At 46.2% G+C, this 230,686-nt stretch carries 221 protein-coding genes, 5 tRNA genes and 2 pseudogenes (2 of these 228 only partly in view); 75 read left to right on the plus strand and 153 right to left on the minus strand.

Going from position 1 to position 230,686, the window contains the following annotated elements:
- Positions 1–1,019, minus strand: partial view of a choice-of-anchor U domain-containing protein gene (locus M1L23_RS04320; RefSeq protein WP_252625889.1) — the 5' portion only. 742 nt of this gene lie to the left of the window's left edge; the window shows 1,019 of its 1,761 coding nt (coding positions 1–1,019); it begins with the start codon at positions 1,017–1,019; its stop codon lies beyond the left edge, outside the window.
- A gap of 237 nt (positions 1,020–1,256) precedes the next feature.
- Complete coding sequence (locus M1L23_RS04325; protein WP_252625890.1) at positions 1,257–1,847, minus strand: NHL repeat-containing protein; 591 nt, start codon at positions 1,845–1,847, stop codon at positions 1,257–1,259.
- A 361-nt stretch (positions 1,848–2,208) separates the two neighbouring features.
- Between M1L23_RS04325 and M1L23_RS04330 the strand changes: the two genes are divergently transcribed.
- The 9 genes and pseudogenes from M1L23_RS04330 to M1L23_RS15105 form a co-directional block, all read left to right on the plus strand.
- Complete coding sequence (locus tag M1L23_RS04330) at positions 2,209–4,395, plus strand: sensor histidine kinase (protein ID WP_252625891.1); 2,187 nt, start codon at positions 2,209–2,211, stop codon at positions 4,393–4,395.
- 70 nt (positions 4,396–4,465) lie between these two features.
- Positions 4,466–5,113, plus strand: a complete 648-nt coding sequence (locus M1L23_RS04335; RefSeq protein ID WP_252625892.1) for a response regulator — start codon at positions 4,466–4,468, stop codon at positions 5,111–5,113.
- Positions 5,114–5,122: 9 nt separating this feature from the next.
- Positions 5,123–5,725, plus strand: coding sequence for a rhombosortase (gene rrtA, locus M1L23_RS04340; protein WP_252625893.1), 603 nt, complete (start codon positions 5,123–5,125; stop codon positions 5,723–5,725).
- Positions 5,726–6,287: 562 nt separating this feature from the next.
- The gene (locus M1L23_RS04345) at positions 6,288–6,635 is read left to right on the plus strand and encodes a DUF3024 domain-containing protein (protein WP_252625894.1); all 348 of its coding nucleotides are present in this window, start codon (positions 6,288–6,290) and stop codon (positions 6,633–6,635) included.
- 253 nt (positions 6,636–6,888) lie between these two features.
- A complete protein-coding gene (locus tag M1L23_RS04350) occupies positions 6,889–7,560 on the plus strand; it encodes an RDD family protein (RefSeq protein WP_252625895.1) in 672 nt (223 codons plus the stop codon).
- A 20-nt stretch (positions 7,561–7,580) separates the two neighbouring features.
- Positions 7,581–7,814 carry a hypothetical protein gene (locus M1L23_RS04355; RefSeq protein WP_252625896.1) on the plus strand — a complete coding sequence of 78 codons (234 nt, stop codon included), beginning with the start codon at positions 7,581–7,583 and terminating at the stop codon, positions 7,812–7,814.
- 254 nt (positions 7,815–8,068) lie between these two features.
- On the plus strand, positions 8,069–8,599 hold the full coding sequence (locus M1L23_RS04360) for a gamma-glutamylcyclotransferase family protein (protein WP_338021831.1): 531 nt from the start codon (positions 8,069–8,071) through the stop codon (positions 8,597–8,599).
- Between the two features lie 54 nt (positions 8,600–8,653).
- The gene (locus tag M1L23_RS04365; RefSeq protein ID WP_252625897.1) at positions 8,654–9,031 is read left to right on the plus strand and encodes a hypothetical protein; all 378 of its coding nucleotides are present in this window, start codon (positions 8,654–8,656) and stop codon (positions 9,029–9,031) included.
- A 230-nt stretch (positions 9,032–9,261) separates the two neighbouring features.
- Positions 9,262–9,375 (plus strand): annotated as a pseudogene (locus M1L23_RS15105) (IS3 family transposase); the annotation flags it as partial.
- 159 nt (positions 9,376–9,534) lie between these two features.
- On the opposite strand, the gene M1L23_RS15065 reads toward M1L23_RS15105, so the two are convergent.
- Positions 9,535–9,723, minus strand: coding sequence for a Fic family protein (locus M1L23_RS15065; protein ID WP_420840623.1), 189 nt, complete (start codon positions 9,721–9,723; stop codon positions 9,535–9,537).
- A gap of 10 nt (positions 9,724–9,733) precedes the next feature.
- Between M1L23_RS15065 and M1L23_RS15070 the strand changes: the two genes are divergently transcribed.
- Positions 9,734–9,970, plus strand: a complete 237-nt coding sequence (locus M1L23_RS15070) for a hypothetical protein (RefSeq protein WP_420840624.1) — start codon at positions 9,734–9,736, stop codon at positions 9,968–9,970.
- Positions 9,971–10,583: 613 nt separating this feature from the next.
- Here the strand turns inward: M1L23_RS15070 and M1L23_RS04380 are convergent.
- Complete coding sequence (locus M1L23_RS04380; protein WP_252625899.1) at positions 10,584–11,156, minus strand: hypothetical protein; 573 nt, start codon at positions 11,154–11,156, stop codon at positions 10,584–10,586.
- A 166-nt stretch (positions 11,157–11,322) separates the two neighbouring features.
- Between M1L23_RS04380 and M1L23_RS04385 the strand changes: the two genes are divergently transcribed.
- Positions 11,323–12,948: a methyl-accepting chemotaxis protein gene (locus M1L23_RS04385; RefSeq protein WP_252625900.1), complete on the plus strand. Its 1,626-nt coding sequence runs from the start codon at positions 11,323–11,325 to the stop codon at positions 12,946–12,948.
- 78 nt (positions 12,949–13,026) lie between these two features.
- On the opposite strand, the gene M1L23_RS04390 is transcribed toward M1L23_RS04385, so the two are convergent.
- The 3 genes from M1L23_RS04390 to M1L23_RS04400 form a co-directional block, all read right to left on the minus strand.
- Positions 13,027–14,784, minus strand: coding sequence for a carboxypeptidase regulatory-like domain-containing protein (locus M1L23_RS04390; RefSeq protein ID WP_252625901.1), 1,758 nt, complete (start codon positions 14,782–14,784; stop codon positions 13,027–13,029).
- Positions 14,751–17,150: a S8 family peptidase gene (locus M1L23_RS04395; protein WP_252625902.1), complete on the minus strand. Its 2,400-nt coding sequence runs from the start codon at positions 17,148–17,150 to the stop codon at positions 14,751–14,753. Before M1L23_RS04395 ends, M1L23_RS04390 begins: the two co-directional genes overlap by 34 nt.
- Positions 17,151–17,324: 174 nt before the next feature.
- Positions 17,325–19,886, minus strand: coding sequence for a bifunctional diguanylate cyclase/phosphodiesterase (locus M1L23_RS04400; protein ID WP_252625903.1), 2,562 nt, complete (start codon positions 19,884–19,886; stop codon positions 17,325–17,327).
- Between the two features lie 154 nt (positions 19,887–20,040).
- On the opposite strand from M1L23_RS04400, the gene M1L23_RS04405 reads away from it, so the two are divergent.
- The 6 genes from M1L23_RS04405 (at position 20,041) to M1L23_RS04430 (ending at position 25,494) form a co-directional block, all read left to right on the plus strand.
- Positions 20,041–20,886: an ABC transporter substrate-binding protein gene (locus M1L23_RS04405; protein WP_252625904.1), complete on the plus strand. Its 846-nt coding sequence runs from the start codon at positions 20,041–20,043 to the stop codon at positions 20,884–20,886.
- Between the two features lie 44 nt (positions 20,887–20,930).
- Positions 20,931–21,782 (plus strand): pirin family protein, encoded by an 852-nt coding sequence (locus M1L23_RS04410; RefSeq protein WP_252625905.1) that lies wholly within the window; start codon positions 20,931–20,933, stop codon positions 21,780–21,782.
- Positions 21,783–21,840: 58 nt separating this feature from the next.
- Positions 21,841–23,052: a bifunctional alpha/beta hydrolase/OsmC family protein gene (locus M1L23_RS04415; RefSeq protein WP_252625906.1), complete on the plus strand. Its 1,212-nt coding sequence runs from the start codon at positions 21,841–21,843 to the stop codon at positions 23,050–23,052.
- Between the two features lies 1 nt (position 23,053).
- Positions 23,054–23,932 (plus strand): LysR family transcriptional regulator, encoded by an 879-nt coding sequence (locus M1L23_RS04420; RefSeq protein ID WP_252625907.1) that lies wholly within the window; start codon positions 23,054–23,056, stop codon positions 23,930–23,932.
- A 136-nt stretch (positions 23,933–24,068) separates the two neighbouring features.
- The gene (locus M1L23_RS04425; RefSeq protein WP_252626160.1) at positions 24,069–24,764 is read left to right on the plus strand and encodes a pirin family protein; all 696 of its coding nucleotides are present in this window, start codon (positions 24,069–24,071) and stop codon (positions 24,762–24,764) included.
- A gap of 1 nt (position 24,765) precedes the next feature.
- The gene (locus M1L23_RS04430; protein ID WP_252625908.1) at positions 24,766–25,494 is read left to right on the plus strand and encodes a sulfite exporter TauE/SafE family protein; all 729 of its coding nucleotides are present in this window, start codon (positions 24,766–24,768) and stop codon (positions 25,492–25,494) included.
- Here the strand turns inward: M1L23_RS04430 and M1L23_RS04435 are convergent.
- A complete protein-coding gene (locus M1L23_RS04435; protein ID WP_252625909.1) occupies positions 25,487–25,732 on the minus strand; it encodes a Rho-binding antiterminator in 246 nt (81 codons plus the stop codon). The genes M1L23_RS04430 and M1L23_RS04435 overlap by 8 nt on opposite strands.
- A 193-nt stretch (positions 25,733–25,925) precedes the next feature.
- On the opposite strand from M1L23_RS04435, the gene M1L23_RS04440 reads away from it, so the two are divergent.
- From M1L23_RS04440 to M1L23_RS04450, 3 genes are read left to right on the plus strand one after another with little or no spacing between them, the layout of a single operon-like run.
- Positions 25,926–27,110, plus strand: coding sequence for an MFS transporter (locus tag M1L23_RS04440; RefSeq protein WP_252625910.1), 1,185 nt, complete (start codon positions 25,926–25,928; stop codon positions 27,108–27,110).
- Positions 27,111–27,144: 34 nt separating this feature from the next.
- On the plus strand, positions 27,145–28,404 hold the full coding sequence (locus M1L23_RS04445; protein ID WP_252625911.1) for an amidohydrolase family protein: 1,260 nt from the start codon (positions 27,145–27,147) through the stop codon (positions 28,402–28,404).
- Positions 28,405–28,418: 14 nt separating this feature from the next.
- Entirely contained in the window at positions 28,419–29,147 is a 729-nt protein-coding gene (locus M1L23_RS04450) for an SIMPL domain-containing protein (RefSeq protein WP_252625912.1), read from the plus strand.
- Here M1L23_RS04450 and M1L23_RS04455 read toward each other — a convergent pair.
- On the minus strand, positions 29,144–30,124 hold the full coding sequence (locus M1L23_RS04455) for a glutathione S-transferase family protein (RefSeq protein WP_252625913.1): 981 nt from the start codon (positions 30,122–30,124) through the stop codon (positions 29,144–29,146). The genes M1L23_RS04450 and M1L23_RS04455 overlap by 4 nt on opposite strands.
- Before the next feature lie 83 nt (positions 30,125–30,207).
- Positions 30,208–30,669: a DoxX family protein gene (locus M1L23_RS04460; protein WP_252625914.1), complete on the minus strand. Its 462-nt coding sequence runs from the start codon at positions 30,667–30,669 to the stop codon at positions 30,208–30,210.
- 132 nt (positions 30,670–30,801) lie between these two features.
- Between M1L23_RS04460 and M1L23_RS04465 the strand changes: the two genes are divergently transcribed.
- The 3 genes from M1L23_RS04465 (at position 30,802) to M1L23_RS04475 (ending at position 32,437) form a co-directional block, all read left to right on the plus strand.
- Complete coding sequence (locus M1L23_RS04465) at positions 30,802–31,728, plus strand: LysR family transcriptional regulator (protein WP_252625915.1); 927 nt, start codon at positions 30,802–30,804, stop codon at positions 31,726–31,728.
- A 146-nt stretch (positions 31,729–31,874) separates the two neighbouring features.
- Entirely contained in the window at positions 31,875–32,105 is a 231-nt protein-coding gene (locus M1L23_RS04470; RefSeq protein WP_252625916.1) for an AbrB/MazE/SpoVT family DNA-binding domain-containing protein, read from the plus strand.
- Positions 32,102–32,437 (plus strand): type II toxin-antitoxin system PemK/MazF family toxin, encoded by a 336-nt coding sequence (locus M1L23_RS04475; RefSeq protein ID WP_252625917.1) that lies wholly within the window; start codon positions 32,102–32,104, stop codon positions 32,435–32,437. The genes M1L23_RS04470 and M1L23_RS04475 overlap by 4 nt, the downstream gene beginning before the upstream one ends.
- Here M1L23_RS04475 and M1L23_RS04480 read toward each other — a convergent pair.
- The 14 genes from M1L23_RS04480 to M1L23_RS04540 all read right to left on the minus strand — a co-directional run bounded on the left by M1L23_RS04480 (position 32,421) and on the right by M1L23_RS04540 (position 41,335).
- Positions 32,421–32,690 carry a hypothetical protein gene (locus tag M1L23_RS04480; RefSeq protein ID WP_252625918.1) on the minus strand — a complete coding sequence of 90 codons (270 nt, stop codon included), beginning with the start codon at positions 32,688–32,690 and terminating at the stop codon, positions 32,421–32,423. The two genes, M1L23_RS04475 and M1L23_RS04480, sit on opposite strands and share 17 nt — an antisense overlap.
- Positions 32,691–32,786: 96 nt before the next feature.
- Positions 32,787–33,278: a hypothetical protein gene (locus M1L23_RS04485; RefSeq protein WP_252625919.1), complete on the minus strand. Its 492-nt coding sequence runs from the start codon at positions 33,276–33,278 to the stop codon at positions 32,787–32,789.
- A gap of 108 nt (positions 33,279–33,386) precedes the next feature.
- On the minus strand, positions 33,387–33,842 hold the full coding sequence (locus tag M1L23_RS04490; RefSeq protein ID WP_252625920.1) for a periplasmic heavy metal sensor: 456 nt from the start codon (positions 33,840–33,842) through the stop codon (positions 33,387–33,389).
- The gene (locus M1L23_RS04495; protein ID WP_252625921.1) at positions 33,839–34,267 is read right to left on the minus strand and encodes an anti-sigma factor family protein; all 429 of its coding nucleotides are present in this window, start codon (positions 34,265–34,267) and stop codon (positions 33,839–33,841) included. The genes M1L23_RS04490 and M1L23_RS04495 overlap by 4 nt, the downstream gene beginning before the upstream one ends.
- A complete protein-coding gene (locus tag M1L23_RS04500; RefSeq protein ID WP_252625922.1) occupies positions 34,260–34,832 on the minus strand; it encodes an RNA polymerase sigma factor in 573 nt (190 codons plus the stop codon). The genes M1L23_RS04495 and M1L23_RS04500 overlap by 8 nt, the downstream gene beginning before the upstream one ends.
- Before the next feature lie 122 nt (positions 34,833–34,954).
- Positions 34,955–36,073, minus strand: coding sequence for a baeRF11 domain-containing protein (locus M1L23_RS04505; RefSeq protein ID WP_252625923.1), 1,119 nt, complete (start codon positions 36,071–36,073; stop codon positions 34,955–34,957).
- A gap of 54 nt (positions 36,074–36,127) precedes the next feature.
- A complete protein-coding gene (locus tag M1L23_RS04510) occupies positions 36,128–36,916 on the minus strand; it encodes a class I SAM-dependent methyltransferase (protein WP_252625924.1) in 789 nt (262 codons plus the stop codon).
- Positions 36,917–37,062: 146 nt separating this feature from the next.
- Positions 37,063–37,308, minus strand: a complete 246-nt coding sequence (locus M1L23_RS15075) for an ATP-binding cassette domain-containing protein (RefSeq protein WP_420840625.1) — start codon at positions 37,306–37,308, stop codon at positions 37,063–37,065.
- A complete protein-coding gene (locus M1L23_RS04515; RefSeq protein ID WP_252625925.1) occupies positions 37,199–37,552 on the minus strand; it encodes an ATP-binding cassette domain-containing protein in 354 nt (117 codons plus the stop codon). Before M1L23_RS04515 ends, M1L23_RS15075 begins: the two co-directional genes overlap by 110 nt.
- A complete protein-coding gene (locus tag M1L23_RS04520) occupies positions 37,549–37,674 on the minus strand; it encodes an iron chelate uptake ABC transporter family permease subunit (protein ID WP_252625926.1) in 126 nt (41 codons plus the stop codon). The genes M1L23_RS04515 and M1L23_RS04520 overlap by 4 nt, the downstream gene beginning before the upstream one ends.
- Complete coding sequence (locus M1L23_RS04525) at positions 37,628–37,903, minus strand: hypothetical protein (RefSeq protein WP_252625927.1); 276 nt, start codon at positions 37,901–37,903, stop codon at positions 37,628–37,630. The genes M1L23_RS04520 and M1L23_RS04525 overlap by 47 nt, the downstream gene beginning before the upstream one ends.
- 41 nt (positions 37,904–37,944) lie before the next feature.
- Positions 37,945–38,313 (minus strand): TroA family protein, encoded by a 369-nt coding sequence (locus tag M1L23_RS04530; protein ID WP_252625928.1) that lies wholly within the window; start codon positions 38,311–38,313, stop codon positions 37,945–37,947.
- A gap of 41 nt (positions 38,314–38,354) precedes the next feature.
- A complete protein-coding gene (locus M1L23_RS04535) occupies positions 38,355–38,903 on the minus strand; it encodes a DUF2478 domain-containing protein (protein WP_252625929.1) in 549 nt (182 codons plus the stop codon).
- A 176-nt stretch (positions 38,904–39,079) separates the two neighbouring features.
- Positions 39,080–41,335 carry a nitric-oxide reductase large subunit gene (locus tag M1L23_RS04540; RefSeq protein WP_252625930.1) on the minus strand — a complete coding sequence of 752 codons (2,256 nt, stop codon included), beginning with the start codon at positions 41,333–41,335 and terminating at the stop codon, positions 39,080–39,082.
- A gap of 314 nt (positions 41,336–41,649) precedes the next feature.
- Between M1L23_RS04540 and cls the strand changes: the two genes are divergently transcribed.
- A complete protein-coding gene (gene cls / locus M1L23_RS04545; protein ID WP_252625931.1) occupies positions 41,650–43,080 on the plus strand; it encodes a cardiolipin synthase in 1,431 nt (476 codons plus the stop codon).
- A 16-nt stretch (positions 43,081–43,096) separates the two neighbouring features.
- On the opposite strand, the gene M1L23_RS04550 is transcribed toward cls, so the two are convergent.
- From M1L23_RS04550 to M1L23_RS04610, 13 genes are all read right to left on the minus strand, one after another.
- The gene (locus M1L23_RS04550; protein WP_252625932.1) at positions 43,097–43,636 is read right to left on the minus strand and encodes a cell division protein ZapC domain-containing protein; all 540 of its coding nucleotides are present in this window, start codon (positions 43,634–43,636) and stop codon (positions 43,097–43,099) included.
- A 47-nt stretch (positions 43,637–43,683) separates the two neighbouring features.
- Complete coding sequence (locus M1L23_RS04555; protein ID WP_252626162.1) at positions 43,684–44,694, minus strand: quinone-dependent dihydroorotate dehydrogenase; 1,011 nt, start codon at positions 44,692–44,694, stop codon at positions 43,684–43,686.
- A 5-nt stretch (positions 44,695–44,699) separates the two neighbouring features.
- Positions 44,700–49,544 carry an NAD-glutamate dehydrogenase gene (locus tag M1L23_RS04560; protein ID WP_252625933.1) on the minus strand — a complete coding sequence of 1,615 codons (4,845 nt, stop codon included), beginning with the start codon at positions 49,542–49,544 and terminating at the stop codon, positions 44,700–44,702.
- A 175-nt stretch (positions 49,545–49,719) separates the two neighbouring features.
- Positions 49,720–49,944, minus strand: a complete 225-nt coding sequence (locus M1L23_RS04565; protein ID WP_252625934.1) for a DUF2835 family protein — start codon at positions 49,942–49,944, stop codon at positions 49,720–49,722.
- 44 nt (positions 49,945–49,988) lie between these two features.
- Positions 49,989–52,583 carry an aminopeptidase N gene (gene pepN, locus M1L23_RS04570; protein WP_252625935.1) on the minus strand — a complete coding sequence of 865 codons (2,595 nt, stop codon included), beginning with the start codon at positions 52,581–52,583 and terminating at the stop codon, positions 49,989–49,991.
- A complete protein-coding gene (gene nhaC / locus M1L23_RS04575; protein WP_252625936.1) occupies positions 52,580–54,055 on the minus strand; it encodes a Na+/H+ antiporter NhaC in 1,476 nt (491 codons plus the stop codon). The genes pepN and nhaC overlap by 4 nt, the downstream gene beginning before the upstream one ends.
- 24 nt (positions 54,056–54,079) lie before the next feature.
- The gene (locus M1L23_RS04580; protein WP_252625937.1) at positions 54,080–55,456 is read right to left on the minus strand and encodes a sodium-dependent transporter; all 1,377 of its coding nucleotides are present in this window, start codon (positions 55,454–55,456) and stop codon (positions 54,080–54,082) included.
- 92 nt (positions 55,457–55,548) lie between these two features.
- Positions 55,549–57,585, minus strand: coding sequence for a carboxy terminal-processing peptidase (prc, locus tag M1L23_RS04585; protein WP_252625938.1), 2,037 nt, complete (start codon positions 57,583–57,585; stop codon positions 55,549–55,551).
- Positions 57,586–57,596: 11 nt separating this feature from the next.
- Positions 57,597–58,244, minus strand: a complete 648-nt coding sequence (gene proQ, locus M1L23_RS04590; RefSeq protein WP_252626164.1) for an RNA chaperone ProQ — start codon at positions 58,242–58,244, stop codon at positions 57,597–57,599.
- Between the two features lie 70 nt (positions 58,245–58,314).
- Positions 58,315–58,608: a hypothetical protein gene (locus M1L23_RS04595; RefSeq protein WP_252625939.1), complete on the minus strand. Its 294-nt coding sequence runs from the start codon at positions 58,606–58,608 to the stop codon at positions 58,315–58,317.
- The gene (locus tag M1L23_RS04600) at positions 58,598–59,119 is read right to left on the minus strand and encodes a GAF domain-containing protein (RefSeq protein WP_252625940.1); all 522 of its coding nucleotides are present in this window, start codon (positions 59,117–59,119) and stop codon (positions 58,598–58,600) included. The genes M1L23_RS04595 and M1L23_RS04600 overlap by 11 nt, the downstream gene beginning before the upstream one ends.
- Positions 59,120–59,124: 5 nt before the next feature.
- Complete coding sequence (locus tag M1L23_RS04605) at positions 59,125–59,445, minus strand: YeaC family protein (RefSeq protein WP_252625941.1); 321 nt, start codon at positions 59,443–59,445, stop codon at positions 59,125–59,127.
- A 3-nt stretch (positions 59,446–59,448) separates the two neighbouring features.
- Positions 59,449–59,814: a hypothetical protein gene (locus M1L23_RS04610; RefSeq protein WP_252625942.1), complete on the minus strand. Its 366-nt coding sequence runs from the start codon at positions 59,812–59,814 to the stop codon at positions 59,449–59,451.
- Between the two features lie 242 nt (positions 59,815–60,056).
- Between M1L23_RS04610 and M1L23_RS04615 the strand changes: the two genes are divergently transcribed.
- The gene (locus M1L23_RS04615) at positions 60,057–61,586 is read left to right on the plus strand and encodes an alanine/glycine:cation symporter family protein (RefSeq protein WP_252625943.1); all 1,530 of its coding nucleotides are present in this window, start codon (positions 60,057–60,059) and stop codon (positions 61,584–61,586) included.
- Between the two features lie 20 nt (positions 61,587–61,606).
- Here M1L23_RS04615 and tyrA read toward each other — a convergent pair whose 3' ends face one another.
- From tyrA to msrB, 7 genes are all read right to left on the minus strand, one after another.
- Positions 61,607–62,755 carry a bifunctional chorismate mutase/prephenate dehydrogenase gene (gene tyrA, locus M1L23_RS04620; protein ID WP_252625944.1) on the minus strand — a complete coding sequence of 383 codons (1,149 nt, stop codon included), beginning with the start codon at positions 62,753–62,755 and terminating at the stop codon, positions 61,607–61,609.
- Between the two features lie 109 nt (positions 62,756–62,864).
- Positions 62,865–63,401, minus strand: coding sequence for a hypothetical protein (locus M1L23_RS04625; protein WP_252625945.1), 537 nt, complete (start codon positions 63,399–63,401; stop codon positions 62,865–62,867).
- Between the two features lie 181 nt (positions 63,402–63,582).
- A complete protein-coding gene (locus M1L23_RS04630) occupies positions 63,583–64,044 on the minus strand; it encodes a methyltransferase family protein (protein ID WP_252625946.1) in 462 nt (153 codons plus the stop codon).
- Positions 64,045–64,158: 114 nt separating this feature from the next.
- Entirely contained in the window at positions 64,159–65,616 is a 1,458-nt protein-coding gene (locus M1L23_RS04635; protein ID WP_252625947.1) for a catalase, read from the minus strand.
- A 154-nt stretch (positions 65,617–65,770) separates the two neighbouring features.
- Positions 65,771–66,898, minus strand: a complete 1,128-nt coding sequence (locus tag M1L23_RS04640; RefSeq protein ID WP_252625948.1) for a M14 family metallopeptidase — start codon at positions 66,896–66,898, stop codon at positions 65,771–65,773.
- A gap of 65 nt (positions 66,899–66,963) precedes the next feature.
- The gene (locus M1L23_RS04645) at positions 66,964–68,412 is read right to left on the minus strand and encodes a glyceraldehyde-3-phosphate dehydrogenase (protein WP_252625949.1); all 1,449 of its coding nucleotides are present in this window, start codon (positions 68,410–68,412) and stop codon (positions 66,964–66,966) included.
- Between the two features lie 162 nt (positions 68,413–68,574).
- Positions 68,575–68,973, minus strand: coding sequence for a peptide-methionine (R)-S-oxide reductase MsrB (msrB, locus tag M1L23_RS04650; RefSeq protein WP_252625950.1), 399 nt, complete (start codon positions 68,971–68,973; stop codon positions 68,575–68,577).
- Positions 68,974–69,074: 101 nt separating this feature from the next.
- Between msrB and pyk the strand changes: the two genes are divergently transcribed.
- Positions 69,075–70,511, plus strand: coding sequence for a pyruvate kinase (gene pyk / locus M1L23_RS04655; RefSeq protein WP_252625951.1), 1,437 nt, complete (start codon positions 69,075–69,077; stop codon positions 70,509–70,511).
- Positions 70,512–70,517: 6 nt separating this feature from the next.
- Here the strand turns inward: pyk and M1L23_RS04660 are convergent, their stop codons facing one another.
- A complete protein-coding gene (locus M1L23_RS04660; RefSeq protein WP_252625952.1) occupies positions 70,518–71,348 on the minus strand; it encodes a LytR/AlgR family response regulator transcription factor in 831 nt (276 codons plus the stop codon).
- 2 nt (positions 71,349–71,350) lie between these two features.
- A complete protein-coding gene (locus tag M1L23_RS04665) occupies positions 71,351–72,418 on the minus strand; it encodes a sensor histidine kinase (RefSeq protein ID WP_252625953.1) in 1,068 nt (355 codons plus the stop codon).
- 139 nt (positions 72,419–72,557) lie between these two features.
- Here M1L23_RS04665 and M1L23_RS04670 point away from each other — a divergent pair, with 139 nt between their 5' ends.
- Positions 72,558–74,375 carry a M61 family metallopeptidase gene (locus M1L23_RS04670; RefSeq protein ID WP_252625954.1) on the plus strand — a complete coding sequence of 606 codons (1,818 nt, stop codon included), beginning with the start codon at positions 72,558–72,560 and terminating at the stop codon, positions 74,373–74,375.
- 2 nt (positions 74,376–74,377) lie between these two features.
- Here M1L23_RS04670 and M1L23_RS04675 read toward each other — a convergent pair whose 3' ends face one another.
- Together M1L23_RS04675 and M1L23_RS04680 are read right to left on the minus strand one after the other, a co-directional pair.
- A complete protein-coding gene (locus M1L23_RS04675) occupies positions 74,378–75,217 on the minus strand; it encodes a M23 family metallopeptidase (protein WP_252625955.1) in 840 nt (279 codons plus the stop codon).
- 57 nt (positions 75,218–75,274) lie between these two features.
- Complete coding sequence (locus tag M1L23_RS04680; RefSeq protein WP_252625956.1) at positions 75,275–75,958, minus strand: LysE family translocator; 684 nt, start codon at positions 75,956–75,958, stop codon at positions 75,275–75,277.
- A gap of 170 nt (positions 75,959–76,128) precedes the next feature.
- On the opposite strand from M1L23_RS04680, the gene M1L23_RS04685 reads away from it, so the two are divergent.
- Complete coding sequence (locus M1L23_RS04685; protein ID WP_252625957.1) at positions 76,129–77,031, plus strand: LysR family transcriptional regulator; 903 nt, start codon at positions 76,129–76,131, stop codon at positions 77,029–77,031.
- Between the two features lie 539 nt (positions 77,032–77,570).
- On the opposite strand, the gene M1L23_RS04690 is transcribed toward M1L23_RS04685, so the two are convergent.
- The 10 genes from M1L23_RS04690 to M1L23_RS04735 form a co-directional block, all read right to left on the minus strand.
- Positions 77,571–79,157, minus strand: coding sequence for a sensor domain-containing diguanylate cyclase (locus M1L23_RS04690; protein ID WP_252625958.1), 1,587 nt, complete (start codon positions 79,155–79,157; stop codon positions 77,571–77,573).
- A gap of 444 nt (positions 79,158–79,601) precedes the next feature.
- Positions 79,602–79,688: transfer RNA gene (locus tag M1L23_RS04695), tRNA-Leu, on the minus strand.
- Between the two features lie 50 nt (positions 79,689–79,738).
- Positions 79,739–79,812: transfer RNA gene (locus M1L23_RS04700), tRNA-Cys, on the minus strand.
- 15 nt (positions 79,813–79,827) lie between these two features.
- Positions 79,828–79,903 (minus strand) — tRNA-Gly (locus M1L23_RS04705).
- Between the two features lie 115 nt (positions 79,904–80,018).
- Entirely contained in the window at positions 80,019–80,576 is a 558-nt protein-coding gene (gene pgsA / locus M1L23_RS04710) for a CDP-diacylglycerol--glycerol-3-phosphate 3-phosphatidyltransferase (RefSeq protein ID WP_252625959.1), read from the minus strand.
- 36 nt (positions 80,577–80,612) lie between these two features.
- Positions 80,613–82,433, minus strand: coding sequence for an excinuclease ABC subunit UvrC (gene uvrC, locus M1L23_RS04715; RefSeq protein ID WP_252625960.1), 1,821 nt, complete (start codon positions 82,431–82,433; stop codon positions 80,613–80,615).
- Between the two features lie 87 nt (positions 82,434–82,520).
- Positions 82,521–83,165, minus strand: a complete 645-nt coding sequence (locus M1L23_RS04720; protein ID WP_252625961.1) for a LuxR C-terminal-related transcriptional regulator — start codon at positions 83,163–83,165, stop codon at positions 82,521–82,523.
- 159 nt (positions 83,166–83,324) lie between these two features.
- Positions 83,325–84,731 carry a DUF3482 domain-containing protein gene (locus M1L23_RS04725; protein ID WP_252625962.1) on the minus strand — a complete coding sequence of 469 codons (1,407 nt, stop codon included), beginning with the start codon at positions 84,729–84,731 and terminating at the stop codon, positions 83,325–83,327.
- Positions 84,721–86,073 carry a DUF2868 domain-containing protein gene (locus tag M1L23_RS04730; protein ID WP_252625963.1) on the minus strand — a complete coding sequence of 451 codons (1,353 nt, stop codon included), beginning with the start codon at positions 86,071–86,073 and terminating at the stop codon, positions 84,721–84,723. The genes M1L23_RS04725 and M1L23_RS04730 overlap by 11 nt, the downstream gene beginning before the upstream one ends.
- A 126-nt stretch (positions 86,074–86,199) precedes the next feature.
- A tRNA-Ser gene (locus M1L23_RS04735) sits at positions 86,200–86,291 on the minus strand.
- A gap of 292 nt (positions 86,292–86,583) precedes the next feature.
- Between M1L23_RS04735 and M1L23_RS04740 the strand changes: the two genes are divergently transcribed.
- From M1L23_RS04740 to M1L23_RS04750, 3 genes are all read left to right on the plus strand, one after another.
- Positions 86,584–87,246 carry a Bax inhibitor-1/YccA family protein gene (locus tag M1L23_RS04740; RefSeq protein WP_252625964.1) on the plus strand — a complete coding sequence of 221 codons (663 nt, stop codon included), beginning with the start codon at positions 86,584–86,586 and terminating at the stop codon, positions 87,244–87,246.
- A gap of 105 nt (positions 87,247–87,351) precedes the next feature.
- The gene (locus M1L23_RS04745) at positions 87,352–88,098 is read left to right on the plus strand and encodes a DsrE family protein (protein WP_252625965.1); all 747 of its coding nucleotides are present in this window, start codon (positions 87,352–87,354) and stop codon (positions 88,096–88,098) included.
- Between the two features lie 2 nt (positions 88,099–88,100).
- Positions 88,101–88,430: a TusE/DsrC/DsvC family sulfur relay protein gene (locus tag M1L23_RS04750; protein WP_252625966.1), complete on the plus strand. Its 330-nt coding sequence runs from the start codon at positions 88,101–88,103 to the stop codon at positions 88,428–88,430.
- Positions 88,431–88,437: 7 nt separating this feature from the next.
- On the opposite strand, the gene serS is transcribed toward M1L23_RS04750, so the two are convergent.
- The 6 genes from serS to M1L23_RS04780 are packed head-to-tail and all read right to left on the minus strand — an operon-like array spanning position 88,438 to position 95,188.
- Positions 88,438–89,733, minus strand: a complete 1,296-nt coding sequence (gene serS, locus M1L23_RS04755) for a serine--tRNA ligase (RefSeq protein WP_252625967.1) — start codon at positions 89,731–89,733, stop codon at positions 88,438–88,440.
- 48 nt (positions 89,734–89,781) lie between these two features.
- Entirely contained in the window at positions 89,782–90,198 is a 417-nt protein-coding gene (locus tag M1L23_RS04760; RefSeq protein WP_252625968.1) for a fluoride efflux transporter FluC, read from the minus strand.
- On the minus strand, positions 90,195–90,593 hold the full coding sequence (locus M1L23_RS04765; RefSeq protein WP_252625969.1) for a fluoride efflux transporter FluC: 399 nt from the start codon (positions 90,591–90,593) through the stop codon (positions 90,195–90,197). The genes M1L23_RS04760 and M1L23_RS04765 overlap by 4 nt, the downstream gene beginning before the upstream one ends.
- 2 nt (positions 90,594–90,595) lie before the next feature.
- Positions 90,596–91,939 carry a replication-associated recombination protein A gene (locus M1L23_RS04770; RefSeq protein WP_252626165.1) on the minus strand — a complete coding sequence of 448 codons (1,344 nt, stop codon included), beginning with the start codon at positions 91,937–91,939 and terminating at the stop codon, positions 90,596–90,598.
- Between the two features lie 20 nt (positions 91,940–91,959).
- A complete protein-coding gene (lolA, locus tag M1L23_RS04775) occupies positions 91,960–92,634 on the minus strand; it encodes an outer membrane lipoprotein periplasmic chaperone LolA (protein ID WP_252625970.1) in 675 nt (224 codons plus the stop codon).
- A gap of 10 nt (positions 92,635–92,644) precedes the next feature.
- On the minus strand, positions 92,645–95,188 hold the full coding sequence (locus tag M1L23_RS04780) for a DNA translocase FtsK (protein ID WP_252625971.1): 2,544 nt from the start codon (positions 95,186–95,188) through the stop codon (positions 92,645–92,647).
- Positions 95,189–95,451: 263 nt separating this feature from the next.
- Here M1L23_RS04780 and ald point away from each other — a divergent pair, with 263 nt between their 5' ends.
- The 4 genes from ald (at position 95,452) to infA (ending at position 98,678) form a co-directional block, all read left to right on the plus strand.
- Positions 95,452–96,582: an alanine dehydrogenase gene (ald, locus tag M1L23_RS04785; protein WP_252625972.1), complete on the plus strand. Its 1,131-nt coding sequence runs from the start codon at positions 95,452–95,454 to the stop codon at positions 96,580–96,582.
- Between the two features lie 110 nt (positions 96,583–96,692).
- Positions 96,693–97,643: a thioredoxin-disulfide reductase gene (gene trxB / locus M1L23_RS04790; RefSeq protein ID WP_252625973.1), complete on the plus strand. Its 951-nt coding sequence runs from the start codon at positions 96,693–96,695 to the stop codon at positions 97,641–97,643.
- Positions 97,644–97,659: 16 nt separating this feature from the next.
- A complete protein-coding gene (gene aat, locus M1L23_RS04795) occupies positions 97,660–98,358 on the plus strand; it encodes a leucyl/phenylalanyl-tRNA--protein transferase (RefSeq protein ID WP_252625974.1) in 699 nt (232 codons plus the stop codon).
- 101 nt (positions 98,359–98,459) lie between these two features.
- Positions 98,460–98,678 (plus strand): translation initiation factor IF-1, encoded by a 219-nt coding sequence (gene infA, locus M1L23_RS04800; RefSeq protein WP_072155533.1) that lies wholly within the window; start codon positions 98,460–98,462, stop codon positions 98,676–98,678.
- A gap of 116 nt (positions 98,679–98,794) precedes the next feature.
- On the opposite strand, the gene clpA is transcribed toward infA, so the two are convergent.
- Together clpA and clpS are read right to left on the minus strand one after the other, a co-directional pair.
- Entirely contained in the window at positions 98,795–101,062 is a 2,268-nt protein-coding gene (gene clpA, locus M1L23_RS04805; RefSeq protein ID WP_252625975.1) for an ATP-dependent Clp protease ATP-binding subunit ClpA, read from the minus strand.
- A 62-nt stretch (positions 101,063–101,124) separates the two neighbouring features.
- Positions 101,125–101,442, minus strand: a complete 318-nt coding sequence (clpS, locus tag M1L23_RS04810) for an ATP-dependent Clp protease adapter ClpS (protein WP_252625976.1) — start codon at positions 101,440–101,442, stop codon at positions 101,125–101,127.
- Between the two features lie 269 nt (positions 101,443–101,711).
- Here clpS and cspD point away from each other — a divergent pair, with 269 nt between their 5' ends.
- A complete protein-coding gene (cspD, locus tag M1L23_RS04815; RefSeq protein ID WP_252625977.1) occupies positions 101,712–101,927 on the plus strand; it encodes a cold shock domain-containing protein CspD in 216 nt (71 codons plus the stop codon).
- Between the two features lie 71 nt (positions 101,928–101,998).
- Here cspD and yejK read toward each other — a convergent pair whose 3' ends face one another.
- Complete coding sequence (gene yejK / locus M1L23_RS04820) at positions 101,999–103,048, minus strand: nucleoid-associated protein YejK (protein WP_252625978.1); 1,050 nt, start codon at positions 103,046–103,048, stop codon at positions 101,999–102,001.
- 73 nt (positions 103,049–103,121) lie between these two features.
- On the opposite strand from yejK, the gene M1L23_RS04825 reads away from it, so the two are divergent.
- The 3 genes from M1L23_RS04825 (at position 103,122) to M1L23_RS04835 (ending at position 105,207) form a co-directional block, all read left to right on the plus strand.
- Positions 103,122–103,349 carry a DUF1414 domain-containing protein gene (locus M1L23_RS04825; protein ID WP_252625979.1) on the plus strand — a complete coding sequence of 76 codons (228 nt, stop codon included), beginning with the start codon at positions 103,122–103,124 and terminating at the stop codon, positions 103,347–103,349.
- Positions 103,350–103,387: 38 nt separating this feature from the next.
- Entirely contained in the window at positions 103,388–105,028 is a 1,641-nt protein-coding gene (locus tag M1L23_RS04830; RefSeq protein ID WP_252625980.1) for a DUF3413 domain-containing protein, read from the plus strand.
- A 102-nt stretch (positions 105,029–105,130) separates the two neighbouring features.
- Positions 105,131–105,207: transfer RNA gene (locus tag M1L23_RS04835), tRNA-Pro, on the plus strand.
- Positions 105,208–105,314: 107 nt separating this feature from the next.
- Here M1L23_RS04835 and M1L23_RS04840 read toward each other — a convergent pair.
- The 3 genes from M1L23_RS04840 to M1L23_RS04850 all read right to left on the minus strand — a co-directional run bounded on the left by M1L23_RS04840 (position 105,315) and on the right by M1L23_RS04850 (position 106,274).
- Positions 105,315–105,596, minus strand: coding sequence for a hypothetical protein (locus tag M1L23_RS04840; protein ID WP_252625981.1), 282 nt, complete (start codon positions 105,594–105,596; stop codon positions 105,315–105,317).
- A gap of 187 nt (positions 105,597–105,783) precedes the next feature.
- A complete protein-coding gene (locus M1L23_RS04845) occupies positions 105,784–105,999 on the minus strand; it encodes an integrase core domain-containing protein (RefSeq protein WP_252625982.1) in 216 nt (71 codons plus the stop codon).
- Entirely contained in the window at positions 105,996–106,274 is a 279-nt protein-coding gene (locus M1L23_RS04850; protein ID WP_256473608.1) for a DDE-type integrase/transposase/recombinase, read from the minus strand. The genes M1L23_RS04845 and M1L23_RS04850 overlap by 4 nt, the downstream gene beginning before the upstream one ends.
- Positions 106,275–106,309: 35 nt before the next feature.
- Between M1L23_RS04850 and M1L23_RS04855 the strand changes: the two are divergent.
- Positions 106,310–106,678, plus strand: a pseudogene (locus M1L23_RS04855) (FAD-dependent oxidoreductase); the annotation flags it as partial.
- Positions 106,679–106,715: 37 nt separating this feature from the next.
- On the opposite strand, the gene M1L23_RS04860 reads toward M1L23_RS04855, so the two are convergent.
- On the minus strand, positions 106,716–107,252 hold the full coding sequence (locus tag M1L23_RS04860) for an acyloxyacyl hydrolase (RefSeq protein ID WP_252625984.1): 537 nt from the start codon (positions 107,250–107,252) through the stop codon (positions 106,716–106,718).
- Positions 107,253–107,342: 90 nt separating this feature from the next.
- Positions 107,343–108,263: a LysR family transcriptional regulator gene (locus tag M1L23_RS04865; RefSeq protein ID WP_252625985.1), complete on the minus strand. Its 921-nt coding sequence runs from the start codon at positions 108,261–108,263 to the stop codon at positions 107,343–107,345.
- Between the two features lie 332 nt (positions 108,264–108,595).
- Between M1L23_RS04865 and M1L23_RS04870 the strand changes: the two genes are divergently transcribed.
- The 6 genes from M1L23_RS04870 (at position 108,596) to M1L23_RS04895 (ending at position 111,849) form a co-directional block, all read left to right on the plus strand.
- The gene (locus tag M1L23_RS04870; RefSeq protein WP_252625986.1) at positions 108,596–109,795 is read left to right on the plus strand and encodes a DPP IV N-terminal domain-containing protein; all 1,200 of its coding nucleotides are present in this window, start codon (positions 108,596–108,598) and stop codon (positions 109,793–109,795) included.
- Positions 109,796–109,806: 11 nt separating this feature from the next.
- Positions 109,807–110,403 (plus strand): alpha/beta hydrolase family protein, encoded by a 597-nt coding sequence (locus M1L23_RS04875; protein ID WP_252625987.1) that lies wholly within the window; start codon positions 109,807–109,809, stop codon positions 110,401–110,403.
- Positions 110,360–110,710, plus strand: coding sequence for an integrase core domain-containing protein (locus M1L23_RS04880; protein ID WP_252625988.1), 351 nt, complete (start codon positions 110,360–110,362; stop codon positions 110,708–110,710). Before M1L23_RS04875 ends, M1L23_RS04880 begins: the two co-directional genes overlap by 44 nt.
- 65 nt (positions 110,711–110,775) lie before the next feature.
- Complete coding sequence (locus M1L23_RS04885; protein ID WP_252625989.1) at positions 110,776–110,991, plus strand: hypothetical protein; 216 nt, start codon at positions 110,776–110,778, stop codon at positions 110,989–110,991.
- An 85-nt stretch (positions 110,992–111,076) separates the two neighbouring features.
- The gene (locus M1L23_RS04890; RefSeq protein ID WP_252625990.1) at positions 111,077–111,403 is read left to right on the plus strand and encodes a DUF4258 domain-containing protein; all 327 of its coding nucleotides are present in this window, start codon (positions 111,077–111,079) and stop codon (positions 111,401–111,403) included.
- A 2-nt stretch (positions 111,404–111,405) separates the two neighbouring features.
- Positions 111,406–111,849 carry a helix-turn-helix domain-containing protein gene (locus tag M1L23_RS04895; RefSeq protein ID WP_252625991.1) on the plus strand — a complete coding sequence of 148 codons (444 nt, stop codon included), beginning with the start codon at positions 111,406–111,408 and terminating at the stop codon, positions 111,847–111,849.
- Positions 111,850–112,188: 339 nt separating this feature from the next.
- On the opposite strand, the gene M1L23_RS04900 is transcribed toward M1L23_RS04895, so the two are convergent.
- The 6 genes from M1L23_RS04900 to M1L23_RS04925 all read right to left on the minus strand — a co-directional run bounded on the left by M1L23_RS04900 (position 112,189) and on the right by M1L23_RS04925 (position 117,439).
- Positions 112,189–112,413 carry a hypothetical protein gene (locus M1L23_RS04900; protein WP_252625992.1) on the minus strand — a complete coding sequence of 75 codons (225 nt, stop codon included), beginning with the start codon at positions 112,411–112,413 and terminating at the stop codon, positions 112,189–112,191.
- A 143-nt stretch (positions 112,414–112,556) separates the two neighbouring features.
- The gene (locus M1L23_RS04905; RefSeq protein ID WP_252625993.1) at positions 112,557–114,620 is read right to left on the minus strand and encodes a M13 family metallopeptidase; all 2,064 of its coding nucleotides are present in this window, start codon (positions 114,618–114,620) and stop codon (positions 112,557–112,559) included.
- A 136-nt stretch (positions 114,621–114,756) separates the two neighbouring features.
- Positions 114,757–116,001, minus strand: a complete 1,245-nt coding sequence (locus M1L23_RS04910) for a conjugal transfer protein TraF (protein ID WP_252625994.1) — start codon at positions 115,999–116,001, stop codon at positions 114,757–114,759.
- Positions 116,002–116,024: 23 nt separating this feature from the next.
- Positions 116,025–116,546 carry a YgjV family protein gene (locus tag M1L23_RS04915; RefSeq protein ID WP_252625995.1) on the minus strand — a complete coding sequence of 174 codons (522 nt, stop codon included), beginning with the start codon at positions 116,544–116,546 and terminating at the stop codon, positions 116,025–116,027.
- Positions 116,547–116,565: 19 nt separating this feature from the next.
- Entirely contained in the window at positions 116,566–116,928 is a 363-nt protein-coding gene (locus M1L23_RS04920) for a hypothetical protein (protein ID WP_252625996.1), read from the minus strand.
- Positions 116,921–117,439 carry a DUF192 domain-containing protein gene (locus M1L23_RS04925; protein WP_252625997.1) on the minus strand — a complete coding sequence of 173 codons (519 nt, stop codon included), beginning with the start codon at positions 117,437–117,439 and terminating at the stop codon, positions 116,921–116,923. Before M1L23_RS04925 ends, M1L23_RS04920 begins: the two co-directional genes overlap by 8 nt.
- A 109-nt stretch (positions 117,440–117,548) precedes the next feature.
- On the opposite strand from M1L23_RS04925, the gene M1L23_RS04930 reads away from it, so the two are divergent.
- Positions 117,549–117,923: a hypothetical protein gene (locus M1L23_RS04930; RefSeq protein WP_252625998.1), complete on the plus strand. Its 375-nt coding sequence runs from the start codon at positions 117,549–117,551 to the stop codon at positions 117,921–117,923.
- 9 nt (positions 117,924–117,932) lie between these two features.
- Here M1L23_RS04930 and M1L23_RS04935 read toward each other — a convergent pair whose 3' ends face one another.
- Positions 117,933–118,691 (minus strand): 3-deoxy-D-manno-octulosonic acid kinase, encoded by a 759-nt coding sequence (locus M1L23_RS04935; RefSeq protein ID WP_252625999.1) that lies wholly within the window; start codon positions 118,689–118,691, stop codon positions 117,933–117,935.
- A gap of 3 nt (positions 118,692–118,694) precedes the next feature.
- Complete coding sequence (waaA, locus tag M1L23_RS04940) at positions 118,695–119,972, minus strand: lipid IV(A) 3-deoxy-D-manno-octulosonic acid transferase (RefSeq protein WP_252626000.1); 1,278 nt, start codon at positions 119,970–119,972, stop codon at positions 118,695–118,697.
- A 170-nt stretch (positions 119,973–120,142) separates the two neighbouring features.
- Between waaA and M1L23_RS04945 the strand changes: the two genes are divergently transcribed.
- The 3 genes from M1L23_RS04945 to M1L23_RS04955 are packed head-to-tail and all read left to right on the plus strand — an operon-like array spanning position 120,143 to position 125,886.
- Positions 120,143–121,069: a gluconeogenesis factor YvcK family protein gene (locus M1L23_RS04945; RefSeq protein WP_252626001.1), complete on the plus strand. Its 927-nt coding sequence runs from the start codon at positions 120,143–120,145 to the stop codon at positions 121,067–121,069.
- A 12-nt stretch (positions 121,070–121,081) separates the two neighbouring features.
- On the plus strand, positions 121,082–123,793 hold the full coding sequence (locus M1L23_RS04950) for a M14 family zinc carboxypeptidase (RefSeq protein ID WP_252626002.1): 2,712 nt from the start codon (positions 121,082–121,084) through the stop codon (positions 123,791–123,793).
- Between the two features lie 50 nt (positions 123,794–123,843).
- On the plus strand, positions 123,844–125,886 hold the full coding sequence (locus tag M1L23_RS04955) for a S9 family peptidase (RefSeq protein ID WP_252626003.1): 2,043 nt from the start codon (positions 123,844–123,846) through the stop codon (positions 125,884–125,886).
- Positions 125,887–125,961: 75 nt separating this feature from the next.
- On the opposite strand, the gene dcd is transcribed toward M1L23_RS04955, so the two are convergent.
- Entirely contained in the window at positions 125,962–126,552 is a 591-nt protein-coding gene (dcd, locus tag M1L23_RS04960; protein ID WP_252626004.1) for a dCTP deaminase, read from the minus strand.
- A 38-nt stretch (positions 126,553–126,590) separates the two neighbouring features.
- The gene (apbC, locus tag M1L23_RS04965; RefSeq protein ID WP_252626005.1) at positions 126,591–127,607 is read right to left on the minus strand and encodes an iron-sulfur cluster carrier protein ApbC; all 1,017 of its coding nucleotides are present in this window, start codon (positions 127,605–127,607) and stop codon (positions 126,591–126,593) included.
- Between the two features lie 176 nt (positions 127,608–127,783).
- Between apbC and metG the strand changes: the two genes are divergently transcribed.
- The 3 genes from metG to M1L23_RS04980 all read left to right on the plus strand — a co-directional run bounded on the left by metG (position 127,784) and on the right by M1L23_RS04980 (position 130,720).
- Positions 127,784–129,829, plus strand: a complete 2,046-nt coding sequence (gene metG, locus M1L23_RS04970) for a methionine--tRNA ligase (protein ID WP_252626006.1) — start codon at positions 127,784–127,786, stop codon at positions 129,827–129,829.
- Positions 129,830–129,928: 99 nt separating this feature from the next.
- Positions 129,929–130,240 (plus strand): heat shock protein HspQ, encoded by a 312-nt coding sequence (gene hspQ / locus M1L23_RS04975; RefSeq protein ID WP_252626007.1) that lies wholly within the window; start codon positions 129,929–129,931, stop codon positions 130,238–130,240.
- A gap of 114 nt (positions 130,241–130,354) precedes the next feature.
- Complete coding sequence (locus M1L23_RS04980) at positions 130,355–130,720, plus strand: histidine triad nucleotide-binding protein (RefSeq protein WP_252626008.1); 366 nt, start codon at positions 130,355–130,357, stop codon at positions 130,718–130,720.
- 23 nt (positions 130,721–130,743) lie between these two features.
- Here the strand turns inward: M1L23_RS04980 and M1L23_RS04985 are convergent, their stop codons facing one another.
- Together M1L23_RS04985 and ggt are read right to left on the minus strand one after the other, a co-directional pair.
- Entirely contained in the window at positions 130,744–131,172 is a 429-nt protein-coding gene (locus M1L23_RS04985) for a hypothetical protein (protein ID WP_252626009.1), read from the minus strand.
- A gap of 37 nt (positions 131,173–131,209) precedes the next feature.
- On the minus strand, positions 131,210–132,970 hold the full coding sequence (ggt, locus tag M1L23_RS04990) for a gamma-glutamyltransferase (protein WP_252626010.1): 1,761 nt from the start codon (positions 132,968–132,970) through the stop codon (positions 131,210–131,212).
- Between the two features lie 95 nt (positions 132,971–133,065).
- Between ggt and rrtA (M1L23_RS04995) the strand changes: the two genes are divergently transcribed.
- A complete protein-coding gene (rrtA, locus tag M1L23_RS04995) occupies positions 133,066–133,677 on the plus strand; it encodes a rhombosortase (protein ID WP_252626011.1) in 612 nt (203 codons plus the stop codon).
- Positions 133,678–133,688: 11 nt separating this feature from the next.
- Here rrtA (M1L23_RS04995) and M1L23_RS05000 read toward each other — a convergent pair whose 3' ends face one another.
- Positions 133,689–134,237: a nitroreductase family protein gene (locus tag M1L23_RS05000; protein ID WP_252626012.1), complete on the minus strand. Its 549-nt coding sequence runs from the start codon at positions 134,235–134,237 to the stop codon at positions 133,689–133,691.
- Positions 134,238–134,378: 141 nt separating this feature from the next.
- Between M1L23_RS05000 and sppA the strand changes: the two genes are divergently transcribed.
- Together sppA and ansA are read left to right on the plus strand one after the other, a co-directional pair.
- The gene (sppA, locus tag M1L23_RS05005; protein ID WP_252626013.1) at positions 134,379–136,271 is read left to right on the plus strand and encodes a signal peptide peptidase SppA; all 1,893 of its coding nucleotides are present in this window, start codon (positions 134,379–134,381) and stop codon (positions 136,269–136,271) included.
- On the plus strand, positions 136,271–137,284 hold the full coding sequence (gene ansA, locus M1L23_RS05010) for an asparaginase (RefSeq protein ID WP_338021827.1): 1,014 nt from the start codon (positions 136,271–136,273) through the stop codon (positions 137,282–137,284). Before sppA ends, ansA begins: the two co-directional genes overlap by 1 nt.
- On the opposite strand, the gene M1L23_RS05015 is transcribed toward ansA, so the two are convergent.
- From M1L23_RS05015 to yceD, 14 genes are all read right to left on the minus strand, one after another.
- Positions 137,281–139,239: a sensor domain-containing diguanylate cyclase gene (locus M1L23_RS05015; RefSeq protein ID WP_252626014.1), complete on the minus strand. Its 1,959-nt coding sequence runs from the start codon at positions 139,237–139,239 to the stop codon at positions 137,281–137,283. The genes ansA and M1L23_RS05015 overlap by 4 nt on opposite strands.
- A gap of 283 nt (positions 139,240–139,522) precedes the next feature.
- Positions 139,523–140,302: a TatD family hydrolase gene (locus M1L23_RS05020; RefSeq protein WP_252626015.1), complete on the minus strand. Its 780-nt coding sequence runs from the start codon at positions 140,300–140,302 to the stop codon at positions 139,523–139,525.
- Between the two features lie 2 nt (positions 140,303–140,304).
- On the minus strand, positions 140,305–141,285 hold the full coding sequence (locus M1L23_RS05025; protein ID WP_252626016.1) for a hypothetical protein: 981 nt from the start codon (positions 141,283–141,285) through the stop codon (positions 140,305–140,307).
- The gene (gene tmk / locus M1L23_RS05030; protein ID WP_252626017.1) at positions 141,273–141,893 is read right to left on the minus strand and encodes a dTMP kinase; all 621 of its coding nucleotides are present in this window, start codon (positions 141,891–141,893) and stop codon (positions 141,273–141,275) included. The genes M1L23_RS05025 and tmk overlap by 13 nt, the downstream gene beginning before the upstream one ends.
- Positions 141,890–142,912, minus strand: coding sequence for an endolytic transglycosylase MltG (mltG, locus tag M1L23_RS05035; protein ID WP_252626018.1), 1,023 nt, complete (start codon positions 142,910–142,912; stop codon positions 141,890–141,892). Before mltG ends, tmk begins: the two co-directional genes overlap by 4 nt.
- Before the next feature lie 3 nt (positions 142,913–142,915).
- Positions 142,916–143,761 carry an aminodeoxychorismate lyase gene (gene pabC / locus M1L23_RS05040; protein WP_252626019.1) on the minus strand — a complete coding sequence of 282 codons (846 nt, stop codon included), beginning with the start codon at positions 143,759–143,761 and terminating at the stop codon, positions 142,916–142,918.
- Between the two features lie 10 nt (positions 143,762–143,771).
- Positions 143,772–145,013: a beta-ketoacyl-ACP synthase II gene (gene fabF / locus M1L23_RS05045; protein WP_252626020.1), complete on the minus strand. Its 1,242-nt coding sequence runs from the start codon at positions 145,011–145,013 to the stop codon at positions 143,772–143,774.
- A 120-nt stretch (positions 145,014–145,133) separates the two neighbouring features.
- Positions 145,134–145,373: an acyl carrier protein gene (gene acpP, locus M1L23_RS05050; protein WP_252626021.1), complete on the minus strand. Its 240-nt coding sequence runs from the start codon at positions 145,371–145,373 to the stop codon at positions 145,134–145,136.
- A 103-nt stretch (positions 145,374–145,476) separates the two neighbouring features.
- The gene (gene fabG / locus M1L23_RS05055) at positions 145,477–146,214 is read right to left on the minus strand and encodes a 3-oxoacyl-ACP reductase FabG (RefSeq protein WP_252626022.1); all 738 of its coding nucleotides are present in this window, start codon (positions 146,212–146,214) and stop codon (positions 145,477–145,479) included.
- A gap of 24 nt (positions 146,215–146,238) precedes the next feature.
- Positions 146,239–147,168 carry an ACP S-malonyltransferase gene (fabD, locus tag M1L23_RS05060; RefSeq protein ID WP_252626023.1) on the minus strand — a complete coding sequence of 310 codons (930 nt, stop codon included), beginning with the start codon at positions 147,166–147,168 and terminating at the stop codon, positions 146,239–146,241.
- Between the two features lie 52 nt (positions 147,169–147,220).
- Positions 147,221–148,180, minus strand: coding sequence for a beta-ketoacyl-ACP synthase III (locus M1L23_RS05065; RefSeq protein WP_252626024.1), 960 nt, complete (start codon positions 148,178–148,180; stop codon positions 147,221–147,223).
- 35 nt (positions 148,181–148,215) lie between these two features.
- Positions 148,216–149,241: a phosphate acyltransferase PlsX gene (gene plsX, locus M1L23_RS05070; protein WP_252626025.1), complete on the minus strand. Its 1,026-nt coding sequence runs from the start codon at positions 149,239–149,241 to the stop codon at positions 148,216–148,218.
- A 5-nt stretch (positions 149,242–149,246) separates the two neighbouring features.
- Positions 149,247–149,417: a 50S ribosomal protein L32 gene (rpmF, locus tag M1L23_RS05075; RefSeq protein WP_252626026.1), complete on the minus strand. Its 171-nt coding sequence runs from the start codon at positions 149,415–149,417 to the stop codon at positions 149,247–149,249.
- 34 nt (positions 149,418–149,451) lie between these two features.
- Complete coding sequence (gene yceD, locus M1L23_RS05080) at positions 149,452–149,970, minus strand: 23S rRNA accumulation protein YceD (RefSeq protein WP_252626027.1); 519 nt, start codon at positions 149,968–149,970, stop codon at positions 149,452–149,454.
- Between the two features lie 118 nt (positions 149,971–150,088).
- Between yceD and M1L23_RS05085 the strand changes: the two genes are divergently transcribed.
- On the plus strand, positions 150,089–150,679 hold the full coding sequence (locus M1L23_RS05085) for a Maf family protein (protein ID WP_252626028.1): 591 nt from the start codon (positions 150,089–150,091) through the stop codon (positions 150,677–150,679).
- On the opposite strand, the gene rluC is transcribed toward M1L23_RS05085, so the two are convergent.
- Positions 150,676–151,710 (minus strand): 23S rRNA pseudouridine(955/2504/2580) synthase RluC, encoded by a 1,035-nt coding sequence (gene rluC / locus M1L23_RS05090; protein WP_252626029.1) that lies wholly within the window; start codon positions 151,708–151,710, stop codon positions 150,676–150,678. The genes M1L23_RS05085 and rluC overlap by 4 nt on opposite strands.
- A 456-nt stretch (positions 151,711–152,166) precedes the next feature.
- Here rluC and rne point away from each other — a divergent pair, with 456 nt between their 5' ends.
- Entirely contained in the window at positions 152,167–155,037 is a 2,871-nt protein-coding gene (rne, locus tag M1L23_RS05095; protein ID WP_252626030.1) for a ribonuclease E, read from the plus strand.
- Between the two features lie 68 nt (positions 155,038–155,105).
- Here rne and M1L23_RS05100 read toward each other — a convergent pair whose 3' ends face one another.
- The 11 genes from M1L23_RS05100 to gyrA all read right to left on the minus strand — a co-directional run bounded on the left by M1L23_RS05100 (position 155,106) and on the right by gyrA (position 167,014).
- Entirely contained in the window at positions 155,106–155,435 is a 330-nt protein-coding gene (locus M1L23_RS05100; protein WP_252626031.1) for a ComEA family DNA-binding protein, read from the minus strand.
- An 83-nt stretch (positions 155,436–155,518) separates the two neighbouring features.
- Positions 155,519–156,223 (minus strand): orotidine-5'-phosphate decarboxylase, encoded by a 705-nt coding sequence (gene pyrF, locus M1L23_RS05105; protein WP_420840628.1) that lies wholly within the window; start codon positions 156,221–156,223, stop codon positions 155,519–155,521.
- Positions 156,208–157,365, minus strand: a complete 1,158-nt coding sequence (gene lapB, locus M1L23_RS05110) for a lipopolysaccharide assembly protein LapB (protein ID WP_252626033.1) — start codon at positions 157,363–157,365, stop codon at positions 156,208–156,210. Before lapB ends, pyrF begins: the two co-directional genes overlap by 16 nt.
- A 2-nt stretch (positions 157,366–157,367) precedes the next feature.
- Positions 157,368–157,631 (minus strand): lipopolysaccharide assembly protein LapA domain-containing protein, encoded by a 264-nt coding sequence (locus tag M1L23_RS05115; protein WP_252626034.1) that lies wholly within the window; start codon positions 157,629–157,631, stop codon positions 157,368–157,370.
- An 80-nt stretch (positions 157,632–157,711) separates the two neighbouring features.
- A complete protein-coding gene (gene ihfB / locus M1L23_RS05120) occupies positions 157,712–157,996 on the minus strand; it encodes an integration host factor subunit beta (protein WP_252626035.1) in 285 nt (94 codons plus the stop codon).
- Positions 157,997–158,040: 44 nt separating this feature from the next.
- The gene (rpsA, locus tag M1L23_RS05125; protein WP_252626168.1) at positions 158,041–159,714 is read right to left on the minus strand and encodes a 30S ribosomal protein S1; all 1,674 of its coding nucleotides are present in this window, start codon (positions 159,712–159,714) and stop codon (positions 158,041–158,043) included.
- A gap of 148 nt (positions 159,715–159,862) precedes the next feature.
- Complete coding sequence (gene cmk / locus M1L23_RS05130) at positions 159,863–160,597, minus strand: (d)CMP kinase (RefSeq protein ID WP_252626036.1); 735 nt, start codon at positions 160,595–160,597, stop codon at positions 159,863–159,865.
- Positions 160,598–160,756: 159 nt separating this feature from the next.
- Complete coding sequence (gene aroA, locus M1L23_RS05135; protein WP_252626037.1) at positions 160,757–162,073, minus strand: 3-phosphoshikimate 1-carboxyvinyltransferase; 1,317 nt, start codon at positions 162,071–162,073, stop codon at positions 160,757–160,759.
- Entirely contained in the window at positions 162,073–163,182 is a 1,110-nt protein-coding gene (gene hisC, locus M1L23_RS05140; RefSeq protein WP_252626038.1) for a histidinol-phosphate transaminase, read from the minus strand. The genes aroA and hisC overlap by 1 nt, the downstream gene beginning before the upstream one ends.
- 48 nt (positions 163,183–163,230) lie before the next feature.
- The gene (gene serC / locus M1L23_RS05145) at positions 163,231–164,310 is read right to left on the minus strand and encodes a 3-phosphoserine/phosphohydroxythreonine transaminase (RefSeq protein WP_256473587.1); all 1,080 of its coding nucleotides are present in this window, start codon (positions 164,308–164,310) and stop codon (positions 163,231–163,233) included.
- Between the two features lie 4 nt (positions 164,311–164,314).
- Positions 164,315–167,014: a DNA topoisomerase (ATP-hydrolyzing) subunit A gene (gyrA, locus tag M1L23_RS05150; protein ID WP_252626040.1), complete on the minus strand. Its 2,700-nt coding sequence runs from the start codon at positions 167,012–167,014 to the stop codon at positions 164,315–164,317.
- Between the two features lie 188 nt (positions 167,015–167,202).
- On the opposite strand from gyrA, the gene ubiG reads away from it, so the two are divergent.
- From ubiG to M1L23_RS05180, 6 genes are all read left to right on the plus strand, one after another.
- The gene (ubiG, locus tag M1L23_RS05155) at positions 167,203–167,928 is read left to right on the plus strand and encodes a bifunctional 2-polyprenyl-6-hydroxyphenol methylase/3-demethylubiquinol 3-O-methyltransferase UbiG (protein WP_338021828.1); all 726 of its coding nucleotides are present in this window, start codon (positions 167,203–167,205) and stop codon (positions 167,926–167,928) included.
- Positions 167,929–167,942: 14 nt separating this feature from the next.
- The gene (gene gph, locus M1L23_RS05160) at positions 167,943–168,617 is read left to right on the plus strand and encodes a phosphoglycolate phosphatase (RefSeq protein WP_252626041.1); all 675 of its coding nucleotides are present in this window, start codon (positions 167,943–167,945) and stop codon (positions 168,615–168,617) included.
- Between the two features lie 367 nt (positions 168,618–168,984).
- On the plus strand, positions 168,985–171,321 hold the full coding sequence (gene nrdA, locus M1L23_RS05165) for a class 1a ribonucleoside-diphosphate reductase subunit alpha (RefSeq protein WP_252626042.1): 2,337 nt from the start codon (positions 168,985–168,987) through the stop codon (positions 171,319–171,321).
- Between the two features lie 16 nt (positions 171,322–171,337).
- Positions 171,338–172,468, plus strand: a complete 1,131-nt coding sequence (nrdB, locus tag M1L23_RS05170; protein ID WP_252626043.1) for a class Ia ribonucleoside-diphosphate reductase subunit beta — start codon at positions 171,338–171,340, stop codon at positions 172,466–172,468.
- A gap of 5 nt (positions 172,469–172,473) precedes the next feature.
- Positions 172,474–172,737 (plus strand): class I ribonucleotide reductase maintenance protein YfaE, encoded by a 264-nt coding sequence (gene yfaE, locus M1L23_RS05175; RefSeq protein ID WP_252626044.1) that lies wholly within the window; start codon positions 172,474–172,476, stop codon positions 172,735–172,737.
- A 115-nt stretch (positions 172,738–172,852) separates the two neighbouring features.
- On the plus strand, positions 172,853–173,116 hold the full coding sequence (locus M1L23_RS05180; protein WP_252626045.1) for a GrxA family glutaredoxin: 264 nt from the start codon (positions 172,853–172,855) through the stop codon (positions 173,114–173,116).
- 64 nt (positions 173,117–173,180) lie between these two features.
- On the opposite strand, the gene hrpA is transcribed toward M1L23_RS05180, so the two are convergent.
- Both hrpA and M1L23_RS05190 read right to left on the minus strand, forming a co-directional pair.
- Complete coding sequence (gene hrpA / locus M1L23_RS05185; protein ID WP_252626046.1) at positions 173,181–177,056, minus strand: ATP-dependent RNA helicase HrpA; 3,876 nt, start codon at positions 177,054–177,056, stop codon at positions 173,181–173,183.
- Positions 177,057–177,224: 168 nt separating this feature from the next.
- Positions 177,225–178,268: an isoaspartyl peptidase/L-asparaginase family protein gene (locus M1L23_RS05190; RefSeq protein ID WP_252626047.1), complete on the minus strand. Its 1,044-nt coding sequence runs from the start codon at positions 178,266–178,268 to the stop codon at positions 177,225–177,227.
- A 121-nt stretch (positions 178,269–178,389) separates the two neighbouring features.
- Here M1L23_RS05190 and sbcB point away from each other — a divergent pair, with 121 nt between their 5' ends.
- Entirely contained in the window at positions 178,390–179,820 is a 1,431-nt protein-coding gene (gene sbcB / locus M1L23_RS05195; protein ID WP_252626048.1) for an exodeoxyribonuclease I, read from the plus strand.
- 83 nt (positions 179,821–179,903) lie between these two features.
- Here sbcB and M1L23_RS05200 read toward each other — a convergent pair whose 3' ends face one another.
- Complete coding sequence (locus M1L23_RS05200) at positions 179,904–182,258, minus strand: efflux RND transporter permease subunit (protein WP_252626049.1); 2,355 nt, start codon at positions 182,256–182,258, stop codon at positions 179,904–179,906.
- A 6-nt stretch (positions 182,259–182,264) separates the two neighbouring features.
- A complete protein-coding gene (locus tag M1L23_RS05205; protein ID WP_252626050.1) occupies positions 182,265–183,416 on the minus strand; it encodes a WD40/YVTN/BNR-like repeat-containing protein in 1,152 nt (383 codons plus the stop codon).
- Positions 183,417–183,684: 268 nt separating this feature from the next.
- Here M1L23_RS05205 and M1L23_RS05210 point away from each other — a divergent pair, with 268 nt between their 5' ends.
- Entirely contained in the window at positions 183,685–185,037 is a 1,353-nt protein-coding gene (locus M1L23_RS05210; protein WP_252626051.1) for a DUF1329 domain-containing protein, read from the plus strand.
- 69 nt (positions 185,038–185,106) lie between these two features.
- Here M1L23_RS05210 and M1L23_RS05215 read toward each other — a convergent pair whose 3' ends face one another.
- From M1L23_RS05215 to M1L23_RS05225, 3 genes are read right to left on the minus strand one after another with little or no spacing between them, the layout of a single operon-like run.
- Positions 185,107–185,991, minus strand: coding sequence for an NAD(P)-dependent oxidoreductase (locus M1L23_RS05215; protein ID WP_252626052.1), 885 nt, complete (start codon positions 185,989–185,991; stop codon positions 185,107–185,109).
- Between the two features lie 4 nt (positions 185,992–185,995).
- Positions 185,996–186,748, minus strand: a complete 753-nt coding sequence (locus tag M1L23_RS05220; protein ID WP_252626053.1) for a methyltransferase domain-containing protein — start codon at positions 186,746–186,748, stop codon at positions 185,996–185,998.
- Positions 186,745–187,512 (minus strand): Nif3-like dinuclear metal center hexameric protein, encoded by a 768-nt coding sequence (locus M1L23_RS05225; protein WP_252626054.1) that lies wholly within the window; start codon positions 187,510–187,512, stop codon positions 186,745–186,747. The genes M1L23_RS05220 and M1L23_RS05225 overlap by 4 nt, the downstream gene beginning before the upstream one ends.
- Positions 187,513–187,598: 86 nt before the next feature.
- On the opposite strand from M1L23_RS05225, the gene M1L23_RS05230 reads away from it, so the two are divergent.
- A complete protein-coding gene (locus M1L23_RS05230; protein ID WP_252626055.1) occupies positions 187,599–187,976 on the plus strand; it encodes a hypothetical protein in 378 nt (125 codons plus the stop codon).
- 46 nt (positions 187,977–188,022) lie between these two features.
- Here the strand turns inward: M1L23_RS05230 and M1L23_RS05235 are convergent, their stop codons facing one another.
- The 11 genes from M1L23_RS05235 to M1L23_RS05285 form a co-directional block, all read right to left on the minus strand.
- A complete protein-coding gene (locus tag M1L23_RS05235; RefSeq protein WP_252626056.1) occupies positions 188,023–188,259 on the minus strand; it encodes a DUF3912 family protein in 237 nt (78 codons plus the stop codon).
- A gap of 82 nt (positions 188,260–188,341) precedes the next feature.
- Positions 188,342–188,905, minus strand: a complete 564-nt coding sequence (locus tag M1L23_RS05240; RefSeq protein ID WP_252626057.1) for a DUF3833 domain-containing protein — start codon at positions 188,903–188,905, stop codon at positions 188,342–188,344.
- Positions 188,906–188,946: 41 nt separating this feature from the next.
- Entirely contained in the window at positions 188,947–189,486 is a 540-nt protein-coding gene (locus M1L23_RS05245) for a chalcone isomerase family protein (RefSeq protein WP_252626058.1), read from the minus strand.
- Positions 189,479–190,015, minus strand: a complete 537-nt coding sequence (locus M1L23_RS05250) for a DUF2878 domain-containing protein (protein ID WP_252626059.1) — start codon at positions 190,013–190,015, stop codon at positions 189,479–189,481. The genes M1L23_RS05245 and M1L23_RS05250 overlap by 8 nt, the downstream gene beginning before the upstream one ends.
- A complete protein-coding gene (locus M1L23_RS05255) occupies positions 189,976–191,244 on the minus strand; it encodes a class I SAM-dependent methyltransferase (protein WP_252626170.1) in 1,269 nt (422 codons plus the stop codon). Before M1L23_RS05255 ends, M1L23_RS05250 begins: the two co-directional genes overlap by 40 nt.
- Positions 191,245–191,249: 5 nt before the next feature.
- Positions 191,250–192,038 carry a DUF1365 domain-containing protein gene (locus M1L23_RS05260; RefSeq protein ID WP_252626060.1) on the minus strand — a complete coding sequence of 263 codons (789 nt, stop codon included), beginning with the start codon at positions 192,036–192,038 and terminating at the stop codon, positions 191,250–191,252.
- Positions 192,031–193,356 (minus strand): NAD(P)/FAD-dependent oxidoreductase, encoded by a 1,326-nt coding sequence (locus M1L23_RS05265; protein WP_252626061.1) that lies wholly within the window; start codon positions 193,354–193,356, stop codon positions 192,031–192,033. Before M1L23_RS05265 ends, M1L23_RS05260 begins: the two co-directional genes overlap by 8 nt.
- Positions 193,356–194,099: an SDR family NAD(P)-dependent oxidoreductase gene (locus M1L23_RS05270; RefSeq protein WP_252626062.1), complete on the minus strand. Its 744-nt coding sequence runs from the start codon at positions 194,097–194,099 to the stop codon at positions 193,356–193,358. Before M1L23_RS05270 ends, M1L23_RS05265 begins: the two co-directional genes overlap by 1 nt.
- On the minus strand, positions 194,096–194,536 hold the full coding sequence (locus M1L23_RS05275; protein WP_252626063.1) for a nuclear transport factor 2 family protein: 441 nt from the start codon (positions 194,534–194,536) through the stop codon (positions 194,096–194,098). Before M1L23_RS05275 ends, M1L23_RS05270 begins: the two co-directional genes overlap by 4 nt.
- The gene (locus tag M1L23_RS05280) at positions 194,523–195,938 is read right to left on the minus strand and encodes a cryptochrome/photolyase family protein (protein WP_252626064.1); all 1,416 of its coding nucleotides are present in this window, start codon (positions 195,936–195,938) and stop codon (positions 194,523–194,525) included. Before M1L23_RS05280 ends, M1L23_RS05275 begins: the two co-directional genes overlap by 14 nt.
- 24 nt (positions 195,939–195,962) lie before the next feature.
- A complete protein-coding gene (locus M1L23_RS05285; protein WP_252626065.1) occupies positions 195,963–196,898 on the minus strand; it encodes a YbgA family protein in 936 nt (311 codons plus the stop codon).
- A gap of 182 nt (positions 196,899–197,080) precedes the next feature.
- On the opposite strand from M1L23_RS05285, the gene M1L23_RS05290 reads away from it, so the two are divergent.
- From M1L23_RS05290 to M1L23_RS05300, 3 genes are all read left to right on the plus strand, one after another.
- A complete protein-coding gene (locus M1L23_RS05290) occupies positions 197,081–197,674 on the plus strand; it encodes an LON peptidase substrate-binding domain-containing protein (protein WP_252626066.1) in 594 nt (197 codons plus the stop codon).
- 70 nt (positions 197,675–197,744) lie between these two features.
- On the plus strand, positions 197,745–198,350 hold the full coding sequence (locus M1L23_RS05295; RefSeq protein ID WP_252626171.1) for a sigma-70 family RNA polymerase sigma factor: 606 nt from the start codon (positions 197,745–197,747) through the stop codon (positions 198,348–198,350).
- Positions 198,343–199,017, plus strand: a complete 675-nt coding sequence (locus M1L23_RS05300; RefSeq protein WP_252626067.1) for a ChrR family anti-sigma-E factor — start codon at positions 198,343–198,345, stop codon at positions 199,015–199,017. Before M1L23_RS05295 ends, M1L23_RS05300 begins: the two co-directional genes overlap by 8 nt.
- A 60-nt stretch (positions 199,018–199,077) precedes the next feature.
- Here the strand turns inward: M1L23_RS05300 and ihfA are convergent, their stop codons facing one another.
- The 7 genes from ihfA to thrS form a co-directional block, all read right to left on the minus strand.
- A complete protein-coding gene (gene ihfA, locus M1L23_RS05305; protein WP_252626068.1) occupies positions 199,078–199,374 on the minus strand; it encodes an integration host factor subunit alpha in 297 nt (98 codons plus the stop codon).
- A gap of 1 nt (position 199,375) precedes the next feature.
- Positions 199,376–201,775 (minus strand): phenylalanine--tRNA ligase subunit beta, encoded by a 2,400-nt coding sequence (gene pheT, locus M1L23_RS05310; protein ID WP_252626069.1) that lies wholly within the window; start codon positions 201,773–201,775, stop codon positions 199,376–199,378.
- 15 nt (positions 201,776–201,790) lie between these two features.
- On the minus strand, positions 201,791–202,771 hold the full coding sequence (gene pheS / locus M1L23_RS05315) for a phenylalanine--tRNA ligase subunit alpha (RefSeq protein ID WP_252626070.1): 981 nt from the start codon (positions 202,769–202,771) through the stop codon (positions 201,791–201,793).
- Positions 202,772–202,905: 134 nt separating this feature from the next.
- A complete protein-coding gene (rplT, locus tag M1L23_RS05320) occupies positions 202,906–203,265 on the minus strand; it encodes a 50S ribosomal protein L20 (protein WP_252626071.1) in 360 nt (119 codons plus the stop codon).
- 18 nt (positions 203,266–203,283) lie between these two features.
- Entirely contained in the window at positions 203,284–203,481 is a 198-nt protein-coding gene (rpmI, locus tag M1L23_RS05325) for a 50S ribosomal protein L35 (RefSeq protein WP_252626072.1), read from the minus strand.
- Positions 203,482–203,566: 85 nt separating this feature from the next.
- The gene (gene infC, locus M1L23_RS05330; RefSeq protein ID WP_252626172.1) at positions 203,567–204,118 is read right to left on the minus strand and encodes a translation initiation factor IF-3; all 552 of its coding nucleotides are present in this window, start codon (positions 204,116–204,118) and stop codon (positions 203,567–203,569) included.
- 5 nt (positions 204,119–204,123) lie between these two features.
- On the minus strand, positions 204,124–206,040 hold the full coding sequence (gene thrS / locus M1L23_RS05335) for a threonine--tRNA ligase (RefSeq protein ID WP_252626073.1): 1,917 nt from the start codon (positions 206,038–206,040) through the stop codon (positions 204,124–204,126).
- A gap of 273 nt (positions 206,041–206,313) precedes the next feature.
- On the opposite strand from thrS, the gene M1L23_RS05340 reads away from it, so the two are divergent.
- On the plus strand, positions 206,314–207,204 hold the full coding sequence (locus M1L23_RS05340; RefSeq protein WP_252626074.1) for a DMT family transporter: 891 nt from the start codon (positions 206,314–206,316) through the stop codon (positions 207,202–207,204).
- Here the strand turns inward: M1L23_RS05340 and M1L23_RS05345 are convergent.
- Positions 207,182–207,811 (minus strand): riboflavin synthase subunit alpha, encoded by a 630-nt coding sequence (locus M1L23_RS05345; RefSeq protein ID WP_252626075.1) that lies wholly within the window; start codon positions 207,809–207,811, stop codon positions 207,182–207,184. The two genes, M1L23_RS05340 and M1L23_RS05345, sit on opposite strands and share 23 nt — an antisense overlap.
- An 11-nt stretch (positions 207,812–207,822) precedes the next feature.
- On the opposite strand from M1L23_RS05345, the gene M1L23_RS05350 reads away from it, so the two are divergent.
- Complete coding sequence (locus M1L23_RS05350) at positions 207,823–208,956, plus strand: DUF3080 family protein (protein ID WP_252626076.1); 1,134 nt, start codon at positions 207,823–207,825, stop codon at positions 208,954–208,956.
- Here the strand turns inward: M1L23_RS05350 and M1L23_RS05355 are convergent.
- From M1L23_RS05355 to M1L23_RS05420, 14 genes are all read right to left on the minus strand, one after another.
- Positions 208,943–209,833, minus strand: coding sequence for a diacylglycerol/lipid kinase family protein (locus tag M1L23_RS05355; RefSeq protein ID WP_252626077.1), 891 nt, complete (start codon positions 209,831–209,833; stop codon positions 208,943–208,945). The genes M1L23_RS05350 and M1L23_RS05355 overlap by 14 nt on opposite strands.
- Before the next feature lie 14 nt (positions 209,834–209,847).
- On the minus strand, positions 209,848–211,563 hold the full coding sequence (locus tag M1L23_RS05360) for an amino acid ABC transporter ATP-binding/permease protein (protein ID WP_252626078.1): 1,716 nt from the start codon (positions 211,561–211,563) through the stop codon (positions 209,848–209,850).
- A complete protein-coding gene (gene cydD / locus M1L23_RS05365; protein ID WP_252626079.1) occupies positions 211,553–213,223 on the minus strand; it encodes a thiol reductant ABC exporter subunit CydD in 1,671 nt (556 codons plus the stop codon). The genes M1L23_RS05360 and cydD overlap by 11 nt, the downstream gene beginning before the upstream one ends.
- Positions 213,224–213,245: 22 nt before the next feature.
- Positions 213,246–214,253 carry a cytochrome d ubiquinol oxidase subunit II gene (cydB, locus tag M1L23_RS05370; protein WP_252626080.1) on the minus strand — a complete coding sequence of 336 codons (1,008 nt, stop codon included), beginning with the start codon at positions 214,251–214,253 and terminating at the stop codon, positions 213,246–213,248.
- A complete protein-coding gene (locus M1L23_RS05375; RefSeq protein ID WP_252626081.1) occupies positions 214,250–215,656 on the minus strand; it encodes a cytochrome ubiquinol oxidase subunit I in 1,407 nt (468 codons plus the stop codon). Before M1L23_RS05375 ends, cydB begins: the two co-directional genes overlap by 4 nt.
- Before the next feature lie 168 nt (positions 215,657–215,824).
- The gene (locus M1L23_RS05380) at positions 215,825–216,328 is read right to left on the minus strand and encodes a hypothetical protein (RefSeq protein ID WP_252626082.1); all 504 of its coding nucleotides are present in this window, start codon (positions 216,326–216,328) and stop codon (positions 215,825–215,827) included.
- 91 nt (positions 216,329–216,419) lie between these two features.
- Positions 216,420–218,300, minus strand: a complete 1,881-nt coding sequence (gene argH, locus M1L23_RS05385) for an argininosuccinate lyase (protein WP_252626083.1) — start codon at positions 218,298–218,300, stop codon at positions 216,420–216,422.
- A 1-nt stretch (position 218,301) separates the two neighbouring features.
- Positions 218,302–219,522 carry an argininosuccinate synthase gene (locus tag M1L23_RS05390; RefSeq protein ID WP_252626084.1) on the minus strand — a complete coding sequence of 407 codons (1,221 nt, stop codon included), beginning with the start codon at positions 219,520–219,522 and terminating at the stop codon, positions 218,302–218,304.
- Positions 219,519–220,427: an ornithine carbamoyltransferase gene (gene argF / locus M1L23_RS05395; protein ID WP_252626085.1), complete on the minus strand. Its 909-nt coding sequence runs from the start codon at positions 220,425–220,427 to the stop codon at positions 219,519–219,521. The genes M1L23_RS05390 and argF overlap by 4 nt, the downstream gene beginning before the upstream one ends.
- 22 nt (positions 220,428–220,449) lie before the next feature.
- Positions 220,450–221,244 (minus strand): acetylglutamate kinase, encoded by a 795-nt coding sequence (gene argB / locus M1L23_RS05400; RefSeq protein ID WP_252626086.1) that lies wholly within the window; start codon positions 221,242–221,244, stop codon positions 220,450–220,452.
- Positions 221,244–222,281 carry an N-acetyl-gamma-glutamyl-phosphate reductase gene (gene argC, locus M1L23_RS05405; protein ID WP_252626087.1) on the minus strand — a complete coding sequence of 346 codons (1,038 nt, stop codon included), beginning with the start codon at positions 222,279–222,281 and terminating at the stop codon, positions 221,244–221,246. Before argC ends, argB begins: the two co-directional genes overlap by 1 nt.
- Positions 222,282–222,389: 108 nt before the next feature.
- A complete protein-coding gene (locus tag M1L23_RS05410; RefSeq protein ID WP_252626088.1) occupies positions 222,390–223,010 on the minus strand; it encodes a hypothetical protein in 621 nt (206 codons plus the stop codon).
- Between the two features lie 41 nt (positions 223,011–223,051).
- A complete protein-coding gene (locus M1L23_RS05415) occupies positions 223,052–223,579 on the minus strand; it encodes a M48 family metallopeptidase (protein ID WP_252626089.1) in 528 nt (175 codons plus the stop codon).
- Positions 223,580–223,601: 22 nt separating this feature from the next.
- The gene (locus M1L23_RS05420) at positions 223,602–225,740 is read right to left on the minus strand and encodes a prolyl oligopeptidase family serine peptidase (RefSeq protein ID WP_252626090.1); all 2,139 of its coding nucleotides are present in this window, start codon (positions 225,738–225,740) and stop codon (positions 223,602–223,604) included.
- Between the two features lie 240 nt (positions 225,741–225,980).
- Here M1L23_RS05420 and M1L23_RS05425 point away from each other — a divergent pair, with 240 nt between their 5' ends.
- From M1L23_RS05425 to M1L23_RS05435, 3 genes are all read left to right on the plus strand, one after another.
- Positions 225,981–226,691, plus strand: a complete 711-nt coding sequence (locus M1L23_RS05425; protein WP_252626091.1) for a hypothetical protein — start codon at positions 225,981–225,983, stop codon at positions 226,689–226,691.
- A 19-nt stretch (positions 226,692–226,710) separates the two neighbouring features.
- The gene (locus tag M1L23_RS05430; protein ID WP_252626092.1) at positions 226,711–227,058 is read left to right on the plus strand and encodes a hypothetical protein; all 348 of its coding nucleotides are present in this window, start codon (positions 226,711–226,713) and stop codon (positions 227,056–227,058) included.
- Between the two features lie 107 nt (positions 227,059–227,165).
- Positions 227,166–228,215 carry a Calx-beta domain-containing protein gene (locus tag M1L23_RS05435; protein WP_252626093.1) on the plus strand — a complete coding sequence of 350 codons (1,050 nt, stop codon included), beginning with the start codon at positions 227,166–227,168 and terminating at the stop codon, positions 228,213–228,215.
- A 65-nt stretch (positions 228,216–228,280) separates the two neighbouring features.
- Here M1L23_RS05435 and M1L23_RS05440 read toward each other — a convergent pair whose 3' ends face one another.
- Positions 228,281–229,012 carry a Fic family protein gene (locus tag M1L23_RS05440; RefSeq protein WP_252626094.1) on the minus strand — a complete coding sequence of 244 codons (732 nt, stop codon included), beginning with the start codon at positions 229,010–229,012 and terminating at the stop codon, positions 228,281–228,283.
- A 122-nt stretch (positions 229,013–229,134) separates the two neighbouring features.
- A protein-coding gene (locus M1L23_RS05445; RefSeq protein WP_252626095.1) for an AAA family ATPase crosses the window boundary here: on the minus strand, positions 229,135–230,686 show its 3' portion. Its footprint extends 1,526 nt past the window's final position; only the last 1,552 of its 3,078 coding nucleotides appear in the window; the start codon falls outside the window, past its right edge; its stop codon occupies positions 229,135–229,137.

The following is a 230,686-nucleotide window of genomic DNA, read 5'->3' on the forward strand; positions in this document are numbered from 1 at the left end:
AACTCGTCACTACAACCGATTGAGTAATCGCCATTACTGACTGAAATGCTCGCCGGAGCGTCAATGCCTGTAATTGTTACTGTATTGGATACAATTCTTTCAAGCACAGGAACATCGCTTTGCGGTTCAAAGTTGAATGGCTCAGGCGTTGTGTCGGGTTCATAATCCGGGTCAAACATGGTTCGGCTGGTAAAATCAGCGGTTACGCCTCCGACATTTAGCGTGGTTGTGGTTTCTGTGTCCCAATCATTTGCACTGGTATGACGCACGCAAATGGTTTGTTCATTATTAATACTTCCCTCTGCGTTGGTGAAACTACCGCCACAGCCAATGGAGTATTCACCACCAGTTATCGAAACTAGAGTTGCGGCTTCAATACCAAGGATAGTGACTGCGTTTGAAGTCACCGTTGATGAAAGCGCCATGTCTAATGCTGGCTCAAATTCAAATGCATCAGGTGTATTGTCTACAACTGGCTCTCCATCGCTATCACCTAACAGACGTACGACTGCCCAAGACGCTACACCATCTTGAATATTGTCTTGCCCATTAGCCCCAGTATGACCAATCAGTACAAATCGACCTTGTGCATCTTGAGTTAATTGCTGACTTGTTAGTGGGTTGCTACTGTCGAAGCCAAATACGTCGTGAACACGGATACCATTATTGTTATCGTCGACGCCATCATCGAAACTGAGCACTGGCGTTAAATCGTCAATATTCCACATCGCAAAAAGGGTACGAGTGGTCATCTGCCAACTTGCAGTTCTACCTAACCATGTAATAGCGGTGAGTAGGTGTTCATCATTAACTTGGTAAATTTGTCCACCTTGACCAACGCCGAGCTGAATATAGCCAGTATCCGATGAGTTTTGTGCAATAACAGGACTTTCCGCTTCCAGTTCTCCGTCGCTGTTGTAGCGTAATACTTTTGCCTGTTGCCCTTGGTAATTTGACGTTATGGTGGCAACACCATTGTCGGGAAGTGCGACAATGCGGTGAACATGCTCTTCTTGCATCTCCAGAATACCACTGTTGCCAAAAGTAGTGATTATTTGTCCGCTCTCGTCGTATTTGAGTATGTATGGACTACCGGAAACTCCTTTTGTGAGTGCGTAATAGTGGCCGTCATCACTTTGAACGATATCAGCTCCAGGGTTTTCGTAGCTGGCATAATTCAGAGTACCCGCGCCTGTACTTCCGTCAACGCCAAAGCTTGTGTCTAACGTACCGTCGGGGAGGAAGCGGCTTAAACCTTATTCTCTATGGAAGCTCACGAGAATCCGGTTTTCCCGGTCGATAAAGATGGCCGGAACAGTAGGTAGTCGCTGATCAACATCGGCATAACTACCGCCATCAGCAAAACTAGTGTCGAGCGAGCCGTCGAGGTTGAATTTTCGTAATACACGGTTATTAAAAGAGACTTCTCCGGCACCAATCACTTTGTTACCGTCGTGACTAAAGGCTGCGGCTGTTAAAAAGGAACTATCGGTTACTCCTTCCCCTATATAACTTCCATCAGCAGCGAAGCGAACAATAACCATCTTGCGCTCAGTAGTAAAATCACCACAATTGTCACACGCTATGTCGGTAGCTCCTACAATAGTAAATGAACCATTGTTATTCACATAAGTTGCAAAAGCCGGGTGGTTCCAATCGCGAAAAATGTCTGGTTCCAACCCTGAATGACGATACTCCAATAACGTTGAGCCACTTCCTGCAAGTGACACATCAAGGTCAGAAGGCGTATTAGACGCAAGAGCGTGAGGCGCTACTAACAGAAAGCTACAGCTTAAAAGCATTCCTGCACTCATGTGTTTAATATTCAATAAAGATGTATTACGCATAATAATGTCTCCAAGAGGAATAAGACGTAATTAAGCAACTCATTGGTATCTGTCCTCGTTGTATAAGGCTGTAGAACAAATAGTCAAATACGGCAGAGCTGTTTGCTCGGTTATAAAATAGTCGGATACGCTCTTGTGCTTTACGGGTAAGATTTCTGCGACATTGAGCGTGACAATAGATTTCCCGCGCTATATTAATATCTTGAGTGTTCGTGGTAAGTGTTCATCTGTCACCCCCCTGAACAGGGGGGTAGGTGAAGAATTCATGGGTAGTTATGCTGAAGCACATATACTTCAATGTGCTAAACGAGTGCGATCTGCATTTAGGGGATCACAGGTGAAAATATAAAGAGAGGCTACTTTGTCTATTCGATTTACACCCAATGTTTTACTGTCGATTGCTATGGCTCTGAGTTTGATATTGGCATTCTTGATGTTAGCTGTGGCGATGGACCAGAGATGGCTTGGCGCCAAACTGACCGATAATCCTCGACTGGCGACTCCGCAGGCATTTGAGGGGTTATGGCTTAATAGTATTGACCGTAATAGTCCATTAAGCCGACATTCTGATATTCCTGAAGGATTAGCTTCAATTACAGCGATCAGTGGTGCCGATGGCAGCATTATTCAGGTTATGCCAAACGACTTAATTGAAGAACCTGACGCGTTGGCTAGCTACGCTGCAATGAGAGAATTTTTTGCTCGACAGTCGAAGTTAAATGCGGTTTTGCGACAACCAGAAGTGATGTTGCATGTGCAGTCTCAGGGGGGCGATACGAGTATTCACCAGATAAAACCACAGCAAGAACGACCCGTATCTTCATTGCCGTTGGCATTCTGGTTACAGATTGGTGTTGGCTTAGCGGGGTTCTGGATGGGGACATGGATCTGGGTGCTACGGCGTGCAGAGTGGGCAACTCGTATGTTTGCACTGGCAGGGGCAGGGTTGTTGATTTCGGCCTTTCCTGCGGCTATCTACTCTACTCGTGAGCTGGCTTTACCAGGTGACTTGTTTCAATGGCTTTCAATATTTAATCACGCAGGAGCAATTATTTTTGGTATGGGCATGATTGGATTGTTTTTGCAGTACCCGCGCAAATTAGTGAAAGCCCGTTGGTTGCTTGTACCGGTGACGCTATTGGCTGCTTCTCAAGTGGTGGATATTTGGCAACTTGTTGAAGGGCCTGCATTTGGCTTTCATTTGGCAGTGGTGTTGGCGATGTTGAGCATTATTACATTGGTGTTGGTGCAGCTTAAGGTGGCAAAAGGGAATCCGCGTGACCGTGCAGTATTGAGTTGGTTTGGTTTGAGCGCAGTGATTGGAGCCGGGGCATTTGTTGTTACTGTGATTACGCCTAACTTATTGGGTATTGGCAGCTTTGTTTCACAGGGCGTGGCATTTCTATTTTTCTTGTTGGTCTATATTGGCGCCGCACTTGGTGTGGCACGGTTTCGGTTATTTCAACTGGGTGAATGGGCATTTCGTATCCTGTTTTACGTGATTGGTGTGTTGCTGTTGCTGGGACTGGACGCCATTCTGATTGCTACTATAGTGGATAAGCGTGCCCCTGCATTCGCGTTATCATTGTTGATTGTGTCGTTGGCCTGGCTACCTTTGCGTGACCGATTGGAGCGCTTATTGTTGAGCCGAGGTGAAACGTTAGATTATGAAAACCTGTTTAGGCAAGTTATGGATGTGGCATTAACTCCCCCTGGTCGTGACCAACATGCTCGCTGGCGTAGTCTGTTGGAACATGCATTTCGGCCATTAAGCATGGAAATTATGCAAAATACACACACTAAAGCAAAGTTAATGGAAGACGGTCTTGCACTCAGCATACCTGCTATTGGGGACTTAACTAGCTGCCGTTTGGAGTACGCTGATTCCGGGCGAAAACTGTTTTCTCTGCGGGATGTTGCATTGGCCAATGAGTTGCTTGCAATGCTGACGAATGCGCAGGAAAGTCGGGTTGCATATGAAAAAGGTGTAGCAGAGGAGCGCCAACGCATTGCGCGTGATATTCATGACAATATAGGTGTGCAACTGCTGGGCGCTTTACATAGCCAGAATGCGAATCGGAAAAATACTTTCATCAGAGAGACGTTGACGGATTTACGCGATATTATTAATAACGCAGGAATGCAAGGTGCACCATTGGATGAAGTATTGGCTGATTTAAGAGCGCAAATTGCAGAGTATTTGTGTGCCGCCAATATTGCTTTAGATTGGCAGGTAAAAAGAGATGAACCGGTTATGTTACCCATGATCGCCGTGCATACGTTACGTTCAGTGATTCGTGAAGCCGTTCAGAATACGTTGAAATACGCAGGCGCAGAGCAGGTAAGCATTCATGTTGACTTTACTAGACCTATGCTCACGATCAGAGTAGCTGATGATGGTTGCGGTTTTAGCGCAGAGAACGTAACAGTGGGGCATGGATTGGATCATATGCGTACCCGCATGATTGGTTTGGGTGGAACTTTTACTTTAGGTGAACAGGCGAACAACCAAGGCTCTGTAATTACTGTGCAATTTCCGGTGACTTAGATTCTGATCGCTTTTTTATGTATTTTCGCTATTCTGACAAAGGGAACGCTTTGGTAGGAAATAGGAAACCATGCAAAGGATTTTGATTGTTGAAGATATCGGAGATACCCGCCGTTGGCTGGCAGGTGTTGCATGTGCGGCATTTGGCGAGTGCGAGATAGACGAAGCTGCTAATGTCAGCATGGGTATTCGCTTGGCGACAGACGAGCAATATGATCTGGCTTTTATTGATCTTGGTCTGCCAGATGGTTCTGGTTTGCAAGTGTTAGAAACCTTGCATCAGCAACACCCAGAAACTTTGTGTATTGTCACCACAGTGATGGGTGACGATGCTTCTATTGTGGGTGCGTTGGTGGCTGGCGCTAATGGTTATTTGCTTAAAGAGCACCCTGAAGACGTGCTGGTCAGGCAACTCACTATGATGGCAGAAGGAATTCCTCCTCTGTCTCCTTCTGTTGCACGTCGAATTATGGGACATTTCCGGTTGACCGGGCCAACAGACAGCACAACCGACACTACATTGACGGAGCGAGAACGTGAGGTATTGTTCTTGATCGGACGTGGTTTGAGTAATCGCGAAGCGGCAGAGATATTGAAACTTTCAGGACATACCATTGGCAGTTACATCAAGGATATTTATCGTAAACTAGGTATCTGTTCTCGCGCTGAAGCCGCTTGGCATGCCGTCCGGTTAGGGCTGGGATCGGAGCGGAATTAGGGAATATTTTTGCTAAGCACACAACTACCACTTGCCAGACACCAAGTACTACCGTTTGTAGTGCTGAGTGTATTTTTATGGGTGTTGTTTCTTGTTGTTCTTTTCGCTCCTGCAGGGGCAGAATGGTTATTGTATCAACGTCATTTACTGGAACGTCAGATTTGGCGGGTGTTTACTGGGCAGTTTATGCACCTCGACTGGCCCCATTTATTGTTGAATACCGCAGGCGTCTGGTTGGCGTGGTTACTGTTTGCTGAGCATCTTTCGTGCAGGCGAATGCTCTGGCTGTTGCCTGTGTTGGCGTTGGGGTGTGGTATAGGAATGTGGGTATTCGCCCCTGAAATAGAGGACTATCTAGGTTTTTCTGGGGTGTTGTATGGTGTCTTTGCCTTTGGGGCGGTCTCTGATGTTTGGCAAAAAATAAAATTCGGACGCTGGTTACTGGTAGGGGTGATAGTTAAAGTGAGCTGGGACTATTGGATTACGCCAGTGAGCTTGTTAGGCGGAGATACTTCTGAATTGGCAACAGCTGCGCACTTATTAGGGGCTTTAAGCGGTGTTTTTTGTGCCGTGTTGTGTAATGGGGGTATGCCTTACCTTAAGCATAAATAACCCGCCGCAAGCCTCGTGACTACCTCCTTGAAACAACTACTATTCTAGTTTCTGTGTTTAATATTTAGCCTTCTTGTTTGATCAAATGAGGATTACAAGCAATACTCTCGTATGAAAATTTTTTACTTCATCAGACCATAGCAACTGCTTTTTTGTCATTGAGCTTTGGCTTTTAGTGGTTTGGTCGATGGGGTTCCCGTTGGAATCTTTTCGATCTGTTGTTGGTGCGTCTTTCACATGCCTCTTTGCGCTAATAGCCACATTGGCGTACCAACATAGGGCGGTTTTACCTGGGCGAATGATGTGGGGCGTAGCGATTTCCAGTTTATTGTTTGCGTTACACTGGCTCTTATTGTTCCCTATTATGTACTTGATCCGTACCACTAAAAGTGTCCACTTTTAGTGGTACGGATCACGACGCCCAAGGTAGGGTTACAGGGTATAACTTCTTAACCGTTTAGATGAGAGGGTACTTATTAAGCTCGGCTTTGATTGCGGTGGCGTAATGCATGGTTTCACTTGCACAGCGGTTGCCGAAGCCTTGTATTCATAGGAATAGTTTATGGGATTTAATGAAATTGACTTAGCTCGATACAACAAAGAATTAGGTGCCTATATTGAGGGCAAGCGACCACCGGCTCATGTTCGGAAAGAAGTAGATGTTGGCTTTCGCATTCATGGGCAGTCTATTGAGGTATTTGAAATACGGCCTCGATGGAATAATGTTCAAGAAATAGTGGAGAGCCCTGTAGCAAAAGCAACTTATGTAAAAACTCAAGGAATATGGAAGATTTATTGGCAGCGTGCAGACCTAAAATGGCACGCTTACAAGCCAAAACCGGTGGCTACTTCGCTCAAAGAGTTTCTAGCAGTGTTAGAAGCCGACGAATTTGGATGCTTTTGGGGGTAAATATAACCGTACGGTTATGTTTTGAATTCCAAAAGCCATACATACCTTTAACAGCAAGGTATTTTACTGCTTTACAGCCGAGCTTTGCCGTAAGTAACACCATGGCATTGCCACAATAATATAACCTTATGCGTCTATTAAGTTGATGTTCAGAGCTGAACTTAAGCTTGTTTTGCTCTTGAGTACTCGATACATTGGGCTGTTAACAAATAAACAACTAAACCCGAATATTTGTATGTGCTGGGGAACGATTATGTTTTGTAGTAAATGTGGTACACGACTAGCGGCCGAGGCTAAATATTGCTCTTCTTGTGGAGAAAGAAAGGTAGCATCTGCAGTAGAAAGTAGGGAAGAGCTGGCTCCGAAAGCAAGTTTATATCAAGTAAAGTCATATACAAATACGGAGACACAGGCAGACCAACTTCAAGTTGTTAGACCTTGGGTTCGTTATTGGGCACGGATGTTCGACGTGGCGTTATTTGGACTTGTGTTTGGCTTTATACTTGCCATGCTTTATCCGCTGGCATTCATTGAACCACATAGCGAAGAAATACTAACGTTGCTGATATTGTTTTTCTGGGTATTTATCGAAGCGGGGTTGTTAAGCGTGTTTGGTACAACGCCAGGAAAAAAGCTATTTAAAATAACTCTGATAAAAGAAGGTAAGCATGGGTTTAATTTTAGCGATGGGGTTTCACGAGGCTTAAAAGTATGGTGGCGAGGCTTAGGCATAGGCGTTCCATTAATAACAATGATCACCATGATAGTTGCATATAGTAAACTTAAAAATAACCAGCGAACCACTTGGGACGCAGACGAAGGTGTTATCGTTCAACATGGAAAAATAGGGTTTTTCAGGGTGGTTTTTGCACTTGCATTGTTTTTTGCTTTTTTCTTTTTAATGTTTATAGGTAGTGAAATGTGATGTTAAAAGGGAATTAAATAATGAAATCAACAAACATCAATCTTGAGCCACTTTATGCGGCTATAAAAGAACACAATCTAATGAAAGTTTGGCAAGAAGGCCTTTTTATAAACACTGAAGCTGAAGGAGAAGCGCGTGCTCAAAAAATAGCAAGTGAGGCTGTTGAAAAGTATATCATAATGATGAGGTCTAAGAAAAACAAACGCACCGTGGAATATCAGCGCTGGGCTGTAAGTAAAGCATTAGGGTTATAACGAAAAATACAAAAGTGTATGTTTTCTATCTTATGCTCGGCACCAGAGCATGAACTGCTTACTCACTGGTGTTCACCAACCCAGGTTAATTATCATATTTTGCTGCGTACTCACGAATGTTAACAGCTTGCCTTATTATTAAGTACTCGCTACATTCGCATGTAACAAATTTAATACAAGTATATAGCAAGCGTAATTAGTTGGGTAAATGGGCATGCCTAATATACAATCGTTAAATTCTAAGGAGAATCATTATTAAACTTCATTACTTTGCTTACGGATCGAACCTTCATCCAATAAGACTTCAAGAGCGAGTTCCGTCCGCTAAAGTGATTGGTGTAGTTAAGGCTGAGGGTAGAAAACTAACGTTCTCGAAAAGAAGTAAAGATTTATCTGGCAAATGTAATTTCTACGAATCAAACAATCCCGAAGATGTAGTTTATGGCGTCCTGTATGAATTTGACTCATCTGATAAAAAAAATTTAGATAGCGCTGAAGGTAAAGGGTATGGATATAACGAGCAAGTTGTCAGCTTCGAATTGAATGGTAAAGCCTACAATCCGTTCACATACATTGCTGATGCTAAACACCTTGATAGCTCTTTAGCTCCCTACGAATGGTATAAGCAATTTGTTGTTGAGGGGGCAAAATACCATTCAATGCCTGATGAATATGTGGCATTGCTGGAAAGCATTTCCGCAATATCAGACCCTGATGTTAAAAGAAATACAGAAAACATGGCTAGACTTAGCGCCATGAAAGAAGTTAACAAGCGCGTCAATTAGGACGCTCGCAAGCTCTCGCCTATTACGCGGGCGTTAGCTAACTAGGGAAGTACTTTGAAAACTTCGATTTATCTAGCACTAGTTGTCGTTTCGCATGTAGCTGCGGCAGAAACGCTTGAGCACCCCATACATGTTAGTAGTTCAAATAGCTCTACGGTTGTAACTGAAGTTAACGCCCGTGCAAGTTTTAAGTTTGATCAGATAGTATCGGTTTTATTCATTTCTGCAGTGACAAAAAACAATGACAAGTATGTTGTCGCTATTCATTGCCAGTCTACGAAGTTTGACTCTGAGGAAAACGTTACTGGTTTGACGATTAATGAACTAGAGATTGTAACAATGTCGTCAAGCGAGCATGTGCTGGTTGATTGCGGGTTCGGAAAGTTATTGCAGTTATCGTTAGCTAACAAATCACTAAAGCGGGATTCGTAACAATTGGCTAAGTTCCGCTTCGCCGCACATTTTAGCCAACTAATACTAGCTCCTTAGTGGGGCGTTAGCTTTTAAGTCATCTAATTCCAAGAAAAAAAGGTGGGGCTGACCATGCAGACAATCTCGTATGGGCATGCACGTCTTGGCAACTTACCGCCAGCGGCTTACCGGGAAAAACTGGAAAACTCTAGTTTAGAACTGTGTCATTAATGGGGAAGTGGACAAATGCAGATGTGGCCGCTTACATGCGCTATTACAACTTGGAACGGCTGCATACCGCCAACGGTGATATCTCACCAGTAGATTACGAAAACACGCTAAGAAAAGTGTCCGGTTTTAGTTGACCAGAACATCCAGCGGTGGCCTAGCTTGCGAAGACGTTTGAAGCACTTAGGAAAACCCCAGCGATGATGTTTTTCAATCAACGCATTGAGTGCATCAATGATTGCAGTGTCATCGGTTAACTTAGGTTCGTAATAANGTGTCATTATTTTTTTGCCCAGCTAGCTTAGTCGGTACTTTTGTAAGCGGCTACTGGGTTTTTCTGGAATGGTCATTTCAATAAAAGCATTGTTTAGCAGTGTTTTTACTTGTTTATTGAGCTCGCCAGAAACGGTTTTATGCCCCAGTAAACGGGTAAGTTCTGACTTACTGAGCGGGCCCTTTTGTAGCAAAAGAAAGTTAGCAAACAAGCCACTGATTGTGCCACGGAATGGGGCTGAAGGTAAGGAAAGTCCTTATCTACCCTTACCTCCCGCACTCACTACACTGCCAACCACCTATTTTGGTATTGAGTATTTTCCATATAACAACAAGTACCAACCACAGCCCCGTGGTAACAACCGTAAGAACCAAGTGTATAAGCAGCATAAAGCCACTGGTTCGGCTATTGTTGCGCTGATGTTTGGTGGTTTTTTTGCATTTAAAGCAATGCTGTAATTTTTCTTCAATTACCCTGGCCACGTTATTCTCCCCAAAATAAGTTCCAGCTGTTTAAAGCAGCTTAACATTTATTCAGCAAGTGTAAGGCAAAGGCGCGACTTTATATGTCGAGGCAGGGTTTTAGGCCGCGAATTCGTTAATTAGCATCTTGAAACCTAGATTCAACTAGCTACGTGAGCTACAGGCCTAGTTTTTGGCTTTAACTACACGCAACAAGGCTCATAAATCACCTATAATCTCTCGCGTAAAGTTTGATTTTAGATGAGGCAACCGACTTTGCTAAGTGTGATTCTTAATGAGTAAATGCGCCCCACCACCCTTGGTGTACACAACCTGATTTAAGTAATTCTTTTTAACCAGCTTAAGGAAGCCGTTCATGGAGAGCATTAATAGAAGCCATTATCATGGGCTAGATTTGCTTCTTTGGGGCATTCACAATGAATTTGGAAATGGCTATTTTATGCCTGCAATATAGCCACATAGTTAAATACAAATTTCCCTATCATCAGAGCATTGAGTTGGGTGAATTCCTGTTCGAGCTAACAAACGAGCCTTTTCAGTTGGCTGCTCAGCAACTTATAAATTCTAAGTGCAAAAAAACATCCTACGTTTACAGCTGGCTTGTGTCGAGTGCATTTGCCAGCGCTAAAATGGTGCTTTGAACTTCAGGATCACCCTCTAGGGTAATAACCGCCCCATTTTTAGTGCGAAATTTCAATTCAAACTGGTTGTTGTCAATTTTTTGAATGGCTTGCATGCCTTGTACTTTTATTAGCCGGCCCCCTGCTAAGGTAAGCACCGAGGGGTTGCTTAACATCATGTGAAAACTTTGCAGTGCCATGGGCGATTCAAGGGTAATATTTACGTACACACTTTGTGTATTGTTGTAGTAGCGATGGGTAACTGAAAACATGCTGCCAAAAATAGACGCGGTAGTTACATCTGAAGGCTCTGCTTTCCACCCTGCTGGCGCTGGCGGGAAATAGTTTTTTACTTGCTCGGCTTTTTCTTGGCGAATTAGCGCTGCGGCATAGTCGAGCTGGGCGGCGGCTGGTAATAATTCATTGGCTTGATACTGCGCTTTAGCGCTGGCTATGGCTTGGTTAATGTCGGCTTCACTGGCAACGGCTAAAGTGCTTATGCAAAGCAAGCAGGCCGCAAACAACTTAGGCTGTACGTTCATTTCTATAAATCCTTTTATAGCTAATGGGGTTGTTCATTATAACCTGCGGGTAAAAAGTAACTGTTTTTATTTATACAGCTAAAGCTGATATTATGTGGCCCTAAAAAGGTGTGCCTGCTACTTACCCATACAACCTCGCAAGTTGTACATTTCCAATTGGAACATTATGAAAGTTATCAATCGGCTTTACCTAGGTTTTGCAGTTTTATTGCTAATTATGTTAACCGTAACCCTTATCGGGTTATATAAAATCAACATTGCTGACAATAGCTTAACCAAACTTTCTAAACAAACAGCGGTGGAGCAGCGTCAAGCTATTAACTTTAGGGGCAGCGTACATGATAGGGCAATAGCCATTCGTGACGCTGTTTTAGTTGGTAATGTGCAGGCCTCTTTAGCTTACCAGGCCAATATAGTAGAGCTTGCTCGGTTTTATCAAGCTTCAGCTGCTGTTCTTGATCAAATGTTCGCCCAGCAAAAACACTCAACAATAGAAGTGGAAATGCTTGGCAACATTAAAGAAACTGAGCGCAATACACTTGCTATTACTGCCAGGTTGCTTGATTTTGTTAACAACAACCAGTTTGAGGCCGCCAATAGCTACTTACTTAGCCATGCTTCACCCGCATATACCAAGTGGCTTGAGCAAATAAACATGCTGATTGATTACCAAGAAGCTGAAATTCAAACATTGGTAGCTACGGCCGTAAATGAAACCACTACCTTTCAAATAACCATGTTGTTTTTAACTGTGCTAGCAATAATTATAGTTGCCGTTGTTGCTGTAAGTGTTGTTCGTAACTTAAAAGGTATTATTGGTGGTGAGCCTGAAAAAGCGGCTTTAATTATTCAAACCATTGCCTCGGGCGACTTAACGGTAAAAATTGAAACAAACACGAATAGCATTTTAAGTGCTGTTGAAGATTTACGTAGCTACTTAACTGAAATTACAAAAAGCTCTATAAACACTGCAAACAAGCTAACTTCCGCTTCAAAGAATTTGTTTGTAACGGCGCAATATAATGAAGGCCTTACCAACAACCAGAAAAACTCAACCGAGCGTGGTGCGCAAGCAATTGCCGAAATGGCTCATGCCGTAAACAATGTGGATGAATTAACAAGCGAAGCTGCGCTGTTAACCAAAGCGGCAATGTCTGAATTTATTGCTGGCCAGGCCGAGGTGGATAAAACACAGTCTAGTATTACCGACTTGGCTAACAAAGTGGTAGAAGCTGCTGAAGTTATTCACCACCTTTCTGAAGACAGCAAAGAAATTAGCCGTGTAATGGAAGTTATTGAAAGCATTGCAGAGCAAACCAACTTGCTGGCATTAAATGCCGCCATTGAAGCAGCCCGGGCCGGTGAACAAGGCCGTGGCTTCGCAGTTGTAGCTGACGAAGTACGTAACCTAGCTTTAAGAACACAAGATTCTACCCGTGAAATACACCTTGTTATTCAAAAAATGCAGTCGAGTTCAGACAGTGCCGTTGCGGTTATGAGTCAAGGTCAAGAGCAAGCAAAACTAAGTGTTACTCAGGCCAAATTAGCCGGTGATGCGCTCATTGCTATTAACCAATCGGTAACTCGAATTACAGATATGAACCAACAAATAGCAGCAACAACCGATGAACAGTCTGCGGTAGCTCACGCAATAAGTAACAACTTTGGTGAAATTACAAGCTCTGCATTAGAAGCAGAGCTTGAAGCAAGTAAAATTACCGCCGCCAGCAAAGAGCTTGAAGAGCTCGCTAGAATGCTAGAGCAAAACGTGAAACAATTTAAAACTAAGTAGTTATCACCCATTGTCGCAATGGCAAAAAAAAGCCACCCAAAAACAATGTTTTCGAGTGGCTTTAAACTACCTTAATGGCTAGTAGTTATTTTCTCTGTTTTCCCGCTCTGTTGTTTGCTGTGTTGCGTTAGGCTGCACCAGCGGTAAGCGGTGCTGCTTCATAAAGGCTTCCGACTTGGTTGCCTTCACTTTACCGCTAGCAAGCGATGGGCTAACTTCGTCGTAGCTAATGTCAACAACCCGTAAGTTGTCTATAACCCAACCGCGGAAACCGTTGTAAAGCGAATCTATGGTTGAGAAAGTGAAACGAATACGTATTTCACTGCCTGCATAGCTGCTTAGATCAAGGGTTTCATTGGCCCATACTGGCATACGGTTAAACCCAGCCGAAGAAAACGGTTTTGCGTCTCGGTCGGAGTCATTTGGGTCGACGTATGGGTTCAGGGTGCGCACGGTTATGAAGTTTTCGCCGTCTTGCGAAATAGCGATGTGCATTAAGTCGAACCCATTGCTGTTCGGGTTCACCGACTCAATTTCCCACCAGGTTTGTAGGTCTAACTGTGGGTTGCTGGCGTCGCTTAAACTAATAGGCGGTGACGTTAGCGTACCATCGTTCGACGATACAGACATACCCCCACTTAACGGGTAGTCCCCTTCTCTTTGAGTGCCTATAAAGGTGCCAGTGTCGGCTTCGCCATACCACCACACAAAGTTGCCATGTATTGCTTGGGGTAAATAGGCGAAGTCGCTTAGCTCGTCGGGCGCAAAGGCAACATAACCTCCTTCCACCAACAGGTTGTACAAGCTGTTGCCCGGTAAGGCTTCAAGATGCCACATGCCGGTTGCTTCCCAACCACCTAAGCCGTCTTCAAAGCTACTTTCATAAATAACCCCTTCCGTGTATATCACTTCATTTAAACGGAAGTTTTCAGCGCGGTCGAGGCCTGCCAACACAATTACTTCTTCACGTACTACCGTGCTGTGCATACTGGCGCTAGCTTCCATAATAAAGCTTGGAATAGGCTGGCCATTTGACGCTGTTTTAGAAATGTTAGAAATAACATATTCACCGGCGCTGTTGGTAACTGCTGAGGCAAAGTACCCGTTGGTTTGTTCGCCACCAGAAATTCGTACCGAAGCGCCAGCGATTGGCTCGTCGTTTTGGTTTACTACCTGGCCACTAATAGAGCCTACCAAGCCTGATTCGGTGCTGGTCATGTTGATATACACCCACTGCGGCTCTTCCACTGAAGTGGCAAAGCCTACCGCGCTAGACTGGTAGTCGGGCGAAGACGCATATACCGAATAGCTACCTGGCTTAAACCAAGCTGGCTTGGTGCCGTCGCTATTGGTGGTAGCGCTTTGGATAAACAATTGACCACTTTCGGTGGCAATTTGCAGCTCGGTGCCCGCTAACGGTGCTAGCGATACGGTGTCGCGGGTAACAAAGGTAACCTGCGCCATTTCATACGCGTAGGTTCGGCTGGCATTAACCAGCGTGTTGTTTTCAAGGTCGAGCAGTTCTACGGTTACATTCAGCCGATGCTGCGTTGACAAGCCATCAAAAACGCCACCAAATGCAGCTACGGCCTCAGCTCCACCTGAGCCCGAGTCAACTACTTGCCAGTAGCCGTCACTCACGTAGCTTTCTAAGTTCCATTCATACGACTGCAGGGCTAAATTACTGTCCATGCTGGTCATTTCAAACTGCGTTAAGCTAGTGAATGGGTCGAGCATGGTATGGTGAATTGACACCTTGCCGTTAATAATTTCTTGCGCCAAGTTTACGGCATTAGCAGCATTTAGAATGGGTATAGGGTTAGGCAAGTCGACCAACTCAGGCGCCCGCCGCCACTACAACTATTCACATTGGCATGGCGCTGAGTAATAAAGCTGTCGGCACTGTCGATAAGTATTTGCCGCACCTCACTAGCACTAAACCCAGGGTACATACTATAAATAAGCGACGCTGTGCCTGAAACCACTGGCGCTGCAGCCGAGGTGCCATTAAAGCCACCACTGAAACAACTACCATAGGTGTCGCTGCCGCTTTGGTAATAGTTCGACACCCCGTCGGTTACCGAGCCTACGCCTAAGTATTCCGTTGGGGCTGAAATGTCTACGGTGGTACCAAAGTTACTATAAGGCATTAATACGCCGTCGCTGCCATGGGCAGCAACCACCATAACGTTGCTTAAAGGCGAATAGCTACCGCTGTCGTTAAGGTGCAATGCGCCGTTTTGGAAAGTGGCTGGGCCACCGTCGTTACCTGCGGCCCATACGTGTAACAAGCCAGCCGTGTGCAGTGCTATTTGGCGGAAACTACGGCTAAAGTAAATACCTTCGTTTACTGAAGCAGAGCCGTTCCCCATTGGCCCCCACGAGTTATTCACTACTTTTATTTTATTTAAGTCGTCGGTGTCGCTTTGCGCTAGTGCTTCTGTATAGCTGTGCACTCCCCAACGCGCCAACACGGCTTGCGACTGATGGTTAATACCGGTTACGCCTACACCGTTGTTACTGGCACCAACTATAGCTCCTGCGGTGGCATTACCATGGGCCGATTGGCCGCCGGTAAGAATGTGGCTAAAGCGGCCGTCTATTTCTTCGTGGGTGCTGTAAAAACCTGCGTCGACAACTGCAATACGCACATTGCTATTACCGGTGGTTGTTTCCCATGCACCAACTAAGTTAGCGCCATATTCTGCTTCAAGCTGCCAGTTACTACCGCCGTCGCCCCAGGTGTCGCCGTCGTCGGGCAAGCCTAAAACAAAACTAACGTCGGCATTAGCCCCAGTGTGTACACGTTGGTGCACACCAGCAATACCTGGTTGTAGTTTTAACACTTCAAGTTGTTCACGGGCCAGTATTGAATTGGAAGTATATTCAATTAATAAGCCTTGGGTGTTGTCGTAACTAACAGGCTGTAATTCTGAATAATTGTCGGTAATGAAAGTGCGTAGGTCGTTTTCTGCTAGGTTGTCGCTAACCACCCACGACTGGTTAAGCACTACCCCTATTACTTCATCAAGTGGGGTTACACCGTCGTACCCTTCTAGTGCGGCTGGATCTGGCTCGGGTACATTCGAGGTTAACACCGACAAGGTTTGCTCGGTTAGGCCCGAGTGCGAGGTAACTTTAATGTCGTAGAAGGTGCTAGCCGCAATAGTAAATTCAATTTCATTGCTATTTACTTTATTAAACGCAACTTGGCTGCCACTGGTGCGGTCGACCACTTCCCAGTTGGCCGTTTGAAAGTCTACGGTGCTGTCTAAATGCACCGTTAAGGTGTCGCCGATGGCACGGGCGTCTCCTGCAACCAGTGCAACCCCAGCTACTTCTGGTTGTTTCGGATGAACCGTTACTGTAACTTCGTCGGAAGCGGTGGCCCCATTAGTGTCGGTTACGGTTAAGCGAAACACTAAATTGGTTACTGCGGCTACTTCTGGCGCAACAAATTCTAGCGTGTTGGTGGTCGGTGCTAGTATAACAACGGCTGGGCCACTTACTTGCTCCCATAACCAACTGGCAATGCCTTCGTCGTCTGAAGCTGTGCCTACTATAGTAACCGTGTCGCCCGAGTCGGCATTGGTATTGTTACCGGCATTACACTGTGGTGGTTGGTTTGCTTCAAATTCTGCAGCAACGGTACAAGCGCTGGTTATAGCACCGGTAGTAAAGGTATTACCGGCATAGCTACCGTTACAGCCTTGGGTGCTAAGTAAGCGAAATTGGGTTGCTTCCCAGCTTAAGGTAAATGCGGTGGTGTCGCCGTGTTCAACGGTAGCACTGGCTGGCGACCAGGTGCCGCCTACATTTACTTGGGTGCTAACGGTGTAACTTAACTTACTAAAGCTAGCAGTAACCTTACACGCGCTAGTTATAGCGCCGGTAGTATAGGTGGTGTTGCTTAACGAGCCACCACAACCGGTTACACTGGCTATTTTATAACCGGCGTTGGGCGTAACGGAAATAGTGCCTTTTTTGCCTGCTTCAACTTGCTGGCTGGTAGGTGCTACGGCCCCACCTGCCCCTGCTTCGGCGGTTACTGCGTATTTCGTTACTTCTTTTGGTTTTTCGGTTTTACTGCCACCGCAACCCGCCAGCAGTGTTGTTGCAGCAACGCCAATAACAACAAACCTTAACGTGCGAGCCGCTTGGTTCATTAGGCATTTTAGGTTGTTCATAATTAGATTGTTCATAACAATATCCCTTTATGACTGTACCAATGCTCTTGCCACCACCCGAACCATAACTTATATAATAGTTCACCTTGTTTATTGCTTAATTCAAGAGCCACATAGTATGTAATGCAGGCAATAAACCAACAAATAAACAGCATTTGCGAATAAAAAGTAATCAGTTAGTTTTTGTGGTTAAAGTAAAGTGACTGGGCCTTGGGCAATAAATTGCTCGAAGTCTTTTGGAATTAACGGCTTAGAAAATAAGTAGCCTTGAATATAGTCACAGTTAAGGGTTTTAAGAAACTCAAGCTGCGCTTGGCTGTCAACCCCTTCGGCGACGGTTTTAAGGTCTAAACTATGCGCTAAAGCAATAGTGGCGCGGATAATATGTTCATCGGACGTTCGTTTGCCAATACCAATAATAAAACTGCGGTCTATTTTTAATTGGCTGGCATCAATGGCTTTTAAGTTACTCATTGAAGAATAACCGGTACCAAAGTCATCGATGGATAAAGCAATGCCGGCTTCATTTAACTGTTTTAGGTTGTCTTTCACTTTGTCTGAATTTGTCATTAAGGTTGTTTCGGTAATTTCAATACAAAGTTGCTCAGCGGGAATTGCATAGTGTGTCATCATACTTATCATGCGTTCAGCCAAGCTGTCGCGGGCAAGTTGAACGGCAGAAATGTTCATTGAAACTTTTCCAAATTGAATGCCGCGGCGGTTCCAATCGGCCATTTGTTGAAATTGATTTTTTATTAACCAAATGCCAATGGCAATTATTTGCCCTGTTTCTTCAGCTAAAGCAATAAATTCAACGGGCGACACCCATTCACCTTTGGTTGTTTGCCAACGCATTAAGGCTTCTACGCCATAAACATGGCCTGTCGCGGTATTTATTTGTGGTTGGTAACGCAAACTAAAGCCTAAGTCTGAACTAATCGCAAGCTCAAGCTGTTGTTGAAGGTAAACACGGCGTTTTATAAGCGCATCCATGGCTTCATCAAAAAAACGAAAGGTGTTTTTACCCGCCTGCTTTGCACGGTACATCGCCATGTCGGCTTGCCGCATCATTTGCGAAACGTTTGATGTTTTACTGTTACCGGTGGCGATTCCTGCACTGCAGGTAATATTTATCACCACATCATTACGATGAAAAGAATGAGTAACCGACCTAACAACTTGGCTTGCAAAACTCGTTAACTGCTCTCGACTCGCCACTTTTTTTACTAATATGGCAAATTCATCACCACCAAGCCGAACCAGTAAATGATTTTCATTGATTAAGCGCTGCAAATTTGAAGCCGTGTGAATTAACAGGGCATCGCCTGCTTCATGCCCCATGGTGTCATTGACGTCTTTAAAACGGTCAAGATCGAGAAATATAACGCCTACTTCCGTGTGTTCATCGTTATAGGTGAATGTTTGTTGTAAGTGCCGCTCAAAATAGCGTCGATTTGGCAAGCCAGTTAAAGAGTCATGGTCGGCTAAATAAAGTGCTTGTTGCTCGGCGTTTTTACGGGCGGTCACGTCTTCATGCACAGCAATAAAGTGTTCTATATTACCTTTAGCGTCCAGTATGGGGGTAACGGTTTGCTCCACCACCATCGTATGGCCAAGTTTATGTCGATTAATGACCTCGCCCCGCCAGCTATTACCAGACAAGATTGCCTGCCATAACTCATGAAAATAGTCTTTCGAGTGGCAGCCTGAATTTAGCATGCGAGGGTTTTTGCCTTGCGCCTCTTCAAAGGAATAACCGGTAAGATTAGTAAAGGCGTTGTTCGTCCAGTGTATTTCTCCATGCGTGTTGGTAATAAAAATAGCATTGGCGGTACTTCTAATGGCTGCACTTAATAAATGTATATCTCCTTGCGCTTGGTTTCGTTTCTCTCGCAACACGGTAATGATCAAGGTGGCAATAATAGTAATGATTGAAATGATTAGCAAAAATAAGCGTAACCTCCGTTCATCTTGTTTCCAAGCTTCAAGAGCCATGTCTTCGTCAGATGTAAGCACAATAATAAAAGGCAATAAGGACGTTGAACGATAGCTAACGAGGTAGTTACTTTCACCAATTTGTGTACGATATTGGCCCCAGCTTTTTTCCATAACTTGGCTTAATAAATAAGAAACTTCTGTTTCAACAGTTCCAGTTTTAAGCAGTTGTTCGCCGTCGTAGCGATACAAATAAACCGAAGCGCCTAAGGATTCAGTAATTGAGGCAAACAGGTTATGAAAATATTGAGGGTTGATTGAGGCAATAAGAACCTGTGCCAGCTGGCCCTGTTGATCTCGTACGGGCACGCACATGGGTACGTACTCATGCACTGAGTGGGCTGCAAATGAGTCCACGGGATAACGCCCCTGTTGCGGGAGCTCAATTAAAAACTCTGTCAGCGGCTCATCTCTAAGCGTTTCAATACAAGAGTAGGCAACTAAACCGCCCTTTGCTTTGGTTACGGACTCAATAACAAGACCATGAACGTCAACCAAGTCAATGGCGCGCAGTTGGGGAGAAACCCGTAATTGCTCTTTCAATACATGATTGATGTCTAATTCGGAATAGAGTTGAGGCATGTTTTCAGCTAGGGTTTGCATTGAGCTATTCACCGACTGAAAAGAACGCACCACAGTGTCTTCTAATGCGTGCAGCAATACCGAATTCGTTGTTTCTTGCTCTGCAAGACTTCGCTTTACCCCCTGCTGCGCGGTTTGTTGTAGCACAAACCAAAAAAAGAGCAAAATAAACATTGCTGTAAAAACGACCCATTTTTGTCGGGAAGGTGCACGTTTCAATAAAAGAGCGGTAGTAGACAACACTGATTAATTAATATCCATTAACAAAACTTAAAGTAGCAGCTCATTCTATTATCCTCTAACATGAACATCAGTACGAGGAGTCTCTATGAAACTAGCGCTTAGATTATCTTTAATAAGAAGTAATTGCATTAAACACTCGTTTTCCACCCTCTTTTTTATACTGGTATTTAATATAATATTTAATAGCAGTGCCTTTGCGGTTTCCGAACGTGAGCAAAAAATAGTCGAATCGGGTAAATTAAGAGTCTGTATTTGGCCTGATTATTTCTCTATTTCCTACAAAAACAAAAAAACCGGTCAGCTTGAAGGGATTGATATCGACTTATCGCAAGAACTTGCCCAAGACTTAGGCGTAACCGTTGAGTATGTTACCACGCACTTCGGTATTTTTATGCACGATTTACAACAAGACAACTGTGACATTGCCATGTTTGGAGTGGGTATAACCGACAACAGGGCTGAGCACATTAACTACAGTGAACCCTACCTCAGCAGCAGTATGTATGCCATTGCCAGTGACGCAAACCCTATTGTTGTGAGCTGGGAAAGCATGGACCAACCCGGTGTTATTGTATGCGTGCAAGAAGGCACCTACATGGAACAGGCCATGCGCGACTACTTACAGCATGCTGAGTTAATGACCGTAGTGCAAAGTAGCCAGCGTGAAATTGAAGTGCGCTCGGGCCGTGCCGATGTGTTTATTGCAGACTACCCCTATGGCCAACGAACGTTGCAAGTATACGATTGGGCGAAGCTATTAAGCCCTGAACAGGCCACCGAACAATTTCAGTACGCCTATGCGATTAAAAAAGGCGAGGCACAATGGCTAGACAGAGTTAATGTTTTTGTACAGGCTATAAAAGCTGACGGCCGCCTAGAACACTATGCCAACAAAAACAATTTACGCCCCATTGCTTTGATTGATCCGTAACTAAATCAGCAACTCAATATCGCACCAACAGAGGAAAACTAACGATGGCGAAAGTACTTAAAGCCAAAGAGCACGATATTGGTGGGTTAAACGTAAAGCGCGTGTTACCTCATTTTGAAAAACGTATGGTGGGTCCGTTTATATTCTTCGACCAAATGGGTCCGAATGACTTTCCTGCCGGCCAAGGTATTAACGTGCGCCCTCACCCACATATTGGCTTGTCGACCTTAACCTATTTATTCGATGGCAGTATTTTACACCGCGACTCGCTGGGGAATAATTTAGAAATTCGCCCAGGCGACGTGAATTGGATGACATCGGGTAAGGGCATTGTGCATTCCGAGCGGGAAAGCTTTGAAGTGCGAGCTAACCCTCACTCTATAAGCGGCTTACAATGTTGGGTAGTGTTACCCGAAGCCATGGCCGAGCTAGAGCCTGCTTTTAGCCATACTAAAAAAGACGACCTACCCCACATTACCCATGAAGGCGTTATGATGCGCTTAATAGTGGGCGAAGCCTATGGTTTAAGCTCGCCGGTTAAAACTTATTCGCCGATGTTTTATATCGATGTGGTGGCCAGCAAAGGCAGTGTGATTGAACGCCCTAATCCTGACCAAGAAATGGCAGTTTTTACTGTGTGTGGCGAAGTAACCATTAATGGCGAAACCTTTGGCACCAACAAATTTATATTACTAGAGCAAGGCGACAATGAAATAACTCTGGCTAACGACGGCCGCTTTATTATGTTAGGCGGTGAAAAGTTTGAAAAAGTACCTTTTATTCATTGGAACTTTGTTTCCTTTAGCAAAGAGCGCATTGAGCAAGCCAAAGATGATTGGACTAACGGTCGCTTCCCCAAGATTCCGGGCGACGACAAAGAGTTTATTCCGCTTTAATTGAACGGCTACTCATCGACAGTGCCAGGAAAGGTAAGAGCCAGGAGAGATAAGAACCATGAGAGAAAAAGTAGAGTTTGTTAGTAATGGCCTGCGCCTTGCGGGCTTGTTAGAGTCGCCCACTAAAAACGTGAAGGCCTATGCGGTATTTGCCCACTGTTTTACCTGTGGCAAAGACATTGCTGCGGCTTCTCGTATTTCTCGGGCGTTAGTAAAAAAAGGTATTGCCGTGCTGCGTTTCGACTTTACCGGCTTAGGTAATAGCGACGGCGACTTCTCCAATACTAACTTTACTTCTAACCTAGACGATTTAAGAGCCGCAGCTGCGCACTTAACCGAGCACTATTTTGCCCCGCAGTTGTTAATTGGCCATAGCTTAGGTGGTGCTGCGGTGCTTGCGGTTGCTAACAGCATTGAGTCGGTTAAAGCGGTAGTTTCTATTGCGGCTCCGTCGAAGGCCGAGCATGTGATTCATAACTTTGCCGACCACCTTGACGAAATTAAGCGCGACGGTGTCGCCACAGTAAAACTTGGCCCGCGGGAATTTGAAATACAAAAACAACTAATTGATGATTTAAGCGAAAACAGTCAACACGACTTTGTGTTGAAAGGTAAGTCGTTATTAGTGCTCCACAGCCCTATGGACACTGTGGTTGCTATTAACCAAGCAGAAAAAATTTATAACAGTGTGAAACACCCGAAAAGCTTTATTTCACTGGATAAAGCTGACCACTTTTTAACTAACAAGTCGGATGCTGAATATGCCGCCGCGGTGATTAGTAGCTGGGCCGATAAATACATTGAATACAGCAGTGAGCATGTGAAGCGCGCCCCGCTTGCCCCTAGCGGTAGTGTGGTGGTGTCGGAAAAAGATCATAACTTTACCCTTAACGTGGTAAGCGACAGCCATTATTGGTTGGCCGACGAGCCTGAAGCGGTAGGCGGTCAAAACCTTGGCCCAGACCCGTACGATCACCTGTTGGCTTCGCTAGGTGCTTGCACCGTAATGACCTTACGAATGTATGCCAAACATAAAAAAATTCATATCGACGACATTAGCGTTACCTTAAGCCACAGCAAGAACTACCACGAAGACTGTAAGAACTGCATTGAAACAGACGGCCGGGTAGAACTGATTAGCCGTAAAATTAAAATTGTGGGTGACATTACCGAGCAAGAGCGCGAACGGTTTTTAGCCATTGCCGACAAATGCCCGGTGCATAGAACCCTGCATAGCAAACTTGTTATTGAAACCGTTGCCGAGAAATAGAATGCTTAGAGTAACCTTAGAGCAATGGCGAATGTTTCGCGCTGTGGTGCAGTACGGTGGCTTTAACCAAGCCGCCCAAGCTATTCATAAAAGCCAGTCGAGTATTCATGCGGCGGTGAGTAAAATTGAAAAATCTTTAAACGTAAAGTTATTTTATGTTGAAGGGCGTAAAACCCTGTTAACCGAAGCCGGCGAGCTAATGCTGCGGCGGGCGAACTTTTTACTTGATGAAGCAGCCAAGTTAGAAGTGGTGGGCCAAACCCTGGGCCAAGGTACAGAAGCAAGCTTACGTATAGCGGTAGATGAAATGTTTCCCCATGCCGTGCTATACCAGGTATTAGAAAGCGTTTCTGCCCAGTTTCCTATGTTACAAATTGAACTGGTTGAGTCGGTGCTCAGTGGTGCTAGCGAACTGATTAACAATGCCCATGTAGATATTGCTATTTCGCCGCTGGCCTTAACCGACGGCTTTAGCGAGCAGTTATGCCAAATTGATTTTTTAGCCGTGGCCAACCCTGATCACGCCTTACATGCGTTAAATAGAGAGCTAACCGAGCAAGACTTAAAAAGCCACCGCCAAGTAGTAGTGCGCGACTCGGCTCTCTCTAACCGTAGTGATTCAGGCTGGCTTGGCGCGAATCAACGTTGGACAGTAAGCCATTTACGCACCTCGATTGATATGATTTGTAATGGTTTGGGCTTCGCCTGGCTGCCCATTAGCTCTATTCAAGACAAGTTAGATACTGGCGCATTAAAGCCTTTACCTTTGGTGCATAACAGTAAACGCACGATGCAACTTTATTTGGTATTTAAAGATGGCGACAATCTTGGCCCTGCAGCAAGCGCTTTTTTAGCTGAACTTAGATATCGCTGCGAATAACTTTTCTTAACCGCAAACACCACGCCCACTTCAATCATTCGTTTAAAGCGAACATAATGAGCTAAATTAGATGATATTATTCGCCTTAGGTGAACACTAAACTAGTCTCATTGATATTAAATGAAGGAATCGAATGATGAAATACATTAGACGTTCAACCGACAGAGGCGTGGTTGATTTTGGTTGGTTACAAAGCAAACATAGCTTTTCTTTTGGTAACTACTACGATCCGAAGCACATGGGCATATCAGCACTACGTGTGATTAACGACGATATGGTTATGCCCGGCCAAGGCTTTGGTACCCATGGTCACCGCGATATGGAAATTATTTCTTATGTAACTGAAGGCGCCTTAAAACATGAGGACAGTGAAGGCAACAAGCACATTGTCCCCGCCGGCGACGTGCAGCGTATGAGTGCGGGTAGTGGTGTAATGCATTCAGAATACAATGCATCGACCACTGAGCCAGTGAAATTTTTCCAAATATGGATACAGCCTAATAAAATGGGTGTTAAACCTGGCTATGAACAAAAAGCCATTCCACAAAATGGACCGCTTACGCCACTGGTCACCCCCACTGGCGAAAATGGTACCTTGGCGATGAACCAAAACGCTCGTATGTCTCGTTTGGTATTAAGCGAAGCAGAAGGCTTCACTTTAGCGTCGAATGAAAATATTGCCTATTTACATATTGTAAAAGGTGCACTTGAAGTGAATGGCGATACTTTTGCTGAAGGCGATGCTTTTGCTATTGACCCCGCACAAGCGCTAAACATACAAGCAACGGCCGACCTTGAAGCACTGTGGTTTGAATTGCCGGCTATGCAGTAATATGGATGTAACCACCATTGTTTTAATTGCAGGCGTGGTGTTGCTTACGGGCATTTCAAAGTCTGCTTTTGCCGGGGCACTCGGCGTATTCGCCGTGCCCCTTTTAATGCTAAAATTACCCGCTACCCAAGCCATTGCTTTAATGTTGCCGTTGCTTATTATTGCCGACATGTTAAGCATTCGAAGTTACTGGGGTAAATGGGACAAGCAACTTCTACTACCGCTTATTCCAGGTGCTGTGATAGGCGTGCTAGTGGCTTATGTATTGATCGACCTAATTAACCCTGAATACTTGCGGCTAATAATAGCTTTTATTTGTATTGTATTTGCCCTTCGCAACTTACTTTTTCAACAAACCACACTGCGTTTTTTAAGCAATAAGATTGGCGCTTTGGTTATGTCGATGTTTTCTGGTGTAACCAGTAGTTTAGTGCACGCAGGTGGCCCACCCATTATTATTTATTTTAGTGCTATTGGCCTGTCGCCGAGTAAGTTTGTGGCCACGGCCGCTATTTTTTTCGCCATGATGAATATTCTAAAGCTAATTGCTGCCCTTTCCTTTGGCGTACTTACCAGCACCACTGTATTCACCGCACTTATGTTTTTCCCTTTAGCCATAGTGGGCAACTGGCTAGGCGTAAAAATAAACACGCTATTAGATAAAGACCGGTTCTTGAGAATTATGAACTACCTACTTTTAATGCTAGGTGTTTGGTTGCTTATTAACTAAAAACAACTTCTTTAAAATGTGGGTTATCAATGCCCACTTCCATTTTAGTCACTTTATCGAGCTCTACTAAAAGATCGGATCCTTCCTGATTTATTTTAATACACTCACGCTTTTTTTCATTGCGCTTAGTGTCTAACGCAATGCCTTCAATAACCTCGCCCGACTTCATAAATAGCTTAACGGGATAATTAAACATACACGCAACTTCAACGTGATCATGTTGTTCGCAGTTAATCATGTGGTGCCCCTTTGTTGGTTTTACCAGTATAAATTATTTTACAGTTTCCGCATTAAATTTATGTATTATAAGTACACTGTCACAAGACAACTTTGTTTGACACACTGCAGTAGAGAACAAAGCTGACTCACTAAATTATCTTGATAATAACCAGCACACCTACAATTAAACCACGGTCAATTAGGAGTATGTATTGAGTAACTCAGGTATTAAGCCCGCAGGACAAGGCTACGCATCGTGGTTTATATTTGGTCTGATGGCCAGTGTCACTTTTATTGGTCTGTTGTCGGAACTGATACCTTCGGGTATTTTGCCCCAAATGACCGACGGTCTAGGTGTTAAGCAAGCACAAATTGGCTTCTTAGTGGGGGTATACGCCCTCGCCTCGGCAATTTTCGCTATTCCACTGATTAGTTTCACTTTGTGGATGAACCGAAAAACCCTGCTACTGATTCTATTAACCGGCTTTACTGTGTCTAACCTTGTGGTTGGTTTAGTCGAGTCGTATAACCTGATTGTTGCCATGCGTATTCTTGGTGGGATTTGCGCAGGTATTATGTGGCCCATGATTGCGGCCTACGGCACCGCCCTAGTGCCTAAAGATCAGCAGGGTAAAGCCATTACCATTATTATGGCTGGTAACACCTTTGGCGTGAGCCTTGGTTTACCGTTAATGACCTTTATTGGTACCGAAATAAACTGGCGTGCGTCGTTTTTAGCCCTTGGTGCTTTAGGTGGTGCTATCGCCCTTTTATCTGCCAAGTACTTACCCGCCGTTGCCGGTGAAAAGCTTACCCAAAGTAACTCGCCCTTTGCGGTACTAAAAATGCCGTCGATTCTGATTATACTGCTGCTTACCTTTCTTACGGTTGTGGCTCACTACGGCACTTATACTTATATTACCCTGCTGGTTGAAACCATTAACTTCTTGGGTGGTATAAGTTTGGCGCTACTTATTTTTGGCATAGGCTCAATTGTTTCGGTGCTGCTGTCGGCCAAAATAATTGACTCTTATTTGCGTAGTTTAATTGTTTCCATGCTGGCTTGTGGCGCTATTGCCATGGCTATATTGGTATTCATAGGCCATGTAAACGGCGTTTCGCACCTAGCCTTTTTCCTTTGGGGGTTGGCCTTTGGCCCACTGGTGACTATGTACCAAGCTGCGGTAAGCAAACAAGTAGCCGACGGCAAAGCGGTGGCCACGGCGGTACAGTCGAGCGTGTTTAACTTATCAATTATGATAGCCACTTGGCTTGGTGGTTTAATTTTAGTACACCTACCAGGCCTTGGCGTTATTGGCATTGGCTATTTGTCGGTTATTTGTTTTGTACCCGCCATGATTATTGCTTTTATGGCAAAGAAAACCTTAAGTTCTTAATTAGCTTTAACTGATTCGCTTTAAAAAGGAATGTATGATGAAAAAATTCATTAACGCAAACATATACCGCAACAGTGCCGCCACTGAAATACTTGTGGAAAACGGTGTTATTAAAGCTATTGGCACCAACCTGGGCCCTGCCACAGAAACCATCGACCTGAAAGGTAGGCTGGTGGTTCCCCCTTATGTAGACGCTCACCTGCACCTTGATTACGTTTACACAGGCAACAGTGCCGACGCTAAAAACGACACCGGCACACTGTTTGAAGGCATTGCCCGCTGGCACGATGTGAAGAAAACCCAAACCTTGGCAGATGCCAAAGAGCGTGCTTTGAAAGGCATACAAGAAGAAGTGTCGAAAGGTGTGCAATTTATTCGTACCCATATTGACGTGTGCGACCCTAATCTTACTGGCCTAAAAGCCATGCTAGAAGTGCGCGAGCAGTTAAAAGACAACGTTACCATTCAAATTGTGGCCTTCCCGCAAGAAGGCATGTACGCCTATAAAGGCGGTGCTGAAATGGTAGAAGAAGCATTAAAAATGGGCGCCGACTGCGTGGGCAGTATTCCACATTTCGAGTGGGCCCGTGAAATTGGTGAAAAGTCGATTCATAAAACCGTTGAGCTAGCGGTTAAATACGACAAGCTGATTGACGTGCATTGCGATGAAACCGACGATGTCATGAGCCGTTTTGTGGAGCTGTTAAATGCTTTGGCCATGTCGGAAGGCATTGGCACTCGCACCGCAGCTAGCCACACCTGTTCATTTGGCTCAGCCGACAACGCCTATGCGTTTCGCATGATGGGCTTGTTTCAAAAATCGGGCTTAAACTTTATTGCCCTACCCACTGAAAACGCTTACCTACAAGGCCGCCAAGACACCTACCCGAAACGCCGTGGCATGACTCGGGTAAAAGAGTTCTGGGAAAGCGACATTAACGTGTGCTTTGGCCAAGACTCAATTAACGACCCTTGGTACCCAGTGGGTAACGGCAACCTCATGAATATTTTAGACAACGGCATTCACATGGCGCACACCATGTCGATGGCACAGCTTGATACCTGCTTGGACTTGATTACCTACAACGGTGCTAAAACATTGAACGTTGAAGACCAATACGGCTTAGATGTTGGCAAGCCCGCTAACTTTTTGGTGCTCGATGCCACCAGCCCCTTTGAAGCGGTTCGCCAGCGCGCCGACGTATTGGCCTCGATCCGTAACGGCAATTACCTGTTCAAAAAGCCCGAGCCAAGCTACGACATTGAACTCGACTTGTTCCGAGCAACGAAGTAACAAAAGGTGTGAAAATGACAAAATCCATAACGAAAACTACAACCGCTAGTGCGTTATTAGGCATGTTCATTGCCATAGGCTTAACTGTGCTTGGCTTTCAGTTGGCTAACGCAGTGATTAAGGTGAAGCAATACGAGCGCAGTGTAACGGTAAAAGGCCTTTCTGAGCGCGAAGTGATGTCGGACATTGTGCTATGGCCTATTCAGTTTACTGCAGCCAGTAATGACCTTGAGGCCTTGTATAATTTAGCTGATGAAAACAGCCTGAAAATAAAATCTTTCTTGATACAAAACGGCGTGGCGGCAAACGAAATTACCTTTTCAGCGCCTGCTATTACTGACAAGTCTGCCCAGCAATGGGGTAGTAACGATCGCGCGGAATTTCGTTATACAGCAACACAAACCGTAACGGTTTATTCAGAGCACATTGAAGCGGTGCGCGCGGTTATGCCGCAACTTTCTGAATTAGGCAAGCAAGGTATTGTGTTCACCAGCGGTAATTACGACGCCCAAATAGAATATATTTACACCAGCTTAAATAACATAAAGCCTGAAATGGTGGAAGAAGCCACGCGGGAAGCAAGAGTGGTTGCACAGAAGTTTGCCACTGACTCGGAAAGCCAGCTAGGTAAAATTAAACGTGCTTCGCAAGGCCAATTTAGTATTAGCGACCGTGATAAAAACAACCCGCACATTAAGAAGGTGCGGGTTGTATCAACCGTTGAGTACTATTTGTCGGACTAACCGATAAGTTCGCGCTTATGTGCGGCTTCAAAGTTTAGCACTGGCCCAGCGGGTACCACACCCGTTGGGTTAATGGTGGCATGGCTACGGTAGTAGTGTTCTTTAATGTGTTTCATGCCCACTGTTTCAGCTACCCCAGGCCACTGATACAGTTCACGCACATAGTCGGCTAAGTGCGGATAGTCTTCAATTTGCTTTAGGTTACATTTGAAGTGACCGTGGTACACCGGGTCGAACCGTACCAAAGTAGTAAACAAACGCCAGTCGGCTTCGGTAACCTGGTTGCCAACAAGGTAGCGGCTTTTCGATAAACGCTCTTCTAGTTCATCTAAGGCTTCAAATAGCGGGAATACTGCTTCTTCGTACGCATGTTGTGTGGTGGCAAAACCCGCTTTATACACACCGTTATTCACGCGGTCGTAAATCATGTCGTTTAGGCTATCTATTTCAGCACGTAGGGCTTCGGGGTAATAGTCACCTTCTTTTGCACCAATACCGTCGAACGCTGTGTTGAACATGCGAATAATTTCCGACGACTCGTTACTCACCATTTTGTTTTGCTGTTTGTCCCATAGCACTGGAATGGTTACCCGGCCAGAATACTCGGGATCAGCCGTGGTATAAATTTGGTGCATGTACTGGGCGTTAAAGAGTGGGTCGGCCACTACGCCTTCGTCGTCATCAAAAGTCCAGCCGTGCTCAAGCATAAGCGGGTTTACCACCGACACGGTAATCATCGACTCGAGGCCTTTTAAGCGGCGAAAAATAAGCGTTCGGTGCGCCCAAGGGCAAGCTAACGAAACATATAAGTGATAACGCCCTGCTTCTGCTTTAAAGCCGCCTTCTCCTGTTGGCCCGGCACTGCCGTCGGCAGTAATCCAGTTACGAAATTGTGATTCACTGCGGGCAAATTTACCGTCGGTTGAGTCTGTGTCATACCATTGGTCAAGCCATTTTCCGTTTACAAGTAGGCCCATAATGGTGCCTCCTATTAAGTTTAAAAAATTGACCAGGGAGAATGAACTCCCTGGTGTGAATTTAATGTGTGTACTGTTCGGTATTAGTTAGCGTTGTTGTTACTCATAAGCTGGCTAATTTTGCTGTCGAGTGAAAACTTACCACCACCGCTAAATACCAGTGCGACCGACATACCAAGTAGCGCCAGACCAAATTCATAACCATTATTGCTTAGGAACAGGCCGTTCGAAAGGTGTACTGTAACAATTGCTACCACCATAGTAATGGCTAGCACGAAGGCGGCTGGTCGAGTTAACAGCCCTAGTATTAAGGCTAAGCCACCAAAGAATTCAGCACTACCTGCACCTAATGCCATTAAGTAGCCTGGCTCTAAACCAATGGAAGCCATCCACTGGCCGGTACCTTCTAAGCCGTAGCCGCCAAAGCTACCAAATAGCTTTTGCGCACCGTGGGCGACAAAAATAATACCGGCAGAAATACGTAGCGCTAAGCTAGTGAAAAGTGTGTCGGTGTTAAGAATACGCTTACAAGTATCTTTATTCATGTTTTTCTCCAAGTAGTTAAATGGTTTTATTTTGTAAATATCAATTGCGTTGTTCAATGCAACCACTATAGTAGATAAGGTTAGCAATTAATAACGGAACGTTTTGACCTTTAGCTTCAGGAAAACTGAACAATGACTTTACTTATTACTTTAGATGCGCTGCAAACCCTAGATGCCATTGAGCGCCGCAAAACATTTGCCGCTGCTGCAGAAGAATTACACCGTGTGCCGTCAGCTATTTCCTACACTATCAATAAACTTGAAGAAGATTTAGGCGTTGCCTTATTTGATCGTAGTAAACGCAAAGCAGAACTTACCGCTATTGGCCGCTTGGTATTAGAACAAGGTAGGCAAATACTGAAAGCCTCGGACGAGCTGGCTTCGTTAGCGAGGCAAGCGGCCGATGGCTGGGAAGCCGAGCTGCGTATTTGTATTGACAGTATTCTTAGCTGCGATTCGGTGTATGAACTACTGGAAGGGTTTCAGCGCATACAGCCGAAAACTGAAATTCACCTGATTGAAGAAGTGCTTGGTGGCAGCTGGGATGCACTTAGCGACAACCGTTGCGACTTGGTAATTGGTGCTGAAGGTGCACCACCTGGGCCCGGCTTTGTTATTCATTCGTTAGGCAAGGTAGAATTTGACTTTGCTGTGGCTGCTGGCCATCCGCTGACACAACTACCGTTGCCCTTGCCCGCCAGCGCTATTCAAGACTACCCTACCGTTATTGTGGCCGACAGCTCGCGGCATTTGCCCGTGCGCTCGTCAGGCTTACTCGACGGCCGTAGCCGTATTATTGTTTCTACTATTGAGCATAAAATTGAAGCCCAGTGCAAAGGCTTAGGGATTGGTTTTTTACCCCGCCACCGTATTACTGAGCAACTGGCAGCTGGCCAACTGGAAGTATTAGCGCTTGCAGCACCCCGCCCACCGGTAGAAATTTCCGTAGCGTGGCAACGAGGCAATAAAGGCAAAGCCGTGAAATGGTTTGTTGATCGGCTGAAGCAAATGGCCTTTGACCCTGATACTGGGCTACTTATTAACAAAATGAATTTATAAACAACTTTGGCTATGGATTATTTTAAGGCTAATAGCTAAGAGCAATTTGAAACGTGGGGATTAGCGCCTAGTATTGATCGCTATAGATTGAAAAAACAATCAATGTAGCTACAATGTATACACAGCACTTATTTTAAGAGGCGACTATGACAGCATCAATTTCAAAATGGGGCAATAGCGCAGCCATAAGACTTCCTAAAAACATACTAGACGCACTTTCGTTAAATATTGGCGATTGTGTCAACCTGGTTCAAAAAGGCAATACCTTAGTTATCGAACCATGTAAACCAAATTTAGATGAGTTGCTCGCGCGTGTTACTGCTGAAAATAGGCATGAAGAGCATATGAGAGAGCAGTTAGGTCGCGAACTTATATGACGGTAGTTCCTGATGTTGGCGACATCGTTATTATAGACTTCAACCCTCAGGCTGGTCATGAGCAAGCAGGTAAACGCCCTGCACTTGTACTTAGCTCTAAGCGTTTTAACCAGACCACTGGTTTTGCTTGGGTTTGTCCAATAACCAACCAAGCAAAAAATTATCCATTTGAAGTTAAAGTTATGGGTTCAAGCAAAACAAGCGGCGTTATTCTAGCAGACCAATTAAAGTCACTAGATTGGGTTGCTAGAAACTTGCACACCGTAGACAAAGTTAACGCCAACTGTATACAGGCCGTAAAAGAATTAGTGGCAACTATTTTGGCTGGTTAAACCCACTGGGGTGGTAATTATAAGTAACAACACCATAGCGGGCTGTACTATTAAAGATAACTTCTATTTCACCCACTGAATAACCAGGTAAGCCTACAGCCACAAAGTACTTGCTGTGGTTATGTTTCACGCCAAGCTGAGTTCCAATAATTCCGCTATATTGTAGGCCGGCCTCAACGGACCAATCAAACTCTGCTGCTACACTTTTAATAGGCAAAGCAACCAGCACAACGAAAACTAACTTCTTAAGCATAAAACGTTCCTTGTAAAATCATTATCAATAAAAAAGGCTTGCGAAGTGTAACCGCAAGCCGAGATTCTATTGTTTTATAACAAAATCGCGAGTTTTTTAATGCTTAGGTTTAACAAAGTCTTCGTCGACAAAGTACGTAGCATAATTATTTAATGCACCGACTAATTGTACGGCCGCTTGGCGTTTGTCTTTAAGGTCGCTGCTATGTTCCATACCTTGAGAGCTAACCATCATTCGGGCGATAACAATATGTAACTGTTCGTCGGCTGCTGGCTCTAGCTGGCAATTTTCAAACATGTACGTAATTTGGGCGTTCACCTGCTCGGCTAATTTTTCGTAGCCTGAGGCACTCAATTTGTGGTTATGAATGTCGGCTAACACGGCATTTAACGAATCACCAACAATACCCATGGCTTGGCGTAGTGGTGCGTCGGTTTCCCACTTTTGACCGTTGTTAAACTGTAGTTCAACCCCGTGCATGTCGTGGTGGTCGTGTTCATCGGCTATGGCAGGTAATGTGATAAAACCAAGAGATAAAATTAAACCTAAGCCTGCTGTAGCATTTATAAATGAGAATTTATTCATCATGATTTCCTTTGGTGAGTAAATAAAGCCTATTCCTTGAGCGGTTTTATAAGCTTCTTATACCTATAACGAACAACTTTGGGTTTTGTTCCATTTATTTTGAGTTTAATTTTAGTTTTTATGAAGTTGCTCAAATTGCGATGGATAAATAGGCTGCTGAGTTAATAATTGCTGTAATAACTGGCGCTGCCGAGCCGTTAAAATAGCGCGCTCGGCTAAAAGTTGTTCCACCACAATATGTTGTTGTTCGTTTTGTAGCTTTGCTAAGGCCAGTTGGGCGCGGTGTACTTCGATTAATACCAGCTCTTCGGCAAAAATTGACTCTATTAAGGCGTTGCGTTGCTGGTGTATGGCGCTTTCATTGCCTTCGAGTTGCACTAAAAAACCCTGCTCGGCTTGCCGCCACTGTAATACCTGTTGTGCGTTTAGCTGTAAGTAGTCTTCAAGCGCTGGGGTTGTTTCTGCCTGCCACGCGCGGCCCCAGCCGGCCCAAACAATTGCCAATAACACACTAATGTTAAGCAAGGTGGCAATAATAATAAAGCTGCGTAACTTCGACGTGTTCATGGGCGAGCCTCCAAATAACAATAAGCGGGAATACTACATAAGGCGCCCGGCGGGTTGGCGCCAAGTGCCTGAATTACAGTTACTTCTAAAGCGCTGTTGGATACGCTAGGCATAAGCCAGCTACCTATTAACAGGCCACACGCAATGGAAGCTGCGGCCGCACTGTATTCAACCCATGACCAAGGTTTACGGCTTTGGTTCGTGGCTAGTTCAGGCAAACACGCTAAAGTTTGTGCGCGCACATCAATAGCGGCTGGCGTTGCACTTAACAGCTGTAATTGCTGCTGCATGCTTTGGAGGTTGGCAAAATATTGGCCACACTCTTCACACCAGGTTAAATGCTGTTGCACTTGTAGGTGTTGTGCAGAGCTGAGTTGGTTGTCGAGATAGGCCGATAACCATTGTTTTTCAATATGCTCAATCATAACTAGCTCCTTTGTTCAGCTGTTGCATAAGTGCGGCCCGGGCTCGCGACAAGCGGGAGCGTACCGTGCCGGTATTAATGTCTAAAATGTCGGCCAGCTGTTGATAACTAAAACCTTCAATGTCGCGCAGAATAACCACTTCGCGGTGCTCTAAAGACAGTTTTAGTATGGCTTGTTCAAGCTGTTCCATTTGCTGTGCTTGCATAACCTGTTGCTCGGCACTGGGGGTACGTGAAGCAAGCTGCTCGATGTGGTCGTCGAGGTTGTCGGATGGAAACCGTTGCCGGCCGCGCAATAAATCTAAACAGGCATTTCGGGCAATGCGCAATAACCAAGCGGCAAATGCGGCCGTTGGTTGCCATGTGTTTAATGCCATAAATGCTTTAATAAACACGTCTTGGGTTATGTCTTGGGCGGCATCGTGGTTGCCTAACAACCGCCTAGAATAGTGATACACCTGCACTTGATACCGAGCAATAAGCTCACCAAATGCGGCTCGATCACCTTCTCGTGATTGCGCTATAAGGTGTTCATCGGTTGCTTCACTCAGTGGTGCACGTTTCAATATTTCATACCTCTAAGCTAATAACGTGTGGGTGCGACAAAAGTTCCATAAAAAAAGACCTTCAAGCAACCGCCTGAAGGTCTTTCACTATAGATGCTTTAAATAGAGCGCGCTAAATAGTTTTAAATTGGATAACGTGAAATAACCGCTAAGTCGTGACCACCGGGAATGTCGGCTTTGCGTACGGCCATTACTTTGGCACCAGTGCGCAAGGCACGGCCGGTAATTTCGTCAACAATGCCATAGTTCACTGCGTCGCCAGAGCCCGCAAAAGTAATTTCTCCGGTTTCGTCGTCGATATAGCCGTCGATTACTCCGTCAATATCGATTAATAACCTGTCGATACCGCCAAAGGTTGCAAGGCGCGCCGCGTCGGACAGATCCGTGGTGGTACGCTGCTGCCCGGTACGCTCGTCGAACAGGCGATGGAAGTCTTGAATTTGCTCTGCATAGTGGGCGTCGAGCACTGGCCGTGCTGCAGTAGCTAGCTCGGCTGCGGTTAAGCGGTCGGGGTTGCCTACAATGGTTTCTTTTAGTGCCGGTATAGCGCTTACGGAACGGAATAAAGCCGCTAACGGTTTAGTTGTGGCTAATATTAATGGGCGATCGGAATTAATTAATATGGGCCGTAGCGCCGCGTTTACCTTGCGCACGAAGCGCGTTAAATATGAGCTTTCGCCTTGTGCACCGTGCCTATGGCCGGTACCCGTATAGTCTTTATTAGTGGCTTTACCGCCGTCAGTTGCCGCGTCGGTGGGCATGTTCTGCACCGTTACTTCTTGGGCAGGTAAGTCGGCAGACACTTCAACTAGCCGCACTGCATTTTCTGATAGCGCCAGAATATATGCCGTATGTGGAAAAGTAATAGCCCGTAGTAGTGGTTTCAGGTGGAAACGGTCGGCCACTTCTACAATAGCATTTAGCTTATTGGCCATACGGTAGGTGCGAATAGATTCAGGCGTAGCCAAGATAGCCAAGCTATTTGCTTGATGCCCCCAGTACTCGTCGTCGTCTAGTAGGTTGGCAAACTGCTCTTGCAGTAACTGAATGCGTTTTTTATCGACACCCGCTTCTTCAAGTTGAGCAACTGCCTTTTTAATAAGGTTAACTAAGTGAATGCGACTCGGTTCAATTTCATGGTTAATAGGAGTCGTGGGCAAGTAAATAGAAACACTTGCGTCTGAGCGTACGAGGTTCAGGTCGCCGATTTCATCGGCACTGGGCATATCAACATAATACATATAAAGCCTCCTGCTTAGTTATTGAGCTTCCATTGTAGCAGAAATCAACAATAACTACTGTGTTTGCCAACTTAAAAAAGCCCACCGCATCGGTTCTCCGCCTTGGCGAGCGTATTCTGGATCTTGCTTATACCATTGTGTTAGCTTTTCTTTTTCGGCGCTAGTTAATTCGCCAAAACTCCAAGCCACTTTTTCAATTAATTCATTGGCATTGGTGCTGCCCGCTAAACGGCTGGGCGACTCAATATAATCAAGGGTAGGGTAAATATTACGTTGGTACAGCATGTTCAGTACATACATGTGATCTGGAAAACTGGTGTCTTCACGGCCTAATAATTCCGCAATCTCACGGCTAACAAAGCGCCCACCCACTAAATGGGTCATGTATACACGTTTGCGGGCGTGGTTATTTAATTTGGTGAGGGCGCTGTCCATATCGGCAACAATACTGGCCCGTGACACCACGGCAATGTCGCACACTGGAATAGCCGCCCAGCTGTCTTCCCAGGAAGCAAGAATAGGCTCCACATTCGTTAATTGCAGGTCGGTTACGTTTTGCTCAAGCGCTGTTAACATGCCTTGGCTGTAGTCTAGGCCATATACTTTTTTTACCTGCGGCGCTAAGGCCAAACCAATGGTGCCGGGGCCACAACCCACGTCGAGCACCGTGTCGGTTGGACTTACGCTTACACGCTTAATAAACTCGGTGGCATAGGTACTTTCTAGTACTTTGATGCGCATTTCAGCTGCTTTCGAGTCCCAGTCGCTGGCAGGTTTAAACACCCTGCCACTGCGGGCTAAATGCTGGCGATATAAATGAGCGAAGTCGATGGTTTTGATCATTGAACGAAGTCTCTTTTTAACTGTGCATATACCTGCGCCACAGGAACACTATATAACCAAGCTAGGTTTTCTGCGGTACCTAATTTTTCTAAGCTGCCCACTTTGTCTAGCTGACCTTTTTTCAGTAACGCTAGCCTGTCGGCTACTTACAGCGCATGTTCGGGTTGGTGGGTGCAAAGCAACACGCCTAAACCCTTGGCCCGCAACTGCTGCACTTGCTCTAACACCATTATTTGGTTGGCAAAGTCTAAGCTGGCGGTAGGCTCGTCGAGAATTAGCATGCTAGGCTGTTGTAATAAGGCGCGGGCAATTAACACCAACTGCCGTTCGCCCCATGAGCACCATGTCGATAACACTAAAGGCGAAATAACCTTCCGTGGCCTGTGGCACATAGCCAATATGCTGGGCTATTTCACGCCGACTACAGCTAGTAAGGGCTTTATTATTTAACAACACCTGCCCTGCTATTGGTTTTATTAACCCCAATAAGGTTTTAAACAAGGTGGTTTTACCGCTGCCATTAGGGCCGAGTAAGGCAAGTATTTCATTGCTTTGTAACACAAGGTTAATGTTGCGCCCTATGGCTTGCTTACCATAACCAATAGTTAACTGCTCGGCGGCTAAAAGAACTGTCATGTTCGGCCTCCGCGCGCTAATAAATACATAAAAAATGGAGCTCCCACTAAGGCGGTTAAAATACCAAGGGGTAATTCAATGCCTGCTACGGTTCGGGCCAAGGTGTCGGTACTGCCAAGCATTGGCGCACCTTGTAACCGTGCTGCCACCACCTGCCATACATCGGTAATGCCAAGGGGGAGCCGCTGTTACCCAAGGCACAAATTCAGGATCTTGGGTAATAATGTAATTGGGTTGCCACATTAAAAGCTGTTCTAAAGAAACCCGCGCAATACCGCGGTGGCCGGTGCCGCTGGCCACATTATGGCAGCCCAGCAGTTCAATAACTTCGCTATGTATTGAGCCGGCCAAACCTGTTTCCAGGCCGTCGCTACTGCGCGCCGAGTATATTTTTATTGGTTGTTGCGCCTGGGCTTGGGCAAAACCCGCCGCGCCGCTGAGCGATGGGTTTCGCCTGCATTACCTACATCTACAATAACGTCTGGTGCCATTACCATTAAGCTTTCAAGCGAAACGGTGCTGCCGCGGCCAGCTAGCCGCCCGGTAACAGGTAGTAATTGTTGTTTAGGGTGTATATATTGCAGCGCTTCAGCGCTCATATTTGAAGGCCAACCGATAAGCTTTTCTGGGGTAAGGCTATATAAAAAAACCGCTGCAGGAGGCCCTGCGGCAAAAACTTTACTAATTGTGTTCGGTTGCTTTAAAGGACCATTTTGTACTAGAAGCTCTTTGGCTAACGCCCGTGCCACTGGTGACAGCATAAGCGCGCTTGCGATTAACCCTTTGAATAGGGCCCGGCGATTCACACTAGGGTCCGCTCGGTTAAGGCAATAGGCGCTACACTGCCAAGCCATTGTTCAATTGCCGTACGCTCTAAAGGTAAGGTTTCTGCCAAGCCATCGGCAAATTGTAACCAACCGTCGAGGTACTTCTCGCTAACCAAGGTTAAAACGGGTATGCCAGCACTTATGAGTTCTGCAAATTCTTGACTAAGGCCGCGCCCTTGGGTTTCGCCGTGACCAAATCGATTAATAAATACCAAGTCGGGGGCATTGCCTGCGTTGGCTTCTACTAACACCCGGCGTAGCACTTCCCCAGCTGCGCCTAGCCCACCCATGTCGAGGCTACAGCCCCGTGAATCGCGGCCTAAATACTGAGAAATAACGAAAATTTCACCACTATGAAGATCGCGTAAGGCCATCGGTTTTTTACTGGTTAAGTCTTTACCTTGTTCAGTAACTAAACCTCGAAGCTGCCAGCCTTGTTGTTGGCATTGTGCCAGTATTTCGCCCAACAAAGCATCGCCTTCCCCGTTGCCATTATGAACAACTGCCGCCGCGGGTAACGCCATGAAAGTACCTCTGCTTTTATGTTTCGTTGTGAATAGAAGTGAATATGAATGAGCCTGTTATACCCTATTGAGGTGAGTTTTTCGACTTCTCGAATGGAGTATTTACGACCCTTGCCTAAAGATAAAAAAGAGCAGCTTATTAAGCTGCTCTTTCAATTAAGCTTTAACACCAAATGTTAGCTTTGTTTTGAGGTGCCATTCACAGGTGAAAACACACCTTTAACAACTTGCCAGCTGACCGCTAATGCACCAACGATAAACACGATGTCGCCAATGGTACGGATCCAGCGGAGCGTTACTAAGGTACTGCTTTGCATAACCGCTTCACTACGTGCGTACCATAAACCTTCCGAAGCGCTCGCCATGAATTGGATAATGCCTATTGGCAGCAAGCTGGTGAACAACATCATGGCTAAACCAATATTCAGCCACCAGAATGATGTTTTCATTAGCTGTTCGTTAAACTTTAGGTTAGGACGAATATAGCGCAGCACCATAAGTACAAAACCGAGTGCTAAGAAGCCATACACGCCAAACAAGGCACCATGGGCATGGGTAGCTGTGGTGTTCAAACCTTGTATGTAATACAGCGCAATGGGTGGGTTGATCATAAACCCAAGCACACCGGCACCGAGCATATTCCAGAAGGTAACCGCAACGAAGTACATAAGCGGCCACTTAACTCTGTCCATCCAGGGTGTTCTGTCTTTTAGCTTATACTGCTGCCATGCTTCATGACCGAGTACAATTAATGGTACTACTTCAAGCGCACTAAAGGTTGCTCCAACCGCCATAACAGGAGTAGTGGTGCCCGAGAAGTACATGTGGTGGAAGGTTCCTGGAATGCCACCTACTAAAAACAGCGACCCTGCGGCTAATGAGGCTAAGGTAGCCATTCGTTTTGAAACCAGCCCCATATTGTAGAAAATAAAGGCTAACGCTGTTGTGGCAAATACTTCAAAGAAGCCTTCTACCCATAGGTGTACCACCCACCAGCGCCAATATTCCATGACGGAAATATGAGTGCGCTCGCCGTAGAACAACCCTGCTCCGTAAAACAGCCCAATGGCAACCACCGACGAAGTAAAAATGAATAAAAGGTTTTTGTCGGTTTTAATTTTCAGTGCAGGGGTAATGCAACGTAACATCAATACTAACCAAAGTATGATGCCGATGAATTTGCCCAGCTGCCATAAGCGACCTAAATCAAGGTACTCATACCCTTGGTGACCAAGCCAGAAGTTCCATTCGGGCGGCATAATTTGCGCGATGGCAAAGAACGAGCCGACAAAGGTACCAGCAACCACAAGCACCAACGCCCAGAATAGAATATCGACCCCGAGTTTTTGGTATTTAGGATCTTTGCCACCATTAATAATGGGTGCTAAGAATAGCCCTGCGGCTAAAAACCCGGTGGCTATCCAGAACATTGCTGCTTGAATATGCCAGGTACGCACTAAACTATAGGGAAACCATTTCGATGTGTCGATGCCATAAAACCCTTGCCCTTCCACTGTGTAGTGGGCGGTAAAGCCGCCTATAAATACCTGTAAAAGGAACAGTGCAACCACAATAAACAAGTATTTACCTAACGCTTTTTGCGATGGGGTTAAATTAAAGGCAGTAATGGGGTCTTTATCTGGTGCGATAACTTCTTCGTCGTCCTTCCGCATGAAGGCCCACGCCCACACCAAACCACCAATACCGGCCACCAACAAAATAATACTAATAAGCGACCAAACTATGTTTTCCATGGTTGGCACGTTGTCGATCAGCGGCTCATGAGGCCAGTTGTTGGTATAGGTGGCTGAACCACCCGGACGCTCGGTACTTGCCGCCCACGCTGTCCAGTAAAAAAACTCATTCATACGCGCACGCCGCTCGGCACTGGGAAGGGTTACTTCCTTCATGGCATAGTTTTGGCGGCGCTGAGTAAATTCAGGATCGCCTCCAAATAAGCGGTCGTAGTAATCGGCCACTTGTTGCATGGCTTGAATACGCCGCTCTGAAAGAATTACTTTATCGGTGGCGGCGTCGTAACCATTGGTACGGTAAGCCTTTTTGAGTTCGAACTTAAGATTGTTTTGTTGCTGATCTGTTAGTTCAGCGTATAACTTGCCGTAGTTCTCTTGTGCAGCAAGATCAAGCCACACTTCAAGCTCTCGGTGTAGCCAGTCGGCGGTCCAGTCTGGTGCTTGGTAAGCACCGTGGCCCCAAATTGAACCTAATTGCATACCACCAATAGACTGCCAAGCGGTTTGACCGTCTAAAATAGACTCTTTGGTCATGAGAACATTGCCTGTTTCAGACACATAAGCGGCTGGAATTGGCGGCGCATGCCGATAAATTTCTTTACCAAAATACCCCAATATTGCAAATGTAATAGCCAAAATGGACAGTAAGGTCCACCAAGGCCTTTTATACTCACCCATAGTGCAGCTCCATAATCGAGATTAACTCGACGCAAATGTTAATAAAACTCGAAGCCCTAATATGCAATCAAAATGTGGGTTAAGCAAGTATGTAAAAATTGCTAATTGTTGATTTAGAACAATAAATCAGCAAAGAATATTTTGTGGGTAGCCCCTAATACCCACCCATTACCTATAACAGAGGGTGTTAATTATGCTTAAAAATTGTTATGCGGTATCTTCTGTGACATAGGGCGATGCTACTGCGCATTGCCGCTGGGGCTATTGCTCGTTATAGTAAGCGCTCGTACCTTAAAAATAATATGGCGAATATCTTGAGTTTATCTACATTTGGTCTTGTTCTTTACTGGCTATTACTTACAGCCGTGTTTCTTCGCGTGGTACTTAAACGCCGAGCGGTGGGCTCGTCTCTCGCTTGGATGCTAATTATTGTTTTATTCCCTATTTTTGGCGTGGTGCTGTACTTTCTTTTTGGCGAAGTGCAACTAGGCAAGCGGCGAGTGGAGCGTGCCCAAGCCTTACGCGATCCATTTTTACAGAACCTATCGTCGCACTTGGCCGGCCAAACCATTAATCAACCTAGCTCGCCTGCTGCCAAAGGTGTATTTAATATTATGGAACAGCACATGGGTACCGGTGCTGTTGGCTATAACAACTTAAAAGTATATAGCGATCCCGATGCTATTTTCGACTGCTGGCTTGCCGACATAAAGCAAGCTAAGCAGTGTATTCGTGCAGAATTTTATATATGGGATGACAAGGGTCGGGTAGCAGAAATAGCTGCCGCTTTAATAGCCGCTGCAAAACGCGGGGTAAGCGTTGAAATACTGGTTGACCACGCGGGTAGTTGGTCGTTTTTTATGTTTTCTCGCCAATTAACCCAAATGCGTGAAGCTGGTATTGAATTTGTGGCCGCATTACCGGTATCTATTTGGCGTAATGTGTTTCGTCGGATCGACTTACGGATGCACCGCAAGCTACTTATTATTGACAATAAAATAGCCTATAGCGGTTCAATGAATATGGCTGATCCGAAGTTCTTTAACATTGGCCGTAATGTGGGCCCTTGGATCGACATGATTATTCGGTTTGAAGGCGCAGCAGCCTTTGGGGTGTCGAAAATATTTTCCTGGGACTGGGAAGTAGAAACCGGCGAACGCCGTTTTCCCATTGTAGAAGAAAACCTAGAGCCCAATACCCAATGGATGACCATGGTACCTTCCGGCCCAGACTTGGGCACCGACGTGATTACCCAAGTTATGCTATGTAGTATTTACCGTGCCGAGCATTGTATAACTGTTGCTACGCCCTACTTTGTGCCGTCTGAAGCCTTGTTGCTGGCATTGTGCCATGCGGCCGAACGTGGTGTTAAAGTAGAATTAATATTACCTGAAAAGTGCGATTCGCGCTTAGCCGGTTGGGCCAGCCGTTCGTTTTACAGCCATGTATTAAAAGCGGGGGCCGAAATTAGGCACTTTAAACGGGGTTTATTGCATACCAAAGCCATGGTGGTAGACGAGCAAATAGCAATTGTTGGCAGTGTGAACCTAGACGTGCGCAGTTTCCAATTGAACTTTGAATTGTCGTTTGCCTTATATAACGAAGATAGTTGCGGCAAAATAATCGATCTATTAGAAGGCTACAAAGCAGAAAGCGTGCCCGTGTGCCCACAAGCCTGGGAAAGTAGAAAAAGCATTAATCGTTTGTTCGAGCGGCTAACCTATTTTGTTAGCCCACTATTATAAACAAGCTTGGCGGCTATTAGGCGAATTGCTGCCAGTCGTCGCCTTGGTTTGTTATGGCGTGTAAATCGTTGCTGAGCAAGCGGTCGTTTAACACCCGAACCACTTCAAATCGCTTCATTTGCTTAGTGGTAGCCACTTCAAAGCTTTGATCAATAAGCATACACAAGCTAGTGCGGGTATCGCCGCTAATTCGTAAAAAGCTACCTTTAGCAAAACCCGAATTTAAGGCACAGTACTTATGCTCTTCAGGCCAACTTTCTAGCATGCCGGTTTGAAAATGCCAGCTTTGTGGCATTAATGCTTTACCGAACCGCTGTATAGCAGTTGCGTGCAAGGCCGTTAGTAATTGGGCGGTTGGAGAAAGCGTACTATGGGTGTCTTGATAGTCCATTAAGTTAGCATGAAAGGTTGCGTCTTCAAGGCTGAAGTCGCATAAGGCTGGCATGTCTGGCCGCAAGTGTTTCTTCCGATAACTCAGCGTTTGCATTAAACCGCCGCTCATCAGAATATGCAGTTGTTCTTGTGTGGCGTCGTACTTCCATTGCCAATTTAACATGTAATTGAATTCCCTAGCAATTAAACCAGTGCAGTAAATAAATTAAGCTAAATGTTTTTTACAATATCACGAATAAGCCGAGGCCCACGATAAATAAACCCAGTATATATTTGTACCAAGTTGGCCCCTGCAGCTAACTTATCGGCGGCAGAGTCTGAATCTTCAATACCACCTACCCCTATAATAGGAAAGTTAGGCCCAGTTGCTGCGCGCAACCAGCGAATAACATCGCTACTTTTTGCTTGTACCGGTGGCCCACTTAAGCCCCCAGCTTCGCCCCCATGGGGTAAATGTGCCACAGCTTCACGAGCAAGGGTAGTATTAGTGGCAATTACACCGTCAATATTATGCTCGAGCAGCAATTCAGCCAAGGCTTTTACTGCGGGCGCGTCGAGATCAGGCGCAATTTTAACGACCAAAGGTACATAACGGTCGGTTGCTTTATGCTGGCGCTGTTGTTCTTGTTTTAATACTTTTAATAACGCACTAAGTTGCTGACCATGTTGCATGTCGCGCAAGCCAGGCGTATTCGGTGAAGACACGTTAACAGTAACGTAACTTGCATAAGGGTAAACCCGTTCAAGGCAAAGTCGGAAGTCTTCCGGGCCTTGTTCTTCGGGGGTGTCTTTATTCTTGCCAATATTAATGCCAAGAATACCGCGATAGCGGGTGTTTTCTAAATTGTGTACCAGTAAGTCTAAACCACCATTATTAAAGCCCATGCGGTTTATTAACGCACGGGCTTCAGGTAGTCGAAACATACGGGGCTTAGGATTACCAAGTTGTGGCTTTGGTGTAACAGTGCCTACTTCAATAAAGCCAAACCCCATTTGTGCAAACGCGTCAATACAATGGGCGTTTTTGTCTAGCCCCGCTGCTAACCCAACTGGATTAGGAAAGGTCATGCCTAAACATTCCACCGGCTTATTTGGCACCCGCTGCTTTAAGAGAAAAGCAAATGGCGAACGGCCAAGTTTATGTAAATGGCGTAGGGTAAAGTCGTGTGACCATTCGGCGTCGCGGCGAAATAGCCAGCGACGCATTAACGGGTAAAGCAAGCTCATTACTTCGCCGAGCCGCAGTGTTGGCCAAGCAACATTAGTTCACGTAGTGCGACTGAGAACTTCGCAAACTCATGACTTTTCGTTGTTTTAAAGTCGGTCAACATGTGCTTCCAACGCTCAATGTAGATGGCGTTTTCTTCTAGCCATAAATTAAGCATTTCTTCCGGCGTTGCTGCTTTGTCGGCAAAGCTTAGTACTGTAATGGTTAATGCACGTTGCTGCCAGTCAAGCTCTTCACGGAAAGCGCCACGAGCAAGTGCCTGCCAATGGTTCGTGGTTGGCTGAGCATTTACTTGTTGCAGGAACCAGTGCAGTTCAACTTTTGCACCTAAGCGATAGTAAACTTCGGCAACTGTTGGAATTTCTTGTTTCGTTGCATCAGCTACTTCGCCAATGTCCATGGCTGAGAAGGTGGTGCTTAATAGGCCCACTTGCTTGGCCAGTTCAGCCGGTACACCGTGGTCTTCTAGCTTCTGAATATCGGCACGAATTTCATTCGCTTCTTTGTCCGACAAGTAGTCTAGGGCGTTCATACGCAAGTCATCGAAAGCTTTCTTGTAAAAGTCGATGTGCGCTTGAATACCAACCAAGGCTGGATTTTTATGACGCAAGAACCAACGTGTAGTACGGCGTACCATACGGCGTACTTGGAATAGAATTCTATTCTGCACATCGGCTGGAATCTTATTGTCTAAGGCTTCCACTGCGGCACGTATTTTATGTGCTTCAAACAATTCGCGTGAAATAGCATAAGCTGCCGCTATTTCTGCTGCGGTAGCACCGGTTGACTCTTTCTTGCGCTGAACAAAGTTCGGGCCCATGTCGTTCACAATATTATTGGCTAATTTAGTTGCAATAATTTCTGTACGCAGTGGGTGCTGCTGCATATCGCCAGCAAACTTTTCCCGAAGTGCCGCTGGGAAAGACTTCACTAGCTCTTTTGCATGGAACGGGTCTTGCGCGATTTCTTCAATAGCAAATTCGTCTTTTAACACCATTTTGCCATAGGCAGAAAGTACGGCTAATTCAGGACGGGTAAAGCCTTTTCCTTTGGCAATACGATCTGCAAGCTCGTCGTCGCTGGGTAAGTCTTCAATAACACGATCAAGTTTACCGTCACGCTCTAATTGCTGAATAAAGCGCTGCACTTCTTTAATTTGATCAGCACCGCGAATATAAGTAACCGACATAGACTGAGTTTGACGCATGGCGTCGGTAAGAACGATATTGCGGACGTCTTCTGTCATGTCGAATAACAATTTATTACGCTGCTCAACCGTTAACTTACCTTGGTTTACCAAACCGGTTAGTAAAATTTTAATATTTACTTCGTTGTCTGAACAAGAAACCCCACCCACGTTATCGATAAAGTCGGTGTTAATACGGCCGCCCTTGCTGGCGTATTCAACACGGCCAAGCTGGGTCATACCTAAGTTACCGCCCTCACCCATAATAACGGTACGCATGTCGGCACCGTTAATGCGCAGTGCGTCGTTGGCACGGTCGCCTACTTCTGCGTCGGTTTCTTGCGTCGATTTCACATAGGTACCAATACCGCCGTTCCAAATTAAGTCGACTTCAGCCATTAATAGGGCACGAATTAAATCGGTTGGGGTCATGGAACGTTTTTGCGTGCCTAGTAGCTTTTTCATTTGCGGTGTTAGGTCGATAGACTTAGCACTACGCTCGAAAATACCACCACCTTCACTGATCAAACTTTTATCAAAGTCGGTCCATGATGAACGTGGCATATTGAATAAACGCTGACGCTCTTTATACGTGGTTTCAGGGTTTGGATTTGGGTCAACAAAAATGTGCATGTGGTTAAACGCACCCACCAGCTTAATATGCTTCGACTGCAACATACCGTTACCAAATACGTCGCCGGCCATGTCGCCAATGCCCACACAGGTAAAGTCGGTGGTTTGGCAGTCAACGCCAATTTCACGGAAGTGACGTTTCACCGATTGCCAAGCACCGCTGGCAGTAATACCCATTTTCTTGTGGTCGTAACCTACTGAGCCACCTGAGGCAAAAGCGTCGCCTAACCAGAAGTTGTATTCAGCTGAAATGCTGTTGGCAATGTCTGAGAAAGTTGCGGTTCCTTTGTCGGCTGCTACAACAATATAGGTGTCGTCTTCGTCGTAACGAACCACGTCGCGGGCTGGCACCACTTCACCTTCAATAATGTTGTCGGCAATGTCGAGTAAGCCACGAATAAAGATGCGGTAACAGTTTTTACCTTCCTCAAAAAATGCTTCACGCTCGGTTGGTAATTGCTTAGCAACGAAACCACCTTTAGCACCTACTGGTACAATTACGGTGTTTTTAACTTGCTGCGCTTTTACTAAGCCAAGTACTTCGGTACGGAAGTCTTCCGGGCGGTCAGACCAACGCAAACCACCACGTGCAACTTTACCACCACGTAAGTGGATACCTTCAACTCGTGGTGAATAAACAAAGACTTCGTACTTTAATACCGGCAATGGCATTTCTGGAATAAGCTCTGGTAAGAACTTTATCGACACATAGCTTTTCTCTTTGCCTTCGTTGTCTAACTGGAAGAAGTTGGTTCTTAAGGCGGCTTTAATTAAGTCGATATAACGGCCAATAATACGGTCGTCGTCGAGGCTGGCTACGTTATTTAACTCTTCTTGCAAGGTTTCGTAAAGAGCGTCTAGTTTCTTATTCACATTCTTCACACCAGGCTTAAACTTGGTGTAGAACAATTTAATAATCAGCTCAGCAATTTTCGGGTAGCGGGTGAAGGTGCTTTCAATATAGCTTTGGCTAAAGGTAACACCAATTTGACGCATGTATTTTGCAAACATACGTAAAATAACAACATGGCGACCTGACATGCCTGCACTTAGCACTAAACGGTTAAAACCGTCGTTTTCTAATTTACCGTCCCATACCTGGGCAAAGGCGTGTTGGAAGTTGTCGCGAATGTCTTCAAGGTTTAACGGGCCAGCCGTATGCAACATGAAGAAGTCGAGTACCCAGAACACATGGCCGTCGTTGGTTTTAATTTGGTAGGGGCTTTCGTTAATAATACGTAGGCCAAAGTTTTCCAACATAGGTAATACGTCAGACAAGTGAATTGGCTCGTCTTTATGGAATAACTTTAACTTAACTCGGTTTGAATCTTGTTCTACTTCTTGTGCACGGTAAAACAGCATGCCCAATTTATGATCGTCGTCGAGGGCTTCAAGTTGAGCGATGTCGGCAATAGCAACCGACGCTAACACTTCTTCCTTGTACGAACGCGGAAAGCCTTCTGCGTAACGGCGCATATATGTTTGCGCTGTAGCTTCACCGTGAGCTTTAATTAATAAGCTTTCTAAATGGTCTTCCCATGAGCGTGAAGCTTCTTCTAAATCTTGTTCAATTTGTTTCACATTAATGTCCTGTCCGCTATCAGTTACCCGAATAGTGTATTGAGTTCTAGCAAAATTAGTTTCAGAAACAAAAGTGGTATAGTCCACTTCACTTTGGCCACCCAAGGTGCGAATTAACACGTTTTGTGTTTTTTCACGAAGCGCTGTGTTAAAGCGCTCTTTGGGCACATACACCATAGCGGTAATAAAGCGTCCAAATACGTCGCGGCGAATAAACAAGCGAGTGACATCACGCTCTTGGGTTTGCAACACGCCTAGTGCGGTTGTAAGCAATTCGTCGACACTGCTTTGTACCAGCTCGTCGCGCGGGTATGTTTGCATAATGTTTAAAATAGCTTTACTAGCGTGGGTATTAGGCGCGTACTGTGATTTTGCTAATACGCCTTCAATACGTTCGCGTACTAATGGTATGTCGGTGGCACTGTCGTTATAAAAGCTAGACGAGTACAAACCAATAAAGCGATCTTCACCGATAACATTGCCTTTATCGTCGAAACGCTTAATACCAATATAGTCGGCATAAGCTGGGCGATGAACACGCGATTTAGCATTGGTTTTAGTGAGCAGTAAAATGTCTTCGTTACTAAGTGCCGCGTGCCGTGCTGGCTTGGCCATGCTGGCTAATTTACGCGGCTTGTCGGTAACAGTGTTTTTCATAACACCTAGGCTTGAGCCTTCGTCTTGTTGTATTTCATAGTCACCTTCAACCGCTGTTAGGCTGTAACCACGGTACCCCATGAGGGTAAAGTTATTATCGGCTAACCACGTTAAAAAGCGTTTGGCTTCTGCCAACTTTTCTTTGCTACCTGGGTAATTACGTTGTTCTAGGGTGCTGGCAATTTCTGCTAATTTTTCACGCATGGGTTGCCAGTCGGTTACGGCAGCTTTAATTTCAGCCATAACTGAGGTTAATTCGGCTTTCAATGCTTTTATTTCTTTCGCATCTGTTAAGCAGTCAATTTCAAGTAGAAATACTGTGTCGGCATCGGCTTCGCTGTCTACTTTTCCTGCTTCTACAATACCAATAACGTCGCCCGCTTCATTCCGGCGGTGAACAAATGGCGCTTGTAAAAAAGTGTGGGGTTTAATACCAAAACGGTTCAATGCCATACGCACTGAATCAACCATAAACGGCATGTCTGACTGAATAATTTCAACAACCGTATAAGGCGATTCCCAGCCGTGTTTACTTACTTCTGGGTTATAAACATTAATTTGGGCTTCTTGACTGTCGGCATAACTATTAAAGCTGTGCCATAAAGAAACAATGGAGCCATAAATATTACTATAATCGCGTCCGATTAAATCATCCCGAGATACATTTCGATAAAGGCGATGAGTAAATTCGACAACTAGAGGCGCTATGTCTTCTGGTAGTTTTTTCTGAATTACCTCGAAAACCTTCTCAAGGAGAACTGGGGGCTGACCATTCAACGAAGTCATTTGGGATTTTTCCTTGTCTACATACATTAAGAGCAAAAAATGAGTGCAAATGTTCTACTATTCTCGACTTTAATGGCGAGAAATGCAAACACACTTTACGTGGTGGGATGAGTTTGTTTTCGTGGCCTAGAGCTATATTGAAAGTGGTAATTTGTTACCTTTAAGTAGCTAAATACTATGCTATTTTTTCCAACGAAATAAATTTATGGTTGGCATCGGTGCGCAAGCGGAATCGACCTCTAATACCATTATGGGTAATGAATGGAACCAAGTGGCGCATGGCCAGTTGAATACGCATGCCATTTTCAGCTGTGGTTACTACGTCGCGTAGGCCACTGCTGTAGAAATTACGTTCAACATCTACAGCCGACATATAAAGGTTTAAATAGTATTCGTGCACGGAATTTCGCCCACAAAATTAAAAACTCATGGTTTTTTTAAGCGCTAGTCTGCAAAACTTTGTTCAATTTTTTCAAATAAATCAGGCGCCAAGTTTGGCATAGCTCGTAGTTCTGTTAATAACTCGCGCAACAGTGCCTGACGCGTGGTGTCTAGCCGCTGCCATTTCAGTAACGGCGACAATAACCGTGAAGCAACTTGCGGGTTAGCGGTATTTAGTCGTTTTATTGCCGCTATTAGCAACCTATAGCCTGCGCCATCGGCGCGGTGTAGCTGGCTGAAATTATGGCTAAAGCTGGCTAGCAAGGCATAAATACGGTTTGGGTTACCCCAATTAAAGGCTGGGTGCGCCATTAGCAGCTGTACGCGCTCTAAGGTGTGCGCGCTTCGTGTAGTTGCTTGTACCGCAAGCCACTTGTCCATTACCAGCGGAGCCTGGCACCAGTCGCTTTCAAAACGCGCTAATAGTTCCTTCGCTAAAGGGTGTTCATTATGCACAGCTGCTTGTAAGGCACCGAATACTAAGGTCATGCTTTGTTTAGCTGCAAACTGCTGTGAAATTGCCTGTGCTACCTGTTCACTGTTGTGCCTGCTCGACAAGAAGTTTATGCAGGTATTGCTGAGCATACGGCCAGCAATATCACTTGCTACATACTGCGCTGAGGTGCGTTGCCACGCCGCAATGAGTTCGTCGTGTAACGCTCTACTTAGCAACGCATGCAGTTCGGTAACAACTCGTTCAATACCTTCTACGGGAATTGAATGAAATTCTGTGGCTAAGCCTTCTTCTGAGGGGGTTTGCAGTAATAGCGCTGTCATTGCTGGGTCGGCGTGGTTGTCGAGCAAGGCCGCTTGCAAAGCTTCAATTAACGCGCTGGGTAGCGCAACCTCGGCATTTTGTTCAATGGCATCCTTTAAGGCCTGCACATACAGCTGTTGTACCGCGTCCCAGCGTAAAAAAGGGTCGGTGGCATAGCGAGTAATAGTAATTAGTTCGCTGCTTTCACGGTGGTCAGTTAACTTTACCGGCGCCGAAAAATTTGCCAATGGAGCAACCACGGGCGCTTCGTTAAAGCCTGTAAAGTCAAAGGTTTGAATAGGCTCTGTGAGCTCTATTAGGCCATTTTCAGCGAGTTCTGGCGGGTGTATAGATTCGCCTGAAGCGGTAATAAATTCGACTTTAATTGGTATATGAAAAGGTGCATTGCTTGGTTTGTCGCTTGCCTGGGCAATGGTAATGCTAAAAGTTTTATTACGACGCTTAAAGCAGCTAGAAATACTAATTTCTGGCGTGCCCGGCTGTGAGTACCAGCGACGGAACTGAATGAGCTCTTTGCCACTAACCTTTTCCATGGCCTGCACAAAGTCTTCACAGGTGGCGGCTTTACCGTCTTGTTGGCTTATATACTCTTGGATACCTGCTTGGAACTGCTCTTCGCCTAGTAGTGTATGTAACATACGCACCACTTCAGCACCCTTATTGTAAATAGTAACCGTATAAAAGTTGTTCATTTCAACAACTTTGTCGGGCCGAATGGCATGAGCCGTTGGCCCGGCGTCTTCTTCAAACTGGTGGGTCCGAATAATACGCACGTCTTGTATACGGTTTACTGCTCGCATGCCCATGTCGGCGCTAAATTCCTGCTCGCGAAAAACCGTTAAGCCTTCTTTTAAGCTAAGCTGAAACCAATCGCGACAGGTAACCCTATTACCGGTCCAGTTATGGAAATATTCATGGCCTATAACCGCTTCAACATTAATAAAGTCTTGGTCGGTGGCTGAGGCTGGGTCAGCTAACACATATTTAGCATTAAATACATTTAAGCCTTTGTTTTCCATGGCGCCCATATTAAAGAAGTCGACGGCTACGATCATATAAATGTCTAGGTCGTAACTTAAACCAAAGCGCTTTTCGTCCCATGCCATGGAATTTTTTAACGACGCCATAGCAAAGCCTGCTTGGCTTAAGTTGCCCTTATCGACAAATAACTGTAGTTGCACCAGCCGCCCTTCTGCGGTGGTGAAACTGTCTTCTAAGCAGTCAAAGTTGCCGGCTACTAAGGCAAATAAATAACAGGGCTTTGGAAATGGGTCGTGCCATTTTGCCCAATGTAAGCCATTTTCCGTTTTCCCTTCAGCTAGTTTATTGCCGTTACTAAGCAGGTATGGGTATTCACCATTATCAGGGGCATAAATGGTGGTGGTATAAACAGCCAGCACGTCGGGGCGGTCTAAAAAGTAAGTAATAAAGCGAAAGCCTTCCGCTTCACATTGGCTACAAAACACACCCGCCGACTTATACAACCCTTCTAAAGCTGTATTTGCTGACGGGTTAATTTTATTTTCAATGGTTAAACTAAATTGTTCTGGCGCATTGTAAATAGTAAGGGCCGTTTCAGACCATTGATAGTCTTGCCCTGCCACTAATGGTGTGTCGTTTAGCACCACACTGACTAGCTCGAATTTCTCGCCATCAAGAACAAGGTCGGCCCCTTCTACTTGCCGCTCTATTTGCATTGTATTCACTACACGAGTATTGGTGTCGTGCAAATAAAACTGCAGATCGACGCTGAGAATATTGAAGCTAGGCGGTTTATAGTCTTTTCTATAGCGCGCTGTGGGTGCTAACTGTAAACTCATGCTTGCTGTGCCTCATTTGCTGGTTCGGGCTGTTCACTTATACGGAGTATTTTAAAATCAGTATAGCCATACAAAATAGCCAGTGCAGGCACTAGTAATAAGAAGAAAGCGTAAGGGGCGTAAGCGAATGGGTACACACCTAATACCGAAAACATAAAGGCACCACAGGTGTTCCAAGGAATAAGTGCCGAAGTTACAGTACCGCTTGATTCTAGCGAGCGAGACAGCACCCGTGGGTCGAGGTCTGATTCTTGGTAGGCTTCGCGGAACATACGACCGGGTAAAACAATAGCCATATATTGGTCGGCTGTTAGTAAGTTGGTACCAAAACCTGTCATAATTGTGGCCAAAATAAGCGAGCCAGTAGACTTTACTAGCTTTAAAATGCCACGAATAAGTTTATGCAGTAACCCAGTGGTTTCCATAACTGCACCGAAGGTCATGGCAGAAATAATAAGCCACACGGTATTCACCATGCTGCTCATACCGCCACCACTTACCAACTGTTCAAGATCTGGGTTTGCAGAGGGAATACTTACGCCTTCAGCTAAGGCGGTCCAAACCACCTCAAATGTACCTACCATGCCATTAATACGGCTGGTGTCGGCTAGTGTTGCAATAAGATCTTGTTGAAAAATAAGCGCCCACACTCCACCAATTAAGGCCCCAGCAAAAATAGATGGCAAAGCAGGCTTCTTAAATATAGCCAACATCAATAATGCCAATAGCGGTAATAATATAAGCGGCCCAATATTAAAAATATTTTTCAGCTCCACTTGCATTTCTACCAGCTTGGTCATGTCAGCTGCGCCGCTATTGCTAAAGCCTAAAATAGTAAACAATAAGATAGAGATAATAAATGCAGGAAAGGCGGTCCAGCTCATATAGCGAATATGGCCAAACAATTCGCTGCCACTAACAGCAGCAGCTAAGTTAGTGGTGTCGGATAGGGGTGACATTTTGTCGCCAAAGTAGGCACCTGAAACTACTGCCCCAGCAGTTATTTCTATGCTTAATTCCATTCCGGTGGCAACGCCAATAAGGGCAACACCAATAGTTGCGGCGGTGGTCCATGAGCTTCCTATAGAAAGCGCCACAACGGCACAAATAATACAACTGGCGGCGTAAAACCAAGAAGGATTGAGTATTTCTAGCCCGTAATAAATCATGGTGGGCACAATACCGGCAAGTAACCAGGTACCAATAAGCGACCCAACCATAAGAATAATAAGCACCGCCCCTAAGGCCACAGAAATACCCTGAATAATTCCTTTTTCTATATCGTCCCATTTATGGCCATTGCGAAATGCAACAACACAGGCAATAGCAGCAGCTATCAGTAACGCAATTTGGTTAGGCCCGTAGGACGAGTCTTCACCAAATAAGTAAACCGAGCTGCCCAACATAGCTACAAGTGCAATTAACGGTAGTAACGCTTGTAGATATGAAGGTGACTTATGTTGTTTCAACATGGTTAAATTTCCACTTTTTATAGTTTAAATAAAGCCTAGTAGCTGCAAGAAAATAGCAATAATTGCTACCGGTGCTAAATAACGCACACATACTTGCCAAACAAAATATGCCAACGGGCTTGTGTTTAATTCTTCCTGTGTGAACTTCTTTTTCATTACCCAACCAGTAAATATAGCGGCTAATAAACCACCTAGAGGGAGCAATATGTTCGAGGCTATGTGGTTAATGGCATCAAAAATAGTGGGCAGTTGTTCGCCAAAAATTACCCAGTCAATTTTTGCCCAGTTGGCCCCAGAAAATGAATATATTGTGCCTAGCCCAACTAGCCATAAGGTAAACCCTGAAACTATGGCTGCTGTCCAACGGGTGGCATTAAACTTGTCTTCCACAAAAGCAACCGAAGCTTCTATCATGGCTATGGCCGAAGTAAAGGCCGCCAGCGACAGCATTAAAAAGAATATAGTGGCCACTAAAGATGTTGCTGGCATGGCTGAAAACGCTATGGGTAAGGTTTGAAAAATAAGCCCTGGGCCTTCTGCCGGCTGCAAGCCGTAACCAAATACAATGGGGAAAATAGCTAAACCAGCGACCACCGCAGCCACGGTGTCGGCTATGCCTATCCATATTGAAGTGGTTATTATCGAGGTTTCTTTTGGTACGTAGGCGCCATATATAATCATTACGCCGGAGGCTAAACTAAGGGTAAAAAACGACTGCCCCAAAGCAAGCAAAATGCCCTGCTTGGTTAGGCTGCCAAAATCAGGCTTAAACAAAAAACTTACTGCGGCATCGAAATCGCCTATTTTGGCTGCATAAATAGCAATAATAATTAGCAACACTAGTAATAATGGTACAAGAAAGGTTACTGAACGTTCTAAGCCGCTTTTAAACCCTTTGCCCACTACTACTACAGTGCCAACAATAATCAGCGTAGTATAAAGCATAAGCTCGCTTGAACTGCTTACCATGCTGCCAAACAGCTTTGATATGCCAGCTTCGTTAATACCCACGAAGGTACCACGGGCTGCTTTCACCATGTACGACAGCGACCAACCAGCAATAACCGCATAAAACGACAAAATCATAAAGCCCGCAAACATGCCTAACCAACCGGTTATTTGCCAGCTTGAATGTACTTGCGACTCTTTGGCTAATTTACGTACCGCGTAACCTGGCGACGCTCGGCCCCGACGCCCCATCAGCACTTCGGCCATAAGCACGGGCACACCAATTAAGAATATAAAGAGCAAATAAACAAGAACAAATGCCCCACCACCATTTTGCCCCACGATATAGGGAAATTTCCAAATATTACCTAGCCCTACGGCCGCAGCCGTAGCTGCAATTACAAACGAGAAGTTACTTGACCAGCGGTTATTAGTTGGAGCTTTAGTTGTCATAGTTATCTTTAATATTTATTGTTGTGTGAATTCACTTTAAGTAAGTAGAGCGCGCTAAGTGTCTTTCGCGCGCCCATACAGGTGTTTTGTTATTATTTTTTTAGTTGCAACAATTGTATGTAGTCGCGGGTTATTTCTAACGTTTCATCTAAATATGGGTCGGCGTCTTGGTAATTTTCAGGTACGTCGTCCCAGCTTTCAACGGCTTCTAAGCCTTCTCTTACTAAACGCTCGTTAGCCCGCTGCAAGCGGCGGGCTTTATTGGCTTCGCTTTCAGCTTCACGTTCGCTACGCACTAAGCTGACATAGTCGCGTTGTTGCAATTCTTTGAAACGCTCTATGTCTTCAAACACATAGGCAAACTCCGGGCTAGCAGCCACACGCTGGTCATGTTTGTTAACCAATAACTGTAAATGCTCGGACGACAGCTGGCCCATGCGAATGTAACCCACAGGATCGATTTGGTCCCACGGCAAGGCATTTTCTGCTTTGCTTTCACCAAATTCTGCCGGATCAATTGCCGTTGGGTAAAGAATGTCTGGAACTACGCCTTTATGCTGGGTACTACCGCCATTAATACGGTAGAACTTAGCGATGGTGTACTGCACACTGCCCATAGGCGACGAATAGAAGTCGAAACGACGTTGTAAACCGCGGTGTTGCTGCACCGTACCTTTACCAAAGGTTTGTTCGCCAACCACCAATGCACGACCGTAGTCTTGCATAGCTGCGGCAAAAATTTCCGAGGCGGAGGCACTAAAACGGTCAACTAAAACCACTAATGGGCCGTTGTACACCAAGCTAGGATCAGGATCGTCGCTAACCGTCACTCGGCCACTACTGTCGCGCACTTGCACCACGGGTCCCGAGGGTATAAACAAACCGCTTAAATGAATGGCTTCGTCGAGAGAGCCACCACCGTTACCGCGTAAGTCGATAATAAGCCCGGTGGCATTTTTCTCAGCAAGTGTGGCTAATAGTTCTCGAACATCGTTACTCAGGTTGTTATAGAAGTTAGGTATTTCAATAACACCAATGTTTTGTTCGTCAATTTGTTGAACCTGTAGTTTGGCTTCGCGATCTTCTAACCGAATTTGTGCCCGAACTATTTCAACGGTTTTCGGTGTGCCAGCCGTTCCCTGGCTTTCAGGTAACACCTGTAACCGCACCACGCTACCTTTCGGCCCGGTTATAAGCTCTACCACGTCGTCTAAACGCCAACCAATTACATCAACAAAGTCTTGATCACCTTGGGCAACGGCAATTATACGGTCGTTCGGGGCTAACTGACCCGAGCGCTCGGCAGGACCACCTGGCACTAAACTGCTAATAACCGTGTAGTCGTATTCGGCTTGTAAAACTGCCCCAATACCTTCTAGCGACAGGTTCATGTTTTGGCGAAAGCGCTCGGCATTCCGGGGCGACAAATAACTGGTATGGGCGTCGACACTACGACCAAAGGCATTCATTAGTGCTTGGAAGGCGTCTTCGTTTTGTGACTGGGTTAACCGTTGCAGTGCCGTTTGGTAACGGCGGGCCAAGTTAGTTTTAATTTCCTCTTCCGTACGCCCTGCTAAAGCAAGGTTTAAAGCGTCGTTGCGTACCCGTTGTGCCCATGCTTGGTCTAGTTCCTCTTTCGACGCCGCCCAGCTAGTTTCAGAACGATCGTAATAAAACCGTTCGCCTGCTTGGTCAAAAGTAAATTCCGTATCGAGTAGCGTTAGCGCATAACTGAAGCGTTCATAGCGGCGCAGTAATTGCTGCTGATAAATTTCAAAGGGAACTGTTAACTCGCCTTTCATTAAGTATTCGTAAAACGAATCACGATGTACGTTAAACCGGTCTAAGTCGCTTTGTAACATAAACATGCGGTTGTAATCGAGGTGCTCTAAATAGCGATCAAAAACCTGCTGACCCAATTCCGCAGTTAATTCTGTGCGCCCATAATGGTAACGCGTAAAATACGCCGCTATACGCTTACTGGCTGTCATTTGTTGCGACTCAGCAGTTAGCGTTGGAATGTCTGCTAACGAATGTAATGGCTCTACCGCATAGCTACTATTAATATAGCCACTTGAAAGAAATACAAAAACAAGTGCTGTAGCTAGTTTTGACCCTAATTTAAACATTAACGCTCCCGTTACACCTCGTGCAGTTCGGAAATGGCCACCTTAATGGTCATACCGCTGTCTAGCTGCACTTGTGCTTCTGTTTTGTCGATAGTCGATACAGTAGCAACCATCGAGTTTTTACCTATTTTCAGCCCAACGCGCTGGCCCACACTTAAGGTGTCAACGTTCACTGTGTTTTTCATGGCGACCACAGGCTCGGCTTTCGGTTTCCGCTGTGGTACGTCAACTTTACGGGCGCTTCTTTTAGGCGGAGCTTTTGCTGCCGCACTCTTCGTTTGTTGCGCTTCGCGCTGCGCTTTTTGAACTTCACGCTGTGCCTCGCGCTTGGCTTTCTGCGCTTGTTGTACTTTGGCCCGTGAAGCGTCTAAGGTTTCTTGCGCATGGCTTTCGTGCTCGGCTTCTATTAAGCCTGCTTCGGCGCCGTCTAAGTCGACTCGAGTTGCGCCCGCTTTTACCACGCGTAAATAGCGCCACGAATTTGTATATTGCCTTAAAGCCGTACGCAAACGCGTTTTACTGACTTTTTCGTCGCCTTCAAGACGTTCTGCTAAGTCTTCGAAAATTCCAATTTTTAACGGTAACGCGTCGCCTGCAATGGTAAAGCAGTTTGGAAAAAGCTCGGCAAGGTAGCCAATAACGGCTTTGCTGTTTGGCAAACGTTTTGCTTCAGAGGCTGCTTGGTCTGCTTGCGTTTGGGCTTGTTCTACTTGTGGTTCTTCATGTTCATTATTCGTCACCGTCTTGCTCCTGCTCTATGCGACGTATCAATTGACGGACGTAGTCGTCCAACTCATCGGTTTCGGCTTCCAGGAGCGCAGGCTCTTGTAACCATTTTTGTGCAATATCTTGTATAAAGCCTTCTGCGCGCTCTTCGGTCCAAAACTCGCTGGCAGACATTTCGTCAACAGCACTAAATAACATGCCGTTAAGCTGGTCGGCCGCATATTCAGCTTCTTCTTCAAACGCTTCCATATCGTGTGCCCCAACTAAATAAGGGCGCACATCGAATTCATTCGGCATGGGGTTTCCAAATACTGTGCCAGTTTAGGCTTTCTAACAGCGGCAGCATAAGTTCAAAGCCTTGTTGGTCTAGTTTACTAAATCGGTTTAGGTTAGGGCTATCAATATCTAACACCGCCACTACTTCACCTTGGTATTTTATTGGTAACACCAATTCCGATTCACTGGCCGAGTCGCAGGCAATATGGCCGGCAAATTCGTGCACGTTTTCTACCCGTTGCACTGCGCCAGTAGCCACTGCAGTACCACATACACCTTGGCCAACAGGAATTCGCACGCACGCAACCTTGCCTTGGAATGGGCCAAGCACCAGTTCGCCGTGTTTCATAATATAGAAACCAAGCCAGTTAATGTTGTCGATGTGCTCAAAAAGTACCGCGCTTATATTTGCTAAATTAGCAATAATATCGGGCTCGCCTGCCGTTAATGCAGTTAATTGGCTGGTTAAAGAATGGTAGTGTTCTAAGGTGCCGGCAGCACCTGTAGTAGTACTTGGAGTGATCTCAAACATACTAATTAATGTTCCAAGTTATCATTGTTAGGGTCATCTATTTTAAACCGCGCAATATCGTTGCCTTCGCGCAGCTGGGCTTTTGCCCGTAGGTCTTCTCGAAGGTCTCGCTTCGACTTCATAACCAGTTCGCCTAGGCTATTTACCGAAAAATGGTCACTTTGGTTTAATCGCTTGGCTTGATAAAGCATAACCAGTTGCATGGCATTTTCTTTTTGTGCATCGGTTAGCTTTTGGCCGTCGGGCCAGCGGCCTGTTTCTACGGCTGACAGCATACGCTGATAAATTTCTGGGGTCATACCCCGTAGTACGTCGTCGTATTGCATGGGCTATCGTTTTCTCTTCAAATTGTAAATGCGTCCGCGGGTAATCATATACCAAGCAAGACCAAGACCCATTATAGAAAAGCCAATAATTTTTAATACGCTAGGGGTAAACATAGTGTCTACTAAAAAGTTCGGCATGGCACCTTCTTCTGCCCAGTCATAAAACGCCGCCGCAATACCGACAACAAATAACAGCATGGCTGTCATTTGCTGACTGGTTAGTTTATTTAACAGCTGCTTTCTTTGTATTTGTGCTTGCCGTGCTAGGCTGTCGGTGTCTTGGCCACTTAACAAAAAACCACAATGATCGCAGGCCCCAGCCTTATCAGAAACTCGTTTGCTACAGCCTGGGCAATTAATAATCGCCATCTATATACCTACTCAATTTATGCATTTACAAAAAGCTAGCTGCCGATAATACCAGTACACAAGGCATTGTTCACCCCTCATCGCACCCTATGTAGCACCATCTACCGCGCAAATAAGGTCATCCATGCCAAATATCGTTTAAAGCGGTTCATTTAAAGCATGAATTATAGCGGTTTAATTCAACTTGTGGCACAGTGACCGCTGTCAATAATAACAAAACAGTAACAACCTAGGGGAACCCAATGGAAAGCTTGGTCAATACTGTGAATAACATTGTCTGGAGCCCAGCACTAGTGGTTTTGTGCTTAGCAGCCGGCTTATTTTATTCCATTCTTACACGTTTCGCGCAAATTCGTCACTTCCGAGAAATGGTGCGCTTACTCTTCAGCCCGAATGAATCTACCAAGGGCATTTCGTCATTTCAGGCTTTAGCTGTCACCCTTTCGGGCCGTGTTGGGGCGGGAAACATTGCCGGTGTGGCCGCTGCAATTGGTTTTGGTGGTCCTGGGGCCATTTTCTGGATGTGGGTTGTAGCCTTTTTAGGCGCAAGCACTGCTTTTGCTGAATCAACTCTTGGCCAAGTATATAAAGTAGACGAAGACGGCCAATACCGTGGTGGCCCGGCTTATTATTTTGAAAAAGCCCTAGGGCAAAAATGGCTTGGCATTTTATTTGCCCTGTCGGCGGTTTTAGCTTGTGGTATTTTCTTGCCTGGTGTGCAAGCCAACGTAGTCGGCAATGCGGTTACCCAAGTATTTGGCGACGGCAACATGGTACAAACCTACTTTGGTGATGTGGGTAAAAACAAAATAATCTCATTGGCGGTTATTTTAATTGTACTTGGCTTCATTATTTTCGGTGGTATTAAGCGTATTGCTCACTTCACCCAAGTGGTGGTGCCCTTTATGGCCTTGGCTTACATTATTATGGCCATGATTATCGTATTCTTGAATATAGACAAAGTACCCGGTGTATTTGCTCTTATTCTAGGCGATGCCTTTACTGCTAAAGCTGGCTTCGGTGCGGCTATTGGTTGGGGGGTTAAACGGGGTATTTATTCCAACGAAGCAGGACAAGGTACCGGCCCACACGCGTCTTCTGCTGCAGAAGTAGACCACCCAGCCCAACAAGGGTTAGTACAGGCGTTTTCGGTGTATGTAGACACCTTGTTCGTATGTACCGCTACCGCGTTAATGATATTAATAACTCAGCAGTACAACGTTATTACCGAAGACTTCGACATGGTTACGGGTGCTGGTGCCGTTATTGTGCAAAACGTACCATTAACAACTGAAGTGGCATCGTCGGCCTTTACCCAACTTGCGCTGTCGAGCATTTTCGGCCACTTAGGCCAAGTGTTCGTGGGCCTTGCTTTGTTCTTCTTCGCCTTTACCACCATTTTGGCTTACTACTATATTGCCGAAACCAACGTAGCCTACTTAGGCCGTTACCTAAACAAGAAAAGCTCAATGCTGTTTTGGGTGAAAGTAGTCATTATGATTATGGTGGGCTACGGCACCGTGAACCAAGCGGGTTATATTTGGAACATGGGCGACATTGGCGTGGGCCTAATGGCTTGGATAAACATACTTGGCATTATTGCCATTTTCTTTGTCGCCAAGCCCGCTATCATGTGTTTGCGTGACTATGAAGCGCAAAAGAAAGCCGGCGGACCTATTCGCTTCGACCCAGTAAAACTAGGCATTCACAACGCCCCCTTCTGGGAAAAGCGCCTTGCCAAACAACAGGCTGAAGACGAGAAAAACTTATAATACACCCCCCAAACGGCAGGCTATGCCTGCCCTGCGGGGGTGTTAGGTAAATGCCGGCTGTCGTTGGCTTGGGCTAGCAAGCTGCGGCTTTCTTTCAGGAAAGTATTGGCATAGTCACCGAAGAATTCACTTACAGTGGCAAATTGCTGCACAAAAGCATTACGGTTACCCTGCTCTAACTGCGCTAATAACTCACCAAATCTTGTGTGGTAGCGACGAATCATAGTCAGGTTTGCTGGCGACGATAAAATAATATCAGCATAAAGGTTCGGATCTTGCGCAAAAAGCCGCCCTACCATTGCCAGTTCTAATCGATAAATCGGTGAGCTTAGGCTTAGTAGTTGTGCTAAGTCGGCTTGCTCAGTACATAAATGACTGCCGTAGGCAAAGCTAGTAAAGTGGCGTAATGCCTGTATTAAGCTCATAGCTTGGTCGTGCTCTACAGCATTCACAGGCTGCAAACGAGCGCCCCATATATGCATTTGTGCCAGCAGCCACTCAAAGGCCTCGCTATTGCGCCCCTCGCTATAAATAATAACCTGCTTCGCCAAGCTGGAAATGTCTGGGCCAAACATAGGGTGCAAGCCTAATACCGGCCCCGTATGCACCGCTAGCATGGCTTCCAATGGTGCTGCTTTAACACTGGTAAGATCGACCAGCAAACAGTTAGCTGGCAATTTGGGCAATTGCTGAATAACCCTAACGGTTTGCTCAATTGGCACGGCGACAATAACTAAGCCAGCGTCGGCAAAATCAGTGGCGGCGTTGGCCCAGTCGTTTTTATCTAAAATACACACTTGGTAGCCCGACAGGGTGAAAAGTTGCACAAATAAGCCACCCAATTTGCCGGCCCCACCCACCACTACAACCTTACCAAGCGCAGGGTTCACGCATTTAAAGCCTACCTCTCTTTCGCACGAGTACGATTCCCGCATTGCGCGGCGTAACACGTCCTCAATTAAGTCGGGGGGCACGCCCAAAGCTTGTGCTTCTGCACGACGTTGCGCCAATATTGAGGCTTCGCGCTCAGGCGCATAAATAGACTCGCCTAAGCGGTTTTTAACTTCACCCACCCTGGCCACTAATTTTAAGCGACGGGCAAATAGCTCTACCAGTTGCTGATCAACATCGTCTATTTGGCCACGTAAAGCTACTAATTCATTTGCCATGGAATTCTCAAAAAATTAAAAAAACACATTATGCCATGCGGTGCATGGACTACATTGGTAATACACTCATTTTATACGTTGCGTTACATCGCGCCATACAGTACATGGCCTAAGAGATACATTTAAAAAGCTCATAGCCTGCTGCGTCATAGTTTGCCGAGTGTTTATTCATAAAGCCATGCAGAAATGGTACTTGGGTTATTTGCACATTGGCTTTACCGCTTAGCTTAGTTATGAGCTCTGCCACTGAAAAGTGCGGCTCTGAAGCAGGGAGTATTAATTCAATTGGGAAGCTGGGAGTTATGTTTGAATAGTGACGTATTTGTGACCCATAAAAGCACCGGGCTGTTGAAATATATTTAAGGTTAGTACATTTAGACAATCGCCAAATGGAAGCGGCGCCAACACTAAAGGCAACTATGCGCACTGGTTCAGTTATTAACTGCAGCTGGTTAAATACCAAATTAGTATAAGCATTTATCCCCACATGCGTCATAAAATACGTATAAGCGGCAGCTTCATTGTCGAAACAGATAAATTCAGCGTTATAGGGATCAATAATTTCAACGTCTACATCAAGCTCAGCCGAAAGCACTTCAAGTGCTTCTGTTCGGCCAAAAATATCGGCAACGATAATGAGTTTCATATTTAATTATCTTATTCATGCATACAGCGGTAATAGGTACAGCTCGTAGATACGGCACTGCCGTACGCCGCATCAATTGTGACGTTAAGCCATGCCTTGGCTACGGGGGTGGTCACATGTTACGCCATGCATTGCATGGCCTACGGGAGGTAATGGATACGTTCCCTTTCGTACGGTGGTATTAAATCCAGCGCCGTACTTTTGTAAAGTAAATTTCATATTCCTTGCCAAATTTACGGCGCATAAAGCGCTCTTCCGGCTGAATTTGAAAACGGCTCATGTACAAAACGTAAAACGGGAGCAGAATAAAAGCAACCGCATTGGCTAACAGCACAGCCAAGCCCAGTAGTAACAATAAAAGCCCCGCATAAATAGGGTTACGGCTGTAGCGGAACAGGCCTTGTGTGACTAAACGCCTGGTTTTTTGTGGTTTACGCGGGTCGAGGGTGGTGCGGGCAGCTATTACTTGCTTGGCCGACAACAACACCACGCCAACGCCTAAAAGCACAAAGGCCGCTGCAACCCACCATTTTCCTGGTAGCGAAAATTGCAACGTGGGCAATAACCATGTACCCAAGCACATGGCCGCTGCCAAAATTAACACCACCAGCACTGGTGGTATTCGAAGTTCTAAAAACGGCATTAAGTTTCCTTGCTGCGGCAACGTGTAGTTGTGCCAAACGCTTGGCAGTGCCTGAGCCTACGGGAGGTAATAAATACATTCCCGTAAGCCAGACAGCCATACGAAGGGTTAAATTTACAGCACGTCGCTCATGGCAATACCAAGGGCTTTGGCAACGCCTTCACCATAAGCCGGGTCGGCTTTGTAGCAATTACCAATATGGCGCACTTTAATTTTCTTTGGTGCGTCGCCCATATTACGCGCGGTGTTGTTGAATAATACCTGCTGTTCGTCGGCAGACAATAAACGGAACAAATTACCCGGCTGCGAATAGTAGTCGGCGTCGTCTTCGCGGTAGTCCCAATGATCAGCGGCACCATTAATTGCTAGTGGTGGTTCGCTAAAGTCGGGCTGCTCTTGCCATTCGCCATAACTATTAGGTTCATAGGCAAGCCTTCCGCCATGGTTGCCGTCAACCCGCATAGCACCGTCGCGGTGGTAGCTGTGTACTGGGCAACGCGGGGCATTCACTGGTATTAGCTGGTGATTTACCCCCAAGCGGTAACGTTGGGCATCGCCATACGAGAACAAGCGGCCTTGCAGCATACGGTCAGGGGAAAACCCTACGCCAGGTACAATGTTGGCTGGGTTAAAAGCTAGTTGCTCAATTTCAGCAAAATAGTTGTCAGCATTTCGGTTCAGTTCAAACTCGCCTACTTCTATTAGTGGGTAGTCTTTTTTCGGCCATATTTTGGTTAAGTCGAAGGGGTGATACGGCACTGTTTCGGCGTCTTTTTCAGGCATGATTTGCACAAACAATGTCCACTTCGGGAAGTCGCCATTTTCGATACTGTCGAACAGATCTCTATGATGGCTTTCACGATCTTTACCAACTAAAGTTTCTGCTTCGGCGTCGGTCAAGTTTTTAATGCCCTGCTGGGTACGGAAATGGAACTTCACCCAATAACGCTCGTTTTTTGCATTAATGAAGCTAAAGGTATGGCTTCCAAAACCGTGCATATGGCGGTAAGTAGCTGGCAGGCCACGGTCGCTCATTAAAATAGTAATTTGGTGCAGTGCTTCAGGTAGTAACGTCCAGTAGTCCCAGTTATTGGTTGGGCTGCGCATGTGTGTGCGTGGATCGCGTTTAACTGCATGGTTTAAGTCGGGGAACTTTAGTGGGTCGCGGTGAAAGAACACTGGAGTGTTATTACCCACTAAATCCCAGTTGCCCTCTTCCGTATAAAACTTTAGCGCAAAACCACGAATATCGCGCTCTGCATCGGCTGCGCCACGTTCTCCAGCCACAGTACTAAAACGGGCAACAAGATCGGTTTTTTTGCCTACTTCAGAAAATATTTTGGCTCGCGTGTACTTGGTAATGTCGTGTGTAACGGTAAAGGTACCATAGGCACCCGAGCCTTTAGCATGCATACGACGCTCGGGAATTACTTCGCGGTCGAAATGCGCCAGTTTTTCTAAAAACCAAACATCTTGCAGTAACTGCGGGCCACGTGGGCCAGCGGTCATTACGTTCTGGTTGTCTGTTACTGGGCACCCGGCTGCCGTGGTTAATTTCTTTTTATCGGTCATGGTTTAGCCTCTTGGTTAATGTCTACATTCATATTAGGCTAAGTGTCTAATGAAACCAACCTTCACAGTTAGATTAAAGCGTTCGGTAAAACCGTTTGTAAGCTAAAAAAAAGCCATGCAATTTGCATGGCCTTGATGGAAACTGAATAACCGATTAGAGCTGTTCAATCACCGCGTGTATAGCACGTAAGGTGTCGCGACCAAATTGGCTTGACCGTAAGTCGTTCCAACCCGTGTACGGCGCAGGTAAGTCGTCGTTGTCTTTAAATGGCATTTCTATAGTGAAAGACAAACATTTAAAGCGCTCGCCTACCGCAGTTGACGCTACCGTTAAGTTCGCAGTGCCCGGTGCGTCTAAGTCGTAACCGTGCTTTACCTGAAATTCTGGTGTAGCGCGCAAGTAAGCTTCACGGAAAGCATTTTCTAAATTCTTATGGCGCTCGTCGTAAGAAGGAATACCTTCACACCCTGCCACAAAATTATACGGAATAGCTTCGTCGCCGTGTACGTCTAAGAAACAGTCAACGCCCACTTCTTGCATTTTATTCAGAACATGAAACACTTCTGGGCTTTTTTCTAGTGAAGGGTTGGCCCATTCGCGGTTTAGGTTTACGCCTGCTGCGTTAGTACGTAAATGCCCACGTACGCTACCGTCTGGGTTCATGTTTGGCACAATATAAAACACTGACTTTTCAAGTAGTTCGCGGCTAATTGGCTCGTCTTCATTTAATAAGTGCTCAAGTAAACCTTCTACAAACCATTCAGCCATACTTTCGCCTGGATGTTGGCGGGCTGTAATCCAAATATTTTTCTTCCCTTCGGCAGGCTCGCCAACCATAAGCATGGTTATTTCGCGGCCGTCGATAGTTTCACCTAAATGAACTTGGCTAACCCAAGCCGACTGCTGCGCCCACTGCAATAAGTCGAGGTGACGGTCCCAGCTGTAAGGCACGAAGTAGGCAAAATACATACTTTCTTGCTCTGGGGTTACGCTTATAACTAGGTTTTGGCCATCGAATTCTGTAGGCACGCGAAACCATTCGTCGCGATCGTACGACGCCATGGCGTGGTAGTTTTCCCAGCCTTTTGGATAGGCTGAAGAGCCAGCATTTTTAATTGTTAGCAAATGGTGTTGCTGCTGCGCACTCGTTACTAATTTAAAGTGGAACCATTGAAAAAAGTCAGATTCGTTATCTTTCTTAATATTAAGTTCTATTTGCTCTGGCGAGTCACAGCGTAAAACTTCGATGTTACCGCTGTCGAAAGCACTAGAAATATACATGATGTGTCCTTGTTTTGGAGAATACCGAGAGAAAAAAGAAGCGCCCTTAGGCGCTTCTGGTAAAACTAAAGTGGTAAGTTAGGAACGTTTAGGCCAGCCATGTCTTGAATAACACGTAGAACCTGGCAGCTGTAACCAAATTCATTGTCGTACCAAACGTAAAGTACTGCGCGGTCGCCATCGACAATAGTGGCTTGTGAGTCAACAATACCTGCATAACGGCTGCCTACTAAGTCTGAAGAAACAATTTCTGTCGACTCGGTGTAGTCAATTTGGTTTTGCAGTTCAGAGAAAAGAGCCGCTTCACGTAAAAAGTTGTTCAGTGAAACTTTGTCTGTGGCTTCATTTAAGTTTAAATTCATAATAGCCATCGACACGTTAGGTGTTGGTACACGAATAGCGTTACCCGTTAGCTTACCTGAAAGCTCTGGCAAGGCTTTCGCCACTGCTTTGGCTGCACCAGTTTCGGTTAACACCATGTTTAATGGTGCCGAACGGCCACGGCGCGGAGCGCTATGGTAGTTGTCGATTAGGTTTTGGTCGTTGGTATAGGCATGCACCGTTTCAACGTGGCCATTACGAATACCGTAGCGGTCGTTCATGGCTTTTAACACCGGGGTAATGGCATTGGTGGTGCAACTTGCCGCCGATAATATTAAATCGTCGTCGTTGATGTCTTTGTCGTTCACGCCATAAACTATATTTTTAATGTTGCCTTTACCTGGCGCGGTTAATAATACTTTTGCCGTGCCCTTCGACTTAAGGTGCAAACCTAAGCCTTCTTCGTCGCTCCAAATACCTGTGTTATCTACTACAATGGCGTCTTTTATGCCGTATTGGGTGTAGTCTACTTGGTCTGGACCATTGGAATAAATAACCTGAATTAGGGTGCCGTTGGCTTTAATGCACTTGTTTTCATGGTCAACAGTAATTGAACCGTTAAATGGACCATGAACCGAGTCGCGGCGCAACAAGCTAGCACGCTTTTCTAAATCGCCGTCGCGGCCACCGCGCACAACAATAGCGCGTAAACGTAACTTACTGTTGCGACCATTGCGCTCGATCAGTAAGCGGGCTAGTAATCGGCCAATACGGCCAAAGCCATATAACACCACGTCGCGGGGCTCTACTTCGTCGGTTAAGCCAACCGCTGACGCTAGTTCACGGCCGAGATAGTCTTCAATTGACTCGTCGCCCTGCTTGCTACGACCAGAAACATAGCCAAAGGCTAACTTACCTAGGTCGACGCGGGCATTGCTTATGTTCATTTTGGCAATTGCTTCAAGCATTGGGAAGCTTTCACGCAGGCGCAACTTTTCATTTTCATGCTGGCGAACTAAGCGATGCGCTTTAATAATATCGATCGTTGAGCCAGCCACTAAGCTGCGCCCGTAAACTACTATTTCCACACCCTTAGTGCGAAACAACTTGCCAATTAATGGCTGCATTAATTCAGCGAATTCTTGCCTTTCTTCCCAACTGTGAAGAGTGCGATCGTTTTGTACGTCAGTCATGAGTAATTAACCTTCCACGTATTTTGCAAAATCCATATTTAAAGATCGGCCTGCGATAACTTGGTAAATGTATCCAACAGTAACCGGGCGAAAAACGCACAGTATTGTAATGAAAATACCGCCTATAAGCCACTAGAACAATACAACTCCACTAATGTATTTTTATTTTTCCGTGTCAAGTTTAAATACCAAAGCCACCGAATTGATACAATAACGCTGCCCAGTAGGCTCTGGACCGTCGGCAAACACATGGCCTAAATGGCCACCACAATGGCTACATATTACTTCTGTACGCTGCATGCCATGGCTGGTGTCTTCACGGTAAGACACGTTTTTACCTGCCGCTTGCGCATAAAAACTAGGCCAGCCACAGCCCGCGTCAAACTTAGTGGTACTATCGAATAAGTGTGCTTGGCAACCAGCACAATAGTAAGCACCCGCGCGCTGCTCATTTAAAAGAGCGCCGCTAAAAGGGGCTTCTGTGCCTTGCTGGCGCAATACTCGAAACTGCTCTGGACTAAGTTGCGTCCGCCATTCGTTTTCTGACTTATTATTTCCCATCTCTTTTATCGCCTTATATATATCACTTTAAAGCTAGAACACTCATACGCTTAGTATGGTAGAATTACGCCATAATATACACCACCTGAGGACATGCAATAATGACGCTCCGCCGTACTAAAATTGTAACTACGTTAGGCCCTGCTACAGACAAACCAGGTATATTAAAAAAGCTTATTAAAGCAGGCGCCAACGTTGTGCGCCTAAACTTCTCTCATGGTGAAGCGAAAGATCATGCTCGCCGCGCCCAAGAAGTTCGCGACATTGCCAAAGAACTTGGCGTGTATGTTGGTGTTTTAGGCGACTTACAAGGGCCTAAAATACGCGTTGCACGCTTTCAAGAAAGTAAAGTTGAGCTTGAAGAAGGCCAAGAGTTTATACTTGACTCGGCCCACCCCGTTGACCAAGGCACCGTTAACATTGTTGGTTTAGACTATAAAACCTTGCCCGCTGAAGTGTCGCCTGGAGACGTTTTATTACTAGACGACGGCCGCTTACGCTTAGAAGTTCTGCATGTAAACGACACTAAAGTAACCACCAGGGTTGTTATTGGTGGCGTACTGTCGAATAACAAAGGCATTAACCGCTTAGGTGGTGGCTTAACTGCCGACGCCTTAACCGAAAAAGACTTACAAGACATTAAAACTGCCGCCGCTATACAAGTTGATTACTTGGCCGTTTCTTTTCCCCGTAGCAGCGACGACTTAAACCGTGCTCGAGCCCTACTTCGGGAAGCCGGCTGCGACGGCGCTATTTGTGCCAAAATAGAGCGCGCTGAAAGTGTTGCCTCCGACGAAGCCCTAGACGATATTATTTTAGCTTCCGATGCCGTTATGGTTGCCCGTGGCGACTTAGGCGTAGAAATTGGCGATGCCCATTTAGTGGGTAAGCAAAAGCGCATTATTGAACGTTCGCGCGAACTACAGCGAGTGGTAATTACCGCTACACAAATGATGGAGTCGATGGTTGAAAACAGTATGCCAACCCGTGCTGAAGTGATGGACGTAGCCAACGCCGTACTCGATGGTACTGATGCGGTTATGTTATCAGCCGAAACAGCTGCCGGTCGCTACCCCGTGGAAACGGTTATGGCCATGAGCGAAATTTGTATTGGTGCTGAAGAATATCCTGGCCAGCGAGTTATTAACAGCTGCGTGGGTGAAACCATTACGTCGGTGTCAGAAGCCAATGCCATGGCGGCCATGTATACAGCTAATAGCTTGGGTGCTGTGTCGGCTATTCTTGCCCTTACTGAGTCAGGCCAAACTGCACGCTTAATGTCACGTATTAATACTATTTTGCCGGTATTTGCCCTGTCGCGCCACCCTCGCACCTTAGCAAAAGCAGCGCTTTACCGTGGGGTATATCCAATTTACTTCGATTCCACCACGGAAGAAACTCAATATGCCTTGCGTACTGCCATTTCCCTATTGCAAACTCAAGGCCATGTGCGGCCAGGCGACTATGTTATTGTTACCCATGGCGACATTATGGAAACCATTGGCGCAAGTAACACCACTAAAATTATGATGGTGTAACTTGGCCTAGTTGCCTAATACCAATTGTTTAATGCGATCTTTATACGAACGGCTTACTTTTAATTCTTTGCCGTTCGTTAAAACAATATGGTACTCACCATTCTGGCGGCTACATAGCTTAGACACCTGATCAAGGTTTACAATAGCCGAGCGGTGTATACGTTGAAATAGCTTAGGATTTAATTCCTGCTCTAGCTCTTTCATAGTACGGCGTAAAATATGCGTTTCTGAGCTAGTATAAATGCACATGTAGTCGCCAGCTGCTTCAACCCATTCAATGGCATTAATAGCTACTCGAGTAATTTCACCGCCGTCTTTAATGGCAATATGCTCTGGGTAGCTACTTTCCGTACTGAGCTCGACACCTTCAGCTAAACGAATTAGTATTTCTTCACAATCGTCGCCGCTCATTTCACTTACCAGCTGAAATAGTTTTTGCTGGTGAACATTTTCTAATTCAGGCGCTGTGGTTAATGCTACTTTTTCAATGGCTTGAGCAAGCCGCTCTTCGTCAACGGGCTTTAACAAGTAATCAAGTGCGCGTACTTCAAAGGCACGAATGGCGTATTGGTCGTAGGCGGTAACAAACACCACAAATGGCATAGGGCTGCCGGCTGCTTTAATTTCTCGTAGCACGTCGAAGCCACTCCAGCCTGGCATTTGTATATCAAGAAAAACCAAGTCGGGTTGCAGGCTTTGTATAGCGGCAACGGCCTCGCGGCCACTACTGGCTTCAGCTACAACATTTATGTTTGGGAATTCTGCTAAACGAACAAGCAATCCCTTCCGGGCTAATGGCTCGTCGTCGACTATTAATGTACGTATTTGGGTTGTCATTATTACTCTGCTGGCTGCCAAGGAATCTTCAATTCTACTATGCACCCTGTTGGTGCATTAGCAGACAGATTAAATGAGTAATGCTTTCCATACAAGGCACGAAGCCGTTCTTCTGTGTTCTTCAAGCCTACACCGCGGCTGTTTGCTTGGTGCTTTTCAGCATTATAAGCTTCAGGCCCGTTATCATGAATAACGATAACCAACTGCTCTTCCACTACCTTAGCCTGCACTAAAATAACCCCTGGGGTTTCTAGCCTTGCCACTGCATATTTAATTGAATTTTCAATTAACGGCTGCAAAATCATGCTTGGCACCAGGGCCTGTTCGGCTTCCGGGCTAATGTTTACTTGCACTTGCAAGCGATCGGCAAAGCGCACTTTTTCAATATCTAAATAAAGCATCAGTGCTTCTATTTCACGCGCTAAGGTAATACGTTTGATTGGATCGTTGTCTAACGAGAAGCGTAAAAAGTCGCTTAGTTTCGAAACCATTTGGTTGGCTGTTTTGTTTTCACTGACCAATATCAAGGTTGATATAGCATTAAGCGTATTAAACAAAAAGTGCGGGTTAAGCTGGTACCGCAGCATTTTAAGCTGCGACTGGTGCGCCATAGACACGGCTTGTAAAGCTTTTTGCTTTTCGTCCTGTAGCAGCTGGTAGTACTTAATAACAAAGTACAAACCGCTCCACGACAGCATAATGTAAAACTTTGCCACGCTGTGTTGTAAATAAAATAACCAGTTGTAGGGCCGGTAACCGAACTTATATATTTCCCAATGGGTGGCGTTGTCAATTAACGCCCACAGCACCGCCGCTGTATAGGAACAGGCAAGCACCAGCACCAGCAGCAAAAGTGGCTGTGCATTCCAAATTTTCCGATAAAAGTAGCGCAGCGGTACTGTTATTAAAAAACCCGCATACGCACCCAATAAAATAATAAGCACATAAATGCTACGCATTTCTTGCATAAGCGAGCCAATGTACTGAACAAACGCATAGCCCAGCCACCCTGCAATTTGCAGAGCCCAAAACATTTTGTTTCTATCTTCTAATAATACACGCCAATTCAATGTCAATATTCCATTACATATTTTTAACAAGTGTACACGAAGCAGACTGCTGTTCTCGACCCGCTTAGTCGTTAGAACAGGTTATTCTGTCGCACACTGGGTCGTGCTATTGTATAGGCACTATTCCAAGGAGTTTGTTATGACCGTTGTTTCTAGCCTGAATAGCAATAATATTAGCTACGCTATTCATATTGCTTCGCCCCAGCACCATTACTTTGACGTTGAGCTAACCATTTTGCAGCCCAACACTACCGGCCAAGAGCTGCACTTACCCAACTGGTTACCGGGCAGCTACATGATACGTGACTTTGCCAAACACATTGTTAGCTTTGAGGCTAGCAGCAGCTGCGGTGCGCTTACCTACACTCGGCCTAGCAAAAGTAGTTGGCTACTTGAAGCGACCACTGGCCCTATTCAAGTTAAATACCGCGTGTATGCCTTCGACGATTCTATTCGCGCCGCCTACCTCGACCTGCATTACGGCTTTTTTAACACCAGTAGCCTTTGCTTAGAAGTGGTGGGCCAAAGCCATATACCCCACAACCTAACCATTGCTAGCGTAACTGATTTAGCGGTAAAGCATTGGCAGTTAGCTACCGGTATGCCCGCCGTACAAACCGACAGTAACGGTTTTGGTAGCTACCAAGCAGAAAACTATGCGGCCCTACTCGACTACCCCGTGTTAATGGGCGAATTAACCCGCATACCTTTTAAAGCCAGCGGCATACCCCACGAATTAATTTTAGTGGGTAAACACTATGCGAGTACGGCACAACTTGCTGAAGATTTAACAAAAATTTGCGAAGCTCAGCACCAATTGTTTGGTGGCGCACCTAACTTCGATCATTATCAATTTTTAACTATTGTCACCCAAAACGGTTTCGGTGGCCTTGAACACCGAAATAGCACTGCGCTTATGTGCCCTCGCAATGCGCTTGAATATGGTAGTCAGCCCGACCCTAGCGAAGCCTATACAGACTTTTTGTCGTTATGCAGCCACGAGTACTTTCACAACTGGAATATTAAGCGTTTAAAACCAAAAACTTTTTTGCCCTATCAGCTAGCACAAGAAAGTTATACGCAGCAATTGTGGTTTTACGAAGGGGTAACCTCGTTCTACGACGATTTATTTGTGTTTCGGGCAGGCTGTATAAGCAGCAAGCTGTATTTAAACCGTTTAGCCAACACCGTAAGCCGAGGCTTGCGCGGCTTAGGGCCAAGCAGACAAACATTAGTTGAGTCGAGCCTATTGGCCTGGACCACGTTTTACCAACAAAACGAAAACGCGGCCAATGCCATAGCGAACTATTACGCCAAAGGTGCCGTAGTAGCGGCCTGTTTAGACTTATTGTTACGTTCAACAAGCGACCACAAAATAAGCCTAGACACGGTTATGCAAAACGCTTGGCAGCAATATGGCCTAACCGAGCTAGGTACCAGCCAAAGCGAATTGCTTGCCCTTTGTAACCCACAAGGCAATGCGCGTGTTGCCAGCTTTTTGCACGATGCTTTGTACACCACCAAAGAGCTTCCATGGCAAGCGCTGTTTGCCGAGTTTGGTATTAAAGTGCAATGCAGTGGCTTTGATATTGTTTCCCAACAACCAACAACAACCGCAAATGAAAATAATGTTGAGCTTGGTGCAGCCTTGCAAGAAACTCCACAAGGCATGGTTGTACAACGGGTATTTGAAGGCAGTGCAGCAGCGCAGGCCGGTTTAAGTGCCCGCGACATACTGGTGGCCATTGATGGCCTGCAAGCTACCACCGCAGTAGTGAAACAAGCTGGCCAACGCTTTCAGCCTGGCGACTGTGTAAGGGTGCATTACTTTCGTGATCACTATTTGCATGCAGCAGAGCTTACTTGGCAAGCCCCAGTTATGGAAAACGTTACATTAAGCCTAGCCGACGAAAACCCCAGCTTGCCTTGGCCGCAGGCGAACACGGAAGCACTGTAGCTTTAATTTCGTGCGGGCACTAAATACTGGGGATCAAGGCGTACGCTACCCCAGTTAATGCGCCAATCTAAGTGCGGGCCAGTGGCGCGGCCCGTAGCACCCACTTCAGCAATTTTCTCACCTTGTTTTACTTCTTGGCCAACGTTCACGTTGATGGCGTGCAAATGCAAAAAGGTAGAAAAGAAGCCTAGCCCATGATCAAGAATAAGTGTGCCACCCGAAAGCACCATACTCGGATGCGCTAAACGCACTACGCCGCCTGCCGGTGCATAGACAGGAGCACCAGTAGGCGCTGCCACGTCAAGACCGTAGTGCGGCGTTCGCGGCTGGCCATTTAATATACGTTGGCTACCATATACGCCTGAAATACGCCCTTCAGCGGGCCAAATAAAACCATTGGCAAAGTCGTTACGCTGACTACGAAACTGCCGCGCATGCCATACTTCCTCATTATTTTTACGTATTTCTGCCAGCACGTCAGGATCAGGCGTTACCGTTTGTTGTGGTAAACCGTCGATACGTTGAATATCGAACGTACGGCTACCAATAGCAAAGTTTTGCTGCCAAATGTCACCATTTGGATAGGTAACCACCAACTGCGCTGGCCCTGCTTCGTCGCGGCTAAAACCAAATACAAAGTTACCCGCTTGGCTTACTAATACTGGCTCGCCGTTTAAAGTAATATTCGCTTGCGGCGCCGTACGACCAAATACAATACCGCCTTGTTCGAAGGCGCCCCGTAACGAAGGCGCGGGTATAGCCCCATGGGCAGCGTTTGCATAAACAGCAGTAAATAAGCTAAGCAAAAACAGCAGCAATGTTGTTTTTAGGGCTGTTGGCATGGCTGGGTTCTCCTCGTGTTTTTTAATGCGAACGAGTATAGCAAGTTATGTGGTCGATCAAAGCAAGCTATACCATTGCCATAGAAGGTGTGTTGCTAATAGCAGTACAATAAGGCCCATTGCCCTATCGAACCAGTAACCATAGCGTAACAGCCAATAGCGCAGCCGAGATTTACCGAGCAACAACGACAGCGACGCAAACCAAATAAAAGTAGCCACCGCTAAATAAGCTCCATAAGCCGACTTTACCAGCATTGGGGTTTGCACCGAAATTACCGAAGTGAATAAGGCCAAGAAAAACATCGTGGCTTTCATATTCAGCCCATTGGTTAAAAACCCTAGCCCGATCGCACGACGAATGCTGGGGGAGCTTTCACTATTTGCCGCTGTAGAAGGCGAACGACCGTGTTCTGGCTCTGTTTCCTTAGCAGTTTTTTTTGCTCGCAACAACATGGTGGCTAACCATAAAAAATAACCCGCTGCGGCAAGTAATAAAAATGAATACAGCATGGGTGTGGTTTTTATGACCAAAGCCAAACCAAGTACTGAATAGGTCACATGAATAAGAATACCCAATGCAATACCTAAACTTATCCACACCCCAACCCTAGCACCAAACCGCACGCTATAACGGCTTACCACCGCAAAGTCGGGTCCTGGGCTTACGACAGCAAATAAATGGGCAATAGCAAGGGCAATAAATTCAAGCCAATAGGGCGAGTTGAACAATGTTTGTAGCACCGAGCTGGCTCCTTAAACTTTATTGTATATGCCTTGCTAGGCTTTAGGCATGTTCGTTATAGTGCCGAATACGTTTACATAATACATTTACATAAAGTAATGCTAGCATAATTTATTGTGTTTCAATGGCTGCACCAGCCACAACGCAATAGAGTATAAAGGGTAACAGCATGAGTAAAAATGAGTTTCCTTCACTAAATGCCTTACGGGTGTTCGAAGCTGTTGCCCGCCTGCATAGTTTTAAAAACGCAGCGGCCGAGCTAGGCGTTACTCAGTCGGCGGTAAGCCGCCAACTAACTACCCTTGAGCAGCAATTAGGGGTAAAACTTATTCAGCGCGACAATCGCATGCATGCCTTAACCACCGCTGGCCAAGTATTAGCCCCAGAACTGCACCGTGTGTTTCGTCAGCTTGAGCGCATTGTTACCTACACCATAAACGAAGGCGACCAAGCCCGGCGCATTATTACCATTGGTATTAGCCATGAAATTTACACCCAGTGGCTAGCACCTGCATTAGACGAGTTTAAACAGCTTTACCCACATTTAGAACTACGCTTTGTGCAATTGCCAGAGTATATGGATCGCAGCAACGAAGACACCCTTACCAGCCAACTACTACGCAATGAAATAGACGTACTGCTGGTGTTCGGTAAAAGCGCACAGAAAAGCTTACTTAGCCAAGTATTACTTAGCCTACCCTTGCAGCTTTATACCGCCGCTGCCAACGGCACAGTAAGTACACCCGCCAAGGAATTCATTCGTATTGACCATCAAACACTACCTAATCAGCTTAGTAGCCAGTTGAAACAGTTCAGTGCATTACAACTAGAGCGCCAAACCAGCGCCCAGAGCAGCTTAATGGCCGCCACCCTAGTGCCAGTGCAAAACGCTGCGGTAATCCTGCCTGTGCTTTACCAGCAGCTTGCTGAAGCCAATCAACTGCAATGCCATGGCAACATTGATAGTAACCAGGAATTAGCGGTTATTATTCGTAAAGAAGATGATCGCGAACTAGGTATGGTGGCTTTGCTGCAGTGGCTTGAGTACCGAGCAAAGCGCTTTAAATACTAGCCCCTAGCAGGCGCAAAATACCCAGCAGCCGGATTTGGCTCGACCATGGAGCAATGGGCTGCAGGTGAAAGCCCAGTGTATTTAAACTCGAATAGTAATGGTGACTCGAAGCACAACATAAAGCACACCATTGAGCACAACTACCGCTACACGCTAGATTATGATTTAGGCGCACTATTTTTCGAACTGGAATTTACCACCTCAATGGCGCCAAGCTGCCTACTACTGAGCCATTTAAACAACAATTACGCTATTTGGCCATTCACTACCCAGAGTTTATCGACTCTGGCTCTCCCTTACACATTCCACTGCACTCTTAGTTTCTAATTCGTTTTAAATATAACTAATAACCGGCGAAAACAGCGGCGGCTGCGCCGCTTTGTCTATAACCCGAGGAGCCTTTGCAAGCAATAAACCGAAGCAAGAAAATACCGAGGCAGAAAACAAAGACTGCATGTCCGAGTTAGATCAGAAGCTAGACGACATTCTTCATGATTCGCCTGATTTTTCAGCTGAGGACTTTCATGATGAGGAAGTGCCTAGTTAGCAAAACTGTATCTGTTTTTACCGCCTCGTTTACTTTCATACATAGCCTTATCGGCTAGGTTAAGTAATTCATCGGCGGTAAAAGCATGATCAGGCCAAATACTTATACCAATGCTAGCCCCCACAGTAACGGTTTTATCGCCTGATAAGGAAATACTATGCTTAATTGTTTCAAGAATTTTTTTTGCGACGAATTCCACATCTCGCTCAGAGCCTATACGAGACAGGATAACCACAAACTCATCACCACCTAAACGCCCAACCGTGTCATTCTCACGAACCACTCCTAGCAAGCGCTTCCCTATTATTTTCAATACCTTATCACCACTTTCGTGGCCACAAGTGTCATTCACCAATTTAAAACCATCTAAATCGATAAAAAGCACAGCTGTATTATGTCGTTCATTCATTTCTTCATGAATAGCCTGATTTAAGTGCTCCCATAACATGCCGCGGTTCGGTAAGCCGGTTAAGCGATCTTTGTAGGCCATTAACTGCAGTTGAGCTTTTTCAATTTCACGTTCAGTAACATCAAGGCCTGCGATAAAAAACACATCACCATAAATAGCGATAGAGGTTTCAAAGGAAAGATAGGTTGCATTTTTACTGCGAAAACGAATAAGCCTTGTAATGTTGGCTTTATCTTTGGTTAATGACTTCAAAGTGGCGCGAAACTCTTCGCGCTCATCTGGATGAATATACTCGATTAAAGTACTTTCCATTAGTTCCTGATATGTATATCCCAAAGCGTTCTGAAAGGCTGGGTTAACCTCTTTGAACGCTCCTTTAATATCAGTAAGAACAATGATACTTGGTGTTAGCTCAACAAATTTCGATAATTTATCGCTCAACCCTTTAGCAAAACGTTCAGCACTTTTTGTTTCTTTATAAGAAATGCGACGCGTATGCTGAGTCCAAAAAAGCAACGTAGCCAATGCAAAGTACAGCACTATAAAAATAACTATTAGAAATAAAATTTCTTTGAAAATAAGCTGAGTAAGTACACTGTAACTTCTTCCCACAGCCAAAACCAAAGGATTACTCATCATAAATGTGTCTGGAATTATCGTTCGAACAGAAACAAGAGATTCTTGTTGGTTCGCTGTTACAGCTGACTTATAAAATGATTCGGTTTGACCACTACTTCTATGTTTGCTGAATAAGCTACCTGGTACATTAAGGTTTTGACCAGTAGGTGTGGAGTCACCAAGTGCTTCCCAAACAAATAACATTCCTTGCCCATGTGCTAAAGAAGCCCAAGACTGTGACGTTGGACGCAGCGAACTGATCAATTGGCTATATTCCACGGAGTTAAGAAGAATAAGAATAAGGCCGTTAAACTTGCCTTCAGCATTGGTGATAACTTTTGCAAAAGGCAGCAGCCAGTCGCCAAACACTCCTGTAAATGGCGAACTTACGTAAAGCATATCTGCATCGGGCGCTGCTGCAACTTCTTTAAAATACTCACGGTACGCAAAAGATTGACCTACCAACACAGCATTACTAGAGTATATCGCCGTTCCACTGGCATCTAATATTGTAATAGCCTGAACATGCTGCATTGCGTTGGCTAAACCCATAAGCCGCTCTTGATAAAATACTTGAGAGTTATTGAATGTTTTTTTATTTGCAGCAAATGAAGATCGAATATTAGTAAGTGTGGTGTTTATATTTTGTAGTTGTTTGCCAATAAGAATACTTGCCGCAGCAGATGAATGGGTAAGGCGTTCTTGTTCGCGAGAAATAAGCTGCTCATAGCGATAATAAATATGATAGCCAATGAGCACGGCCATTACAGCAGCAGCTACAAAGTAAATGCGCCACTCTTTTTTAAAGGCTCGTTCGAAATCATAGAACATAGAAAAATATTACTCTGCAATTGACCAGCGCATATGTATTAGCTAATCATTAAAAACATAAGAGTTACTATGCTTGAAATTTAGGCATAAAAAAAGACCCTTAAGGGTCTCTATTTATTCTTCTTTTTATTGTTTTTAATTTTACTTAGCTTTGTATCATCGTATTGGTGCCCGGGGCCGGACTTGAACCGGCACGTTGTTACCAACGAGGGATTTTAAATCCCTTGTGTCTACCGATTCCACCACCCGGGCAAACACGATGTTACATTTCTGTATATTACAACTTACGTCTTACTTGAGTCTGGAGGCGGGTCCCGGAGTCGAACCGAGATCCACGGATTTGCAATCCGCTGCATAGCCATTCTGCCAACCCGCCAGACACTTGAAATATTGGAGCGAGTAACGAGATTCGAACTCGTGACCTCAACCTTGGCAAGGTTGCGCTCTACCAGCTGAGCTATACTCGCGCACTTCATTTCAGTTCTTGCGTGTGGCACTTGCCAAACGCAGGGCCATTCTACTCATAGGGACTTCCCAGTCAACCATTAATTGCAGATTTTTGTTCGTTCGCTCAAATTTTAGCTAATTCGTATTATTTTCAGCCGTTAACTCGCTCCAGGCGCTCATTAAATACACTTGCATGGACCAGAGCGTAAGTACCGCTGCAGTGTAAAGAGCAACCGTTGCTGTTGTTTTAACGAACAAATTTGCGTCCCAGAGTAATCCGGTAAGCGCTATCATTTGTGCTGTGGTTTTAATTTTACCCAACGATGATACCGCAACTGCGTCACGTTTGCCTACTTCTGCCATCCATTCCCGTAACGCCGAAATGATTAGTTCGCGGCTAATTATAATTAAAGCTGGAATAGTTATCCAGAACGTTTGGTAATACTCCACTACCACGATAAGTGCTGCAGCCACCATTATTTTGTCGGCAACGGGATCGAGGAACTCTCCAAATTTCGTATGCTGGTTTAATTTGCGCGCAAAGTAACCATCGAGGCCGTCGGTTATTGCCGCTAACACAAAAATACAAGCGGCAATAAATTGCGCTTCTTTAATTGGTAAATAGAAAAAAACCAAAAAAACCGGAATTAACAAAATACGGAAGGACGTTAATAAGTTGGGAATATTCCACATAAACTATTCATTCTCTTTTCAATAGGTGTACGGTGTTCATTCATCACGCAAGGCATAATAAATAGTTTCGGCTAAGCTCTTACTGATACCTGGTACATTGGCGAGCTGTTCTATACTAGCCCCTTTTACCTGTTGTAATCCACCCAGATATTTTAATAAGTTTTGCCGGCGCTTTGGCCCAACCGCAGGAATTGACTCTAAAGTAGAAGTTTTCTTCACTTTAGCACGACGTTGCTGGTGGCCAGTAATGGCAAACCGATGTGACTCGTCGCGAATATACTGAATAAGGTGTAAGCCTGGATGATCGGCAGGTAAATGCCTGGTTTTACGGCTATAACCAAAAATAAGTGTCTCTAAGCCTGCTTTGCGGCTTTCGCCTTTTGCCACACTTATAAGTAACGGTGGCTGCGGCCAGTTTTCAAAATATTTTTCTGCTTGGGTTAACTGCCCTTTGCCACCGTCGATAAATACCACGTCGGGTACATTTTCCCGCTCTATAGCATGTTTATAGCGTCGGCTAAGCACTTGCGCCATGGCGGCATAATCGTCGCCTGGGGTAATGTTGTTGATATTATACCGCCGATAATCGGACTTCCGCGGGCCTTCAGGGCCAAATACCACGCACGAAGCCACGGTTTGCTCGCCCATGGTATGAGAAATGTCGAAACATTCAAAGCGCTCTAAGGTTACTTCAGCACCTATAAGCTGCTGTAACGCCTCGAAGCGAGTTTGCATAATAGAAGCTTCACCTAACCGACTGTGTACTGCGTTCATGGCATTTTTATTGGCTAACGAGCGGTACTGCGCTCGCTGCCCACGGTGATTACTGGTAATTCTAACCCGTTGTTGCAGCGCCTCTGATAATTGCGCACTGAGTTCTTTGGCCATAGCAGAGTCTAATGGGGCCACTACTTCATTGGGTACCCGCTTGCCCTGACTTTCATTTAAATAAAACTGCAATACAAACGACTCGAGAATTTCTTCGTCGGTGGAGTTAGCCGGAACCTTTGGATAATAGCTGCGGCTACCTTGCACGGCATTTTGGCGAATAAACAATAAGTGAATGCAGGTCATGCCCGATTCTCGCCAAAAGCCAATGACGTCTAGCTCTTCTTGTTCACCCGACACCGCATTGCGCTCTTGTACTTGGCGCAAGGCAGCAATTTGATCGCGCAATAACGCAGCTTGCTCAAAGTTTAGCGCTTGGCTTGCTTGGTCCATGGCCTGCACTAAGCGTTCAATTACTTCGTCGTTTTTACCGCGCATAAACATGCGCACTAAGTCTACTTGCTCGGTATATTCGGCATCGCTTGGAATACCTACGCAAGGTGCTAAACAACGTTTTAATTGATACTGCAAGCAAGGCCTGCTGCGCGAACGATAAAACGTGTCGTCGCATTGCCGTACTGGAAAAAGTTTTTGCAACAGCTTTAAGCTGTCTCGCACCGCGCTGCCATTAGGAAACGGGCCAAAATAGTCGCCCTTCTCGCGGCGGGTACCACGGTGGAAGGCAATACGGGGATGCTGGTGATCAGAAATTATTATGTAGGGATAGCTTTTGTCGTCTCGTAATAACACGTTATAACGCGGTAAATACTTCTTAATAAAAGTATTTTCAAGAATAAGCGCTTCGGCTTCAGAATTGGTAACGGTAACGTCCATCGACGCAATATGGCGCACTAGGGCTTTGGTTTTAACCGAATCAACTTGTTTGCGAAAATAGCTCGACACGCGTTTATTTAAGTTTTTCGCTTTACCCACATAAATAACTTCCCCGCTGCTGTCGTACATGCGGTACACACCCGGTTGTTGGGTTAAAGAAGCAAGGAATTGTGCAGAGTCAAATAACGTGTTCATGCCACCAAATTAGCTATCTGATAATTAAGAACGACAGTTTACCAGATAGCTACTTCTGTGTCGTGCGGCGGCACCCAGTACAAGGGTCTAAATTACTTCACCTTGCGGCTCTACTAAGCCACTTTTAATGGCCAAATGGGCTAATTGTACGTCGCTGTCTACCTGTAGCTTTTCATACAACCGGTAGCGGAAGGTATTCACTGTTTTGTTGGAAATAACCAGTCGCTCAGCTATTTCTTTTACCGAAACACCTAAACTGACTAATTGAAATATTTGTCGCTCTCGATTGCTCAAACCAATGGTTATGCAACTTTCTTCTGAATATTGCCTAAAGCGTTTAAACGATGCCGTTAAGTACGGTGAAGAAAAACGCTGGCCGAGAGCAACCACATTACAGCCACGAATTAATTCGTCGGTTTCAACAAAGCGATAGAAATAACCAGGAATAAGAGGATGCCGCGTTTTATAGTCGAGTGCACAGGCTAAACTATTGGTCCATAAAATAACTTTAGCGCGGGTGTGCTGGCGGTAAATAGAACGTAACAAGCCTTGCATGCGACGCCGGTCAAAGTGAATGGAAATAATGACCACCGCCTTAGGGGTTTCGTTGAGGGCGGCTAATAATTCGTTATTGTTATTTACTTCAGAGGCCTGCCAATGATGGGTAGTAAGTTCGGCAATAACACCACGACGCTGCACACCTTTAGGAATGGCCACAATTACTTTTTTCATAATAAAACATCCTTGTCATATTGATTAAAAGCACTTGCTGCACATGCAAATTATATTATAAAGCATGTTTTGTAACACTTACTTGTTACAGCAGTGTTATATAACTAGCTAAGGAATTGATAAAGATCAAGTTTAAGTGCGACAAAACTCCGCCATAACTCAATTGCCGCTCAAATAATAGTCGCTCGATGTCTCGATAAGTGCCCCAATTTGGTCGCTTAATTTTTTTATAAAGGCTGAACGATCAGAGCTGTGACTATGGGCTCCTGAAAGCGCCGACCAGTTCACCTGACGCGGAATAGCTTGTAAAAGTTTTTTTAAGCTTTTATCCACTACTAAGCCATTGCTTAATTTTAAATACACCGGGCTAATGGCTGCATGCCCACGCGTGGCCAGCGCCTGAATAAGCAACAACTGACGCTTAAATAACAGTTCTAGTACTTGCTGATCGGCCTGCATAAGTTCTTTGCCGCTAAACTTGGCCTGCAGTTGCCGGCTAAACTTTTTACTGCCTTGATACATGCCCCCTACCATGGCCCCAATAAGCGTACCTGCACCCAAGCTTGCACCACCCACCATTAGGTCGATACCGGCGCCAACAGTGCCGCCTGCAACAACCCCGGTACCGGCTTCAACACCAAGTGCGCGCCAAGCGTCGGTGTCGAAGCTATGTTGCTGCCAATGGCCATTTTCAATAGGCAGCTGCTCTAGTCGCGCGTCGCCCAGCTGAAAGCCAAATACGGCTAATATATCTTGTAAGGCTTTATTTTCTGCGTTAATAACTGTTTGCTTAAAGTGCTGCTGGGCCGCGGCAACGTCTGCACTGTCGTCTAACCGCACGGCAGTTTGGTACGCCCCTACATTCACTAACAGCTCGGCCAATAGGTTGGCTGCGGCTGTGGTTTTAAAGTGCTGCTCTTGCGCTCGGGTTTTTAACAGCCGCTGTAATGGTTCGCGTGCAATCGGCATAGCAGCAATACATTGCTCTAATAGGCGGGTTTCGTGGGCCAGCGATGTGCTTTGGGTGTCGAATAGCACACTATTATGCAAATTAACCCGTGCCAACGCACTTTGCCATGGTGCTAAATCGCTATTTTCATTTATGAAATTAAGTACCGGAATAATGGGTTTGGCCGCCATGCGTAAAATGGCCAATTCATCGAGATATTTTTCTAGCACAGGGGTACGAGTGTCGATAACAAATAAGGCCAAGTCCGTGTGTAACAGTTGACGAATAACTTTGGCTTCTTGTTCAAACTCATTATTTGCCTGCGGCGATTGTAAAAAACTAGCTAATACCGCGGGGCTATTATGTTTGTTTTGTGCATTTACATATTGCTGCAAATGCATATACAGAGCTTGGCTGTCTTCTAGCCCTGGGGTGTCAAATAGTTCTGCAACCACCTCTGTGCCGGCAATTAACTGCGCCATGCTAACGTCGCGTGTGGTACTTGGCGTGGCTGCAACCTCGCCAAAATGGGGGTTTTTTAATAAGGTGCGTAAAAACGATGTTTTACCCGTATTGGTATGGCCCACCACGCTCATTGAAACGGGTTTAGTTGTCATTAGTATGCTCCGCTTGGCTAATACGCATGCCCTGACCAAGATTATGTTCGCTATTAAAGCCCTGTAGTACACTTAGCCAGCCTTCGGTGAACGCTCCCTGCTCATGCACTAAATGGCAGTGCAGCTCGGCCGCAAGTGGCAGCAAGCCACGTAATAAACGCATATTGCCTCGATCGGGGGTAAGTTGATTATCAATGGTAACCAGCATACTGGCTGCGGGCTGTGTTTTAAATTGGGCGGTTAAACGTTCTAAATCGCTCATAGTAGCTAAGGTGCCCAAGGTTTTATGGTTGGCCGTTAGTTGCTGTTCAACCGCCTCGGGGTGTTCAAGCTGAAGCCAATAATGGCCCACCCCGCTAGCTGGCTGTTGAGCTTGTTGGTTATAACCTATAACTGGGTTTTCTTTATCGACCGACTGGGTGCCACTACGTAATAACAATGGCACTAAATGGCTTAACCCCGGCTGAGTATGGTCAACGGTTAAACCTTTACTACGTACTGTCAAAACCCCAGCCACCAGCAAAGCAGTAACCAAGCGTAAACCGCTGCCATACACCAATACCATGCCAATTAGCCAGCGCCCTACTTGGGCTTGTTGTTCAGCAGAAGCCGTTTGCAATACCTCAACCGTTGGTAAGCTTAAGCCTAGCCAACTTAAACTGCGCCCTAGTAATTCCGCTAAATAGGTCATGGTAGGCAAATTTAGTACCGTGGTTTCCCAAGTAAAGCTGTAGCTTTGAAACAGAAATAGCAAACCTAAAATAAGTGCCGCTGTTGTTAGCAACACCAACCAATATAAATGGCTAAAGATAGATACCACCAGCTTTACCATTTGATAATGGTTTAAGGTATGGCCTAACGACTGCAGGGCATATTTCGCCTTAGGCGTGCGATTAAACAACTGTAAGCCTTGTTGTATGAAGCCCCCGATAAAGCCACCTTGGCGTGGTTTTATAAATAGCATTGCCAACCAAATAAAATACAGCAGCAAGTGAACCCCTAATAAAGCAAACAACACCCAGGGCAAGCTAAGCACTCGGCTAACATTGCCGTCGACCACTTTAGCCAAACCAAAGCCCACTACCAACGCTAAAGCAAACAGCAAGAACACCATTACCTTTAGGCTTTTAATAGTGTTATTTAAGCTGTGGTACAGCTGGTAATGCTCAAGAAAGTGTAGCGCCCGCTCATGCAACTGCACATGTATGCTTTGCGGCGGCTGTTGTGTGTTAGGGCTATAAGGCGGTTGCAAGGCTGGCGATTGGTCGCGTTCATAGCACCGCACCAACTCAATTTGCCAAAGCTGAAGAAACTTACTTTTAAATTGCTGAAGTGGGATCAAGAGCAAAACACCTTAGTTAATACAGCCGGAGTGAATACAATCGGCTTGTTGTTCGGTTTATATGATAGGCGGTGCGCAGACGAAAAAAAAGCCCGTATCTTTCGATACGGGCTTTCTTTCTAAATGTGGCGGAGAGGGAGGGATTCGAACCCCCGGTAGGAATGAACCTACGTCTGATTTCAAGTCAGGTGCATTAAGCCGAACTCTGCCACCTCTCCGAAGTGTTTCAGCGTTACCGAAATATTGGTTAACTGCTGAAGACGGCGAGAATGATAATGAGCTACTGCCTACTTGTAAAGCCTAAATTGAATTATTTTGTTCAAGTGCGTGATTTTTCGCCGTTCTGTACATGCTTTCGACAAAACCTTATGTTTGCCCCTTTAACTATTGATAATCGTTGCCATTTATAAGGTATACTAGCGAACTTGATTCAATAATAATGGTCTTAGCCTTACACTTATGTAAGTTGCCCATCGACCTATGTTCGACACGAACAGGAGAAATGACGTAATGCACAACCCTACAGTACACACGGCACGCCACGACGCGGCCATTGAAGTAAATAAAGTACTACGTAATACCTATACGCTATTAGCGATGTCACTAGCATTCAGTGCGGTAATGGCTGGTATTAGCAGTATGTTAAACCTGCCGCACCCTGGCCTTATTTTAATGTTGGTTGGTTTTTATGGGTTACTGTTTGGTATTCATAAAACGGCCAATAGTGGCTTAGGTATTTTATTTGTGTTCGCTCTAACCGGCTTTATGGGTTACACCATTGGTCCTATTCTGAACATGGTTGTCGCCACCGGCGGTAGTGACATTGTTATGCTTGCTATGGGCGGCACAGCGCTTATTTTCTTTGCCCTTAGTGGTTATGTACTTACCACCAAGAAAGACATGTCGTTCTTAGGCGGCATGATGGTGGCGGGCTTCGTAGTATTACTGGTTGCCGTGGTAGCGAATATGTTTATGCAAATACCTGCCCTTGGTTTAGCCATTAGTGCCCTTTTTATATTGTTTTCTTCGGGTGCAATATTGCTACAAACTAGCCAAATTATTAATGGTGGTGAGCGTAACTACATTCTAGCAACCACCACGCTATTCGTTTCAATTTATAACATTTTCATCAGCTTGCTGAACTTGCTGATGGCGTTTAGCGGCCGCGATTAATTCTTTCGCAGCTAGTTTAAATAGCTGGTTATAATAAACGCCCTGCGGTTTTCCCTCAGGGCGTTTTTTTATCGCTAACTGTTATATTTTTAAAAAGGAACATTCATGGCAAGTTACTTACTTCTTGTGCAAGCAAACCCCGACGACATTACCACCGGCTTACAAGCGCTTGAGCAAGCACAGCAACTTGCCAGCCAAGGTGAAACCATTGCCCAGGTATTTTTTTATGGCCAAGGGGTTTTGTATGCGAACCGATTCTTAAGTTTTCCCTCGGGCTTACCTAACTTACAAGCCGCATGGTTAAAGTTTTCTCAACAGCATAATGTTCCTTTAGTGGTGTGTGCCACTGTTGCTAGCCAATACGGTGTAGAAGCTTTACCACCACCGGCGGGTAACTTAGCTGAAGGCTTTCATGCGGGTGGGCTAACGGAATTTATGGCTACTTTGGTAAGCACCGATACTTTGCTGCAATACCCAGGGCTAAAACCAACAGCTACAGCACCTAGTGGCGACACCATCAGTTTTATATATAACCAGCCGCCCTTACATGCCAGTGCTCGCCACGGCCTAGATATGCTGCTTATGGCAGTGAGTTTAGACCAACCCGCCGCCGCCGTGTTTGTGGGTGAAGGCATTTGCCAGTTAGCAGCACCAAAAACCGATCTTGATCCATTAAAAAAAATGACCATGTTGCCAGACATTTTTGATTTCGAAAGCTTCTACACCACAGCCGACACTCTCAAACAGGCTGGTTTAAAGCCAGAGCAATTACGCTTACCGGTAACTATATTAACGGCCGCTGAACTAGAGCAACTCGTTGGCCACGACAGTAAACACGTAGTGAGATTTTAACCATGCTTCATTTTAATGGCCGTGACTACGAAACCGACAAGCACGAGTACCTACTTCACTTTAATGAGTGGTCAGTACCCTTAGCCGAATATATTGCAGAGCTAGAAAACATTGAAATGAGCCCATCCCATTGGGAAGTGGTAAACTTTGTCCGTGAGTTTTATCAGGAATACGACACTAGCCCAGCCATGCGGGTGTTAGTGAAAGCCGTTGAAAAACGATTAGGCAAAGAAAAAGGGAATAGCCGCTATCTCTATTCCCTTTTTCCCAAAGGGCCTGCTAAGCAAGCCACTCGCATTGCCGGCCTGCCAAGACCAGCAAAATGTATTTAACCTTGTATTAACCTTGGCTAATACGCTCTACGCCTGCCATATACGGGCGTAGGGCTTCAGGAACAACCACTGAGCCGTCGGCTTGCTGGTAGTTTTCCAATATCGCCACCAAAGTACGCCCTACTGCTAAGCCTGAACCATTCAAGGTATGTAGCAACTCTGGCTTTTTCGCCCCTTTACGACGGAAACGGCCTTGCATACGGCGCGCTTGGAAGTCGCCCATATTTGAACAAGAGCTAATTTCACGGTAAGTGTTTTGTGCAGGCAGCCACACTTCTAAGTCGTAGGTTTTAGTGGCACTAAAGCCCATGTCGCCTGTGCACAGTAGTACTTTACGGTACGGCAAGCCTAGTTGTTGTAATACTTGCTCAGCATGGCCGGTTAGCTCTTCTAACGCCGCCATTGAGTCTTCCGGTTTCACCATTTGTACCAGTTCTACTTTATCAAACTGGTGTTGGCGAATAAGGCCACGGGTGTCGCGACCATGGGAGCCAGCTTCGCTGCGGAAACAAGCAGAATGAGCCGTTAGCTTCATTGGCAACTGCTCTTCGTCGATAATTTCATCGCGCACAAAGTTCGTTAACGGCACTTCAGCGGTTGGAATAAGCGACAATGCCACTTTGTCTTGGCTTTCACCTTCCACGTGGAATAAGTCTTCACCAAACTTAGGTAACTGGCCTGTGCCCTGGAGCGACGCGTGGTTCACTATAACCGGTACATAGGTTTCTAAATAACCATGCTGCTCGGTATGTAGATCAAGCATAAACTGAGTAAGTGCGCGGTGTAAGCGGGCTACGCCGCCTTTCATTACTGCAAAACGAGCACCGGTAATTTTCCGAGCGGTGTCGAAATCTAAACCGTTATTTAACGCTTCACCAATTTCCACATGATCTTTTGGCGTAAAATCAAATACCGGTGGTTCGCCAAAACGGCTTACTTCAACGTTTTGCTCTTCGTCTAACCCTTCAGGTACTTCGGCCGCAGGTAGGTTTGGCACCCCTGAAATAATGTCCTGCAAACTGGCTTGTACCTGCTGTAACTCGGCTTTGGCCGCATCTAATTGGTCACCTAAGGCGCCTACCTGAGCTTTTAATGGCGCTGTGTCTTCACCACGCCCAACCGCCTGACCAATTTCTTTTGAGCGCGCGTTGCGCTCGCTTTGTAACGATTCGGTACGCACTTGCAGCTCTTTTCGCTGAACTTCTAATGCTTTCAGTGTGTTTACGTCTAATTCAAAACCACGACGCGCTAGCTGTACGGCGGTTTCTTCTATTCCATCACGAAAATGCTTCGCGTCTAACATGGTGACTACTCTCTTTTTTAATTCGAAAAAATAATTAACCCGGCTAGCTTAGCTAACCCTACGTAACCGGCGTTGATGCCAGTTGCTCACTAAAAACATGGCGAACATACAAACTGCTAGCCCTAATACAAGCTGCAACAGTAAAAACCCTGCTACGGCTAAATATTGCTGATTCAGCCAAAGTTCAACGCTCGCTGCCGCCATAGCGGAGAATGTTGTTAATGCTCCAGCAATACCAGAGCCTTGAATCCATTGTTGCCGCGGGTGCCAAACTTTACATTCAACTAAACCCGCCACAAACCCCAAATACAAACAGCCTAATATGTTAACGATCACAAGGTAAAAAGGGAAACCCGTTGGCCCGCTTTGATGAAATAAATCACCTATCATGGCTCGCATTGTGGCGCCAAGAGCACCACCTAAGGCAACCATAACCAGTGTTTTAAAGGCCAAAGGATTGTTCATAGCCCAGCGCCTAAAACTCTGGCTAGCCACATACCAACGAGTACTGCCAACATACTTAAACCAATACTCAGCGCAATATAACTAAAATTTAGCCACCTATTGTTATGTCGTCGTTGAGCCAATTCAAACACAAACATAGAGAAGGTGGTAAAGCCACCAAACACGCCTAACTGAAAAAAGCTACTGAGCGCTTCGGCATTCATCGGTTCGCTACTTGCCAGCCAACCCTGTTCTAACAGCCCCATAACTAGGCCAAGCCCTAATGAGCCGACCACATTCACCAGTAAGGTACCGGGCATTGAACTGCCGTAAAGCCGTTGGGCTAACTGAGTTAATATAAAGCGCAACACCGTACCTAGAGCGCCGCCTAAGGCCACGAGGAGCGCTAAATACATGGTTATTGGTCCCGTTTCCAGCTGCTGGCTGCGTCTATGGCACGGAGCCGTTCAAACTTTTCTTTTATTTGTTTTTCTAAGCCACGATCCGACGGCTGATACCACTGTGTTTGTGCTAACTCGGGCGGTAAATAGCTCTCTCCAGCGACATAGGCATGGGGTGCATCGTGAGCGTACTTGTAATCCGCACCAAAGCCTTCTGCTTCATGTACTTTAGTAGGTGCATTACGTAAGTGTTCAGGTACTGGATAAGATGTGCCATTTTTGGCTTCGCTTAACATTGCGTTAAAGGCCACATACACGGCATTACTTTTCGCTGCGCTGGCACAATATATGGTGGCTTGGGCTATGGCTCGCTCGCCTTCAGCGGGCCCAACGCGATGGTAAGTGTCCCAAGCGTTAATCGCTAACTGAATAGCTCTGGGATCAGCATTACCAATGTCTTCCGAGGCAATGGCCAGTAAGCGCCTAGCAATGACTAACGGCTCGCCCCCTGCGGCAAGAAAGCGACAATACCAATACAAAGCGCCGTCGGCGGAAGAGCCCCGCACCGACTTGTGAAACGCCGATAATAAGTCGTAATACTGGTCGCCATTTTTATCGAACTGAATGGCCTTTTCACCCGTTACTTCTTCAATCAGGCTGCGGGTTATAACGCCGCCAGTTGGCACTTCAACAAAATCAGCAGCAATTTCTAAATAATTCAATGCGCGCCGGGCGTCGCCGTCGGCCACATGGAGTAAAAAGGCTTCTGCTTCAGGCTCAAAACTAAGCTGGCGTTCGCCAAGGCCTTTGTCTATATCGTGCAAGGCTTGCTGCACAACTTGTTTTATTTGTTCATTTTCTAGCGGCCGTAAGCGGTACACGCGGGCCCTAGAAAGCAAGGCGTTATTTAAGGCAAAGCCCGGGTTCTCGGTGGTTGCACCAATAAAAATAATAGTGCCGTCTTCAATAAATGGTAAGAAGGCGTCTTGTTGGCTTTTGTTAAAACGGTGTACTTCGTCTACAAACAGCATGGTTTGCTGGGTGCCAGCCCGCTCTTTGGCGCCGGCAATGGCTTGGCGTATTTCTTTTACCCCAGAAGTTACCGCTGAAATGCGCTCTACGTAGGCGCTGGCCGCTTGCGCAATAAGTTCGGCTAGGGTGGTTTTACCGGTGCCCGGTGGTCCCCAAAAAATCATTGAATGTAAGGTGCCTTGTTCAACAGCCCGGCGTAACGGTTTATTAGGCCCTAGCAAATGAATTTGGCCCACATAGGCGTTTAGGCTACTGGGGCGCATACGAGCGGCTAAGGGTTGGTATTTTGACACAGCTCTAGCTTGTTGTGGCTGCTGGTCGTCGCCCATTAAACTAAACTGTTTGTTCATTAATAATCACGCTGATCGTCAATGTCTACGCCGTCGGGTACTATAAATTCAAAGCGTTTGGGTGCTATTGGCTGGTTTTCTTGTAAGTCGCTGAGCATAAATACACTACGCTGCCCGTAAGCGTCGCTTAACTCCATTTCCACTAAAAGGTTAGCGCTATTAAAGCGTAGTACTAATTGCTGGCCTTGGGCTTCGTCTTGGCCGTCGATAATCCAACGGCCCTGATCAAACTGAATGTAAAAGCCGTCCCAGGCATCGCTTTCTAATAACACCAATAACGGGTTCGACGCCATGGTTTGCGACTGGGCAAACAGCGACACTTGTTCTATAAACGGGTTGTAATACCAAACCGTTTCACCGTCGGCTACCAATACCGATTCGTCGGGGCTTTCCGTTTCCCAATAAAGCTGGCTTGGTCGTTGCAAGGCAAATATACCCTGCATAACTTCAACTTTTTCTTCATTTTCGTATATATGCTGTTCAAACCGCCCTGCTAAGGTTTGAATATTTGCTAGCAAAGCACGCAAGGTTTCCGCCTGGGGGGCTGGTTCACTTTGCGCTTGATTGGCCTGGGCTATTGGGCTAGTAATCAGCGCTACACAAAAGGTGGTGGCCATAACTGCCCGAACCACACTAGAATGTGCGGCTTTTTTAAATAACGTACTTAATACCATAAAAAGGTCCTTAATAATCAATACTTGGGTGACGTGGTGCACGGGGGGCGAGCACGTCTCGAGCGCCGCCAGGACCAGCAGTACTTACGACGCCACTTACTTCCATTTGTTCCACAATACGGGCGGCGCGGTTGTAACCAATGCGAAATTGGCGCTGCACAGAAGAAATAGACACCCGCCCTTTTTCAGTTACAAAGGCTACTGCTTCATCGTATAAGGGGTCTGACTCCGCGTCTTCTTCGCTTTGTTCGCCAGGCAGCAACATGTCTTCGTTGGCATCGCCACTTAAAATTTCTTCAAGGTACTGCGGCTTGCTGCGGGCCTTCCAATCGGCCACCACTGCGTGCACTTCATGGTCGTCAACAAAAGCACCATGCACCCGGGTTGGTACCCCAGAGCCAGGAGGTAAATAAAGCATGTCACCTTGGCCCAACAACTGATCGGCGCCCGGTTGATCAAGTATGGTTCGCGAGTCTATTTTCGACGACACTTGAAACGCTATACGCGTAGGTATATTCGCTTTTATTAAACCGGTAATAACGTCCACGGAAGGTCGCTGGGTGGCCAGTATTAAGTGAATCCCCGCCGCCCGAGCCTTTTGGGCAATACGAGCAATAAGCTCTTCCACTTTCTTGCCTACAATCATCATCATGTCGGCAAATTCGTCTACCACCACCACTATATAGGGTAGTTTTTCTAGGTCTGGCGCTGTTGCGTCCATAGAATCGCCCGGTTTCCACACTGGGTTTTTCAGCGGTTTACCCGCGGCTATCGCTTCTGCTACTTTATCGTTATAGCCTTTTATATTGCGCACCCCAAGGGCCGACATAACGCGATATCGGCGTTCCATTTCGCCCACGCACCAGCGCAGCGCATTGGCCGCGTCTTTCATGTCGGTAACTACTTCCGTAAGCAAATGCGGAATACCTTCGTATACAGAAAGCTCGAGCATTTTCGGGTCGATCATGATTAAGCGCACGTCTTCTGGCTGCGACTTATACAGCAGGCTAATAATCATGGCGTTCACGCCCACCGACTTACCCGAGCCGGTTGTACCCGCAACCAATAAATGCGGCATGCGGCCAAGATCAACCACCACCGGCTTACCAGCAATGTCTTTACCTAACACCATGGTTAAGGGCGAGGTTGAATTAATAAAGTTCTCGCACGACAATACTTCATGCAACTGAACAATTTCACGGTTTTTATTTGGCAGCTCAAGGCCAACAAATGACTTACCCGGAATAACTTCTACTACACGCACAGCAATGGCCGATAAGCTGCGCGCAATGTCTTTCGACAAGTTTGTGATGCGAGAAACCTTTACACCCGGGGCTAAATCAAGCTCAAAACGGGTAATCACTGGGCCGGGTTGCACCCCTACCACTTGTACATCAATGCCGAAGTCTTTTAGCACCGTTTCAACGGTGCGACTTATTTCGTCGAGTTCTTCTTGGTTTAATGGGTTTTCTTGCTGGTTCGGGCGGTCGAGTAACGCCAACGACGGTAGCGGATCAACCCGTGCAGGTGCTGCTGGTTCGGCGTTTATACTGGCACTTTCTGCTGCAGCACTGGGCATCATGGTTGCTGTAGTAGCCGTATGCCCCGTGTCCCAAGGTAAGTCGTCGACATTGGGCTCGTCATTAATGGCGCTCACGCCCTGTAAGACAATTTCTTCTGGTTCGGCATGTGCGGTGGTGCTGATCGAGGGTAAATTGTCATCGCTTTCAGCCATTGCCTGACGGCCAGCACGACTCGGTGTTAAACGTGTGTCGGTAACTGGCAAGCTGTCCCAGTCGTTGGCGGCAGCTGTTTTTGGGCTGCGCTGCCAAAATTTCAATTTATTCCACCACGACTTGGTTTTAATTTTAGCACTTTCTTTAGTTGGGTCTTTAGCTTTCTCCGCAGCTTTCAGTTTCGGTTGCGTTGGGGCCGGCATTGGTGTACTCGCTGCCACTGCTGGTACCTTGGTTTTGCTTGGCTTTAGTACATTAAACACCCACATAGTGCTTTGAATAGCCCAGGCGCCAATGGTGTCGACCAGTTTCAACCACGACAACCCCGTTACTAAAGTAATACCTGTTAATACAAAGGTAAGCAGCAGTAATATTGTGCCGGGTACATTAAAATAAGGCACCATAGCCGAACTAATAACCCGCCCTAATATACCCCCCGAAGAAAAATTATAAATACCGTCAAGGTTCAAGCTGAATAACGATGAGCAACCCGCCACAAACAAGATGACACCAATTATTCTTAAACCTAAGGTTAAATAGTCTATTTCAATAAGAGTACGGGCACGGTAAAAAGCAAAGTAACCGGCAAGCATAACTAGAAAAGGAATAACGTAAGCCATTAAACCAAAGGTAAATAGCAACACATCGGCAAAACGGGCCCCTATTGCACCTGCAGCGTTTTGAATGTCTTGTGTATGAGCCGCCTGCGACCAACCGGGATCAGCCGGGTGAAACGTAAGCAGTGCGGTAAAAAGAAAAATACTAATGGCACCACTAATAATAAGGCCCGCTTCTAGTAATCGTTGAACACCTGTCATAATTATTATTTATTCCTCGTTCTTACTTATTACGCCTATGTTACAGCATAGAAGCGAAGGTACCGAATAGCACTGGCCGTGTGTGAAGGGGGAAAGTTAAAAAAAACAGTGTATCTGCTTTCGCTGTTCACACCAGTTATAATTATCATTAACAAAGAATTGTAACATGCTAATATGACGCTGCAAAAAATTGCGCCGTGCCTTACTGCTTTGGGCTATAGTTTTGCGCATTATTTACCCTACTTACTTTAGAGGCTTTGATTATGTTAATTGGCGTTCCAAAGGAAATTAAAAACCATGAGTACCGTATTGGCTTAACCCCTTCAGCAGTGCGTGAGTATGTGGCTCATGGGCATCAGGTTATGGTTGAGCGCGACGGTGGTTTAGCCATTGGTTTCACCAATGACGACTATACCGAAGCCGGTGCTACTATTGCCGACACGCCTGAAGAAATTTTCGCCAAGGCGGAAATGATCGTGAAAGTAAAAGAGCCACAACCCCACGAATGTAAACAAATGTGGGCTGGGCAAATTCTTTATACCTACTTACATTTAGCCCCAGACCCAGAGCAAACCCGTTTATTAGCTGCCGCTGGCGTAACCGCTATTGCTTATGAAACGGTTACCGATAACCGGGGTGGCTTGCCTTTGCTGGCGCCAATGAGCGAAGTAGCTGGCCGTATGTCAATTCAAGCCGGCGCCCACCACTTAGAAAAGGCCCAAGGCGGCAGCGGTACCTTATTAGGTGGTGTACCGGGGGTAATGCCTGCTGAAGTATTAATTTTAGGTGGTGGTGTAGTAGGTACCAACGCCGCTAAAATGGCGGTTGGCATGGGTGCCGACGTAACTATTCTCGACCGTTCTTTACCACGCCTACGTGAACTTGATGATATGTTCCGTGGCCGTGTAAAACTTATCTACTCAACCGTAGACGCCATCGACTATTATTCAAAGCGTGCCGACCTAATTATTGGTGCTGTATTAATACCTGGTGCTGCTGCGCCTAAGTTAATTACACGCAAGCACGTTGCTGAAATGAAGCCTGGCTCGGTATTAGTCGACGTAGCCATAGACCAAGGCGGTTGCTTTGAAACGTCGAAAGCGACTACACACCAAAACCCAACCTTCGTGATCGACGATGTGGTGCACTATTGTGTAGCAAATATGCCAGGTGGCGTAGCTCGTACTTCTACTATAGCCTTAAACAATGCCACTCTGCCCTACGGTATTGCTTTAGCAAACCACGGCTTAAAAGCCATGGCGAATGACAAGAACTTCCTTAATGGCTTGAATTTGCACCGTGGGGATATTACCTATAAAGCTATTCACGACGTTTTAGGCAAGCAGTTAGGTTTGAACTATAAAGACGCACTTGAAGCTATTACTACTAGCTAGAAAGTAACTTACAGAGCCGGGTTTAACCCGGCTCTTTACGCTCTAGGGTTCCTTCCTTACAATACTGTCATAAAATATTATATTTTCATTTGTACCGGAGTCTACGTTCGATGACTGATGTAAAGCATTGTAAATTATTAATTCTTGGTTCAGGCCCCGCGGGTTATACCGCTGCCGTTTATGCTGCCCGCGCTAACTTAAACCCCGTACTGGTTACCGGTATGCAGCAAGGTGGCCAGCTAACCACCACCACCGACGTTGAAAACTGGCCGGGTGATCCGGAAGGCCTTACTGGGCCTGACCTAATGGCGCGAATGCATCAGCATGCAGAGCGTTTTGAAACCGAAATCATTTTCGACCACATTAATGAAGTGCAATTAACACAGCGCCCATTTCGGTTAAAAGGCGACAGCGGCGAGTACACTTGCGACGCTTTAATCATCGCTACTGGCGCTTCGGCTATGTACTTAGGCTTACCTTCAGAAACTGCTTTCCAAGGCCGTGGCGTAAGCGCCTGTGCTACCTGCGACGGGTTTTTCTACCGTGGCCAACAGGTATGTGTAGTGGGTGGTGGTAATACAGCTGTTGAAGAAGCCTTGTACTTATCTAATATTGCTGAAGAAGTTCATCTTATTCACCGCCGCGACACCTTCCGTTCAGAGAAGATTTTAATTGATCGGCTCATGGAAAAAGTGAAAAACGGCAATATTACCCTGCACTTAAACAAAACCCTTGAAGAAGTTGTGGGTGATGACGCGGGTGTAACTGGCGTGCGTATTCGCGATACTAAAGACGAAAGCATTAGCGACTTAGCCGTACACGGCGTATTTATTGCCATTGGCCACAAGCCTAATACACAAATGTTTGAAGGCCAGTTAGACATGGCAAACGGCTACATTAAAATACATTCAGGTGCCAACGGTAATGCCACCCAAACCAGTATTCCGGGCGTGTTTGCCGCTGGCGACGTCAGTGACTATATTTATCGGCAGGCTATTACTTCGGCAGGAACTGGTTGTATGGCCGCATTAGACGCTGAGCGTTTTCTTGACAGCCAATAGTTGATGGCCCGATAACATGATCCCCTATTACAGCGCGGAAAACTTTGTTTTTCCGCCAACCGAAACGGCTTTACCTGAGCCCAATGGGTTACTTGTCGCTGGCGGGGATCTTGCTCCTGAACGGCTGCTGCTGGCCTACCAAAGTGGTATTTTTCCTTGGTACACAGAAGGTGAGCCTATATTATGGTGGTCGCCAAGTATTCGTGCCGTGTTTTGGCCTGAGCACATTCATGTAAGCCGTTCCTTAGCTAAGTTTTTAAGAAAGTCGCCCTACACCTATAGCTTCAACCAGGCCTTTACCGATGTAATTCAGTCGTGCGCCTATATACACGAACACAACACTGGTACTTGGATTACTCCCCCTATGATTCAGGCCTATAGCCAGTTACACCAGCAAGGCCATGCCCATTCGGTTGAGGTGTGGCAGCAAGGGCAATTAGTGGGTGGTTTATATGGTGTATTAATTGGCAGCACTTTTTGTGGCGAAAGCATGTTTCATCGTGCTGATCATGCGTCTAAATGTGCTTTATTAGCTCTTGCCCAACATTTAGTCCCGGCAGGCTTACACTTAATTGACTGCCAATTACCTAACCCACACCTGATACGCTTAGGCGCAAAAGAAATATCACGAGCGAGTTTTATTGAACAATTAACTCGCAATAAACCCCACATATTGGCAGCAAACGCCCTTAAACCGCAGGTTATCGCGCTGTGATAAGCGATTAATACACTAAATGTGTGGTAATTTAGCTTCAAATGCGTTAACATTGCCGGCGTTTTTAAAGCCAGATGTATTGACTGAAATTTGAGGAATTAATGGCGAAAGAAGATAGCATTGAAATGCAAGGTGTCATTTTAGACACTCTGCCAAACACTATGTTTCGTGTTGAACTAGAGAACGGTCATGTTGTGACTGCCCATATCTCTGGCAAAATGCGTAAGAACTACATTCGAATTCTGACTGGTGACAAAGTTACCGTTCAGCTTACACCCTATGACCTTACTAAAGGTCGTATCGTTTTCCGTACACGTTAATTTACCCTGAGCGGCTGGTAAGCAACTTTTTGTAAACGCCCGCGTGTAACACAAATAATAAAAAACCGGCTAGATGCCGGTTTTTTTATTGCTTGGCATTTATTGATTATACCAACTTAAACCACAGCTTCACTTTCGTTGTCGTAACTAAAGTGTAGCCCTGCTTCGCTTCCTGCTGCTTGTTCAGCAACACTTACGCGCACATTACCACCTTTCGTTAGGCGGCCAAATAAAATTTCATTGGCCAGTGGCTTTTTCAAATGCTCTTGAATAATGCGCGTCATTGGCCGAGCCCCCATGGCTTTGTCGTACCCATGTTCAGTAAGCCATTCACGGGCTTCATTATTTAGTTCTAACGACACGCCTTTGCGATCAAGTTGTGCCTGTAGTTCACAAACAAACTTGTCCACCACTTGCAAAATAACGTCGCGGTCTAAATGGTTAAACCACACTGTGGCATCAAGCCGATTTCGAAACTCCGGGGTAAATACCTTCTTAATTTCAGCTAAAGCGTCGAAGCTATGGTCTTGCTGACGGAAGCCCATGCTTTTACGCACTGTTTCTCTGACCCCAGCGTTGGTGGTCATAACCACCACCACGTTACGGAAGTCTGCTTTACGACCGTTGTTGTCGGTTAAGGTGCCGTTGTCCATTACTTGCAATAAAATATTAAAAATATCGGAATGGGCTTTTTCAATTTCATCCAGTAACACTACGCTGTATGGGTTTTTAATCACCGCTTCTGTTAATAGGCCGCCCTGTTCATAGCCCACATAGCCTGGTGGTGCACCAATTAAGCGACTCACCGCATGGCGTTCCATATATTCTGACATATCAAAACGTAGCAGCTCTACGCCCATGGCTTTCGCTAGCTGTTGGGTCACTTCAGTTTTACCTACACCGGTTGGCCCAGCAAACAGGAATGAACCCACCGGCTTGTTGTCGCCCCCTAAGCCCGAGCGTGACAAGCGTATTGCAGCCACTAAGCTGTCAATGGCTTCGTCTTGACCAAACACTACCATTTTTAACTTCGCGTCGAGTTTTTCCAGCATGGTTTGGTCGGTTTGCGACACGGACTGGGCGGGTATACGGGCTATTTTGGCTATAATAGATTCAATGTCGCCTACACCAATGGTTTTTTTCCGTTTCGACGGCGGTAACAGGCGTTGGCTGGCACCTGCTTCATCAATCACGTCGATGGCCTTATCGGGTAAGTGCCGTTCATTAATATATTTGGCCGACAACTCGGCCGCAGCACGAATAGCTGGCTGCGTATAACGAATACCATGGTGCTCTTCGTAACGCTCGCGCAGGCCCATTAAAATGCGCGTGGTGTCTTCTACCGAAGGTTCAGCCACGTCGATTTTCTGGAAACGGCGTACTAAGGCGCGATCTTTTTCAAAAATGTTTTTATATTCTTGATAAGTGGTTGAACCAATACACTTCAGGTCGCCGCTACTTAATAATGGTTTCAGTAAATTAGACGCGTCCATAACACCGCCCGATGCAGCCCCTGCACCGACAATAGTATGAATTTCATCAATAAATAATATCGCATCTTCTTGTTTAATTATTTCATTTAATAGCGACTTAAAGCGTTTTTCAAAATCACCGCGGTATTTAGTACCCGCCAACAAGCCCCCCATATCAAGGCTGTAAATTGTAGCGTCTTTAATAACGTCTGGTACTTCACCGCTAACTATGCGATAGGCTAAGCCTTCAGCAATAGCCGTTTTACCTACCCCGGCCTCGCCTACTAACAGTGGGTTATTTTTACGGCGGCGCACTAACACTTGTACCGCTCGCTCTAACTCGGCATTACGGCCTATTAATGGGTCTATTTTACCTGCCAAAGCGCGGGCATTTAAATTGCTACAAAAGCGTGCCAAATAGCTAGACTCTTTATCGGCGGTTTCTTGTGGGTTGGTGTTAGCAACGGGCTCTTCCGAACCTTCCACCCGAGAAATGCCATGGGAAATGAAATTAACAACATCAAGCCGGGTCACATCATGTTGTTGTAATACAAATACCGCTTGCGACTCTTGCTCACTAAAAATAGCCACCAGCACGTTGGCCCCACTCACTTCCGAGTTGCCCGACGACTGCACATGGAACACGGCCCGCTGTAATACCCGCTGAAAACCTAAGGTAGGCTGCGTTTCACCTTCATCGTCGTTTAGTTTTGGTGTTGAACGCTCAAGGTAACTGAGTAGTTCTTCTTGTAGCTGCTCAAAATTAACCGCGCAGGAGCGTAATGCGTCGGCTGCGTCGGGGTTGTCAAGGAGGGCCACAAGCAAGTGTTCCACCGTCATTAGTTCATGCCGGTGTTCACGAGCCAAGCGAAATGCGTCGTTTAATGTAAGCTCTAGCGCTTTATTCAGCATGATGCCTCCTTCACTTCAAAAGTCATGCGTGCTCCTAAAAATTCATGCGTGCTCACTACTTATTATGCTTGTTCCATAGTACACAATAATGGGTGCTGATGTTCCCGTGCATATTGGTTCACTTGAACCACCTTGGTTTCTGCAATTTCGGCAGAATATATGCCACAGACAGCTTTACCCTGATAGTGCACCTTTAACATTACGTCAGTTGCGGCCTCCTGATCCAGCTTAAAAAAGCGCATCAGTACCTCAATGACAAAATCCATAGGGGTATAATCGTCGTTATTTAACATCACCTGGTATTGCGACGGCGGCTTTAGGCCAACTACCGTGTCTTCGTCTAAGTGATGCTCTGGTATTGAATCACTATATCTGCTCATACATATACTATAGCTGAATCTCGCTGCTGCAGGCAGAGATTTTCATATCTCTCTTGTTAAGTTTCCGTTAAAAAAACAACACAAATAACTTGACTAATATTTAACCTACTCTAGAGTAATAAATGGTGACTTGGCTACAACATTTCAAGGCCTTGCACCAAATTTATAAATAGAGCCTGTTTAAACAGGTCGTTCTAAAGTTCAAAATAACAATAAATCTGTTTACAACAATGTAACTAACAAGTCGCATTTTAGAAGGAAGTAGAAGTATGGCTACTGGTAAAGTCAAGTGGTTCAACAACTCCAAAGGGTTCGGGTTTATAGAAAGCGAAGATCGCAGTGGCGACATATTCGCTCACTACTCAACCATTCAAATGGAGGGGTATCGCACCCTTAAAGCTGGCCAAGAGGTTCAATTCGAACTTCAAGAAGGTCCAAAAGGACTCCACGCGGTGGAAATTGTTCCCGCAGAAGGCGAAAGCTAGCTTAAGCGCGTTGCTAACAAAAATGCCAGCAATAATGCTGGCATTTTTATTTAACCCTACCGATTGATTAGCTAATCATTCAAGCCAAAGTATCGGCGTAACTGATCGCGTAAGTTCGGCGGTGTACCTGTAATGGTTAGGGTGTCTGTAGCCGGATCATAGTTAACCCGCTCACCGATCATTTTCTGATCAAAACCAACACTTAACCCACCACCTTGGCCTTGAAACCGTATTAACTGCCGTAATGCGGTTTTGTCGGCAGGAAACTCGTCTGGCAGCTCTTGCTCTTTGCGTTCTGAATAGGCCCGCAACGACGGTGCCCCTTTTTCTTTTAAGCGCTCGTCAAGCATTTCAATGTTAACACGTTCGCCCTGCTGCCATTGCTCACCACAATAGTCATAGACTTCTTGGCGCACTTGCTCGGCCACGTCTTTAGGTAATTCTTCTTCCCCAACGAACGACTGAATGGTACGCACTAAGCTTTCCGTGCTTTGTTTAGCATTGGTACGTTCCGCACAACCAAGAAAGTCGAGAAAGAAGTCTGACACTTTACGGCCCGCGCGACCTTTAATAAATGAAATACAGTCGTTGTTTTCAATGTTTGCGGTGTATTCGGTTAAGTTAATTCGTGCCGCTAGTTGTAGTTTGCCCATATCTAGTTGCGCCGCTCGATGTACAGACAAGTCGGGCTGCACCATAACCCCGTCTCGTACCGGCAAAAAACTAACCAGCAAGAAACGATCGCCGGTTTGTTCAAAGTCAGCCAACATTAAAAACCCACTTTCAGCAAAACCGTAGCCAGAAATTTCGTCTTTCAATAGCCGCGCCGCATGGTGACTAAATTCAATAAAACTGGCTTCACTATTCAGCCACTGTTCAAGTAGTACTCGGAACTTTGGCGCTTCGGCTGGCTCTTCACCCGCTGTGGCTATTTCCGTTTCATCAACAAAGTGAGCATAGCCCTTCGCTGGTTTGGCGTTGTATACTCGGTTTAGCTCTTCTAGCAGCGCAAGTACTTCAATGTCGTCGGCTAACTCGTTCGGCGACAGCCGCAAGCCAAACTGGCCTTCGTTGTCGTGATACAGGTGGTGCACAATACTGGTAGTAATATCTAGTTTCATTCCGCCTCTCGCTTTGCAAGCGTCTGATTTATGTTAAACTTCATTGAATTCTAACACGTTACTGGTGAACCTAATGCCGATCATGTCGAAATATTCTCGTGCCGAACAAGATCAACTGTTCGAAAAGCTTTTAAATGCCCTAACCGAAACCGATGTACCCGCCGACTTGGCGCTTATGACATTAGGTAATTTAGTCACTTATGTGTTACATCAACAACCATCGCCTGAGCGTCGTACCGCCCTAGCGCAACAATTTGGAACCATCTTGCTAAAATCGGTTCAGAACAAGCAGGCCAACTAAATGGCTCATAATATAATTGCCGGAGAGCATCAGCCGCTATGACGATTCATCAGCACCGAGATAAAATTGCGCGAAGTATAAGTTGGGGCCACTGGTTTACCTTCGCCAATATTTTTTTGGCGCTGCTCATTGGTAGCTTGTACTTTAACTCGGCATCAACCACCGGCAGCACCCTAGCACGGGTGTACTTAGTGGTCAGTTGGCTTGGCCACTTTGCCTTTTTGCCCTTCATGTTCTTTATTATTTTACTATTTCCCTTTTGTTTAGCCTTTCCCTACTCGCGTTTTTTACGGGGTTTGGGGGCATTAATAGCGTCTTTCACATTATTCGCCTTGTTACTTGACGCCGTGTTTTTCCAATACTACCAGTTTCACTTAAATAGCTATGCCATTGCCCAGCTCGCCACCGATGCTGAAGAATGGCTCAGCGGCGGTAGCTTTATTTTACTCATTGCAGCTATTTTAAGTTTCCTTGGTATTTTTGCTGTTCAAATTCTGATTACCAACGTTACTTGGAAAAAACTCGATAAACTCCGCCAAATGCGTACATTACGGGTTATGCCCGCCGTGTTCGTACTGTCATTTTTCCTTAGCCACAGTATCCATATTTGGGCCGACGCAACCTTATTTAAGCCGATTACGCAGCAAGACGACTTATTTCCACTTTCCTACCCAAGCACTGCAAAAAGTTTAATGACGCGGCATGGCTGGATCGACATGGCAAGTTTAAACCGCCAACATTCAGAAGCCGTTGCAAATGCTACTACTAGGTTACGCTACCCACTTAACCCACTGTTGTGTGCCCGCCAAAGCCATGCTAACCCAACTCTTTTTGTAGTATTTGAACGCTTAACAGCTGCGCAAACACAAAGCCTGCAAACCGCTTTACCACAATTGCAAAGTTTTAACGGTACGTTATTAGGCCACCCACAAGCTACGGCTGGTTTTTTCCAATTCAGCTACGGCATACCCGATCGTTACCTAGAGGTATTTAATCAACAAGCTATTACGCCGGCTTACCTAGCAACCTTAAACGACCTTGATTATCCGTTGCAGTGGTCGGCTAGCTCGCATTTCAACAACCAAGCGTTGCCCTTTGCACTGCGCGCCTTAACACTAAACAATACTCCCCCAACCATTCATGCCAATGGGGTTAGTGTGGTGTTCGCCAACGCAAACGACTTAAACGAAACCATTGAGCATATGAAAGCAGTACTGGCGATACAACCTAAAACAGCTATATTTGTTACCGCTGTTGCGCCCCAAACGCTGCCTTTAGATAAGCGCGCACAAGTAGATGCTTCCACCGTTGCAGAACGTCTTGCTGTGCCTTTATTAACTGTTAACGTAACCATTTATCCAAAGCGCCAACTAGCACAGCTGAATGACTTACTACCTACTGCATTAAGTATGTATATGTCGTGCGCCGACGATAATCGCAGTTTTAGTAATGGTATGCATTTAAATTCACCTAGCCAGGGCTACCCGCGAGTAACGAGCATAAACCCCAACATTTATTTATTCGAGAGCGATAAAACCAGCGTGTTAAACGCCAATGGCGACGTGGTGGTATATGACAACGACGGCCAAATTATTGATGGTGCGCAACCCACCACCACGGTATTAATTCAAGGCCTGAATGAACTACAGCGTTTTTCAGCACCGCAGCGCAAGCGGTAAGGTAAAACCAAGTAAAAATGAGCAAAAAAGCGGCACTCGCTCTATGACAAGTGGTTTAGCTCTTGCCATTATGCGTTAAATCCGTAATATACACGCTTCGGTCGGCGTGTGGCGCAGTTTGGTAGCGCACTGGCATGGGGTGTCAGGGGTCGAAGGTTCAAATCCTTTCACGCCGACCAATAACGCTTTGATTTATAAGGCTTTTAATTGAAAATCCAATCACCTTATAAAAAAGCGCCCCAACTCCGCCCCAATATACAGTAGTGGCTTTTAAGGCCTTCGCTCACTATTCTCTTAACGTTTGAGTACGCATATACCGCTCTCGTACCTCACGTGCAGCATCACCGCCCATCAACACTCTTGCCCTACTCTCAGCCCGGCGATAGGCATTGGTTGATAAATCAACTTTAGGTATAGAGCCTCGCAATAAATGATTAATATTTTGTTGCGATATACCCGACAATCGAAGGCTTTGTGCAATCTCCCGCCTTGACATGCCTGCTGCCTCTGCCGACTCAACTAAGCGGCGCATTTGTTCAAATGCTCGTCCTTGTTTCCGGTTGGCCATGCGCCACGCACTTTTAATATCAGTATCAGATACCCGGTTAGGGTTGCGTACAATGCTGCTTAATTCCCCACGCGCTTCAGAAACTTGCTGTGTGAAGTCAAACGTCCGATAGTACAGGGATATGGCAGGATCAAAGATTGATGAGCTGTAAATACCCCATTTATAACACAGTCATCTCGCAGAGAACTTATGCCGCATTTCGGTACTCTAGCGGCGTCATATCATTGAGTGAATCGTGCGGGCGTTCAGTGTTATACAATTCAATCCAGTCTTCGGTTATTTGCTTCACTTCATTCAGGTTATTGAAGATGTAAAAATCCAGTACATCGTCACGATACGTTCCGTTAAATCGCTCAATATATGCGTTCTGATAAGGGCAACCAGGTTTAATGTAATCAATCATAATGCCATGCGCTTTGCCCAGTTGGCAAAGACTTCCGAGGTGAATTCGCTGCCGTTATCCACCCGAATTTTTTCAGGATAACCATGCCACTCAGCAAGTTGGTCCAGATAACGTATGACGCGCAACGACGGCATGCTGGTCGCGATATCAATGCCGAGTATTTCGCGATTAAAGCCATCAATAACGTTAAATGTGCGAAACCGGACTTTGTTATGCAAGCTATCGCTCATAAAGTCCATTGACCAGCACTTACCCAGCGCACTAGGCGCAGCCAAAGGCTCCGGATTGCGGTTAGGCAGTTGTCGCTTTCCTTGGGGATTGTGCGTATTGTTTACAAGAGAACGGTAAAGCTGTTCCGCCTCGGGCTCAATCCGCTCACCAAATGGCGAGCTTGGCTTATGCCAACATTCGCGCCCAGTTAAATGGCAAAGCATTAAAACCTTATGTATATAAAGATTACGGTTCGCTAGTGAACTTAAGTAACTACAGCACAGTAGGCTCGTTGATGGGTAATTTAGTGCGCGGCTCCATGATGGTTGAAGGCCGTCTTGCTCGTGTGATTTATGTTTCTTTATATCGCTTACACTTAATTGCTCTACATGGTTATGTGCGTACAGCTTTAATGATGCTTGTTGGCCGTATTAACCGTTTTTTACGGCCAAGGTTGAAGCTCCATTAATCAAGGTTTGCAGTAAATAAAACCAGGGATGGTTTTCTTACCAACGCCAGCTATAAGCAAGATTAAAAAAATCCATACCGGGGTTATAGCGGGCTAAACCACCGTTTGAGTAGTGCATATAACGCATGGTAATGGCACTTTTTTCGCTGGTTTGCCAAATAAGGCCAAGACGATCTTCAAATTGGAAATACGAGCCTAAATCTTTTCCTGCAAAGTGACGTTTATTTAATACAGACACACCAATACCAAACTCAAAAAGTACAGGCTTTCCTTTTAGCTGTGTGATCGGATAGGTAAATACAGGCGAAAGTGCTAAGGCAAAGTTGTTTTGATACTCGCTTGGGTTGCCATAACGCCATAGGTTGGTGCTCGTTTCAAAAGAAATTCCAATGTTTTGTAAAAAATCATATTCAGCGAATACATTAAACTCAGACAGCTGCTGTGACCAAGGTTGGTAAGCTACACGCAACCCTTGTAAGCGCCCTGTGCCTTTTAAATACTCAAATGAGATTTGTGCTGCTTGTAGTTGATTGCTAGTGAGCAGTAACAAGAGAGCAAGAATAAAGCGTTTCATATTAACCTCCATTTATATTAGTAAATGTTAATGGAGGTATTGTCGGACTCTAAGAATGAAAGATAAATATGGCTTTTACGACAACATTGTTCACACATGTGGACAATGGTCATTCTGAACAAATAGTTCAGTAATCCAAGCAGTAAAGGCTTGTAAGCGGCCGCTTAGGTAGCGATTTGGCGTATAAATAATATAGAGGGGAATCGGGTTACTTTGCCACATGGGTAGAATCTGTTGTAACTGACCACTGGTTAACTCTTTTTCCACTAGAAACTTTGGTAATTGTGCAATGCCAATCCCAGAGCGAACTGCGTGAGAGAAGGCAGTGCTGTCACTCACGGTTAAACAGGCTTGGCGTTTAATTTCAATCGAGTGATCTTGATGCGTAAACCGCATGGGCTTGATTTTATTGTTTCCTCTACCCGAACGGTAGTAAATAAGTCGATGATTTTGATCAAGGCAGTCTGGTGAGGTTGGTGTGCCATACTCACGTAAATAAGCAGGTGTAGCACAGGTAATAACAGGGAACTCAGCTATTTTTCTAGCTACTAACGATAAATCCGTTAGCTGACCGCCGCGAATAACACAGTCAACATTTTCACTGACCAAATCGATGTTGCTGTCTGTTACCCCTAAATCGAGCTGTATTAGGGGGTATTTTTGCTGAAAATCAGCTAACTGCGGAATAAGAATATGGTTGGCAATTGCTGAAGCAATATTAATTCGTAACAAGCCTCTTGGTACACGCTGTTCATGGCTTACATAACTTTCAATATCTTCCAGTTCGTGCAGTAAGCGATTGGTACGTTCGTAATAGGCATGGCCTTCCATGGTGAGTGTGAGTCGGCGAGTAGTTCGGTGAAGTAGCTTTACTTTTAAGTGGTTTTCTAATTGTTGAATGAGTTTACTGACGGTTGATTTAGGCATATTGAGCAATTCAGCTGCTGCCGTGAAGCTACCACTTTCAACAACTTTACCAAATACTTGAATGGCGCGTAAATGATGATTCATAGAAAGTTCTCGACGTGTAAAAATATTTTTCAGCAAAAAGCAGTTCTAAGCATACCTTAAAGCAAGGTATGCAAGGAGAAAAGCTAAGTTGTTTGATTACCTTGGTTTAAACACTTAACCGCGCTTGTGATGCTAAGCAGTTTTGTTATTGCCCCTGTTGCAGCATGGCAACAGCAGGCTCAGCCTATACCAAACACGAAAGAAAAATTTATTTCAGATGACATTTTTAATCTGGAATATGCGAGCGACCCACAAATTTCCCCAAACGGGCAATGGATTGTCTATACGCGTAATAGCTTTGATATCCAAGCAGACAACACTCGCCGTAGTTTATGGTTGTTAAATACAAAACAGCAGAGCATACCCCCTTATGTGCAGATCAAGCGCGTTATAGCAATGCAACTTGGTCACCTGATAGCAAGCGCTTAGCTTTTACGTCAAATCGACAATGGCGTAATCAAATTCATGTTTATTTTGTAGCGCAAAAAACTACTGCGGCAGTAACAGAAGTGGCAAAAAGCCCCAGTGACATCAGCTGGTCGCCCGATGGCAAGTCACTCGCATTTACCATGAATGTGGCGGCAGCAAAAACAAATTTTGCGGCATCTGTTTATACGCCGAAAAAACCAAGTGGAGCTAAGTGGGCCGCCCCCGCCACTATTGTGGAACGAACCTATTACCAACGTGATGGTGCTGGGGTATTAGCGGATGAATACCGCCAAGTATTTGTGGTACCGAGTGAAGGAGGCACAGCGCGACAATTAACCGCAGGCCCGTTCCGACATGGCGGCCCTTTAGTCTGGCGAGCAGATAACAGCGCGTTAGTGTTCAGTGCCAACCGTGATGAAAAGTGGGAATACCAAACCGCCGAGTCTGATTTATGGCAAGTGAATGTTCAAACAGCGGAGTTAACGCAATTAACGGACTTACCAGGCAGTGAGTTTTCGGCCACTTTATCAGCGGATGGTAACAAGTTGGCTTTTTTACATCGGGGCAATGAAACAATTCCCTACCAAAATACGAAATTGCGTATTCTTGATTTAACCAGCAAACAGCAGCAAGAGCTGCTGAGTGATTTTGATCGCTCCGTGGAAAGCCCACAGTGGATTAATAACCAAAACCTTGTGATTCAATATGCTGATCAAGGTTTAGTGAAACTGGCGCAGGTGAATTTAAAAAACCAATTAAAAGCGGGCGTAAGTGCTTTAGGTGGCGTGTCGGTTAGTCGCCCTTATTTAAGCGGCTCTTATTCTATTGCGCGAGAAACAGGGCAGATTGCTTATACACATGGTACTTCGTACCGTCCTGCGGAAGTGGCTTTATTGAAATCAGCGACGGATACCAAAGCGAGGGTATTAACCCAATTAAATGACGATGTATTAGCGACAAAGCAACTTGGACAAGTACATGAAATAACCTACGCCTCAAGTTACGACGGCACGCCAATACATGCTTGGTATATTACACCGCCTGATTATGATGCGACAAAAAATATCCCTTGCTATTGGAAATACATGGTGGCCCACACTTAGCGTATGGCCCTATGTTTGCAGCTGAGCATCAGCGTTATGCGGCTGAAGGGTATATTGTGCTGTATAACAACTACCGGGGTAGCACCAGCTATGGTAAAGAGCACGCTTTAAAGATTGACGGTTTTTATGCGTCGGAGCGTGATTTTGCTGACCATATGTCAGGTATTGACACCTTAATTGCTCAAGGCTTGGTGGATGAAAATAATCTGTATATTGCAGGCGGCTCTGCCGGTGGTATCGCAACAACTTATGCGGTGGGTTTGACGGATCGCTTTAATGCAGCAGCGGCAACGAACCCTGTCATTAACTGGATCAGTAAAACCCTTACGGCGGACAGTTATATAGGGCAAATTACCAATCAATTTCCCGCGAAGCCTTGGGAGAATGTTGAACATTATTGGCAGCGTTCGCCACTTTCTTTAGTGGGCAATGTGAAAACGCCGGTGATGTTGTTTAGTGGTGAGCAAGACCGTCGAGTGCCTATGTCAGAAATTGAGAAGTTTTATCAAGCGTTGCAATTACAGCAGGTGGATACCGCTATGGTTCGGGTACCTAACGCCAGCCATGCCGTCGTTGCGCGTCATACGCTATCTGGACCAACTTGCTGAGTGGCACGGTTATCCTGAAAAAATTCGAGTTGATAACGGCAGCGAATTTACCTCGGAAGTCTTTGCTAACTGGGCAAAAGCGCATGGCATTATGGTTGATTACATTAAACCTGGTTGCCCTTACCAGAACGCATATATTGAGCGATTTAACCGAACGTATCGTGATGACATCCTGGATTTTTACATCTTTAATAATCTGAATGAAGTGAAGCAAATAACCGAAGACTGGATTGAATTGTATAACACTGAACGACCGCACGATTCACTCAATGACATGACGCCGCTAGAGTACCGAAATGCGGCATAAGTTCTCTACGAGATGACTGTGTTATAAATGGGGTATTTACACAAGAAATGTACCCTGAAGGCACCATGCTCATAACACCAAGTATGTTGTTTGGTATGGACGCTCGCTCACCTACGCTTTCAATGCTAGCAAGGTTAGAGCACGCAGGGTTCAATATAGAAGCCAGCAGGTTAGAAGTTCGGGCGCTCAAGCATCACCTTGAAATGGCATACCATGCGCTAAATGACATTCGGAAGTTAGCAGCGCACCCACCTCAGCAAGGGTATCGGGTTTGGTATTAACTTACTAAGCAAATTAATGGCGGAACGGAAGCCGCCTAGTTGTAATACTAGTTCATTCAACCTATAATTATTATAGTTTCAACGGATGCAGCTATATGCCAGTTACCCTACCAAAATTCAGAAGAGAAGATGCGAAGCCGAAATAGCAAGGCTTGCTCGTGAAGACACCGAGAGAGTAGAAATACTTGATCATGCGTTAGACAGAATGCAGCAGCGAGACATTACCACTCGCCAAGTATTTAGAACGCTGATAGATGGTGAGCTTCTTGGTGTCACATGGGATAGCGATAATGAAAAAGGCTGGCGTTGTAAATTACGATATATGACAGCAGGCATAGCCGTTGTCGTTGTTGCTAAATTAATAGAAAGGGATGAATCCACTTGCTTAGTAGTCACAACTTGGGAGGGCTAACTATGTATCACTACACCGCGTCTGGTTTAGATAATGTTTTCCTTAAAAACGGCTATAGCATTAAGGAAACACCATCAGGCCAAACTACCTCTATCAAAAATATTGATGGATTACATAAAATCATTGCTCGCGATCTAGTTACGCATGAATACCCGCTAACCGGTAAAGAGTTTTGCTTTTTGCGTATCGAGCTGAACTTATCTCAAAAAGCGTTAGGTACGCTATTTGAAAAAAGCGACCAAGCCATAGCTTTATGGGAAAAGGGAACAAGTAAAATCCCAGCGCTGGCTGATAAGGCGATTCGTGATTTATATATGGAAAGCATTGGCGAAAGCCATATTGCTAATTTGTTAGAGCGGTTTTCTCAAGTAGATCGCCGCGTGTGCGAATTGGAGCTTCGGCTTGAAGAAACAGAAAACGGCTGGGAAGTGTTAGAAACAGCCTGATTTTTCACCTTGTTACTAACAGCGGCTGATCCCCAAGCTGTTTTAAACTATAAGCTTCCACTTTTTTAATAACCCTACATTTCCAAGCCGCCATTTCGGCGGCTTTTTTCTTTGTGAGTTGTTATTTTAAGCGCCCCAATATACAGTAGTTCAAAATTTGCAAGTTATTGATTTATAAGGTTTGCACTTTGACCAATTACGCCATTTTTTACATGGTAAAAAGCACTTGAAGACATCGTAAGTATTTGTTTTAAAAGCTATTTACACCCATTCAGGCTGTTGATGTGGGGTGTCAGGGGTCGAAGGTTCAAATCCTTTCACGCCGACCAACCAATCAAATTATAACCGCTCTATTTCTGCTTTTACCCGATAACTCTCATCGGTCACTAAAGCCTCCAATGTTTTAACTCTATCTTTTAAATGATTTACTTCGTTTTGTAAGCGATCGACGACATCCTTTTCTTCCTTCGTCGCACCACTATTTTTAGCTTGGACTATTTTTGTTATCGAGCCTGCAATAACACTCACGACAACAATAATAGCGATCATTTCAAAAGGACCCATAACGCCTCCATTTATATATTTAATGTCAATTTCATATTCAACACGAAGTGAAGTTAGCACTTTAATCCGTATTTAGTAATAAAAAAAGGCGCACAAATTTGTACACCTTTTCACATCAACCATTATTTTCTACTTAGTAAAAATTACCATATTTTAACTCTTACGTCTGGCTGACGATACATACCATCACCCGGTTTTACTTCGTAGGCTTGGTAAAACTCAGGCATATTCGACAGCACACCTAGTACGCGGTATTTACCTGGCGAATGCGGCCCTTGAATAACTTGTCGGCGTAGCGACTCGTCGCGGAATTTAATGCGCCAAATTTGCCCCCAACCGGCAAAGAATCGTTGCTCAGCAGTAAAGCCGTCAATAATTTCTGGCTGTTTACCTTTGAGCGAGTTTTGGTAGGCACGGTAAGCAACGGTTAAACCACCTAAGTCGGCAATATTTTCACCTAAACCAAGGGCCCCACGTAAGTAAAGGTCGTCAATGGGGTTAAAGCTGCTGTACTGATCAATCATTAACTGAGCACGACCACGGAACTGCTCTTCGTCTTGCTCTGTCCACCAGTCGCGCAAGTTACCAGCACCGTCTGAGCGGCGACCTTGGTCGTCGAAACCATGGGTAATTTCATGGCCAATAACTGCGCCAATAGCACCATAGTTAACCGCATCGTCGGCGTTTACGTTAAAGAATGGTGGTTGCAAAATAGCCGCCGGGAATACAATTTCATTCATGGTTGAACGGTAATAGGCATTCACTGTTTGTGGTGTCATACCCCAGTCGTAAGGGTCTATTTCTGAGCCCAGGCGGTCGATCATGCGCTGGTATTCACAAGCACCTGAAGCAGCCACGTTTGCCATTAAGTCGTCGGCGACAATGTCGAGGCAGTCGTAGTCACGCCATTTTTCTGGGTAACCAATTTTGGTGGTAAAGGTAGCAAGCTTGGCACGGGCTTCAAGTTTGGTTGCTGGGCTCATCCACTCTAAGTCGTCAATTGCTTCGCCGAAGGCAACTTTAATATTAGCCACGAGCTCTTCCATGCGGGCGCGCGATTCTTCCTGGTAGTGGCGTGCTACATATTCTTGCCCGACTAAGAAGCCAAGCGAGCTTTCCACCATGCTTACCGCTTGTTTTTCACGGCTGCGCTGTTCTTCTAACCCTTGTAGGGTGCGGCCATAAAACTCAAAACTAGCGTCACCAAACTGTGTTGGTAAGTAATTAGCGGTTGCCCGTAAGGTGTGAAACTTAAAATAAGTTTTCCAATCGGCTAACGATACCTTGGTATACATTTGGGCAAAGGTAGCCAAGTAATCAGGCTGACGCACCACTACTTCATTAATATCAACCCCAGCCTGTTCAAAGAACGTAGCCCACGCAAAGCCTGGGGCATGCTCGGCTAGTTCTGCTACGGTCATTTTATTGTAGGTAGCACGGCGATCACGGTTTTGAATACGGCTCCAATGGGCGTTGGCAAGTTCAGTTTCAATGGCTAGCACGGTTGCAGCGGCTTGTTCGCCCCCTTCCCAGCCAGCTAAATTCCACAAATTGCTAATAAAGCCAGTATAGGCTTGGCGTAACGCTAGGTTTTCGTCGCTGTCTTTCACATAGTAGTCGCGATCAGGCATGCCTAGCCCTGATTGGCTCACCATGGTGATGTATTGATCAGACTGCATTTGGTCTTGGCCAACAAACATACTTACCGGCGTGCCGATACGAACCCGTTGTTGCGCGCCCCAGAAGGCGGCTAGGTCGTTATGAGACGTTAAGGCATGTATAGTGTCGAAGTTACTTTGAATAGGCGCTAGCCCTAAGCTGTTGATACGCTCTACATTTAAATAGGCATTAAATAAGTCGCCAATTTTTTGGGCATTACTACCTGGTTCGCCACCGGCGGCGGCAAATTCGTTAATTATGACTAAAACCTGCTGCTCTGCGCGCTCACGCAATTCGTCGAAACTGCCCCAACGTGCTCGGTCCGCTGGAATTTCCGTACGCTCTAGCCACTTACCATTAATATATTGAAAGAAGTCGTCGTTGGGCTTTACTGCGGTATTTAAGTTATTCAGCTCTACACCAGACGTAATACCTTGCTGGTTTTGGCTAGCTTGGATATTTGTTGATTGGGTGTTTTCAGCCGGTGAGCATGCTGTAAGGCCTAAGGCCGCAGCAATACTCAACGCCAGCAATGAGGTACGTTTCATGTTAATTCCACCTGATTTTTATAATGAGTTATACCAAAGCAGTGTAGCTAGTCCAAAAACAAAAAAGGGGCTGTTTGCGGTAAACAGCCCCTGTTGTGCGCTTAGGCGATGCCTAAGATTTTAATTTAAGCAACCCTTAGAAAGTGAATGCCAATTGTGCGCCAGCACCAAAGTTTCGGTCCGACACATAGCTAGCCATTACGTTAATATGTACGCGACCAAAGGGTGAAAAGCCCAAGCCTGCGGTTATTGCGTCGTCGAAAATGCCCTCTAAGTCATGGCGATAACCAACCCGTAGCTGAAGTGTGCGCCATATATCAACTTCTGCCCCGGCCCGCACAAACTGATGCTTAACCTCTTGCCCAAAAAGTAGCTGTTGGCTAGCACTGGCCATGTGCAGGTAGTTTTGTGTGGTTAAGTCGATATCGGCAGTAAGGGTAAACGACTTACTACGGTAGCCAACCCCTGCCACAAATTCAGGTTTGAATTCATAAAGAAGCGGCATATCAACCGCTGCACCAACAATATTATTATTTAAATTAGCTAAATCAATAAAAGGCACCGATTCAACATCGCGGCTAATTAAGTTTTTACCAACAAGGCCAAGGCTCCAATTATTAATGTTGTAGGTAATACCCACGTCAATATTAAAAGCATTTTCGTCGCTTGAATATTCGCTGGCGTCGAAATTATCTTCATCAAAGCTTTGTACCGATGCCGAATAAGCAAAGGTGTCGACACGCTGTAACTTTGGCGTAATACCAATTGCGAGCCTATTTTCACCAAGCTTAAAGTTTTTAGCTAACACTAGGCCTAAGTCTGTGCGCATTGTGCCCACAGCAATACCCACACTTTTTAACTCTTCTAATTGATCGACATTAGTTGCGTTGCTGATCACGTCAAGGTCATTCGCGGCAAGCCTAGGCCCGGTAAAAACCCTTGGCTGCGCATGTACATACACGGCTAAAGACACCAAGTTAGCCGGAATAGCTAACTGGGCATACACGTCGGCGCTAAAGTTAATGTCGCCTTTAATATTAGTGAAGTTTTGTTTTAGTTCATCACGAGCGCTATTAATTGCATTAGCGTCGGTAGAGCCCGAGTCAAGTAGCTGCTCAAGCTTATCGTAGCTTTCTTGGAACAAATCGATACTATCAATTAACTTGTCTTCATCCGACGCATTAAACGCCACCGAGGGGAAAACCAACCCAACATGATCGCGGTCTTCAAACCGTGCCATTAGGGCCGGGTTAAGAAAACCTGCTTGAATGTAATTTCCATTGGCAACACCCGCACCACCCATAGATAAGGTACGTGTTTCGGCCATTGCCTGGCCCGCACACAAACTAGCAACGAGTACAGCTAATATTCTTTTTTTCATATTTGCCTCTAATTTTAGCTTTTTTATTTAACTTGATTGTTTTGCTGTGTGTTTCGACGCTCGGTACCTAATTTAACCGCAATACTAGTAAGGTTAGAAGCATTAAATAGCGCCCCTAAACTACTGCCTACTAATAGTGCATATAATAACCCCAACGCTTCTGCAGCAATAAACCAACGCCGTATCGACGTAGCGCTTTTCAATACAATTGAACCAATAGTAAAAATAAGCGCTGAAGCATAAGCCACAAACAAAGTAACTGGGTGGGCTAACACTAACCACTCCCATAAACAGAAGCCCACTGTTGCTGTAAAAAACAAAACGACAATACTAGGTTGATTATAGCGCATAGCCACCAAGTTACGAATTGAACCTATACCAACACCTATTGCCCCTGCTAACGCCCCTTGTAAATAAAAGTGAGTGCTTAAAAATGCAAAGGCTAAGGCCGATATAAGTCGATAGGTATTTACCGACTCTGCACGATAAGCAAAAAAGTTAGTTATTAAAGCCGCAGCTCCAGCCAAATATATCCACTTGTCCACACTGGCTCCTTACAACATGCTAGTTATTTTGCTGGTAACGATTCGATTGCAAATCATAATCAACCACCAGTAGGTTTTTATCGAACACCACCGTTAAAATAACTAAGCCACTACGGCCATTGCTTTCCTGATGATAACTATAGGTGTAATTCCAATAGGTATGCTCGCCCGACTTGCTTAACCCGCTGGGCTGACCAAACCATTGCTGCACTTGATGTTGTTGCGTACGCCCGCGGACCAATAAACGTTCTGCGTCGGCTGGGGTAAGATCTTGTAAGGTATAACGCGTCGGCACTTGCGTGTTGTTGTTCGTGGTTGTGGCGCAGCCCGCCAGCAACAACAGCAACAGCATGCTACTAAGGCTCCATCCGTGGCTATTCATTTGTTTCACCTACACTCGTTGCTGGGCAAGCACCTAACTTCAGTACACTGCCCGTTTGTATTCCTAGTGCCGCAAACCGCCCTGCCGCCATTTCTAAAGCCATTGTGTACGGCTGGCTGGGAGCATAAGACGGACATTGAATTGAGCGGCGCGCAGGGCAAGGAGTCATTTGCTGAATTTCTAATACTACGCCTTGGGCATTAATAAAGGCAATATCTAAGGGTATTAGGGTGCGATACATCCAAAAACCACGAACAGCCGCACGAGGGTATATAAACAGCATGCCTTCAAAGTCGCCTAGCTCGGTGCGCTCCATTAAACCACGCGCCCGCTGTTTATTATTTTGCGCCAGCTCTAGCATTAATAAATGCGCTTTACCCACATTTGCGTTAGCTTTAGTAATGCAGGCCTGCGCCGACTCAAAGCCAAAGTTTTCTGCTTGCGCTGGCTTAATGGGCAAGTAAACTAGCAATATAATTAGTAGTACGAGTATTTTTTTATAAGAATGCACGTTTTCTTCCTTAAAAGGCTTACACTAGCATGGTTCTATTCGCTGCTATTGCCCGTGCTAGTTATTACCTGAGTATAAACCTTGTAAAACAAAGACAAGAGGTTTTTGTATGTCTATTTTTAATTTTTCCCGTGGCGTCCTTGTCGTTATACCTGCGTTTATTGTTTTAAGCGGCTGCAAGCTTATGCCTGAACCAACATTAACCGCCGAGCAGCTGCAACAATTACAACCAATTCAAGACTTACGCCCACAATTGCTGTTTTCCCTCGATGCGGCGGAACAAGGTGCCGCCTTAGACATCTATGTGAACACTCTTTACATGGGCACTGTCGCCGACTTTCATAGTGCCAACCGGCCGTTACGCTTACTGTCTGGCCAGCATACCATTGAAATTCGTGAGCAAAATGAAATACGCTTACAAACAACCTTAGAACTACCCAACGGCGCTGTTCGCATTATGCATATTCCTGTTAGTGCCAGCTAAACCGCTTGGCTATTTCAGCTGCTGATAACCTAATAGCAGGGCTTGCCAGTCGGCCGTGGTGAAGTGAAATGTGCTGTTAGCTGCTTTGGCTTGTTGCTTCTGTTTAACAAACGAGCGCTGTAAACGAGCTAAGTTTTTGCCCTGCCAGCTTTTGTCAAATACAACTAAGCTTGGCTTTTGCAGTTGGTTTGGCGGTTTTATATAGCAACGATCAAAGTCTATTAAATATGTACTGCTGTCGCTGTGGCGCCACAAAATGTTTTTACAATTCAAATCGGAATGAAACACCCCTGCTAAATGAAAGCGCTTAATAGTGGCACCAATTTGCTGCCACTGGTTCGTTGTTAGCTTTTGTTTTAACAGCAACCGACCGAGATCTTGGCTACCTTCAATGCGGACCAACAAAATACTGGCCTGGTAGGTTAGGCCTTTATTCAGTACATAGGCGCCAATTGGTTTAGGTACGGGCAGCTTTAGCCCCTGCATGGTTTTTAATAATTCGAATTCAGCTACGGCCCGCGTTTGCTCTAAACCAGTAAAAATAAAGCTTTTACGCACAAACTTGCCTGGCAAGCCACCGCGGTAATAGTGGCGTAACACCCATTGTTCTTGGCTAGGGGTATTTAACAGCAACGCTGGGTTTACAAACCAAACCGTATTACGGCCTCCGGAAGTTCCTGTAACCGCCTGCTTTAAATGCCAAAACGGCGCATTAAAATGGGCTGCGGTAAGCGCTGGCCCAGCTGTTCGAATATGCTCTTTCGCCACTGATTAGCTCCGTTCTTTCAATAATTGTTGTACCGCAGCATGGGTACGTGAAGTGGCGCCGCGGTGGCGGGCAAAAAGTTGTTGCGCCTGTGCACTAATACGCTGGGCTGTTTCTATTGTGCTAAACAAGCCAAGTAGCGTGTCGTGAAAGTCTTCGCTGTCGGTTACCCAGCGTACCGCTTGGCGCTGATCAAGCTGCTGAAATACTTCTTCAAAATTAAACACATGGCGGCCCGACATGATTGGTAAACCATAAGCCATGGGCTCTAATGGATTATGCCCACCGCGTTCAATTAGGCTACCACCAACAAAAGCAACACTGGCTATGCCATACCACAGCATAAGCTCGCCCATTGAGTCGGCCAATAATACTTGGGTGTTACGGGTAATAGGCCGGCCAGTACTACGTCGCACCATGGTTAAGCCTGCTTGCTCTACCAGTTTTGCCACTTCATCGAAACGCTCTTTGTGCCGTGGTACCAAAATTAGTAGTGCCTGCGGTTTACATTTTAGCAATTTGCTAAAGGCGGCTAAAATTAGTGTTTCTTCGCCACTGTGGGTGCTGCCTGCGGTAATAACTTGGCGCCCTATCAGTAATTCTTTAAAAATAGTTACGTCGCGGCGCACCATGCCTGGTATTTGTACGTCGTACTTTAAATTCCCGCTTATTTGCAGTGCTTCTTTGCGTACCCCTAAGGTTAAAAAACGCTCCGCTTGTATGTCGTTCTGCGCGGCGCACAAACTAAGCGCCTGCCAACTAGGCTGAAATAAAGCTCGCACTTTTAAGTAACCTTGTTGGCTGCGTTCCGACATGCGAGCATTAATCAGCGCAACGGGTATGTGCCGCTGTTGGCAGTATTGCACTAAGTTAGGCCATATTTCGGTTTCCATCAGCACTACACTTTGCGGTTGCACACGATTTAAAAAGCGCTTTACCGCATGGGGCACATCAATAGGTAAATAGCTATGCTGACCACGACCATTCAGGAAACCACGAATAAGCTCTGAGCCTGTGGGAGTGGTACAGGTTACCCAAATTGGCGTGCCCGCCGTAAGCAGCATGTCAATAAACGACTTGGCCGCAAGAAATTCCCCCACCGACGCACAATGCACAACGATTGGCCTTGTTTGCTCCGGTGCCCGTACCCGGCCAAAACGCTCAGCCCAGCGTTTCCGATAGGCCGGATTATTACGGCTTTGCCAAAGCAGTGAAACCAATATAATCGGGGTAGCAACATATAATACAATTGAATAAACCCAGCGGGCAAAGCCTGCTCGCATAACACACTCCAAGCCAACGAGAATTTGCGTATCTTGCCAAAACAGTGCCGAAAACGCTATGGAAAGCAGTTATAATCGCTGCATTGATAGTTATTGTGTTAACTCGTTGTTATATTCTGTTTATCTAGCGGCGCTTTTGTTCGCTGCTATCTGTCGATATTGAGGATTCTTTGAATACAGCTACAATTACAACCAGCACCCAAGCAAACAAACAGTTACGTCAGCTGCACTGCATTACTGCATTAGGCGGCGGCCATGGCTTAGGGCGCTTGTTGTTCAGTTTAAGTTTCATGCGTAAAAAACTGGTAGGCGTTGTTGCTACTACAGACAACGGCGGCTCCACCGGGTTGCTGCGCGACGCCCATGAATGTATTGCCTGGGGCGACATTCGCAACTGCCTTTCACAGTTAGCCCAACAGCCTCTTGCCGCCGACTTGTTAAATTACCGCTTCGATGGCGTAGCTAGTTTAAAAGGCCATAGTTTTGGTAACTTACTGCTTTATACATTAAATGAACTGTCGGCCCGCCCCATTGACAGTATTCAATTATTAAGCCGCTTACTTAAAGTAAGTAACCGCGTGTTGCCCATGTCGGAAACCCCTACCGACTTAGTAGCCGATACGATGGAAAACATGCGCTGTTTTGGCGAGTTGCGTATTGACGCCTTAACTCACATGCCTTCACAGTTAAGCCTTAGCCCGGAAGTAACCGCCACCCCAGAAGTAATTGAACACATTCTTACCAGCGAGCTTATATTATTAGGCCCGGGCAGTTTTCTTACTTCGGTTATGCCGCCGCTATTAATCGAAGATATTCAGCACGCTATCGCTAAATCGCAGGCGCAAATTATTTATGTTGATAACTTAGTTGCTGAACATAGCCCCGCTGGCCGATTAACCACCTTGGAACGGGTGGTTTGGATAGAACGTTATTTACGGGGCTCGAAAATTAACGCAGTTATTAGCCCTAATGCAGCGGAAATAACGCATATTCCAGTAATAAGTAATATAAAAGCTGAAGCAAACACTGAACATCGCCACGATGCTGAAAGCCTTTTAATTGCCATTGCGCAGGCCCACAGTCAGCTAAAGCCCTAATAAGGACCAACCATGAACTCTGTTAATAAAACCACCGGCCGGCAGTCGCTGCTTGTTCGCTCTCTGCTGCTTGCCTTACCTATGCTTAGCCTATCGGTTTTAGCCGCCGAGCCAAGCCCAAGCGTGCCCCATTGGTATGCAAGCACAAATTACCAGTCTGCTACCCCCACTTTTGAACAAGTACTGGGTTACTCGGCCGGAGCACGTATTTCTTCACCCGAAGCCATTCATGCTTATTTTCGTGCCTTAGTGCAAGCCCATCCCACACAAATAAAGCTGGTTGAGTACGCCCGAAGTTGGGAAGGCAGGCCGTTGTTTTATGTGGCTATTTCAAGTGCCGAGAATATTGCTAAGCTAGCAGAGTTTGAAAACAATATGCGGGCTTTGGCCGATCCTCGCCGTACCAATAGCCGCGACGCTAAAGCTATGATTACCCAGCAGCCAGCCAGTGTTTGGATAGCAAGTTCGGTGCACGGCAATGAAATTTCCCCAGCCGACTCGGCTATGGTTACCGCTTGGCATTTGCTCGCTAACCAAGACAGTGCCACCCAAGAACTCTTAGCCAACACTGTGGTTTATTTAGACCCATTACAAAACCCCGACGGCCGGGCACGCTTCGTGTCGCGTTATTACGCTACGCTGGGCTTAGTTGCGGCCGACGACCGTATTTCTGCCGAGCACAATGAACCTTGGCCCAATGGCCGTACTAACCACTATTTGTTCGATATGAACCGCGACTGGCTAACCTTTACCCAGCCAGAAACCCAAGGCCGTATTCGTGCGCTGTTGCAAACCTTCCCATTAATGTTTGTCGACTCACATGAAATGGGCGGCGATTCACCCTATTACTTCACCCCTGAAGCGCACCCCTACAACCCGTTTATTACCCAGCCTCAGCGTGAAGCTTTACATTGGGTAGGTGAACATAACGCCAAGCATTTCGACAATTACGGCATTGACTACTACACTCGGGAAATTTTTGACGCTTTTTACCCCGGCTATGGCGCCAGCTGGCCGCTGTACCATGGTTCAATTGCCATGACCTATGAAGTTGGCTCGTCGCGGGGGCACCAGTTCCGCACTAAAGACGGTGAAACCCTTACCTATGCCGACACCATTCAGCGCAATTTTGTGGCTTATATGGCTACTATTGAAACCGCTAGTATGCGCCGTGAAGCGTTGTTGGAGCGCTTTTACCAATACCGTAGCGATGCCGTTGCCGCCGGTAGTAAAGGCGACGTGCGCAGTTATATTTTCCCTAACAAGCGTGATCGGGCCGGTAACCGTAAGTTAATGAGCGTGTTAGTGGAGCACGGCATTGAAGTAGAGCAAGCAACCAGTAGCTTTACTGCCTGCCGTACCCGCTACGACGAAGGCGCGTTCATTGTTAATGCGAACCAACCGTCGTATCAGCTCATTCGCACCTTACTTGATAAGCAAGTACCCATGGACGCCGACTTCTTAGTCGAGCAAGAGCGGTTACGCGCCAATAACCTGCCCGACCAAATTTACGACGTTACCGCCTGGAGTTTACCGTTACAGTTTAACGTGGACATGAATAGCTGTAATCGGAATATTAGTGCGCAAACTAGCACGGTACCAGCACAGCGCATTATGCCCGGCCAAATTAACCAGCCCAACGCTGACTATGGTTACTTTGCCGCTTGGGGCGACATGAACACTGGCCGTTTACTTACAGCGGCTTTACGCCAGGGTTTATTAGTGCGTAGTTCTGATTTGGCCTTTACCGATAAAGCTGGCAACAGCTACCCTGCAGGCTCGCTGATTATTCCCCGTGCTGGCAACCCTGAAAACCTTACCGCCATATTAACCGAGCTGGCCATCACCACCGGCGCACACCTGCAAGGGAGCGACTCAAGTTGGATGCAAGCAGGCCCTAACCCCGGCTCAGGTAATGTGAAGCGGGTGCATGCACCTGAAATTGCCATGCTTTGGGACGAGCCAAGCAATGTGCTTAGCGCAGGTAGTACTCGTTTTATTATTGAGCGTGAATTTAATTACCCTGTTACCGCCATTCGCGCTGACCGTTTAAAGCGCTCGGACTTGTCGCGTTATCAGGTGATTATTTTACCGGGTAGTGGTTGGAGCGGTTATGAACAGGCATTAGGTGAAAGTGGTCGTGAGCATTTGCGCCAATGGGTGCAAAATGGTGGCGTGCTACTTACCCTTGGTAACGCCACGCGCTTTGCTGTTGGTGGTGAAACCCCCTTATTGGCCAGCCGCATTGAGCCCAAAGCACAGGTTGACGGCTTGGTATCTTTAACACAAAACAGCGGCACTATTATTACCGACCAACAAGACTTACAGCGCTATGTGCGTAACCCGAAAACCAGCCCCGACTGGGTGGCTGGGGTGTTATTGCGGGCCGACGTAGACCAAGAGCACTGGCTTACCGCTGGTATTCACACGGAATTACACAGTATTTTCACCGGTGCCGACATATATGCTCCACTGCGTATTACCGACGGCCGCAACGTGGTTAATTTTAGTAATAAAGAGCAGGTGCTTGCCAGTGGCTATATGTGGCAGGAAAACCATGAGCAAGTGGCTCATAAGCCGTTAGTTATGGTGCAACCACAAGGTCGTGGCATGGTGATTAGCTTTACTCAAGAGCCGAATTACCGCGCCTATATGGACGGTATGCATGTGTTGCTAATGAATGCCATTTTCCGCGCCAGCGCCCATGCCACACCGTTACGATAATGGCCTGTGGCTTACCATTGGTTTCGATGACAATTGTTGGATAATAAATAATGAAACGTATGTTTAAAAGCCTAACCTTAGCACTGCTATTTAGCGGTAGTGCTTTGGCTCAAGACACAACGGCGGCGCAACCCTTTGCGCCAGCCGACTACTACAACTTAAAAGAGTTAAGTAGTCTTGCCTTAAGCGCTAGTGGCGAACTACTGGCCTTTGAACAAGCCGCAGTAAGCGACGACCGCCGTAGCCGCGATACTTCCATTTGGTTACACCGCTTAGGGGGAAGCGCTCCGCAGCAATTTACTTCCGGCAAAAGTGATTCAAGCCCGTTATTTTCACCCAACGGCAAACAGTTGTTGTTTCAAGGCAGCCGGCCAAGCGCAGCACCAGCAGGCACAACAAAAACCATCAGTGGCTTATACCGCATTGCTACCGACGGCGGTGAAGCTACGTTGTTGCTACATTTAGAACAGGCGTCTATTCGCAGTGTCGAATGGTACCCCGACAACGAACGCTTATTGCTTACCTTAAGCCACAAACCCGAAGTAACCGACCCGCGCGCTAAAGCCGACAAAGAGCCTGACCATAAGCCCGACAGCGACTTTATTCAGTATGCGGAATACAAACGCCAAGGCGGTTATCGCGACGAGCGCCGTACCACCTTATGGCAATACCATATTGCTAGCGACACCCTAACGCGCTTAGCAGCCGACTTTGCCTACGACATCAATAGCGCCACTTTAAGTCCGAATGGGGAGCATATTGCGTTTACTGCCAACCGCCACCCACAAGCCCGCGATGGTGGTTTTGCCAGTGACCTTTTATTGCTTAGCAAGAACAAGCTAAGCACCATTCAAACCGGCGACGCCTATGCCGGCCAACCCCTCTGGTTAAATAATAACGAACTGGCTTATGTGCAGCGCAGCGACAGCTATGCAGCCCCAGCTGTGTATGTTACTAACCGCAGTGGCAGCAGCCATAAAGTACTTGCTAGCCGAATGGACCACCGCCCTAGCCAAATGCTGTTGGCGCACAATGCCCTTTGGTTTATTGCCGACCATCAAGGTAGCCGCGCGCTGTTCCAGCTCGCCCTCGACGGTAGTGGTTACCAGCCTGTAACTGGTAGCGGCTTTAGCTTAAGTTCACTAGTGGCTTCAAGTAACGGGCAGCACTGGGCGTGGTTGCGTGACAACGAAACACAGCCTGCTGAATTAGTACGTACCACCGCTTCAGCCACAGTAGCCCCTAGCAACAACGTGGCTAGCCTTTACGACCCGAATGAAGCCCTATTAGCCAAGTTACAACTAACGCCCTACGAACGCTTTACAACCGTTTCCAGCGACGGCCAAGAGCTAGATGTATTCTTTTTACCGCCCAATAACTTAGCTACAGCGAAAGAGAACGCAAAAGTACCTATTGTGCTGAATATTAAGGGCGGGCCTGGTGGTATGTGGGGGCACCAGTGGTTTCCTGAAAACCAGCTTTTAGCCGGCCATGGCTATGGGGTAGTGTTCGTTAATTACCGTGGTAGCACCGGCTATGGTTATGATTACCAAAACAGCGTTCGTTTCGACTACGGTGGCGTTGACTACCGCGATAACATTACGGCTTTAAATGCTGTGCTAGAGCGCTACAATTGGTTAGCCCAAGATCGTCAATTCATTACTGGAGGCAGCCATGGTGGCTTCTTAACCAATTGGGCGACTACTCAAAGCAATCGTTTCCGTGCCGCCGTTACTCAGCGTAGTGTCAGCAACTGGATTTCGGAAGCCGGTACGCAAGCCTTTCCGCCCCTATCCATGCAGCAAGAGTTTGGTGGCACCTTATGGGAGAACTTCGACTATTACTGGAACCGTTCGCCCTTACAATTTGCCAACCAGGTAACAACACCAACGCTAATAATTCATAGCACCAGCGACCACATAACTCCTATTGGCCAAGGTGAAGAATGGTTTTATGCTTTAAAAGCCAATAATGTGCCAGTAGAAATGGTGGTTTTTCGTGGTGAAGGCCACGGCCTCAGCCGCGCCGGTAAGCCAGTGAACTTAGTAGAGCGATTAAACCAAATTGTGGCTTGGTTCGAACGTTATCGTTAACCGTTTCGTATCTATGAAAATGCTAAAAATAAAAAAGCCACTTTGACAGTGGCTTTTTTTTGGTTGTTTGTTTGCTTATTTGTTCTCGTCGGCGCTAATTCGGCTTGCCGTAGCCCCACGCTGATCTTTGTACTTAGCGTCGGTACGCTTACTGTACGGGCGTATACAAGGCTCGGTTAACACTTCAAAGCTTAACGCGCCTATTTTCATGTTCGGGCGTAGCGCCAACGGCAACTTACCACTGTTATAAAACTCCAGCACAATTTGCCCCGACCAACCCGGGTCAATGCGGTGTGCCGTTACATGCACCATAAGGCCTAAACGCGCCAGCGACGAGCGCCCGTCAAGCCAGCCCACAATATTATCTGGCAAAGTAACCGACTCATGGGTAACCGCAAGGGCAAATTCACCTGGATGAATAAAGAACTGATCATTGTCATCAAGAATAATTTCACTGCTCATGACCCGCTGAATGGCCTGATCAATGTCTTCACGCTTACCGCTAATGTCTATGTAGGGGGCCGCATGATCGTCAATTACCCGGAAGCTATTACCTAAATGAATATCAACCGTTACCCCTGAAATATTGCTTGTTTCTGGCATTGGCTCGATACCAATTAAGCCGTCTGCTAAATACTTTTCTATTTGTCCATCTGATAAACGCATTGCTCGTTCCCTATAACTATTTCACTAAATACTTACTGTTAACCTACTGGCGCATTCGGTGAACTTAATAACCAAGCATTGGCCACCATGTGCTCTGCTGTTGTTTTTATAATATCACTCATTGCGTGGTTCGGTTCACTTTGCACCAAGGGCGTGCCGGCGTCTAGTTGTTCGCGCATACTGGTCATGAGCGGCCATTCACCTAACAAAGGTAATTGATGTTCGGCAGCTAAGCGTGCCCCACCGCCCTGGCCAAAAATATAGTCCTTATGGGCGCAGGCTCTGCAGCTGTAATAACTCATGTTTTCAATTAAGCCAAACACGGGTAAACCCACCTTACGGAACATGGCAATACCTTTCTTGGCGTCGGCTAAGGCCACCTCTTGTGGAGTAGTGACAATAACTGCACCAGTTACCGGTAACTTTTGCGACAAGGTTAATTGAATGTCGCCGGTGCCCGGTGGCATGTCGATTAATAGATAATCAAGATTATGCCAACGGGTGTCAAAGCATAACTGCTCTAGCGCCCTGCTGGCCATAGGTCCGCGCCATACGGTGGCGTCGTTCGGGTCGGTTAAATAACCCAATGAGTTCACCTGCAAACCAAAACGCTCAATAGGCGTCATTTTTTTCTCGCCGCTAAATTCGGGCTGAGCGGTTTTATTGCCAAGCATGGTGGGCAACGAGGGGCCAAAAATATCTGCGTCGAGTATACCTACCCGGGCGCCGCTAGCTTGTAATGCCAGGGCTAAGTTTACGGTAACCGACGACTTCCCAACCCCACCCTTACCAGAAGCAATGGCAATAACGTTGCGGCTGGAAATGGCCTTGGCCCCAGCTTTGCGGGGTAACGATTCAACTTTTACCTGCACATGCCATTGGTACGATTTTAATAGCGGGTCGCTTTGTACCAGTTTACGCAGTTCATTTTCAGCGGAAAATGGTAACGTAACCTCTATAACTGGGCCGCGAATACTTAACCAGCTTGGTAGTAAACCATGAACAAAGGTGTCGCTGCGTAATGTTTGGCAATAGTCGTACAAAGAGTCTGTCATGCTGTTGTCCTGTTTGCGAATGCAACTGGGTGTGCATTGGGCGTGCTCGAGTGATTTGATCTTAAGGACAAGTTCACCTGAAAAGCAAATCATTGCTAATGAAAAAATTCTCTCAATACGCTAACATACAGGCCTTATATAGCACACCGACTTTATTTTAGGAACGAGAGCGCAGCATGGCTAAACCAGTAAGAAAAATATTAGTGACCAATGCACTACCCTATGCCAATGGGCCAATTCACTTAGGCCACATGCTTGGTTATATACAAGCCGACATTTGGGTACGTTATCAACGCCTTATAGGTAATGAGTGTCACTTTGTTTGTGCCGACGACGCACACGGCACGCCTATTATGCTTAAAGCGCGCGAACTTGGTATTAGCCCTGAACAGCTTATCGATGAAATGAGTAAAGCCCACCAAGCCGACTTCAGCGACTTTGGTGTGTCGTTCGATAATTATCATTCCACCCACAGCGAAGAAAACCGAGTTTTAGCCAACCTTATTTATACCCGCTTGCGTGACAACGGCTATATTACTACCCGTGTTATAGAGCAGTTATACGACCCAGAGCGGGGTATGTTTTTGCCCGACCGCTTTGTTAAGGGTACCTGCCCAGAATGTAAAGCCGTTGATCAATATGGCGACAACTGCGACAGCTGTGGTGCAACCTATTCACCCATCGACTTAATTGACCCCCGCTCGGCCGTGTCAGGTGCTGTGCCTGAAGTACGTGAGTCGGAACACTATTTCTTTGACTTGCCCGCTTTTGGCGACATGTTAAAAGAATGGACCCGCTCGGGCTCGTTACAGCCAGAAATGGCGAATAAATTAAACGAATGGTTCGACGCTGGTTTGCAGCAGTGGGACATAAGCCGCGACGCCCCCTACTTTGGCTTTGAAATTCCAGACGCCCCAGGTAAGTATTTTTATGTGTGGCTCGACGCACCTATTGGCTATATGAGCTCGTTCCAAAACTATGCTGAACGGGTTGGCTTAAACTTCGACGAGTTTTGGCAAGAAGACAGTGGCGCCGAGGTGTACCACTTTATTGGCAAAGACATTATTTATTTCCACAGTTTGTTCTGGCCAGCTACGTTAAAAGGCGCTCAGTTCCGCCAACCTACCAGTGTTTGGGCCCATGGTTTTATAACCGTGAATGGCACCAAAATGTCGAAGTCGCGCGGCACCTTTATTATGGCTCGCACCTACTTAGAGCATTTAAACCCAGAGTATTTACGCTATTACTTTGCCGCCAAACTAAGTAACCGAATTGACGACTTAGACTTAAACTTAGAAGACTTCACCCAACGGGTAAATTCCGACTTAGTCGGTAAAGTAGTAAATATAGCCAGCCGCTGTGCTGGTTTTATTACCAAGCAATTCGACGGCCAACTGTCGGCAAACATAGCCGAGCCCGAGTTACTGGCCGAATTCCAGCAGGCACAAACGGTCATTTCACAGGCCTATGAAGCCCGCGAATTCAGTAAAGCCATGCGTGAAATTATGCGCTTAGCCGATCGGGCCAATGAATATATTGCCATTAAAGAGCCATGGAAATTAGCCAAACAAGAAGGCCAAGCACAGGCGGTACAAGACGTTTGCTCCATGGGCCTGCATTTATTCCGTTTATTGATGATTTACTTAAAGCCGGTTACCCCAGAACTAACCGCCCATGCGGAACAGTTTTTAAATGACAGTTTTTCTTGGGCCAGCATTGAACAAGTGCTAACCGGCCACCGTATTAATAAATTCAAAGCGCTACTACAGCGTGTACCAACCGAGAGTGTCGATGCCATGATTGAAGCGTCTAAAGAATCGTTACAAGAAACTGCCCCAACTACCGTTGCAGAAAAGCCAACCACTGCGAAAGAGCCTATAGAGCCAATTGCCAATGAAATTGAATTCGGCGACTTTGCCAAAATAGACATGCGCGTGGCGCTTATAGTAAATGCCGAGCATGTGGAAGGCGCCGACAAGCTAATAAAATTGACCTTAGACATTGGCGAAGAAAAAACCAAACAAGTGTTTGCCGGCATTAAAGCCGCTTACCAACCAGAAAGCCTTATTGGCCAACACACGGTAATGGTGGCTAACTTAAAACCGCGTAAAATGCGCTTTGGTCTTTCAGAAGGCATGGTGCTAGCTGCTGGCCCAGGTGGTAGTGATTTATATATTCTAAACCCCCATGAAGGCGCACAGCCTGGCATGCAAGTGAAGTAATATTTATTTATGTCATAAAAAAGTATCAAGCTCGCACCTTTTCGGCCGATAAGTATTTATCGTGCAAGAACAAAAAATGTAGACAGAAAGGAGCACATTATGGTGCGAGCGAAATTCGCCATTGGTCAAGTTGTGACACACGGGTTGTATGGTTATCAGGGGGCAATAATTGACGCTGATCCAGTTTTTTCATTGTCGCCTGAATGGTATGAACGCATGGCCCAAACACGGCCTGCTAAAAACCAACCTTGGTACCATATTTTAGTCAATAACTCCGATATTCAAACCTATGTAGCCGAGCATTGTTTAATTGCTGAACATCGTGATATTGAAATTAGTAACCCTAAAATAGATAGCTTTTTCCGCAGCCTTGAACAGCAAAAATACCAAACGCAAGAAACCATCAACTAATCAACGGTAAATAACTCTTTTAACCCATGTTTTTAAAACCATGAAGGGCTCAATAACTTGAGCCCTTCTGCATTTGGCTCTAGTATAAGGCATTGTGTATTAAAGGGAGTTACCATGAGCAAAGAAACAATTTTCGACAAAATTATTAGCAAAGAAATTCCGGCTGATATTGTTTATGAAGACGACATGGCACTGGCTTTCAAAGACATTAACCCGCAAGCCCCGGTGCACCTGCTTATTATTCCAAAGCAACCCATAGCCACTACTAACGACATCGGCAAAGAGCAGCGTGAAATAGTGGGTCATTTATTTTGGGTGGCAGGCGAAATTGCCCGTGAACAAGGTTTTGCCGAACAGGGCTACCGAACGGTGATGAACTGCAATGAACATGGTGGGCAAACTGTTTACCACATTCATGTGCATTTATTGGCAGGGAAGCCACTTGGCTGGCCCCCTTACCAAGAGCGTTTAAAAACTTAGTCTTTGCTGCTTCAAAAGCGGGCTTAGTATGGAGAGTCGAGTTTCCAATCGACTTTCCAGCCTTCATCTTCAAACACCACAATAACTTCAAATAACTCGTCTGCGCGCTGCCCTTGACTATAACCCGTTATTAATACGCTTATCCGCAAGCTGTTGGGGTTATTCATATAGGTTACACCCGAAGGCCGCTCTGCTTGAATGTCGATATGATCATAACTCATATTGTATAAATAACGGCCCACCGAAGCAGGGGTACCGTAACTATTCAATAAGGTTTGGTGGTGGGCGCTGGCGAAACTTAATGCCTTAGCAAAATCGCGTTCGTTGTAAAGAGCCTTAAAATAGCTTTCTACAACCTCATTCGGCGATGTTATTTGGGGATCTTTGCTACAACCCACCATAAGCAGTAAAGCAACCGCTACAACATAAAACTTTACTTGTACGCCCTTCAATTCTGCCCTCTCGTATGTAAGCTTGTTTATTTCACGCTTAGTGTCCCGCCGCTTTGCCTTCTCGGCGTGGATCAACACCGCCTAATAAACGGCCGTCGGTTAACCGACTAATACCATGTAAACCACTATTTAATGCTCTACTTTCTACCCTATGACCCCTGCTCGATAAGTCGCGCAGCCAATCGGCAGGGGCAAGGCCTTGTTCAAGGGTGGTCACGCCATTCATGTTAGTAATGCGTGGTAAGTTTATGGCTGCCTGCATATTAAGCTGCCAATCGACTAAGCCAACAATGGTTTGGCCTACATAATTAATAATGCGTGGACCACCCGGAGAACCTAACACATGTAACGGAGCACCATCTTGATCAAAAATAATAACTGGGCTCATAGAGCTCCGCGGCCGCTTACCTGCTTCAACCCGGTTCGCCACTAAGCCTTGGCTGTCGCTGGGGCTGAGGGAAAAGTCGGTTAGCTGGTTATTTAATAAAAAGCCACCCACCATTACACTCGAGCCAAAGCCCATTTCTATAGTGGTGGTAATGGAAACCACGTTGCCAGCCTTATCGACAATACTAAAGTGACTGGTGTTTGGTTGCTCCAAACTAACCGCGCTTACCCAAGGCTCACCTTCTAACCGGCCCGGTAATGCTGTGCCCATATCCGTATCGGTAATCAGTGCTCGGCGTTCGTTCAGGTAGTTGCCGCTCAGCATAGCGGCCACCGGCACATCGATAAAGTCTGGGTCGGCGCTATAGGTATTGCGATCGGCGAAGGCCAACCGCGACGCTTGGGTAAAGTAATGCAAGCCTGTGGTATTGGGGCTGGTGCCTAAATCAAACGGCTCAAGTAATTTAAGCATTTGCACAATGGTGGTACCGCCGGAACTTGGTGGCCCCATGCTGCAAACCAGTAAAGTACGGTAGTCGCCACATACGGGCTCACGCCAAATAACTGTGTAATTTAATAGATCGTTCATATTTAACCGCCCAGGCTCAATTTCAGCATGACGCACCGCCTGAACTATTTTTTCTGCTAAAGGGCCCTGATAAAAGGCTTCGGCACCATGTTCAGCAATTAATTGTAAGCTTTGGGCTAATTCAGGGTTCTTTTTTACACTACCGGCAGCAATGGGTTGGCCATTAGGCATAAAATAGTTTTTTGCCGCACTTAACTGCGCCACCCCGGGGTTAATATTCGCTGCTATTAACTGCTCTAAACGAGCAGACACTATAAAGCCTTCACTTGCTACCCGTATAGGGTCATTAAAAAGCGTAGACCAATTCAATTTCCCAAAACGTTGGTGGGCTTCCGCCAGCCCTTTGACAATACCAGGGGTTCCCACCGAACGGCCACCCACTACGGCTTCAATCCATTGCACCGCTTCACCTTGGTCGTTCAAAAACAAGTCAGGTGTGGCTTCTTCCGGTGCTGTTTCGCGAGCGTCAAGGGTATACAGCTGCTCTGTGGCAGCGTCCCAGTACAAAATAAACGCACCACCGCCTATGCCCGAAGACTGCGGCTCAACTAGCGTTAGCATGGCTTGCACGGCTACCGCTGCATCAATGGCATTACCACCTTGGCGAATAATTGCGGCACCAGCGTCGGCCGCATAGGCATTAGCGGCTACCACCATATAGTCATTAGTAATAACCGCTTGTTGCTGAGTCCAGCCCGTGGCGGCTTCTGGATCTAAGGCGGTTTGTGGCTCCGGCGTTGTGGGTTGGCACCCAGCTAGTAGTAGCGGCACCAATAACAGCAAAGCTGAATTTATGGAGAAGCCTTTTGTTATGTTGTTCATAAGAAGTGTCATACTCTCTTTTGCGCTGATGATACCTTTCACCGTATCATATCTGAACGAGCCACTGAAGTGACAAAACAAGAAGGACACAGACCATGCAACAGCTACCTGCTAAATTCCGCACTACTCTATATTGCTGTATTAATTACCCTGTAATTACCACAACACTGGTTTCTGTTGTTATTGTGTTAGTGCTTTACAGTACCGCCGCTCAAGAAGCACTGGTACTCATAGAAGGCGACTTATGGTCGCAAATATGGCGAATATTCGGAACCCACTTAGTTCATATTAACCCACTACATGCGTTTTATAACATATTGGTGCTGTGGTTATTGGTATTTTTGTTTAAAGGCTTGTTCACTAATCGGCTACTGTTCAATGTCATTTTACTTAGCGCTTTATTTGCCACTTTAGCGCCTGCTTATTTAGCCAATGATTACCACTTTGTGGGCTTTTCTGGCGTGCTACATGGCGTTTGGGCTTACGCTGCGCTGCGTACGCTCGCAACCGATAAAACCAAAGGCTTAGTGTTACTGGCTGCCTTGGTTTTAAAGCTGGGCTATGACTTTATTACTGCTGGGCAAAGTGTCGGTTGGCTAGGTGGTGCTTATGTGGCCTATTTATGCCATGTTGGGGGTGCTTTAGGTGGTGCTATTGCCGTGCCGACACTGGCGAAAACGTCGCGCCAATTGCTGCAGCGACGTTAATTCATTAAACCCTAGCCGGCAAAGTCGACAAATATTTTTTTGTCTTTAGCAGGCTTAATTGGCGTAGGTACAGCTGGTGTGCCTATATACAAAAAGGCCACTATGTCTTCATGGGGTATGCCAAGCTGTTCTTTTAAAAATTGCGACTCAGCATAAGGCCCGGTGCGCCAAACGGCCCCAAAACCTTGCGTGAATGCCATTTGTAAAATAGCGTGAGCGGCACAGGCGGCGCTGGCAAACTGTTCATGCTTAGGCACCTTATCGTGGTCTTGATACTGAGTGGCCACCATTAATAATAAGGGGGCTCGCTTAGGTAATGAAGCAGCACGGGCTATGGTTTGCTCACCCAGCTCTTCATGCTCGGCAGTGGCATAAAACAAATCACCTAAGTCATCTAACTGCTCACCACGAAAGACCGTAACTTGATATGGCGTTAAGCTCATATGGTCTGGCACTCGCAAAGCAGCCGCTTCAAATAACTCCATATCAGCGGGCGTTGGGCTAGGCTCGACTAAACGGGGCATCGACGAACGATTTAACAACAAATGACGTGCGTGCATAAAATTCTCTTTTTAACAAATGGTAAAGGTGAAGATTATCATGCAGCCTACCATTTGTGCCCACGCCTTACAAAGAACACACTTCGTTTTAAGCAGGGAAATCGGTACACTAAGCACTGATTTTTTTTGGTGGTTAACTGCATGAGATTTTTGTTTAATTTACTACGTCCTATTGGGCGCTTTATCAATAATATACGCCGCGTTATAGTGAACTTCGTATTTTTCATTATACTCGCTGCGGTACTGCTTATGCTAGTCAGTGGCGACGAAACCATTGAAGTAAAGCCACATAGCTTATTGGTGCTCGACCTAAGCGGTATTATTGTTGAGCAAGAAACCTACGTAAGTGCAGCCGACCGCTTTGCTGAACAAGCCTTTGGTATGGCTGAGTCGGCACCCGAAAGTTACCTTTATGATATTTTAGCAGCCATAGATCGGGCCCAATACGACGACCGTATTAGCGGTATAAGCTTACAACTGGACTATTTTTGGGGCGCCGGCTTAAGTAAGCTACAGCAAGTTGGTGAACGCCTAATTCGCTTTCGGGCCGAATCGGGTAAGCCCGTTATAGCCAGCGGCGACTACTTTAGCCAAAGCCAATATTATCTTGCCGCCCATGCCGACCAAGTGTTACTGCATACCGAAGGTGCCGTAGTTATTGAAGGCTTTCATGCCTACCAAAATTACTTTGCTACACTATTCGATAAACTACATGTACGCGCCCATATTTTTAAAGCCGGCGACTATAAAACAGCTACCGAGCCCTATCAACGCGACAATATGTCGGACCAAGCCCGGCACCAAGGTTTGGTGTGGCTAAACGATTTATGGCAGCAATACTTGGTGGGTATTTCAGCACAACGGGTTATTCATCAACAAATTTTATCGGGCCGTATTACTGACTACCTTTATGCTTTGGAAGCCGCTGACTTCAGTGAAGCACAACTAGCCTTACAAACAGGCTTAGTAGACGCCTTAATGTCGCGCTACGAAATAAAGCAAACATTAATTGCCGCCAGTGGCCATGAAAACGACGAACACAGTTATAACGCTATTTCTTATCGTGACTATTTACGTACCTTCACTTCCCTGCCAGAGCCCACCGAACAGCACATTATTGAAGTTATTATTGCTAGCGGTACTCTATTCAACGGTTATAGTTCGGCAGGCGCTATAGGCGGCGACAGCTTAGCTGCACAGCTGCGTGAAGCGCGTTTAAATGAGCAAGTTAAAGCCGTGGTATTACGAATTGATAGCCCTGGCGGCAGCGCCTTTGCTGCCGAAGTAGTACGCCAAGAAATGCTGCGTTTTAAACAGGTAAACAAACCCATTTATGCTTCCTTTAGCTCTACTGCTGCTTCTGGCGGTTATTGGATAGCACTTGGAGCGGATAAAATTTATGCGGCCCCTACTACTATTACGGGCTCTATTGGCGTGTTTGGTTTGTTTTTAAGTATCGAAGACAGCCTTAATACCATAGGTATTGGCATTGACGGTATTTCTACCACAGAAATGCCTTTTATTGATCCTGCCAAAACCCTCGACCCCACCGCCGAGCTTATAATTCAACATTCTGTTGATCGCACCTATCGAACTTTTTTAGACTTAGTAGCCACCCACCGCAAACTTTCGCCGCAGCACTTACAACAATTGGCCGATGGCCGAGTATGGACCGGCCGCCAAGCGGTTAAACATGGTTTAGTTGATGCCCTAGCCGATTTAGGCGAGGTGCTGGAGCAGCTAAGTGCCGATTACCAAATTGAAGATTACTATTTAAAAATGCCGAGCAAACAGCAAAGCAGTCTTGATCACATTATTGAACAGTTATTTTCGGCGCAGGCCTTGGTTGGCAGTTTTATGCTGAAGCATAAGCTGCTACAACAAAACTCGCCTAATGCGGTTGCCAACAACAACCGACGGGCCTTGTCACAATTATTTATTGAACGTCAATTAAAAGAGTTTTCGGTGTTAACTGAATATAATGATCCGCGCGGCTTATATAGCCGCTGCACCGAATGTCGCGAGGTATTTTAGTGTCTACAACACGGAAACGTATATACATTGCCTATACAGGCGGTACCATTGGTATGATGAAATCGGACCATGGCTATATTCCTGCCCCTGGGTTTTTAGGCGAATCTATTAAAGGCATGCCTGAGTTTTACCGCGAAGAAATGCCCGCCTTCGACTTATTCGAATATGCCCCGCTAATGGACAGTTCCGACATGAACCCAAGCGACTGGCAAAAAATTGCGGCCGATATTGCCAGCAAATATGACAGCTACGACGGTTTTGTTATTTTACACGGCACCGACACCATGGCCTATACGGCCTCAGCCTTGTCATTTATGTTCGAAAATCTAGGTAAACCGGTTATTGTTACTGGCTCTCAAATTCCTTTGGCGGCGTTACGCTCTGACGGCCAAACAAACTTATTAAATGCACTTTATTTAGCCGCACACTACCCTATTCATGAAGTAAGTTTGTTTTTTAACAATCAACTATTTCGTGGTAACCGTGCTACCAAAGCCGATGCCGATGGTTTCGACGCTTTCGCCTCGCCTAATTTTTCGCCCTTATTGCGTGCCGGTATCGACATTGATTTAATTGAAGGTGAAATAAAACCAGTAGGTGATGAGCCCTTACAGGTACAAGCGGTAACCGCACAAGACATTGGCGTAGTTACCCTATACCCAGGCATGAGTGCCAACATTATTGACAGCCTTGTTGCCCAACCAGTTAAAGCTTTAATTATTCAAAGCTTCGGCGTAGGTAATGCGCCCCATACGGGCCCGTTACCTGAAGCTATTGGCCGGGCCGTGCAGGCGGGTATTCCAGTATTAAACTGCACCCAATGTTTTAAAGGCACGGTAAACATGCAGGGTTACGCCACTGGCAACGCGCTGGCCGACTTAGGGGTAATTAGCGGCCACGACATGACCATAGAAGCGGCGCTCACCAAGCTTCACTATTTACTAAGTAAAGGCTTGGCCGGGCCAGAGTTATGTGTACAACTGAAGAAAAACTTACGCGGCGAACTAAGTTAGTCGGCCTCAGCCACGGCCCAGCGGTTACGCCCTTGATGCTTGGCTTCATAAGCAGCTTTGTCGGCGCGGCGGAGAATATCTAACACCGACTGGTCGCTTGGAACCATTTCAGCAATACCAATACTAACGGTGGTTGCTGGTAGTTTTTGATGCGCATTAATAGCTTTCATATTATTTATAATACGCTCAGCAATTTCTATGGCGCGATTATGAGGGCACTGTGGTAACACAATAATAAATTCGTCGCCGCCAATACGCGCCACCCAGTCGGTATCGCGCACCGAGCTTTCAAGTAGCTTAGCCACTTGTTTTAACACCCAGTCGCCTTTTTCATGGCCATGCTGATCATTCACCGCTTTAAAGTGGTCCAAGTCTAATGCCATTAAGGTTAACTTACGGCTATACAAGCGTGCTTCGTTCCAAGCTGTAGTCATAACTTGTTCTATACCACGACGGTTCATTAACCCTGTGAGCTCGTCTAGGTTAACCTTAGAGCGTAACGAGGCTAATTCTATATTTTGACTGGTTACATCGGTTACCGTACCCACGTGCCCTAAGCAAATGCCATGGTCGAACACTGGCTTAAGCACGATTTTCAGCCAAATAATTTTCTGGTTAGTACATAAGAACTGGTACTCCGTACTGCTTTCCTTTTGTGATTCAATCGCATTTTTAAACCACAGGTTCATTTTTTTCTTGTTGCTGTCGGGACCATGCAGCAGCATTTCACCTGACAGTAATTGGCTACGGCTTAACCCTGTTATTTCCACCAGTGCGTCGTTCACGTATTCTATGGTGCCCTTAGGATCGGTCATAAAGTGCCCCACCGAAGAGCTAGTTAGCACCATGTCTAAATACGCCTGGCGCTGTTGACTATGTTTTTTCTGATGTTCATTTGCTTTTATTAGTTGGTTAAAGCTCTGGGCTAGTTCATCAAGCTCGACACTACCAGGTAAATTAATATGTTTGCGTTCCGACTTTCGTACCAAGGTGAGCTCTTCACCCATAGTGCGTAAGGGTTTTAGTTTTATGTGCACAATTACGAACACTAAAACCACTAACATTGCAGTGGCAATAACGCCTAACTGAATTAGCACCCAACGTAATTCATACAGGGGTCTCATGGCTTCAGCTAAAGGCAGCACCGCAGCAAGCACCCAACCGGCTTCATCTATACGGTAAAAAGCTTGCATCCATAAGGTGCCTTCGTGCTCATGAATAACTTGCCCTACCTTATTTTGCCCAAGGGTGGTGTCGATCAGTAATTGTTGTTCAGCAGGTATTTTGCCTAGCGGCTCGGCTAACATTGGGTGAAAAATAATAGCGCCAGTAACCGACGACAAGGCCAAAAAGCCACTTTCTCGAATGGTGACTGGTTTAGCTCTGTTAAGTAAGCTGTTTTGTTCAAGACTCACGTTACCAATAAAGTAACCATGGTTTTCAGCATTTGTTTGTATTGCCAAACTAAGTTGAATAACAGGCTTCCCTGCTCCCATAGGGTTAAGAATAGGCTCGGAAATCCTCACCGATTGGTTATTACCGTGGTTATTCAGAATGTTTTTAGCTAAAGAGTCAAAGTTACGTTTAATGGCGTTTTCGTTTAAAGAATGTGGCCACTTTTCGAGAATGTTGCCATTGCCGTCGACCAACCAAAAGCTGTCAAACAAGGCTTGTAGGCTGCGGCGGGTTGAAGAATAGAGGGTAAGTTCGTGGCCTTGCTCGGCAATATCTTCCACCAGGTATTCAATCGCATTCATGCGGGCTTCAAGCATATATTCAATGCCTTCGCCGTAGCTTTGGGTGGTATTCAAAATATCTTGCTGAACTTGCTGTTGAATAAGCTGTTGTTGAAACCTTAGCGTGGTTAAAACAAATAACAATACTAAAGCGACCAAAGCCACGGCAAGGTAAAGGGCTAATCGTGTGTCTAACCGTTTCGAAATGCGCTTTTTCATAGACTACTCTGAGTTTAATGGCATTACGCTAGCATAAAATGAAAATAAACTGATCAAAAAATTGGCAAAGTATAACAAGAGTAACTATTCTCATTATATCGCTTTCACTTAGGTTTTCTCCCCGCGGTGCTCGGTTTTTAATGCGACTTTGTTATTAAGAATACAGTCATCGCTTTTGCAGGAGTTGTTACTTGACTCTTAAATGAGTCCTTCCCCTGAGCTCGGAACACTCCCCTTCGTTCCGAGCTTTTTCTTGTCTGCCAAATGCATACACTGCATTTAGTTAAGCCTGTGCCAAATTAAATAAGTCATAAAAGTTTTTGCGGGTTTGCTCGGCCACTTCGGCTACGGTGCATTTTTTCAAGGCAGCAATACAGCGAGCCACTTCAGGTACGAAAGCGGGTTCATTTTCTTTGCCACGATGGGGCACCGGCGCCAGCCAAGGGGAATCGGTTTCAATTAAAATACGATCAAGTGGCAAATATTGAACCACTTCACGCAGTTCATTAGCGCTGGCAAAAGTAACAATGCCCGAAATTGAAATATAAAAACCAAGATCAAGGGCTTGTTCAGCCATTTCTAAAGTTTCGGTAAAACAGTGCAGCACGCCACGACAACGCTCGGCGCGCCCTTCTCGCAATATGTCGATGGTGTCAGCACGGGCGTCTCGGGTATGAATAATAAGCGGCTTGTTTACTTCGCAGGCTATTTCAATATGGCCGGCAAAGCTGTCGCGTTGCGCTTGGTGAAAGTCTTTATCGTAATAATAATCAAGCCCAGTTTCGCCCACCGCCACCACTTTGTCGTCGGTCACTAACTCGCGTAGCCGCTCGGCCGAATAGGCTTCTTGCATCATATATAACGGATGCACGCCACAAGAAAAACTAACATTTTCGCGATTACCCACCACAGCGCGCATATTCGGATACTCAGCCAGTGTTACACTAACACATAGCATGTGTTCAACTCCGGCACTGGTTGCTCGCCCTATTACTGCATCTACTCCTTCTGTTGCTACCGCTTTTATTCTGTCTAAATGACAGTGCGAGTCTACAAACTGCATGTTTACTCCACTTCTATTTGAATACTGTTCATATACATGACACTTAATAGTTGTTGAATAAGGTTTTTCCCATTCACACCACTACCTTGTAACTGGCGCTTTATGGCCAGCGCGCGATCATACCAAATTGGTAGCTTAGTCGCGAGGTGTGGGTAGGTAGTTAAAAATATTTGCCATTCTTGATCAGCCTCGGCGCTGGTTGATACTTGACCCGCAGCCTGAGCAAACGCCGCCGCCCGCGCGCCGCGAATAAGGCAACGCAAGAATTCGTCTAACCACAGTAATTGTTCAGGCCCCTTATCGGGCACGTTGGCCGGCTCGCCACGAAACATAGCTAAACAAATGTCATTATTTACCCCAATGCCACTTTGCAAACGCTCAAGCACCGTAACTGGCTGCATTTGAGCTTCGCTTAGCAAGCTTGGGTCGGTAACAGCTTGGCCACTATGGCGCTCTAGCCAGTGTTGAATGTCGGTCAAGCTTGGCCGAGGTAATGGATATACAGTTAAGCGGCTACGCACCGTTGGTAGTAACCGCGAAAAACGTTCAGGGCAAACTATCAAGTAATTATGTTCGGGTGGCTCTTCTAAAGTTTTCAACAAAGCGTTAGCAGCGGCTTCAGTCATTAGCTCTGCTTTTTCAATGACAACCACAGTGGCCCCCGATTGGTTCGAACGCTGCCAAACTTTATCTTGCAGCTCTCGAATACGGTCAACACCAATGCGCTTGCCTTCTTCAGGTGCCACCCGAAGAGTGTCCGGATGGTTACCCGCTTTATGTAACAAACAGCTTTTACACTGCCCACAAGCACTTTTGCCTGGCTGTTGGCACAGTAACCATGCCACTAAGGCGTCTAAAAGCTCTTTGCTACCTGCTTCAGGTTGCCAAGGCAAGCCTATGGCATGGGGCAGGCCCTGTTGTTGCCTTGCTGCAACCCATTGTCGCCATAGCGGGCCTAACCAAGGGTAATCTAAAGCGGCCATTGTTCCTCCAATAGAGTTAACACTTGCGCTTTCACTTCGGCTGGGCTTCGTTCCGCCTGCACAGTTTTTATGCTTTGGTCGGCAGCAGCCAGTTCTAAATAACGGGCCCGCGTGCGTTCAAAAAACGCTAGCTCTTCCCGTTCAATACGATCCAGCTCGCCCCGCGCCGAAGCCCGTGCTAGACCAACGCTAGGGTCAATATCAAGATACAGGGTTAAGTCGGGTTTAAAGCCTTTTAAGGTAATGGCGCTTAGCTGCGCTAAAATAGTTTGGTTTAATTGTCGCCCACCACCTTGGTAGGCCTGCGACGACAAGTCATGGCGGTCGCCTACTACCCAAACGCCTTTCGCTAACGCCGGCAAAATGACTTCATTTACCAGCTGAGCGCGCGCCGCGTACATCACCATTAGTTCTGCTTCTGGGCTAACGGTTTCTTCCCAATCTTGCTTTATTAAACTTCGTAACGCTTCAGCCAACGGCGTGCCACCGGGCTCGCGCACGGTAATATAGCGAATGTCTCGTTGTTCTAGCCACTGGGTAATAACACCAATAACTGTGCTTTTACCTGCGCCTTCTAGGCCTTCAATAACAATAAATGGTGTTTTCATTTGTTTCTCTGATATTGCTGTACGGCCCTGTTGTGCTCTTCTAGGGTTTTGGAAAAAATATGTGTGCCGTTATTTTGGCTCACAAAATAGAGATAATCGGATTTTTTCGGCTGCAATGTAGCAGCAATGGCTTCTTTGCCGGGCATAGCAATAGGTGTTGGTGGCAAAGCATTAATACGATAGGTGTTATAGGCGGTGGTTTCATTAATATCGGAACGATAAATAGCCCCCCGATAGCGTTCCCCCAGCCCATACACTATGGTTGGATCAGACTGCAAGCGCATGCCTTGATTTAACCGATTAATAAACACTGAAGCCACTAGCCCGCGTTCATGGGCTGCGCCGGTTTCTTTTTCAATAATTGAAGCCAGTATTAACGCTTCATAAGGTGAAGCCACCGGTAAATGGTCGGCACGTTGCGCCCATAAGTCGTTTAACACCCCTTGCATACGGTTATAAGCCTGCTGATAAATTTGGCGGTCGCTAGTGTAGGCATAAAACCTGTAGGTGTCGGGAAACAACAAACCTTCAGGCAAAGTATAGTTTGCATCGGGGGCTAAGTGGTTTATTATCTGCTGCGGACTTAATTCTTGCCACTCTGGCTGCAACCAAGGATGTTCGGCTATAAGTTGCCGCCATTCAGCAAAATTCAACCCCTCGGCGAAAGTAATAGAAAAATAATGTTGTTCGCCTCGTACTATTTTTTGCCATAAGGTGCTTACCGTGTCGCTGCCGCTAACCGCATACACGCCCGCTTGCAAATGCTGCACATTAGCAAACAAACGAGCCGACCAGTACGCAAGTAATGGATGATCAATTAAGCCTTGCGCAGCAAGTAAACGGGCCACGCTTCGGCCATGGCTGCCCCGCACCACTTCTACTAATTGTGGGCTAGGTTCACTGGTTATTTGCAATGGGGTTGTTTCATACCAATGTTGTAGCCAAAAGTAGCCGGCAAACAGTGCGACAAACGCCGTACTTACAACCCCAATAATAAGGCGTCGGAAAAACTTCAGCATGCCCTAGTCCATTAACTTAAGTGTTCGAGCAGTAGAATAGTCTCGAACCACTGGAAACTTGTAACCGCCTAAGTTTCGCAAACTAACTTGCCCCATTAGTGCATTACACACAAAGGCTTCATCGGCATTTATCAGCTCTGTTACCGGTGCGTTCACTAAGGTTACTTTCGAATACTTCTGCAATAAAGCACAGCGCACCACACCGTGAACACCTACCTTGGTTAGGGCCGGGGTGAACCACGCTTTGTTTTTTCGCCAAAATATATTGCCAGCACTGGCTTCTGCCACATGCCCTTGCTCGTCGAGCACAATTACGTCGTCGGTTTGGTAAAGTGCTAGCTCTTGTTTCACCATCACCTGCTCGATCCGGTTCAGGGTTTTTAGCCCAACCAAGGCGGGGTGGCTATTCATCAGATAAAATTGCGCCAGTTCGGTTTTTATACCCTGCTGTTGCCACTGCTGATAATGTTCGGGCCACATAAATGCACTCACAATACGAGTAATTTGTGGTTTAACTGGTGGCGCATAACCCCGACCGCCTTCTCCGCGAGTAAAGGTAATACGTACACCACAACGCTGTTGGCCGTGGGTGACTTGCTTAATTTCAGCCAGCAAGGTTGCCAGCAAGCCCTGCGGTAGTATTTCCCAGCCTAGTAGCACTCGGGCACACTGCTGTAAGCGCTTTTGATGGTGTGGCCATAACAGTGGCTTGCCATGTTTCACTTGCAGAGTAGTAAAAAAACCATCGCCATATAATAAACCACGATCAGCCACTGCTATGCTAGTGGCTGGGATGCCATTTACCAGTGTTATAAATTCCTTTTCAAGCGTCGTGCGGTTATTTGGCATCAATGCCCACCTATTCGGTTAATTTTGAAAACAACACACTACCATTGGTGCCACCAAAGCCAAAAGAATTACACAAGGCGTGTGCAATCATCATTGGCCGCGCTTTATGAGGTACAAAGTCTAGGTCGCACTCGTTATCTGGCTCGTTTAGGTTAAGTGTGGGCGGGGCAATTTGATCTCGAATTGCTAAAATCGAAAATATCGACTCTATCGCCCCAGCTGCACCAAGTAAGTGTCCAGTCATTGATTTGGTAGAGCTAATAGCCACCTGGGTAGCGTTACCAAACACCGACTTGATGGCTCGTACTTCTGCAATATCGCCCACAGGCGTTGAGGTGCCATGGGCATTAATATAGTCCACAGCCGCATAATCAAGTTGTGCGTCGCGAAGTGCATTTTGCATAGCCGCACTCGCACCTTCGCCGTTTTCTGGCGGGGCCGTTAAATGAAAGGCATCTGCGCTCATACCAAAGCCCGTTAGCTCTGCATATATGGTAGCACCACGTTTCTTAGCATGCTGGTACTCTTCGAGTACCACTACCCCAGCACCGTCGCCAAGCACAAAGCCATCACGTCCTTTATCCCAAGGCCGGCTTGCGCCTGCCGGGTTGTCGTTATGGGTCGACAACGCTCGGGCGGCGTTAAAGCCAGCCATAGCCAGCGGGGTAGACGCTTTTTCAGCGCCTCCTGCCAGCATTACATCGGCGTCGCCATAAGCTATCACTCGAGCCGCCTGGCCAAGGTTATGCACACCGCTGGTGCAGGCTGTTACAACGGCCATATTAGGCCCCGTTAAGCCGTGGCGCATCGACACCTGACCACTGATCATATTAATAATCGACGAGGGTACAAAGAAAGGCGACACCCTACGCGGGCCGCCTTGTTGCAGTTTAAGGTGGTTTTCTTCAATGCCTTCTAAGCCGCCAATACCCGAGCTAATCATAACGCCAATACGGCTGCGGTTGCGGTCGGTAACTTCCAAGCCACTATCGCTCATGGCTTCTTGGGCTGCTACCACCCCATATTGAATAAAGGTGTCCATTTTACGCGCGTCTTTTGCGCTCATATAATTGGTCACCTCAAAGCCTTTTACCAAGGCCGCAAACTTAGTGGCAAATAACTCGGTGTCAAAATGCTCAATAGGCCCCGCACCCGACTGCCCGGCAAGAATACTTTGCCACGTTGTCTCAACATTCAGCCCATTCGGGGTAACCATACCTAAACCAGTAACAACGACGCGCCGTTTTGTCATAGCAACCTCATGTCTATATTTATTTGTGTATATTCTACCTAGCCTGCTTATCTTTTCCATTAAAAAGCAGGCAAAAAAAAGGGCGGAATATTATTCCGCCCTTTATATAAATATGTTCACTTAGTCAGCTGAGTGATTTGTTACGTAATCAATTGCTGCTTGAACCGTACGAATTTTTTCTGCTTCTTCGTCTGGAATTTCAGTTTCAAACTCTTCTTCCAGAGCCATCACCAATTCTACTGTGTCTAGCGAGTCTGCACCTAGGTCATTTTCGAAAGAAGCTTCTAATTTTACTTCTTCTTCTTTTACACCAAGTTGCTCAATGATAATTTTTTTAACGCGTTCTTCGATAGTGCTCATTATGATCCCTCAAAGGTACCTTGAATTAATTTGCGGCTAGTTTAGACAAACTCGCCCCATGATTAAAGAGAAACTTCTATAGAAAGGTCGAGGTACGACCTCACTAAACCATATTCATTCCACCATTCACATGAATGGTTTCGCCTGTAACGTAGGCTGCTCCTGAGGAAACCAAGAAAGACACTGCGGCTGCAATTTCTTCTGGCTTACCTAAACGAGCTGCCGGAATTGTACCAAAGATTTGTGCTTTTTGGTCATCTGTCAGGGTTTTTGTCATATCCGTGTCGATAAAACCAGGTGCAACCGCATTAACGGTAACCCCACGCGAAGCAATTTCTTTTGCTAAAGCCTTAGTAAAGCCTATTAAACCAGCTTTGGCTGCACAATAGTTTGCTTGCCCTGGGTTACCTGTGGTGCCCACCACCGAACCAATATTAACAATACGCCCCTGACGTTTTTTCATCATACCACGCATTACTGCTTTGCTTAGCTTAAACACCGCCGTTAAGTTGGTTTGAATCACGTCATCCCACTCATCGTCTTTCATGCGCATAAGCAAGTTATCACGGGTAATACCGGCATTATTAACCAAAATGTCGATCGTGCCAAATTCTTGCTGCACTTCAGCAATAAAGGCCTCAATGGCTCCTGCTTCGTTAACATTTAAACGAAACCCTTTGCCTTGGTCGGCTAAATATTCACTAATAGCAGCTGCACCCTGGTCGCTGGTTGCTGTTCCGATAACTGTTGCGCCTTGAGCCGTTAAGCTTTCAGCAATAGCGCGACCAATGCCGCGGCTAGCACCTGTTACCACCGCTATTTGTCCTGACAAGTCACTCATTCGTGTCCCCTTCAATGCTTCAACTTATTGGATAAATTCTTGCACACTGCCTAAGTCGCTAAGCGACTGAGCGGTGAGCGTTTTGTCAATACGTTTCGTTAGCCCAGTTAAAACTTTACCCGGCCCCACTTCAAATAAGTGGGTTACCTCAAGTGTAGCCATGTGTTGCACGGTTTCAGTCCAACGTACCGGCGAATACAACTGCTCAATTAATGCCTGGCGTATGTCTTCTGCGGAAGTGGCTACGTTCACGTTCACATTATGCACAACCGGAATGTTAGGCACTTGAATGACTATTGTTTGCAACGCCTCGGCTAATGCCTCTGCAGCGGGCTGCATAAGCGCACAGTGCGACGGCACACTCACCGGCAACGGCAGCACACGTTTGGCTCCTGCGGCCTTACAGGCTTCGCTAGCACGCTCTACTGCGGCTTTATTACCGGCAATAACCACTTGCCCTGGTGAATTATAGTTAACTGGAGCTACCACTTCATTTTCAGCACTTTGTTCACAGGCTAAAGCAATCGCGGCGTCGTCTAAGCCAATTACGGCGGCCATGGCCCCGGTTCCTTCTGGCACCGCTGCTTGCATAGCTTCGCCGCGTAAAGCTACAAGTTTTACTGCATCGGCAAAAGCAAGTGCACCCGCGCACACTAAGGCTGAATATTCACCTAAACTATGACCCGCCATAATACTGGGCGCTTGGTAATTTGGTTGTTCGGCTAACACGCGGAAAATAGCTACGCTGGCAGTAAGTATAGCCGGCTGAGTTACTTCGGTTTTATTTAAGCGGCCGTCGCTGTCACTTTCCACCACGGCCCACAAGTCATAGCCTAAGGCCTTACTTGCTTCGCTAAAGGTTTGTTGCACAACGGGATAGGCGGCATATAAATCCGCCAACATACCCACGCTTTGCGAGCCTTGGCCAGGAAATACAAATGCTTGTTTGGTCATTACTGTTACCTTTAATTACTTTATATAAGCCAATTATATGAGACTACTAAAATTAATATTCAATTAGTGCTGAACCCCACGCAAAACCACCGCCAAAGGCTTCTAATAACAGCCGATGGCCACGCTGAATTCTGCCATCGCGTATGGCTACATCTAGGGCAATAGGTACCGAAGCCGCTGAAGTGTTACCCGTATATTCTAAGGTTAGCACTACTTGTTCTATAGGCATTTTTAATTTTCTTGCCGTGGCTTGAATAATACGGTAATTCGCTTGATGCGGCACCAACCAGTCAAGGGAATCGGCGGTTAAATTATGTTTTTCTAAGGTGTCTTGCACTAACTCCGACAGCTTTTGTACCGCCACCTTAAATACCTCATTACCTTTCATATATAACCAAGCTTGTTCTGTAATGGGGTCTGGGTTTCGAGTGGGCAAGTCGGCACCAAGTAACGCTGCATATTCGCCGTCACAATATATATGGGTAGACAAAATACCTGGCTGCGCCGCCCGACTTAAAACCGCCGCACCTGCACCGTCACCAAAAAGAACAATGGTGTTCCTATCATCCGGATTACATAAGCGCGACAACACATCGGCACCAATAACCAAAATATGCTTTGCCATACCGGTTTTTATATATTGATCGGCCACACTCATAGCAAAAATAAAGCCTGCACAGGCGGCGGCCACATCGAAGGCAGCCGCTTTTGTGGCACCTAATTGGGCTTGTACTTCACAGGCGGCGCTGGGAAATGCTTTGTCGGCAGAGGTGGTGGCAACAATAATCATATCAAGGTCTTGGGCATTTAACTTAGCCGCTTGTAACGCTGCTTGCCCTGATTGCACTGCCATAGACACCACATTTTCATCGCTGGCGGCAATACGGCGTTCACGAATACCAGTGCGCTCCATAATCCATTGATCTGAAGTATCGACACGTTGTTCAAGGTCTTGATTAGTAAGGCGTTGGCAAGGTAAATAATGCCCCGTGCCAGAAATGCGTGAAAACATACCGTTCCTTTCCTTTAATAAGGAATGTAAGGAAGCTACTCCGTATTTAGTAGCACCGACTCAACTCGGTCATGAATGCGTTTAGGCAGTTGGAAAGACGACTCTGCCTGCGCCTGCTTAATGGCGTTATAAAATGCATTAGCCGACGCATTACCATGGCTCTTCATGACCACACCGCGCAATCCTAGCAGACTTGCACCGTTGTACTGGTCGGGGTTGAGCCAGTTCCATGATTTTTTAAAGCGCTTAAATAAAAACAATGCCATAAGGCGGCTAAACCAATAACCTTTCATACTTTTATGCAGATTTTGATAAACTAGTTGGGCCATGCCTTCACAGCTTTTCAGCGCTACGTTACCGGTAAAGCCGTCGCATACCACCACATCTGCTTTACCTGAAAACAAGTCATTGCCTTCAATAAAGCCAATGTAATTAATATCAGCGCAGTCTTTCAACTGCTGGGCGGCGTGGCGCACTGCATCGGGGCCTTTAATGTCTTCTTCACCCATATTCAACAGGGCTACTTTGGGCGCTGCTATACCGGCAACTTCTTTCGCTAGCACCGAGCCCATAACACCAAATTGAAATAAAGTATCGGCGTCGCAACGAGGGTTAGCGCCAAGATCAAGTAAAAAGCCTTGGCGGCCATGTTCTGTCGGAATTTGAGCTACTAAAGCTGGACGAAGAATACCAGGAATGGTTTTTAGCTTTAAATACGCAATAGCCATTAACGCACCGGTGTTACCGCTGCTGACACAGCCTTGGGCACGGCCATCGGCCACCGACTCGATAGCAAGCCGCATCGAGGCTTTAGGTTTAGAGCGCAAACTTTGACCCGGTTTATCGGTCATTTCAATAACTTCATCCGTGTGTTCAAGGGCAAGACGAGGATGAGAATGAATTTTTTCCGCACGTAATAATGGGATAAGAATAGCTTGGTCGCCGAATACTAAAAACTCAGTATCGGGAAATGACTGCAGCGCTCGTTTGAGCGCTGCAACAACAATAGCGGGACCACGGTCACCGCCCATTGCATCAATAGCGAGCGTGAGCGAACTCATGCACTTTATCTAGCAATAACTTGCTTACCTTTGTAGTAACCGTCAGCTGTGATGTTATGACGACGATGCGTCTCACCACTGGTCTGATCAATTGATAATGCAACACCATCTAGTGAATCGTGAGCACGACGCATACCACGCTTAGAACGGGTTTTACGGTTCTTTTGTACTGCCATTGGAATACTCTCCTAAAAACGTTTTCTTAAACTGTTATTTCTTTAACTGTTGCAACACCGCGAATGGGTTTTTCTTCTCCGCCTCAGGCGGCAATTCCCCAAACGTCATAGCATCGCGATCAATTGCGCATTCATTCACAGCATGCATAGCAACCAGCGGCAACCCAAGAATAAGCTCGTCTTCAACAACTGCGTGAAGGTCTACTTCTCCGAGTTCGTTTATTTCCACTGCATCGTAGTAGCCAGGCAAATCGTCGGCGGTCACCTTATGATTTACTGGCGCATACTGAAATTTAACCGTCAACGGCATATTCATCGGTTCTCCACAGCGTTGACACGCTAAAGTAACTTCTACTTTAGCCTCACCACGGAAAAATACGATACCTTGCTCGTCCCGATCAAATGCGAGGGTAACCTCAGCATCGTCACTCGGGGTGAACAACATCTCTTGCAAACGCGGCAAACCTGATGAGGGCACTAAGCCATCATAACTAATTTCTTTACCTGCGGTGCGAACCGGATCTACCGATTTTGGAATTCTAACTTTTTTCATAGCGCGCGAATGATACTGTTTGTAAGGCTTTGAGTCAAAGAATATTATGCTTAAACATTTTGTTTATGGCAGTATTTTACATTGCCAACTCGCTTTTACTCACTAAGTAGCTATATAAATGTCTAAACCTTTAATACTTGCGTCTAGTTCGCCGTTTCGAAAAGAGCTGCTACAGCGGCTAAAACTACCCTTTGATACTGCCAGTCCCAACATTGACGAAACTGCCTTTGTCCATGAAAGCCCTATCGACTTGGTGCAGCGCTTAGCCGAGACAAAAGCAGCAGCCCTAGCCCAGCAGTTTCCTGAACATTATATTATTGGCTCTGATCAGGTTGCCGTGTTCAATGAACAAATTTTAGGCAAGCCCTACACAGAAGAAAAAGCCTTTGCACAACTACAGCAGTTTAGTGGTTCGAAAGTTATGTTTTATACTGGGTTAAGTGTGTACGACAGCAAAGCGAACAAACACATTACCACGGTGGCCCAATATGCAGTTTATTTCCGCACCTTAACCGACACAGAAATACGTGCCTATATAAAGGAAGAGCAACCGTTACAATGTGCCGGCAGTTTTAAAAGCGAAGGCTTAGGTGTTTGTTTGTTCGAGCGAATGGCAGGCGACGATCCAACCAGCTTGATTGGGTTGCCGCTTATTCAACTTAGCCAAATATTACGGCAGCTTGGTATTAGTCCGCTTAGCGCAAACTAACTACGTAATTTGTTTAGTACTGCCAATAAGTGCGTATCGAGCGGTGCTTCCATGCGCATAGTGGTTTCACTACGTGGATGAATAAAAGTTAACCCACAAGCATGTAAAAATAGCCGCTCAAGGCCTTTTTGCTTGGTAAAGGCGTCAAAAGCCGCTTCACCATATTTGTCATCGCCAGCTATAGGGTGCCCAGCTATTTGTGTATGCACACGAATTTGATGAGTGCGTCCTGTAACTGGCTCCGCTTCTATTAAGGTGCCCTCAGCAAAACGTTCCAGTACTTTAAACCGTGTTAACGACGCTTTACCAGCTGTGTCTACACGCACTACCCGTTCACCGGACTTCAGCGTATTTCTTTGTAAGGGAGCGTCTACTTTCTTTTTGTTGGTAGGCCAGTTGCCCGCCACTAAAGCTACGTAGCGCTTGTCCATTTTATTCTCGCGCAGTTGTTGGTGTAAAGAGCGTAAGGCTGAACGCTTCTTAGCAATTAAAATAATGCCCGAGGTGTCTCGGTCGAGGCGGTGTACTAGTTCTAAAAACTCATGCTTAGGACGTAAACTTCTTAATCCTTCAATCAGGCCAAAATGTAGCCCCGAACCACCATGCACTGCTAAGCCCGAAGGTTTGTTAATAACAATTAAACACTCGTCTTCAAATAATATGGCATCTTCAAGGCTGGCAATTTGATCAAGCTTCGGGTTCGGTAGCTCTTGCGCTGGCGCCAACCGCACGGGCGGTATACGCACATCGTCGTTGGCTTGTAACTTGTACTCTGGCTTCACCCGACCTTTGTTCACTCGCACTTCGCCTTTACGCACAATACGATAAACCATGCTTTTAGGGACGCCTTTAAGGCGCGCTAGGAGAAAGTTATCCAGCCGCTGGCCAGCCTCGTCAATAGAAACACGATGCCAGCTTACTTGTAATGCAGCCTCGCTTTGTTCGCCAACCTCAGCTGAGCCAGAAACCAATGACGGCTTGCTAACTGGCGTTGCGGTAGAATTTAATGGGTTTTTTTTATAATTTGTCATAGCTGAGAATTATACCACGAGTTAATCCTGGCCAAATGCTTTTATGGCAATATATTTGTTACTTGTCAGTGCACCTTAAATAATGCGACAATACTGTGTCAGAACCATTTTTATGGTCGGGGCGTAGACGAAACCGTCCGCCTGTTGAATTATCAACCGAGCGACAACACTGGCTAGGCGAAAACGCCTGTTTCGGTTCAGCAGAAATTTAATGTTACACGTGGCACTGACGCAGTTTGCAACATGTCAGCACACGGGTAACCCGCCTCACTTCAAAAGGTCTGGCGATGAAATTAGAAAGCAGACAAAACGTATATTGTACTATCGGTAAATTGAAAAGGTTCCCAGCCATTTGCGCTTTGTAAGCAATGGCATCGATAGCTTCAGTTGACGGAACAGAGCCGTTAAGCGGCGCAGTGTTGTGGCACTATACATTTAGAGTATGAGTCACAACTTATGAAAAGAATGCTAATTAATGCCACGCAACTTGAAGAGCTTCGAGTTGCCTTGGTAGATGGCCAAAAGCTTTACGATCTTGATATTGAAAGCCCTGGTCACGAACAAAAGAAGTCAAACGTATATAAAGGAAAAATAACTCGAGTAGAGCCAAGTTTAGAGGCTGCTTTTGTTGACTACGGTGCTGAGCGCCACGGTTTCCTTCCCCTTAAAGAAATAGCTAAGTCTTACTTCCCCAAAGATTACAAATTAACCGGCCGGCCAAGCATAAAAGACGTTGTTCGCGAAGGCCAAGAAGTTATTATTCAAATAGATAAAGAAGAGCGGGCCCAAAAAGGTGCTGCCCTCACTACGTTTATTTCTTTAGCGGGTAGTTACTTGGTATTAATGCCAAATAACCCACGTGCCGGCGGCATTTCACGCCGTATTGAAGGCGAAGAGCGCAACCAACTTAAAGAAGCGATGGCTGATTTAGACCTACCTCAGGGTATGGGTTTAATTGTTCGCACTGCAGGTGTTGGTAAGTCTGCTGAAGAGCTAGCTTGGGACCTCAACGTGCTCTTGCATCATTGGAAGTCTATTGAAGAAGCCGCTGCCGCACACCCTGCTCCGCTACTTATTCACCAAGAAAGCAATGTTATTTTCCGTGCTATCCGCGACTATTTGCGCCGCGATATTGGTGAAATATTAATTGACGACGAAACTGTTTTCCGTCAAGCCCAAGAGCATATAAAAATTGTTCGGCCAGACTTTTTACAGCGCGTTAAGCTATACAAAGGCGACGTGCCTTTGTTCAATCACTTCCAAATTGAAAGCCAAATTGAGTCGGCCTTTGAACGTGAAGTTCGCTTACCTTCAGGTGGCTCTATTTCCATCGATCCAACCGAAGCCTTAACCTCTATCGATATTAACTCGGCTAAAGCAACAAAAGGCGGCGACATTGAAGAAACGGCCCTGCATACCAACTTAGAAGCAGCCGATGAAATAGCTCGCCAACTGCGTTTACGCGACGTGGGCGGCTTAATTGTTATCGACTTTATCGACATGACTCCGGTACGCAACCAACGCGAAGTTGAAAATCGCCTACGCGACGCACTAAAACAAGACCGAGCCCGTGTTCAAGTAACCCGCATTTCCCGCTTTGGTTTATTAGAAATGTCTCGCCAGCGCTTACGCCCTTCGCTTGGCGACGCATCGAACCACGTATGCCCACGTTGTGATGGCCAAGGCACCATTCGGAGTAGTGAGTCGTTAGCGCTGTCTATTTTGCGTTTAATCGAAGAAGAAGCACTGAAAGACAATACCGGCCAGGTTACTGCTCAAGTACCCGTTATTGTTGCTACTTACTTATTAAACGAGAAGCGTGAGTCATTACAAAGCATTGAAAAACGAAATAAAGTGCAACTACTGATTATTCCAAACCCTTATTTGGAAACACCGCACTTTGAAGTAGTACGTACCCGTACCGACGAAATGAGTAAAGCACAAAGCTTTGAACTACTTCAGTCGCCGCCTGAGCAACGCGTAGAATTTAGTGGCCCTGAAGCGAAAACTGCAGAAGAGCCCGTTTTGAAAAATATCGTAGCGCCGAATGCTCCTGTGGTAACACCCACAAAAACCGCGCCTGCAGCTCAAGCAACCACTGACAAGCCCGCTGGCCCAAGTTTAATAACTAAACTAGCAAACTGGTTTAAAGACATTTTTACCAGCGAAGAAACGGACAAGCCCACCCCTAAGCCAGCACCTGCAAGCACCACTCGCTCGGCTAACCGACCAAACCAACGGGGCGGACAAAACCGTAATCGCCGCCCTAGCAGCAATAGAAACGAGCAAACTCGTCAACGCCCTGAGCGTAACAGACCTGCTGTACAAAAATCGGCCGAAGCCAACACGCCAGAGCAAAAGCCTCAGGATAGTGCGAGTGCAAATGCGAATAATACCAACGAAAACCGTAATCGTCGTAACCGTCGTCGCAAGCCAAACGAGCGCGGCCCAACAGCAACTCCTGCCGCAGCCTCTGCACAACACGATGTTACTGCTGATATTCCCAAACAACGCCGTGAGCGCCGCCCTTTAGAGCAGTCTGTTCGCGCCAACGGTGAATTAACAGCTGTTAAAACCACACCTAAACCGGTTGACAACACCGCTGTTGATAATAAGGCACACAAAGCTGAAGCTGTAGTCGAGAATGTTACCGAGCAAGCGCCAGAGCAGAAAGCACCAGCAGCTAAACCGCGTACACGCCAACGTAAGGCCCCAGCCGCAGCTCCTGCCGTTGAAGCGAAAGTTGAAGCGAAAGTTGAACAGCCTGCTGCACAAACACCAGCTGAAGCTCCTGCCGCTGAAGCGAAAGTTGAACAGCCTGCTGCACAAACACCAGCTGAAGCTCCTGCCGTTGAAGCGAAAGTTGAACAACCTGCTGCACAAACACCAGCTGAAGCTCCTGCCGTTGAAGCGAAAGTTGAACAGCCTGCTGCACAAACACCAGCTGAAGCTCCTGCCGTTGAAGCGAAAGTTGAACAGCCTGCTGCACAAACACCAGCTGAAGCTCCTGCCGTTGAAGCGAAAGTTGAACAGCCTGCTGCACAAACACCAGCTGAAGCTCCTGCCGTTGAAGCGAAAGTTGAACAACCTGCTGCACAAACACCAAAAGCAGTGGTTAAAGTTGCTCCTAAAGCGACCAAGCCACGTTTTGTTCAAGCAGCAATGGCCAAGGCCTCTGCCGTTGTTAGCAGCCACGAGCCAGTAGTGTTAAATGCTCGTGCAGCGGATGCAGCTAACCCTATACAAACCAGTGGGCGAGTAGCGGGTTTTGTGTCAACGAACACGCGCAGCAGCTCTGAAACTGTTCGTTGTAGTCCTACGGAATAAAGTATGAAGGGTTTCCTAGCCCTTATGTAAACGCAAAAGCCGGACTTTTAAACAGTCCGGCTTTTACTTTATAGGCGAATGTGAGAACGATTCGCATCTAGGGTGCGCACGCCTAAGCCACGCACTTCAAGCAACTGATCTATGTCTGTGAAGCCTCCTAAGCGCTCACGCAACTCAATAATTGCCCTTGCTCTAGCCATCCCCACACCTTTTAACCCTGCGGCTAATTCTTCCGCACTAGCAGTGTTAATATTAACCAAATTTTCCATTCTTTTTTCGGCCGCAGCTTTATCTGGTGCAACAGTTCGGCTGGGAAGATCGGAAGCATAAACCTGTGGCGGGCAGGCCAATACAAGAGGTGAAATAAGTGAGGCAAATAAAATTGTTTTTCTTAGCATGTCTTGCTCCTTAAATTTGAACACTGCGTTCCTTGCAGTGTTCAAGAGTATAGACAGCCAGGGAAATAAATCGAGGTCAGGCCTTACCCAATTTGCTGGTTAATTGCTGATAAAGTTGCGAGCGGATTATCGCTGAGGCGAATAGGCCGCCCCATTACTAAGTAATCAGAGCCGGCATGTACTGCCTGTTGTGGTGTCATTACCCGTGTTTGATCTTGGCTAGCACTGCCTTCTGGGCGAATACCTGGTGTTACTAAGGTAAATTCCGCACCTAGTTCTACTCGCAACAAGGCTGCCTCTTGCGCTGAGCACACCACGCCGTCTAAGCCTGCATTCTGAGCTAAACGCGCCAAATGCAACACATGTTCCATTAAGGGCCGTTGTATTCCTGTGGCTGCAAGCTCAGCCTCACTCATGCTGGTTAACACGGTAACTGCAATAAGCAAAGGAGCTTTGTCACCAAACTCTGCTAACGCTTCGCGAGCAGCACGCATCATGCGTTCACCACCGCTGGCATGCACGTTCACCATCCATACACCAAGTTCAGCACTGGCTTTAACCGCTTGGGCCACTGTATTAGGAATGTCGTGAAACTTAAGATCTAAAAACACATCAAAACCCATACTCACTAGCTTTTTTACTAACGCAGGACCAGCGCTGGTGAATAATTCTTTGCCCACTTTAAGGCGGCATGTTTCTGGAGTGACAGTGCGAACAAAAGCTAATGCGTCTGTTGGGTTATTAAAGTCTAAAGCAACAATAATACGTTTCATTATTCTCCATCCAATCCTCGTGTTGGTTTCATTCCACCCCAGGTTTTACACGAAGGGCAGTGCCAATATAATGTTTGGGCTGAAAAGCCACATTGGGTACAGTGATATTTACTACGCAGCTTCAGCTGCTCGCCAACAATGTCGCGCAATAATTTAAGGCTAGCTCGCTCACGGCCTGGAGCAGCATTTTCAAAGTGTAGTTCAATAAGTTTGTAAAAACCCTTCATGGTTGGGTTGCGGCGTAAAGCAGCTAGTATAAATTGCTCTGCGTCTTCATTGTCATTCGCTTCAGCAATATGGTTCGTTAGCATGATAACAGCGGAAGCGTTGGGGTTGTTTAGTACCACATCGTGTAAACAGGTCATTAAACCATCGCGATCATCAAGGCCCTTATATGCTTTTTCTATCAGTGGTAAGGCTTCAGAAGTAAAGCTGGGAGAGTTGCTCAAAATCGGTAATAAATAATCAAGCGAGCGACGGTATTTCTTTTGCTCTAAGCACCAGTGCCCTAATGCTAAACGCGCACGAACTGAGTTTTTATCATGTTTAATCGCTTTATCATAAAATTTTAACGTGCTTTCAAGATCGTCTTGCAAAGCGGCTAATTCACAATAAAAGTGAGCTATATTTTTACTAATGCTTGCATCGTAACGTCTAATTTTTAACGCCACCCGAATAGCTTTATCCCAGTCATTTGTAGCCACATATATTTGCAGCAGCAACTGTTCACTTTCTTCTCGGTAATCTTTAAGAACACTTAATTCGGTAAGCATTTTTTCTGCGCGATCATAAAAGCCAGCAGCCAAGTAATCTTTACCAAGCTCTAACATTGCTTGGTGGCGTTGGGCTTCGGTTAATGATGGGCGAGTAATTAAATTTTGATGAATTCGAATAGCACGTTCAACTTCGCCTCGACGGCGAAAGAGGTTGCCTAAAGTCCAATGGGTTTCAATGGTTTCGCTGTCTACATCAAGCATATCTATAAACATGTCGATGGCTTTATCGCTCTGTTCTGAGAGTAATAAGTTAATGCCTGCTACATAGTTTTTTGAAAATTGCTCTTGCTCACGACGCTGCTCTTGACGAACACTGTTTCGGCCCATAAACCAACCGTATGCAGCGGCAATTGGTAGCAGAAGAAACAGCAATTCAAGCATGGTTATTTACCAGCTTTCACACGCTGAGAAAGCTCTTTACGTAAGCGCCGATAGCGCAAACGCAAACTCAAGTGGCTAATTAAAAACACCCCGAGGCCAAATATAAAGCCTATGCCTAAGGTCCACGCTAATAAAATAGAAAGTTTTAATTCTGGTTTGGCAATAAGTAAATTAACGACCACTAAGTCTTGATTTTGCGACCCAATAGCCAATGCTAAAAGAAAGAATACCAATAAAGGAATTAAACTAAGAATAAACCGCGCCATACACTTTCCTTTTTTTAAAAGGGTAATAAAAAAGGGCATGCCAGTATAGCATGCCCTTCTGTTTTTCCGAGTGCTTTCAGTTAAACACTTGCGTTAACTCGCTCGCGAAGTGCCTTCCCTGGTTTAAAGTGCGGAACATACTTACCCGACAAATCAACTTTTTCACCAGTTTTAGGGTTACGCCCTGTACGAGGACGCCGGTAATGGAGCGTAAAGCTACCAAACCCCCTAATTTCGATTCGTTCACCCGACGCAAGCGCCTGGATCATCGACTCTAGAATACTGCGCACCCCAGCTTCAACTTCTTTAGGCGCTATGTCTGGTTGTTTACCAACCAGTTTTTCAATCAGCTCAGACTTAGTCATAACAGATATTTCCTTTTCCGTAAGCCGCCATAGCACCGCAGATATTAATCGTCGGTTTTAGCTGCTTTAAATGCTTCTGCCATTGCGCTGCTGAAGGCAGTGTCGTCTTGTGTATTTAAGTTTTCCATAGCTGCTTTTTCTTCAGCTTCGTCTTTCGCTTTAATAGACAAACTTACTACACGGTTCTTACGATCAACACCCATGAAGCGAGCCTCAACGCTGTCCCCAACTTTCAGTACTGTCGAAGCGTCTTCAATACGCTCACGAGCAATGTCTGAAACACGAACATAACCTTCAACACCTTCGCCTAAGTCAACAACAGCACCTTTCGCGTCAACTTCTTTAACCGTACCACTAACAATAGCACCCTTCTTGTGAGATGCCAGATAATTGTTTACTGGGTCTTCAGAAATTTGCTTGATACCTAAAGAGATACGCTCACGCTCTGCATCGACTTGCAATACCACAGCTTCAACTTCTTCGCCTTTTTTGAAGTCACGAACAGCTTCTTCGCCTGTTGAATCCCAAGAGATATCAGACAAGTGAACTAAACCGTCGATGTTGCCATCAAGACCAATGAAGATTCCGAAGTCAGTGATTGACTTGATTTTTCCGCTAACTTTGTCGCCCTTCTGGAAGCCTTTGGCAAACTCTTCCCATGGGTTCGGCTGACACTGTTTGATACCTAAAGAAATACGACGACGCTCTTCGTCAATTTCTAGGATCATTACTTCAACGGTGTCGTCTAAGTTAACAATTTTAGATGGGTGAACGTTTTTATTTGTCCAGTCCATTTCAGAAACGTGTACTAACCCTTCAACACCTTCTTGCAGTTCTACGAAGCAACCGTAGTCGGTTAAGTTGGTTACGCGACCGGTTAAGGTTGAACCTTCAGGGTAACGGTTAGAAATTTCGCTCCATGGATCTTCACCTAACTGCTTCAGGCCTAAAGAAACACGGGTACGCTCACGATCAAACTTCAATACTTTACAATTAATTTCGTCGCCAACATTCACGATTTCGCTTGGGTGCTTCACTCGCTTCCAAGCCATATCGGTAATATGGAGTAGGCCGTCTACGCCACCTAAGTCTACGAATGCACCGTAGTCGGTTAGGTTCTTAACGATACCTTTAACTTCTTGACCTTCTTGTAGGTTCTCAAGAAGCTCATCGCGCTCTGCGCTGTTTTCTTTTTCAATCACTGCACGACGAGAAACAACAACGTTGTTACGCTTCTGGTCAAGCTTGATAACTTTGAATTCTAAATCACGATTTTCTAAGTGGGTCGTGTCGCGCACTGGGCGAACATCAACCAGTGAACCAGGTAAAAACGCACGTACGCCGTTAAGGTCAACTGTGAAGCCACCTTTTACTTTGCCGCTGATAATACCATTTACTGTTTCTTCTTTTTCGAACGCTACTTCCAGCTGTAGCCAAGCTTCAAAACGCTTCGCTTTTTCACGAGAAAGAATAGTTTCACCGAAACCGTCTTCTACTGCATCAAGGGCAACTTCTACAGAATCACCAACAGCAATTTCTAAATTGCCTTCAGCATTCATGAACTGCTCTGCAGGAATAGCACTTTCTGATTTCAGACCCGCGTCAACCAATACGAGGTCTTTTGTGATCGCAACCACAACACCAGTTACAATAGAGCCTGGACGTGTTTCGACTGTTTTCAGGCTTTCTTCAAATAGTTCAGCAAAATTTTCTATCATCATAGTTAGATAACTTCGTTTAAGTTAAGACATCCGCCTAAAGTCCGTATCGACGGGGTTGTTATAGTTAATTGGTTACATCCTGTCACCAACGCTTGAGTGGTAAGCCTACGACTTGCCAGTTCAATGTATTACCTTGCTTTGTGCTTTACGACGTAGCCGAGAGCTTTTTGTGTGCATATTCAAGCACTTCACTTAACACTTGCTCTATCGACTTGCCTGTAGAGTCTAGAAACAACGAATCCTCCGCGGCCTTCATTGGGGCTGCGGAGCGATTTGCGTCTCGCTCATCGCGGGCATTAATCTCCGCAATAATTTCGGTTATATTAGCATCAATATTCTTTTCCTGCAATTGTAGAAAGCGCCGTTGTGCGCGTTCTTCGGCGCTTGCGGTTAAAAATATTTTCGCTTCTGCAGAAGGAAAAACTACCGTTCCCATATCGCGACCATCAGCAATTAAGCCTGGCAGTTCGCGAAAGGCACGCTGGCGTCTTAATAAGGCTTCTCGTACCCGGGGTAAAGCGGCAATGCGCGAAGCATTCATACCTACTTGTTCCGTGCGAATAGTGTCAGTTACATCTTCACCTTCTAGCACCACATGGGTTTGGCCAGTTTCTTCATTCACAACAAATTCAACATCTAGGTCGGTTGCTAAGGCTACTAAACTTTCTTCGTCACTTTCAGTGACATCGTGATGCATAGCTGCAACCGCTAACACACGATAAATAGCGCCGCTGTCGAGTAGTTTCCAACCTAACTTTTCTGCTAGTAGGCGACAAATGGTGCCTTTACCAGAACCTCCCGGACCGTCGATAGTAATAACCGGCGCGTGGCCTGAAACGGGTTGTTCTGAGGCCGCACTTTTTGTTGCTGTAAAGGACATATACACCTCTGTTTAAAGTAGACGAAGCTGTCAAAGAGTATTCAAGGCGGGAAGATTATACGGAATTCCACCTAAAATGCATTAACACTTGCGGTTTCTAAAACTGAAGCGCTTCAGCTTTAGCCCAACAATATTCGCACCTACAGTGTTCAAGCCCGCTTACGGTAAGGTTAAACGAGCAAAATCAGTAAAGTAATCGGGATAGGTTTTGTGGCAACAGTCAGGATCTAAAATAGTTACCCCTGCCGCATCGAAGGCCAGCAAAGAAAAACACATGGCCATGCGGTGGTCGTTATACGTAGCTATTGTTGCATGTTTAAGTTTTTGCGGTGGGTTAAAGAAGCCAGGCGGCGTAATGGCTATCCAGTCTTCGCCCTCTTCAACTTGAGCCCCTACTTTACGCAATTCAGTTGCCATGGCATGTAAACGATCCGTTTCTTTTATCCGCCAGTTAGCAATGTTACGAATACGGGTTGGCCCTTGTGCAAATAATGCCAAGGTGGCAATGGTCATGGCTGCGTCAGGTATAGCATTCAGGTCAAAGTCGCCACCAACCAGCTTAGCCGCACGCACTTCCATAGCATGGGGTTCAACACTTACCACTGCGCCCATTTGCTCGAGTACATCGACAAAGGCTTTGTCGCCCTGCCTGCTTGCACTACCCACACCTTCCACCCGAATAGCACCGGCAATTGCGCCTGCGGCTAAAAAATAAGAGGCTGACGAAGCATCGCTTTCAACTTGGTAGCTGCCTGGGCTGCGGTAGCTTTGATTACCAGCAATGCTAAATGTGCGCTCATTTAATTGGGTAATTTCCACACCAAAATCACGCATCATGGCTACGGTTAATTGAATATACGGCAACGACACCACATGACCGGTTAGGGTTAGCTCCGTTGCTTGTGCCGTATCGGTGCTAGCCAAAAGTGGCAGCACCATTAGTACTGCGGAAATATACTGGCTCGACAAACTACCATCAATACTAACTTTGCCACAACGTAACCCCCCACCGTTAATTAATAGTGGCGGGAAACCTGCTTGCTCGCCATATTGAATGTTGGCACCTAACTGTACTAGGGCGTCGACTAAGGGACCAATGGGCCTTTCTTTCATACGGGGTTCGCCGGTAAGCTCAAACTGCCCAGTAGCAGCTGCCAATGCCGCACATAAGGGCCGCATAGCCGTTCCGGCGTTACCGAGAAACAAACTTATGCGCTCTGCCGTGGGAGCCTGTAATAACCCCCCAGCGCCCTGCACTGCCACATAACCCTTATGCTGTTCAATATTCACACCTAATTGGCTTAAGGCTTGCAACATCCAGTGGGTGTCGTCACTAAACAGTAAGTTTTCAATACGCGTGGTGCCTTGGGCTAAAGCCGCCAATAACAAAACTCGGTTTGAAATGCTTTTCGAGCCGGGTAGCAGAATAGTACCCTGAGCCTGGCGTGGCCCCTGTAATTGAATATGTGTTGTCATTATTGGCCGTTAGTAATTGCCACCATGGCGTCGATAAAGGCTTGGTTTTCAACCTGTAAGCCTATACTAACGCGTAAATGGCGTGGTAGTTCGTAACCTGCTACTGGGCGAACTATGACGCCTTTATGCAGTAATTGGTTGTACAATTCGGCGGCATTGTCGCCTACTTCGATAGTTAAAAAGTTACCGTGCGACGGTATGTAGTTAAGTCCTTGTAACTTACAAAAAGCCACTAACTGCGCCATGCCTTCTCGGTTTATCGCAACCGAGCGCTGTAAAAAGTCGTCGTCTTGTAACGCTGCCATGGCTGCGGTTAACGCCAATTCGTTCATATTAAACGGCTGACGAATACGGTTCATGAGGTCGGCCACCTGTGGGTGCGACACCGCATAACCTGCTCGTAACCCTGCTAAACCATAAGCTTTAGAGAACGTACGAGTAATAACCAGGTTCGGGAACTGCTCAATCCATTGAATAGAAGGTGCACGCTGTAAGTCCGACACGTACTCATAGTAAGCTTCGTCAAGCACCACTAATACATGTTGTGGTACTGCCGCCAAAAACTCATGAAGCACGTCTGAGGCAATAAAAGTACCGGTAGGATTATTCGGGTTAGCTATAAATATCATGCGGGTGCGTTCATTAATAGCCGCTAACATAGCAGTTAAGTCGTGGCCGTAATCAACCGCTGGAATGGCCACCGGGGTTGCACCAATCGCTTTGGTTATTAGTGGGTAAACCACAAAGGCATGCTGCGAAAAAACCACTTCGTTCTGCGCCGACACGTAGGTACGAGCCAACAGTTCAAGGACGTCGTTTGAGCCATTTCCAAGGGTTATTTGTTTGGCCTGTACTTGGTACTTTTTAGCTAGGGCGGTTTTCAAATAAAAGCCATTGGCGTCGGGGTAACGGGCCAAGCTAGTTATTTTTTCCGTTAGCGCTTGTTGCACCATAGGGCTTACACCTAATGGATTTTCATTCGAAGCCAATTTAACAATATTAGTTATTCCTAGTTCACGCTCAAGCTCTTCTATGGGCTTGCCAGCTTGGTATGGTTGTAATTGGCGAATGCCAGGCAAGGCAAGCGCTGTCGCATCAAAATCACCCATGGGGAGGTCCTTTTATTATTCTAATTATAAGTAATGTTGTTGTGTTTACTAGCTGTGCTGGTGCGCAAAACGGGTCATAAAGTCAACCAATGCTTGTGCGCCCTCATAAGGCATTGCGTTATACATGCTCGCTCGCATACCGCCTACAAAACGGTGCCCTTTCAACGCTAACAAACCTTCTTGTGCTGCTTCTTGTAAAAACAAATCGTCGAGTGCGGCATTCTTTAACTGGAACGGCACATTCATTTTTGACCGGTTGTTCACATGAATTTTGTTTTGATAGAAACTTGAGTTATCTACACATTCGTATAACAAGGCCGACTTGCGATTATTTAAGTCGGCCATCGCTTCCACACCACCTTCCGCTTTAAGCCACTTAAATACTTCGCCAGCTAAGTACCAAGCGAAGGTGTTTGGTGTGTTGTACATTGACTTCTCAGCCGCTTGCACTTGGTAGTTCATAATGGTGCACACACGGCTTTGTTGGGTTTCCAGTAGGTCTTTACGAATAATAACCACCGCCAAACCCGAAGGGCCAATATTTTTCTGGGCACCGGCATAGATAACGCCATACTGCGACACATCAATGGGCTCAGATAAAATAACGGAAGACATATCAACCACTATGGGGGCTTGCACCCTTGGCACTTGGTGAATAGCTATGCCATCAACGGTTTCATTTGGGCAATAGTGAAAATAGGCCGCCTGCTCGCTTAACGCCCATTGGTCTGCTGACTTCACCTGCTTTAAACCGTCTATTTCGGTCATTACGTCGAGCACATTTACCTGCTTTACGTATTTTTTCGCTTCTCGAATAGCAAAGTCCGACCAAGTTCCGGTGTTCAAATAGTCAACCGTAGCGGTAGGCCCTGCAAGGTTTTGTGCCACAGCAGAAAATTGGCCTCGGCCACCACCATGCATAAACAACACGGCATAGTTGTCGGGTATGTTCATTAAGTCGCGTAAGTCTTGCTCGGCAACCTCGGTCATTTTTACATAAACCGGATCGCGGTGGCTCATTTCCATTACAGAAACACCCAAACCTTGCCAATCAAGTAATTCCGACTGCACTTTTTTAAGTACAGGAGCCGGCAGCATAGCCGGCCCCGCAGAGAAGTTATATACCAAGGGATTAGTCCTCTGTTAAATCGTCGCTAGCGTCGTCGGCTTCTGGTGCATCAGTGTCTGCAGCGGCTTCATCTAAACTTGTTTCTTGCTCTGCTTCCACACCTTCTGGGTCTAGTAAAGCGTCGTCTTCGTCTATTTCCGCAATACGAGCAACCCCAACCACAACCTCTTCTTCAATGGTTCGAATTAAGGTTACACCTTGGGTGTTACGGCCTACTTGCGACACTTCATCTACCCGTGTTCTAACCAAGGTACCGCGATTACTAATCAGCATCAGGTGCTCACCTTCAACCACCTCTAGCGCACCAACCACACTACCGTTACGTTCGCTTACCTTAATAGAAATAACGCCCTTGGTAGCACGGTTTTTCATTGGGTATTCGCTTAGCAAAGTGCGTTTGCCGTAACCGTTCTCAGTAACGGTTAAAATGGCCGACTCAGCCACTACTTGGTCGCTTTCTTCAGTTTCAACCGCTTCGACACCACGGGGAATAATTAACGACACAATACGCTCGCCTTCATCAAGGCGCATACCCCGTACCCCGGTGGCGGTGCGCCCCATGGAACGCACTTTGTCTTCATGAAAACGTACTGCTTTACCAGCGTCAGAAAACATCATCACTTCGTCACTTCCGTCGGTAATATCTACGCCAATGAGCTCGTCACCTTCAACTAAGTTTAGGGCGATTATTCCGCTTGAGCGTGGCCGTGAATAGTCCACTAAAGGTGTTTTCTTAATGGTGCCGTGGCGAGTTGCCATAATAATAAACTTGTCGTCGACAAAGTCTGAAATAGGCAATATAGCGGTAATACGCTCATCTGTTTCCAGTGGCAACAAGTTCACAATGGGACGACCGCGAGCAGTGCGGCTAGCATAAGGCAACTGGTACGTTTTCATCCAGTACACACGGCCTGCGCTTGAGAAACAGAGAATGTTGTCGTGGGTATTTGCCACCAACAAGCGCTCTATGAAGTCTTCGTCTTTCATGCGCGTAGCTGCTTTACCGCGGCCCCCACGACGTTGCGCTTCATACTCGGTTAGCGGCTGATACTTCACATAACCTTCATGGGACAAAGTTACCACCACATCTTCTCGGTCAATCAAGTCTTCCATGTTAATGTCGTGGCTAGCAGAGGTTATTTCGGTACGGCGATCGTCACCAAATTCGGCTTTAACTTCTTCAAGCTCTTCGCGAATAACTTCCATTAAACGCTCGGCGTTGTTTAGAATATAAAGTAGTTCTTCAATGGTGTTCAGTAAGTTCTGGTACTCGGCAAGAATTTTCTCGTGCTCTAACCCCGTTAAACGGTGTAAGCGCAAGTCAAGAATAGCCTGAGCTTGAACTTCGGTTAAACGATATTCGTTACTATTAATAATGCCATAATCGTCTTCAACCCACTCTGGGCGTGCTGCGTCAACACCAGCTCGCTCTAACATAGTGGCCACGTTACCTAAGGCCCAACCACGCTCCATAAGTTGCGCTTTTGCCTCAACCGGTGTCGGCGACGCTTTGATCAGCTCTATAATTTCATTAATGTTAGCTAGTGCAATTGCCAAACCTTCAAGGGTATGGGCCCGCTCACGCGCTCTGCGTAGTTCATACACCGTACGGCGAGTAACTACTTCACGGCGGTGAGTAATGAAGGCTTCCAGAATTTCCGGCAAGCTGAACAATTTCGGTTGGCCTTTGTCGAGGGCAACCATATTCATACCAAACGACACCTGCATTTGGGTATTGCGGTACAGTTGGTTGAGCATGATGTCGCCCGACTCGCCACGGCGCATTTCAATAACGATACGCATACCGTCTTTGTCCGACTCGTCGCGTAAAGCACTAATACCTTCAATTTTTTTGTCTTTAACCAGCTCGGCAATTTTTTCAATCAGTTTCGCTTTGTTCACTTGGTACGGTAGTTCATGAACAATAATAGTTTCGCGGCCTGACTTTTCGTCTACTTCAACTTCAGCGCGGGCACGAATATAAATAATGCCTCGGCCGGTGGTGTAAGCGTCGATAATACCTTGGCGGCCAGAGAGAATACCTGCGGTGGGGAAGTCTGGGCCTGGAATGTATTCCATTAGCTCTGGCAGGGTAATGTCAGGCTTATCAATCATCGCTAAACAACCGTCTATCACTTCGTTTAGGTTGTGCGGTGGAATGTTGGTAGCCATGCCCACCGCTATACCCGACGAGCCGTTGGCAAGTAGGTTAGGAATACGGGTTGGCAACACGTCTGGAATTTGCTCGGTACCGTCGTAGTTGGGGACAAAGTCAACGGTTTCTTTTTCTAAGTCGGCTAGCAGCTGATGGGCAATTTTTGACATGCGCACTTCGGTATAACGCATTGCTGCAGCCGAGTCGCCGTCTACTGAGCCAAAGTTACCTTGGCCATCAGCCAGCATGTAACGTAGCGAAAATGGCTGCGCCATACGGACAATGGTGTCATACACAGCGGAATCGCCATGGGGATGGTATTTACCGATTACATCACCCACTAAGCGGGCAGATTTCTTATACGGTTTGTTAAAGTCGTTCCCTAATACATTCATCGCGAAGAGTACACGGCGGTGAACTGGCTTTAGTCCGTCTCGAACATCGGGTAAAGCACGACCAATTATAACGCTCATCGCGTAATCTAAATACGAGTTTTTAAGCTCGTCTTCGATATTGACCGGTACAACTTCGTTGGCAAGATCGCTCATATATTATTTTCCTGAATCAATCGACTTCATCTTTATAGTTATGCGTCAAAATACCATTGCGGTAGATGTAAACAGCATACCATAAACTTGATTTTATGGCACGTCCATATCGAAGCCCTATCTAGTTTACTTTGTTCAGCTGAGGTAGACTGTGGCCCTTACTCGTTAGAAATATAAAGAGGCCAAAGGTGAGCCAATTCGCCAATGTAGACCCCACAGAAATTGAAAAATTTAACGCTATGGCATCCCGTTGGTGGGATCCAGAAGGCGACTTTAAGCCGCTGCATAAAATAAACCCCTTGCGCGTTCAGTTTATCGACCAACATGGTGCAGGTTTAGCAGGCAAACAAATACTCGACGTGGGTTGTGGGGGTGGTTTACTCACTGAAGCCATGGCCCAAGCCGGCGGTCAGGTAACAGGTATCGACATGAGCCCTGAAGCCCTTTCAGTTGCTCGTTTACATGCCCTTGAAAGCCAATTGACAATTAACTACCAGCAAATTACCGCTGAAGAATTTGCTAGCCAACACGCGGGTACCTTCGACCTTGTTACTTGCTTAGAAATGCTTGAGCATGTGCCAGACCCTGCAGCCGTAGTGAGCGCCTGTGCACAACTGGTTAAGCCTGGCGGCAAAGTTATTTTCTCTACTTTGAACCGTACCCTAAAAGCAAAATTGCTTGGTGTTTACTTGGCCGAGTATGTATTGCAATGGCTACCTAAAGGCACTCACGACGCGGCTAAATTCATTCGCCCTTCCGAGCTAGTACGAGCGGCCGAAAATGCTGGCTTGGTCGCCAACGCCATGACCGGCATTCATTATAACCCACTTACGTCGAGTTTCTTTTTAAGCGATCGCAATGTCGACGTGAATTATTTACTTGCCTGCCACAAGCCACTAGCAACCAACGAATAAAGCGAGCACAGCACATGCCTTTTACCACTAAGCCTTGTCAAGCCATTCTCTTTGATCTCGATGGCACCTTACTCGATACCGCTGCCGATTTAGGCTTAGCCTTAAATGCTATGTTAGCAGAACGCAATATGCCGGTTTTACCCCACCAAGTTATTCGCCCATTGGCTTCACATGGTTCCCACGGGTTATTAACGGCGGGTTTTGGCAATGCATATAGTGCCGCTTCAAGCGCGCAGCAAAGCCAACTTAAAGCTGAGTTTTTAACCCGCTACGGAGAAAATGTGTGCGTTGCAACTAGCTGGTTTGAAGGCGTTGAAACCCTGCTCGAGCAACTTAATTCAAAAGGGATTGTTTGCGGTATCGTTACTAACAAGCCCGATCAATTTACTCAACCTATTGTGGCTGCTTTTCCATTACTGGCACAAATGCCGGTGGTAGTTAGTGGCGACACCCTAACAGTGGCCAAGCCCCGCCCTGAACCCTTATTGTATGCGGCCAAACAAATACAAATAGCCCCCGAGCATTGTTGGTATGTGGGCGACGCCGAACGAGACATTATTGCTGGTCGAGCAGCGGGCATGACCACTTTTTTAGCCGAATGGGGTTATATTAGTACCACCGATGCGCCCGAAACTTGGGCCGCCGATTACCACCTTGCGCAACCGGAGCAGCTATTACATAGTATTTAAGCAGCCTTTAATGCATGTGTTATAACCCTTCTGTTATATACAAAACGAACGATTCCGCCGCGGCTGCCCCAACCATAGAATTAATTTCTAGGGCTTTACAATTGCGAAAATGACAGCAAAGCCGCGTCACTCAAGCAAAACAAAATTTTCAATCCATTTGGGTGTTTTTATTTTCATAATTTGCCTTGATCGAAGTCCACTTCCTGACTAAAGTAGCCCTCATACCAAACACTATATGTTGTGTCCTTTTGGCAACTGCTGCCGAAATGACCACTATATGTTGTGACCGCAAATAATAATGCCACAAGCCCCGAACACTCGGGCAATGCCAACATATAAGTGATAACAAAAACCTAATGAGGGAGCCATGAACCAGTCTATTCAGGTAACAAAACGGAACGGCCGCCGCGAAGCGCTAGATCTTGATAAAATACATCGCGTGGTTGGCTGGGCTGCAGAAGGTTTAAATAACGTTTCTGTGTCTCAAGTAGAAATCAACTCACAAATTCAATTTTATGACGGTATGCGTACCGACATTATTCACGAAACACTGATTAAGTCAGCCGCCGACCTAATTTCTGAAGAGTCACCCGACTACCAGTATATGTCAGCCCGCTTAGCTATTTTCCACCTGCGGAAAAAAGCTTATGGTCAGTTCGAACCGCCTCATTTGTACGACCAAGTTACTAAAATGGTGGCACTTAAACGCTACGACAAGCACTTGCTAGAAGACTACAGCCAAGAAGAATTCGAGCAAATGAATAGCTTTATTGATCACAGCCGTGATCTTAAGTTTTCTTATGCAGCGGTAAAACAACTGGAAGGTAAATATTTAGTTCAAGACCGGGTAACCGACCAAATTTTTGAAAGCGCTCAGTTTTTATATATGCTTGTTGCCGCATGCTTGTTTGCCACCTACCCCAAAAGCACTCGGCTTGATTATGTGCGTCGTTTTTACGATGCAGCTTCAACATTTAAAATTTCTTTACCTACTCCTATTATGGCTGGTGTACGTACGCCTACCCGCCAGTTTAGTTCATGTGTACTCATAGAAGCAGACGACAGCCTCGACTCAATTAACGCCACTGCCAGCGCCATTGTAAAGTATGTTTCACAGCGGGCAGGTATTGGTATTAACGCTGGCCGTATTCGTGCCTTAGGTAGCCCTATTCGTGGCGGTGAAGCCTTCCATACAGGCTGTATTCCATTCTTTAAATACTTCCAAACAGCGGTAAAAAGCTGTTCGCAAGGTGGGGTTCGCGGCGGTGCTGCCACGTTATTTTACCCACTGTGGCACTTAGAAGTTGAGTCGTTACTGGTTCTGAAGAACAACCGCGGCGTTGAAGAAAACCGGGTTCGCCATCTCGACTATGGCGTGCAGTTTAACCGTGTGATGTATCAGCGCTTAATTAAAGACGACTACATTACTTTGTTTAGCCCTTCAGACACGCCTGGCCTATACGACGCTTTCTTTGCCGACCAAGACGAGTTCGAGCGTTTATACGTTAAGTACGAAAACGACGACAACATTCGTAAGAAGCGGGTAAAAGCCGTCGATTTATTCAGTTTGTTTATGCAGGAGCGTGCCGGTACGGGTCGTATTTACTTACAAAACGTCGACCACACCAATAACCATAGCCCCTTCGACGCAACAGTAGCGCCTATTCGCCAAAGTAATCTATGTTTAGAAATAGCATTACCCACCAAACCGTTAAACCATATTAATGACGAAGAAGGTGAAATTGCCTTATGTACTCTGTCGGCCTTTAACTTGGGTGAAATTAAGTCCCTCGACGACTTTGAAGAGCTGGCCGATTTGTCGGTGCGGGCGCTCGACAGCTTACTCGACTACCAAGACTACCCTATTCCTGCGGCGTATAACGCTAGCATGAATCGTCGTACTTTAGGTATTGGGGTAATTAACTTTGCTTATTACTTAGCTAAAAACGGTGTGCGTTACTCCGACGGCAGTGCCAATAACTTAGTTCACCGCACCTTTGAAGCTATGCAGTACTACTTGATGAAAGCTTCAAACGAACTAGCAAAAGAAAAAGGTGCTTGCCCTAAATTCAACGAAACGAAAACATCGAAAGGTATTTTACCTATCGATACTTACAAAAAAGACGTGGACGGTATTTGTTCAGAACCATTGCATTACGACTGGGAAGCCTTGCGCGAATCAATCAAAGAACATGGCATGCGTAACTCCACCCTGTCGGCTTTAATGCCTTCTGAAACCTCGTCGCAAATTTCCAATGCCACCAATGGCATTGAGCCGCCCCGTGGTCATATTTCGGTGAAGTCGTCGAAAGACGGCATTATGAAGCAAGTAGTGCCCGAGTTTGAGCGCTTAAAAGACCAATACGAACTGCTTTGGACCATTCCTAATAATAAAGGCTACCTAGACTTAGTTGCCATTATGCAGAAGTTTGTCGACCAAACCATTTCGGCCAACACCAACTACGACCCTAACAAGTTTGAAGGTGGTCGGGTACCAATGCGCCAGCTACTGCAAGACTTGCTTTATGCATACAAGCTCGGCGTAAAAACCCTGTATTACCACAACACCCGCGACGGCTCTTCAGACAACCAAACCGACTTGTCGCCTGCTGTTCGTAAAGAAATGGTAGAAAATGCCAATGCTGCAGTAACAGTTATTGTCGAAGACGATGAAGACTGTGAAGGCGGCGCTTGTAAAATTTAAGCTAGCTGAGGTCATTATGCGCTATACAACATTTAATCAAACAAACGTGAATCCACTGGGCGAGCCGATGTTTTTCGGCAACTCAGTAAACGTTGCTCGGTACGACCAACAACGCCACCCTATTTTTGAAAAACTGATTGAAAAGCAACTGAGCTTCTTCTGGCGCCCAGAAGAAGTTGATGTCAGCCGCGACCGTGTCGACTTTCAAAGCATGACAGACAGTGAAAAGCACATTTTCATTTCTAACTTGCAGTACCAAACTTTACTTGACTCGGTACAAGGTCGTAGCCCGAACATTGCTTTTTTACCGATAGTGTCGTTACCTGAACTTGAAACCTGGATAGAAACCTGGAGTTTTTCAGAAACTATTCACTCCCGTTCATACACGCATATTTTGCGTAATATTTTTACCGATCCTGGTAGCATTTTCGACGACATTGTTACCAATGAACATATTCGTAAACGCGCCACCGACATTTCTAAATACTACGACGACCTTATTTTTTATGTGCAACTACTCCAGGTGCATGGCGTAGGTGATATTGAAATTGACGGTGAAGTTCACGACGTGAGTATTCGTAACTTGAAGCGTAAGTTGTACTTGTGCATGAACTCGGTAAACGCACTGGAAGCAATACGTTTCTATGTTAGCTTTGCCTGTACCTTTGCCTTTGCTGAACGTGAAGTAATGGAAGGTAGTTCAAAAATAATTCGCCTTATTGCGCGCGACGAAAACTTACACGTTACCTCTACCCAGCACATAATTAACTTGTGGCAACATGGCGATGACGACCCTGAAATGAAAGAAGTAGCAGAAGAATGTCGTGAAGAAGCCTTCAACATTTTTGTTTCAGCTGTAGAGCAAGAAAAAGAATGGGCCAGCTATTTGTTTGAAAACGGCTCGATGATAGGTTTAAACAAAGAAATTCTTTGCCAATACGTTGAGTACATAGCCAACTTGCGTATGCAAGCTATTGGCTTCGAACCCCACTACAAACAAATTAGCAACCCACTACCTTGGATGAACAAATACTTGGTTTCCGACAACGTACAGGTGGCACCACAAGAGTCAGAAATTAGCTCGTATTTAGTGGGCCAAATTGACAGCGAAGTAAGCGCCGGAGACTTTGGAGACTTTGACTTATAATAGTTATGTCTTCCACATACAAGGTTCAGGTAAATAAACTACCGGTGGTTGAAATTGCCACCGGTCAGTCAAAAACTTTACTACAAGCGCTTGAGGCGGCTGGTGTTGTGCTTGAATACCATTGCCGCACCGGCTTTTGTGGAGCTTGCCGTAGTACGTTAAAGTCGGGCGCAGTAGACTACTTGAACGAGCCCTTAGCCTATATACGCCCTGGCGAAATTCTTCCTTGTGTTTGTATTGCTAAAAGCGATCTGGTTATCGACCATTAATTATCTGCCTTAGCCTAAAAGCGAAAAATCGAACGGCGGAATCGCTATACTCAATTGTTCACACGGTTACTTAAATGGCATAATAGACACCGTTTAAAAATTAAAGGAGTACCTAATGCTAACCGTTATTTTTGGAAGAGATTCCTGCCCGTATTGTGTTCGCGCTAAACAAATTGCTGAAACCCTTAGCAACAACCGCGACGACTTTGAATACAATTACATTGATATTATTGCCGAAGGCATTAGCCGTGCTGACTTAGAAAAAACAATTGGCAAGCCGGTTTTAACCGTACCGCAAATTTTTATCGATGAAAAACATATCGGTGGCTGTGATGAATTTGAAGCTTATGCGAAAGAGCATTTGGGCCTTTACGCTTAAGCTGTGGTTGAATGAAGTTGATACCATAAAACCCTGCCAAGGCAGGGTTTTCTTTGACAAATATTTATAACCCTAAACTTTTCTTAATTTCCGTTAACTGTCGCTGCAAGCGTTGCTCAGACACGGGGAAAGCCGTACCTAGCACTTGTGCAAATAACGACACCCGAAACTCTTCTAAATGCCAACGAAAAGCCGCCAGTTGTTCTGGTTGCTCTTTATATTCAGGTATTTGTTTGCACAAAGCCTGCCACTGGGCTTCAACTTTTTCTACTTGTATTACCCGCAACCGATCTTTATTCGGATCTACTGGCAACTTATCTAAGCGGTAGGCAATAGCTTTTAAATAACGCTCTAAGTCGGCTAAGCGTGCCACCCCAAGGCCAGTTACAAAGCCCGGATAAATAAGGCTACTTAAATGTTTTTTTATGTCGTTGTACGACTGCACCAAGCGCAAGTCTACTTTACCTTTTAAGCCTTTATTAATATCGTGGCTTAACAGCAAGCAACGTTCCACTTGCTCTACAATTGCTAGTGTGCTGTCGTTTAACTCGGCCCGTACATGGCTCACTAAAGCTCTAAAGTCGGCTTCATTGTTTACTGGCCGTCCTGCAATAAGCTGATCAATAGCTGCCATCACACAATCGTCAATGAGTGCTTCCACTCGGCCCCAAGGGTTAAAGTACATGGCCAACTTGCTTTTCGCAGGCAACGCTTGTTGCAAGTACTTTAATGGTGAAGTTACTTGTAAATACACCAAGCGCCGTAAGCCTTTACTATGAGCCCGCTCAGCTTCTTCCGCTTGGTCAAACACTCGTATAGCCACCGATTTGCCTTCATCGGCCAGCGCTGGGTAGGCTTTAATCGCAAACCGACCTTGGCTACGCTCCACTGGCTTGGGTAAGTCGCCAAACGACCAGTCGGTTAAGCCTGCTTGCTCCACGTCATCGCCGGCGGTTTCCGTAATTACTTCTTGTACCTGGCCTTTCATGCGCTGCTGTAATTGACTCAAGCTACGGCCCTGTTGCACTATTTTGTTGTTTTCATCGCGCACGCGGAAGTTAATTCGTAAGTGTTCCGGTACCAAGGCTTCGTCCCAAGCCTCTGCTGGCACTGTTAAGCCCGACATCCTTCTTAACTCGCGGGTCATGGCTTCACGTAGTGGCTCTTTAAATGGTGTCATGGCATCTAGCAAGGCTTGGGCATAGTCGGGCGCGGGTACAAAATTACGGCGCCAACGCTTTGGCAGGCTGCGTATCCAAGCCGTTACTAATTCATGACGCAAAGCAGGCACCTGCCAGTCAAAGTCAACGTCTTGTACTTGGCTTAAGGCCACTAATGGAATATCAATGTTTACCCCGTCGTCAACTTGGCTTGGCTCAAATACATAGTCTAGCGGTAAACGCAAATTGCCCTGCTGCCATTCGTCGGGGTAAAGCTGGTCGGTAACATGTTCTGCACTTTGGGCCATTAAGTCGTCGCGTTGAAACAATAGCTGCTGTTGTTGCGCAGCAGAGGCCTTACGCCACCAATAGTTTAGGCTGCGATCGTCGACAATCGACTCGTCGAGCACCCGCTCATAGGCCGCATACAGGGCTTCTTCGTCTACTAAAATGTCCCGCCGACGCGACTTCGCTTCTAAATCTTGAATGCTGTCAATTAATTGCTGGTTTACCGCTACAAATTGCGGTGCTTTGTTTATTTCACCGGCCACCAACGCCTGCCGAATAAATAATTCACGCGACACTATGGGGTCAATACGCCCGTACTGTACCCGACGGCCAGCAACAATTAGTAAGCCAAACAAGGTCACTTGCTCGGTGGCAACCACTGCCCCTTGGCGTTTTGAATAACGCGGTTCGTTATAGCTTTTCCGCAGCAAATGGGCACCAACTTGCTCAACCCATTCCGGCTTAATTTCTGCCACATAGCGAGCATATAAGCGCGACGTTTCTACCAGCTCTGCGGCCATCAGCCACTTTGGTTTGGCTTTAAACACCCCTGACCCAGGAAAAATAAAAAATCGAGTTTGCCTTGCCCCCATGTATTCATGTTTTTCATCACGGGTACCAATTTGCGACAATAGCCCCGTTAGCATGGCCTGATGAATATGGTCTTCAGCACCTGGCTCGTCGCTTAATGGAATTCCTAGCTCACGAACGCTGTGGCGCAATTGGGTATATACGTCTTGCCATTCACGCACCCGTAGGTAATGAATAAATTCTTTCTTACAGCGCTTACGAAATTGGCTAGCGCTGCCTTCTTTTTGAATTGTTTGTAAGTATTCCCACAGTTTTAAAAAACTTAAAAAGTCTGAACTGGTAACACTAAACCGTTTATGTAGCTCGTCGGCACGCTGTTGTTTGTCATGAGGCCGTTCGCGGGGGTCTTGAATACTTAACGCCGCTACAATCACTAACACTTCGCGGGCACAGTGCAAATGCTCACTGGCGAGCACCATGGCACCTAAACGAGGATCGATCGGCAACCGACCTAGCTGACGCCCCAATGGGGTTAACTCTAGCTGTTTCCGGTTTCTGCCTCTTTGTGGTCTGAGCGCTTGCAATTCTTCCAGCAGTTTCATGCCGTCGTTAATAAAGCGTTCGTCGGGGCGCTGCAAAAATGGAAAACGGCGAATGTCACCCAACTTTAAGCTTGCCATTTGCAAAATAACGGACGCTAAGTTGGTGCGCAATATTTCCGGATCAGTAAATTCTGGTCTATTTAAAAAGTCGTCTTCCGCATACAAGCGAATACAAATACCAGGGCCTAGCCGCCCACAACGCCCTGCCCGTTGGTTGGCACTGGCTTGTGAAATAGGCTCTACTGGCAAGCGTTGTACTTTGGTGCGGTAACTGTAACGACTAATACGGGCTAACCCAGTGTCGATTACGTAGCGAATTCGTGGCACCGTTAGCGAGGTTTCTGCCACGTTAGTAGCCAGTACAATACGCCGCCCGCCATGGGGTTGAAACACGCGGTTTTGCTCTTGGGCCGAAAGTCGAGCATATAATGGCACTATTTCTAAGTTTGCTGCGGTGCTGTTAAAGGCGTCGTTTAAACTATCGGCTAGGTCGCGTATTTCCCGTTCGCCACTTAAAAACACCAGAATATCGCCGGGCCCTTCTCGTACTAACGACTCCGCAGCGTCTATCACACCTTGGTGTAAGTCTTGTTCGCCATCTTCAGAAATGGGCTGATAACGTACCGTTACTGGGTAAGTACGGCCACTTACTTCTATTACGGGAGCATTGTTGAAGTGTGCCGAAAAGCGTTCGGTTTCAATAGTGGCCGAGGTAATAATTAGTTTTAAATCGGGACGCTTTACAAGTAGTTTGTGCAACACACCCAGCAAGAAGTCGATATTTAAGCTACGCTCGTGAGCCTCATCAATAATGATCACTTCGTAGTCACTTAAAAACGGGTCGTGTTGCAGTTCAGCCAGCAGTATACCGTCGGTCATTAATTTTATTGACGTTTGGTCACTCGACTGGTCTTGAAACCTTATTTTATAAGAAACAATAGCTTGCGCAGCTGGACCGAGTTCTTCTTGAATACGGGCAGCCACTGACCGAGCCGCTAATCGGCGAGGCTGCGTATGACCAATAACTCCAGCAGCACCATAGCCCATAGCAAGTAGCATTTTCGGTAACTGAGTCGTTTTACCCGATCCGGTTTCGCCTGCTAGCACTGTTACTTGGTTGGCCGCGATGGTGGCTTGAATAAGCTCTTGTTCTTGGCTAACAGGAAGTTCTTCAGGAAAGTGAATGGTAGGAATGCGGCCACGGCGTTCATTAACCCAAGCCTGCGACTTGGCAATATCGGCTTTAATTTTATCCAATTGTTCGGGGGTTGTTTGTTGTTGCAATCGGCGCAGCCGTTGCTGCAAAGAAAAGCGATCGCGACTTCGGCATTCAGGTAATAAACTAAATATCTGCTTCATATACTCGCTACAACTCGCTACAACTTGCTACATGCGTAAGGCACAATCTGAAAGAGGCAGTTAGTTTAGCAAAAATAACTAAGCGGCGGTATTTGCATCTTGCCACGCTAGCTTGGCCAGGCGTGGCAAGCACTACAATAACCACTTTAATAAATGCGAGCAGCCCTGTTATTGCTGCTCTGGGCCATAAATACCAACACTTAATTCGGTGCTATTCGACTTCGACGCTCGGTACATACCTTCAGTGTTAAATGGCATGCTAATATTGCCTTTATTATCAACAATAATTACCCCGCCGGTACCACCTGCTGGTAACAATACATTATGAATAACTTCGTTACCCGCTTCAGCAATCGACTTTCCTTGATACTTCACTCGGCTACAAATGTCGGCGGCCACATGAAAACGAATAAAGTATTCGCCATGGCCAGTGGCCGACACCGCACAACTTTCATTGTCGGCCCAAGTACCGGCACCAATAACTGGTGCGTCGCCAATACGCCCCCAACGTTTCGCTGTCATGCCGCCGGTAGAAGTGCCCGCCGCTAAGTTACCATGGCTGTCGAGGGCCACTGCACCTACGGTACCCATATTAAAGGCAGGCTCCCAGCTTTGCTCAAAGGCAATTTGATCACCGGTAGCTTCACGCGCGCGTAACCTTTCTAGCGCTTGTTGCAGTTGTTCATATCGCTCTGTGGTATTAAAGTAAGTGTTGCTTACTTGTTCCAGCCCCACATAACGAGCAAATTCTTCCGCCCCACTACCACTTAACATAACATGACGCGACTGCTCCATAACGGCTCGGGCAGCGGCAATTGGGCTTCTAATATTGCCTACTCCTGCCACCGCCCCGGCTTCACCTGTGGCACCAAGCATTATCGAAGCGTCTAACTCATGGCGCCCTTCATAGGTGTACACCGCTCCACGGCCGGCATTAAATAAAGGGCTTTCTTCCATCATTTGAATAGCCGCTTGTACAGCGTCTACCGAGCTACCCCCGTCTTCTAGTACGGCGTAACCTGCTTCTGTGGCGTAAGTTAGTGCCTGACGAAACAACACTTCACGCTCTGGGCTCATATTTTCACGGGTAATGGTTCCCGCGCCGCCATGAATCGCTATGGCAATAGGTCGCTCCGCATGGGTCTTCGGTGCTTCTTCAGTACAGCCCACAAGGCCTACCGCAACCATAGTTGCTAACATCAAACGTTTCATTCGCATACATTTCTCCATCAACAAATTTTTCTCTTGTTAGGCTTAGTATACAGCACCTCGCATCTGAGTATGTTCCAATGCTATTCTAAAGGCATCCATTTACTCAGCTTTAGTAGTGTATATGACCAATATTACTTTTTTCTGGCACGACTATGAAGCCGGTGGGGTTAATCCACGCGCCGACCGCCCTACCCAGTTCGCTGGTATTCGCACCAACGAAAACCTTGAAATTATAGGTAAGCCTGTCAATCTTTTTTGCCAGCCGTCGCCGGATTACTTACCCCACCCCGAAGCCTGCCTTATTACCGGTATTACGCCCCAGCAGTGCCAACGCGACGGCCACATAGAAACCGAATTTGCCGGTAAAATTGCCGCCGAACTTTCCCAACCAGGTACCGTTGGCGTTGGATATAATAACATTCGCTACGACGACGAAATGACGCGCTTCCTATTTTACCGCAATTTTATCGACCCGTATGCTCATACTTGGGCAAATAACAATTCGCGCTGGGACTTGCTTGAACTAGTACGCGCCTGCTACGCCTTGCGCCCAGAAGGTATAGTATGGCCTAGGAATAGCGAAGGCGCTATTAGCCTGAAACTTGAATTACTTACTAAGGCTAACAACCTTGAGCACGGCAAAGCCCACGACGCCATGTCCGATGTTTATGCCACTATCGCACTGGCACGGTTAATTAAGGAACAGCAGCCCAAACTGTTTAAATGGGCCTTTAGCAAGCGTCGTAAAGCGGCTTTGTTGCCGTTAATTAACGACGCTCTACTTAACTTAACCCCTATTGTTCATGTGTCGGGCCTTTATGGCGTGGCCAATGGCTACTGTCGCTGGGTGTTGCCCTTAGGTTTTCATCCAGAACAGCCCAACCAACTCATTGCTTGGCGTTTAGACCTTAACCCCGAGCAGTGGCAACATAAAACCGCCGACGAACTACGCGACGCTTTATATGCCGCTGGGGTAAGCCAAGAAGAGCGTCCTGGCTTAGTGAGAATAGCCATCAATCAGTCGCCTTTTTTAGCCCCACGACAAACCCTTAGCCCAGCTCGGGCTGCTGAATTTGGTCAGCACCAGGCTAATGCAGAGCAACATACGGCTTGGCTTCAGGCTAATCCCAGTAGCCGCCAACTATTTATTGATGCACTGACAACAGATGCACCCGATGACAACGAAAGCGTCGACGTAGACTTGGCTTTATACAGCGGTGGCTTAATTAGCCGACAATCGCAGTCGCACATGACCATGATTCGTAGCATGGACCCAATGCAGCTGAGCGCCCATAGTTTTAACTTCGACGACCCACGTTTTGATGAGCTATTATTTCGTTATCGCGCCCGTAATTACCCACAAACCCTTAGCCAAAGCGAATTAGAGCAATGGCGCTACCATTGCCAAAACCGCTTAGAGTTTGGCTCGCCTGGCTATTTAAGCCTGCCTGAGTTTATTTTAGCTTTGGAACATGCTGCTGAATCTGTGGCCGACAACCCAGCCAAAATGAGTGTGTTAAAAGACCTATACGAATGGGTTAGCCAACTTTAATAGCAACTGCAACTGCAACACCAACAAAAATGCCGCAGACTGAAAAGCTGCGGCATTTTTTATGTAGTCGGTAAAACTACAATTTACATAACAGGTACTGTTTGCTTGTCTTTTCGACCTACCTTGAACAAGTAGGCCAAGGCTGGAATTAAAATCATTGCACCAAGCATATTCCAAATAAACATAAAGGTAAGCAACAAGCCCATATCGGCTTGGAACTTAATTGGCGACCACATCCATGTTGCCACCCCAATGGCTAAGGTTAAGCCAGTAAAGGCCACGGCTTTACCTGTTTTCGACAAGGCATAGCTATAGCTTTCCGTTAGGCTCATATTGGCTGCTAATGCTTCACGCATTTTGCTGTAAATATAAATACCATAGTCGACCCCAATACCAACCCCTAGAGCAATAACCGGTAAGGTAGCAACTTTAATACCTATACCTAACCACGCCATTAGCGCTTGGCTCATAATGGTGGTGAACATGAGCGGCAGCACAATACAAATAACCGTACGAATGCTTCTAAAGGTAATTAAACAAAGTGCAATAACGACCCCATATACCCATACCAACATTTTGAACTGGGCTTCTTCAATCACAATATTGGTAGCCGCTTCAATACCCGAGTTGCCCGACGCCAATAAGAAATCAAGCCCTTCGCTAGGGAACTGCAAGCTAAAGGCCCGTACTTCTTCTACCACCCTATTTAAGGTGTCGGCTTTATGATCATTCAAGTAAATAATCATTGGGGCCATACTGCAGTCGCGATTAATTAATCCTGAAGGCGCTTGTGAAATAGACGCATTCAAAACAAAGTTGTCGCGGTTTATGCTGTACCACTTCAAGTTACCTTCATTTATACCCGCCATGCCTAATTTCGACACATAGGTAATTGAGCGTGTGGTTTGCACCCCTGGCACGTTTTCCATATACCATTGGAATCTGTCCATTAGCGCCATATTTTCCCATGCAATACACTGGCCTGGGGCTGTTTCTGCCATCACCACAAAAATATCGGTGCTAGCACTATAGTTTTCCACCATAAAGGCATTATCAAGGTTATAGCGCGAATCAGCACGTAATTCGGGGGCGCCACTGTCTAAGTCGCCGATTTGTAACGCCTGACCTTGCCATAGCCCAAAAGCAGCCATAACCACAGCAATAGCTACGGCGCCTTTAGCCCAGCGCGCCGTGGTAAAGTTTTCAAACCACCTTAATACCTTATGTTCTTTTTTCTGGCTTGCTTCAAGGTAGCGTACACCCGACTTACTTACCCCTAGGTACGAGGTTAGAATAGGCAGCAAACCAAGGTTGGTCAAAACAATTACCGCCACACCAATACTGGCCGCAATGGCCAATTCTTTGATCACTTGAATATCAATTACCATGAGCGTGGTAAAGCCAATGGCGTCACTTGCCAAGGCGGTTAAGCCGGCAATGTATAAGCTACGAAACGCCAACCGCGACGCTTGTAACTTGTCGGCACCTTCAACACGGTAGGCCATGACTGCCGTTATAATTTGCACCCCGTGGCTTACCCCGATAGCAAACACCAAGAACGGCACCAGCATGGAATACGGGTTAATACCGCTACCAATAAGGTTGATAATGCCTAGCTGCCACACCACCGCAATAATCGAACACAGCAACACCATTAGCGAACTGCGTACACAACGGCTATAACCGTAAAGCATCACAAAGGTAATTAGCATCGCTAAGACGAAAAACACCCCCACTTGCAGTGCGCCATCAATTAAGTCGCCCACTACTTTGGCAAAGCCAACAATTTGAATATTAATATTGTCGGTTTGGTACTTAGCGCGAATTTTTTGCTCTAAGTTAAGGCTGAACTGGTGATAGTCAAGCTGTGCGCCGGTTTCCGGATCTATTTCATTCAAAGGCACATAAATAAGCGCCGAACGAAAGTTATTCGCTACTAAGTTGCCTACTTCGCCTGACCGCAGCACGTTTTGGCGTAACTGTTCTAGGCTTTCTTCCGAGGCATCGTAGCTATCAGGAATAACTGGCCCGCCCACAAACCCCTGTTCAGTAACTTCCGACCAGCGCACATTTGGTGTCCACATTGAACGAATACCTGACCGATTTACGCCCGGAATATAGTTCAGCTCGTCGGTAATTAACCGCAATGTTTCTTGGTAATCGGCATTAAAAATAGTGCCATCGGTGGTTTCAACCGACACTCGTACAGCGTTACCTAAACTGGCTAGGTCTTCACCGTACTTAAAATAGTTTTGCACAAACTCATGATTACTCGGAATCATTTTAGTAAAGCTGGCATCAGGCCGAACCTGAGCCGCGTGGTACAGCAGAAATGCTGTAATACCTACAAAAACAATTAACCAAGCCGTGCGAGCACCAAATAGCGCCCGCTCCATTAATGGTATTTTAGCGTTTACAACGCTAGCCGTATCTTGCATGCCTAATTACCCTTTTATTCCAGTTGAACCATTGGGAATGATAAAGCTCTGTAGCCCTGAGCGGCCAACTAGAATAAGTTCATTTCCCGCCCCTTGACGAACACCCATCAAAGGTACGCTACTTTCATGACTATACACCACAGCTTGTTCTGTGCTTGGCTCAATAACAACAATAACGCCCGACTGGCCAACAAATACCAGCCGCCCATCGCCCAGTACGGTGCCATTATTTAAGTTGTACCGCGTAGGTACATTCACGGCATGAAACGATTCGCCATTATCAGCTGATTTAAATACGTTGCCACGCAAACCAAAAATCCACAACTGACCGGACTGATCAATCACACCGCCAAAAAACGAACCGTCGTATGGTGTGTCTAAGGCATCCCAGCTTTCGCCCAAGTCGTCGCTGCGGCTTAACAAACCATATTCACCTAATAGAAACAAGATGTTGTCGTCGGTAACAAGCAACTTATTTAAATGGTAACCCGCAGGGTTATCAATTCTATCGTTTAAAATTTGCCAACTATCGCCACCATTAATGGTTTTTAATAACGTGCCATAAGCGGCTAAAGCAAAACCGGTAGAGCGGTCAAGAAAAAGTACATCAAGAAATGGTTTGGTTGGCCCAACTTCAAACTGTATGTCTAAGCCTTGCATAAGAAAACCAAGCTCTTCCAAGGTAAACTCAAGCTCGTCAATTTCGTCGGCGTCTTCTAAGCTGTCAATTTCGGCTTCAATTTCCGCAATTCGTGCCTGCAGCCATGGGTACTCCATATTCAATAGCTCTGTGCCATCGAGCCTATGTTGCCAAGTTTGGCCTCCGTCGGTACTTTGTAGAAGCACTCCGTCATGGCCAGCCGCCCAAATATAATCGTCATCGATAATATCTACACTGGTAAGTAACACCGAAGTGGGTATATCCATTTGCTGCCAGTCACTTGTACCATGCCGCATTAGCACAGTGCCAAATACACCCGTGGTTATATAAGTGTCTTTGAACTGGTCAAAGCCAACTAAAGCGGCTTGTTCTGCACGCACAGCTTTCGACGCCGGGGTGTAAATTGGGTCATACGGCTGTTGTGCGTAAGCGCTAAACCCAGCACCCACACCAAACCCAGCAAACAATAGTGCAGCTGCTAACGCTATCCTGCTCATGGTAAAACTCCAAACGTAATGGCCTATAAGATAAACAAGGATTGTTTGTCATTGCGACCTAGGTTATAACTCATTAGAGTGTAATCTAACAGGTGTTTGAAAACCCTTAAACTAAATTTAGTCATAATTATAAAATATGAATTGCTGAATTTGGGCTACGATATTTTATTTTTGATTGTTTTGGTGTAGCTTAACCCTTAATAATGTCTACCAACACCGTATTGGTGGGCAATTTTATAAGAACGCACATGAACTAAGGACAACGACAATGAAAAAAATGATGTTTAGTGCAGGGATTATAGCGCTCTCTCTGCTTTCAGTAAGCGTACAAGCTGCTGTAACTCCAGAAGAAGCTGCTCGTCTAGGCACCGACCTAACACCCTTAGGTGCGGAGCGTGCAGGTAATGCCAGTGGCACAATCCCAGCTTGGGACGGTGGCTTGTCGCGTCCAGGAGAGGATACTAACCGTCCAAAAGACCCGTTTGCCGACGAAAAGCCACTTTTTACCATTACCCGTGCAAACCTTGATCAGTACCGCGACCAACTGTCGCCTGGTCAAATTGCTATGTTTGAACGCTACGATACCTGGGCCATGCCAGTTTACAAAACCCATCGTACCGCAGCCTACCCGCAAGAGTTATACAATATTATCGCTCAAAACGCCGTTAACACCACTTTAGTTGAGGGCGGTAGTGGCTTAAATAACTTCTCTAATGTTATTCCATTCCCTATTCCAAGCAGTGGCATTGAAGTTATTTGGAACCATCTCACCCGTTACCGTGGTGGTGCTGTGGAACGTACTATTGGTCAGTTTCCAGTACAAGCAAACGGCAGTTTTGAAATGGTCCGTTTAAAAGAACACTTAGTATGGCCAGAATATTTAGAAGGCGGCCGCGACGAGCAAGCCGACAACAATATTTTGTTCTACTTCTTACAGCAAGTATTAGCGCCAGCACGCTTAACCGGTACCGTGCTATTAGTGCATGACACCATTGACCAAGTGAAAGAAGGTCGTCGGGCATGGATTTATAACGCGGGCCAGCGTCGTGTACGTCGAGCGCCTAACGTAGCCTACGACGGACCAGGTACAGCGTCAGACGGTTTACGTACCTCAGACGGTCTCGACATGTTTAACGGTGCACCCGACAAGTACAACTGGAAGCTGGTTGGCAAAAAAGAAATGTACATTCCGTACAACAGCTACGGCATGATGAGTACCGACCTGCGTTATAACGACATTTTACTTGCCGGCCACATGAACCCTGAATACCTACGCTATGAATTACACCGCGTATGGGAAGTTGAAGGCACATTGAAAGACGGCGAACGCCATATTTATGCCAAGCGTAACTTCTTTATCGACGAAGACTCGTGGACCGCATCTGTTATTGACCATTACGACAGCCGTGGCGAATTATGGCGTGTGGGTGAAGCCTACAATGCCCAATTCTATGCCTACGATGTGCCGTGGATGGCAGCAGAAGCCCTATACGACTTAAACAACGGTCGTTATGTAGCTCTTGGCTTAGCTAACGAAGAAAGTGTTTATATGAACTTTGATCTTAAAGCTCGCCGTACCGACTACACCACACAAGCACTCCGTCGTTTAGGTATTCGCTAAACACTATTTGTGCTTTAATTGGTAATAAAAAACCCGCTGTGAAAGCGGGTTTTTGTTTTTTACTTTAAATTACTTACTTGCTTTTGGTTCAATAAAACGAGTAAGTAACGACGAAGTGTCCCAGCGCGAGCCACCCTTCGCTTGCACGTCGCCATAAAACTGATCAATCATGGCGGTTAATGGCAAGCGGCTGCCATTTCTATTCGCTTCTTCTAAAGTTAATTGTAAGTCTTTGCGCATCCAGTCAACCGCAAAACCAAACTCGTAATGACCTTCCGCCATGGTTTGCCAACGGTTCGACATTTGCCAACTACCGGCGGCCCCCTGGGAAATAGCTTGAATAACCCGTTCTGGGTCTAAGCCCGCCTGAGCAATAAATTGCATGCCTTCAGCCAAACCTTGAACCACCCCAGCAATGCATATTTGGTTTACCATTTTAGCCAGTTGACCGCTACCCGCGGGGCCTTGCCAACCCACATATTTTGCATAACAGTCGAAGGCAGGTTGTATTTGCTGTAATAGCGCTTGTTCACCCCCTACCATAACCGTTAACACGCCATTTTCAGCACCCGCTTGACCGCCCGACACGGGCGCGTCCATAAAGCCAATGTCATGCTCTTGGCACTGTTCTTCAAGCTCGCGAGCCAGCTTTGCCGACGCAGTGGTGTGATCAACCAAGATACTACCAGCCTTCATGCCGGCTAAAACACCTTCTGCACCGTACACAACGCTACGAACGTCCTCATCGTTACCTACACATACAAAAACAATATCAGCGCCTTCAGCAGCCTGCTTGGGCGTAAAGGCAGCACTGCCTGAATAGGTTTGACACCAACGCTCGGCCACCGCTGCAGTTCGGTTATATACACACACATCGAACCCTTTACGCTGTAGGTGCCCCGCCATCGGAAACCCCATTACGCCCATACCAATAAATGCAACTCGTTGTGTCATTCCGCTAGTCCTTCCTTAAAATGAAATGTTGGTAGCGCCCTAAACTACGGTAAGGTTCAGTGCGCCGGTATTTTAGTTCCAACTCAATGAGCTGTGCTTCATCTGCTCGGGCTGGCTCTTTTAAGTAATCATTAAAACAACGTATACCACTATGGTAAGCCAAGGTTAAAGGAAATTGACTCAACCAATTTTTTACTTGTGCAATATCTAATGGCTGCTGCGGGCTTAACCGCACTTTCTTTTTAACCTTTAAGTCTGCTGCCACATAGTCATGGTTGCCATACACCATATTTGCCATACGCTTGGCCGAGCGATTATAAAACATGAGCGACAACCACCCCCCAGGCGCTACCTTGTCGTTAAGAATTCGTAGTGCTGTATAGGGGTCGGTTAACCATTCAAGTACTGCATGGCAACACACAATGTCGTATACCGCCGGCTCTGCCGCTAACGACTGTAAGGTGGCAACCCTATATTCATATTGTGCCGCTACCCCAGCTGCCTGATGCCTTAACTGCGCTTCATGCACCATGTCGGCGGCGCCGTCTAAGTGCAGTACCTTCTGCCCTGCTTCGGCAAACCACTGGTTCACTTGGCCCAGCCCTGCCCCAGCATCGAGCACGGTTAAGCCTGCTGGCAGCGCCAACAAAGGCGCTAAGTCTTGCTTTAATACCGCCTCACGAATACGGCCTTTACGGGTGGCATAAATGTTTTTGGCAAATTTAGCCGAGTCATGGGTAAATATACGGTCCTTCATGCGGGGTTATCAATATCTATAAACTGCACGTCTAAACCACATTCTGCGGCTAGTTTATTGCCCAGCGCTTTAATGCCGTAACGCTCCGTAGCATGGTGCCCTGCGGCAAAAAATTGAATGCCACATTCGCGCGCTACATGAATGGTTTGCTCCGACACTTCACCGGTAATAAAAGCATCGGCCCCTGCTGTTAGTGCGGCTTCAATAAAACCTTGCCCGCCCCCGGTACAAACCGCTATACGCTGAATAGTTGTGGCATTTTGTACCGACGCTGTTAACGGCCGTGCTAATAAGGTTTCTAGCCGCGCGGCTAACTCATTACCTGTACAGGGCTCGTTAAGCTGCGACAGCATAAGTACGCCCCGCGGAGCAACGCTTTCTACCGGGTAAATTGGCTGCTGGCTATTACCGCCATTTATTAGCTTGATTAATTCAACGTTATTACCAAATTCAGGGTGCACATCAAGTGGTAAGTGGTACGCCACTAAATTTATATTGGCTGCTAACAAGGCTTTAATGCGGCGTCGCTTCATACCTGTAATAGGCTCGTGTTCGCCCTTCCAAAAGTAACCATGGTGTACCAATAAAGTGTCGGCACCCACCGCTATGGCTTGGTCGATCAAAGCTTGGCTGGCGGTTACCCCAGTTACTACTTTAGCAATGGTGGCACTGCCTTCTACTTGTAAGCCATTTGGGCAGTAGTCTTGTACTGCTGCTGGCTCAAGCCAACTGTTTAATTGCAACATAAGCTGATCGCGGTGCATATACCCTTCCCCCGGTTGATTAGACAGAATAGACAAAAACATGTATAAAATTAGACAACCTAATGGTATCACACAGGAATTACCCAATGAGCAAACTAGATAAAGAGAAAGTTCTCAGCGAGTTTTCCGATGCTTATAAAGTAGCACACGGAACAGCGCCGAACGTCGAAGAAAGTAGTGGTTGGTATAGTGTTGAAGGCAGCAAGAACATGCGCCTAGCTAAATTAGCCGAATGGACCGCTGAACTAAATTCGGGCAAGGCAGAAGCAGCGCCAGCAGCCACTAAAGCTAAACCAGTTGTTAAGCCTAGTGCTAAAACCACGCCAGCAGTTTCTGCCGAAGCAGTGGTAAATGTCACTCATAGTGCCGGCGGTTTAAGCGCCAAAGAACTATGGCAGCAGCGTTTAGAACAAACCCATATTCAAAATCGCTTACCGCGCGGCTTCCAACAAGCAGGTAATTAGGCGCTTTATTGGGCCTTAAAACACAAAACCCAGCCTTTGGCTGGGTTTACCATCGATGCCTTTCCGGGCGCATTTTTATTTTACGGTAGCGATAAACAATAAATTCTTTACGCTTAAAGCTAACCATGTTTTCACCAAAGTCTCCGCCCGACACTTGGTATTCTTCATCATCAATTACACGTTTTACCAGCCCAAGTTTACCTTGGTGCTCGCCACGTTTTATAAAAACCGTTTGCCCCAAAATATCTGGGTCATTATAAACAAAGCTAACGTGCGAAACCATACGCTTAAGCCACCTTCTTAATGTACATGCTGTCTTTATCGGCTTAAAGCCGTAAAACTAAAGGTAACCATTATACCTTATGCTAGCGATTCATGCGTTCCATATATATAGTAATTTCGCCAACCTTAAAGCCAAACTTGGTCATTTTTGTTCTGTTCATTAGCCGCTGGGAGTCTAATAAGAACATCCAGTCGTCTAAGGTAATGGCGATACTACCTTCGCCCCAGGGCACCTCTAGTTGGTAAGCCCAGTACAAAGCATTACCAGCCGTTACGCCATTTGCTACTCCCTTTACGTCTTCCGCTCGGCCTTGGTATTCGTTCTCCCCTATTTTATCAATTAGCCAAGTGCGTGTTTGCTCGCGGCCATCGTCCCAATAGAATTTCTCATACAACTCTCCATGCAAAACACCCTGCGCACCTTCCTTCCAACTCCCTTGTATAGCAACTCGAAAACGTTGAGTAACAATACCTTTTCTATCCTGCACAACACCATGCGCTACTAAGCTGCCGTTAAAAAACTCTTCCAATTTAAGCACTGGCTTATTACCTTGGTAATCATTTATTTGCGCGGAGCAACCAACTAATAGCAACCAGCTTGTTAAAGCAATCATGGTGTTGCCAACTTTACGGCTTAATGCATTCATTTTATTTCCTTTAAATGTTTGGAATATGTTGCACAGAAGTCTTAGCGGCCAACAAGTTCATTACGATTGCGTTGAAAGCTCGACTCTGGTGACAGCCAAATGGCTAAAAACTGGTCTGCAAACTGCTCGTTTTGAACCGTACCTAGTAAGCCTTCTGCAGTGTAAAAAGTAACACCATGACCTTTAATATGTTCTGCTATTAAACAATCGTTGGTCTTCACATCAGGCCATAAAGCATGTAATTGCTGCAACCATTGCTCGCTTTGGTAGGTAACCGGAAAACCTTGCTTTTCCCATTCGTCTGCGGTGGCCTTTAATAAATCAGCTGCTTTAATAGCGCGTAAATAATTCAGCTCAAGCTGCAGGCTGGTGTACTCTGGGTAGTGTCCCGTATTTGTTCTCAAATAAGCGTCGTATACTTTAAAAAAAAGCACTTGAACACGGGTTTTGCCTACAGTTTGTAGTTGTGTGCCAGCAATTTTATGGCACTGTGAAAGCTCAGTTGCTGCTTTTCCTTGCGCAAGAGTCAAAAATAATATTACCAGCGTAAGCCATAAAACAGCTAAAGTGGTTTTAAGCATTATTTATTCCCTGTTCCTTAGCTCTATAAAAAGTTACCAGCCGAGCAAACATCAGCATTAATACTGCCCAAACAAAGCCATAAGCACTTACCATTACCAGCTTACTCACCAACAGTTCTGCCGCATCAAAGCGAACACCAGCTAAATAAGTGATAGGCCCAAACACCAGCCCGAACAGTAATGCTAAGCCGTAGCGTCTTGCCATCCAGTCCATGCTGGTAAAAGCGGTAGCAGCAAAACCAAGCCATAGCACCACTAACCACAAGGGCAAATAGTCAGTGCCGGAAAATTTCAATACTCCTGCATACACCAATGTTAATTCAGCTACTAACCCTGTTAAAACAAATAACACTAAGGCCTTAAGCTGTTGCACCAAATGCCGCCAGTTCACTGCATAGAGCACCACCACCAATACACCTGTTAACCCAATAAAGTCGGCTCGCCCCCAAACGGCTAAAAACCAAACCACATCAAATAAAACAACATGAATTAAGCGCTGAGCTGAAAGTTCTTTAAAGATGTTTTGCATTGTGATTTTGTCGCCATTAGTTGCACGGTACTTACCGAACGCTCTCGAAACGCACCCTCGCAATAGCTCAAGTAATAATTCCAAAATCGGTTGAATTTTTGATCGTAACCAAAAGGTACTAATTCATTTTTTCGGTTATTAAATGCCTTTCTCCAATCTTTTAAAGTGTCTGCGTAATGCAGTCCTATATCGTCCAGTTGGCGTAAACTCATGTCTGTATGTTTACGAAACATCTGGGCAATAAGTTCTACTGAAGGCAAATAACCACCAGGAAAAACATAGCGCTGAATAAAATCAACATTGCGGTTGTACGACTTCATGCGCTGATCCGCAATAGTAATCGACTGCAGCACCATGCGCCCATCAGGTTTCAATAAGCGAGCACATTGCTTAAAGAACTGCGGTAAGTACTTCGCTCCCACCGCTTCTATCATTTCCACTGAAATTAACTTGTCAAATGTGCCGGTTAAGTCGCGGTAATCTTGTTTTAGCAAAGTGACTTTATTTTCCAACCCATGCATTTTTACCTGCGTTGTTGCGTAAGCGTATTGCTCTTCAGAAATAGTGGTAGTGGTTACTTGGCAGCCATAGTGAGTGGCGGCAAAAATAGCTAACCCACCCCAGCCAGTACCAATTTCTATCAGGTGATCATGTTCAGTTAACTCGAGCATTTGACACAGCCGGTGCAGTTTATGCTCTTGCCCTGCCTGTAAAGATGCCCCTGCTACTGGGTAGACAGCACTCGAATATTGCATCAGTGGATCAAGAAAGCGGGAATACAATTCATTGCCTAAGTCGTAATGTTCAGCAATGTTTTGCTTCGCTTGCTGCTTGCTATTATTACGACGTATATGCCCCAACATATGTAGCGGCCAACTTAACCAAGCAAAGCGGCGTTCTATTTTATCTAAAGCACTGATATTCATTGCAAACACACGAATAACATTGGTTACATTGGGGCTGGTCCATTCCTGTTGAATAAAAGCCTCGCCAGCACCAATGTCACCTTGAAATAAAAACCGGGTATAGGTTTTAGGGTTCAGTACATCGATACGTGCTTTTATATTAGCTTTTGGATCACCAAAGCTGCCGACCAGCTGCCCCTGTTCAAACATGGTTAAGTAACCAAAATTCAAGTGCGACAAAACTTTAAATAAAGCTATTCGCGCTAATCGTTGAGCCACTGAAGGTACAATATGTAAAGTGGCTATAGACTGGTTCTGAGGCATTTGGGTCATACATCATTCCTATTCTTGCGGTACCCATAAAACGGTACTTTTTTTATAAACAACAGCACTGCTTGCCAATATATTCCAGCGACAATTTTCAACGTCATTACTGGATGTTTTCTTAATACGCGAAATACCTCAGAACGGTTTAATGCTGTTCGCGTTAAAGTCATGGTGGCATCAAATTCTAGTTGTTTACGGCGAGCCCCTATATGCACTAAGGCATGTTTTTCTGGGCCACGAATACGCCATTCATACTCCATTTCCATTGGATTGAAGGGCGACACATGAAAGTTTTTTTCAGTATTAGGAATACGACCTTGTTCATTTAACGCGGTTAAACAAACCAAATAATAATGGCGTTTATTCCACGGCGTATTGCTTACTTCGGCAAGCATGTGGGTATAGTTGCCTTGCTTGTTTTGCAGGAAGTAACAGTTTAGGGGACTAAAAAAAAGCCCCCAAGTGCGAATATTACCTAAAAAAAACACTTTTCCTTGCAGGGTTTGGTTGCTTAGGTCATTCATTTTGCGCACTGCCGCTGCGGCTAGGGTTTCAGTATTGGGGTTATAAAAGCCCGGCAAATAGTCGCTAGGTTTAAACTGCAAGGGTGCCCATTGTTCTGTGGTACTTAACCAGTGAGTTAGCTTATTCACTTGGTCTAACTCATCAAGCGCTAAACTCCACTGCATTAACTTATAATTAAATTGATGAGTTTTAGGCACAAAGCGACGGTGCCGCACACTACCCCAATAAATGGCGCTGTGCATAATCATACTGTTGGATTTATCCATATTGGGGTAAATCCTGAGCTTCCGGCTTTATGGCTGCTACGCCAAAGCGCTCTGCTAAATCATTGGCGCTTCGTACTCCATCTTCATGAAAACCGTTATACCAATAGGCACCACAGAAATGCGTTGCTTGCAAACCACATATGTGTTGGCGTTGTTTTCGAGCTGCAAATGAGGCCACAGAATACACTGGGTGGTGATAAGTAAATTGTCTTAATATTTTACTTTTAGCAATTGCTTTGGTGTTGTTTAAAGTCACACAAAACACTGGCTCAGGTGTATTAGCTTTTGGCAGCGGTAACCCCTGTAGTATATTCATGTTATACGTTAGGCTCGTTGGCAAGGTATGACTATTTTGCTCCGCAGACAGCAAGTAATTCCAACTTGCCCAAGCCGCGCGGCGCACAGGCAACTGCGACACGTCCGTATGCAACACCACCTCATTGGCTTGGTAAGGTATGCCACCCAGCACTTTTTGTTCTGCTGCGGTGGGGTCATCTAATAAAGCTAATGCTTCGTCGCTATGGCAGGCAAACACCACATGTTCAAACTGCTGTTCTGTACCGTTGGCAAAGCGTAATACGGCACCTTCTGTGTTCCTATATACGCCTTGAATACTGGTGTTGGTATGTATTTTATCGGCAAACGGCTTGGTTAAAGGGCCTAAATACTGCCGTGAACCGCCTTTAATAACAGCCCATTGGGGACGATCTTGAATATTGAGCAAACCATGATTCATAAAAAAACGTAAGAAAAAGCCCAAAGGAAACTGGGTTGTTTCCTGCAAGCTTGCCGACCAAATTGCCGCACACATGGGAAATAAGTAATTGTTTTTAAACATATCACTCAGTTTTAATTCTTGCACAAATTCACCAAGCGATATGTCATCTAGCGGCGTGTTGTTGGCAACGGAATGCTCAAAAGTAAGTTTTGCTTTGTTGTTAAAACGCACTATTTCGGCTAAAAACTTATAAAAGCTGGGTTTGAAGAAGTTGCGCCGCTGAGCGAACAAGGTGGTTAGGCTATGGCCATTATACTCCAAGCCTGTAATTGAATTTTTCACACTAAAGCTCATTTCCGTGTCTTGCCATTGCACACCTAAACCACGCATTAACGCCCTAAACAGCGGATAAGTGCGGTCGTTAAACACAATAAAGCCCGTGTCGATGCTGTATTTTTTACCATCCAACTCAACATCTACCGTTGCCGTATGGCCACCAATAACCTGGTTCTTTTCAAATACCTGCACCTCGTGCTTGGTGTTCAATAAATGTGCAGCCGTTAGGCCAGCAATGCCTGTACCAATAATAGCAACGCGCATTAGGTGTCCTTTTTCATTCGTTTCGATAACGTTATTTGCCAAGCCAACGGCAATTTATTTAACATCCGCAGCACCCAGCCAAATAAACGTGGGAAATATATTTGTTGCTTACCTTTGGCAATACCACTGCGAATTGCCCGAGAAGCTTCATGAACAGACACTCGCATGGGCATTTCAAAGTCATTCACATCGGTTAAAGGCGTTTTCACAAACCCCGGTGACACCGAAGTTACCTGAATACCTTGCGGGGCTAAGTCTATTTTGAGGGTGTTAGATAAGTAATGCACAGCCGCTTTACTCGAGGCATAGGCTTCTGCGCGGGTAAATGGAAACAGCCGCGCCATACTGTCAACTAGCACCAAACGGCTGCCTGGCTTTAATTGTGGCAACAGTCCTTCAATACAGTGCACCACACCAAAATAATTCGCGTCGAACACCCGCTTAAACAATGCACCAGTAATGTCACTAGGTTGGTCGATATATTCACAAACCCCTGCATTTAAAATAGCGCAATCAACTTCTGTTACAGGCTGTAATGCATTAATAGTGGCTGCATGGTTGGTAACATCAAAGCTGAGTGTTGTTAACCGTTGTTCACACCCATGGGTACCCAACTCTGCTACGAGCGCAGCAAGCTTTTCAGGGTTCCGACCACAGGCTATAACCGTGTCACCTGCAGTTAGGTAGTCTGCAACCAACTGCCGGCCTATACCCGAGGTAGCACCGGTAATAAGTACCTTCATGCGTGCTCCAAATGGCGGCGTACTTTACGTACTAAAAAGCCAATCACAGGTAAGTGTTCATATACCATTGCGCCAAGATCACAAAAGTCGCGATGCAAGGTAATTAAGCTAGTATCAGCGTCGAACTGCACCCAACTAGCACCAGGCACTATAATTTCTTTGCCGCCACCAATACTGGGATGTTTTAAATGCATTTCCCATACTAAAAAAGCATTATTATTAATTTGGCTAACCTGCTCAAAATGAAATAAACATTGTTCGGCATTACCCAAACCATGCGTAAAATAAGCTTTAAGTGGCTCCCGCCCATGCACTTCCTGAACAGCGTCTTTAAACACAATGTTCGGGTGGTAAAGTGTGTCAATCGCTGAAAAGTCATTGCTATGCATATCTGCGTAAAAACTTTTTAGCTGTTCAAGCTGTTTAGAGTAAGCCATTTTTCACCTGCTTAAAGGTCGTTATAAATGTATCGCGCATGGTGCCATGGTCCACTATAGGCTTAGGGTAGCTATTGCTGCGATCATATTGCTGCAACCAACCATAAGGTGTGTGAATGTGTTTAGCTGGCACCTGCTTTAATTCGTCTACCCATTTACGAATATAGCTACCTGAAGGATCAAATTTCTCACCTTGCCGTTGTGGGTTAAACACTCGAAAATAAGGTGCCGCGTCGGTTCCTGTGCCTGCACTCCACTGCCAGCCACCATTATTAGCGGCAAAACTGCCATCCACTAACTGCTGCATAAAATAAGCTTCACCTAAACGCCAATCGAGGTGTAAGTCTTTCACTAGGAAGCTCGCTACAATCATGCGCACGCGGTTATGCATCCAGCCGGTGGTATTTAATTCGCGCATGCCTGCGTCAACAATAGGATAGCCGGTACGGCCTTCACACCAGGCCTGAAAGCGTGTTTCGCTTATTGTCCATGGGTAAGCGTCGGTTTCTTGCTGAAAGCCTTTCCCTTGGCTTAAACGCGCCACATGCCACATTAGGTGTTGGTAGAATTCGCGCCAAGCCAGTTCCGACAACCAAGTGTTCGCCCCTTGTTCTAAGCCATAAGGAAAGTCGGGCGTTAACGCTGCCAATTGGCGGGCAATGGTACTTACACCTAAACTACCGTTTTCTAAATAAGGCGACAGCGTCGATGTGCCAAGCTTGGCTGGAAAGTCTCGTTCCGTACCATAGCCATGTAAACGCTCGTTATAAAACAATTCGAAGGTGTGTAGTATGGTTTCGGAGGTTGCTGCCCACTGGCTACTGTCGCGTTTTTCGCCTTGCAAATGAATTGCCGGCGGCTGCAGTGCAGCGGCTTTCGCGTTTAATTGGTAGGGTGCTGGCACGCCCTGCTCTGCTAATACAGTTAACCAGCGTTTATAGAACGGAGTAAATTTTTTATAATAGCTGCCCTGCCCTGTTTGCACTTGTTCTGGTGCAACTAATAACAGGTCGTCGCTTATATGGCTTTGAATACCATGTTGTTGAAGCCAACCTACAACAGCGCGATCGCGCACTTTTTCGTCAAGCGGATACTCGCGATTAAAATATAAATGCTTAGCTTGTTGCTGTTGCATAAAGTTGTAAAGCGCAGCGGGCACCCCAGCGTAGGTGTGCACCTGTAACACATGCAAGGCTACCCCTAAGGCTGCCAGTTCAGCCGCTAAGCTATTTAATCGGCGCTGATATAAATCGCGCTTCATGGGCGACCAATGGTGCCGTTGCCAAGTGGCTTCTGTTGCCGTTACCACCGCCACCACTTGCTCATGATTTTGCCACGCTTGCGCCACTGCGGTGTTGTCTTGCAAGCGTAAGTCTTGCTTAAACCAAATAACTGCCGTCATAAATACTCAGTGTTCAATAGGAGGTTATAAGCCGTAGCGTAAACGCAACGACTGAGGGTAAGGCTGAAAATAACTTTGCCCGGCTAGGTAGTCTTTCGGGTACAAATTTAAATAATGTTTAAATAACGCTAATGGCGCACTTAACGGCTCTAAGCCAGCTCGGTACTCAAGTATGAGTTGAGCTAAGGCTTCCCGCTCTACGGTGCTTAAATTAGTTTTAAAGTAGCCTTGTACATGCTGTAGCACATTGGTGTGGTTGGCCTTTGAAGCTGGCTTAGCCAATGCATTCATTACTTGCACAATATAGTCTTGGGCGAAGCTTTCGTTTAACTGTTCAAGCTCACCTAAGCGTTTACCCAAAGCACGGTATGCCGGTTGATTGTGCGCGAGTAACAACAACTTATGCCGAGTATGAAAAGCCAAGACATCTTTTTTATTTAACGGTCGTGGTAACGCTTTCCACTCGGAATAAACAAACAACCGCAACACAAAGTTTTCCCGCAGGTGTGGGTCGTTTAAGCGGCCGTCTTCTTCCATCGGCAACGCAGGTTCAAGCTCTTTTAGGCGCTGAGCAAAAATACCCACCCCCGCTTTACGATTGTCTTTTTCGCCTGGTGTATATAAACGCACGCGCTCTAGGCCGCAGCTTGGCGACTTGGCACACAGCACATAACCACTTAATTCGTTTAATTGGTGCTTGCGCACATCGGCAAAGTCTCGCAGCTTCGTGGTTATGTCTTCACCTGTTTTAGTAATTAGTGCGCGGGTGGTACCGTTTTCTAACCCTTCTAAACGAATGCTGGGCCTGGGTATTGGTAAGCCAATGCCTATTTCCGGGCACAGAGGCAAGTATTCCACAAATTCATTTAAGTCGTTTTGACAAAAGTCCGACGCCTTATGGCCCCCGTCGTAACGCACTTTGTGCCCAATTAAACATGAGCTAATACCTACTTTAATCATGTGCTTCCCTTATGTTTTACAGTTTTTTGCTGCTTTGTGGCTTATACGCTTTTTATCGATAAAAAGATTGATGAATAATATTGGTAAGAATTAAAGATCCAAACTAGGCCATAACTGCGTAATAGCATGGACCGAAATAAACTTCTATTACTGTACGTTAACCGCCATGGTGCTAATTCTTTATGGGTAAACAATTAAACACCACAACAGTCGCTTTACTTCCGCTGGAAACAATTATTTTGCCAGGTGGCCGTATGCAACTAAGTATTTTTGAACCCCGTTATATACGCATGGTGAAAGAGTCGCTGCAACATACCCGTAACTTTGGCCTTGGCATGCTGAACAGTAATGGCAATAAAGCAAGCAACCAACATATTTATGCTCTTGGTACGCAAGTGCAAGTAGTTGATTTTAAATCTTTAGCCAACGGCACACTGGGTATTACCGTTGCTGGGAAAGAGTTATTTGAAATTGAAACCATAACAACCGAACACGACGGGTTAAGAAGTGCCAAGGTAAAACTACTTTCACCTTGGTTTAGCCCGTTTGCAGAAGTAAGTTCAGAACAAGCGACTCTAGCAGAGCGTTTACAAGAGGTGTATGACACTTACCCTGACATTGGCGAGCTATATCCAGAAAAACACTACCATGATGCTAGCTGGCTTTGCGCTCGGTGGCTGGAGCTATTACCGCTGTCAGCGGAACAAAAACATGCTCTTATTGCCAGTCATAACCCTGTGCATATAGCCCGTTATATTTGTAGTTTGTTTGAATAATTTGGCACCACATAGCAATAAGGCGTAAACTAGCATGCATGCATTACACCACCAACACGGCACGGGCCAAATGACAACACGCCCAATAGAGGCACAGGCCAGTAAAACTGCTGAGCACTTAGCAGCTTTATTAGCTAAGGTTGCAGCTAACCAATGTCGCGGCGCTTTTAGTGAGCTGTTCCAGTACTTTGCTCCACGACTACAGGCTTACGCGGCAAATAAATTCGGTAATCAACAGTTGGCCGCCGACTTAGTGCAAGAAACTATGACCAATGTATGGTTAAAAGCCCATTTGTTTCATGCCGACCGGGGCTCAGCCTCAACGTGGGTGTTTACTATTGCCCGAAATACCGGCTTCGACTATTTACGCAAAAACAAGCACCGCTTAACCGACTTAAGTGCCGACGAATTATGGCCTATTCTGGCTGAAACCAACGACAGCTTGAACGACAGTGCACACAACCACAGCGCCCTCGACGACAAACTGTTAATGGAGCAAATAAGCTCCTACTACAAACAACTACCAGACAGCCAGCGTATTGTAATTGAACTTATTTATATTGAAGGTTTGTCGCAGCAAGAAGTGTCTGACTCACTCAATGTGCCATTAGGTACAGTCAAATCGAGAACACGCCTTGGTCTGCAAAAACTAAGAGAGATGATTGATCATGATTAAGTATCATCCCACCGATCAACTTATAGAACAGTTCGCTGGCGGCCTATTAACCCCCGCCCTAAGTGTTATTGTGGCAACCCATATTGACTTGTGTCCACGCTGCCAACAAGTTGCTCATGACGCGGAACAGCTACTTGCTGAACAAGTAATGCACACAACCCCTAACAAGCTGCCACCAGAATTAAACCAGCAGTTCAACGCTATGCTGGAGCAAATACTTGCTACTCCAGCACCCAGCACTATTATTCAGCCGCCATACCATGAAAACCTGCACCTAAACGGTAAAGTGTTTAACTTGCCGGCCACCTTAGCCCGCCAGTACCACCGCATTGGTGAATGGAGTCGAGTACCGGGCAAAATGCTCAAAGCACCGCTTCATTTGGGCTCTAACGAATGTATTAACTTAATTTATATGGACCATGGCAGCCGCGTGCCAGAACATACCCATAAGGGTAATGAAATTACTTTGGTAATAAATGGTGTATTTAACGACGAACAAGATGAATACAAAGACGGTGACTTTGTATTACTAAGCCAACAGCACACCCATCAGCCAGAAACCCGCGACGAAGACTGCTTAACCCTAGCGACTCTTGACGCCCCATTGCACTTTACCTCGGGCATAGCGCGTTTGCTAAACCCTTTTAGTAGCTTGTTTTTCAAATAAAATTTAATCGCAGGCAAAAAAAAGCCCACTTTTAAAGTGGGCTTATTATTATTTTTGTGTTTATTCTTTCAGTTCAACGTTTTCTACTCGAGCTTTAAGCTTTTGCCCGGGTCTGAAAGTAACTACCCGCCGCGCTGAAATTGGAATGTCTTCGCCGGTTTTAGGATTTCGGCCCGGCCGTTCAGCTTTGTCGCGCAAATCAAAGTTTCCAAACCCAGATATTTTAACTTGGTCTCCGCTCTCCAGTGCTACGCGTATTTCCTCAAAGAACAAATCAACTAATTCCTTGGCGTCACGCTTGCTCATTCCTATTTTTTCGTACAGATGCTCTGCAATATCCGCTTTGGTCAGTGCCATCTTAGCTATCCCTTAAAACCGCGTTAAATTTAGTTTGCAATAAAGCAACAATTTTCGCAACAGATTCATTCACATCTGTATCTTCTAATGTACGCTCTTGCGCTTGTAGCGTTAATGCAATGGCCAAACTCTGTTTGTCTACAGGCAAAGTATCACCTTGGTAAACATCAAACAAGTGTAGGTCAACCACATGATTTGCGCCAACATTTCTGATTGCAGCTAATAATTCGCCTGCTGTTGTGGTGCGGTCTACAATAACGGCAATGTCGCGTCGAATTGAAGGATAGCGAGAAATTCCGGCGGCAACTGGCACTGCCCGCGTTTCAATAGCGCTTAACAATAATTCAAAAACAAAGGCACGGCCTTTTAAACCAAAGGTTTTTTCAAACTGCGGATGCAAAGCGCCACAGAAGCCAACATATTGTTCGCCACGATAAATATTGGCACTTTGGCCTGGGTGTAGTGCTGAGTTATTCGCGGCCACAAAACGGTACTCATGCAAAGCGCCCGTTGCTGCAAGTAGGCTTTCCACCTGGCCTTTCACTTGGTAAAAATCGACCGGCTTGTTACCTTCACGCCAATGCTCGGTTAGTTGGCTACCTAATAACACACCGCCAATTACCGCTTCTTGGCGAATTCCGTTTTCTGCTGTTTGGTCTGGCACAAAGCGCAAGCCCGACTCGAAGAAACGCACACTGGCCTGCTGCCGTTTTTGGTTATAGCCGGCAGCGGTTAACAAGCCTGGCAGTAAACCAAGGCGCATCGACGACATATCTACCGAAATTGGGTGCGGTAACACTAGGGTTGGCGCATTCGGGTACAACAAGTCTTGGTGTTTCGGTTCAACAAAGCTATAGGTAATAACTTCTTGGTAGCCTGCTGCAATTAAGCGCTGTTGAAACAAGCTAAGCGGTAACTTTGCTTCTGGCGTGCGGTACATGGCTAACCGTGCTAGCGGTGCCGCTGAAGGTATATTGTTATAGCCGTATACGCGCGCCACTTCTTCGATCAGGTCTTCTTCAATGCTAATGTCGAAACGGTAGGCCGGCACACCCACTTGCCACTGCTGCGCTGTCTCGCCTGTTAGTTCAACAGTAAAGCCTAAGCGCTCTAATATTTCAGTTACTTGGGCGGGTGCAATAGTAATACCTAACACCCGAGCTAACCGGTCAGCGCGCAACACCACTTGTGTTTCAGTGGGTAAATGGGCCATATCTTTGGCTTCAGTGATAGGTCCTGCCTCACCACCACATATTTCAAGAATAAGCGCTGTAGCGCGCTCCATGGCTTTTTGTTGCAATTCTGGGTCAACGCCACGCTCATAACGATGCGAAGCGTCGGTGTGCAAGCCATAACGGCGAGCATGGCCCATAATAAGATCTGGACTGAAAAATGCGCTTTCTAAAAACACATCTTTGGTGTTTTCTGTGACACCGCTGTCTTTACCACCGAAAATACCCGCCATGGCTAACGCTTTGTTACTGTCGGCAATAACTAAAATATCATCGTCTAACTTTACTTCTTGACCGTCGAGCAAGGTTAATTTTTCGCCTTGCTGTGCCATGCGTACGACAATTTCTTGGTCTAGCGTGGCTAAGTCGAAGGCATGCATAGGCTGGCCAAGTTCCAGCAGCACATAGTTAGTAATATCTACCACTGGATCAATTGCCCGAACACCGCTGCGGCGTAACTTTTCTGTTAACCACAGTGGGCTGCTGGCGGCCATGTCAACACCACGCACTACTCGGCCTAAATAACGCGGGCAAGCGGCTGGTGCGGCTAAAGTAATAGCTAAGCTGTCGCCAATAGTGGCCGGCACCGCAGGTACTGCCGGCACTGTTACGTCAAGGTTATTGAGTACGCCCACTTCACGGGCAATACCACGAATACCTAAACAGTCGGCACGGTTTGGGGTTAAGTCTACGTCTAAGCTGTAGTCTTCCAAGTCAAGCCATTCACGTAGATCTTTACCTACGGGGGCGTCGGCAGGAAGCTCCATAATGCCTTCACTGTCGTCACTGAGTTCAAGTTCCGACGCCGAGCACAGCATACCGTGGGAAGGTGCACCACGAAGTTTAGTTTTCTTAATTTTAAAGTCGCCGGGTAATACCGCACCAACCGTTGCTACCGCTACTTTCAAGCCGGCACGACAGTTCGACGCACCACACACTATGTCGACCAGTTCAGGGCCGCCTACATCAACCTGGGTCACTTGTAGTTTGTCGGCGTCTGGGTGTTGGCCACAGGTTATTACTTCACCTACCACCACGCCGGTAAAGGCACTAGCAACCGGTTCAATGCCGTCTACTTCCAAACCTGCCATGCTTAATTGCTCGGCCAATTCTCCGGTTGATAAAGCGGGGTTGACCCATTCGCGTAACCATTTTTCACTGAATTTCATTGTGTCAAAACTCCCTTAACCGAACTGGCGTAAAAAGCGTAAGTCATTTTCAAAAAAGGCGCGTAAATCATTCACGCCATAACGCAGCATGGTTAGGCGTTCAACGCCCATTCCAAAGGCAAAGCCGGTATAAACTTCAGGGTCTATATTTACTGCTTGTAATACGTTTGGGTGCACCATGCCGCAGCCTAGTACTTCTAACCAGTCGCCACCTTTACGGCGCACGTCAACTTCAGCTGAAGGCTCGGTAAATGGGAAGTACGACGGGCGAAAACGTATTTCTAAATCTTCTTCAAAGTAATGATGTAAAAAGTCGTGCAAAATTCCTTTAAGCTCGGCAAAGCTAACATTCTTATCCACCATTAAGCCTTCCACTTGGTGGAACATAGGCGTGTGGGTTTGGTCGTAGTCGTTACGGTACACTCGGCCCGGAGAAATAATACGTAGCGGCGGTTGCTCGTGTTCCATAGTACGAATTTGTACCCCAGATGTTTGCGTGCGCAACATAGTGCTTGGGGTAAAATAGAACGTATCGTGATCGGCACGGGTTGGGTGATTCGCAGGAATATTCAGCGCATCAAAGTTGTGGAAGTCGTCTTCTACTTCCGGCCCATGCTTAACCGCAAAGCCTAGTTGGCCAAAATAATGTTCTATACGCTGAATGGTTTGCGTAACTGGGTGTAAGGCACCCGGGGCTGCTGATGTACCAGGTAAAGTTACATCAATACGCTCAGCTTCAAGCTTTTTGTTCAGCTCCGCCGTTACTAATTCACTACGGCGCGCATTTAAAATGCCCTGTAGCTCTTCTTTAACAATATTAATTTGTTGCCCTGCTTTAGGCCGTTCTTCAGCACTCAGCTTTCCCAAACCTTTTAAAAGCTCGGTCATTTGCCCTTTTTTACCCAAATAACTTACCCGAACTTCATCGAGTGCAGCGGGCGTGGTCGCAGCATTTATGGCTGCTTGCGCTGCTGCTAAAATAGCTTGTAAATCCATGAGTGTCCTCTGTAATAACGGCGCCAAACATATTGGCTATTAGGCCCAAACTTTAAGCCAAGAATAATACCAGAATTCAAACAAAAAGGGAGCCAAACGGCTCCCTTCCTTACTGCAAACTCCAGCGTTTCTGCTTATGCAGATAGGCCTTCTTTTGCTTTCTCAACCAAAGCAGAAAAACCTGCTTGGTCGTGAACAGCGATGTCTGCAAGAATTTTGCGATCAATTTCAACTGAAGCTTTTTTCAAGCCGTTGATAAAGCGGCTGTATGACAAACCCGCTTGGCGTGCTGCAGCATTAATACGAACAATCCACAACTGACGGAATTGACGTTTCTTGGTGCGGCGGTCGCGGTATGCATATTGACCAGCTTTAATAACTGCTTGGTTCGCAACACGGAAAACCCGGCTGCGTGCTCCATAATAACCTTTCGCCTGCTTTAGGACTTTTTTGTGTCGCGCTCTCGCTACAACACCACGTTTAGCTCGTGCCATTTAGAATCTCCTCTTCGCTTAAGCGTACGGTAACATGCGTTCAATAAGTACAACGTCGTTCTGATGTACCATTTTCTTCGCACGAAGGTGACGTTTACGCTTAGAGCTCTTCTTGGTCAAAATGTGACGCAAGTGAGACTGTTTGCACTTGTAACCGCCTGAAGCAGTTTTCTTGAAGCGCTTTGCAGCGCCTCGTTTAGTTTTCATTTTTGGCATTACATAAACTCCGCATTGAGTTGCCAATTGAGTTACAGGGTGAAGGACCGAACTGGAACCTTACTTGTAAACCGCTGCTACTTCCTTATTTTCCAGGTGCCAGAACCATTACCATCTGACGCCCTTCAGCCCGACGAGGGAAAGCCTCGCAAACAGATACTTCTTCTAGATCTTTCTTAATACGCTCTAGCAGATCGATACCTATTTCTTGGTGTGCCATTTCTCGGCCACGGAAACGCACGGTGACTTTCGCTTTGTCACCTCCCTCAAGAAAGCGACGCAGGTTGCGCAGTTTTACCTGGTAATCGCCCTCATCTGTACCAGGTCGGAATTTAATTTCCTTAACCTGAATTTGTCTCTGCTTTTTCTTCTGCTCTTTCTGCTGTTTACTTTTCTCATAAAGAAACTTGCCATAGTCCATGATTCTACAGACAGGCGGCTCAGCATTCGGGCTAATCTCAACTAAATCAAGGCCAGCTTCTCCAGCAAGTGTTAAAGCTTCACTAATAGCTGTTACGCCAAGTTGCTCACCTTCTGCATCAATCAAGCGCACTTCTGCAACAGTTATGGCGTCATTAATCCGGGTTTTGTCAGTTTTTAGACTCTTTCTTCCACCTTTAATGGTTTCTTCCTCCAGCAAATTTAAGAAATTGTACGCGTTTCAACATCATTACGAAGTTGTTCAATAAACTCAGTAATAGACAGTTTGCCTAAGTCTTTACCTCGGCGCGTACGTACGGCCACTTGTTGTTGTTCAACTTCTTGGTCACCAACAACCAACAAATAAGGCACGCGTTTTAATGTATGTTCTCGAATTTTAAAGCCTATCTTCTCATTTCTCAAGTCGGCTGTCGCGCGAAATCCATTCTTTTTAAGCTCTGAGACAAGGCTTTTCGCATAATCGGCCTGTTTATCGGTAATATTCATGATAACGACTTGATTTGGCGATAACCAGGTTGGAAAAAACCCAGCATACTCTTCAATAAGAATTCCCATAAAGCGTTCAAGCGAACCTAATATAGCCCGGTGAATCATTACCGGCACGTGGCGTTCGTTATCTTCGCCTACATAAGTTGCACCTAACCGACTAGGCATTGAGAAATCAAGTTGTATTGTACCACACTGCCAAGCACGGCCAATGCAGTCAAACAACGTAAACTCTATTTTCGGACCGTAGAATGCGCCTTCACCTGGCAAATAGTCAAATGATATATCGTTCGACTTCAAGGCTTCGGCTAAAGCCATTTCGGCTCGGTCCCAGGTTGCATCATCGCCAATTCGCTCTTCAGGGCGGGTTGACAATTTTACTACCACATCTTCGAAGCCAAAGGTTTTGTAAGTTTCGTATACCATACGAATACAATCGGCGACTTCGTCTTGAACTTGTTCTTCGGTACAGAATATATGTGCGTCGTCCTGAGTAAACCCTCGAACACGCATTAGCCCATGTAATGCACCCGAAGGTTCATTACGGTGGCAACAACCAAACTCAGCCATTCGTAACGGCAAGTCGCGGTAAGACTTTAAGCCTTGGTTGAATATTTGTACATGCCCTGGGCAGTTCATTGGCTTAACGGCATACTCACGACTTTCTGACGACGTGGTAAACATTAACTCTTGGAATTTTTCCCAGTGGCCTGAACGCTCCCAAAGTACGCGGTCCATCATTAATGGGCCTTTTACTTCTTGGTAATCATATTCGCTCAGCTTTTCCCGCACGTACTTTTCTAATTCTTGAAACACGGTCCAACCATTATGGTGCCAAAATACCATTCCTGGCGCTTCTTCTTGCCAGTGGAATAAGTCTTGTGCTTTACCAATTTTACGATGGTCGCGCTTTTCAGCTTCTTCTAAACGTTGTAAATATGCGTTTAACTGTTTCTTGTCGGCCCAAGCAGTACCGTAAATACGTTGCAACATTTTGTTGTCTGAATCGCCGCGCCAATAGGCACCCGCTACTTTCATAATTTTAAAATGTTGGCAAAACGACATGTTAGGCACGTGAGGCCCTCGGCACATGTCCACATATTCTTCGTGATAATACAGCCCTGGGCGATCATCACGGTCAATATTTTCGTCTAAAATTTCAATTTTATAGCTTTCGCCACGCTCGACAAAAACTTCTCTTGCCTCCGCCCAGCTTACTTTTTTCTTAACTACGGTATAACCGGTTTTTGCCAGTTCTTTCATGCGTTGTTCAAGCGCATCGAGATCATCTTGGTGCAAGGGCCGGTCTAGATCAATGTCGTAATAAAAACCATTGTCGATAGTTGGCCCTATCGCCATCCGTGTGTTTGGCCATAGCTGCTTAATGGCATGGCCTAATAAATGCGCACAGGAGTGACGAATAATTTCAACCCCTTCGTCATTTCTTTGGGTAATAATTTCAAGCGTCGCGTCGGTTTCAATTAAATCGCTAGCGTCAACAAGCTCACCATTTACCCGCCCGGCAACCGTTGCTTTAGCAAGGCCAGGACCAATATCGAGGGCGACGTCGAGAACAGAAACAGGGTTAGCAAACTCGCGTTGACTACCGTCAGGGAGAGTAATTACTGGCATGGAGGTTTATTCCTTATTTTACAGTGGTGACACCCACCAAGTGCCACTTGTATACGTTCAGACTGCAAATACTACCTTAAGGTTGTTCGAACAGCCCAGTAAAGAGGCGGCATTATACCGAAACAGCTGTATTAACGCAACTTTACTGGCTATAAGTTTGTCAATAACAGGCTACCAAAGTAACACTTTGCACGTTATTCTTGCTGTCTCTACCGAATCCATACTACGCTTTTGCCTGCGCTACTTTAAGCCAGCTGTAACGGGAATTCATTGATGAGTTTATACCTTGGCCAACTTGCCGCATTAACGGCAGCCTTTTGTTGGGCTATTGCAACTATTTTCTACAGTAAAAGCAGCCACCATTTAAGCTCAATTCAGTTAAATTTAGTGAAAGGCATTGTTGCTTCGCCACTGCTATTGTTAGGCACATTATTATTACCCGGCGAAGGCTGGGCCGGTTGGAGCCAACACACTTGGTTACTAATGACCTTAAGCGGCGTAATTGGTATTACTATTGGTGACAGCTGTTATTTTGCTGCCCTGCGTCGGCTTGGTCCTGGCCACACTATTTTACTTGAGTATTTAGCCCCGCCAATGGCGGCCGTATTAGCTTGGTTGGTTCTTTCGGAGGCACTTAGCCCCATACAAATGGTAGCTGCGGTAACCGTTATTGCGGGAGTACTGCTGGTTCTTACCGAGCGACAATTAAATAGCCGCATGGCAATTAGTCGCGCTGGTGTTTTATATGCGGTGTCCGCAGCTGCTTGCCAAGCCATTGGCTTGGTAATGGCGTTTTATGGCTTTTCCCAAGCCAAGGTGTCGCCGGCCGAGGCCGCATTAGTGAGGCTGTTTGGCGGTACCTTAATTCTAACGGTAGGCATTGTATTATTAAGACCAAAACTGTTTCCAGCCACCCTTACGGCACTGAAGCACACACAGTTAAGCACCTTATTGGCAGCCATAGCCCTGGGTACCTTTTTAGGCATTTGGCTGCAACAAGTGGCCGTAGCATTAGTCACCCCCGGTATTGCCCAAACCTTACTTTCCACTGCACCGTTATTTATGCTTAGTTTGAACGTTATTCGTGGTCAGCATATTAGTTTTCGGGCTGTAACAGGCACCGTAGTGGCTATGGCAGGAATTAGCTTGCTGTTCCTGTTCTAGCTAGCACCTTTTTTACGGTTTCAACAATAGTAAAGGTTTGCGTGTCTACTTCAATATTCAGCCGCGTGCCTACTATTGCCTCGCCTAAATTTGTGCGCTCTAAGGTTTCTGGAATTAAGTGCAGCCAAAAGCCCTGCTCGGTTACATCACCTACGGTTAAACTAGCACCATTCACGGTAATAAAGCCTTTGGGCAAAATATATTCTAACCAACGGGGTTCAAGCTCTAAATACAAACGGCAGTTGTCGCTGCTGTCGTGGCGCTCGGCTATTGCCGCAGTGGTTTGAATATGGCCCGACACAATATGCCCGCCCAGTTCGGTACCCATAGTTAAAGAACGTTCAAAATTTACCTCTTCGCCTATACTAAGGCTACCTAAGTTGGTTAAACGCAAGGTTTCATCAATAATGTCGAAACTAACCGTGCCTGGTTCAGTGTGCGAGTTAAATTCTGTCACCGTTAAACAGCAGCCATTTATCGCTATACTGGCACCGGTTTCTAACGCTGCTAAATAATGCGCTGGCACAGCCAACTCCAACTGTCGAAACTGCTCCCGATCAACAACCGCGTTAACCTGAGCTTTGGTTTGAACAATACCTGTGAACATAGTGACCGCCAATGAAGTTAATAACCTGGATATATAAAGGCTCGCGTATCGCCTTGTACATATTGAAAAATAGGGCTGCAAGTGTACCTAAATATACCTTTTGTCGCTATACACAGCTGCTACTGGGGTTTATTTCTTTGTTCGCCTTAAGTGCCTGTAGCGACGCTGTTAACCCACAGTTGGAAGACTACGCTAAGCGCCTTGAACGCCTTGCGGGTGAACAGCGGCTGGCAGCAGAACAGCTTGTTACGCCTATCCAACCAAGCGTGGCAGAGCTTCGCCGCAACTTGCCAAGAATGTCTATTTCGTTACTGGACAGTTTTCGTTTAAACGAATGTCGCTTAGGCCAAGTTGTGGCCGAGCGTAATAGCTCGTTAGGTAAAGTAATGACCCCAGCCAACCAGTTGTATTATGAAATAAAGGTCACTCGGGCACTAAAAGAATGTTTAACCGCACCGGTTGAACTTAGCCCGGCGCTACGCCTTGAACTTACGCAGGCTTTAGCCATAAAAGAAAGTAGCTTAGCGTTAGCGGTGCATAACTTTTTAACCACAGACCAGGTTTGGCGGGCCAATTTTCGTTTTGCTCGCCACAGTTTACCCATGAGCTCTGCCGACGACTTTACTAGCACCTTTACTGCCTTAAGTTATTTTGCCCACACGTTAACGTTAGTGCTGGCCGACCCCCACCAAGTTCAGCTTGACTTAACCCTGTGGCACGAGCAATTAGAAGCTTTAAACCATTCTCGCTTTTTAAGTGCTTACTGGCGTACCTTTGCCAGTGTTCCTGCCGAGCTAGAGCGCTTAACCGAACTGCTTGAACGCACCACTAAGCATATTGGCTGTAGCGATATAGCCCGGCCACAACAGGCCCAATACCTGCACAATGTCATGCTTAATATTTATATTGCCAAATTACAGCCGGCTTTTGCCCGTTGGGCGCATTACCAGCAGCAGTTGGCGCCAGTACTTAAACAGTTAGTGGCTTTAACGGAAGGTGAACTTTGGTTAAATTACGTGCAGCAGCTAGGCTATGGCCATACCAACACCCTGCAACAAAGTAGCCGCAACCATGCCGAACAATGGCAACTGTTACTGGCTAAATGCCGCCTTACCACTACGGGTGGTTCGCTTACCGACGAATAGAAACAGCCTGGGGCACACAGCGAATTTTCACTGGGGTACAACCTGCGTACTCACCATCGGTTTGCATGGGTATTTGTGCCGTTGCTATCACCATTTCACTTAGTTGACCACTGGTTACAACCTTATTGGTTAAGTGTGAGCCCCTGTATATCGACGAAAATGACTGCAACTTCACTGCGAGTCGACACTCTTGCACATGAACCCAGGCCAAACAGCCATTATTGGGCTTAGCATGGGGCGCAATAAGCATACCTGCACCAAAATAGCGCATGTTGGCTGCCACAAAAATCAATGTTGGCGTTTTATCTAAGCAAACTAGTGCTGGATCTGAGCCAGTAGCTTGCAAGTATTCACCGCGATAAGAAAATATTTGTTTAAGTGCACAAACTAAGTAGGTTAACCGCGGCCACCAACTTTTCTTACTACCAAGGTGAGCAATTAAGTCGCCGTCAAAACCAACCCCCACCGAGTTAATAAAATAGCGCTCATTAGCTTGGCCAATATCAATACATTCCGCTTTACCATGCAAAGCCCGCTTAATATAACCAGCAGTAGTCAGTTTTGTGCCATACCAAGCGCGGGCAAAGTCGTTACCAGTACCGGCAGGAATATAACCTATTGGCAGTGTTTTATAAGCGTTACCGAGGGCATTTACTACTTGGTGCAAGGTGCCGTCGCCACCAACCACAATAAGCTCTGCTGCTGTTGGCAGGTAAGTGTGAATGCTAGTGGTGGTAACCTTCAGGTCGGCGTCGGTAGCAACTAGCACATAAGAACGGTTTATTTCTTCGAGGGCCAAACAAAGAGCCTGCACGCGCCGTTGCCGTGCCCGTTGCGGAAGTGGATTAAACACAACGAGAGTTATTTTTGTTGTCATTGTATTCACTCTTATTACGGGGTGCGTTTAAGTTGTTTCTCGTCCAGCCAATATTTAACATGTGAACCAGGTAACACACTAACATCGTGTGCAAAGTAAATAACCGTGCGCTGCATTAACCAAGGCTGAATTCTATTGATAATGATGTTCTGAGTGGCAGCGTCTACCCCGGTAAAGGGTTCGTCAAGAATAAGTAGTTGTGGATTGGTTAATAATACCCGCGCTAAGGCAATGCGCCGCCCTTGCCCACCCGACACCAATTCACCTTGTTCACCTAACCAGGTGTCTAAGCCTTGCGGTAGTTGCATGGCCCATTTGTCTAGCGCTACCCAACCCAACACCTGCCATGCTGCTTCTGCGGTTAAGTTGTTGTCGGCTAAGCGTAAATTTTCCCATAAGGTACCGTTCACAATAAAGTTACGCTGCGGTAAATAAGTTATACATTCGCTACGCTGTTTATCGCTCATGGCGGCAACGGCTTTACCCTGCCAATATACCCCGATAGCTTGGCTATGAACCAGCCCAGAAAAATGATCAGCCAAACTACTTTTACCTACCCCTGAAGCGGCGCAAATTGCCACATGTTGCTGCGCCGGCACATGCCAGTTGGGCATATCAATCAGTACTCGTTGGCGCTGGCTTAAATACAGCTGCGCAACATACAAGCCTTTGGCTGGTACCGATACTTGGGCCTGTGTTAGGGCCTGCTGTTGCTTAGGCTCTACGGCGGTTGGAGCTATCAATTGGTTAAGTTGCTTGGCAGCGTGTAACACGTCGCCCCACACATTCGCTTGGGTAGCAAGGGGTAGTACTAAATCACTTAATGCCAGCACAGTAATTGGTAACATAACTGCAATAGGCCCACTTAACTGCCCTTGCTGCCATAAATAAATACTAGCCAAGGCGGTAACCAAAGCCATTAGCTGCTGTAATAACACCACCCCACTTTGGTAGGCGGTAATGTGTCGCAAACGTTGCTCGCGTACGGCCATAAAGACTTCGTTTTGCTGCATTAATTGGCTGCGGTAAGTAGGGCTTAGGCCCCAAGCGGTTAGCTCGGCTAAGCCTTCAACATAATCAAGGGCTTGCTGGCGAAACTGCTCTTCGGTTTGGTTCTCTATTTGAGCAAAGCGTACCGACACGCGCATAGTTTGGGGCACCGCCAAAGCAAAAATAGTCACTAAAAATAGCAGTACTAGCAGTGCTAACCCCCCCGACCACAACGCAATAAAACCAACCACAGCAAGGCTAATAACACCCGCCGTAGCGATAGGGGTAACAAAGCGCAGCCACAGTAAGTCGAGCACGTTCAAGTTATGGGTTAAGCGGTGAATAAGCAAGCTAGTTTGTTGGCCGTGTAACCAGCGTACGTCGCGCTGAATAAGGCCTTGAAACAGCTTCACCCGCCAAATAGTTTGTACTTTTAGCACCGCATCGTGTTGCACTAACCGTTCGAGGTAACGACCAACGGTGCGGGTAACGGCAAATAAACGAATACCGGCGCCTGGGGTATATATGTTTACCATGAGCCCCATAGCAAGAATACCGGAAAATGCCGAGGCGGTAATAAACCAACCGCTTAGGGCTAATAAACCAACGCCCGATAGCGCCGCCAATAAACTAAACCCTACCCCCATAGCTAATTTACGCCGAGCAGGTTTAAGGGCTTTAAACCAAGGTTTTAGTTGCGACCAATTGTACTTCCAGCTCGGCTTCAAATTATGCTTCATACAGACGGCCCTCGGTTAAGGTGAAGGCTTGGCTAGCAACAGCAGCAAAAATAGTGTCGTGGCTGGCCACCACTACAATACGCTGATCAGCCACTAGCCGCTGTATTGCCAGTAGTACTTCTTCGGCACTAGCTTTATCTAGCCCTGCGGTAGGCTCGTCGAGTAATACTAATTGCGCTGAACTTAATAGCACCCGAGCAATAGCCACGCGCCGTGCTTCACCGCCTGAAAGGCCGGTACCTTGGGTGCCTACAGAAGTTGCTAAGCCTGTCGGTAGTTCCTGCAGCAAGTACGCTAACCCAACTTCGGCCAACACGTTTTCTAGCTGTGCTTGGCTTGCTGAAGGCGCAGCTAAAGTAAGGTTATGTTTTAAACTGGCATTTGCAATAAATGGGGTTTGGGCTAAATAAGCAATGGCTTCATTCTCGGCGGGCGCGGCACCAATACACACAGCAAGGTGTTGTGCTTCATGGGCAATTAAGCCGGCAATACTTTTCAGCAAGGTTGACTTCCCCGCCCCAGAAGCCCCATTTAGCCAAGTTAAGCTACCCGCTTGTGCAGTAAAATGAATGTTGTGTAGTACTTGCCCCCGCCCAGGGTAACTCACATTCAATTCCCGTACGCTTAGGTTGCCTGCGCCTTTGGAAGTGTGCTTGGCTAAGGTAGCTTGTGGTTGTTCACTTAAGGCATAACGCGCCAGCTCAGCTGCGGCGCCTGTGGCGGTGGCGCGGTCATGGTAGTATGTCGATAAGGTGCGCAAGGGTTGAAAAAATTCAGGTGCTAACATAAGTACAGCCAAACCAACAAACCAGGTCATTTTGCTAGCCGGTCCAACTTCATAGTAGCCAAGTAAAGAAAAACCAACGTAAATAGCCACCGCAGCAATAGCAATAGCCGAAAAAAACTCTAACACCGCCGACGATAAAAATGCCACCCGCAGGGTCTTCATGTTTAGTTGCTGCGACTTTTCACTAGCCCGCTGCACTTCATTTTTTGCCAGCTCCGTTTGGTTAAACAGCTTTAATACAGTTAAATTACGTAAACGGTCGATAAATATTCCCGATATACGCCGCATAAGCGCAAAATGCTGTTGGTTTACCCGTTCAGCGCCCATGCCCACTAAGGCCATAAAAATAGGAATAAGGGGGGCAGAAGCCAGTAAAAACAGCCCTGCTATCCAGTCGAGTGAAAATACAATCATTAGAATAAGCAGCGGAATTACCACCGCAAGCCACAATTGCGGCTGAAAGCGTGAAAAATATGGCCCTAAGGCCTGTAAGGGTTCACCCACTAGGCTGGCTTGTTCGCTTGCCACCGAATAACCAGCGGCATTTTCCCAACCTTGGGTTAGCCATTGCAGCGCCAAGCGTTCGCTGTTGCTATTAAGCTTAAGCACACTTTTTTCTTGCCCATAAAAACCAATGGCCCTTACAACCAACGCTAACAGCACCGCAGCAACTAAAGCTGACAATTCAGCTAAGCTAGCCGTGCCGCCCACCGTTACACTTAATAACCAGGCCAATAACAATACATAAGCAACGGTGGCAACGCCTTGCAGTACGCCCCACAAGGTAACCATACGTATGTCGTTACGCAGTGCAAATAACAAGCGCGCCAATAGTAGGCGCGCTTGTTTTAGTTCTTCATTAACAGCTTTCAATATATTTCACTTCTGTAAGAACTTAACTATACCCTTCACCAGCTTTTACTTTTCCACGGAACACCCAGTATGTCCAGGCTGTATATACCAGTACAAAGGGAATCACGAACAACAACCCGAGCAATAAAAACAACTGACTTTCATGGGCTGAGGCTGCGTCCCACAGGGTGTAACTTGGCGGTACCACATAAGGGAATTTCGATGCAATCAAGCCTAAGTAGGTAAATATAAATAGCCCCATGGTGGCAAAAAACGGCTTGCTGTCATGGCGATTTTTCACTGACGATAAAATACCCCAAGCAAACGCCAAAGTAATAACCGGTAACAGCCAAATAAAACTAATACCGCTAAACCAACGCAAGTATACATAGTTGTCTACATACGGCGTCCACAGGCCAATAATACCAAATACAACCAACACCGTTAGTAATAGCCATGGAGTAACTTTGTACGCCCAAGCTTGAAGCGCATCTTTCGACTTTAAAATTAGCCAAGTAGAGCCTAGCAAGCCATAACCAGCCACCATACCCAAGCCTGTTAACACAGTGAATGGGGTTAACCAGTCGAAGGCCCCGCCCACATACACGCCGTCGACTACGTTAAAGCCTTGAATGTAACTACCCACTACAGCGCCTTGAGCAAAAGCAGCAACAATAGAGCCGCCCGAAAAGGCCCAGTTCCATAAGTAGCGCGATGTTTTTGCTTTAAAGCGAAATTCAAAGGCCACGCCGCGGAAAATTAACCCCGCCAGCATAAGAAACACACCAATGTATAAGGCTGGCAAAATGATGGTGTACACACGCGGAAAGGCTGCCAACAACCCTGCACCGCCAAGAATTAACCAAGTGCCGTTGCCGTCCCATACGGGGGCTACGGAATTCATCATTACATCGCGCGACTCTTCGTTCGGGGCAAAGGGAAATAGTATCCCTTGGCCTAGAACAAAACCGTCCATCATCACGTACATAATAATGCCAAAGGCGATAATAAAGGCCCATATAAAGGTTAGGTCGAATACGGGTTCAATCATGACTTGCCCTCCTCAATTTCCCAGCTTGCTTCTGCGGCCGAGAGTGGACGCTTGGCTCGACGCTCTTGGCGCTCACCCACAATCGTACTGGTACTAGGTGCGCCGGTATAAAGCACACGCATTAAGTAGTACAAGCCGGCAGCAAATATAATGCTATACACAACGATATAACCAATCAAAGTAAACAAGGCCATAGCCCCGGTAAGTGAAGGGGTAACACCTTGAGCATGGGTCATTTGTTCGTACACTAACCAAGGCGAACGCCCTATTTCAGTAACAAACCACCCGGCTACAACGGCAATAAATGGCGACAAGCTCATAAACCGTAAACCTTGTAAGAACGGCCTTGAGGTTGCATAGCGGCCTTTATAACGCAGTACTAAACCTGCAATGGCAAATAGCACCATTAACAAACCTAAGCCAACCATAATTCGGAACGACCAGAATACTATGGCCACCGGTGGTTGCTCGTGTTTGGGTACGTCTTTTAAGCCGGGTATTTCGCCTTCCATGTCGTGGGTAAGAATAAGGCTAGCCAGCTTAGGAATACCAATTTCAAAATGGTTGGTTTGATTTTCTTGATCGGGAATAGCAAACAGCAGCAAAGGCACACCAGTACCACGTTCCCAGTTACCTTCCATGGCCGCTACTTTTGTTGGTTGGTGCTCCAGGGTATTTAAACCGTGGAAGTCGCCAACTAGCACTTGTGCCGGGGCAATAATTAACACCAGCCATAAAGACATAGAAAGAGCTTTTTTATGCACGTCGGTGTCAATATTGCGCAGTAAAAACCAAGCACTTACACCTAATACCACAAACCCGCCGGTTAAGAACGAGGCCAGCAGCATGTGCATAAATCGATACAGTAGCGACGCATTAAATATGGCCTCGCTCCAACTTAGAACGTGGTATAGGCCGTCACGTATTTCTACCCCGGCTGGGGTTTGCATCCAACTGTTGGCAGAAAGAATCCAAAACGCTGAAATAAAGGTTCCGGTAGCTACCATCACCGCCGACATAAAGTGCACCCCTGGTGGTACGCGGTCGCGACCAAATAGCAATACACCTAAAAATGCCGCTTCAAGGAAAAATGCGGTGATAACCTCGTAACTAAGCATGGGGCCAAGAAAGTTCGACGACGCCATGGAGAAGTTACTCCAGTTAGTACCGAACTGAAAAGCCATTACAATGCCAGACACCACGCCCATGCCAAACACAACGGCAAACACTTGGATCCAGAATCGCGACAGGCGCTCCCAAGCGGGGTTACCCGTTTTTAAAGACAAGCCTTCAAGCACGGCAATATATGACGCAAGGCCAATAGTAAAAACAGGAAAGATAGCGTGGAAAGAAACAACAAACGCAAATTGTATGCGTGATAGTAAAAGTGGATCGAGTTCCATAAGAGACCCCTAATATTAATGTTACCTAATAAAGGTTACTCCTTTTGGAAAAAAAAATACAGTAGATAAGTTAATTTTAAAACAAACTGGGCCTGCAGCCCCTATTGGTTATAAACACCAATAAAGTTGCAAGCTCAGTTAAATTTTTGCTTTTGCTCTTTTAAGCAATTAATCCATAGGATTTAGTTCGGAAATATAAATGGTGGCTGGAACAATGTCGCCACTGCCATATACACCTACCCAAATATCGTACTGACCTGCATCTGGCTGTTCAAAAATAAGCATTGGGTTTAACCCCATTGCGTCATCGTCGCAATGCCAACGGCCGTCTGGTCCGCTAATTACCAGCGTGGTGTCTTCCGTCGCGTTTACATACACATGCAAGTCAAGAAAGCTACCGCCACCATAAATAAGCGTAATGTCAGGCGCAGCATTATTAATAAACCCAGTACAGTTACCACCGAGTCGAGTGGCAAGGTTTTGACCACCTGCTTGGATAGCATAAGACCAGGGATCAGGCATAAAGCCACCGTCTAACCGCACCGTTTGGTACAAGGCGTCGGCATTCCAGTTGGGCTGACTACCCGCTACGCGAGTTTGTGCAACCGCTGTGTTCTCAACTATAAAGCTTGCGGCAGCTATAACGATTAATATTCTTATTAAACCGCTCATAAGATTCTCCAGTCTTGTTTTATCCTAATAGTTATAATCCATATCACCTCTTTTTTAACACCTACGTCATTCAAAAATAAAACAGATGCTGCTATAGGTTTATGCTATTTATGATGTTTTTTCCACTATTTCTTAACCAAATTTCTAATCCAGTTTCATCACAAGCGTGCTTACGCGGGCAAACGTCGCAGTCTTTCATTACTTTTTCTGGCCATGTAGACTTGTCTGCCGTGGTAAAACCAAGGCGCGCAAAAAAGTTAGGTCGCCGTGTCAGCACAATAACGCGTTGAATACCTAACTGGCGTGCTTGCTCTAAAGAAAACTGCACTAATTCAGCACCTAAGCCTTTACCGGTTTGGTCTGGCGTTAACCCTAGTGAGCGTATTTCCGCTAAGCCAGTGCCATACACATAAAGCGCACCACAACCCACCACTTTGTCGTCGCACTCGGCTACGGCAAAGGTATGAATAGCTTGCATAATATCTTCCGGCTTACGAGGCAAATGCTCGCCTTCAGCCGCCCAATAACGAATTAATTCGGTTATTGCCGGTACGTCGCTTAAAGTTGCTTGGCGCACCGTGGTAAAGCCCGCACGCTTACCCTGAAAACGTAGTTTCGCTTGGCGTAAGGCTTCGCTCACTTGCGCTGGGGCCGTGCCACCTAACACTTTGCGCCGCGCTAACGAGGCCTCTAACGACAAGGCTGCATATACGTCGTCGGCAATTAGCGTACTTTCTTGCTGCATCACGTCTAACGGCAAAGACTCAAGCGGTAGCTGTTGATGAATAGCCGCCAAAACTAAACGGCCACTAATTTCATGAGCGTCGCGGAATGCCATACCGCGGTCAACTAAATAGTCGGCTAAGTCGGTGGCATTGCTATAACCTAACCGCGCTGCTTGTTCGGCTTTTCCTACCTCAACCGACAGTTCTGGAATAACGTGGGCAAGAATAGCTAAACATTGTTGCCACTCTTCTAGAGCATCAAAAAAGCCTTCTTTGTCTTCCTGCATGTCTTTGTTATAGGCCAGCGGCAAGCCTTTTAAGGTCATTAACATGGCTTGTAAATGGCCTACCACTCGGCCGCACTTGCCTCGAATTAATTCAAACACATCGGGGTTTTTCTTTTGTGGCATCAGCGACGATCCGCTTGATACACGATCACTTAAAGTGAAAAAGCCCGCTTCGCCCGTGGCGTAAAAAATTACGTCTTCTGAAATACGCGACAAATGCACCATCGACAAGCTAGCCACACTAAGTAATTCAACCACAAAGTCGCGGTCTGAAACGGCGTCTAAGCTATTGCGGCAGGCACGGCTAAAGCCCAGTGCATGCGCTAACTCGGTACGATTAATGGCAATACCAGAGCCTGCTAAAGCGCCGCTGCCTAATGGCGACACATTGGTACGTTCATTCGCTTGTTGTAAGCGTTGAAAGTCTCGCTCGAGCATTTCCACATAAGCCAAGGCCCAGTGTGCAACTAATACTGGCTGCGCCCGCTGTAAATGGGTGTAGCCCGGCATAACTTGTTGTTCGTAACGCTCGGCAAAGGTTAATAGCGCTTCAATAACGGCTAATAACGCTGCTCCCACTTGCTGCGATGCACTTAAAGCATACAGCCGTAAATCAGTGGCAACTAAGTCGTTGCGGCTTCGGCCCGTGTGCAGCTTGCGCGCCACTGTGCCAATACGCTGTTCTAAAATAGCTTCAACCCAACCGTGAATGTCTTCTGACCCCAGCTCAAGTGGCAAGCTTGGGTTAGCCGTTACATCTTCTTGCAGCTGCGCTAAACCCACGTGTAGCTGCTTGGCTTCGGCACTGTTAAGCACCTGTTGTTCTAGTAATACGTCGACCCAAGCTTGGCAACACTGCAGTTCGAACGGAGCAAGCTTGTAGTCGAACCGTAATGAGTCATTAAAATTGCGAAATTCTTGCGCCGTAACGCCCGAAAAACGGCCACCCCACATGGTCATATTAAGCTCCCTGGGTAAGCGCACGAATACGCGATGGCAAACTAAATAACCGAATAAATCCGGCTGCGTCTTTTTGGTTGTACACGTCGTCGGCTTCAAAGGTAGCAAAAGCTTCTGAATACAAACTAAATGGCGACTTGCGCCCTTCTATGCTTGCTGTGCCTTTGTACAGTTTTAGCCGCACTTCACCGGTCATAATGGTCGCTAAGCTTTGTACGCCCGCCATCATAGCGGCCCGTACTGGGGTGAACCATTGGCCGTCGTACAGCACATCGGCTAATTTCACGCCTAGTTCTTGACGAAAACGCAACGACGCTCGATCGAGTACCAGCTGCTCAAGGCCACGCAGTGCGGTATACCAAATGGTGCCACCTGGGGTTTCGTAACAACCGCGCGACTTCATGCCCACCAAACGGTTTTCCACAATATCTATACGCCCCACACCATGCTTAGCACCCATGGCATTTAAACTTTCTAAAGCTGCAACAGGGCTAAGTTGCTCGCTGTTTACGCTCACCAACACACCACTTTCAAAACCAAGGGTGACATATTCGGCTGTATCGGGTGCTTGTTCTGGCGAAACAGTCATAGTCCATACTTGTTCGCTCGGCCCATGCCAAGGATCTTCAAGTTCGCCACCTTCGTGAGAAATGTGCCACAGGTTAGCGTCGCGGCTATAAATTTTGGTTAACGAGGCCGTGGTGGCTACATTTTTACTGGCTAAGTAGTTCAGCAAGTCTTCACGTGAATGCATATCCCATTCACGCCATGGAGCAATAATTAACAATTCTGGTGCCAACGCCGCTACGGTGCTTTCAAAACGCACTTGGTCATTGCCTTTACCAGTACAACCATGAGCGACGGCATCGGCGCCTAATTTAACCGCTAGTTCTACTTGCGCTTTGGCAATAATAGGCCGTGCCAGTGCGGTACCCATTAGGTATTCGCCTTCATACAATACACCCGCTTGCATAGCTGGGGTAATTACGTCGTTAACGAACTCGTCTTTTAGGTCAACAACATAACAAGAGGAAGCACCCGACTTCAGGGCTTTTTCTTCCACCCCTTCGAGCTCTTCTGCGCCTTGGCCAACGTCGGCCACAAAGGCAATAACTTCACAGTCATAGTTGTCTTTTAACCATGGCACAATAGCCGACGTGTCAAGACCACCTGAATAGGCCAAAACTACTTTTTTGACCGTGGTGTTTTTTGGCTTAGTCATGCGTTTTTCTCCTGAGAAATCATGTGTAAAAGGGCTTTTTGAACATACAAACGGTTTTCTGCTTGCTGCAGCACCGAACTATGTGGCCCGTCGAGCACTTCGTCGGTTACTTCGTTATTTCGGTGGGCCGGTAAACAATGCAATACTGTAGTAGCTTTTAAACGATTAATCAGTTCTTGATTAACTTGATAAGGCATAAAAATTTCTACTGTTTCTTCTTCACTGCGGGTGTCGCCCATTGACAGCCAAGTGTCGGTATAAACCACATCTGCGTCGGGTATAGCATTTAAGTCGGTGCCCACTTTAATTTTATGATTGGGGTAGCGACTATTCAGCTGCGTTAAAAACGCTTCTTTAGGACCAAAACCTGGCGGAGTAACCACTGTTAATTTCAACCCTAAAGCCGCCGCGCCCACCATTAAACTTTGGCAAACGTTATTGCCTTCGCCCAAGTACAAAATATCGACCACGCGTAAGTCAACTGGGTAGCGCTCTTGTATGGTAAGTAAGTCAGCTAACGACTGGCACGGGTGGTGCTGATCACAAAGCGCATTTATCACTGGAATATTCGCCGTGGTCAGTTTTTCTAAGGTTTCGTGTTTAAACACCCGAGCTACAATACCGTGAGTCCAGCAACTTAAGTTTTGTGCTATATCTTCTACGCTCTCACGCTGCCCTGGCTCGATCATTTGTGCGTCTAAATAAATAGCTTGGCCGCCAAGTTGTTGAATACCTACCTCAAAGCTTACCCGTGTACGTAAACTTGGCTTTTCAAACATCATGGCAATCGAGCGCCCTTTTAATGAGTTTTGATACCCCGCAGGATGCGCCTTAATAGCACTCGCTAGCTCAAGCACGTGCTTGATCTGCGGTGCCGTTAAATCAAATAACGACAAAATATTCATAGTAACAACCTAAATAAAATAATTAGAGAATACGAGTTCCGACAGAACCACCCTGTAACAACGCGACCACTTGTGTTGGCTTTTGCCAGCTAGTAATCGCGGTTGTTCGTCGGCAGCGCGATGCAGCTTCGAGTGCGGCTTGCAGTTTCACATGCATGCCTCCTTGCACAAAACTTTGTTCAAGAAGAGCATAACCTGCAGAGAGGGAAATATCGCCTATAGCGTGGCCAGAGGCGTCGAGAATTGCGTCTACGTCGCTTAGTAGTAATAATTCAGCGTCGAGTACTAAGGCAATGGCAGCAGCAGCCAAGTCGGCATTTACATTGGCTAACTGGCCGTTTTCAAAGCAACCAATGGAACTAATAACGGGTGTTATTTCTGCGGCGAGTAAACTTTTTAATACCTGCCCAAAACCACTGTGATTATTTTCCAAGGCTAGCCAATTGGGGCTACCAACACAGCCTAGTGCAAAGTTTTGTTGTAACGGTAACGCTACCCCATCGACTAAGCTCATACCTAGCGCCCGTAACCCGGCTTGCTGGGCAATAGTAACCAAGATTTTATTGGTATAGCCCGCTAAAGCGCCTGTTACTAAAGGCATGTGGTTAGCCGGTGTTTGCCGTTGACCATGTATTTTACTGCTGGCTTGCCCCGCTTGGGTTAACCATTCGTCAACCGTAGCACCACCACCATGTACAAGTACCCATGGGCGCCCTGCTAAGGCCAGCTTAACTGCGGCGAGTAAATCTAGCAATTGTGCGGGCGCAGTTAAGGCTGCCCCACCAACTTTAATCACCACTGGAGTGGTTAAACTCATTATTTCAGCCCCGCATAAAGGTCGACACCAAACACTTGGTTAGCCGCCTGCATGGCTTGGCCTGCTGCGCCCATTATTAAGTTATCAATGGCCACAGTAACCACTGCGGTATGTTCATTGTGCGCCACATGCACATGGCAAAAAGCCGTGTGCGCTACGTGATTTACAGCTGGCGGCTGGTTTACCACCATAACTAATTCATTTTGCGCATAGCTATGGCGATAAAGCTCGTGCAGCGCATTTGGCGTTTCGCGATTATTCAATAGCTCAGTATTTAGCTGCACTGTACACACGGCCAAAATACCCCGTGCATAAGGGCCTAACACCGGCGTAAATACCACTTCAGTGCCAAGTTGCTGGCTAATTTCCGGTTGGTGGCGGTGATTTAATACGCCATAAGCCTGCATACTTACTTCGCAAAAAGAGGTACGGGCATTAGCGCCTTTACCGGCCCCTGTTACGCCACTAATAGCGGTAATAACTGGCATGCCAACCACTAAGCCAGCGTCTACTAAGGGCTTTAAACCCAAAATGGCAGCGGTTGGGTAACAACCAGGAATAGCGTACACAGAAGGTTCTACGGTATTTTTTAGCCAAGGCATTAGCATGTACTGCGCGTTGGCTAATAGCTGCGGCGACGGATGCTCAAAGCCATAGGCGTTAGCAAACACGTCTGCATCTTGAAAACGGAAAGCACCCGACAAGTCGAATACTTTAATGCCCAAGGAAAGTAACACAGGTGCTATTAAGGCACTGGCTTCATGGGGTAAGGCAAGGAAAGCAGCTTGTACATTTATCCCGCTAAGCTGGTTTATATGCCAAGGCTCAATAATAAGGGAAGAATTACCCGCTAGCTGTGGAGCTACGGCACGCCATGCAACAGGCTCGCGCTCGGCCGAGCTAAAGGCTTTCACGACAGTGAAATTTGTATTTTTATGCAATAGAGCTAATAGCTCTGAACCTACATAACCAGTCGCGCCAAGCACCACACAAGACACGGCACTTGGAACCACTTCAGACACTACATTATTATTCACAACCACAGCCTTTCGTTAGCTTCACCTTAAGTGTGGCAAAGAATAACGAAAAGCTGTTTTTAGTGCAATAACTATTTAGTTAATTATGCAGTTAATGTGAATTAAAAGCTAATTGCCAGCATAACCCCAAGGTGTTGGCGGTAGTGCCACCGGCTTAGTTAAATCAAACTCAACACGGAATTCACGACCTGCACGGGTTAAGCGGTAGGTAAATACCTCTGGGTAAATAAACATTTGCCATACGTTGGTGTTCGATACCGCTAAACCTAAATCAACAAAGTGCTCTATAGAATAGGCGTCGACTGGGAATGACTGCACGCGGTCGAAACCTGCGTCAATCGTATGACCACCATACATGGTTAATTCATCGTAACTACCGTCGGCATTACGGTGGTCATGCTTTAAACTTATACCTGAGCCAGTTTTAGTTAAAATCCACGTGCGTGAATGGTTGTCACCCACATGAAAAGGAATTTGTAGTTCGCGGTCGGTGCACTTACGAACATGCATAATTAAGCGCCCTTCAAACCCAGACGAAGCTGGGTTATTCATCGCTACTTTGCCTTCATAGGCTTTGCCACAGTGAGCGCGCAAGTGGTCGAAAAACGCGTCTTGGCTTTTGGTCGACACTTGTGGTGCTGGTAATATCACATTTGCACTAGCAGGTGTTGCCGCCGATGCCGCAACAAAAGCCAGTGAGCCAGCCACTAATAAAAGTGCTTTATTCATTGTTATTCTCCTGAGATGAATACTACTTTAACGTACTTTAATTAATATAAGGGTACTGCACGTAAACCGGCTTCTCGTTCACGCCAGTCGGGCAGCATTTGTTCTAACCATGCGTAAAAACGCTTGTTGTGGTAGCGTTCATGCAAATGCACCAGTTCATGCACCACCACATATTCCAATAACAAATCGTCTAAGGCACCAAGCACTAAATTTAAGTTAATCCGCCTGGTATTAATATTGCAACTGCCCCAACGGCTCTTCATTTTACGTGTGCGCCAACCGGTGCACTTTACACCTAGCCGTGCTTGCCAATACTCAAGAAGCTCCGGTACCCGTTGCTCAAGCCTTTCTTTACAGGCTTTAGCATCTATTTCCAGCGGCGGGTCCATCAGCTTTATTTGACTTCGCTGCCGTTCAATCCAGTCGCTTTTCTCTTGCACAAACTGGTCAATAAAATGCTTCGGCACCCCTGGGGGTGCCGACACTTTAATTTCACCAGCTGGAGGTACCACCCGCAGCCGAATCGACTTCATTTTTCTGCGGGTCAATACGTAATTAGCGGTCGACATAATTCGTTAGAGTCATGTTGGTTTAAAGCTTTTCATAGCCCATATTGTACAAACTGAAACTTAAAATATCTGCCGCCCGATCAATAATCATCGAGGTAGGCATACCTGCGCCATGGCCCGCATTCACGTCGATACGAATCAACTGTGGGTGTACGCCAGCGTCTTTAGCTTGTAATTCCGCAGCAAATTTAAACGAGTGAGCAGGCACTACACGGTCGTCGTGGTCGGCGGTGGTTACCATAGTAGCTGGGTAGGCAACACCTTGTTTCACATTGTGCACCGGCGAATAGTTCAGCAAGTATTTAAACATGTCTTCACTTTGCTCCGCCGTGCCATAGTCAAACGACCAACCTGCACCTGCAGTAAAGGTGTGGTAACGAAGCATGTCGAGCACCCCAACAGCAGGTAAAGCAACGCGGGCTAAGTCTGGGCGCTGAGTCATTACTGCACCCACTAACAAGCCGCCATTCGAGCCACCGCTTAGCGCTAGCTTTTCATGGGAGGTATACCCTTCAGCAACGAGGTATTCGCCTGCGGCAATAAAGTCGTCAAAAACGTTTTGTTTGTTTTGCTGGGTACCCGCTTCGTGCCAAGCGCGGCCATATTCACCGCCACCACGAATATTTGGCACTGCGTATACGCCACCTAAGTCCATCCAAACCGCATTCACCACACTAAACGACGGCGTTAAGCTTACGTTAAAACCACCGTAACCATATAAAATAGTTGGGTTCGAGCCGTCACGCGCTAAACCTTTTTTGTAGCTAATAATCATCGGCACTTTAGTACCGTCTTTCGAGCTATAAAACACTTGCTCAGACACATAGTTATCTGGGTTGAAGTCGGCGCCCGATTTAAAGTACAAGCTCGACTCGCCCGACTGTGCTTCAAACGCATAAATACTTGAGGCATTGATATAGTTGGTAAACGAATAATAGAGTGTTTCGTCGGTGTCTTTACCGCTAAAGCCGCCCACCGAGCCTACGCCTGGCAGTGCTATGTCACGCACCAGTTCACCATTAAAGTTGTACTGCTTTATTTGTGAAATAGCGTCAACCATATAACGGGCGAATAAATATCCTGCACCATTACTAACGTTTAACACGTGCCCTGTTTCAGCAATAACATCTTGCCAATTGTTTGCTTGTGGGGCGCTGGCATCTACTTTTACTAAACGGCGATTCGGCGCATTTAAGTTAGTGGCTAAATATAAGGTGCTGCCTTTATTGGTAACAGGACTGGTAGACGACTCTTCATTGTCGATAATAGCCACAAAATTACTGCCGGCTTGGGTAAGGTCTTTAATAAACAATTTGTTACCCGAGGTGGTATTGGCTGCAGACACCATTAAGTAACGGTCGTCTTCCGACACACCCGCGCCAATATAACGATGTTTTTGCCCTTCAGCGAGCCCAAATACTACTTGGTCGGCCGACTGTTCAGTGCCTAGCTTGTGGTAGTACAGCTTGTGTTGGTCGGTCATTTCCGACAAATAGCTGCCGTCGGGACGGTCGTAACTTGAATAGTAAAAACCTTCGTTTTTGTACCATGAAATACCACTAAACTTAATATCAATTAATGGCTGCCCTATGGGTTCTTTGGTTTCAGTGTTAATCACATACACGGTGCGCCAGTCACTACCACCTTTTGATGTGGCATAGGCAGCTAAGGAACCGTCGCGGGAAAAGCTTAAGGTAGCCAACGACGTGGTGCCATCTGCACTGAAGGTGTTTGGATCTAAAAACACTTCTGGCTCGCCGCCGTCTTTCTGCCGGTACACCACGAATTGGTTTTGCAGGCCGTCGTTTTTGTAAAAATAGGTATAGTCACCTTCCACAAAAGGCGCACCAACACGTTCGAAATTCCAAGCTTTTGCCAGCTTTTCTCTAATGTCTTCACGGAAAGGTATTTGCTCTAGAAAATTAAAGGTTACTTCGTTTTGTGCAGCCACCCAGGCCGCGGTTTCTTCACTGCGGTCGTCTTCAAGCCAACGATAAGGGTCGCTAACCTCAGTACCAAAATAATTATCGACCGTATTTGCTTGCCTTGTTGCAGGATAGCTCACTTCGCCTCCATAAGGGGGTGATTGGGTTGTATGGGTTAGTTCGCCACTGCATGCCGTTAATAATGCAATTGCAGCGAGGGGAAATAAAACGCGCATGGTTGCTTCCTTTATTGTTATTTGGTTGAGGCTATAAAACATCTGTCGGTAAGATACCGTTAAAGCGGTTTTTTCACAAATGGAAGCTTATACATACTACCCCTTTACGGTTTCTAAAAATAAACGGCCTTCCTCTCCACCTTTCTATTTCAATATGCCAACTTCTTACCACCCTCATTTTTAACACTTTAATTACACTTCGAGTAACGAAGGAACGAACATTTAACAAGGACAAGATTTATGTCTATTACCGCCATAGCTTTAGCTGCTTCTTTAGTAGCGCCAACCCAACCGGTATTGATAGCGCCTACGGCGCTCGAACACGAGCATAATGCACAATGCGTTGTCACCCACCCCGAAGCCTTTGGCTTGCCCCGCTCAATGTCGAGCATTAGCCCTGCAAGTGTGCAAGCTGAGGTCGATGAGAATGGCTTATACGTTATCGACCTTGCGGTGTGGTATCGACCGTCATGGGCTGAGGCTATCGGCAAAAACGAAGTGGACAGCCGTGTTGCCCGCTGGATTGAAACAACCAACCGTATCTTTCGTAATTCTGGTGTAGATGCCCGTGTGAATGTATTGTTTGCACGTGAGATTGCTTATGAGTTTTGTACTGTTGATCACATGGCGCTGCCAAACCCTTCTAAAGATGAAAATGGACACTGCCTTGAAGGTGAGCCTGTTGGAACGTTGCGACATCACGAGGGCCTTTCTTTATCTGCAGGATCCAACTGGGGGTACGTTAATCCGATTGGCGGGGGGGAAGGCAGTGACGATCGACTCCCAAGCGACTACCCTATGTATCACCATGTCTCTGCTGAATACGGCGCAGACTTGCATTTGTGGATTCAGGAGGGCTACGACTCTGATGCTAAAAAGGGGCCGCTAGGTATGGCAGCGACACACGGTATCTCTGCGAGCGTCGTCGACCAGTCCACTTGCGCCTATTAATGGCCCGGGTGAGCGTGACGTGTACGAAGACGCCATTACTGCAACAGGCCATACCATTGCCCATGAAATAGGTCATAACCTCGGTTTACAGCATGAGTTTGACGGTGATGACTTTGCTGATGTAGGCATAGAGCCTGATGCCTTTGCCTACTATTGTGGTCAAGGAGCTGTTCCTGGTACGGCTACAAACGTGATGTGGTCGGTTGGTAACCCTAAGTTTTTACAGCGTGAAATTTACTCCAATCCCGAAATTTTCATTGATGATGACGCCTGCGGCACCTATGAGCGCGAGAATCAAGCGCGTGTCGCAAATATGCGTGCACCTATTACCGCTTCTTATGCCCAGCGCCCCGAAGCGATGCCGTAGTTGTCTTTGAGCTCATTGAGCCAGTAGATGCCAGCCAAACGCGCACCTTCGACTTAAAGCTGCAATACCCACTACGAGTAGGCATTGACAACCAATATGCGCTTGCTGTGCTTCAGGGCGTGAATGACGCGCCAGCGCAAGGTGACTTTTCTATTACTCCTTCACTGACACTGACCGAGCGTGGTGAAGGCGAGTTGGTTATTCAGCGTTTAGGTGACTCAGCAGGTGAGGCCGTACTGAATGTGGCAACAATCGACGGTACAGCTCTTGCGAACGTGCATTACGAGTCAATTGACACCCAAGTACGCTTTTTAGACGGTGAAACAGAAAAAACAATCCCTGTGCGAGTATTTAATACCGACTCAAACCGTGAGTTCTCTGTGCGCCTTACTTCACTCACCAATGCGTCTGTTTCGAGCGGCACAGCAAACATCCGCTTACTGCATGGGCAAGGTGGTGAGGTGTACTTCTCTTTCGATGAAGCATTGCTAGAGCCAGGCAAGTATTACCTTACAGCTTGCGATCCAGAGCCATACCCACAGCGACCGGTTCGATGCAGCGCCTATGACTCTGTTACCCGCCCACTATCAACAGCCATTACCTTTGACTTAGTTCGATTGCATGGTGATGTGGGCGACATGCAGGCAACTGTGTCAGTAGTTGGTGGTGACGGAATCCCTACCAATGGCAAAAATGGGCAGCCTTACTTTCCGCTTTTAGAGAATGTTGTCGAGCCTGTTAAAACCGTGTTCTTTGAAGATGGTCAAACAACTGCTTCTGTTACTTTTGAGTTAATAAATTTACCTGATGACTTGCAGTTTCCAAACTTCACCTTCTTGAAGGTTGAGCTGGTAGATGAAAAGCGCGACTTCGATTTTTTACAAAACCCTATCGAATACACCATTCAGTATGTTGCAGTGCTAAGTGATGATAATGGCGACGATGGCGGCGATGACGGCGGCGATGATGGTGATACAGGCGGCAATGACGGCTCGGATGGTGACAATGACAACACAGGCGATAGCGGCGATAAGGGGAATGACTCAAGCAGTCAGAAGCGCTCGGCGTCGGCTGTTCACCCATTGTTACTTCTGCTTCTAGCTGGCGGTTTGCTTGTACGTCGGCGTAAAAGCACGATTAAAGCTCAAAGCGTTTAGAAGGTTATAGAGTTTTACGTTGAAGCCCGCTTATCAGCGGGCTTTTTTATGCGGTAAGCCACTGCTCATGACCGCCCGTGGTTTGTTTCCGTTGGGTGAGAGCTTATATCGTCGGTGCTTGGGGAGTATTCATTCATTATGTTTACTACCCTTGGATCAATGCAGGTGTCAAGAAAGGCACGCATAGGGCTCATGTCACCTGTATCGTAAAAACCTAGCATGAGCGTGTTGAACTCAAGCTCTTGCTTCTTTGAGATACTAAAAGCTGGGTGTCCTTCATCTAAACACACGCCATTTGCAAACAAGCGGGCCGTGCGCTTGTTACCATCGAAAAAAGGCTGGATGCGCGAAAGCTTTAAGAAGAGAAAGGCCGCTTTATCAAAAGTATCGTTGATACCCTTTGCTTGGTGAAAAACCTCATCAACGAGGTCAGACACTTGACTGCTTTCTGGCGGCATGTAATTCGAGCCTGCTATCGTTACGTTGCCTGTACGATAACGACCCCAAGTCAACGCTTCATCTTTTGCTACAATTCCATGCAAAGCGCATAGGTATTGAGGGCTAAACTCAAACTTATTTTGAGATAAGTCGGTCAATAGCTTTTCCCATGAATTAATTTGGTTTACAGCTAAATTATGATCATGAATATCATGGCCACCAACGGTCGTTCCGCCTAGTAACGTGTTTATTTCAGGCACGGTGAAGTTAACGCCTTCTAACTGGCACGTGTCGGCAATGATTTCAGCACGCTGCCTTTGAGCAAGCTGTATCGCAAGCGCTCTGTTTTTCTTCATCATAGCTTTACTCCTTGCCTAGCTGTTGTACCTAGTGGTCATAATTATGCCATACAAATAAAAAAGCGGGGCTATTTAATAGCCACCGCTTGATTGCGCTTTAGCTGCTCACTCAGGCACGCCTCTTATATTTGTACTTCAATACGGCTGCCCTGCGGGGCACGAATCACATCAATGCGCTGTGGTAAGCGCTCTTTTAGTTCACGCACATGGGAAATAATACCAATGGTGCGGCCAGAATCGCGTAAGTGCATCAATACTTCGATGGCCGCATCGAGTGCTTCTTCGTCTAAGCTGCCGAAACCTTCATCAATAAATAGCGTGTCTAAACGAATGCCACCCGCGTAGCTTTGCACCACTTCCGACATGCCAAGTGCCAGCGACATAGCAGCCATAAAGCTTTCACCGCCCGACAAGGTATTCACAGGCCGCGACCGCCCGGTATAGCTGTCGTCGACAACTAAGTCTAAACCACCGGTGGCGCGCAAATTACCTTGCTCTTCTGCGCGGCGTAAATAGAACCGTCCTGCCGACATTTTTAAAAGCCGATGCGACGCTTCTTGCAACACATCTTCTAACAACACACTTAACACAAACCTGTGCAAGCTCATGCGCAATGAGTTTCTGCCGCTTACTACTTCGGTTAATGTGCCCAAGGTGCTGTGGCGCTCTAGTACTGCGGCACTTTGTTTATTCATACTGTTAATATGTGTTTGCGTACTCAACAAGTGCTCATGTGCGGTGGTAAGTTGCTGTAACGCCTCTAGTGCTTTGGTTTCTTCTTGTTTGGCAAGTTCGTTCGCCGCTTTTAAGGCATCTATATCGGGCCGTGGCACGTCTTTTAAGTCGGATCGTAAGCTTAGCAGTTGCTTTTCCACATGATGACGATTGGTTTCGTAGTCATTCACTTGTTGTTGCCAAGTGTCTAACTGTGGTGCCTGTTCCATGGCGGTTAAAAAGTCTTGTTCAGTCGCAAAGCGACTGGCTAATAATGCTTGCTGCCATTGTTGTTGTGCTGCTTCTAGCTCTTGCTCGGTACTTTCTAGTTGACGTAGGTACCCATGGCACTGCTCTTCCGCACGGGATTTGCTATCGTGCAGGGCATTCTTTTTCTCAAGCGCCTGTTGCAATTCAAGCTGCGCTTGCTGATAACTGGCCTGCAAGGTTTTTAAGCTTGCTTTGAGCTGCTCCACATCAGTACTTTGGCCTGCCAGCTCTTGCTCTTGCCGCTCTACGTTAGTTTTACATACTAAGGTGCTCTCACGAGCAGCATTAAATTCGGTTAACAAACTTTGCTCGGTAGTTACCAGTTGTTGCTGTTGTGTTTGCCATTGATTTTGCTGGCTACGCAGGTTAATCAGCTGCTGTTTTTGCTGTTGCTGCTGGGTTCGCTCGGCGGTGAGCTGCTGAATTTGCTCGGCTAACTGCGCTAGGGATAATTTAGCCACTTCACCTAATTCGCTTACAATACTTTGCGCTTGCAATTTGAAATGCGTTCGCTGTTGCTTCGACTGCAGCACCACACTTTCTGCTTTCGTTTGCACCTTACGTAACGAGTCTAATTTATTTTCAGCTACTGCTATTTGGTCGTCACTCACCAGCTCAAGCGCATTGGTTTCATGCGCCGGTGCCGGGTGCTCGGTACTGCCACACACGGCACAAGGCTCATGCTCTTTC

Source organism: Aliidiomarina quisquiliarum, assembly GCF_023922585.1.
Lineage (GTDB): Bacteria > Pseudomonadota > Gammaproteobacteria > Enterobacterales > Alteromonadaceae > Aliidiomarina > Aliidiomarina quisquiliarum.

Coding starts and splice junctions, on each gene's coding strand:
- M1L23_RS04325 (WP_252625890.1), bottom strand. CDS start 1,847: ATGCGTAATACATCTTTATTGAATATTAAACACATGAGTGCAGGAATG.
- M1L23_RS04335 (WP_252625892.1), top strand. CDS start 4,466: ATGCAAAGGATTTTGATTGTTGAAGATATCGGAGATACCCGCCGTTGG.
- M1L23_RS04345 (WP_252625894.1), top strand. CDS start 6,288: ATGGGATTTAATGAAATTGACTTAGCTCGATACAACAAAGAATTAGGT.
- M1L23_RS04350 (WP_252625895.1), top strand. CDS start 6,889: ATGTTTTGTAGTAAATGTGGTACACGACTAGCGGCCGAGGCTAAATAT.
- M1L23_RS04355 (WP_252625896.1), top strand. CDS start 7,581: ATGAAATCAACAAACATCAATCTTGAGCCACTTTATGCGGCTATAAAA.
- M1L23_RS04380 (WP_252625899.1), bottom strand. CDS start 11,156: ATGAACGTACAGCCTAAGTTGTTTGCGGCCTGCTTGCTTTGCATAAGC.
- M1L23_RS04385 (WP_252625900.1), top strand. CDS start 11,323: ATGAAAGTTATCAATCGGCTTTACCTAGGTTTTGCAGTTTTATTGCTA.
- M1L23_RS04395 (WP_252625902.1), bottom strand. CDS start 17,150: ATGAACAATCTAATTATGAACAACCTAAAATGCCTAATGAACCAAGCG.
- M1L23_RS04400 (WP_252625903.1), bottom strand. CDS start 19,886: ATGTTTATTTTGCTCTTTTTTTGGTTTGTGCTACAACAAACCGCGCAG.
- M1L23_RS04405 (WP_252625904.1), top strand. CDS start 20,041: ATGAAACTAGCGCTTAGATTATCTTTAATAAGAAGTAATTGCATTAAA.
- M1L23_RS04410 (WP_252625905.1), top strand. CDS start 20,931: ATGGCGAAAGTACTTAAAGCCAAAGAGCACGATATTGGTGGGTTAAAC.
- M1L23_RS04415 (WP_252625906.1), top strand. CDS start 21,841: ATGAGAGAAAAAGTAGAGTTTGTTAGTAATGGCCTGCGCCTTGCGGGC.
- M1L23_RS04420 (WP_252625907.1), top strand. CDS start 23,054: ATGCTTAGAGTAACCTTAGAGCAATGGCGAATGTTTCGCGCTGTGGTG.
- M1L23_RS04425 (WP_252626160.1), top strand. CDS start 24,069: ATGAAATACATTAGACGTTCAACCGACAGAGGCGTGGTTGATTTTGGT.
- M1L23_RS04430 (WP_252625908.1), top strand. CDS start 24,766: ATGGATGTAACCACCATTGTTTTAATTGCAGGCGTGGTGTTGCTTACG.
- M1L23_RS04435 (WP_252625909.1), bottom strand. CDS start 25,732: ATGATTAACTGCGAACAACATGATCACGTTGAAGTTGCGTGTATGTTT.
- M1L23_RS04445 (WP_252625911.1), top strand. CDS start 27,145: ATGATGAAAAAATTCATTAACGCAAACATATACCGCAACAGTGCCGCC.
- M1L23_RS04450 (WP_252625912.1), top strand. CDS start 28,419: ATGACAAAATCCATAACGAAAACTACAACCGCTAGTGCGTTATTAGGC.
- M1L23_RS04455 (WP_252625913.1), bottom strand. CDS start 30,124: ATGGGCCTACTTGTAAACGGAAAATGGCTTGACCAATGGTATGACACA.
- M1L23_RS04460 (WP_252625914.1), bottom strand. CDS start 30,669: ATGAATAAAGATACTTGTAAGCGTATTCTTAACACCGACACACTTTTC.
- M1L23_RS04465 (WP_252625915.1), top strand. CDS start 30,802: ATGACTTTACTTATTACTTTAGATGCGCTGCAAACCCTAGATGCCATT.
- M1L23_RS04470 (WP_252625916.1), top strand. CDS start 31,875: ATGACAGCATCAATTTCAAAATGGGGCAATAGCGCAGCCATAAGACTT.
- M1L23_RS04475 (WP_252625917.1), top strand. CDS start 32,102: ATGACGGTAGTTCCTGATGTTGGCGACATCGTTATTATAGACTTCAAC.
- M1L23_RS04480 (WP_252625918.1), bottom strand. CDS start 32,690: ATGCTTAAGAAGTTAGTTTTCGTTGTGCTGGTTGCTTTGCCTATTAAA.
- M1L23_RS04485 (WP_252625919.1), bottom strand. CDS start 33,278: ATGATGAATAAATTCTCATTTATAAATGCTACAGCAGGCTTAGGTTTA.
- M1L23_RS04490 (WP_252625920.1), bottom strand. CDS start 33,842: ATGAACACGTCGAAGTTACGCAGCTTTATTATTATTGCCACCTTGCTT.
- M1L23_RS04495 (WP_252625921.1), bottom strand. CDS start 34,267: ATGATTGAGCATATTGAAAAACAATGGTTATCGGCCTATCTCGACAAC.
- M1L23_RS04505 (WP_252625923.1), bottom strand. CDS start 36,073: ATGTATTATGTTGATATGCCCAGTGCCGATGAAATCGGCGACCTGAAC.
- M1L23_RS04510 (WP_252625924.1), bottom strand. CDS start 36,916: ATGATCAAAACCATCGACTTCGCTCATTTATATCGCCAGCATTTAGCC.
- M1L23_RS15075 (WP_420840625.1), bottom strand. CDS start 37,308: ATGTGCCACAGGCCACGGAAGGTTATTTCGCCTTTAGTGTTATCGACA.
- M1L23_RS04515 (WP_252625925.1), bottom strand. CDS start 37,552: ATGACAGTTCTTTTAGCCGCCGAGCAGTTAACTATTGGTTATGGTAAG.
- M1L23_RS04520 (WP_252625926.1), bottom strand. CDS start 37,674: ATGCTTGGCAGTACCGACACCTTGGCCCGAACCGTAGCAGGCATTGAA.
- M1L23_RS04530 (WP_252625928.1), bottom strand. CDS start 38,313: ATGCTGTCACCAGTGGCACGGGCGTTAGCCAAAGAGCTTCTAGTACAA.
- M1L23_RS04535 (WP_252625929.1), bottom strand. CDS start 38,903: ATGGCGTTACCCGCGGCGGCAGTTGTTCATAATGGCAACGGGGAAGGC.
- M1L23_RS04540 (WP_252625930.1), bottom strand. CDS start 41,335: ATGGGTGAGTATAAAAGGCCTTGGTGGACCTTACTGTCCATTTTGGCT.
- M1L23_RS04550 (WP_252625932.1), bottom strand. CDS start 43,636: ATGTTAAATTGGCAATGGAAGTACGACGCCACACAAGAACAACTGCAT.
- M1L23_RS04560 (WP_252625933.1), bottom strand. CDS start 49,544: ATGACTTCGTTGAATGGTCAGCCCCCAGTTCTCCTTGAGAAGGTTTTC.
- pepN (WP_252625935.1), bottom strand. CDS start 52,583: ATGAGTTTACAGTTAGCACCCACAGCGCGCTATAGAAAAGACTATAAA.
- nhaC (WP_252625936.1), bottom strand. CDS start 54,055: ATGTTGAAACAACATAAGTCACCTTCATATCTACAAGCGTTACTACCG.
- M1L23_RS04580 (WP_252625937.1), bottom strand. CDS start 55,456: ATGACAACTAAAGCTCCAACTAATAACCGCTGGTCAAGTAACTTCTCG.
- prc (WP_252625938.1), bottom strand. CDS start 57,585: ATGTTTAAATTAGGGTCAAAACTAGCTACAGCACTTGTTTTTGTATTT.
- M1L23_RS04595 (WP_252625939.1), bottom strand. CDS start 58,608: ATGCCGAATGAATTCGATGTGCGCCCTTATTTAGTTGGGGCACACGAT.
- M1L23_RS04600 (WP_252625940.1), bottom strand. CDS start 59,119: ATGTTTGAGATCACTCCAAGTACTACTACAGGTGCTGCCGGCACCTTA.
- M1L23_RS04605 (WP_252625941.1), bottom strand. CDS start 59,445: ATGCAATACGACGACGTACTACGGGGTATGACCCCAGAAATTTATCAG.
- M1L23_RS04610 (WP_252625942.1), bottom strand. CDS start 59,814: ATGGCGATTATTAATTGCCCAGGCTGTAGCAAACGAGTTTCTGATAAG.
- M1L23_RS04615 (WP_252625943.1), top strand. CDS start 60,057: ATGGAAAGCTTGGTCAATACTGTGAATAACATTGTCTGGAGCCCAGCA.
- tyrA (WP_252625944.1), bottom strand. CDS start 62,755: ATGGCAAATGAATTAGTAGCTTTACGTGGCCAAATAGACGATGTTGAT.
- M1L23_RS04625 (WP_252625945.1), bottom strand. CDS start 63,401: ATGAAACTCATTATCGTTGCCGATATTTTTGGCCGAACAGAAGCACTT.
- M1L23_RS04630 (WP_252625946.1), bottom strand. CDS start 64,044: ATGCCGTTTTTAGAACTTCGAATACCACCAGTGCTGGTGGTGTTAATT.
- M1L23_RS04635 (WP_252625947.1), bottom strand. CDS start 65,616: ATGACCGATAAAAAGAAATTAACCACGGCAGCCGGGTGCCCAGTAACA.
- M1L23_RS04640 (WP_252625948.1), bottom strand. CDS start 66,898: ATGTATATTTCTAGTGCTTTCGACAGCGGTAACATCGAAGTTTTACGC.
- M1L23_RS04645 (WP_252625949.1), bottom strand. CDS start 68,412: ATGACTGACGTACAAAACGATCGCACTCTTCACAGTTGGGAAGAAAGG.
- msrB (WP_252625950.1), bottom strand. CDS start 68,973: ATGGGAAATAATAAGTCAGAAAACGAATGGCGGACGCAACTTAGTCCA.
- pyk (WP_252625951.1), top strand. CDS start 69,075: ATGACGCTCCGCCGTACTAAAATTGTAACTACGTTAGGCCCTGCTACA.
- M1L23_RS04660 (WP_252625952.1), bottom strand. CDS start 71,348: ATGACAACCCAAATACGTACATTAATAGTCGACGACGAGCCATTAGCC.
- M1L23_RS04670 (WP_252625954.1), top strand. CDS start 72,558: ATGACCGTTGTTTCTAGCCTGAATAGCAATAATATTAGCTACGCTATT.
- M1L23_RS04675 (WP_252625955.1), bottom strand. CDS start 75,217: ATGCCAACAGCCCTAAAAACAACATTGCTGCTGTTTTTGCTTAGCTTA.
- M1L23_RS04685 (WP_252625957.1), top strand. CDS start 76,129: ATGAGTAAAAATGAGTTTCCTTCACTAAATGCCTTACGGGTGTTCGAA.
- M1L23_RS04690 (WP_252625958.1), bottom strand. CDS start 79,157: ATGGGTTTAGCCAACGCAATGCAGCATGTTCAGGCTATTACAATATTA.
- pgsA (WP_252625959.1), bottom strand. CDS start 80,576: ATGTGGAATATTCCCAACTTATTAACGTCCTTCCGTATTTTGTTAATT.
- uvrC (WP_252625960.1), bottom strand. CDS start 82,433: ATGAACACGTTATTTGACTCTGCACAATTCCTTGCTTCTTTAACCCAA.
- M1L23_RS04720 (WP_252625961.1), bottom strand. CDS start 83,165: ATGAAAAAAGTAATTGTGGCCATTCCTAAAGGTGTGCAGCGTCGTGGT.
- M1L23_RS04725 (WP_252625962.1), bottom strand. CDS start 84,731: ATGACAACTAAACCCGTTTCAATGAGCGTGGTGGGCCATACCAATACG.
- M1L23_RS04740 (WP_252625964.1), top strand. CDS start 86,584: ATGCACAACCCTACAGTACACACGGCACGCCACGACGCGGCCATTGAA.
- M1L23_RS04745 (WP_252625965.1), top strand. CDS start 87,352: ATGGCAAGTTACTTACTTCTTGTGCAAGCAAACCCCGACGACATTACC.
- M1L23_RS04750 (WP_252625966.1), top strand. CDS start 88,101: ATGCTTCATTTTAATGGCCGTGACTACGAAACCGACAAGCACGAGTAC.
- serS (WP_252625967.1), bottom strand. CDS start 89,733: ATGTTAGACGCGAAGCATTTTCGTGATGGAATAGAAGAAACCGCCGTA.
- M1L23_RS04760 (WP_252625968.1), bottom strand. CDS start 90,198: ATGAACAATCCTTTGGCCTTTAAAACACTGGTTATGGTTGCCTTAGGT.
- M1L23_RS04765 (WP_252625969.1), bottom strand. CDS start 90,593: ATGTATTTAGCGCTCCTCGTGGCCTTAGGCGGCGCTCTAGGTACGGTG.
- M1L23_RS04770 (WP_252626165.1), bottom strand. CDS start 91,939: ATGGGCGACGACCAGCAGCCACAACAAGCTAGAGCTGTGTCAAAATAC.
- lolA (WP_252625970.1), bottom strand. CDS start 92,634: ATGGTATTAAGTACGTTATTTAAAAAAGCCGCACATTCTAGTGTGGTT.
- M1L23_RS04780 (WP_252625971.1), bottom strand. CDS start 95,188: ATGACAGGTGTTCAACGATTACTAGAAGCGGGCCTTATTATTAGTGGT.
- ald (WP_252625972.1), top strand. CDS start 95,452: ATGTTAATTGGCGTTCCAAAGGAAATTAAAAACCATGAGTACCGTATT.
- trxB (WP_252625973.1), top strand. CDS start 96,693: ATGACTGATGTAAAGCATTGTAAATTATTAATTCTTGGTTCAGGCCCC.
- aat (WP_252625974.1), top strand. CDS start 97,660: ATGATCCCCTATTACAGCGCGGAAAACTTTGTTTTTCCGCCAACCGAA.
- infA (WP_072155533.1), top strand. CDS start 98,460: ATGGCGAAAGAAGATAGCATTGAAATGCAAGGTGTCATTTTAGACACT.
- clpA (WP_252625975.1), bottom strand. CDS start 101,062: ATGCTGAATAAAGCGCTAGAGCTTACATTAAACGACGCATTTCGCTTG.
- clpS (WP_252625976.1), bottom strand. CDS start 101,442: ATGAGCAGATATAGTGATTCAATACCAGAGCATCACTTAGACGAAGAC.
- cspD (WP_252625977.1), top strand. CDS start 101,712: ATGGCTACTGGTAAAGTCAAGTGGTTCAACAACTCCAAAGGGTTCGGG.
- yejK (WP_252625978.1), bottom strand. CDS start 103,048: ATGAAACTAGATATTACTACCAGTATTGTGCACCACCTGTATCACGAC.
- M1L23_RS04825 (WP_252625979.1), top strand. CDS start 103,122: ATGCCGATCATGTCGAAATATTCTCGTGCCGAACAAGATCAACTGTTC.
- M1L23_RS04830 (WP_252625980.1), top strand. CDS start 103,388: ATGACGATTCATCAGCACCGAGATAAAATTGCGCGAAGTATAAGTTGG.
- M1L23_RS04840 (WP_252625981.1), bottom strand. CDS start 105,596: ATGGCCAACCGGAAACAAGGACGAGCATTTGAACAAATGCGCCGCTTA.
- M1L23_RS04845 (WP_252625982.1), bottom strand. CDS start 105,999: ATGATTGATTACATTAAACCTGGTTGCCCTTATCAGAACGCATATATT.
- M1L23_RS04860 (WP_252625984.1), bottom strand. CDS start 107,252: ATGAAACGCTTTATTCTTGCTCTCTTGTTACTGCTCACTAGCAATCAA.
- M1L23_RS04865 (WP_252625985.1), bottom strand. CDS start 108,263: ATGAATCATCATTTACGCGCCATTCAAGTATTTGGTAAAGTTGTTGAA.
- M1L23_RS04870 (WP_252625986.1), top strand. CDS start 108,596: ATGGTTGTTAAATACAAAACAGCAGAGCATACCCCCTTATGTGCAGAT.
- M1L23_RS04875 (WP_252625987.1), top strand. CDS start 109,807: ATGTTTGCAGCTGAGCATCAGCGTTATGCGGCTGAAGGGTATATTGTG.
- M1L23_RS04880 (WP_252625988.1), top strand. CDS start 110,360: ATGCCGTCGTTGCGCGTCATACGCTATCTGGACCAACTTGCTGAGTGG.
- M1L23_RS04885 (WP_252625989.1), top strand. CDS start 110,776: ATGCTCATAACACCAAGTATGTTGTTTGGTATGGACGCTCGCTCACCT.
- M1L23_RS04890 (WP_252625990.1), top strand. CDS start 111,077: ATGCAGCTATATGCCAGTTACCCTACCAAAATTCAGAAGAGAAGATGC.
- M1L23_RS04895 (WP_252625991.1), top strand. CDS start 111,406: ATGTATCACTACACCGCGTCTGGTTTAGATAATGTTTTCCTTAAAAAC.
- M1L23_RS04900 (WP_252625992.1), bottom strand. CDS start 112,413: ATGGGTCCTTTTGAAATGATCGCTATTATTGTTGTCGTGAGTGTTATT.
- M1L23_RS04905 (WP_252625993.1), bottom strand. CDS start 114,620: ATGAAACGTACCTCATTGCTGGCGTTGAGTATTGCTGCGGCCTTAGGC.
- M1L23_RS04910 (WP_252625994.1), bottom strand. CDS start 116,001: ATGAAAAAAAGAATATTAGCTGTACTCGTTGCTAGTTTGTGTGCGGGC.
- M1L23_RS04920 (WP_252625996.1), bottom strand. CDS start 116,928: ATGAATAGCCACGGATGGAGCCTTAGTAGCATGCTGTTGCTGTTGTTG.
- M1L23_RS04930 (WP_252625998.1), top strand. CDS start 117,549: ATGTCTATTTTTAATTTTTCCCGTGGCGTCCTTGTCGTTATACCTGCG.
- waaA (WP_252626000.1), bottom strand. CDS start 119,972: ATGCGAGCAGGCTTTGCCCGCTGGGTTTATTCAATTGTATTATATGTT.
- M1L23_RS04950 (WP_252626002.1), top strand. CDS start 121,082: ATGAACTCTGTTAATAAAACCACCGGCCGGCAGTCGCTGCTTGTTCGC.
- M1L23_RS04955 (WP_252626003.1), top strand. CDS start 123,844: ATGAAACGTATGTTTAAAAGCCTAACCTTAGCACTGCTATTTAGCGGT.
- dcd (WP_252626004.1), bottom strand. CDS start 126,552: ATGCGTTTATCAGATGGACAAATAGAAAAGTATTTAGCAGACGGCTTA.
- apbC (WP_252626005.1), bottom strand. CDS start 127,607: ATGACAGACTCTTTGTACGACTATTGCCAAACATTACGCAGCGACACC.
- metG (WP_252626006.1), top strand. CDS start 127,784: ATGGCTAAACCAGTAAGAAAAATATTAGTGACCAATGCACTACCCTAT.
- hspQ (WP_252626007.1), top strand. CDS start 129,929: ATGGTGCGAGCGAAATTCGCCATTGGTCAAGTTGTGACACACGGGTTG.
- M1L23_RS04980 (WP_252626008.1), top strand. CDS start 130,355: ATGAGCAAAGAAACAATTTTCGACAAAATTATTAGCAAAGAAATTCCG.
- ggt (WP_252626010.1), bottom strand. CDS start 132,970: ATGAACAACATAACAAAAGGCTTCTCCATAAATTCAGCTTTGCTGTTA.
- rrtA (WP_252626011.1), top strand. CDS start 133,066: ATGCAACAGCTACCTGCTAAATTCCGCACTACTCTATATTGCTGTATT.
- M1L23_RS05000 (WP_252626012.1), bottom strand. CDS start 134,237: ATGCACGCACGTCATTTGTTGTTAAATCGTTCGTCGATGCCCCGTTTA.
- sppA (WP_252626013.1), top strand. CDS start 134,379: ATGAGATTTTTGTTTAATTTACTACGTCCTATTGGGCGCTTTATCAAT.
- M1L23_RS05015 (WP_252626014.1), bottom strand. CDS start 139,239: ATGAAAAAGCGCATTTCGAAACGGTTAGACACACGATTAGCCCTTTAC.
- M1L23_RS05020 (WP_252626015.1), bottom strand. CDS start 140,302: ATGCAGTTTGTAGACTCGCACTGTCATTTAGACAGAATAAAAGCGGTA.
- M1L23_RS05025 (WP_252626016.1), bottom strand. CDS start 141,285: ATGGCCGCTTTAGATTACCCTTGGTTAGGCCCGCTATGGCGACAATGG.
- tmk (WP_252626017.1), bottom strand. CDS start 141,893: ATGAAAACACCATTTATTGTTATTGAAGGCCTAGAAGGCGCAGGTAAA.
- mltG (WP_252626018.1), bottom strand. CDS start 142,912: ATGCTGAAGTTTTTCCGACGCCTTATTATTGGGGTTGTAAGTACGGCG.
- pabC (WP_252626019.1), bottom strand. CDS start 143,761: ATGCCAAATAACCGCACGACGCTTGAAAAGGAATTTATAACACTGGTA.
- fabF (WP_252626020.1), bottom strand. CDS start 145,013: ATGACAAAACGGCGCGTCGTTGTTACTGGTTTAGGTATGGTTACCCCG.
- acpP (WP_252626021.1), bottom strand. CDS start 145,373: ATGAGCACTATCGAAGAACGCGTTAAAAAAATTATCATTGAGCAACTT.
- fabG (WP_252626022.1), bottom strand. CDS start 146,214: ATGAGTGACTTGTCAGGACAAATAGCGGTGGTAACAGGTGCTAGCCGC.
- fabD (WP_252626023.1), bottom strand. CDS start 147,168: ATGACCAAACAAGCATTTGTATTTCCTGGCCAAGGCTCGCAAAGCGTG.
- M1L23_RS05065 (WP_252626024.1), bottom strand. CDS start 148,180: ATGTTTTCACGCATTTCTGGCACGGGGCATTATTTACCTTGCCAACGC.
- plsX (WP_252626025.1), bottom strand. CDS start 149,241: ATGAGTTCGCTCACGCTCGCTATTGATGCAATGGGCGGTGACCGTGGT.
- rpmF (WP_252626026.1), bottom strand. CDS start 149,417: ATGGCAGTACAAAAGAACCGTAAAACCCGTTCTAAGCGTGGTATGCGT.
- yceD (WP_252626027.1), bottom strand. CDS start 149,970: ATGAAAAAAGTTAGAATTCCAAAATCGGTAGATCCGGTTCGCACCGCA.
- M1L23_RS05085 (WP_252626028.1), top strand. CDS start 150,089: ATGTCTAAACCTTTAATACTTGCGTCTAGTTCGCCGTTTCGAAAAGAG.
- rluC (WP_252626029.1), bottom strand. CDS start 151,710: ATGACAAATTATAAAAAAAACCCATTAAATTCTACCGCAACGCCAGTT.
- rne (WP_252626030.1), top strand. CDS start 152,167: ATGAAAAGAATGCTAATTAATGCCACGCAACTTGAAGAGCTTCGAGTT.
- M1L23_RS05100 (WP_252626031.1), bottom strand. CDS start 155,435: ATGCTAAGAAAAACAATTTTATTTGCCTCACTTATTTCACCTCTTGTA.
- lapB (WP_252626033.1), bottom strand. CDS start 157,365: ATGCTTGAATTGCTGTTTCTTCTGCTACCAATTGCCGCTGCATACGGT.
- M1L23_RS05115 (WP_252626034.1), bottom strand. CDS start 157,631: ATGGCGCGGTTTATTCTTAGTTTAATTCCTTTATTGGTATTCTTTCTT.
- ihfB (WP_252626035.1), bottom strand. CDS start 157,996: ATGACTAAGTCTGAGCTGATTGAAAAACTGGTTGGTAAACAACCAGAC.
- rpsA (WP_252626168.1), bottom strand. CDS start 159,714: ATGATAGAAAATTTTGCTGAACTATTTGAAGAAAGCCTGAAAACAGTC.
- cmk (WP_252626036.1), bottom strand. CDS start 160,597: ATGTCCTTTACAGCAACAAAAAGTGCGGCCTCAGAACAACCCGTTTCA.
- aroA (WP_252626037.1), bottom strand. CDS start 162,073: ATGACAACACATATTCAATTACAGGGGCCACGCCAGGCTCAGGGTACT.
- hisC (WP_252626038.1), bottom strand. CDS start 163,182: ATGGGTGATTTTGATGCGACAGCGCTTGCCTTGCCTGGCATTCGCCAA.
- gyrA (WP_252626040.1), bottom strand. CDS start 167,014: ATGAGCGATCTTGCCAACGAAGTTGTACCGGTCAATATCGAAGACGAG.
- gph (WP_252626041.1), top strand. CDS start 167,943: ATGCCTTTTACCACTAAGCCTTGTCAAGCCATTCTCTTTGATCTCGAT.
- nrdA (WP_252626042.1), top strand. CDS start 168,985: ATGAACCAGTCTATTCAGGTAACAAAACGGAACGGCCGCCGCGAAGCG.
- nrdB (WP_252626043.1), top strand. CDS start 171,338: ATGCGCTATACAACATTTAATCAAACAAACGTGAATCCACTGGGCGAG.
- yfaE (WP_252626044.1), top strand. CDS start 172,474: ATGTCTTCCACATACAAGGTTCAGGTAAATAAACTACCGGTGGTTGAA.
- M1L23_RS05180 (WP_252626045.1), top strand. CDS start 172,853: ATGCTAACCGTTATTTTTGGAAGAGATTCCTGCCCGTATTGTGTTCGC.
- hrpA (WP_252626046.1), bottom strand. CDS start 177,056: ATGAAGCAGATATTTAGTTTATTACCTGAATGCCGAAGTCGCGATCGC.
- M1L23_RS05190 (WP_252626047.1), bottom strand. CDS start 178,268: ATGAAACGTTTGATGTTAGCAACTATGGTTGCGGTAGGCCTTGTGGGC.
- sbcB (WP_252626048.1), top strand. CDS start 178,390: ATGACCAATATTACTTTTTTCTGGCACGACTATGAAGCCGGTGGGGTT.
- M1L23_RS05200 (WP_252626049.1), bottom strand. CDS start 182,258: ATGCAAGATACGGCTAGCGTTGTAAACGCTAAAATACCATTAATGGAG.
- M1L23_RS05205 (WP_252626050.1), bottom strand. CDS start 183,416: ATGAGCAGGATAGCGTTAGCAGCTGCACTATTGTTTGCTGGGTTTGGT.
- M1L23_RS05210 (WP_252626051.1), top strand. CDS start 183,685: ATGAAAAAAATGATGTTTAGTGCAGGGATTATAGCGCTCTCTCTGCTT.
- M1L23_RS05215 (WP_252626052.1), bottom strand. CDS start 185,991: ATGACACAACGAGTTGCATTTATTGGTATGGGCGTAATGGGGTTTCCG.
- M1L23_RS05220 (WP_252626053.1), bottom strand. CDS start 186,748: ATGAAGGACCGTATATTTACCCATGACTCGGCTAAATTTGCCAAAAAC.
- M1L23_RS05225 (WP_252626054.1), bottom strand. CDS start 187,512: ATGCACCGCGATCAGCTTATGTTGCAATTAAACAGTTGGCTTGAGCCA.
- M1L23_RS05230 (WP_252626055.1), top strand. CDS start 187,599: ATGAGCAAACTAGATAAAGAGAAAGTTCTCAGCGAGTTTTCCGATGCT.
- M1L23_RS05235 (WP_252626056.1), bottom strand. CDS start 188,259: ATGGTTTCGCACGTTAGCTTTGTTTATAATGACCCAGATATTTTGGGG.
- M1L23_RS05240 (WP_252626057.1), bottom strand. CDS start 188,905: ATGAATGCATTAAGCCGTAAAGTTGGCAACACCATGATTGCTTTAACA.
- M1L23_RS05245 (WP_252626058.1), bottom strand. CDS start 189,486: ATGCTTAAAACCACTTTAGCTGTTTTATGGCTTACGCTGGTAATATTA.
- M1L23_RS05250 (WP_252626059.1), bottom strand. CDS start 190,015: ATGCAAAACATCTTTAAAGAACTTTCAGCTCAGCGCTTAATTCATGTT.
- M1L23_RS05255 (WP_252626170.1), bottom strand. CDS start 191,244: ATGCCTCAGAACCAGTCTATAGCCACTTTACATATTGTACCTTCAGTG.
- M1L23_RS05260 (WP_252626060.1), bottom strand. CDS start 192,038: ATGGATAAATCCAACAGTATGATTATGCACAGCGCCATTTATTGGGGT.
- M1L23_RS05265 (WP_252626061.1), bottom strand. CDS start 193,356: ATGCGCGTTGCTATTATTGGTACAGGCATTGCTGGCCTAACGGCTGCA.
- M1L23_RS05270 (WP_252626062.1), bottom strand. CDS start 194,099: ATGAAGGTACTTATTACCGGTGCTACCTCGGGTATAGGCCGGCAGTTG.
- M1L23_RS05275 (WP_252626063.1), bottom strand. CDS start 194,536: ATGGCTTACTCTAAACAGCTTGAACAGCTAAAAAGTTTTTACGCAGAT.
- M1L23_RS05280 (WP_252626064.1), bottom strand. CDS start 195,938: ATGACGGCAGTTATTTGGTTTAAGCAAGACTTACGCTTGCAAGACAAC.
- M1L23_RS05285 (WP_252626065.1), bottom strand. CDS start 196,898: ATGATTAAAGTAGGTATTAGCTCATGTTTAATTGGGCACAAAGTGCGT.
- M1L23_RS05290 (WP_252626066.1), top strand. CDS start 197,081: ATGGGTAAACAATTAAACACCACAACAGTCGCTTTACTTCCGCTGGAA.
- M1L23_RS05295 (WP_252626171.1), top strand. CDS start 197,745: ATGACAACACGCCCAATAGAGGCACAGGCCAGTAAAACTGCTGAGCAC.
- M1L23_RS05300 (WP_252626067.1), top strand. CDS start 198,343: ATGATTAAGTATCATCCCACCGATCAACTTATAGAACAGTTCGCTGGC.
- ihfA (WP_252626068.1), bottom strand. CDS start 199,374: ATGGCACTGACCAAAGCGGATATTGCAGAGCATCTGTACGAAAAAATA.
- pheT (WP_252626069.1), bottom strand. CDS start 201,775: ATGAAATTCAGTGAAAAATGGTTACGCGAATGGGTCAACCCCGCTTTA.
- pheS (WP_252626070.1), bottom strand. CDS start 202,771: ATGGATTTACAAGCTATTTTAGCAGCAGCGCAAGCAGCCATAAATGCT.
- rplT (WP_252626071.1), bottom strand. CDS start 203,265: ATGGCACGAGCTAAACGTGGTGTTGTAGCGAGAGCGCGACACAAAAAA.
- rpmI (WP_252626072.1), bottom strand. CDS start 203,481: ATGCCAAAAATGAAAACTAAACGAGGCGCTGCAAAGCGCTTCAAGAAA.
- thrS (WP_252626073.1), bottom strand. CDS start 206,040: ATGCCAGTAATTACTCTCCCTGACGGTAGTCAACGCGAGTTTGCTAAC.
- M1L23_RS05340 (WP_252626074.1), top strand. CDS start 206,314: ATGAGTTTATACCTTGGCCAACTTGCCGCATTAACGGCAGCCTTTTGT.
- M1L23_RS05345 (WP_252626075.1), bottom strand. CDS start 207,811: ATGTTCACAGGTATTGTTCAAACCAAAGCTCAGGTTAACGCGGTTGTT.
- M1L23_RS05350 (WP_252626076.1), top strand. CDS start 207,823: ATGAAGTTAATAACCTGGATATATAAAGGCTCGCGTATCGCCTTGTAC.
- M1L23_RS05355 (WP_252626077.1), bottom strand. CDS start 209,833: ATGACAACAAAAATAACTCTCGTTGTGTTTAATCCACTTCCGCAACGG.
- M1L23_RS05360 (WP_252626078.1), bottom strand. CDS start 211,563: ATGAAGCATAATTTGAAGCCGAGCTGGAAGTACAATTGGTCGCAACTA.
- cydB (WP_252626080.1), bottom strand. CDS start 214,253: ATGATTGAACCCGTATTCGACCTAACCTTTATATGGGCCTTTATTATC.
- M1L23_RS05375 (WP_252626081.1), bottom strand. CDS start 215,656: ATGGAACTCGATCCACTTTTACTATCACGCATACAATTTGCGTTTGTT.
- M1L23_RS05380 (WP_252626082.1), bottom strand. CDS start 216,328: ATGAGCGGTTTAATAAGAATATTAATCGTTATAGCTGCCGCAAGCTTT.
- argH (WP_252626083.1), bottom strand. CDS start 218,300: ATGACCATGTGGGGTGGCCGTTTTTCGGGCGTTACGGCGCAAGAATTT.
- M1L23_RS05390 (WP_252626084.1), bottom strand. CDS start 219,522: ATGACTAAGCCAAAAAACACCACGGTCAAAAAAGTAGTTTTGGCCTAT.
- argF (WP_252626085.1), bottom strand. CDS start 220,427: ATGAATATTTTGTCGTTATTTGATTTAACGGCACCGCAGATCAAGCAC.
- argB (WP_252626086.1), bottom strand. CDS start 221,244: ATGAGTTTAACCACTCCAGTGGTGATTAAAGTTGGTGGGGCAGCCTTA.
- M1L23_RS05410 (WP_252626088.1), bottom strand. CDS start 223,010: ATGAATAAAGCACTTTTATTAGTGGCTGGCTCACTGGCTTTTGTTGCG.
- M1L23_RS05415 (WP_252626089.1), bottom strand. CDS start 223,579: ATGTCGACCGCTAATTACGTATTGACCCGCAGAAAAATGAAGTCGATT.
- M1L23_RS05420 (WP_252626090.1), bottom strand. CDS start 225,740: ATGCGCGTTTTATTTCCCCTCGCTGCAATTGCATTATTAACGGCATGC.
- M1L23_RS05425 (WP_252626091.1), top strand. CDS start 225,981: ATGTCTATTACCGCCATAGCTTTAGCTGCTTCTTTAGTAGCGCCAACC.
- M1L23_RS05440 (WP_252626094.1), bottom strand. CDS start 229,012: ATGATGAAGAAAAACAGAGCGCTTGCGATACAGCTTGCTCAAAGGCAG.